Genomic DNA, 214,002 nt, shown 5'->3' with positions numbered 1-214,002 from the left:
ACGGCATGGGCGGCGACGGCGGCATGGGCGCCATGGGTGGTGGCGGTGGCGGCGGCGATGACGCCGGCGGCCCGGGCGCCCCGCTGGGCGACGGCGACGGCGGCGATGGCGGCGACACGCTGACCTTGTCCACCTTCGCCGAGCGCGCCTACCTCGACTACGCGATCTCGGTGGTCAAGGGCCGCGCGCTGCCGGACGTGTGCGACGGCCAGAAGCCGGTGCAGCGCCGCATCCTGTACGCGATGAACGAAATGGGCCTGAACGCCACCGCCAAGCCGCGCAAGTCGGCGACCGTGGTCGGCGACGTGCTGGGTAAATTGCACCCGCACGGCGACCAGTCGGTATACGACGCCATGGTGCGCATGGCGCAGGACTTCTCGCTGCGCTACCCGCTGGTCGACGGCCAGGGTAACTTCGGCTCGCGCGACGGCGACGGCGCCGCGGCGATGCGATACACCGAAGCCCGGCTGACGCCGATCGCCAAGGTGCTGCTCGACGAAATCAACCTCGGCACGGTCGAATTCCAGGCCAACTACGACGGCTCGACCGAAGAACCGTGCCTGCTGCCGGCGCGCCTGCCGATGGTGCTGCTGAACGGCGCCTCCGGCATCGCGGTCGGCCTGGCGACGGAAATCCCGTCGCACAACCTGGGCGAGGTGGCGCAGGCCGCCGTCGCCATGATCCGCAATCCGAAGATCTCGCACAGCGAATTGATGACGATGATACCCGGCCCGGACTTCCCGGGCGGCGGCCAGATCATCACTCCGGCCTCGCAGATCAGCGACATGTACGCCACCGGCCGTGGCAGCATGAAGGTGCGTGCGCGCTGGAAGATCGAAGAACTGGCGCGCGGCCAGTGGCAGGCGGTGGTCAACGAACTGCCGCCGGGCACCTCGTCGCAGAAGGTGCTGGAAGAGATCGAGGAGCTGACCAACCCGAAGATCAAGATGGGCAAGAAGGCGCTGTCGCCGGAACAGCTGGCGCTCAAATCGCTGATCCTCAATTCGCTGGATACGATACGCGACGAATCGGGCCGCGCGGCGCCGGTGCGTCTGGTGTTCGAACCGAAGTCGAAGAACCAGGACCAGACCGAATTCATGCTGCTGCTGTTGGCGCATACCTCGCTCGAATCGTCGGCCTCGATCAACCTGGTGATGATCGGCGGCGATGGCCGCCCGCGCCAGAAGGGCCTGACCGACATCCTGCAGGAGTGGATCGAATTCCGCTTCATCACCGTCACCCGCCGCACGCAGTTCAAGCTGGGCAAGGTCGACGCGCGCATCCACATCCTGGAAGGCCGCGAGACCATCCTGCTGAACATCGATGAAGTCATCCACATCATCCGCAACTCGGACGAACCGAAAGCGGCGCTGATGGAGCGCTTCCGCCTGTCGGAGATCCAGGCCGAAGACATCCTGGAAATCCGCCTGCGCCAACTGGCGCGCCTGGAAGCGATCAAGATCCAGCAGGAACTGGCCGAGCTGCGCAAGGAAAAAGGACTGCTGCAGGACCTGCTGGACAACCCGTCGTCCATGAAGCGCGCCATCATCAAGGAAATCGACGCCGACGCCAAGCTGTATGGCGACGCCCGCCGCACCGTGATCGAGGAAGCGCAGAAAGCCGTGGTCGAGCAGAAGGTGGTGGACGAACCGGTCACCGTCATCATTTCGGAAAAAGGCTGGATACGCGCCCGTACCGGCATCGGCCACGACGCCACGCAGTTCACCTTCAAGGCCGGCGACGCGATCTACGGCGCCTTCGAATGCCGCACGGTGGACAACCTGCTGGCCTTCGGCAGCAACGGCAAGGTGTATTCGGTGCCGGTTGCGGCGCTGCCCAACGCGCGCGGCGACGGCGTGCCGGTCACCACGCTGATCGACCTGGCGCCGGGCGCCCGCATCCTGCACTACTTCGCAGGCAGCGGCGCCACGCAGCTGATGCTGGCCACCAGCGCGGGCTTCGGCTTCGTCGCCAAGGCCGGCGACATGGTCAGCCGCATCAAGGGCGGCAAGGCCTTCATCACGATGGAGGACGGCGACGTCCCGCTGCCGCCGGCGGTAATCGGCGAAGGCGCCAGCGCGGTGGCTGTGTTGTCGGCCAACGCACGGGTGCTGGTGTTCGGCATGGATGAGATGAAGGTGCTGACCAACGGTGGCCGCGGCGTGATCCTGATGGAGCTGGACGACAAGGAAACGCTGATCGCGGCCAAGCCTATCAGCCAGAAGGGCGTGATCGTCTCGGGCATAGGCCGTGGCGCCAAGCCGCAGGAAGAGCGTCTGTCGGCATCGGCGCTGGCGGTCCACTTCGGCAAGCGCGCCCGCAAGGGCAAGGCGCTGGCGACCAAGATCAAGCCAACCTCGCTGACGCCTATCGTCTAAAAAAACCCGGGGTCAGGTCCGGCAATCGGACACGAGCTCTACCGTAGCGAACGCTACGGTAGAGCTCGTGTCCGATTGCCGGACCTGACCCCGGGTTTATCCCGCTGCTAGTTAGTTCTTGGCAGCGGCAGCTTTGACGTCGGCAGCGCCTTTGGCTTTGACGGCGTCGGTCTTGTTGGCGGCGATCGCTTTGTCGGCGGTGGCGTCAACGGTTTCCTTGATCGCTTTGGCGTCGGCTTTCACTGCCTTTTTCTCGGCTTTTTCTTCAGCCTTGGCGACCGATTTTTCACCCTTGGCGGCGACCTTGGCTTTGTCTTCCGGATCGGCCTTGGCTACTTTTTCGTTGGCTTTGGCTTTTTCCACTTCAACGTGGGCGGCGGCGGTGTCGTGGGTCTTGTCGGCTTTGGCGATGGCTTTATGAGCCTTCTTGTCGGCCTTGGCGTCCACCTTCATTTCCTTCTGCTCGGCCTTGGCCACGTCCTTGTTCACGTCATTTTCAGCTTTGACGACAGCAGGGGTTTGTGCGAAGGCGGCGGTGGCGAACAGACCGGCGATCAGGGTAGCGATAATTTTGTTCATGGTATTTCCTCTCGATGTTGATTTGGATACGTTCTTATCATATGAAAGCGGGGCTTTCGATGTCACGTATTCAGAATATGCCGACGAGATAAAGCACTCTGTACGCTACCGTACCTAACTTGATTTTACCGCCGAGTCCCGGGGCGCGAGTACAGGTCGATGATGGTGCCGATCGCGTCGGCGCAGACGGAGCAGAACTTCTCGCTGCGGTCGAACATGATGCACTGCATCTGCGGGCGGTAGTAGCCCTTGGCCTCGTAGTTAGCCCCCTCGAACGCGCCCACCGTGTGGAAGTGCGGGTCTTTCGAGAACAGCGCATTGGTCGACTCCAGGTCCTTGCGGAACAAGGCGCTCATTTCCGACTCCGGCCGGTTGGCCGCCCGCAGCGCGGCGCGCTCCTTCTGGTAGGCGCGCGACGCCGTTTCATAGGCCTCCTTCGGCCACGGCGTCGGCAGCGGCGTGCCGGCTTTGACGAACTTCTTCCACTTCACATTGGCCGGATCGCGCAGCGCGGTCGCATTCGGCTCCCACGGCTCCTGGCGCGCGCCGGTCGACTGGTAGGCCACGGGCGAGGTGTAGTACTCGTCGGCCAGGCCGGCGAAGTGGTGGCCGAATTCATGCACGAACAGGTAGTTGGCCCAGTCGTTGTTGGCCGCCGCTGTGCTGAACTGGCCGAAGATGCCGCCACCGCCATAGGTCTCGTTGTTCACCAATATCTCGATGAATTCGTACGGCGCGTACTGCGCCAGCTCGCGCAGGGCGCGGTTGTCGGTGGTCAGCACATAGCGCTCGCTGCCGAAAATGTCGTAGCGCGCGCCCAGCGGCGACGCGTGATGCACGCCGGTCGACGGCCGCGACACGCCCGATTCCTCGGTCGGCAGCGCCAGCGCCCAGACGTTGAAGTCCTTCGCGCGTTCCTTGAACGGCGAGGTTTCAAACAGGTGGTCGGCCAGTTTGCGCGCGGTCGCTTCAAACTTCGCCATCTCCGCCTTGGTGTAGCCGTCGCCCAGGATCAGCAGGTCGACCTTGTCCGGCGATGGACCGTTGACGCGGATGCCGATCGGTTTGGCCAAATCAGGTGGAGGCGTCTGCCTGCGCACCACGTCCATCGCATCGGTGTCGATGTCGGCGGTCCAGACCACGGAGAACGCGTTGCGGTCGTCCCGCTTCAGGATGCGCACGCGCACCGGCCGGTCCGGTTTCGGAAAGCGCACCGACTCCTGGAAGCCGCGATTGGCGTGATTGGCCTCCTCGGTGCTGCGCCATTCGGCGAAGATGGTCGAGAAGCCGCGCGAGTACAGCAAATCGCCGGTCTTGGCGTCGACCACCTCCACCATGTTGTTGCCGCGATTGGTGTCGTCGATGGTGCGGCTCATGTCGCCCGGCCACGGCAACGGCTCGATCACCACGCGCTCCATCGCATACTGCTCGTTGAGCGCATTGCCGCTGTGAAGATAGTCGAGGCGGACCGTGGCCGGCTGCGCGGCAGCGGCCAATGCGGGCACAGTGACGGCCAGCGCCAGCACGTAAGAGATAAAGCGGTTCATGGGACTCCCGGCGGTCAGTGAAAAGTGACCGCCATTGTAATCCCGCGCCTGGCCAAAATGCGCTTCTATGTCCGCCATTTTCCGTTGCGGACCAACTCGGCCACGGCGTCGGCGAACACTTTCGGCGCCTCCTGCGACAGATTGTGGCCTGCTCCGGGAACGCGCCGATGGCTGCGCGGACCGCTGAATTTTGCCGCCGACGCGCTGCCGTCGGTGGCGCGGATCACGCCGTCATCAAGGCCGTCGAGCGTGATCGCCGGTACCGGAATCACCGGCCCGGTGGCCAGCTTCGCTTCCTGCTTTTCATAGTCCGGATAGCCGGGCGCCGCGCCCAGCCGGTGACGGTACGAATGCAGCACCACGTCGACGTAGTCCGGATTGTCGAACGCCTTGGCCGATCGTTCGAAGGTCGGGCCGTCGAAGCGCCAGCTCGGCGAATTGTTCTCCCACAGGATGCGGGCGACGTCGTTGCGGTTGGCCGTCAGTCCTGCGCGACCGCGTTCGGTCAGGAAGTAGAACTGGTACCAGAAGCCCGCCTCCACCTTGGCCGACGCCGGCAAGCTGGCCTTGGCGATGTCCTGTATCAGATAGCTGTTGACCGACACCAGCCCGACCACGCGCGTGGGCCGCAGCGCCGCCGCCACGCAGGCGGCGCGGCCGCCCCAGTCGTAGCCGGCCAGCACCGCCTCCGGTATGTGCAGCGCGTCCATCAGGTCGATGACGTCCTGGCCGATGGCCGCCTGCTGGCCCGAGCGCGGCGTGGCGTCGTCGAGGAAGCGCGTGGTGCCGTGGCCGCGCAGGTGCGGCACGATCACGCGGTAGCCTTGCGCTGCCAGCATCGGCGCCACTTCGACGTAGCTGTGGATGTCGTACGGATAGCCGTGCAGCAGTATCACCGGCCGGCCGTTCTCGGGCCCGGTTTCGTGATAGCCGACGTCCAGCACGCCGGCCTCCACCTGGCGCACAGCCATCACCGGCAGCGGGCCGGTATTCGGTTTGACGGGTGGTGGCAGGTCCTTGCCCTGCGCGGCGGAGGCCACGCCGCCCAGCGACAACCCGGCGGCGCCGGCGGCGGCCGACAGCAAAAAGCCGCGGCGGTTCAGTACAGAGTCAGACATGGTGAAGCTCCTTTGAGGTGAATGCGGTCATGCCGCGTCGATACCGGTAATCAGTTCACTGGCCAGCCAGCTGGCCAGCAGTTCGCCGGCCCTGGTCACGCCCCATGCCTCGCCCAGACGTTCGACCAGCCAGTCGCACAGCTCCGTAAAACTGCCGCAGGCCTGCAGGCGCAGCAGCGCCTCGTGCTCCAGCGCGTCGACCTGCTTCAGGCAGGAGGTATAGCCCCGCCGCCAGACCAGCAAGCCGACCGGCCGCGCCAGCATTTCGCTTTCCGGCGGCGTCTCTTCGGCCCACAGCGCCGACCAGATTTGTTCGGCGTTGGTGATGGCGACGGCGCTCATGAACGAGGGCGCGACGCTCAGCACAGCCTTGTCCCAGTCGACCTGCGCCAGGCCTTCCAGCGCCAGCGGGCGAGCGTCGGGCGCAATGAAGGTCGCCGACAAGGCGTGCTCTATCCACGCCAGTTCGTACACGTCAGGGTTGTCGGGGAACAGCGCGGCCAGCGTGCGGTCGAAGCCGTCGGCGTACGCATCCAGCGTCCACGCATGCGGCGGATGGCTGTCGATATGCTTGATGGCGGCGGTGCGGAACGCCCCGTCGCCTATCCACGCGCGCAGCCGCGGGTAGGACTGCTCGAGACAGCCCACCAGCTGCGCGCGGTAGTTGTTCTGGTAGACCGCCAGCCCGGCCATCGCGCGCGCATCGGTGCCGATGGAGGCGCTGGGCTCGGCGGCCACCAGCCATGTCTGGAAATCCCGCTGCAGGTCGGCCAGCATCATGCGGCCTCCCGGTGCCATGCGCGCAGCGCGCCCAGCGAACGCGCCGTCGACACCTCCCGCATCAGGTCCGCCAGCGGCGGGATGTCGTCGTCGCGTTCTATCATGGTCGCCACCGGTCCGGCCAGCGCCATCGCCTGCGAATACAGCTGCCACACTTCTTCGCTGACCGGGCCGTCGTGCGTGTCGATCAGCAGGCCGGCGCCCCGGCTATGGCCGGCCAGGTGGATCTGCCGCACATGCTCGAACGGGATGCCGGCGATGAATTCGTTGGCGTCGAAGCCGTGGTTGGCGGCGCTGACGTAGACGTTGTTCACGTCCAGCAACAGCCCGCAGCCGGTGCGCCTGGCCATCGCCGACAGGAATTCCCATTCGGTCATCGCCGCGCCGCCGAAGGCCAGGTAGCTGGACGGATTCTCGAACAGCATGGCCCGGCCCAGCACATCCTGGGCCCGCGAGATATTGGCGCAGACGATGTCCAGCGCTTCCTCGGTGTACGGCACCGGCAGCAGGTCGTGCGAGTTGAAGCCGCCGATGCGCGACCAGCTCAGATGGTCGGAGATGAACAGCGGCTCGATCTCGTCGGCCAATGCCTTCAATCGCTTGAGGTAGTCGGCGCGCAGGCCGTCGGCCGAGCCGATCGACATCGACACCCCATGCAGCGCGACCGGATGCCGTTCGCGGATCTGGCGCAGGATATGGCGCGGCTGGCCGCCGGCGATCATGAAGTTCTCGGAGATGACCTCCACAAAGTCCACCGCGACCCGGGTTTCCAGGAAGTCGCGGTAGTGCTCCTTGCGCAGGCCAAGGCCATATCCCGAGAAATGGGGAGCGGTGGCGCTCATGATTACTTCGTTTCAGTCAGCGTGCCGCCTTCGGCCAGGCAGGCGGTCTTGGTGCGCACCAGCACGCCCTCGCCCTTGCACGAATTCAGGCCCTTGCAATCGTTCTTGGCGGTGGCGCACAGGCTGGTGCCCTTGCAGGTGTTGATGCCGTAGCAGCGGCCCGGCTTTTCGGCGGTGGCGTCTTTTTCAGCGGCGCTGACGTGGGTGCCGATGGTGAGGGAGGCCAGCGCCATCAGGGCGGAAGCGGCGGCGATGCTGACACGGGAAGCGACGGATTGGTTCATGGTGATACTCCTTGGTGATGGTTCAAAAAATTACTGCGCGCGCTGCGCGGCTTCGACAATGACCTGGGCGACTGCTTCCGGCTGCGAGATGTAGACCAGGTGGCTGCCCTTGATCTCGGTCACCTTGGAACCGGCGCGCTTGTACATCCAGCGCTGCAGGTCCGGGCTCAGCGCGCGGTCCTCGGTGGAGACGATGGCGTAGCTCGGCTTGTTCTTCCATGCGGCCGTCGCGATCTTCGTGTTGAAGGCGGCGGCGGTGGCCGGCACCTGCGACGCGGCCAGGAAGTTGGTGCGGTTGGGCGTCAGGTCGCCGGCGAAGTCCGCGTTGAATTTTGCGCGGTCGAAGTACAGGTGGCCGTCCTGCGTGGCGACGATGTCGTTGCTGGGCGACGGCATCGTGCCGATCACCTGTGCCAGCGTCTCGCCCACGTCCGGCAGCACGCCGGCCACGAACACCAGCGCCTTGACCTTGTCGCCGTCGCCGGCGGTGGAGATGACGGCGCCGGCCGAGCTGTGGCCGACCAGGATCGCCGGGCCGTCCTGCTGTTCCAGCGCGCTGCGGGTGGCGGCCACGTCGTCGGCGAAGCTCGTATGCGGCTGCCCCACCACGGTGATGTGGTAGCCCTTGAGCCACAGGATGTCGTGCACCGTGCGCCAGCCGGAGCCGTCGACAAAGGAGCCCGGCACCAGCACGATGTTCTTGGCGCCGGTCGGCACTTCGGCCGCCATCGAGGAGGACATGCCGGCGGCCAGCAGCGCGGCGGCCATGGCGATTGCGTTCAAGGTTTTCATTTCTTGTCCTTCGCGGTCAGCGAGCCGTAGCCCTTGGGTGTCTTGATTTTGGTGCAAGTACCTTTTTCGACCAGGGTCCAGGCGTCGCCCTGGTAGTCGGTGACGGAGGTGCCGGCGCAGCTGGTGCCGGCGCCGGCGGCGCAGTCGTTCTGGCCGGCCAGCGAGACGCCGAAGCATTTTTCGGTCGGCTTGGCGGCGTCGGCGGCGTGGGCGCCGCCGGTCAGTGCGGCCAGCGTCAAGGCCAGCGATGCGGCAAGGGCGGAACGGGAGGTAAGCATGGTGATTCCTTTTCAGTTGAGGTTGAACTACATTTAAACGTGCACGATGTCAGCGGATGCGATGTATTTATTTAAAAAAAAGCCGGTCGAGCGACCACTTGCCGCCGCCCTGCGCGACCAGCGGCAGCAGCACGGCGGTCCACAGCAGGTGGGTGGGCCAGGCGGCGGGATAGACGAAGATCTCGATCACGGCCGTCATGCCCAGCAGCGCCAGCGCGGCGTAGCGGGTGAACAGGCCGGCCACCAGCAGCAACGGGAACAGGTGCTCGGCGTAGGTGGCCAGCGGCGCCGCCAGTTCCGCCGGTATCAGCGGCAGATGGTATTCCGAACGGAACAGCTCGTAGGTAAAGGGCTTCAGCGTCAGCCAGCCCTGCACCTTGGTGCGGCCGGACAGGAAGAAGACGGCGGCGATGCCGACCCGCGCCACCAGCAATTGCAGAGACTGCGGCAGCGCCGTTGAGAGGGCGGCGCCCGAGGGCGCGGTTGACTGATTCATGTTCACTCCGGGTTATTAATCGCACCCGCTTTAATCGGATGATTGAATAATACCAGCATTCCGGAGCATGTCAATGGTTGCGATTAAATCGCATGCGTAACATTTTTGTGATACTTCGGCGGCCGCGCGCAGGCGGCAGCGATGGGCGTCTACTTTGGCGCCTACTTCGGCGTCAGCGACTGGCCGATGTCGAGCGGCCGGATGTCGAGCCGCATATTGAGGATGGAGTAGCTTTGCGGCGCCGCCGACGCGTAGCCCACGCTGTCGCGCGTCTTGCTGAAGGTGAACTGGAAGCCCAGCTCCGGCAGCGGCGTATTGCGGCCGCTGGTGGCGATGCCGATCGCCTCGCTGCGGCGGTTGTTCATCAGGTTTTCCATCAGCTCGACCACCGCGTTCTTGCCGAGGATATCGGGCGAGAACACCGGCTCGCGCAGCACCGCCGCATGCGCCTGCAGCTTGCCCGATGCCTTGGCCTCGGACGGCGTGAAGGTATGCGTGGCCAGGTCGTACTTGTCGCCCCGGTCCAGGTAGCTGATGACGGCGTTCGAGACGTTGAAGCCGGCGCTGCCCGGATCGGTGGTGGCGCGCGACAGGTCGATCAGCAGCGCGCCCTTGTGGCCGACGATCTCCACGCGGCGCCGGTTGTCCACCACCATCGCCGTGTTCTCGTCGATGCCGAGGCCGAACTTGTAGCCCTTCTTCAGCATCGCCGGGATCATGCGGGCGAAGCGCCCGCGCACCAGCAGGTGCTGGTCGACGAACACGTCGTCGCCGATGAAGCCCAGCCCCGGCGCGATCTCCCGCCCCTCGGTGACGCCGGCGCGCAGCGTGGCGAACACCGTGTTCGGCGCGTAGAACATGGTGCTGCTCATGATGGCCGCGCCGGCGCTGCTGCCGGCCACCACGCCGCCGTTGCGGTACAGGTCCCACACCGCGTCCAGCACCGCGCTGCGGCTGCCGTCCTCGCGCACCAGCGCCTGCGTGATGCGGGCCTGGTCGCCGCCGACGAAGAACACGCCGCCGGCGCCGCGCACCGCGGCCGCCAGTTCGGGATCGTCGGCCACCTTGCGGAAATCGCTGTCGGCCAGCTTGACCGCCAGCGGCACCAGGAAGGCGCTCGCGCCGTAGGCATTGAGCCGGGCCACGATCGCCTCGCCCACCAGCGTCGGGTCGGACGAGGCCGACGGCAGCACGGCGATGCGCGCGCCCGGGCCGCCGGCCAGCTGCACGATGCGCTGCCAGACCTCGGCATTGTCGGCCCGCAGGTTGCCGCCGATGATGACCAGCGATCCCTTGGGCCCGGCCGGCGCCACCGGCAGCGTCGGATCGACGGTCGACGCGGCCAGCGCGCCGCCCAGCGGCACCGCCAGCGTCAGCGTCGCCTGCAGCAGGTGCTTCAACAAGGTGGTGGTCATGCCCATGGCGGCTCCGGCAAAAAAATGGGACGGCGCCTGCCGTCCCATTAAATATAACCGATTTCGCGCGGCCGTCAGCGGTAGCGGTACAGCGGCTGCTGCAGCTGGATCGGCCTGATGTCCATGCGCAGCTTGAGCACCGAGTAGGCCTCCGCCTCGGTCGAGCTGTAGCCGACGCTGTTGATGGTTTTACTGAAGCGGAATTCGAAGCCGAACTCCGGCGAAACGTCGCGCGGATTGCCGAAGGCGATGCCGATGGCTTCCTGCTGGGCGTTGTCGATCAGGTTGACCATCAGGTCCAGCACCGCGTTGTTGCCGAGGATGTCGTTGGTGTACACCGGCTCGCGGGTATCGGGCTCGTTCGGGTCGAGCTTGTTGTCGGCCTTGTCCGGCGACGGCGTGAACTCGCGCGTCACCAGGTTGAACTTGTCGCCGCGGTCCAGGTAGCTGATGGTGGCGTTGCTGATGTTGAAGCCCTTGACGCCGCGGTCGGTGATCGCCGCCGACAGGTCCAGCAGCAGCGCGCCGCTGTAGCCGATGATCTCGACGTCGCGCTTGGCGTTGACCACCATCGCGCTGTTCTCGTCGATGCCCAGGCCGATCTGATAACCTTTTTTCAACATCACCGGGATCATGCGGGCGAAGCGGCCGCGCACCAGCAGATGCTGGTCGACGAACACGTCGTCGCCGATGAAGCCCAGGCCGGAGGCGATCTCGTGGCCGTCGTTGACGCCCTGCTTGAGCATCTCCAGCGTGCCCTTGGCGTCGTAGAACATGGTGGTGCTCATGATCGCCGCGCCGGCGCTGGAGCCGGCCACCACGCCGCCGTCGCGGTACACGTCCCACACCGCGTCCAGCGCCGCCGTGTGCTTGCCGTCCGGGCGCACCAGCGCCTTGGTGATGCGCGCCTGGTCGCCGCCGGTGAAGTAGATGCCGGTGGCCGAATGGATCGCCGCCACCACTTCCGGGTCCTCGGCCGCCTTGCGGTAGTCGCTGTTGGGCAGCGTGACGCCCAGCGGAATGAAGAAGGCCTGGGCGCCGTATTGATTGAGTTTGTTGACGGTGTTCTGGGCCGACTTCTCGGGGTTGATCGAGGCCGAGCCGAACACGCCGATGCGCGCGCCCTTGCCGCCGGCCAGCTGCACGATGCGCTGCCAGACTTCCGCGTTGTCGGCCCGCAGGCCGCCGCCGATGATGACCAGGTTGCCCGCGGGCGGCGCCAGCACCGGCTTGGGCGGGGGCACCGCCTTGGCCGGCTTGCTGGCCTTGACCTGCACTTGATGGGTCTTGGCGACCGGCGTCGTGGCGGCCGTCTGCGCAGCGCACACGCCGGCGCCGGAGAACACCAGCATCCCGAGCATGCCAAAGCGCATGACAAGGCGCTGGAGCGCAAAACCTGTAAATTTCATGTTGCCCTTCCGATGAAAACCGGCGCCAGGGCTCTCGCGCGGCGCCGTAATAATGCAGATGATACCAATCTATTCCTCAATCCGACTTAAAGCATCATTACGTTACATTACTTGAAGGCGTAATTGGCGCTGGCATAGAAACGGCGGCCGCGCGGATCGGTGTAGGTCGGATCATAGCCTGAGATGAAGAAATAGGCTTGATTCGAATAGGGCGGCGCGGTGTTGAACAGGTTCTGCACGCCGGCCCGGAACTTGAGCCCCTTGGTCGCCTGCCAGGCGCCCGACAGGTCCCACAGCGAATACGCCTTCACGTGGTTCGACGCCACCACCGAGCCATCGTCGATGTTGATCGCCGAGTTCTGGTCCTCATAGCCGCTCGAATAGGTGTTCGACAGGCTGGCCGAATACGGCCCCCGGTCCCAGTCGAAGGTGACGGTATGGCGCCAGCGCTGCACCACGCCGTCGGTGACGAAGCGGCCCAGATTGCTCAGGTAGACGTCGCCGACCGAGTTCTGGATCTTCGAATTGAGCACATAGGTGCCGGACAGGTGGCCGCCGAAGCGGCCGGCCCAGGTCTGCACGCCGCGGAAGTCCAGCGTCAGGTCCAGGCCCGTGGCCACCTGCGCGCCGCGGTTTTCCTTGCGCAGCTCGATATAGTCGATCAGGCCGTCCTCGTCGCGGTGCACCAGGTTGCCGTACTTGGCCAGGTTGCCGAGGATGACGTCGTCGCCGATCTCGCTGATCAGGTCCGTGCGCTTGATGTTCCAGTAGTCCAGCGTCATCGCCACCTGCTTGCTCGGCTCGAGCACCATGCCGACCGAGTACTGACGGCTGCGCTCGGGCTTCAGGTCCGGATTCGAATAGCGGCGGGTATCCCAGTTGTCGGCGCAGTCGGCGAAGTTGTTGTCCACCGTCGCGCAGTACTGCGGATCCGGCAAGGTGGCTGTGGCGCCGTAGATGGTCGGGCGGTACATGTCCGACATCGACGGCGCGCGGAAGCCGCGCCCGGCCGAGGCGCGGAACAGCATGGTCTTGGCCGGCATGTAGGTGACGCCGATCTTCGGACTGGCGGCGCCGCCGACCACCTGGTAGTGGTCGTAGCGCGCCGACAGCTGCGCCTCCCACTGTTTGGTCAACGGCAGCAGCAGCTCGCCGTACACCGCCTGCACGGTGCGGCTGTCGCTGGTGGCGCGGCCGCCTTCGGGCGCGGCGTCGTTGTTGATGTTATCGCTCAGCAGCAGCGCCGACGGCGTGAAGTCGGTGCGCTCGTGGCGCACCTCGCCGCCCAGCGCCAGCGCAGCCTCGCCGCCGGCCAGCGTGCCGACCGGATGCGACACCTTGAAGTCGACCGAATCCATCACGCCGCGCGCGTGGCGCACGTCGTCGTTGACCTGGATACTGTTCAGCAGCGCCACGCCGGCCGCGCCCGACGGGCCGAAGGGATTGATCGTGCCGTCGTAGATCCCCGCCTGCAGCTTGTCGTACAGCAGATAGCCGTGGGTATCCTTGTCCTTGATGGTGTTGACGCTGTGATTGAGGCCGATATCGTAATCGAAGCCGCGCACGCTGCCGGTCATGCCGACCACGAAGCGCTGGCTTTCGCTGGTCAACTCGCTGGTGCGGCGGCCCGCCTCGGCCAGGCGGATGCGCAGCTCGACATCGCCGACCACGTCGTCGTCCGCGCTGGCCTCCTCCGATTCCAGGTCGTACTTGGCCAGGCCGGGAATCTTCTTGTAGTTGATCGGCGCCCTGACGCGCGCCGACGAGGCCACGTAGCTGGTCTTCGAGCGGCTCAGCGCCACCTCGGCAAACAGCTGGTTGTCGGCGTTCAGCTGCAGCACGCCGCGGCTCAGCAGGTTGACCTTGTCCGACTTCGGATACAGCTCGGTGTCGCCCATGTAGTTGTAGGTGCAGGCGTCGACGCCGCCGGTGCCGGTCGGCAGGTACAGGTTGGCCGGCGGCGCGCAGTTCGGCACCGACAGGTTGATGGTGCGGTTGGTGATCGGCTTGCCGTTGATGGTGAAGCCCTGCTCCTGCAGGTAGTCGCGCTGGGCGCCGGTCAGGCGGATGTTGGCCGGGCCGGTATAGCCGGACAGCAGGTGCGGCAGGCGCTCGGGGATCTGCAGGTTGTTGATGAATTTGCGCTGCGAGGTGCTCAGCGCGTCGGTGCGCTGCACGTCGAGCACCGCGAACACATTGTAGCCATCCTTGCCCAGGTCGCCCTTGCCGGCGCTGATGGTGGCGGTGCGCTTGCCGGCGCCGCCCTCGTCGGTCTTGCCGCCGTAGGCGTTCAGCTCCAGGCCCTGGAAGTCCTTGCGGGTGATGAAGTTGATCACGCCGCCGATGGCGTCGGTGCCGTACAGCGCCGAGGCGCCGTCCAGCAGCACCTCGACGCGCTGGATCGCGGCGGCCGGGATGTTGTTCAGGTCGACGCCGGTGTCGTCGCCGGGCGAGGCGAAATTGGCCATGCGGCGGCCGTTCAGCAGCACCAGCGTGGAGGAGGTGCCGATGCCGCGCAGGTTGGCGCTGTTGAAGCCGCGCTGGTCGTGGCCGTCGGTGATGCTGGCGCCGTCGGTCAGGCCGCCGACGTTGGCCGACACGCGCGCCATCAGTTCCGACGCGGTGGTCACGCCGGCCTTCTCGATGTCCTCGCGGGTGATGACCTGCACCGGCAGCGCCGTTTCGGACTCGATGCGGCGGATCGCCGAGCCGGTGATCTCGACCTTGGGCATGATAGTCGCCGCCGCCGGCGCGGCCGGCGCCTCCTGCGCGACGGCCTGCTGGCCCAGCAGCCCGATCACCGCTCCCACGCTCAGGGCGCGCCGTACCGAGTGCGCCATCGTCGAAACCCGCATGCCGTGCAATTCACCCATATATATTCTCTCTGGTAGCAATGTAAATAATTCAATTAAACTAACTGTACGCACATCGCCGTGAAAACTCAAGAAAGCAGGCCGCCTTTCGCCGTGCAGCGATTTACTTTGTGAAAATAGTGCTACATACTCAATCTTTGACCGCAAATAGTGTTAGCTCACCCATGCAAGTACACAAACACCCCCTCTCCGGCCCGCACAGCAACGCCGCATTTGAACTGACCAGTTTCCACTTCGGCAGCGCGGGCACCGGCAAAAAGGTCTATATCCAGGCCTCGCTGCACGCCGACGAGGTACCCGGCATGCTGGTCGCGCAATACCTGCGCAAGGAACTGACCGCGCTCGAACAAGCCGGCAAGATCGCCGGTGAAGTCATCCTGGTGCCCGCCGCCAACCCGATCGGCCTGGCGCAGGCGATCCACGGCGCCGCCTTCGGCCGCTTCGACCTGACCACCGGCATCAACTTCAACCGCTCCTACAAGCACGTCGCCGACGACCTGAAAAAGTCGCTGGAAGGCCTGCTGGGACAGGACGCCGACGCCAACGTGCGGCTGATACGCGAACACGCGCGCGCCTCGATCGCCACCTGGCAGCCCGCCACCGACGCCGAGACGCTGAAGAAAACCCTGATGACGATGGCGGTGGACGCCGACATCGTCATCGATCTGCACTGCGACAACGAGGCCGTGCTGCACGTCTACGCCGGCACGCCGCTGGCCGAAGGCATCGCGCCGCTGTCGGCCATCATGGGCGCGCACGCGCTGCTGCTGGCCTACCAGGCCGGCGGCGAGCCGTTCGACGAGGCCTGCAGCCGCCTGTGGTGGGACCTGGACAAGCACTTCGAAGGCCGCTACCCGATCCCCGCCGCCTGCCTGTCGACCACCGTCGAGCTGCGCGGCGAAATGGAAGTGAGCTACGCGCTGGCCGAGAAGGACGCCGCCGGCCTGCTGCAGTTCCTGACCCTGAGCGGCGTGCTGCTGCCCAAGGACGCCGCAGCCGCGGCGGCGGCCGCGGTGCTGCCCGCGCCGCTGTGCCAGGCCACGCCGCTGGAAGGCGTCGAGCCGCTGTATGCGCCGCACGCCGGCATCCTGGTCTACACCCGCGACCTCGGCGCGCGCCTGGCGCCGGGCGATGCCATCGCCGACCTGATCGACCCGGTCAGCGGCGAGACCACGGTGATCCGCGCCAGCGTGGCCGGCGTGTTCTTCGCCCGCAGCGCGCACCGCCATGTGATACGCGGCATGAACGTCGGCAAAGTCGCCGGCGCCCAGGCCTTCCGCGCAGGCGATTTGCTGAGCCAATAAATCAAAACAACATGACCACCAAAAAATTCAAGCTGCCGCACACCTTCGTCCTGCTGTTCATCATCCTGGCGCTGATCGCGGCGGCCACCTGGCTGGTCCCCGGCGGCAAATACGAGACGCACCTGGTCAACGGCAAGCAGCTGATCGACCCGTCCAGCTTCCACTACATCGCCAGCGCGCCGCAGGGCCTGACGGCGCTGATGAAGGCGCCGATCAAGGGCTTCGTGGACGCGGCGCTGATCATCGGCTTCGTGCTGATCGTCGGCGGCGCCTTCTCCGTGCTGCAGAAGACCGAGGCGGTCGACTCGATGATCAAGTCGCTGGCGCGCGCGCACGACAGCTCGGTGTTCATCCAGAAGGCGCTGATCCCGGTGTTCGTGACCATGTTCTCGATCGGCGGCGCCACCTTCGGCATGAATGAGGAAGCCATACCGTTTATATTGATTTTCGTGCCGCTGGCGCTGGCCTTGGGCTATGACACCGTCACCGGCGTGTCGATCCCCTTCCTCGGTTCGCAGGTCGGTTTTTCGGCGGCGTTCCTGAACCCCTTCAACGTCGGCATCGCGCAGGGCATCGCCGGCGTGCCGGTGTTTTCCGGCTGGGGCTATCGCCTGATCGTCTGGTTCATCGCCACCGCCATCACCATCGTCTTCCTGATGTGGTACGCGGCGCGCGTGAAGAAGACGCCGGAGCTGAGCCCGACCTACGCGCTCGACCTGGAAAAGCGCCGCGAGCAGCCGCACGGCCTGGGCGAATTCCACGGCATGACGGGGCGGCACAAGCTGGTGCTGGCGATCTTCGTCGGCTCGCTGGTGATCATGGTCGGCGGCGTGGTCGGCTACGACTGGTACATCGATGAAATCGCCGCGCTGTTCCTGACCATGGGCATCGTCATCGGCCTGGTGGGCAAGCTCGATTCGACGCAGATCGTCGAAGGCTTCATCCAGGGCGCGCGCGACCTGGTCGGCACGGCGCTGGTGATCGCGCTGGCGCGCGGCACGATGATTTTGGCGCGCGACGCCCACATCATCGACACCATGCTGCACTCCTTGATGCCGCTGGTGCAGTCGTCCAGCCCGATCTTCGCGGCATGGAAGATGTTCGGCATCCAGACGGTGATCAACTTCTTCATCCACTCCGGCAGCGGCCAGGCTGCGCTGACCATGCCGATCATGGCGCCGCTGGCCGACCTGGTGGGCGTGACGCGCCAGACCGCGATCCTGGCGTTCCAGTTCGGCGAATTCACCACACCGATGATACCGACATCCGGCATCACCGTCGGCGTGCTGGCCCTGGCGCGCATCCCCTGGATCACCTGGGCCAAGTGGATGGTGCCGCTACAGCTGATCTACGCCGTGCTGGCGCTGGCGCTGCTGGTGCCGCCGTGCCTGATGGTTTGGCAATGATGGGCTTTAAGTAGCTGCTTCATGAGCGGCGGTCCCTCCCAGCAAACGCGCTATGGCCGCTTTTTGCGCCGACCGGCAGACATCGGCAAGCAGCCATTGATCACTGCCCGGAAGGCTTAGCCAGATGGCTTTCCAGGCGTTGCGGTTGCCGCTGCCTTGCAGATTGGCGAAGCAGGATGGCGAAACTACATGCTCGCCATATTTGATTTCCGCCCCCGCCACCACAGCGAAATAGTACTGGTGATCGAAGCATGCGCGCAGCCTTGTCCCCTCTGGCAGAAAGACTTCCTTCCATTGGTATCCGGCCTCGGATGGCGCCGCCGGCTGCTGTTGGGCTGCCGGGGCCGGTTTCATATAGTTGCGGATCGCCTCGCAAATGAACGGCTCCAGCGCTAGAGAATCGGACCAGAAATGACCTGTGAATTCGCCCAGGGCCTCCAGCACATCGGAGGGCACGCGGATCGGGAATGCGTGAGCATGCATGAGGGGCTCCCAAAAAATCGGTTTTTACTAAGCGCTGCTAACCGCCGCTAAAACTTACTACTGCGCGCTACCGATTACTAAAATTGCCAAGACGAACGCTAAACGATACTAATTTTCGGCCTGTATTTGTTAGAGGCGATTAGTACTGTTTAGTTCACGCGATAGTACAAACTCCGACGAAATATCGGAGACTATCGGTGAATAGCAAGGGTTCGCACGTTTTAGTAAAACCCGAAAAAAAGACATACCCGCCGCGTGCGGTCCTGTCGATGGGCAGCCCCAGATCCACCCCTCAGCGTCCCCCTGGCTGGCATGAACGGCTAGTTGGCGTAGATGTTCGGGAAGTAGCGCTCCATCAGCGTCGCCGGCCGGGCCGGCGGCGTGAAGCCGAATTGGGCGTACAGGCCGTGGGCGTCGCTGGTGGCCAGCATGAAGCGGCGCAGCCCCTGCAAATCCGGATGCGCCAGCACCGCCTCCATCAGGCGCTTGCCGTATCCCTGTCCCCGGACCTCCGGCAGCACGAACACGTCGACCAGGTTGGCGAAGGTGGCGCTGTCGGTGATCACGCGCGCGAAACCCACCTGCCGGCCGTCCAGATAAGCGCCGAAACACAGCGAATTGTCGATCGCCCGCTCCACCACGGCGGGGGGAATGCCGATGGCCCAAGTCGACTGCTCGCTGAGGAATTGGTAAATCAAGGGCAGGTCGAGTTCCGCCTTGTCGGTGCTGATGTGCAGAGTAGTCATGTTTTCAGTGATTAAAAAGACAACGTTGACGTATTTTCGAGCATCTACCGGTTTATAATCGATGCCGACAAAACGCGCAAACTACTTTCTTCATTATGACTGCACAACTCTCCAAAAAAGCCGAAGCCTGGTCGGCCCGCTTCAACGAACCCGTTTCGGACCTCGTAAAACGCTATACCGCCTCGGTATTCTTCGACAAACGCCTGGCCAAGGCCGACATCCAGGGCTCGCTGGCCCACGCCGAAATGCTGGCCGCGCAAGGCATCATCAGCGCCGCCGACCGCGCCGAGATCGAGCGCGGCATGGCGCAGATCTCGTCCGAGATCGAAGCCGGCCAGTTCGAATGGCTGCTGGACCTGGAAGACGTCCACCTGAATATCGAAAAACGCCTGACCGAACTGGTGGGCGACGCCGGCAAGCGCCTGCACACTGGCCGCTCCCGCAACGACCAGGTGGCCACCGACATCCGCCTGTACGTGCGCTCGGCCATCGACGACGTGGTCGAACTGCTCAACGCCCTGCGCGGCGCGCTGACCGACCTGGCCGAAAAGAACGCCGACACCATCATGCCCGGCTTCACCCACATGCAGGTGGCGCAGCCGATCACCTTCGGCCACCACATGCTGGCCTATGTCGAGATGTTCGGCCGCGACGCCGAGCGCATGGCCGACTGCCGCAAGCGCGTCAACCGCCTGCCGCTGGGCGCCGCCGCGCTGGCCGGCACCACCTTCCCGATCGACCGCCTGCGCGTGGCCAAGACGCTGGGCTTCGACGACGTCTGCCACAACTCGCTGGACGCCGTCTCGGACCGCGACTTCGCCATCGAGTTCACCGCCGCCGCCTCGCTGATCATGACGCACATCTCGCGCATGTCCGAAGAGCTGGTGATCTGGATGAGCCCACGCGTGGGCTTCATCGACATCGCCGACCGCTTCTGCACCGGCTCGTCGATCATGCCGCAAAAGAAAAACCCGGACGTGCCGGAACTGGCGCGCGGCAAGACCGGCCGCGTGTACGGCCACCTGATGGGCCTTTTGACCCTGATGAAAGGCCAGCCGCTGGCCTACAACAAGGACAACCAGGAAGACAAGGAACCGCTGTTCGACACGGTCGACACCGTGGTCGACACGCTGCGCATCTTCGCCGACATGGCCGGCGGCATCAGCGTCAAGCCGGAAGCGATGCGCGCCGCCGCGCTGCAGGGCTACGCCACCGCGACCGACCTGGCCGACTACCTGGTCAAGAAGGGCCTGCCGTTCCGCGACGCCCACGAAGCCGTGGCCCACGCCGTGCGCGCCTGCGACGACCTGAAGATCGACTTGGCCGAGATGTCGCTGGAGCAGCTGCGCGCCTTCTCGGCGCTGATCCAGGACGACGTATTCGCCGTGCTGACCTTGGAAGGCTCGGTCGCCGCGCGCGACCACGTCGGCGGCACCGCGCCGAACCAGGTGCGCAAGGCGATTGCCCGCGTGCGCGAACAGCTGGCAAAATAAGCCCCGCGTCATTCCCGCGCAGGCGGGAATGACGTGCACCCGGACATCCCGAACGCCCGCCAGAGGATAGAGGAGACGCAAATGTTTATGCCGGTCTCGCGAGCCATCGACAAGCTCAATGAAAAGATCGCCCACGCCGTCGGCTGGTGCCTGCTGGCCGCCGTCGTCATCTGCACCGTCAACGCCGTGGTGCGCTACACCCTCAACATGAGCTCCAACGCCTGGCTGGAGATCCAGTGGTACCTGTTCGCGTCGATGTTCATGCTGGCCTCGGCCTACACGCTCAAGCGCGACGAGCACGTGCGCATCGACGTCGTCGCCGGCCGCTTCTCCAAACGCACGCAGGTCTGGATCGACCTGTTCGGCTACCTGCTGTTCCTGATGCCGATCTCGCTGGTGATCCTGTACTACGGCACGCCGTTCGCGCTGCTGTCGCTGCGAAGCGCCGAGATGTCCAGCAACGCCGGTGGCCTGATCGTCTGGCCGGCCAAGATGCTGGTGCCGGTCGGCTTCCTGCTGATGGTGCTGCAGGGCGTCTCCGAGATCATCAAGCGCGTCGCCTTCCTGGCCGGGAAAATCGACGGCCACGAATTCGCCAAGCACGCCGCCACGCCGCAGGAAGAGATCGAAGCGATCAAAGCCGCCAATAAGATCAACTAAGGCACATACATGGAAGCATTCCTGGTAGCGAATCTGGCGCCCATCATGTTCGGCGCGCTGGTGATTTTCCTCCTCTCCGGTTTTCCCGTCGCGTTCTCGCTGGCCGCCAACGGCCTGTTCTTCGGCATCGTCGGCATCGAACTGGGCCTGCTGAAACCCGAGCTGCTGCAGGCGCTGCCGAACCGCATCTTCGGCATCATGGCCAACGACACGCTGCTGGCCATCCCCTTCTTCACCTTCATGGGCCTGATCCTCGAGCGCTCCGGCATGGCCGAGGACCTGCTCGACACCATAGGCCAGCTGTTCGGACCGATACGCGGCGGCGTCGCCTACGCGGTGATCTTCGTCGGCGCGCTGCTGGCGGCGACCACCGGCGTGGTGGCCGCCTCGGTGATCTCGATGGGCCTGATCTCGCTGCCGGTCATGCTGCGCTACGGCTACGACAAGAAGCTGGCGGCCGGCGTCATCGCCGCTTCCGGCACGCTGGCGCAGATCATCCCGCCGTCGCTGGTGCTGATCGTCATGGCCGACCAGCTGGGCCGCTCCGTCGGCGACATGTACAAGGCCGCCTTCGTGCCCGGCCTGCTGCTGACGGCGCTGTACGCCGGCTACGTGCTGGCGATATCGATCTTCAAGCCGAAGATGGTGCCGGCGCTGCCGCTGGAAGCGCGCAACCTGCGCCAGCCCAACGGCGACAGCGGCGCCCGTTCGCTGCTGGTGCTGGTGATCGGCGCGGTGGCCGCGTCGTTCGCCTTCGCCCACTACTGGGGCGCCGGCCACCCGGCGCTGGCCGCCGATGAACTGGGCATCTTCTCCGGCGCGGTCGGCATCGTCGGCGCCTTCGCGTTCGCGCTGGCCAACCGCCACCTGAAACTGGGCCTGCTGTCGCGCATGGCCGAGCGCGTGGTGTTCGTCATGATCCCGCCGCTGGCGCTGATCTTCCTGGTGCTCGGCACCATCTTCATCGGCCTGGCCACACCGACCGAGGGCGGCGGCATGGGCGCGATGGGCGCCATCCTGCTGGCGATGTTCAACGGCCGCCTGTCGCTGGACCTGACCAAACAGGCGATGCACTCGACCACCCGCCTGTCCTGCTTCGTGGTGTTCATCCTGATCGGCTCCACCGTGTTCTCGCTGGTGTTCCGCGGCGTGAACGGCGACCTGTGGGTCGAGCACCTGCTGTCCAGCCTTCCCGGCGGCAGCACCGGCTTCCTCATCGTCGTCAACATCCTGTTCTTCGTGCTGGCCTTCTTCCTCGACTTCTTCGAGCTGGCCTTCATCCTGGTGCCGCTGGTGGGCCCGGTGGCGGACAAGCTGGGCATCGACCTGATCTGGTTCGGCGTGCTGCTGGGCGTGAACATGCAGACCTCCTTCATGCACCCGCCGTTCGGCTTCGCGCTGTTCTACCTGCGCTCGGTCGCGCCGAAGGAAGTGAAGACCTCCGACATCTACTGGGGCGCGATCCCGTTCGTGCTGATCCAGATCGTCATGGTGGTGCTGATCATCAGCTTCCCCAACCTGGTGTCGGTGGAGAAGAAGGTCGACATGAACGAGCAGATCGAACTGAAGCTCGACACGCCGCCACCGCCGGCCGAAGAGAAGAAGGACGACGAGGCGCCGCAGCTGAACTTCTCGACCGACACGGAGAAGAAATGACGCGCCCGACGCTGACCTACCGCAAGCCGCAGCTGGGCCGCGACTACTGGGTCAAGGACGACATCCTGCCCAACGCGCGGGAAGTCGCGCAGCGCTGCTTCGCCCGCGAAGACTGGGAGCTCGGCGCGCCGCACCGCCCGGAACCCTGGCCCGGCATGCGCAGCAAGGGCGCGCTGCTGCCGGACGAACTGGCGCTGGTGGAAGCCTGGGTCAAGAAGGTGACGGGAGCGAAGAAGCTGTGGCAGGAGGCCACGCCGCAGGGCAGCACGCTCAATCACAACTACGTGCAGCTGGTGGGCGGGATCGAATCCGGCCCGCGGCCGCATACCGATTCGCTCAAGCTGTGCCGCTACGCGGCGGTGATCTACCTGTCGCCGGACCCGCTGCCGGCGGCCGGCACCTCGTTCTACCGGCTGCGCTATCCGGATGGCACGCTGGGCGGCAACTACTGCAGTCCCCCGCACGCCAACCTGCGCGAGGCGCTGGGCGTGACCAGCCTGCCGCCGCAGGCCTGGCACGAGGACCTGCGCGTCGACAACCAGTTCAACCGCATGCTGCTGTACCGCGCCAACATGGTCCACTCGGCCAGCGGCTACTTCGGCTGCGACCACGACGACAAGCGCATGACCGCCGTGTTCTTCTGGATGGCGTGACGCCCTCGATCAGAGCGTCACCATCTTCGACAGCACCGAAAACGCAGCGCCGGTCTGGTTCTGCTCCAGCAGGATGGTCAGCTCGGTGTAGGTGCAGATCATGTTGACCAGGTTGATCTTGTCCCACGCCAGCTGCTTGAGGATGGCGTGATAGATGCCCGGCGTGCGGCTGGTGTCGGGATTGAGGTGCAGCGTGACCGCGCTCAGGTTGTCCTGCCGCGCCAGCAGCCGCTCGCCGACGAACACCTCCTCCACCATGCAAGTGAGCACCCGGCTGCAGATCACCATCACCTCGTTGACGCCGCGCGTCACCGTGACGAAGGAGCCGCGCATCGGCTCGGCGCGCGCCAGCAGCTGGCGGTGGCATTCGTTGACGCTGTCCGTGTAGCGGAAGGTGTATTCGGTCAGCTCGGTGCGGGTGGTCAGCTCGCCGGTCTTCTGCGCCAACGCGATCGGTTCGTTGCTCGCCTCCGGCAGGCGCTCGGCGACGCGGCGCAGCGCCATCACCACCGCCGCCTGGCCGACCGGCTTCCACAAATCGCTCTCCAGCTGCGGCTGCAGCTGGCGCGCCAGTTCCGACAGGTTGATCAGGTTGCGCCGCAGCCCTTCCGTGAGAAAAGACGACTCCATGACGATGCGTTCTACTTTGGTGGCAATCGACAGCATGCAAGTTCCCCTTGTCCGCGCGCCGGCGGACAAAAACTAAGCTGATAGCAGGCGCTGTGCCGCGCGGCCGCCGTGATCGGGGCCGCGCAGCGACGCAATAGCCTCGCCGGCGCCCCGGATAGGGACGCGGCGGCGGAAGATATGCGGCAAGCGTTGGTCTTTAACTGGGAGCGATGCTAGATCGGCGGCGGGGCCGTCGTATGGGAGGCGCGCAGCGCGCGGGCGGAACTGAAATCGTGCTGTGGGTGTGCGGTCATTTTCTTCTTCCTGTGGTTCCCGATTGCGCTTGTTATCAAGGGTCGTGCCCTGCGCTTTTTATGTGCCGGTCCGGGACCATAATCCCAGCCGGCTGCAACTAGTTTAATTCGCAATATTAAATCTATGCAACTGGGATTTGCTGAATTTTTGGGCATAGTGTTGCGTAGCCACCGAAAATAGAGCGCGGCGTCTAGTTCGTTGTTCATTTAAGACAAAACCCTTCAATCGTGCGCCTTCCAGCGTGCCTACTCTGGTATGCGCCATGGTCGGACAAGGCCGCATGCCCTCCCGGAATTGTCTAAATTCAGACATTTTTTTCTCCCGCGACTAATTTTCCAAGTTTTTTGACTTCGCCATCTCGACAGGAATAGTGTCGCCTCTGCTCGCCGTTTTAGCCGCACAAAAATCGCTGACCAGCCACCCGCCGGGGCAGCGCCGAGGACGCCGAGTTGGCCACGATCCGGCCAGGCAGCATCAAGCGAAATACACCTAGACCCCATGGAGAAGAGATGAATTTACGTAAGACCCTACTTGCTGCATCCGTCGTCGCCGCTTTGCCGATGATGGTATCCAGCGCAGCCCAGGCGGCTGCACAACTGATGTCCGCCCCGGTCAGCCTGGCCTCTCCACAAGAGAGCAAGGGACTGGTCGCCAAGCTGACGGCGCTGGACGCCGAGCACGGCCTGTCGGCCGATCACAGCTTCCGCATCAGCAGCCAGCACCCTGGCGTCGTCGGCCAGAAAATCACCCGCGCGCAGCACACCTTCAAGGGTCTGCGCGTGTACGGTTCCGAATCGGTGGTGGTGACCAATGACGCCGGCGACATCGTCAGCGAATCGGTCTCCGACCGCCGCGCGGCGCTGGGCGCCGACACCAACGGCGTGACCGCCGGTAAAACCGCCGCCATCGCCGACACCACGCCGTCGCTGAGCGCCAGCGACGCCATCGCACTGGTGGTCAAGGCCGTCGCCCCGAGCGGCACGCACCGCTGGGCGCCAAGCGCCGAGCTGCTGATCTACCCGGTGATGAAGTCGGTGCGCATCGCCTCGGCCGTCAACAAGTCCGAAGCCGCGCTGAACGCGATGGACCTGGAAGACGTGGTCGACCACTACGAGCTGGCCTACTTCGTGCAGACCCGCATGGCCAACAAGGGCAAGCCGGTGTACTTCGACACCATCCTCAACGCCAAGACCGGCGCCGTGATCGCCCAATGGCAGGCGCTGCAAACCGTGGTCGGCACCGGCAACAGCCAGTACAACGGCGTGGTGCCTATCCAGACCTCGCTCTCGGGCAGCACCTACAAGATGCTCGATTCGACCCGCGGCACCGGCGGCACCTACGGCGGCATGGCCATCACCGACGCGGCCCACAGCTCGGCCGACAATCCAAATGCCGGCAGCATCTACACCAACACCACCAACACCTGGGGTGACGGCAAGCAGTACATCAATGGCGGCAGCGACACCAACGCCAATGGCCAGACCGCCGCGGTCAACGCGCTGTGGGGCTTGATGAACACCTACGACACGATGAAGAACGTGCTGGGCTGGCAATCGCTGGACGGTAACAACACCGCCACCTACATCGCCGCCCACGTCGACACCGCCTACGACAACGCCTTCTTCGACCCGGGCTGCAAGTGCATGTACATCGGCGACGGCTCCAGCTTCTACAGCCTCGGTTCGATCGACGTGATCGGCCACGAAATGTCGCACGGCGTCACCGACGCCACCTCCAACCTGACCTACTCCGGCGAATCGGGCGGCTTGAACGAGTCGAACTCGGACATCGGCGGCGAGATGGTCGAAGCCTATGCCCGCAACGGCGGCACCGGCGTGGTGATCCCGGCCAGCGGCAACGACTGGATGATGGGCAAGGAGATCAGCAAAACCGGCCAGCCGCTGCGCTGGATGTACAAACCGAGCAAGGACGGCAGCAGCCCGGACGCCTGGAGCAGCACGATCAAGAACCTGAACGTGCACTATTCCAGCGGCCCTAACAACCGCATGTTCTACTTCCTGTCGCAGGGTTCGAACGCCAGCAGCACCAGCGACTACTACTCGAAATACCTGATCAAGAGCCCTGCCGCGATGACCGGTATCGGCAACGACAAGGCATTCCGCATCTGGTTCAAGGCGAACACCACCAAGTTCACCGCCTCGACCAACTACGCCGACGCCCGCAACAAGGTGCTGCTGGCAGCACAGGAACTGTATGGCGTGGGCTCGAAGGAAGCCATCGCCGTGCAACGCGCCTACGCCGCGATCAACGTCGGCGCCGACATCGACGAAGCAGCCGGCGGGTCCGCCGTGTCGATCTCGACCCAGCCAGCCAGCGTGACCGTGGCTGCCGGCTCGACCGCATCGTTCAGCGTCGGCGCCACCGGCGGCACCGCGCCGTACACCTACAAGTGGTACCGCAACGGCGCGGTGATCAGCGGCGCCACCTCGGCCACCTACTCGCTGACGGCGCAATCGACCGACAACGGCGCGGTGTTCAACGCCGTCGTCAGCGATTCGTCGTCGCCGGTCAAGACCGCGACCTCCGGCAACGCCACGCTGACCGTCGGCAGCACCGGTGGCAGCACCGAGCGCGTGACCAACGGCGGCTTTGAATCGGGCGCCACCGGCTGGAGCGGCACCACCGGCGTGATCGGCACCTTCACCGGCGAAACGGCCTACGAAGGCACCAAGTACGCCTACCTGGGCGGCAACGGCCAGACCGCGTCCGAAACGCTGACCCAGGCCGTGACGATCCCGTCGACCGCCACCTCGGCATCGCTGACCTTCGCACTGCATATCGACACCGCTGAATCGGGCACCACCGCCTACGACAAGCTGGTTGTCACCGTGAAGAACAGCGCCGGCACCGTGCTGGGCACCCTGGCCACGTATTCGAACGCGAACGCGGCCAGCGGCTACCAGATCCGCACCTTCAACCTGATCGCGTACAAAGGTCAGACCGTCACGCTGTCGTTCGCCATGACGGAAGACTCGTCGCTGCAAACGTCGTTCGTGGTGGACAAGGTCAGCCTGATCACCCAGTAAGTGAGGTTGTAACACCTGGACAGCCCCGTCCACCCCATCGGGGCTGTTTTTAAAGAGGCGGCAGCGCATCGCCGCCTCGTTTTTTCTGGTTGAGTAAGGCAGTAGCATGCGATGCAGTTCCACCTACAAGTGCAGGGCGGGCCATCCGGCCGGCAAACCATAGCGATCGACGCCGCCAGCGAGGCGGAGGCGATACGGCAGGCGGCGCGCAGCGGCTGGCGCGTGCTGGCCATCATCGGTACCGGACAATCCGGTGCGGGGGAGCGCGCGCACGCCCGCATCAGCAAGCAGCCCTTCCCGCTGCTGCAGTTCAGCCAGGAGCTGCTGGCTTTACTGGAAGCGGGACTCAATCTGAGCGAGGCCACCGCCACGCTGCTCAACAAGGAAACCCGCGGCGGCGCGCGCGCCACCCTGGCCGCCATCCAGCGCTCGCTGCAACAGGGGAAAAGCTTCTCCGACACCCTGGCCGATTTCCCGGCCGTCTTCCCGGAACTCTACGTCGCCACCGTGCATGCCGCCGAACGCTCGGGCAACCTGCCGGAGGCGCTGGCGCGCTTCGTCGGCTACCAGTTGCAGTTCGACGCCATCCGCAAGAAGCTGGTCTCGGCCGCGATCTACCCGACCATGCTGCTGGTGGTCGGCACGCTGGTCACACTGTTCCTGATGGGTTACGTGGTGCCGAAGTTCAGCGTGGTCTACGAAAGCTCGGGCCGCGAAATTCCATGGGCCTCGCAGATGCTGCTGGGCTTCGGCAAGACGCTGGCGGCCCATCCGTGGCTGTGCGCCGCCACGCTGGCGGCCGTCGTCGGCGGCGTGGTGCTCGGCCTGGGCAACGCCGCCATGCGCCAGCGGCTGGTGCTGGCGATCCTGCGGCTGCCGGTGCTGTCGGCCAAGGCGGCCGAGTTCCGCCTGGCGCGCTTCTACCGCGCGCTGTCACTGCTGCTGCACGCCGGCATACCGCTGTCGAAGGCGCTGGCGATGACCAACGCCATGCTGCTGCCGTCGCAACAGGTGCAACTGGTGCAGACGCGCCGCGCGGTCGAACAGGGATTGCCGTTTTCCACCGCGCTGGAACAGAACGCGCTGGCCACGCCGGTGGCGCAGTCGCTGCTCAAGGTCGGCGAGAACACCGGCCGCCTGGGCGACATGCTGGAGCGCTCGGCCAAGTTCCACGATGAGGAATTCGCCCGCTGGGTCGATTGGGCCTCGCGCCTGCTCGAACCCGTGTTGATGACGCTGATCGGGGTGGTGATCGGCGGCGTCGTCGTTTTGATGTACATGCCGATTTTCGAATTGGCGGGGAGTCTGTCATGAATGCACGCGAACCGGCTGTGCTCAGCCCTGAGATGCTGCACGGCGCGCGTGCCGCGGCGCTGGCGCAGGGCCGGCCGCAAATGGCGGTGCTGCAGGAGGCCGCCGGCTTGACGCCCGAAGAGCTGACCCGCCAGCTGGCCAACCTGTTCTGCTATCCGGCCTGGCCGATGAGCAAGCTACAGGCCGCGCTGCCGGCCTTCGACCTGCTGTCGTACACCGACTGCGCCCAGCGCGACTGCGTGCTGCTGCGCGAAGGCGTCGGCGCGGTCCCCGTGCTGGTCATCGGCGATCCCTACGCCGACGATACGCTGCAATGGGCCGACTACGCCATCGGCGCCGCCTACACGGTGGCGCTGGCGCACCCCGACGACCTGACCGCCTATCTGGCGCAGCAGGAAAGCGTGCAGCAGGCCATGCAGGACATGATGGAGGACGGCAGCCACGGCGAGCTGGCGGACCTGGACCAGACCATCGAGGACATCTCGCTGATACGCATCAGCGAAGACAGCAGCCCGGTGGTCAAGCTGGTCAACTCGACGATCTACGACGCGCTGAAGTTCCAGGCCAGCGACATCCACCTGGAATGCGACGCCGCCAGCCTGGTCATCAAGTACCGCGTCGACGGCGTGCTGGTGCAGGCCGGCACGGTGCAGGGCCTGCAGATGGCCGAGCAGATCATCTCCCGCATCAAGGTGCTGGCGGAGCTGGACATCGCCGAGCGCCGCGTGCCGCAGGACGGCCGCTTCAAGGTGCGCGTGAAAGGCAGCGAGATCGACTTCCGCGTCTCGATCATGCCGAACATCTTCGGCGAGGATGCGGTGCTGCGCCTGCTCGACCGTCGCGCGCTGACCGAGGCGGCGGCCGCGTTGCGGCTGGAGAGCCTGGGCCTGAACGCCGACGCCATCGTGCAGATCCGGCGCCTGGCCGCCAAGCCGCACGGCATGCTGCTGGTGACGGGCCCGACCGGCTCCGGCAAGACCACCACGCTGTACGCCGCCATCACCGAAATCAACACGGGGCGCGACAAGATCGTCACCATCGAGGATCCGGTGGAATACCGGCTGCCGCGCGTGCTGCAGATTCCCGTCAACGAGAAAAAAGGCCTGACCTTCGCGCGCGGCCTGCGCTCCATCCTGCGCCACGATCCGGACAAGATCATGATCGGCGAGATCCGCGACGACGAAACCGCGCAGATCGCGGTGCAGGCTTCGCTGACGGGCCACCTGGTGTTCACCACGGTCCATGCCAACAACGTGTTCGACGTGGTCGGCCGCTTCCTGCACATGGGCGTCGATCCGTACAGCTTTGCGGCGGCGCTGAACGGCATCGTCGCCCAGCGCCTGCTGCGACTCAACTGCGAACACTGCGCGGTGGACGTCGCGCCCGATCCGCAAGACCTGCAGGACAGCGGCCTGAGCGCCGATTCCGTGCGCGACTGGCGCTTCAAGGCGGGAAGCGGCTGCGGCCATTGCCGCGGCACCGGCTACAAGGGCCGCAAGGCCGTGGCAGAGGTGCTGATCCTGAACGACGCCATGCGGGAAATGATCTGCACCCGCGCGCCGGTCAGCCGTATGAAGGAGGAAGCCGCCACCATGGGCTTCCGGCTGGCGCGCAGCGCCGGGCTGGATCTGGTACGGCAGGGCGAAACGACTTTACTGGAGCTCAATCGTGTCACTTACTGAACGCCTGTTTTCACGAGCGCCGCTGGCGCGGCTGATGCAGCAAGGCCGCCTGCGCATCCTGTTGACGCCGCAGCAGCTGCGGTGCGTGGTCGTGCAGGGCAAGCGCCTGGTCGAAGACAGCGTCCAGCAGATCGCCGTGGACCATGCCGGCGGCCACTGGCAGGCCAGCGTGGACGCGTTGCGCGCCTTGCTGCAGCAGCCGGCGATAGCGTCGGCCAGGCTGCCGCTGGAAATCAGCCTGTCGGGCCGCTGGAGCCAGATGGTGCTGGCGCCGTGGAGCGACGCGCTTCTGTCCGAGCCCGGCGCCAGCCGTTTCCTGCAGATGCAGCTGGCCGCGCTCTACGGCGACAACGCGCGCGGCTGGAGCATCGCCAGCGACGATGCACCCTATGGCCAGACGCGCGTGGTCTGCGGCGTCGACAGCACGCTGCTGCACGCATTGAAGGATGTCGCCACCGAATGCGGTCATCCATGCCGCGCCATCGAACCGTTGCTGGCCACCGCCCTGCGTCCGCTCGACGCGGCGGCCGGCGCGCTGGTGCTGATCGAACCTGGCCGCATCACCATGGCTGCACTGGATGGCAAGCGCATCACGGCGATCCAGTCGCAGCCGGCCGGCGAAGCCTGGCGCCTCGCGCTGCCGCAGGCCTGGCAGCGCTGGACCCTGCGCGCTCCGGAACTGGCGGGGATCGAGCAGGTCGCCGTAGTCGACCTGTCCATGGCGCAGGCGTCGCCGGAACCGTTGCCGGCGCGCTTCCGTTTGATCGACAGTCCGCTTGGCGGCGAGGCGGCAGCCACCGCAACCATCCTGCCGTTCCCCGCACAGCCGGAGGCTGCCGCATGACGCGCCTGAACTTCCTGCCCCGCGCGGTTCCGCTCTCCGGCTGGCGCCTTGTCCTGCTGAGCCTCGGCGTCGTAGCGCTGCTGCCGGCCGCCGTCAACTGGGCATCACATCTGCAGGCCGTGGGCCGTCTGGAGGCTCGTCTGGACTCCCAAGCCGCCGCGCAACCGGTACGGTTGACCCGTCCCGCACTGGCGCCGGCCCAGCAGCACGAACAGGACCTGCAGGTGAAGGCCGTAGCCGAAGCGGTGCGCCAGCTCAACCTGCCCGTCACGCGCCTGATCAAATCCATCGCCGCGCCGGCCGATGTCCGCGTCGCCTTGCTCGCGCTGGATCTGAACGGCCAGCAGCCGCAAGACGGCACCGATGCCGCCGTGCCATCGGGCGCGCTGAAGATCGTGGCCGAAGCGGAAACCGCGCAAGACATGATCAATTACCTGGCCTTCCTCAACCAGCAGCCGATGTTCCGCTCCGTGTATCTGGTCAAGCACGAAATGGCGGCGGGCGGCACCGGCGAACGGCCGTATCACTTTCAGCTGGAGGCCCAATGGCGGCAATAAGATCCGGTGCGCTGCCCAAGCTGAAGCTGGCCGTGCCCCCCAACCTCGCCCCACGGCTGGCATGGCAGGCACGCCGCCTGCTGCGCCAGTGCGGCCCCGGCGTCGTCGGCGGCGTCGCCTGTTTGCTGCTGACGGTCCTGGCGCAATGGCACGCGACGCAGCTGGACCAACGCCAGATCGCGTTGACCCGACAGTTGAACGCTGCGGCCCGCGCAGCTGCCGCGCCGCATGCTCCGGTCGCCACCGCCGCCGGCGGCGTGGCCGCCTTCTACGCTTACCTGCCGGCGCACGACGCCATTCCTGACCAGCTCAAGGAACTGGTGCGCATGGCGCAGCAAAGCGGCATCGCGCTGAACAAGGCCGAGTACAAGGCCGAACAGGATGGCAAGGCAGGCTTCCTGCGCTACCGCATCACGCTGCCGATCAAGGCGGATTACACCAGCACGCAAGGCTTCATCATCAATGCATTGCAGGCGCTGCCGACGCTGACGCTGGAATCGGTCGCCTTCAAGCGCGAACAGATCGAAACGGGCGACGTCGAGACACGCATCCAGTTCGTGCTGCTGGTGCGCCGCCAGGAGGACCGGCGATGAGGAAGATAGTCATCGGCGCCGCCGCCGTCGCCACGCTGCTGGCCGCGTGGTTCACGCCGGATCAGGATGGCGGCGTCGTCGGCCCGGCGGCGGCCACGACGCGCGAGGCCGCACCGTCCGTCCCCGTCACTGATGTCACCCCGGCCGGCGCGCCCGAAGAACTGCAAATCCACCCGCGCGTCGCGGACGACGACATGGGCAACGTCTTCGCCAAGCAAAGCTGGGCGCCGGAAGCGCCGAAGAAGATGATGCAGGAACAGGCGCCACAGCCGCAGGCCGCAGCGACATCCGCATCCGGACCGCCGGCGCTGCCGTTCCAGTTCGTCGGCCGCTTTATCGACGAAGGCAAGACCGCGTGGTTCCTGCAGATCGACGGCCAGAATATCGTCGCCCGTCCCGGCGAGAAGGTCAATGACGACTACATGCTCGACAGCGTCAACGGTGGAACGATGACCTTCATCTACCTGCCGCTCCACCAAAAACAAACCTTAGCCGTAGGGGACACCAATTGAAATCCATCGCCAACCGCCTGCACACGCTGGCCGCCTGCCTGTTGCTGAGCGCCTGCGCTGGCAGCCAGACCTTCAAGGAAGGCAATGCCCTGCTGGACGCCGGCCAGATCGACCAGGGCCTGGCCAAACTGGAACAGGCCGCCCACGAAGATCCGCACAACGCCGAATACCGCATCGTCCTGCTGAACCGCAAGCTCAAGCTGGTCAACGCGATGAACAGCCGCGCCGATACGCTGCGCCTGAAAGGCCAGTCCGCCGACGCAACGGCACTGTATGAACAGGCGCTGGCCATCGATCCGGCCAATCTGATCGCGCGCCAGGGCTTGGCGGCGCTGGCCCAGGACCAGCGCCTGCAGCAGACGATGGCCGACGCGGAAGCGCTGCTGCAGCGCGGCGGCGACGCCAACCTGACGCAGGCGCAGGAGATGCTGCGTCCCCTGCTGGTCGAACGGCCTAACCAGCGCGACCTCCAGCGCCTGAAGACGCGTCTCAACGATGCGCAAGCGCGGCTGCGGCCGGCCAGCGGCCGCCTTGCGGTCGCCTACCGCAAACCCGTGACGCTGGAATTTCGCGACGTGCCGCTACGCTCGGTGTTCGATTTCCTCAGCAAGATATCGGGCCTGAACTTCGTCTTCGACCGCGACGTCGATCCCAACCTGCGCGCCACGATCTCGGTGCACGACACCAGCATCGAGGAAGCCATCGGCATGCTGTTGAGCGCGAACCAGCTGGAGCAAAGCATCACCAGCGACCGCTCGGTCACCATCTACCCGAACAATCCGCAAAAGCAGAAGGACTACCAGCAGCTGCTGGTGCGCAGCTTCTTCCTGGCCAATTCCGATGTCAAGACCGTGGCGTTCTCGCTGAAGACATTGCTGAAGGCGAAGGACATCGTCACCGATGAACGCATCGGCACCATCATCATGCGCGACACGCCGGAGATGATACGCATGGCCGAGCGCATCATCTCGGTACAGGACGTCGCCGATCCGGAAGTGATGCTGGAAGTGGAAGTGCTGGAAGTGAAGCGGACGCGCGGCCAGGAGCTGGGCATCCGCTGGCCCGATTCGGCCGGCCTGACTTTGCTGGGCAGCGGCCAGTATGGCGCGCTCAACGTCGGCGACCTTCGCCGCATCAACGGCAGCAATATCGGCCTGGCGCTGGGTTCCGTCACGCTCAACGCCAACAAGACGGACACGGACAGCAATATCCTCGCCAATCCGCGCATCCGCGTGCGCAACAAGGACAAGGCCAAGGTGCTGATCGGCGACCGCGTACCCGTGATCACGGTCACCACCAACAACGGCGTCAGCGCCGACAGCGTGAACTATGTGGACGTCGGCCTGAAGCTCGACGTCGAACCCAACATCTACCTGGACGATGAAGTAGCGATCAAGATCAACCTGGAAGTCAGCAGCGTGGTCAAGGAGATCGTCAGCAAATCCGGCACGCAGGCTTACCAGATCGGCACCCGCAGCGCCGCCACCGTGCTGCGCCTGAAGGACGGCGAGACGCAGGTGCTGGCCGGCTTGATCAGCGACGAAGACCGCACCACCGCCAACAAGGTGCCGGGCGTGGGCGACCTGCCGATGCTGAGCCGTTTGTTCGGCTCCCAGAAGGACGACTCGACCCGCAGCGAGATCGTGTTGTCGATCACGCCGCGCATACTGCGCTCGATACGCCGGCCGGAGTTGACGGCGGCGGAGTTCAACTCTGGCACCGAGTCCGACATCGGCGGCCGCAGCCAGGTCACCACGCTGGCTTCGGTGGGCGATGCAGCGGAAGCGCCGGAAGCCACGCAACCGCAGCGCGACGCATCCCCGGTTTCCGGCGGATCTTCCATGACCGGCAGTTCCGGCATGACTGGAGGCGACGCACCGCCGGCGCCAACTCCGGCCAAGCCCGAACCGGCTGGCCCGGTTTCCAACTCGTCGAAAAAGGTTCAGTAGGCATGTGGCGCAAGGCCGAACGCGGCTTCACCTTCATCGAGTTGATGATCACGCTGTCCATCCTTGCCACGCTGGCGATGGTGGCGGCGCCGATGGCGCAGGTAGCGCTGCAGCGCGAGAAGGAGCACCAGCTGCGCACCGCGCTGATCGAAGTCCGCGAGGCGATCGATGCCTACAAGCGCGCAGCCGACAACGGCCGCATCAAGCTGTCGATAGGCGATTCCGGCTATCCGAAAAGACTCGAAGACCTGGTCACTGGCGTGCCGGACCAGCGCAGCCCGCGCAAACAGAACATGTACTTCCTGCGCCGCATCCCGCGCGACCCGTTCGCGCCGTCCGAGGCGAGCGGCGGCGGCTGGGCCGTCCGCGCCTACGCCTCGCCGCCGGACAATCCCAGCGAAGGTGAAGACGTTTTCGACATCAGTTCGCGCTCCGGAAAAATGGGCCTGAACGGCATCCCCCTCAAACAATGGTGACGCCATGAACCGCAACAAGGCATTCACGCTGGTCGAATTGCTGGTGGTGTTGGCGATTATCTCGCTGCTGCTGACGATCGCCCTGCCCCGGTATTTCAGCTCCGTCGACAAATCGAAGGAAGTCGCGCTGAAGGAAAATCTGCAAGTGCTCCGCAGCGGCATCGATAAATACTATGCGGACAAGGGCGAATATCCGGCCGCGCTGTCCGACCTGGTAAGCCAGCACTACTTCCGCAAGGTGCCCATGGATCCGGTGACGGAATCCGCCATCACCTGGCAGCTGCTGCCCTCCGCCGACGCCGACAAACCCGGCGTGGCCGACATCCGCAGCGGCGCCAAAGGAAAAACCCGCGATGGCATCCCGTTCGGCCAACTCTAAGCCGCCGCGCCAGCGCGGCTTCGCCTATCTGTGGACGCTGATGCTGGTGGCGTTCATGGGCGTCGGCCTGACCATCGCGGCGGACCTGTACGCAACCGCGATGCGGCGCGACAAAGAGCGCGAGCTGCTGTTCATCGGCCATGAATTCCGCCACGCGCTGGAGAGCTACGTCAAGGCCAATGGCCTGAGCCAGTATCCGCTGACGCTCGACGACCTGCTGAAGGACCCGCGCTTCGCCAACCCCAGGCGCCACCTGCGCCGGCTCTACGCCGATCCGGTCACGGGCAAGCCGGAATGGAGTCTGATACTACAGCAGGGCCGCATCGTCGGCATCCACTCGACATCGCCCCTGCGTCCGATCAAACAGGACAACTTCGACGACGACGATGCGGGCCTGGCGAAAAAGTCGCGCTATGCCGATTGGATCTTCACCTATCCCTTCGATCTGTTCACCATACCGCAGGGTGGCGACGTCAAACGCTGACTTTATTGATATAGGACAGTACCTGTCCACCCTCTCCGTTCTAGCGTGACTCATCCGCATTGGCGGAATCGGCGACATCATTCGATACCGCTGGAATGTCGACATGGGAGGATGAGATGATCCTACGTATGCACTTGCTAACGGCCAGCATCGCCGCAGCTGTCTCGATGCTGTCCACCACCGCGTCGCGTGCGGCCGAACAACTGATGGCAGCACCGGTCAACATCGCCTCGCCGCCGGAGGCCGCCGGGCTGGTGGCCCGGCTGGCCGCGCTGGACGCCGCGCGCGGGCCCGCCACCGACTACAGCTTCCACATCAGCAGCCAGCACCCCGGCGTGACCGGCCAGAAGATCACGCGCGCCCAGCATACGTACAAGGGCTTGCGCGTGTTCGGCTCAGAATCGGTGGTGGTCACCGATGCATCGGGCGGCATCATCAGTGTCTCCACATCCGACCGGCGGCCCGCTCTGAGCCCCAACGCTGCGGCGGCGACGCCGTTGACCGACACGACGCCGGTGCTGAGCACCGATGACGCCATCGCGGTGGCTGCCAAGTCGACCGCGCCGCGCGGTGCGCATCGCTGGCCGCCAAGCGCCGAACTGCTGGTCTACCCGTTGATGAACTCCGTGCGCAAGGCCACCGCCGCCGGCAAGCCGGAATCGGAACTGAACGCCACGGACGTCGAGGACGTAGTCGACCACTACGAGCTGGCCTACTACGTGAAGACGCGCATGGCGCAGGATGGCAAGCCGGTTTACTACGATACCGTCGTCAACGCGAAAACCGGCGCGATCATCGCGCAGTGGGTGGCGCTGAAGACGGTGGTCGGCACCGGCAACAGCCAGTACAACGGTGTGGTGCCGATCAATACCACGCAATCCGGCTCCACCTTCCAGATGCTGGATGCGTCGCGCGGCACCGGCGGAAAATTCGGCGGCATGGCGATCACCAACGCCAACCACAGCTCGGCCAGTAATCCGAATCCCGGCGCCATCTACACCAACAGCACCAATACCTGGGGCGACGGCAAGCAGTACATCAACGGCGGCAGCACCACCAACGCCAACGGCCAGACCGCCGCCGTCAATGCGCTGTGGGGCTTGATGAATACCTATGACGCCAACAAGAACGTGCTGGGATGGCAGTCGCTGGATGGGAACAACACCTCGACCTACATCGCCGCGCACGTGGACACGGCCTACGACAACGCCTTCTACGATGACAGCTGCAAGTGCATGTACATCGGCGACGGCAACACCTTCTACAGCCTGGGCTCGATCGACGTCATCGGTCACGAAATGTCGCACGGCGTCGCCGCATCCACGGCGGACCTGGTGTACTCCGGCGAGTCGGGCGGCTTGAACGAATCGAACTCCGACATCGGCGGCGAGATGGTCGAAGCCTACGCGCGCGCGGGCGGCACCGGAACATCGATCCCGCTCACGGGCAACGACTGGATGATGGGCAAGGAGATCAGTAAATCCGGCCAGCCACTGCGCTGGATGTACAAACCCAGCAAGGACCGCAGCAGCCCCGATGCGTGGAGCACCTCGCTGAAGAACCTGGACGTACACTATTCCAGCGGGCCGAATAACCGCATGTTCTACTTCCTGTCGCAGGGTTCGAACGCCGACTCCACGACCGAGTACTACAGCAAATACCTGGTGAAGAGTCCCGCCGCGATGACCGGCATCGGCAACGACAAGGCTTACCGTATCTGGTTCAAGGCGCTGACCACCAAGTTCACCTCGTCGACCAATTACGCCGATGCCCGCAGCAAGGTGCTTGCGTCGGCGCAGGAACTGTATGGCGTGGGCTCGAAGGAAGCCATCGCCGTGCAGCGCGCCTACGCGGCGATCAACGTCGGCGCCGACATCGACGAAGCCGGCGCAGGTGGCGGAGGTGGCGGGGGCGGTGATGGCACGGAGCTGGTTATCAATGGCGGTTTCGAATCCGGCACCACCGGATGGAGCGGCACCACCGGCGTGATCGGCTCCCACACCGGCCAGACCGCCTACGAAGGCACCCGCTTCGCGTGGTTGGGAGGGAACGGCCGCACGTCGACCGAAACGCTGACCCAGAGCATATCGATACCAGCCGCAGCCACCAGTGCGGCGCTGACCTATGCGCTGCATATCGACACCTCGGAAACCCGCGCCGTGGTCTACGACCGCTTGGTGGTCACGGTGAAAAGCAGCAGCGGCACCGTGCTGTCCACGTTGGCCACCTACACCAACCTGGATGCGGCGGCGGGCTACCAGATCCGCAGTTTCGACCTGCTGCCCTACAAAGGCCAGACCGTCACGCTATCCTTCGTAATGCGCGAGGACCGGTCGAAGCAGACCTCGTTCGTGCTCGACAAGGTCAGCCTGATCGCCAAGTAAGGCAGGGAGGCGCGCTTACTTCAACGTCACGAATACCGGGTTCGAATAGAACCACAGGCTGCGGTAGTTGCGATCGTTGATATCGTTGAAGCGCGCCGTGTTGTCAGTGGTACCGGTGCGCTGGTCCGCCAGCGGCTCGCCATCCTGGGTCAGGCCGGCGACATCGGTGCCGAGGTTGGTGCCGCGCAGGCGGTAGTACTGGTTCTTGCCGGCGGTGGTTTCATAGCTGATGCTGAAGTAGCCGTCCGCATCGACCTTCCAGTCCGCGCTGGTGAAACGCTTCACCACGCGGGTGCTGGCATTGGTGGCCACACTGTAGGCGGCGCTGCCCGGTGTGGCCTTGGCGCCCACGTCGCCCACGATCAGGTCGACGTGGTCGACCACTGGCTTGACGTTGGCGGCCGTACCGCTGTCGACCGGCTTCTCGTAGTTGTTTTTTGCGGGCGACTTGAAGCGGATGGTGATCGTCACCTTGTCGCCGCTGGCGACCTTCAGTTCCCCGCCCATCTCCTTGCGATCGTCCTTGCTGGCCAGGTTGAAGTCCAGCGCGTTGATCAAGTCCCCGTAGACCGAGAACATTTTGCCCGAGCGCAGACCTTGCAGCAGGTCCTTCGCGGCTGGTGCGCCCTGGGCGCTGTTGAAAACGTAGTTCTTCGCGTACTCACCGGGGAAGTAGCCGCTGCTGTTGCCGCCGACGATCTTGAAGTGGGTGTCCGAGTCGGTCAGGTTCCAGATGCGGCGGCCCTCGCCGAGCAGCGCATCCCACACGCCGCCCACTTTGGCGACGACGTAGTCGACGCCGCCGTAGGCACGCAACGGCGCGTTTTCCGGGGTATAGGCCGCCGTGTAGCCCCCGCGGTCCGGCTCCATCTGGTTGCCGATCATGCCTTCGATGGCGAATACGATGTTCGGCGCGATGTCGTTGAAGCGGCGGAAGTCGTCGACGGTGTAGCTGCCCTTGTTGCGCGACGGATGGTTGACCACGGCGTAGCTGGTATCCGGATAGTTGTCCTTCAGCCAGCTGATCGCTTTCAGCGCATCGTCGGCGGAGGCGTTGTAGCGGGTGGCGCCGTACTTGGCCTTCCAGGCGGCGACATCGGCCGCATCGAACAGCGCCGCGTCGCGGTTGGTGAACAGATATTCGAATTCCTTCATGCCCTTGGTACTGACGGCCAGCTTGTCGGTGCCCTCGAACAGGCCGATCCCGATATGGTCGTGGGTCGGCATGTCCCATTCGAAGCCGGAGAAAATCAGCTTGTCGGCAAAGGTGCCGGCAGCTTGCAGCGCCTTCACGTGTGGAATCTCGTAGCGTTCGACGCCGGTCGACAGTGGAATCGCCGCAGGCAGCGTGGCGCCCTTCTCGTCTCGCGAGGACAGTCGCAGGTGATTGCTGACAGCCATCCAATCCAGGCCATAGTTGGTGAAGGCCTTGCCCAGCACCTTGTCCAGTGTCTGGCTGACGTCGGTGTCGGGCGACTGGGTGGTATGGGTATGCAGATCGCCGGCGATCCAGCGTCCGCTCGGCAGCGGAGGCGCGGAGACGGTTGGGGATTGGTCGCCACCGCAGGCGACAGCGGTCAGCAGGATGGCGATGGCGGTCGGGATCAGCAATTGGCGTGGGCGAAAATGGGAGGAAAACGGCATGATATATGAGTCCTGAAGTGGATGCGGAATTCGGCACATTAGCATCGGAGTATTACCTGCCAATGACTGGCCCACGCGTGCAAAACTGCTATGATCGCCGGCTGGCGCAGACAAAGATCCGCGCAGTCACGCAAATCAATTCAGGGATATAAAAATGACTATTGGCGGAAAAACCATGGAAGAGGCATTGGCCTCATTGTCCGATATGACGGCGGGAGCGGTCTCGATCGGCAAGGACGAGCACTTGCAGCGTATCGCGCGGGCACAAGCCTACATGCGCGAGCAGGGCATCTCCGCGATCTACGTCAACGCCGGCTCCAACATGACCTACTTCACCGGCACCAAGTGGCACGCCAGCGAGCGCATGGTCGGCGCCGTCGTGCCGGCCAGCGGTGCGGTCGAATACATCGCCCCGGCGTTTGAAGAGAGCACGTTGAAGGACTTCATGCTGGTCGAAGGGAACGTCAATACCTGGCATGAGCATGAAAGCCCGTACCAGCTGTTCGTCGACACGCTCAAGCGCATGGGCATCGCGCCGGCTGAGGCGGGCGGCACGGCACCGCGCGTCGGCATCTGCGAGAGCGCGGCCTTCTTCATCTACGACGGCATCCGCCCGCTGGCCGTCGGCTACGCGCTGGAGAACGCGCGCCAGGTGACGGCGCACTGCCGCACCCGCAAGTCGGCCAGCGAAATCGCGCTGATGCAGCGCGCCAAGGACATGACGCTGGCCGTGCACGTCGCCACTGCCAGCATGCTGCGCGAGGGGATCACGACGGTCGAGGTGGAAGAGTTCATCAACCGCGCGCACCGCAAGGTCGGCGCCTCGGGTTCCTACTTCGTGATCGTGCTGTTCGGCGAGGCGACCGCGTATCCGCACGGCGTCAGCTACGTGCAGACGTTGCAGCGAGGCGACACTGTGCTGATCGATACAGGCTGCAAACTGCACAACTACATTTCCGACATCACGCGCACGTATGTGTACGGCGAAATCAGCGCGCGTCAGCGTTCGGTGTGGAACAGCGAGAAGGCGGCGCAACTGGCGGCGTTCAATGCGGCGCAGCTGGGCGTGCCGTGCGAGGAAGTGGATATGGCGGCGCGGCGTTCGCTGGAAGCGGATGGCTACGGCCCGGGCTACAAGCTGCCAGGCCTGCCGCACCGCACCGGCCATGGCATCGGCCTCGATATCCACGAATGGCCGTACCTGGTCGGCGGCGACAAGACGCCACTCGATGTCGGCATGTGCTTCTCGAACGAGCCGATGATCTGCATCCCCGGCGAATTCGGCGTGCGTCACGAAGACCATTTCTACATGACGGAAAATGGTCCGAAGTGGTTCACCGAACCGGCGCACAGCATCGACGATCCGTTCGGCCTGCGCAAATAAGCCTTATGCCCTATGCGCCGGAGAAAGCAGTCCTCCGGCGCCGGTTCTGTCTCAGGTCCGCTTCATCACCAGCGTCAGGATGTCGTAGCTGGCCACCAGCTCGTCGTTCTGGTTGGTCACCTGCACGTCCCATGCGACCACGCCCTGGCCGACGCCCTTGTCGTCGGTGCGGTTGCGATCCACCTTGCGCTTGCAGGTCAGGCGCGCGCGGATGGTGTCGCCGATGGCGACCGGCGTGATGAAGCGCAGGTTGTCCAGGCCGTAGTTGGCCAGCACCGGACCGGGCGCCGGCGAGACGAACAGGCCGGCGGCGGCCGACAGCACGAAGTAGCCGTGCGCGATGCGCTTGCCGAACTGCGTGTCCTTGGCGGCGATCTCGTCGAAGTGCATGTAGAAGTAGTCGCCCGAAACGCCGCCGAAGTTGACGATGTCCGCTTCGCTCACGGTGCGGCGGTGCGTCAGCAGCGAGTCGCCCATCTTCAGGTCTTCGAAATATTTACGGAACGGATGGACTTCGCTTTCCTGCACCTTGGCGCCACGGACGTATTCACCGGTGACGGCGGCCAGCATCGTCGGCGAGCCCTGGATTGCGGCGCGCTGCAGGAAGTGGCGCACCGCGCGGATGCCGCCCAGTTCTTCGCCGCCGCCTGCGCGGCCAGGGCCGCCATGCTTCAACTGCGGCAGCGGCGAACCATGACCGGTGGAGTCCACCGACGCTTCACGTTCGAGTATCAGCACGCGCCCGTGCGAGGCGGCCGCTATCGGCACCGCGTAGGCGGCGATGGCCGGCTCCTTGGTCACCAGCGTCGAGACCAGCGAGCCCTTGCCGCGCGCGGCCAGGGCCATCGCTTCGTCGATGCCGTTGTAGCTGATGATGGTGCTGACCGGACCGAAGGCTTCGATGTCGTGCACGGCATCGTTGCTCATGCCGTCGCGGCACAGCAGCAGCGTCGGCGAGAAGAACGAACCGCCGGCCACGCCTTCGCCGACCGGCTTGAAGCCGTCGCGTTCACTGAACAGCACCTCGTTGCCGCGCGCGAGCAGCTCGACGCGCTCGGCGACGTCGCGTTGCTGGTCCTTGGACGCCAACGCCCCCATGCGCACGCCCTCGACCGACGGATCGCCGACGCTGACCTTCGCCAACCGTTCACGCAGGCGGGTGCCGACGGCGTCCACCATATTTTCCGGCACGATGATGCGACGGATCGCGGTACATTTCTGGCCGGCCTTGCCGGTCATCTCGCGCGCCACCTCTTTGACGAACAGGTCGAACTCGACGTCGTCCGGCGAGACGTCCGGCGCCAGGATGGCGCAGTTGAGCGAATCGGCTTCGGCGGTGAACGGCACCGAGTTAGCGATCAGGTTGCGGTTGGTGCGCAGCCTGGCGGCGGTGTCGGCCGAACCGGTGAAGGTGACGACGTCGGCGCCGCCCAGGCGATCGAGCAGGTCGCCGGTGCTGCCGATGACCAGCTGCAGCGCGCCTTCCGGCAGCAGGCCGGATTCGTGCATCATGCGCACCAAGGCTTCGGTCAGGTAGCTGGTGGCGGTGGCCGGCTTGCCGATGCACGGCATCGCGGCCAGGAAGCTTGGCGCGAACTTCTCCAGCAAGCCCCAGATCGGGAAGTTGAAGGCGTTGATATGCACCGCCAGGCCGCCGCGCGGCACCAGGATGTGGGTGCCCGAGAAGCCGCCGTTTTTACCCAGCGCCATGGCCGGACCTTCATGCAGCACGTTCGACGACGGCAACTCGCGGCTGCCCATGCTGGCGTAGGCGAACAGCGTGCCGGTGCCGCCTTCGATGTCGACCCAGCTGTCGGCGCGGGTGGCGCCGGTCAGGTGCGAGATCGCGTACAGTTCTTCCTTGCGGCTGACCAGGTACAGCGCCAGCAGCTTCAGGCGCGCGGCGCGCTGCTGGAAATCGAGTTTCATCAGTTCCGGCACGCCCACTTTGCGGGCATAGGTGACGGCTTCGTCGAAGTCGATCTTCTCGGCGTGGGTGTGATAGATCAGCGAGTTGTTCAGGGCGCTATGCAGCGGCGCCGACGCTTCGGCGCCGATCCAGCGGCCTCCGATCCAGCTTTGCAGGGTTGATGCCATGTTGATCTCCGTTTCTTATTTCATTCGTTATGCTTGCGCGTTTTTATGCAGGTGCAGCGGCAGCGAGCTTTCCCATTCGATGCGCTTGCGGTCCGCTTCCACTTCGGTCAGCGCTTCGACTTCGCGCATCGTATTCATCGAGCGCACGGCCAGCTCCTGATACTGGCCTGTGCCTTCCGTCTTCCATTTGATTTCGTCGTCGCTCAGTGCGCGCGCCACCTTGGCCGGCGTGCCGACCACGAGGCTGCGCGGCGGCACTTCCATGCCGGCGCGGACGAAGCTCATCGCGGCGACGATGCTGTCGGCACCGATGACGGCGTTGTCCATGATGACGCTGTTCATACCGACCAGCGCATTGCGGCCGATGCGGCAGCCATGCAGCACGGCGCCATGGCCGATATGGCCATCGCGCTCGACCACCGTATCGCATCCGGGGAAACCGTGCATGACGCAAGTGTCCTGCAGGTTGGCGCCCTCCTCCAGGACCAGCCGGCCGAAGTCGCCGCGCAGCGCCGCCAGCGGACCGACGTAGCAGCGCGGGCCGACGATGACGTCGCCGATCAGCACCGCGCTGGGATGCACGTAGGCGGTCGGGTGGACCACCGGCGTGACACCGTTGATTTCGTAGACTTTGACCATGACGGTTCCCCGGCGCTTACACGCGTTCGATGACGAGGGCGATACCCTGGCCGACGCCGATGCACATGGTGCACAGCGCGTAGCGGCCACCGGTGCGTTCCAGTTGGTTCAACGCTGTCAGCACCAGCCGCGCACCGGACGCGCCCAGCGGGTGGCCGATGGCGATGGCGCCGCCGTTCGGGTTGACGTGCGGGGCGTCGTCAGCCAGGCCAAGGTCGCGCGTAACGGCCAGGCCTTGCGCGGCGAAGGCTTCGTTCAGTTCGATGACGTCCATCTGGGCGATGCTCAGGCCGACCTGCGCCAGCACCTTCTTCGATGCCGGCGAAGGGCCGAAGCCCATGATGCGCGGCGCCAGGCCTGCGGTGGCCATGCCCAGCACCCGGGCGCGCTTCTTCAAGCCGTATTGTTCGGCGGCGGCGGCCGACGCCAGCAGGATGGCGCAGGCGCCGTCGTTGACGCCGGATGCGTTGCCGGCGGTGACGCTACCGTCGGGCCTGACCACGCCTTTGAGCTTGGCCAGCATCTCGACCGTAGTGTCGGGACGCGGATGCTCATCGGTGTCGACAATCTTCGGATCGCCTTTTTTTTGTTGCAGCGTGACCGGCACGATTTCGCTCTTGAATACGCCCGCCGCGTGGGCGGCAGCCCAGCGTTGCTGGCTGCGCACGGCAAATTCGTCCTGGTCGATACGGCTGATGCCGAATTCCTGGGCCACGTTTTCGGCCGTCTCCGGCATCGAGTCGATGCCGTGCTGCGCCTTCATCAGCGGATTGACGAAACGCCAGCCGATGGTAGTGTCTTCGATCTTGGCTGCGCGCGAGAAGGCGCTGTCGGCCTTTCCCATGACAAAAGGCGCGCGCGTCATGCTTTCGACGCCGCCGGCGATCACCAGCTGTGCTTCGCCGGACTTGATGGCGCGCGCGGCGATACCGACCGCGTCGAGGCTGGAGCCGCACAGGCGGTTGATGGTGTTGGCGGGAACGTCGACCGGCAGCCCGGCCAGCAGCGCGGCCATGCGGCCGACGTTGCGATTGTCCTCTCCGGCGCCGTTGGCGCAGCCGTAGTAGACGTCGTCCACTTTCGACCAGTCGACGCCGGGATTGCGGGCAATCAGCGCGGCGATGGGCAGCGCGGCCAGGTCGTCGGCACGTACGCCGGCCAAGGCGCCGCCGTAGCGGCCAAATGGGGTGCGGATGGCGTCACAGATAAAAGCGTCGTTCACGGAATCTCCTTAATTTCTCGGGCGCTGGTCCACCACGCGGCGGGCCTTGCCGGTCAGCGTGCGTTCGATGCCGTTGGCGGCTAGCAGGCGCACTTTGGTGGTGACGCCAACGTAGGTTTTGATGTGATGCTCAAGCTCGCGCGCCAGCGCTTCGGTCTCGGCAACCGGCGTTTCCGGACGCAGCTCGGCCAGCACATCGAGTTTGTCGAGATGACCGTCACGGCTGACGACCAGCTGGTATTGCGGCGCCAGCTTGGGCATCTTGCAGATCAGTTCTTCGATCTGCGTAGGGAACACGTTGACGCCGCGGATGATCAGCATGTCGTCCGAGCGGCCAGTGATCTTGCCGATGCGCCGCATCGAGCGCGAGGTGGCCGGCAGCAGCCGCGTGAGGTCGCGCGTGCGGTAGCGGATGATGGGCAGCGCTTCCTTGCTCAGCGAAGTGAATACCAGTTCGCCCTCTTCGCCGTCCGGCAGCACTTCACCGGTTTCGGGATCGATGATCTCCGGGTAGAAATGGTCCTCCCAGATGACCGGACCATCCTTGCTCTCGATGCATTCGCTGGCGACGCCGGGGCCCATCACTTCGGACAGGCCGTAGATGTCGACCGCGTCGATGCCGGCGCGTTGTTCGATTTCCTTGCGCATGGCGTCGGTCCACGGTTCTGCGCCGAAGATGCCGACCTTGAGCGAACTGGCGGCCGGGTCCAGCCCCTGGCGCTGGAATTCCTCGATGATGTTCAGCATGTACGATGGCGTGACCATGATGATGGACGGCTTGAAGTCCTGGATCAGCTGCACCTGTTTTTCGGTCTGGCCGCCGGACATCGGAATCACCGTGCAGCCGAGCCGCTCGGCGCCGTAGTGCGCACCCAGGCCGCCTGTGAACAGGCCGTAGCCATAGGAGATATGGACCATGTCGCCACGTCGTCCGCCGGCGGCGCGGATCGAGCGCGCAACCACGTTGGCCCAGGTGTCGATGTCGTTTTGCGTGTAGCCGACCACGGTCGGCTTGCCGGTCGTACCGCTCGATGCGTGCACGCGCACCACGCGGTCCTGCGGCACGGCGAACATGCCGAACGGGTAGTTGTCGCGCAGTTCCTTCTTGCCGGTGAAGGGAAACCTGGCCAGGTCGGCCAGCGTGCGCAGGTCGTCGGGATGGACGCCGGCGGCGTCGAACGCGGCGCGGTAGTGGGCCACGTTTTCGTAGGCGTGCTTGAGCGACCACTGCATGCGCTGCAGTTGCAGGGCTTGCAGTTCGTCCTTGCTGGCGCGTTCGATCGGCTCCAGATCGGACGGTTCAGGAATGCGTTGGACCATCGTTGTCTCCTCTTTATGCTGGGTGCTGCGGTATGACTTCTCCGCTGACCCGGTGCGACTTACCGCGAAACAGCGCGATCGTACGGCCATCCTGGTTGCTGACCTTGATGTCGTAGACGCCGCTCTTGCCGGACAACGCCTGTTCGACCGCCGTCGCGGTCAGCACGTCGTGCAGGCGTCCCGGTGCAAGATAGTCGATGGTGCAGCCTGCGCCGACGGTCACCATATTGCGGCTGTTGCAGGCAAAGGCGAAGGCGCTGTCGGCCAGCGCGAAAATGAAACCGCCGTGGCAGCTGCCATGGCCGTTCAGCATGTCCGCGCGCACCGGCATCGACATGCGGGCGTAGCCGGGTGCGATGGCATCGATCGTCATGCCCAGTCCTTGCGAGGCCGGGTCGCGCTCGAACATGGAGGTGGCGACGGCTTCGGCCAGCGCCTGCGCTTCGTCAATGCTGCGTTCCTGCGCTGCGGCCAGGATGCCGAGCTTAGTCATGGAAGCGTCCTCCGTTGGCCAGCTTGCGGCGCAGCAGCGGCGACACCCGATAGCGGTCCTCGCCATAGCCTGCGGCCAGGTTGGACAGCACGGTCACGATCTGTGCGATGCCGACAGCATCGGCCCAGGCCAGCGGGCCGCGCGGATAGTTGACGCCCTTCTGCATGGCGATGTCCGCCGCCGACGCGCTACAGACGCCCTGGTTGACCGCGTCCGCCGCCTCGTTGGCCAGCATGGCGACCGTACGCATGACGGCCATGCCAGGCACGTCGTCCAGCCGCGTGACTACGAAGCCTGCCGCCTGGAACAGGCCGACCACGGATTGATAGGCGGCCGGCGCGCACTGGTCCGAGCATGACAATGCGATGCGTTTGGCGCTGCCGAAGTCCAGCGCCAGGTCGAACAGCACCGTATCGGGATGGTTGTTGTCGCGGGCCCGCTGGGTGGCGCTGCGGCCGTCCGTCAGGAAGACGGCGGCGCCGTTGCAGTGGAAGGCCAGCGCTTCGTCGGCGCCCGCCGCGTGGCCCCGCGTCTCCGGCGACTTGCGATGCGAGACGGCGATGCCGGATGCGCGCAGACGCGCGGCCAGCGCGTCGGCCACTACGCCGCCGGCGGCATGCGAAGCGCCGCCGATGGCGCCGGGTTCCACCGTGTAGCTGACATATTCAGGCTTGGGCTGCGGCGCCTCGGCCTGCGGCTGCAGTGCGGAATGCAGCGGCGCACCCGCAACGGCGGCGTCGCCGTATGAATAAAATCCCCGCCCCGATTTACGGCCCAGGAAGCCCGCATTGACCATCTCCTGCTGCAGCACCGACGGAGTGAAGCGCGGATCGTTGAAGTAGGCGCTGAAGACCGACTGCGTAACCGAGAAATTGACGTCATGGCCGATCAGGTCCATCAACTCGAATGGTCCCATGCGGAAGCCACCGCAGTCGCGCATCACCGCGTCGACGGTGGCGGCGTCGGCTGCCTGTTCGTTCAGCAGGCGCCAGCCTTCGGCGTAGAACGGCCGCGCCACGCGATTGACGATGAAGCCCGGCGTCGACTTGGCGTGCACCGGGTTCTTGCCCCAGGCGGCGGCGGTGTCGTACACGGTTTGCGCAACCGCCGCATCGGTGGCCAGGCCGCTGATCACTTCGACCAGCGCCATCAGCGGCACGGGATTGAAGAAGTGCATGCCGGCCAGGCGCGCGGGCACGCGCAGCTGCGCGGCAATCGCGGTGACGGAGATCGACGAGGTGTTGGTGGCCAGGATGCAGTCGTCCGCGACCAGCGTTTCAAGCTCGGCGAACAGCTTGCGCTTGACGTCCAGGTTCTCGACGATGGCCTCGACCACCAGCGCGGCGCCGGCGACATCGGCCAGCGTGACGGCCGCATGCAGGCGCGCGATGGCGGCGGCGCAGTCGACGGCGCTGATGCGCTCCTTCGTCACCAGCTTGTTGAGGGCGGCGGCAATGTCGGATATGGCCTTGGCGACGGCCTCGGGGCGCGTGTCATACAACTTGACGGTATAGCCGGCGACGGCGGCCACCTGCGCGATGCCCGCGCCCATCGCGCCGCTGCCGATGACGGCGACGACGCGATCTTTGTCGAGGGCGGCCATGTTATTGCCCCTTGAATTGCGGTGCGCGTTTTTCCATGAAGGCGGCGACGCCTTCGCGGTAGTCGTCGCTGCGACCCAGTTCGCTCATCATGCCGCATTCGAGCGTCAGTTGCTGCTGCAGCGTGTTGTGCGGGCTGGCGTACAGGGCTTGCTTGGTGAAGGCCAGTCCCTTGGTCGGCGCGCTGGCGAAGTGGCGCGCCATGGCTGCGGTTTCAGCGGCCAGTTCGTCGTCCGGCACGGCCTTCCAGATCAGGCCCCAGGCTTCAGCCTTCTCGGCGCTGAGCTTATCGCCCAGCATGGCCAGGCCCATGGCGCGGGCGCTGCCGATCAGGCGCGGCAGGAAGTAGGTGCCGCCGGTGTCGGGGATCAAGCCCAGTTTGCAGAACACTTCTACGAACGAGGCCGATTTGGCGGCCAGCACGATGTCGCAGGCCAGCGCGATGTTGGCGCCGGCGCCGGCGGCCACGCCGTTGACGGCGCAGATCACCGGCATCGGCAAGGCGCGCAGCGCCAGCACCAGCGGCGCGTAGTTTTTCTCGACCGAGTCGCCCAGGTCGACCGGACTGGCGCCCGGCTCCACCGAGCGGTCCGACAAGTCCTGGCCGGCGCAGAAGCCGCGACCGGCGCCGGTCAGCACGAATACGCGCACGCTCTTGTCGGTGTTGACCTTGTGGATGGCGTGACGCACTTCCTCGTGCATGGCCTGCGTGAAGCTGTTCAACTTGTCGGGACGGTTCAGCGTCAGCGTGGCAACGCCGTCGGTGATGTCGAAGAGGATGTTCTCGTAGTTCATGGCGTCTCCGTGCTGGTTATTGGCTTGTTTATTGCGTTATTCGGCCTGGTCGAAGTCGATGACGACCTTGTCGGTGATGGGGAAACTCTGGCAGCTGAGGACATAGCCGCGCGCGATTTCATAATCTTCCAGCGCGTAGTTGACGTCCATGTCGACCTTCCCTTCGAGCAGCTTGCAGCGGCAGGTCGAGCACACCCCGCCCTTGCATGAGTAGCGCATGTCGATGCCGGCCTTGAGGCCCGCGTCGAGCAGCGACTCCTTGTCCTGGTCCATGGTGAAGCTGGTGGCGCTGCCATCCATGATGACGGTGACTTCGGTTTCGTGACGCGCCGCGGCAGGGTCGATGGCGCGCGGCTTGTGCTGGTGCTTGGGAATGCTGGCGGCGAACAGCTCGATCTTGATATTCGATTTCGGCATGCCGGCTTCCTGCAACGCTTCGGACACGCCCAGCATCATGTCTTCCGGGCCACAGATGAAGGCGACGTCGATGTCGTCGGCGCGCACCCAGTACTTCAGGAACTGCGCGGCCTTCTCTTTGGTGATGCGGCCGTTGAACAGCTCGATGTCCTGCTGCTCGCGGCTCATCACATAGGCCAGCTTCAGGCGCTCCATGTAGACGTCCTTCAGGTCCGACAGCTCGTCCTTGAAGATCACCGACGACGAGGCCCGGTTGCCGTAGAACAGAGTGAAGCGGCTGTGCGGCTCGGCCGCCAGCGTGGTCTTGATGATCGACAGGATGGGCGTGATGCCGCTGCCGGCGGCGAAGGCCAGGTAGTGCTTGCGGTTGGCGGCGTCCAGCGGCACGTTGAAGTGGCCCATCGGCGGCATCACTTCCAGCGTGATACCTGGCTTGATGGTGTCGTTGGCCCAGCTGGAGAACAGGCCGCCCTGCGTGCGCTTGATGGCCACGCGCAGCGCGCCGTCCTGCACGGCGGAGCAGATCGAATACGAGCGGCGCACGTCTTCGTCGCCGATCTGCGCGCGCAGGGTCAGGTGCTGGCCTTGCTGGTAGGCGAAGCTGTCGCGCAACTCGGGCGGCACGGCGAAAGTGACGGCGATGGTGTCGCGCGTTTCGTTGCGCACTTGCGAGACGGTCAGCGGGTGGAATTTGCTCATGATCTTTTTAGTGGCACTTGAAGTAGTCGAAGGGCTCGCGGCAGTCCAGGCATTTGTACAGCGCCTTGCAGGGCGTGGAGCCGAACTGGCTGGTGATTTCGGTGTGGCTGGAACCGCAGTTGGGGCACACGACGCTCAGGCGCGGCTGCGCGCGGCGCGAGATGGCGGCGTGGGCTCCCGCTCCGCCTCGCAGGCCACTGATGTCGATGACCTGCTGCGCGGGCGGCGCGATGCCGTAGTTTTTCAGTTTGACCTTGCCTTCTTCGCTCATCCAGTCGGTGGTCCAGGCGGGCGAGAGCTGGTTTTGCAGGCGTACGTCTTGCAGGCCATGCGCGTGCAGCGCGTCGGTGACAGCGTCGGCGATCACTTGCATGGCGGGACAGCCGGAATAGGTTGGCGTGATGGTGACGGTGCAGGCGCCGTCGGCGGCCATCTGCACGTCGCGCACGATGCCCAGGTCGACGATGGAGATGACCGGGATCTCCGGGTCGGAGACCTCGGCCAGCCAGGACCAGACCTGTGCGGCGGTGTGCCCGGCGTTGATGGCGGCGGCTGTCATGGCAGGCTCGCTGTTACCAGGTGGCGCCGGGATAGGCGCGCTGCAGGAACTGCATCTCGGCCAGAATATAGCCCAGGTGCTCGGTATGGCGGCCTTGCTTGCCGCCCTTCTGCATCCAGGCGTCGGCCGGCGGCATCACCAGCGTGGCTTCGGCGAAGATCTCGGCCACGTGCGCCAGCCATTGCGCGCGCAGTTCGTCGGCGGCCGGCGCGATGCCCGCAGCCACCATGGCGTCGTCGATGGCGTCGTAGGCGAACACTTCGCCGCTGTACATCCACAGCTCGTCGGCGGCCGCCTGCGTCTTGGCGTGGCTGACTTCCGTGCCGTCGCCGAGGCGCACGATCAAGTCGCCGCTGCGGCGCAGGTGGTAGGTGACTTCCTTCAGCGATTTCTCGGCGATGGCGGCGATGCGGGCGTCGCTCGAACGCGTCAGGCCGACGATCAGGAAGTAGTGCCAGGTGTCGAAGTAGAACTGCCGCATCATGGTGTCGGCGTAGTTGCCGTTCGGCTGTTCCAGCAGCAGGCAGTTCTTGAAGTCGTGAGCGTCGCGGTGGTAGGCCAGCTTGTCTTCGTCGCGGCCGGCGCCTTCCAGCTCGGCGGCGTATTCGTACCACAGGCGGGTCTGGCCCAGCAGGTCGAGCGCGACGTTGGTCAGCGCCATGTCCTCTTCCAGCGCAGGGCCTTTGCCGCACAACTGCGACAGCTGCTGGCTCAGGATCAGCGCGTTGTCGCCCAGGCGCAGAAGGTAGTTGACTTTGTTATCCACGGTGCGGCTCCGCTTACAGGTTCTTGACTTCTTCCGGCATCGGGAAGAAGGTCGGATGGCGATACACCTTGCTGTTGGACGGCTCGAACAGGGCGCCCTTGTCGGACGGGCTGCTGGCGACGATGTCGGCGGCGCGCACCACCCAGATGCTGACGCCTTCATTGCGGCGTGTGTAGACGTCGCGCGCGTTGTTGACGGCCATTTCGGCGTCCGGCGCGTGCAGGCTGCCGACGTGCTTGTGCGCCAGCCCGTGCTGGCTGCGGATGAATACTTCCCACAACGGCCATTCTTTGCTCATGCTCTTCTCCTCGTGTTCTCGTCTCAGGCCGCGGCCTTGGCGGCGGCGTGTTTGTCGGCGTGCGCGACCAGCGCTTCGCGGAACCAGGCGCCGTCTTCCCACGCCTTGACGCGGGTGCGCAGCCGTTCGCGGTTGCACGGGCCGTTGCCCTTCAGGACGTTGTGGAACTCGCTCCAGTCGATGGCGCCGAATTCGTAGTGGCCGGTCTCGGCGTTGAATTTCAGATCGGGATCGGGCACGGTCAGGCCCAGGTACTCGGCCTGCGGCACGGTCTGGTCGACCATGCGCTGGCGCAGCTCGTCGTTGGAGAACAGCTTGATCCGCCATTGCGCCGACTGCGCGCTGTTGACCGATTCGGCATCCGACGGACCGAACATCATCAGCGACGGCCACCACCAGCGGTTCAGCGCATCCTGCGCCATGGCCTTCTGCTCGGGCGTACCCTTGGCCAGCGCCATCATGATGTCGTAGCCCTGGCGGGCGTGGAACGATTCTTCCTTGCAGACGCGGATCATGGCGCGCGCATACGGACCGTACGAGCAGCGGCACAGCGGGATCTGGTTGATGATGGCCGAGCCGTCGACCAGCCAGCCGATCGCGCCCATGTCGGCCCACGACAGCGTCGGGTAGTTGAAGATGCTGGAATACTTGGCCTTGCCGCTGTGCAGCGCAGCCAGCAGCTCGTCGCGCGACACGCCCAGCGTCTCGGCGGCGCTGTACAGGTACAGGCCGTGGCCGGCCTCGTCCTGGATCTTGGCCAGCAGGATGGACTTGCGCTTCAGGGTCGGCGCGCGCGTGACCCAGTTGCCCTCGGGCAGCTGGCCGACGATTTCCGAGTGCGCGTGCTGCGAAATCTGCCGGATCAAGGTCTTGCGGTAGGCGTCCGGCATCCAGTCCTTGGCCTCGATCTTGACGCCGTCGTCGATGCGCGCCTGGAACGCGCGCTCGTCGGCCGCCATGTCGTCGGCCGTGCGGACGGTGCTCAGGCCGGTCTCCACCATTTGTGCATACATCGCTATCTCCTCATCGAGTAGACATCATAATACGATACATATTTTGGTTTGACTACGTTTTTTTTGAGTCATATTAATAAACAGTATCCCATCGATAAAGCGTATGAAATAAATGCTGCGCCTGCGGTCAGGCAAAGTAAACTCTTGTTTGTGTGTATAGATAAAGATTGCAGCCCATGAATTGCAATGACTGGATAGCGAATTTCCTGGCCAGCGACCCGCCGCGGTCGAAATCGCTGGTGGTGACCATTTTCGGCGACGCCATCGTGCCGCATGGCGGCATGGTGTGGCTGGGCAGCCTGATCGAGCTGCTGGCGCCGTTCGGCGTCAACGACCGGCTGTTGCGCACCGCCGTGTTCCGGCTGGCGCAAGAGGGCTGGCTGGGCGCGCAGCGCGACGGCCGCCGCAGCTCGTACGCGATCACGCCGGACGCGATGACGCGTTTCGTGCACGCCTACCGTCGCATCTACGCGCCGCTCAACGTGCACTGGGACGGCAGCTGGACACTGATCCTCAACGGCGACGGCGCGCTCAACGCGGCCGAGCGCGGCGCGGTGCGCAAGGAATTGCTGTGGGAGGGCTACAGCGTGATCGCGCCGGGCATCATGGGCCATCCGGCCGCCGACGGGCCGGCGCTCGACGAGCTGCTCAAGCGGCTGGGCGTGGCGGGCAAGTTATTCGTGGTGCAGGGCAAGTCGATGCGCCAGGTCAGCGCGCGCCCGCTCAGCGACCTGGTGGCCGACGGCTGGGACCTGAGCGGCGTGGCCTACGGCTACCAGCGCTTCATCACCCAGTTCGAGCCGCTGCGGACGGCGGTGCAGGCGGAAGCGGAAGCGTTGTCGCCGCAGCAGGCCTTCGTGATCCGCACCCTGCTGATCCACGCCTACCGCCGCGTGCAGCTGCACGATCCGCAACTGCCGGTCGAGCTGCTGCCGACGCCGTGGCCGGGGGCCATGGCCTACGAACTGGCGCGCGACATCTACCAGGCCGTCTACGCGGCGGCCGAGCAGCACGTCGACGCCACGCTGCGGCGCGAGGACGCCGCCGCCCCGGCCGCCGAGCCAGCCTTCTTCGACCGCTTCGGCGGTTTGGCCTAAACCAATCCGGGGTTTTATTTGCGGCCGATGCTGATCAGGTAGTTCTGCATCGTCGCCTCGGCCACCGAGGCCCATTGGTTCTGGTCGTGGCGGAACTTCTTCCACGGCTCGTAGACCTTCTTGAACTTGGCGTTCTTGGCCGCTTCCTCCTCCATCACGGCGGTGGCGTGCTGGTAGGAGGCGTCCATGATCTCCTTGGAGAAGTTGTGCAGCTTGGCGCCGTTCTTCATCAGCCGCGCCAGCGCCGCCGGGTTCTTGGCGTCGTACTCGGCCTGCATGGCGACGTGGCACTCGAAGCTGGCCGCCTCGATCGCCGCCTGGTATTCCTTGGGCAGCTTGTCCCATTCCTTGATGTTGATGTAGAACGACAGCTGCGGCCCGGCCTCCCACCAGCCCGGCGCGTAGTAGTGCGGCGCCACTTTCACCAGCCCGAGCTTCTCGTCGTCGTACGGGCCGACCCACTCGGCCGCGTCGATGGTGCCCTTCTCCAGCGCGGCGTAGACGTCGCCGGCCGGGATCTGCTGCGGCACCACGCCCATGCGCTCCATCACGCGGCCGGCGAAACCGGCGATGCGGAACTTCAGCCCCTTCATGTCGGCCAAGGTCTTGATCTCCTTGCGGAACCAGCCGCCCATCTGCGTGCCGGTGTTGCCTGCCATGAAGTTGATGATGCCGTAGCCCTTGAAGAATTCGCGCATCAGCTCGCGGCCACCGCCCTGGTCTATCCACGCCGTCTGCTGGCGCGAGGTCAGGCCGAACGGCACCGCGCAGTCGAAGGCGAACGTCGGGTCCTTGCCGAAATAGTAGTACGACGGCGTGTGCCCCATCTCCACCGTGCCGGCCTGCACCGCGTCCATCACCTGCAAGCCGGGCACGATCTCGCCGCCGGCGAACTGGCGGATGACGAACTTGCCGCCGGTCAGCTCGGCCACCCGCTTGGTGAAGCGCTCGGCCGAGCCGAAGATGGTGTCCAGCGTCTTGGGGAAGCTCGACGCCAGGCGCCAGCTGATGGCCGGGCCGCCCTGCGCCAGCGCCGGGGCCGCGAGGGTGGCGGCGCCGGCTGCGACGGTGCCATGCTTGAGGAAGGAACGACGTTGCATGCGTATCTCCGGTGATTGGTCTGCGGCCAGTGTAGAGCCACTTTGACAAGCTTGCAATCGTTGAAATCGGGCCGCGCCGGGCGCGAGGCTGTATCATGTCGGCACCGCGCCACAAGCGCGAACAAACTCATACATAGAAATTACCGGGATTCAGCCATGTCTATCAAAATCAGCCAGCAATTCGACGCCGGCGCCATCGAGGTGATCCGCGCCGACGATCCGGCCGCCATCGACCTCCACATCCGCAAGGACTCGCACGCCGACATCACGCAGTGGTTTTATTTCCGCGTGCAGGGCGCGCAGGCGACGCCGCTGACGCTGCGCTTCCTCAACGCCGGCGCGGCCACCTATCCGGACGGCTGGAAGGATTACCAGGCCGTCGCCAGCTACGACCGCGACAACTGGTTCCGCGTGCCGACCACCTTTGACGGCTCGGTGATGACGGTCAGCCACACGCCGGAATACGACAGCGTCTACTACGCCTATTTCGAGCCGTATTCGTGGGAGCGCCATCTGTCGCTGCTGGACAACGCCCAGCTGTCACCGCTGGTCAAGCTGGTCGACCTGGGCAGCACCATCGACGGCCGCGACCTGAACATGCTGGTCATCGGCGATCCGGAAGCCGAGCAGAAGGTGTGGGTCATCGCCCGCCAGCACCCGGGCGAGACGATGGCCGAGTGGTTCGTCGAAGGCATGGTGGAAGCCCTGCTGGACCCGGCCAACCCGTTCGGCCGCCAGTGCCTGAAGGAAGCCGTGTTCTACGTGGTGCCGAACATGAACCCGGACGGCTCGGTGCGCGGCAACCTGCGCACCAACGCGGCCGGCGCCAACCTGAACCGCGAGTGGCTGAATCCGACCATGGAGCGCAGCCCGGAAGTGTTCCTGGTGAAAAACAAGATGCTGGAAACCGGCTGCGACCTGTGCCTGGACATCCACGGCGACGAGGGCCTGCCCTATGTGTTCGTGGCCGGCAGCGAGTCGCTGCCGACGTTCACGCCGGACCAGGCCGAGGCGCAGCAATATTTCATCGACAACTTCCTGATCGCCAGCCCGGACTTCCAGGACGAGTACGGCTACGGCGAGACGCCGTACACCGACGAGACGCTGACCATGGGCTCGCCGCACATCACCCACGCCTTCGGCTGCCTGTCGCTGACCCTGGAGATGCCGTTCAAGGACAACGCCAACGATCCGGACCCGGACACCGGCTGGAACGGCGCCCGCAGCGCCGAGCTGGGCAAGTCGGTGCTGCAGCCGGTGTTGCAACAATTGCTGGCCCAGGCCTGATACTGCAACCAGGTGATTGAAAGTAAGCAACTTTCCGATTACCATGCCAGCGAAGTGGAAAAAGCCCGCCAGACGCGGGCTTTTTTCTGTGCGACCACCCAACCGGCATCGATCATCATGAATTCACGGCAACGCCCGTCCCTTACCCTGCTGCGCCTGCTGGCCGCGGCCCCCATGCTGCTGTCCCCGCTGTCCGCCCGCGCCGATGACGACAAGAAGCCGCCGGCCGAAGCGCCCGTCCAGCAAGTCGAGATCAAAGGCGCGGCGGCCACCTACGACGCCCGCCGCAACGACACCGCCACCAAGATCGTCGTCACGCAGGAAGAGATCCTGAAGAACGGCGACACCACCATCGCCGAGGTGCTCAAGCGGCTGCCGGGCATCACCGTCGGCGGCGTGCAGGGACGCGGCGGCGACATCCGCATGCGCGGCCTGGGCAGTGGCTACACGCAGATCATGCTCAACGGCGAACCGGCGCCGCCGGGCTTCTCGCTCGACTCGCTGTCGCCGGACATGATCGAGCGCATCGAGGTGATGCGCGCGGCCACCGCCGAGTACAGCACCCAGGCCATCGCCGGCGGCATCAACATCGTGCTCAAGAAAGCCATCGTGACGGCCCAGCGCGAACTCAAGCTCGGCCTGCAGGACGACAACGGCCATGTCGGCACCAACACCAACTTCCAGCTGTCGGACCGCCGCGGCGCGCTGTCGTACGCGGTCGGCGGCGGCATCACCTACGGCAAGTTCGACCGGCCGTCTGAAGTGGTGACCACCGGCTTCGCGCCGGACGGCAGCCAGAACCTGCTGCGCCGGACCGCCATACAGAGCCGCGGCCTGTTCGAGGCGCTCAACCTGTCGCCACGCGTCAACGTCAACTTGGGGCCGAACGACATCGTCACCTCGCAGAGCTTCGTCAACGTCAACCGCTTCCACGCCGACAACAGCGAGCAGGTGGCCACCGTGCAGGGCGCGGCACCGCGCTACACCGGCACCCGGGTCCACGTCGACAGCGACTTCGAGATGCTGCGCAGCGACCTGACCTGGACCCGCAAGCTGGCCGGCGGCGCCAAGCTCGAGCTCAAGGGCGGCGTCAACTACAACCACCGCCAGACCGAGGCGCCGTCCAGCCAGTACTATCCGGGCGACGTGCTGGCGCTGTCGCGGCTGATCACGTCGGCGTCGACCGACCAGGGCTGGTCGAGCACCGGCAAGTATTCGACGCCGCTGTTCGAGGGCCATGCGCTGGCCGCCGGCTGGGACGCCGGCTACAGCGCGCGCGACGAGGACCGCATCCAGCGCGAGAGCTCCACCGTGGGCGCGCCGGCCGCCAACCTGGACCAGCGCTACAACGCCGACGTCAAGCGGCTGGCGCTGTACGCGCAGGACGAGTGGACGCTGACGCAGCAATGGTCGATGTACTTCGGCCTGCGCTGGGAAGGCATAGACACCACCAGCGAGGGTAACGACTATGCGCCGGTAAGCAACAAGTCCAGCGTGTTCAGCCCGCTGTTCCAGACGCTGTGGAAACTGCCCGGCAGCAAGGCCGACCAGCTGCGCCTGGGCCTGACGCGCACCTACAAGGCGCCCGGCGTCAACAGCCTGATCCCGCGCCGCTTCGCCTCCAACAACAACAGCGCCACCAGCCCGGACCAGACCGGCAATCCGCTGCTCAAGCCGGAACTGGCCTGGGGCCTGGACCTGGCGTTCGAGCACTACCTGGCGGGCGGCGGCCTGCTGACGGCCAGCACCTTCGTCCGCCGCATCGAGGACATCACGCACCAGCAGGTGGCGCTGATCAATGGCCTCTACGTGTCGCGCCCGGTCAACGACGGCATAGCCAACACGCGCGGCATCGAGCTGGAGGCCAAGCTGCCGCTGCGCGCGATGATGAAGGGCATGCCGGCGGTGGACCTGCGCGCCAACGTCTCGCGCAACTGGTCGGACCTGACCTCGGTGCCGGGCCCGAACAACCGGCTGGACCAGCAGACCCCGGTCAGCGGCACCGTCGGCGCCGACTGGAAGCTCGACACCCTGCCGCTGACCGTGGGCGGCAGCTTCAGCTTCCAGAGCGGCGGCCCGGTGCGCATCTCGCTGCAGCAGTCGGCCTACACCATTCCGAAACGGTCGCTGGACCTGTACGGGCTGTGGAAGTTCAATCCCAAGAACCAGCTGCGGGTGGCGCTGGCCAACGCGCTGCACCAGGACAACTACAGCGAGTCGAGCTACGCCGATGCCAGCGGCACGCTGCGCGACGGCACCATCACGCCGACCACCGCCGTGGTGCGGGCGCTGGTGGAGATGAAGTTCTGATGTAGCAACCGCTTGAGCCCGTTCCCTGCGGCGCGACAATGTCGCCGCCGCAGGGAAAAATACACTGGACCTCATACGGCGCATCCGCGCGCCGCTTCCGGAGGTTCAGCATGGATACCCTGACTTTTTCCCGGCCTTTCAGCCGCGCCTCGGCGCGCCGCGTGCTGCTGTTCTTCGCCCTGCTGCTGAGCGCCTGCTCCACGCCCTACCGTCCGCCGCAAGTGGCCGACGCCGGCGCCGTCTTTCCCGGACTGGCCGACCTGGCCGCGCAGTCCGGCGGCAAGCGCGCCGACGTGCTGTTGGTGCACGGCATCTGCACCCACGACGCCAGCTGGGCCGGCGAGGTGGTCGGGCAATTGATGCAGGCCGTCACCGCGGCCACCACGTCGGCGCCGGCCGTGGCGCGCGCCGACGGCGGCCCGCAGATCCAGATCGTGCCGGCAACGGTCGAGACGCCAACAGGACGGCTGCGCTTCGATGCGCTGATCTGGTCGCCGCTGACCACGCCGCTCAAGCGCCAGCTGTGCTACGACCAGCGCGGCAAGTCCGCCATCTGCGAAGGCGCGCCGCCCTACACGCCGCAGCGCGCGCGGCTCAATGCCCGGTTCAAGGATGGCTTGATCGACGATTGCCTGCCCGACGCGCTGATCTACCAGGGCGTGGCCCGCGACGAGATCCAGCGCCGCATGCGCGATGCCATCCTGCAGGTGCTGGCGGACGGCGACGGCGTGCCGGAGGTGCCGCTGGTGGTGATCTCGCACAGCATGGGCAGCAAGATCCTGTTCGATACCCTGCTGCGCATGACCGAGGAGGCGCCCGGCTCGCGGCCGGCGCTGGTCGCGCAGCGGGCGGTCGACCGCCTGCGTTTTCTGGTGATGGCGGCCAATCAGATTCCGCTGCTGTCGCTGGCCGACCAGTCGATAGCCGCGCCGGGATTGTCGCTGTCTGCTCCGCCCGACAGCCTGCAGCGGCTGTTGCAAAAGCGGCTGACGGCGCGACCCCGCGCCGGCGCCGACCAGCACCTGACGCTGGTGGCGCTCAGCGATCCCAACGACCTGCTGTCGTACACGCTGCAGACCGACAAGTATGCGCGCGAGGGAGTTACCGTCTACAACATCCTGGTCTCCAACGCGCCCACCTATCTCGGCCTGCTGGAGCGGCCCGACTACGCCCACCTGGACTACCTGAACAATCCCGGCGTCGGCCGCCTGATCGCCTGCGGACTGCCGTCCAGCGCGCTCTGCAAGCGGGAGTAGGCGGGCTTTACTTCGCGTTCCGCCCGGCGCTGATCAGATAGTTCTGCATGGTCGCCTCGGCCACCGACGCCCACTGATTCTGATCCTGGCGGAACCTCTTCCAAGGTTCATAAATCTTCTTGAACTTCGGATTGCGCGCCGCCTCCTCGTCCATGACCGCGGTGGCCGCCGCGTAGCAGGCGTCCATCGTATCCTTGGGGAAGTTACGCAGCTTCACGCCGTTCTTCAGCAGCCGCGCCAGCGCGGCCGGATTCTTCGCGTCGTACTCGGCCTGCATCACCACATGCGCCTCGTACGTGGCCACCTCGATCGCCGCCTGGTACTCCTTGGGCAGCTTCTCCCACTCCTTGATGCCGACGTAGAACGAGAACGACGCCGACGCCTCCCACCAGCCCGGCGCGTAGTAGTACGGCGCCACCTTGTTGAAGCCCAGCTTCTCGTCGTCGTACGGTCCGACCCATTCGGCCGCGTCGATGGTGCCCTTTTCCAGCGCCGGATAGATGTCGCCGCCGGCCAGCTGCTGCGGCACCACGCCGAGGCGCTCCATCACCCGCCCGGCGAAACCGGCGATGCGCATCTTCAGGCCTTTCAGGTCGGCCACCGACTTGATCTCCTTGCGGAACCAGCCGCCCATCTGCGTGCCGGAATTCCCGCCGAGGAAGTTGACCACGCCATAGCCCTTGAAGAACTCGCGCATCAATTCGCGTCCGCCGCCCTGGTCGAACCACGCCGTGTGCTGGCGCGACGTCAGCCCGAACGGCACCGCGCAATCGAAGGCGAAGGCCGGGTCCTTGCCGAAGTAATAGTAGGAGGCGCTATGGCCCATCTCGACGGTGCCGGCCTGCACCGCGTCGAGCACCTGCAGGCCGGGCACGATTTCGCCGGCCGCGAACACGCGGATGTTGAACTTGCCGCCGGTCAGCTGGGCGACGCGCTTGGTCAGCGTATCGGACGCCGAGAAGATCGTGTCCAGCGATTTGGGGAAGCTTGAGGCCAGCCGCCAGTTGATGGTCGGCAGATCGGCCGCCAGCGCGGGCGCGGCCACCGCGGCCACACCGGCGCCGGTGGCGGCCTTTTTCAGAAAGGAACGACGCTGCATGGTAAGTCTCCACTGTTGTTATAGTCGCCACAGTGTAAGACAAAAACGGCCGCACAGGGCGGCCGTCGGCAAAGTGCAACAGACAGCGCTCAGCCGCCCGCCACCACCATGTTCTCGATCAGGATCGAGCCGGTCTGCTTGGTGCCGCGCACCAGCACGTCCGCGCCCACCGCGACGATCTGCGCCAGCATGTCCTTCATGTTGCCGGCGATGGTGATCTCCTCCACCGGATACTGGATCACGCCGTTCTCGACCCAGTAGCCCGAGGCGCCGCGCGAGTAGTCGCCGGTCACGTAGTTGGTGCCCTGGCCCATCAGTTCCGTCACCAGCAGGCCGGTGCCCATCTTGCGCAGCATGGCCGCGAAGTCGTCGCCCTTCTTCGTCAGCGACGACGTCAGCGACAGGTTGTGCGAGCCGCCGGCGTTGCCGGTGGTCTGCATGCCCAGCTTGCGCGCCGAATACGTCGACAGGAAATAGCCCTGCACCACGCCGTCCTTGACCACGTCGCGCTTGACGGTGCGCACGCCTTCCTCGTCGAACGGCGCCGAACCGACGCCGCCGACCACGTGCGGGTCTTCCTTGATCTGGATATGTTTCGGCAGCACCTGCTTGCCCAGCGAATCGAGCAGGAAGCTGGACTTGCGGTACAGCGCTCCGCCCGACGTCGCTTGCACGAAGGCGCCCAGCAGGCCGGCCGCCAGCGGCGCCTCGAACAGCACCGGGCAGGTGCGGGTGTCGATGGTGCGCGCGTTCAGGCGGGCCAGCGCGCGCTCGGCCGCGTAGCGCCCGATCGCTTCCGGCGACGACATCTTCTTGGCGTCGCGCACCGAGGTGTACCAGTCGTCGCGCTGCATCTTGGCGCCCTTGCCGGCGATCATCGCCACCGACAGCGTGTGGCGCGAATACGGATAGCCGCCGATGAAGCCGCGCGAGTTGGCCGCGACGAAGTGCGACTGCTGCACGTGCACGCCGGCGCCCTCGGAATTGGTCACGCGCGGATCGACGTCGAAACCGGCCGACTCGGCGCGCTGGGCCAGCGCCACCGCGTCGGCGGTCGAGATGTCCCACGGATAAAACAGCTTCAGGTCGCGCGGCGCCGGCTCCAGCTGGTCGGCGTCGGCCAGGCCGGCGCAGTCGTCGTCGGCGGTGAAGCGGGCGATGTTGTAGGCCGCCTCCACGGTCGCCTTCAGCGCCGCCTGTGAAAAGTCCGAGGTGCTGGCGTTGCCGCGGCGCTGGCCGATGAACACCGTCACCCCCATGCCCTTGTCCTTGTTCTGCTCGATGGTCTCGATCTTGCTCTTGCGCACAGACACCGACAGCCCGCTGCCCTCGCTGATTTCGACGGCGCAATCGGTGCCGCCTTGCTCCTTGGCAAACGCCAGCACATCGCGTGCGAGCTGCTTCAACTGGTCCTGGGTATGGGTAAAATGGGTATCGCTCATGGGCTGTAATCTTCGGGTGGCCGCTAAAACAGGTATCATAGCAGTCGTTTACAGTTTACAGGGGCGGCCACGCTCCTGACAGAGAGTTAATATTATGGTAAATCCCAATCGCGGCAGCGGCGGCGTGGGCTTCAGCTCGACCGAATTCGAGCAAGAGTACGAACGTCCTTCCAAATCCGAGCTCAAGCGCCAGTCCGACGCCCTGCAAAAAATGGGGGAAACCCTGGTCGAAGCGCCGCGCGACCGCGTCAAGCGCGTGCCGATGCCGGAGGATGTGCTCGAAGCCATCCTCGCCTGCCAGGTGATCACCAACCACGAGGGCCGGCGCCGCGCGCTGCAATTCGTCGGCAAGAAGATGCGTACCCTGGACGAAACCGAAGTGGCCGTGATCCAGCAAGCCATCGACAGCTGGAAGGGCGCGTCCAAGTCCGAGACGGCCGCGATGCACGCGCTGGAACGCCGCCGCGACAAGCTGCTGACCGACGACAAGGCGCTGACCACCTTGCTGGCCGAAAATCCGGAACTGGACGTGCAGCACCTGCGCACCCTGATCCGCAACGCCCGCAAGGAGCAGGCCGAGAACAAGCCGCCGAAGGCTTATCGCGAAATCTTCCAGCTGCTCAAGCAGATCGAGTCCAAGAAGGGCAAGCCAGCCGCCGACGAAGGCGACGACGACGACGACAGCGAGTCCGATGACGAGTAACTTGACCAGTAACGCCGCCGACACCCTGGTCATCGGCCTGGTGTCGATCTCCGACCGCGCCAGCGGCGGCGTCTACCAGGACCAGGGCATCCCCGCGCTGGAAGATTGGCTGGCGCGCGCGCTGACCACGCCCTATCGCCTGGAAACCCGGCTGATCGCCGACGAACGCCCGCAAATCGAAGCCACGCTGACCGAACTGGTCGACGCTGTCCGCTGCCACCTGGTGCTGACCACCGGCGGCACCGGCCCGTCGCGCCGCGACGTCACGCCGGAAGCCACGCGCGCCGTCGGCACCAAGGAGATGCCCGGCTTCGGCGAGCAGATGCGCCAGATCAGCCTGCATTTCGTGCCGACCGCGATCCTGTCGCGCCAGACCGCCGTGATCCGCGAGACGCCCGACCACGCCGCGCTGATCCTGAACCTGCCGGGCCAGCCGAAGGCCATCGCCGAGACGCTGGGCGGCCTGAAGGACGCCGCCGGCGCCACCTTGGTGGGCGGCATCTTCGCCGCCGTGCCTTATTGCGTCGACCTGATCGGCGGTCCGTACATGGAAACCGACGCCGCCGTGTGCAAGGCCTTCCGCCCCAAATCCGCGCTACGCCCCCAACCCTGAGGACGCCCATGAGCACCCTGCTGCAAACCATCGAAAAAGAAACCGGCGCCAACCCGACCGTGGCCATCATCTGGATGCACGGCCTGGGCGCCGACGCCAACGACTTCGTACCCATGCTGCACGAGCTGGACCTGGCCGGCCTGCCGGCTATCCGCTTCATCTTCCCCAACGCCGACACGATGCCGGTGACGATCAACGGCGGCTACGTGATGCGCGCCTGGTACGACATCGTCGCCACCGACCTGGGCCGCCAGGAAGACGAAGCCGGCCTGCGAGCCTCGCAGGCCAAGGTTGAAGCGCTGATCGAACGCGAAAAGGCACGCGGCATCCCGGCCGAACGCATCATCCTGGCCGGCTTCTCACAGGGCTGCGCGATGACCCTGCAGACGGGCCTGCGCCAGAAGGAAAAGCTGGCCGGCCTGATGTGTTTGTCGGGCTACGTGCCGATCGCCGCCAAGGCCGCCGCCGAGCACACGCCGGAAAGCCTGGCCACGCCGGTCTTCATGGTGCACGGCCGCATGGACCCGGTGATCCCGGTGGCCCGCGCCGAACAGTCGCGCGACCTGCTGCAGCAATGGGGCTACCAAGTCGAATGGCACGACTACCCGATGCAGCACTCGCTGTGCCAGGAAGAAGTCGACCACATCAGCGCCTGGCTGAAAAAAGTGCTGGCCTAACCCCCGGTTGTTTTTACGGCAGCGGCGCGGCCGGGGAGGACGGTACCGCCGTCTGCGCCGCGTTCATCACCATCGCCAGGAAGGTGTAGTAGCCGTTGATGCCCATCAGGTCCACCACGCCGTGTTCGCCGAAGGCGGCCAGCGCCGCCGCGTAGGTCGCGTCGTCCACCCGCTGCTTCTCGTGCAGCTGGATGCAGAACTCGTACACCAGCGCCTCGTCGTCCAGCATGCCCTGCGGCGGCCGCCGCGCCGCGATCGCCGCGATCACCCCGTCGGCGATGCCGTAGTCGCGCGCGATCGGTTCGTGGATCGCCCATTCCACCTGCTGGCTCCACTGTCGCGCCGTCACTAAAATAGCCAGCTCCGTCAGCCGAGTGCCGATCGCGCTGCGGTAGCGCAGGTACTCGCCCATGCGTTGGGCCGCCGCCATCAGCTCCGGACTGCGGATCAACGGCACGAACGGCCCGTACAGCGCGCCGCGCGGCCCGTCGATGACGGCTTGCGCCGCCACCTGCTGGCTGGCGCTCATTTCTGCAAAGGGAATAGGCCCCAAACGATCGGTCATGGCAAGCATCCTCAAGATTATTCGCTCATGTTGCGGCATAGATCAATGGAACACAAGACGATCGCGGCTATTGTCTGCTCTGGGTCACCTCCAACCTTCGACAGAAAGGACGCCATGAGTCATCTCATCCATCGCAACCTGCGCCGCCCGCCGCCGGTCGCCGTCAGCGCCTCCGGCCTGACCGTGCGCGACAGCCGCGGCAACAGCTACCTCGACGCCAGCGGCGGCGCCGCCGTCTCCTCGCTTGGCCACGGCCACCCGGACGTGCTGGCGGCGATGCACGCGCAGATCGACCGCAATGCCTACGCCCACACCGCCTTCTTCAGCTCCGAGGCGGCCGAGGAACTGGCGGCGCGCCTGGCCAACGACGCTCCCGGCGACCTCGATCACGTCTACCTGGTCTCCGGCGGCTCGGAAGCGATGGAGACCGCCCTCAAGCTGGCGCGCCAGTACCACGTGGAAGCCGGCCAGATGGAACGCAGCGTGTTCATCGCCCGCCGCCAGAGCTACCACGGCAACACGCTGGGCGCGCTGGCCATCGGCGGCAACGAATGGCGCCGCCGTCCGTTCGAGCCGCTGCTGATCGACGTGCCGCACGTGTCGCCCTGCTACGAATACCGCGACCGCGCCGAAGGCCAGACCGTGGGCGACTACACCGCCGCCCTGCTGGCCGAACTGGAGGCGGCCATCCTCGACGCCGGGCCGGAACGGGTGATCGGCTTTGTCGCCGAGACGGTGGTCGGCGCCACCGCCGGCGCCGTGCCGCCGACGCCCGGCTACTTCAAGGGCGTGCGCGCGCTGTGCGACCGGTACGGCATCCTGCTGATCGCCGATGAAGTCATGTGCGGCATGGGCCGCACCGGCACGCTGTACGCGTTCGAACAGGAGAACGTGGTGCCGGACCTGGCGGTGCTGGGCAAGGGACTGGGTGCCGGCTACCAGCCGATCGGCGCGGTGCTGGCGCGCGATCACGTGGTGCGGCGGCTGCGCGACGGCAGCGGCGCCTTCCAGCACGGCCATACCTACATGGGCCATCCGGTGGCCGCCGCCGCCGCGCTGGCGGTGCAGAAGGTGATACAACGGGATTGCCTGCTGGGCGCCGTCACGGTGCGCGGCGCGTCGTTCAAGCGCATGCTGAAGGAAGCCTTCGGCGCCCATCCGCACGTCGGCGACATCCGCGGGCGCGGCATGCTGCTGGCGCTGGAGCTGGTGCGGGACCGCGCCAGCAAGGCGCCGTTCGATCCGGCGCTGAAGCTGCACGCGGCGGTCAAGGACCAGGCCATGGCGCGCGGCTTGATGGTGTATCCGATGGGCGGCACCATCGACGGCCGCCGGGGCGACCATATTTTGCTGGCGCCGCCGTTCATCGCCACCGAGGCCGAGCTGGCCGAAATCACCAGCCGGCTGGCCGACTCGCTGACCCGCGCGCTGGCCGCGGTGACGTGATTATTTCTTCGCCGTCCAGGCCACGACTTCCTGCTGCTGCTCGCCCAGGCCGGCGATGCCCAGCCGCAGGACGTCGCCCTTCTTGAGGAAGCGCTGCGGCTTGCGGCCCTGGCCCACGCCCGGCGGCGTGCCGGTGGCGATGACGTCGCCCGGCTCCAGGGTCATGAACCTGGACAGGTAGCTGACGATCTGCGCCACCGAAAAAATCATCGTGTCGGTGCAGCCGGTCTGCATGCGCTTGCCGTTCAGCTCCAGGTACAGGTCCAGCTTCTGCACGTCGTAGATGTCTTCCTGCGTCACCAGCCACGGGCCGACCGGGCCGAAGGTGTCGCAGCCCTTGCCCTTGTCCCACTGCGGGCCGCGCTCCAGCTGGAACGAGCGCTCAGACAGGTCGTTGACCACGCAATAGCCGGCCACGTGCTTCAGCGCGTCCGCCTCACTGACGTACTGCGCGCGCGTGCCGATCACCACGCCCAGCTCCACTTCCCAGTCGGTCTTCTTCGAGCCTTGCGGCAGCACGACCGGGTCGTCCGGGCCGGACAGGCAGGAAATCGCCTTCATGAAGACGATCGGCTCCTTCGGTATCGGCATGCCCGTTTCGGCCGCGTGGTCCGAATAATTGAGGCCGATGCCGATGAATTTGCCGACCTTCGCCAGCGGCACGCCGTAGCGCGGATTGCCGCGCACCAGCGGCAGCGACGCATGGGCGATCTTCTCCAGCTTGCGCAGCGCCTTGGGCGCCAGCTGTTCGGCGTCGATGTCGGCGATCACGCCGGACAGGTCGCGCAGCTTGCCTTCATCGTCGATCAAGCCTGGTTTTTCTTTGCCGGGACGGCCGTAGCGCACGAGTCTCATGGGATTCCTAGGTTAAAAAGTCGCTGCTATTTTAACCGTAGCGTCCCTGCCTCAGCCATTTGTTGGCGATGATCTTGGTGCCGCTGACCACCGGCGCCCCGCCGTGCAGGGTTTGCTTGTCCGGCTGGTGGTTGGCGTCGGTGTTCAGGAACCACAGCGCGTTGCCCTTTTTCGGGAACACTTCGAGCCCGATGCCGGGGAACACCGTGCCGCCGCCCTGGTCCACATCGCACAGGTACAGGATGAACGTGGCCAGCCGCTGGCCGCCGCGCGCCAGGTGGCTGCGATGGCCGGCGCTGTCCGGATCGAGCCAGTCGTAGTGCGGCCGGTACTCCTGCGTCTTGCCGTATTTCTGCAGCTGGAACGGCTCGCTGCACTCGGGCGACCAGTGCGCCAGCGCCGCCAGCCGGCGGTCGATGCGCTCGGCCACCTCGGCCTCGCCGCGCTGGATGAAGGCCATCTCGCTGGTGCGGCCCTCGTGCACCACGCTGGCGCCGTCCGCTTCGGCGGTCACCGTCGAGCGCGTGTAGCGCCCGCCGCAATGGGAGACGATGGCGTCGCACTCCTCGTCGCTGAGCACATTCCCCAGCAGGATGACCTGCGGCTGCTTGAGCACGAACAGCACCTCGACCTCGCGGTCCGGCGCCGCCACCAGGTTGCGGCTGACGTCGATGTAGGGCATCTCCTGCGGCGCCTCGAAGGCGCTGGCCGGCGCCGGCGCATGGGCCGAACCTGCGCCGGCGCTGTCGATGCCGCGCGCACGCAGCGCCAGCGCCTCGTCGATGGCCGCGCGGGCCACCGCCATGCTGTGCTGCCCCGAGCGCGCCATGCTGTTGGCCATATCGAGCGGGCTGCAGGCGCGCGCCAGGTTTTCCATGATCCAGTCCTGCCAGGTCTGCGGCAGGGTGCTAAAAACGTTTTGATAAGTAGTCATCGCGCATTCGAGGGCTGATCGCCGGGCTGCCGGATTGGAGTTCCATTTTACCGGAATGTGCCGCCCGTCCCCAGCGCCGGCGCAGGAAAAACAGCAGCCCCGGCATTTGCAACAACACCAGCACCGCGAACGCGATCCGGTAGGCCTGCGCCGGATACTGTTGCATGATGTTCGGCCGCCAGCAGCCGACCAGCGCGCCGAAGCCCGCCTGCACCGCGAACGCGCCGAGGAAGATCATCAGGTTCAGGCAGGTGGCGCCGCGTCCCGTCAGCGCGCCGGGCAGGCTTTGCGCGACGATCGCGTATTCGATGCCGGTCACCGTGCCGACCAGCGTAAACAACACCGACAACAGCTGGTAGCTGGGCGCCCAGTTGCAGACGAAACCCAGCTGCACCACGATGAACAGCGCCACGCCGGCCGCCGCCACGCTGAGCGGCCGCACGCCGCGCCGGCCGGCCCACTCGGTGATCATGCCGACCGCGATGGCGCCGAAGATGATCGCCGCCATGCCCAGGTACAGCAGGTAGGCCACCGCCTCCTCGGAAAAGTGCGCGACGTCGGCCAGCCAGCGGCTGATCCACAAGCCCTGCATGCCGAAGAACACCGTGTGCGGCACCACCACCAGCTGCGCCGCCTCGCGGAAGGCCGGATGGCAGACCACCTCGCGCATCGCCGCCAGCGTTGCCGGCCGCCACGTTCCGGTTTGGGGGTGGGCCGGCGCCAGCAGCCGGATCAGCAGCCCGGTGCCGGCCGCAGCCGCCGCCAGCCAGACGAACAGCCCGCGCCAGTCGGTGTAGCGCAGCGCCAGCCGTACCGGGAGGGTGGCCGAGGCCGCGCCCAGGCCGCCCACCGCGATCAGGTAGCCCTGCACCGACGGCAGCCGCGCCGGCGCGATCCAGGTCGAGATCGCCTTCACCGCCGACATGAAGCAGCCGCCCAGTCCCAGCCCGATCAGCGCGCGCGCCAGCAGCAGCTGGGCGAAATCATGGCCGCCCGCGAAGGCCAGCGCGCCGGCGGCGGCCAGCATCAGCATCGGCAGCTGCACCCTGGCCGGCCCCCAGCGGTCCAGCGCCATGCCCACCGGCAGCTGTACCAGCGCGAACGAAAAGAAGTAGGCGCTGGTCAGCAGGCCAAGCTGGCCGGGCGTCAGCGACAGCGCCGCCACCAGCTGCGGCGCCAGCGTCGCGTTCACGGTGCGCATCAGGCTCGACAGATAATGCCCCAGCGCGAACGGCAGGAACACCAGCACGAACACGGCGCGGCCGGACAGTCTGGGGGGCGGCGCCGTCATCGCGTTCCCCTAGGCGGCCGTGTGCGAACCGCATTCGGCGGCGGCCCCGGCGCGCATGGCCTCTTCCTGGCGCGCCGAGATCAGCGGGATCACCTTGCGCTGGCCCGGCGGCTCGGCGCCGAACTCGCTGCGGCTGCCGCCCTCCTCCTCGAAGAAGAACTTGTCCTTGCCGAAGGCCGGCTTCAACTCGTCCATCCAGGTCGCCTGCGGATCGAATTTCGCGTAGAACGGCCTGCGCACCCAGTCCGGATTGCGCGCCTGCAGGAACTGCAGCGCGAACAGCTTCTCGCCGGCGATGGTGACGACACCGTCGATCACCACCTTGCCCGGGAAGGCGCTCATCGACGGCCCGCGCACGGTGCGCGACAGGCCCGACACCATCTGGTACGCCTGCTGGAAGATCTCGTGCGCGCGCGCCAGCGGCAGCTGGAAATACTCGCGCGGCCCGGTGTCGCGCTCGACGAACATATAGTAGGGAATGGCGCCCAGCCGCACGCCGGTCTGCCACAGTTCCGCCCAGCTTTTCGGATCTTCGTTGATATGCCGTATCAGCGGCCCCTGCATGCGCAGGGTGGCGCCGGTGCCGACGATGCGCTTGACCGCCTGCTGCGCGATCTCCGGCCGCAGTTCGATCGCGTGGTTGTAGTGGCCCATGATCGCCATGTTCTTGCCGCTGGAGACCACGCGCTCGAACAGCCGCAGCAAGTCGTCGGCGTCGCGGTCCGAGACGAAGCGCTGCGGCCAGTACGCCACCGACTTGGTGCCGATGCGGATGTTCTGGATATGCGCCAGCTCCGGCACCAGCAGCGGTTCGATGTAGGCCTCCAGCGAGCGCGTGTTCATGATCAGCGGATCGCCGCCGGTGATCAGCACGTCGGTCACCTCCGGGTGCATCTTCAGGTAGGACGCCAGCTCGTGCGACTCCTTGGCGTCGAACTTCATGTCGTCCATGCCGACGAACTGCGGCCAGCGGAAGCAGAAGGTGCAGTAGGCGTGGCAGGTCTGCCCCGCGCTGGGGAAGAACAGCACCGTCTCCTTGTACTTGTGCTGCAGGCCCTTGAGCGGCGCGTCGTTCACGCGCGGCACGTTGTGCGTCATCTGCCCGGCCGGATGGGGATTCATGCGCATGCGGATCTTGCGCACCAGCTCCACCAGCGCGGCCTGGTTGGCTCGGCCCAGCACCAGCTCGCGCAGCTGCGCGTAGTCGTCCGGCGCCAGCATGTCGCGGTGGGGAAAGGTCAGGCGGTAGATCGGATCGTCGGGGATGTTGTTCCAGTCGATCAGGTGGTCGAGCACATATTCATTGGTGCGGAACGGCAGCACGTGCGACACCACCTGCACCGCCTCCTGCAGGTCGCGCGGGATCCACTCCCATTGGCGCGAGTTGGGGATGGTCTGGCGGATGAACGGCTTGAACTTGGGCGCCTGTGCGCCGGCGGCATTCCAGGACGAAATCGGAGTAGTGGTCATCGCGGGTTCCTATCGCAGTGAGGTGGCGGAAACTGCATGCTAGGCCCCGCGCCCCACCGTTCGATTGCCGCAAATCAACTGACGCATGGAAAGATATTTTGCATTGATGCAGACCGCATCCGACGTTGCCACACGGCCAGAACTTGCGACACCGCAATTCGCCGCGCCCCCGCCGGCGTACAGTTCATCGAAGCAATCCCGCCCGCCACCATCGAGGAAACGTCATGAGACTGATCGCCGCCACCCTGGCCGCCGCCGCGCTGTGCCTGCCCGCCCGCGCCGCCGAGCCGACCGAAAAAGACGCCATCGCCATGGCCGAGAAAGGCGCCGCCTTCATCAAGGCGCACGGCAAGGAAGAGATGATGAAGAAGATCAGCGCCAAGGACCCCGACTATGTCCAGGGCTCGCTGTATGTCGACCTGCGCGACATCAACACCGGCATCGTGCTGGCGCACCCGATCAATCCGTCCATCGTCGGCAAGGACCTGACTGACGTGCCCGACGCCAACGGCAAGAAATACCGCCGCGAGATCATCGAGCTGGCCGCCAGGAAGGGCCACGGCTGGGTCGACTACATGTACAAGAACCCCACCAGCGGCAAGCTCGAAGCCAAGACCACCTACATCCTGCGCGTCGGCGATGCGGTGCTGGAAGCGGGCATCTACAAAAAATAGCGGGAGCGCATCATGCTGAAGAAACTGCGTATCGGTCCCAAACTGCTGCTGGCGCCGTGCCTGGTGCTGCTGCTGCTGATCGTGACGGCCGCCGCCTCTTACTACGGCATGGTGCGACAAAACGCCTCGTTGGAAAACCTGGTGCAGGTGCGCGCCGCGCGCCTGAAGATCGCGGCCGACGTCTCCGGCGACGCCCGCTACGCCCACGCCCACATCTACCAGCTGCTGGCCTGGGTCAACGGCAGCTTCGCGCAGGCGCGGCTCGACGCGCTGAGCCGGCAGATCAAGACCGCCCACGCCAATATCGAGACCCAGCTGCGCCAGCTGGCCGATGCCGCGGCAGATCCTGCCGCCGATACCGACGACGAACGCAAGATCGTCGGGCAGTCGCTGCTGTCGCTGAACGCCTACCGCAAGGCCGTGCTGGAAACCATGGACATGGCGCAGATGGACCAGAGCATCGCCACCAACTCGATGGCGCGCGCGGAAAAACAATTCCTGCTGCTGAACGAACAGCTGGCGCAGTTGTCGGCGCTGGAAAAGCGCTACAGCGAACAGGCGCACGCGCGCGCCAAGGCCGAGTTCCACGCGCTGAGCACGACCATGGCGGTCATGGTGCTGCTGTCGATCGCGCTGTCGATCGGCGTGACGATGGCGGTGCGCGGCGCCATGCTGCGCGACATCCGCGCCATCGCCGACGTGGTGGTGGCGCTGGCCGCCGGCCGCCTCGGCGCCGGCCGGCGCAACGACGGCCGCGACGAGATCGCCGACACCGCCCGCATGCTGGACCAGACCATGCACAACCTGACGCAGACGCTGACCGCCATCATGACTTCGGTGCGCTCGATCGACACCGCCGCCCACGAAATCGCCAGCGGCAACCTCGACCTGTCGACCCGCACCGAGATGCAGGCCAGCTCGCTGGAGCAGACCGCCAGCGCGATGGACAGCCTGACGCAGGCGGTGCAGCAGAACGCCGCCAACGCGCGCCAGGCCTGCACCCTGGCGGCCGGCGCCTCCGAGCTGGCGCAGCACGGCGGCACGGCGGTGCAGCAGGCGGTGCGGACGATGGCCTCGATCCGCGCCAGCTCGCGCCAGATCGTCGACATCATCGGCGTCATCGACGGCATCTCGTTCCAGACCAATATCCTGGCGCTGAACGCGGCGGTGGAGGCGGCGCGCGCCGGCGAGCAGGGACGCGGTTTCGCCGTGGTGGCCTCGGAAGTACGCACGCTGGCGCAACGCTCGGCCGCCGCGGCCAGGGAAATCAAGGCGCTGATCGCGGCCTCGGTCTCCACCATCGACAGCGGCAGCGCCTCGGTGCAGCAGGCCGGCGAACGCATGGACGACATCGTCGCCTCGGTGCGCCAGGTGAACGACATCATCGCCCGCATCAGCGAGGCCAGCGCCGAGCAGGCGCAGGGCATCGCCGAGGTCAACCAGGCGGTCGGGCAGATGGACGACATGACGCAGCAGAACGCCGCGCTGGTCGAGCAGGCCGCAGCGGCGGCGGCCAGCCTGCAGGATCAGGCCAGCCACCTGTCCGAGGCGGTGTCGGTGTTCAAGCTGGCGCCGGCCCCGACTTCAACGCATGGGCTTGCTCAAAAAGCGCGAGCCGGCCTGCACGAAGCGCCACGGCAGGTCCACGGCTTTGGAAATGCCGATGCGCGGGCCGGCTAGCACTTCCAACGCAATCTTCGGCGCATGGTCGCGCGGCTGCAGCTCGAACGGCGGCGCGTCCAGCGGCCAGTTGTTCAGGGAACGCGTCACGCCCAGCGCCTGGCACAGCCGCCCCGGTCCCGAGCACAGCAGCCGCTCGTCGTCCAGGCCGCGCCGCTCGCGCATCAACTCCAGCCCGGCCACCGGCTCCAGCGCGCGGATCAGCACCCCGGCGCCGTGGCCCTCCTCGCGGCAGACAAAATTCAAACACCAATGCAGGCCGTGCGAGCGGTACACATAGCTGCGTCCGGGCGGCCCGAACATCGAGAAATTGCGCGGGGTCGGCCCGTTGAAGGTGTGGGCGGCCGGCTCGGTGCCGTCGTAGGCCTCGGTCTCGACGATGCGCCCGCCGACGCCGTCGACCAGCAAGGTCACGCCGATCAGCTGGCGCGCCACCTCGTGCGAGGGCGCGCTGAAATCTATGCCTGCAAGTAGCGTATTCATCCATGTATTGTAAACGTCAACATGGCCTGGAGGCTCATGAAACACGTGACAAATGATTATCGAATCGCCGCAACCCGCGGTACAAAGCGACAAAATACGGCGGCGCGGCCAGAAAATCGGGAGAAATTCATGCCGCCGGCGCGCGCTTGCGGCGATAATCGGAGTAAGCATGCCCAGCATGAGTTGGCGCCCTGGTTTATAGTGATGAAATAACATCATGATGAAATAGCGTCGCGCGCCGCCCTTACCCCAAGATGAACACGATGACGACAGTTGCAGCCAAAGCCATGCCAGCAGAAAACGCGGTAGAAGACGCGCTGATGCGCTCGATCCGCATTCCGCCCCGGCCCAGCCTGCTTGTCGACCTGCAGCGCGAGCTGGCGCTGCCCGATCCGTCGCCGCGCAAGATCGCCCGCATCATCGGCAACGACGTCGGCATGTCCGGCGCGCTGCTCAAGCTGGCCAACTCGCCGTTCTTCGGCGCCGCGCGCAAGGCCAAGTCGGTCGAGCAGGGCATCAACTTCCTCGGCATCAACCAGTGCGCCGCGCTGCTGACCGGGCTGCTGGCGCGCCAGGCCATCGAAGGCAAGGAGGCCGACCTCAACGCGTTCTGGGAAATCTCCGCCCGGCGCGCCCAGGCCGTGGTGTTCTTCTCGCAAAAGCTGCGCATCGCGCCACCCGACATCGCCCACACCTTCGGCCTGTTCTGCGACATCGGCGTGCCGCTGCTGATGAACCGCTTCACCGACTACGCCGGCACCTACGCCGACGCCTGCGAGGACGCCGAGACCCCGTTCACCGCCATCGAGGACAGCCGCTACAGCACCAACCACGCCGCCATCGGCTGCCTGCTGGCGCGCAACTGGGGGCTGTCGCCGGACGTCTCCTGGGCCATCCTGCTGCACCATGATTACCGCGTGCTGGACGACCCGGCCACCGACGACGCCGTGCGCTCGCTGGTGGCGCTGGCGCTGCTGGCGGAAAAAGGCATCGCGCGCTTCCATGGCCGCAGCCTGTCCTATGAATGGGAAAAAGGCGGCGATGGCGCCTGCCGCCACCTCGGTCTGTCCGAAGATGAAACCGCCGACCTGCTCGACGAACTGCACGAAGCCTTCCACACCGACCGATAAGAAAAAATGCCTAAAAATAAGCGCCCCGTACCGCGCAAATCCGCCAACTCCCCGGAACTGAAAGACGAGCAGCAAACCACCGAATTGTGCGCCCTGGCGCTGGACCTGGCGGACGGCGAATTCAACAACGACATCGTGGCCGACAGCACCCGCGCCGAACTGGCGCAAAAGGCGCTCGACTTCCAGCGCCTGCTGCGCAAGCTGCTCAACCAGGGCAAGGACGAAGTGCTGTACGGTGCCATCGAGCTGGCACGCGACGAGGCCATCGACGGCTACCGCTACCTGCGCAACGCGGTCGAGGAAGGCGCCGCCAGCCTGCTGCTGCGCCGCGAGGGCGCGCCCGAGCTGGAGATCGACGCCTTCGCCATCCCGGTGTTCGTGCACAGCCAGGGCGGGCTCGACCCGGCCGCCGACTTCCAGGACAGCGATGCCTACGAGGCGCTGCTGGCCAGCTTCACCGACGCCGGCCTGGAAAGCCCGCAGGCCAAGGTGGTGCTGGTCAGCCACGCCTACGACCTCGACGAAATTGAACGCATCACCTACGGCCAGCTGCACGCCATGCTGCGCGAGGCGGCGCACTCGCTGACCGAGAAAAAAATCGCCGCCGCGCCGGCGCTGGAACGCAGCATGGCGACCGGCTGGTCGGCCACCAGCTTCGGCGCCGCCGACAGCGCCGTCGAGCTGCGCTTCCTGCTGGGCTTTGCGCTCAAGCGCGCCGACGACGCCTTCTACCAGGTGCCGAAAGCCGAAAAAGCCGCCGACGCCTACTTCGCCAGGCGCGCCGAACGCTATCAGCAATGGACCGCGCAGCACGCGCCGCTGGTGGCGCGCTGCCTGGGCCGCGGCCGTGGCGCGACGCCGGAACTGACCCTGAACTTCCTGTACCAGGACCTGTTCTTCGGCGCCAGGGAACAGGCCCAGGCCGAATACGCGACGCTGCGCATGCTGTCCGAACTGAACCAGGCGCTGGACGGCCGCGCGCCGGAGCAGGCCAGCGCCATCATCGCCCCGGCCGACGTCGACGACGACATGGTGCTGCGCGTGCAGCTCTTCGACGGCGAGGTGGAGCTGGCGCTGTGCGAGCGGCCGCTGGACCTGGCCGCCGACCTCGAACTGGAGCTCGACGACCTGCGCGACGCGCTGGCCAGCATCGGCATCGTCAACGTCTCGGCGGCGCTCCGATTCGACGCCCAGGGACAGGCCGTGGACGTGCGGCCGCTGGCATAAATTCCTGTTTGACATAGTCCCGGGAGCCGAGGATACTTTCTTCAAGCGGAACACAGAATCCGCTGGGAGATCGTCATGAAAACCTGGGCCCTGACCTTATGCGCCGTGCTGTCGACCGCCCTGTTGGGCGGTTGCGCCGGTCCCGCGACCGTGGCGCGCGACGCCGCCCCGCCGGTATTCCACGACCAACTGTTCCAGCCGCCCGCCACCCCGGTCGACACCGACCATGTATTCGCCCTCAATGACGACATGCGGCTCTACCTGCAGCGCGAGATCGGCGGCAACGGCGGCAGCGGCCGCCTGCTCGGCGGCAAGGACGTGCGCCGCGTGCTGTTCGACGCGCTCTACCGCAAGGACAAGCTCAAGCTCGAATACGATTCGGCGATGACGCGCAACGCCGCCCAGACCTTCGCGGCGCGCGCCGGCAACTGCCTGTCGCTGGCCATCATGACAGCCGCGCTGGCACGCGAGCTCAACCTGCCCGTGCAGTTTCAGCAGGTCGAGGTCGACGAGAGCTGGAGCCGCTCCGGCGACCTGTACTTCGCCAGCAACCACGTCAACCTGGCGATAGGCAAGCAGCGCACCCGCTACGCCGACGGCATCAGCGTCGACATGTCGAACTCGCTGGTGGTGGACTTCATCCCCATCCCGCCCAAGGCGCGCGAAAACGCCAAGCCGCTGGAGGAGCAGACCATCATCGCCATGTACCTGAACAACCGCGCCGCCGAGCTGATGGCGCAAGGCAAGCTGGACGACGCCTATTGGTCGGTGCGCAAGGCGATCGAGCAGGATCCGCACTACCTCAACGTCTACAACACGCTGGGCGTGATCTACCAGCACCACGGCGACCGGCTCGACGCCGAGCAGACGCTGCGCTATGCGCTGTCGCAGGCGCCGGACAACACCATCTTCCTGGCCAACCTGGCGCAAACGCTGGAAAGCGAAGGCAAGATGGATGAAGCGGCGGTGCTGCGCGTGCGGCTGGCGCAGCTGGAGCCGTATCCGCCCTTCCATTTCTTCAACCTGGGCCAGGAAGCGATGGCGCGGGGCGACTACAAGCGCGCCCGCGACATGTTCGAACGCGAGCTGGAGCGGGTGCCGGACTACCACGAATTCCACTTCTGGCTGGCCATGGCCAATTACCAGCTGGGCAACCTGAAGGCGGCCGAGTCGCAATTGGCGCACGCGCTGGAAAACAGCACCACGCGCGGCGACCACGACCTGTATTCGGCCAAGCTGGACCGGCTGCGCGCGTATGAGGCGCGCCACTAGCAAACATCATGGCAGACTGGTGGGACAGGCTTGACTTCTAGTTGCAATTGCGCAACAATTGCAATAATTGTAAATCAAGCAGCGTTTACCACAAGGATTCCGCCATGCTCAGACCCAAGTCCGCCACAGTCATCGCCTCCCTGACGCTGGCCGCGCTGCTGGGCGCCGGCCTGACGGCCTGCGGTGGCGGTGGTGGCGGCGGCGGAGGCGGCAACAACGGCGGCGGCACCGATACCCCGGCCGCCTCGCCCGCGCTGACCTTCAATCCCGCCACGGTACGCGCCACCATCAACGCCGGCACCTCGCTGACCTTGAACGTGCTCGCCACCGTCAACCGTCCGGCCGATTTCGCCAACGCCACCACGGTGGTTGCCAGCGTCACCGACAGCGCCGGCGTGATCCAGCCAAGCGCCCAGTTGATCCGCGACAGCGACACCCAATACCACGCCATCCTGCAATCGGCGCCGAGCCTGGCGGCCGGCACCTACACCGGCAACTTCAACGTGCGCCTGTGCCGTGACAGCGGCTGCGCCAGCCAGTTCCCCGGTTCGCCGATGCTGCTGCCCTACGGCTTCCAGGTGGTGCCGGCCGGCCAGGCCACCTTCACCGCCACGCCCACCGTGGCGCTGGCGGGCACCGCCCACCTCGGCGGCGCCGCGCCGGCGGCGATCGACGTCGCCATCGCCGGCGAAGGCCGCAGCTGGACCGTCGCCAGCGGCGCCGGCTGGCTCAAGCCGGCCCGCGCCAGCGGCACCGGCAGCGGCACGCTGAACGTAGTCTTCGACACCACCGGCCTGGCGCTGGGCAGCTACAACACCACGCTGACCATCACCGCCAGCGACGGCCAGGTCGCCAGCCTGCCGGCCTCGCTGACGGTGCTGCCGAGCGGCCTGACCACCGGCGCCAACGGCGTCACCTTCACCGCCGTCAACGGCGCGCCCATCCCGACCCAGGTGGTCAGCATCGGCACCGACGACAACAGCGCCGCCAGCTGGAGCGCCGTCAGCAATGCGCCGTGGCTGCGGCTGTCGCCGACCAGTGGCGGCACGCCCTCCACCACCGTGCTGACGGTCGATCCCACCGTCGGATCGCTGGCCAGCGCCAGCTACAACAGCAGCATCACGCTGAGCGCGCCGGGACTGTCGACGCGCGCGCTGCCGGTCGCGCTGAACCTGGTGCCGGCGACGCTGACCACATCGGCCAACAGCCTGACCCTGGGCGGCACCTACGGCCGCGATTTCAGCACCAGCCAGACGCTGACGCTGAGCCTGAACACGTCGACCAACTCCTGGCCGTGGAGCCTGGACGGCATGCCGTCCTGGGCCAGCGCCACCGTCGCCAGCGGCAGCATCAACCAGGGTGGCACCAGCACCGTCATCACCGCACGGCCGGCCAACGCCGCCGTCGGCACCACGTCGGTGCTGGTCAAGGCCGCGTCCCGCGTCAACGGCGACCTGGCGATCGCGCCGACGCTGCTGACCATCAACAAGGACCAGCACAAGCTGATCCCGTCGGAAACCGCCGTGGCCTTCAGCGCCTCGCCCAGCTGGACCCGGCTGACCCGCACACTGACCGTTACCGACAACTTCAACAACTTCACCGGCATGAGCGCCAGTTCCAGCGCGACCTGGCTGGTGGCCGGCGTCAACGGCAACAAGCTGGTGCTGACGGCCGACCCGACTCCGTTCGGTCCCGACACACTCAACATCGCGACCGTCACGCTGACGCCGAACGACGCGGACGCCAAGGCCCCGGAACCGATCCGCGTGGCGCTGTGGAAAGGCACGCTGACGCCGACCGCCAACGTCACCCTGCCGCTGCCCTACGCCACCGTGATTGCCGATCCGATCCGGCCGTATGCCTATGCCCACAACGGCGGCGCCTACATCGACGTCTACAACCTGTACAGCGGGCAGAAGGTCATCACCATCACCGGCTTGGCCGCCAGCTTGGGCGACATGGTCACCAGCGCCAACGGCGATGTGCTGCATGTGCTGAACCTGAGCAACCACGCGCTGACCAGCATCGACCTCAACACGTTCGCCGTCCTGAGCCAGTTGCCGCTGACAGGGGTAGACAAGACGACCCGCCTCAAGATCATCCGTCCGAACGGTGTCGAGGTGCTGGTGCTGGGTGACGGCCGGGCCTATCTGACCGCAGGCGGCGTGTATCAGGGCACGCTGCCGCTGACGGCCGGCGTGATCGCGGCCAGCGGCGACGGCAAGCTGGTGGTGCAGCAGCAGGAAAACACCAGCGCGGTGCAGGTGACCAGCGTCAGTGTCGACTATGCCAGCCTTGGCGGCGGCATGCTGTACCCGGCCAGGATCCCTGCCGCCAGCCACGCCGGCGGCGGCACGCTGGGGCAGGATATCGCCGTCAGCGCCGACGGCACGCGGATTTACAGCGCCAGCGCCACGCCCAAGCTGTGTGTAATCTCCAGTCCGGCCGACCTCGGCGTGCTGGGCTACCTGGCCGCCGGCGACGGCACACCCAACAACATCAAGCTGGGCAGCGACGGGCGCATCTACTGCGGCGCCGCCGCCCGCGCCACGGTCAGCGATGTTTGGGTCTACGACACCACGGGCAAGCTGCTCAACCAGTTCAAGCTGGCGGCCGGCGCCAGACAGCTGCTACCGCGCCAGATGGCGGTTTCCGGCGACGGCCTGCTGTTGATCGGCATCACCGACGACGGCGCGACCACCATCGTGCCGGTCGGCCCGTAAGCATCAATAGCCGGTGCTGCGGCCGGCAATGACGGGCAGGTCGTCGTCGGTGGTCATGGCCCAGATCAGGCGGGCGATGGTTTCCGACGCGATCACCGTGTGGTGGTTATTCCGGGCCATCAGTTTTTCGCGGATCTCGCGCCGCACCGCGGGAATGCCGGTCAGGTCGAACAGGATGTCGACGCCGTTGTCCAGGTCCACGATCTCATCGAGCGACACCACCTTCAGCCCGGCGTCGAGCGCCATCTGGCGGCCCGGCGTGTTGCCGCTCTCGGCCACGGCCACCAGGTTGACGCCGCGCTCGCGGCGGCCCAGCATATTGCGCAAGAAAGCCGATCCAATCCGGCCCAGTCCGATGATGGCGATATTCTGATTGTCCACGTGTCCCCCGTTTTGGAATTACACTACGATCGATACCTTTTGAACAAGCATAACCATGACCCACGGACAAGGCAAGCTGCATGAAGCGCAATGAACTGCTGGACCACATTTTTTGGCACACCCTGACCGGCGCGCACGCGCGCCACGCCAGCGGCAGCGGCGGCGCGCGCCGCTACACGCCCGGATTTTCCCCCATCGTCGCCTTTGCCGATCCGGCCCGGCCGGACTTCGCCGCGCTGGAACCGCACTGCGCGCCGGGCGAGCAGTTCTATTGCGACAGCTGGAGCGGCGCCGCGCCGCCCGGCTGGCGCATCGCCGCCGAGAGCACCATGTTCCGCATGGTCTGGGCCGGCGCCATGCCGGCCGACGATCCGGCGCCCGACGCCATCGCGCTGCAGCCGCAGCACGCGGCGCAGGCGGTGGAACTGGCCGCGCTGTGCAAGCCGGGCCCGTTCGGCATCCGCACCATCGAGCTGGGCGACTACTTCGGCTATTTCGACGGCGAGCGGCTGATGGCGATGGCCGGCGAGCGCCTGCGCGCGCCGGGCCTGTGCGAAATCAGCGGCGTCTGCACCCATCCGGATTACCAGGGCCGGGGCCTGGCCAAACGGCTGATCGTCAAGCTGATCCGCCGCCAGCTGCAGCGCGGCGACACGCCCTTCCTGCACGTCATGCGCAGCAACGAAGCCCACGCGCTGTACCTGCGCATGGGCTTTGCCGATTACCGGGAAACCGTGGTGCGCGTGGTCGAACGCGAGGAGACTTGAGATGCAGGCCCTGATCGTCATCGATATGCAAAAAGGCATGGCCCGCCCCGTGTGCACTGGATGGCGCTGTCGAATCTGGACGGCGAATACGCCGCCATCGTCGACACCGCCACGGTGCTGGCTGCCGTGCGCGCTTGAAGCGGCGGAAGAAACGGTGCCGCGCGCATCGTATCAGCCGGCCAGCAGGCGACGCCAGCTGGTGAGCTTCTGTTCAAACGACATCGCAGCGTGCGCGGGCGATGTGGATGGCAGTACAACAGTGCGATAGCCTGCGGCGTCGAACTGCGGTGCGAACTTGCCTGAGGTCTGGCCGTTGAAGCCGACCGTTTCCAGCAGCGGACACAACTCGCGCAAGCGCGCGAAATCGTTGGCGGCGGGCTGGCGGATGGCCGAGTCGAGACTGCCCTCGCGCTCGCAGGCACCCAGTACGTCCCACAGGCCAAAGCCGTGCGCCAGCAGGCGCGGCAGGCGTTCGTCGTACGGCAGCTGCGCCAGCGGTTCGCCGGTCAACGCCGATAAGATCGGCCACAGCAGGTTGATGTTTTGGTCAATTTGACACCCTTGTTTTAATGCTGGCAATAATGCCTGAACGGTTAGCGCCAAATCGGGAAAAGCATATCACCAGATGATATACTCACCGCATGAAGATCGATCCGGCCCTTGACACCTTGCTCGACCTGGACGGCTCAGTACTCGACCAAGGTGACGGCTATTGGATCAAAATAGAAGCCAAGCGGACTGACGTTACAGTCGAGGTTCCACATGGTATCCGCTACTCGCTAACGCTGCACGAACCATATGGAAAACGCATCCTCGGTTACGATAATGCCCACATGGTAAAGCCGCCAAAGAAGTTCAAGTATGCGGGACGCATCTTGGCTTTCGACCACAAACATCGACATCCATCAGATCAAGGAGTGCCATATGAGTTCAAGGATGCCCAGCAACTCATCAACGATTTCTTTGCGGACGTGGACCGCATACTGCAGGAGGTAAGAAAGTGATGAAACCGATTTTTATTGGCATCTTGTCGCAAGAGAAAATTCGCGAGCGCGTGCTCGCGATCGCACGCGGCAGTTATAAACCGAAGCCGAACGAGCCCAAAGTCTGGTTCACGTCCATGAAATCGCTGGCCGAGGTCCTGAGTGATGAAAACCGGGCGTTGCTTCACGTGATTACGGAAACGCAACCCGAATCCATTTCTGCATTGGCAGAAGTAACCGGCCGCAAACCAAGCAACTTGTCGCGCACGTTGAAAACCATGTCCAACTACGGCATCGTGGAGTTGAGACGGGAACGGAATCAAGTGCGCCCAGTAGCCAAAGCTACAGAGTTTCGTATTGTCGCGCATTGATTCGCACTGCTCCAACTTGACGTTATCCGACAAACTCAACTAATGCCATCCAGGAAGCGAGTAGTCCATTCTTAAGTGTTCAAGCTGCATCTTCACAAGACGCGCCGCATCAATCCCCAAGTGTAAGCTGAGCTCCTTCCGAATGAGCCGCTGTAGCATTTCTTGGGCTTTGGGAACGACCCAATAGTCCCGTAAAGATAGTCGTGTCTTACGGGCATGGACAAGCTCTCCCCGCTTTAAAAATATTTTGCGAAAGTCCTCTCTAAGTCGAATCCTGTCTGCCACCGAATTTCCCATGAGGTAGGAGTACCGCTCAGCCAAGCGCGCTGCCGTTCCAAGCTCCTGCATTCCTGAACTTTTCTCTCCCAAAATGGACTCCATCCCTATACAACATTGAAGCAAGGAAATCGTTTGATTCGATGAAATCAGGGAGTCCAGCAGCCATTCAATGCCGGCACCGATTCCGACAGCGTGCTCGTCGGAACTTAGTGTTTCGATGAATTCCAAGATCGGAGTAAGCAATTCCCTTATACCGGAGATAGTTAACTGCCCGGAGTTTGTGAACGTCATGCCCCGCAAAAAATTGGCCATATCACTTGGCAACCCCAAACAGGCCTTGCCCGAGTCAACCGCTTCGTGACAGGCCACATGGACGGGTTCCCCATAATCCCCATCAGTAGGATAGTCAAGGCGATAGACTTCACGCCTCTCCAATAAGCCGATTTCCATAGCAAATACCAGCAAGACCTTCAATTTAAGCAAGGCAGCGGAGAGGATGGGCGGCACCTCGTTCGGGTGCGAAGGGCTCAGAAATCCCTTCTCTAAAATCTGAAGATAAATTGTTTCTCGACGCAAAAGAATCGCTGCTATAGGAGCGATAGCTTCCATGAACTCTTCTGCGGTTGCTGCGCGACTCGTGTCACCCAAGGGTCTATCGGGGCGTATGAGCGCGTTCGTCGCTACCGAAGGTTTTGCTGTGCCGAGCAAGGTCATTGAATCAGTCAAAACCAGCTCGGTTATCGTTTCTCCTCCCCAATATAGACCTGGTAACTCTATGTAAATATTGTATTGTCGAGGATACGATTCAAGCTCTTGAATCGCGTCAAGACATAGCTGATCCAAGAGCTCAATATTCTCCGCTGCTGATAGCGAGCCGACTACGCCAGTCAATAAATCAGACTTGCCATGTAAAAACCACCACAGTACATCTCCCACGTCATCTACAGTCCAAATCTCGGCCCATCTTTGATCTTGAAAAAGAACCTTGCAAAAGCCGTGCAGCGCGGCTTCGGGGATACATGCGCTTCTGCTGTGTTCAAAGTGGATATTACCCAGGCACCACCTGAGTGATTTCTTTTGCGACGAAAGCAACTGAGTCATAGGAGATCGGGAGATGCATTGAGGAGACAGTCATAGGCCGGACACGACGACACGTTTCTAACTCGGGGCGATGAATTTATTTTACGGCAGATAGTTTGAGAATCGGCGCCGTCAACCGGACGCCGGTCGCGCGTTCTAGATGAGTGTTTTCCATTGCTCCAGCTTTTGCACCAGTGTGAGCGAAGCGTGGGCCGGAGACGTCGATGGCAGCACCAGCGTGCGGTATCCGGCGGCCGCAAACTGCGGCGCGAACTTGCCGGAGGTTTGGCCGTTGAAGCCCACCGTTTCCAGCAACGGACAGAGCACGCGCAGGCGCGCGAAGTCGTTGGCGGCGGGTTTGCGGATGGCGGAGTCGAGGCTGCCCTCGCGCTCGCACGCGCCCAGCACATCCCACAAACCGAAACCATGCGCCAGCAGGCGCGGCAGGCGTTCGTCATACGGCAGCTGCGCCAGCGGCTCGCCGGTCAGCGCCGACAATATCGGCCACAGCAAGTTGCGCGGATGCGCATAATATTGTTGCGCCGCCAGCGACGCCGCGCCGGGGAAGCTGCCCAGCACCAGGATGCGGGTGCCGGCGTCCACCACCGGCGCGAGGCCGGTCAGCGGGGCGGAGGGAATGGCGGAAGCTGGTTTGGACATGACGGCATTCTACCGCGTCGCGCAGCCGCGTTTCGGGTGTAGAATTTGTCAACGGCACGACCGTACTAAAAAAACCGGAGACACCCATGTCGCAAACCCGCACCATCGACACGCTGCTGGCCCAGTACAGCGAAAGCCATCTGAACCCGACCAACGAGCTGATCCACTTCGTCTGCGTGCCCATCATCGTCTTCACGCTGCTGGGCCTGCTATGGGCGATCCATCCGCTGGTGGCGGTGGCCGTCACCCTGGCGTCGCTGGCGTATTATTTCAAGCTGTCGAAGCCGTTCGCGGTGGGGATGTTGCTGATGTCGGCGCTGTTCCTGGCCGTGCTGGCCGCGCTGCCGGACAGGGCTGTGTTGCCGCTGTCGGTGGCGATCTTCGTGCTGGCGTGGATAGGCCAGTTTATCGGCCACAAGATCGAAGGCAAGAAACCATCCTTTTTCGACGACCTGCGCTTCCTGCTGATCGGCCCGCTGTTCGTGCTGGGCTTTTTGTACCGCCGCTTGAAACTGGCGTACTAGTGGAAGCCGGTGAAGGCGAACAGCCCCTGCAACTCGTCGTCGGCAAGCAGCAGCACCAGCGCGGTACTGACCGCGACATAGCCCAGCAGCGTGATGACCTTGATTTGCAGCGCGGTGCTCATTACCGCTCTCCCGTTGACGATTAGTGTTTCCATCATACTTGCATTTTCAACAAAAACCCCGATTCGTACAATTGGGAAACAATTTATTTGGGCACCTGTTGCGTCGCAACAAAACCGTAGACGCTAGGCAAGATGCGGCCCGGACAGCTATACTCGTTTGATGTCCTCTCCACTTCTATTCATCATCGCCTGTTTGATCTGGGGCTCCACTTTCTTCGCCATCACGCTGCAACTGGGCGAGGTCGCGCCGGCCGTCTCTGTGGTCTACCGCTTCGCCCTGTCGGCGGCGGTGCTGTTCGCCTGGTGCCTGGCGCGCGGCGACAAGCTGCTGCTGCCATGGCGCACCCAGCGCTGGATGTTGCTGCAAGGTTGCGCCACCTTCGCCCTCAGCTACATCTGCACCTACACTTCCGAGCAATACCTGGTATCCGGCCTGGTCGCCGTGCTGTTCGCGCTGATGGTGTTCTGGAATCCCATCCTCAACCATTTCGCCTTCGGCTCGCCGCTCGGCTGGCGCACCTGGAGCGCCGGCGCGGTCGCCATCTGCGGCGTCACGCTGCTGTTCTTCCAGTCGATCCACGGCGCGTGGACTGAAATCATGTCCGGCGGCAACGGCCACTTTTTGCTTGGACTGATGCTGGCGGTCACCGCCACCGTCGCCAGCTCGATCGGCAACGTGGTCGTGGTCAAGGTGCGCGAGCAATCGTCCAACGTGCCGCTGACGATGGCCTGGTCGATGATGTGGGGCAGCATGCTGGTGACGCTGTGGGTACTGCTCAGCGGTCAGTCGTTCACCATGCCCAGCGGCGCGAAATACTGGGGCGGCCTGCTGTATCTGGCGCTGTTCGGCTCGGTGATCGCCTTCGCCGCCTATTTCACGCTGATCCACCGCATCGGCTCGCACAAGGCGGTCTACATCGGCGTCGTCACGCCGGTCATTTCCGTGCTGCTGTCGATCCAGCTGGAACATTTCCGCCCCGGAACCATGGAATGGGCCGGCATGGTATTGTGCCTGTCCAGCGTCGCCTGGGCGCTGCAATCCGATACACCTCTTCCCGCAGAAAGCATGGTAGAAGCCTGATGACACCTTCCGATTTGACCATACGCCCGGCCCGGCCGGCAGACGTCGCCGCTATCTTCGGCATGATTTATGAACTGGCCGTGTTTGAAAAACTCGAGCACATGGTGGTCGCCAACGAGGCCATGCTGCACGACAGCCTGTTCTGCGCCAAGCCCGTGTGCGAGGCGCTGGTCGGCGAGGCCGGCGGCGAGGTCGTCACCTTCGCCTTGTTCTTCCACAACTTCTCCACCTTCCTGTGCAAGAAGGGCCTGTACCTGGAAGACCTGTACGTCAAGCAAAGCTGCCGCGGCAAGGGCTACGGCAAGCAGATGCTGGTGGCGCTGGCGCAACTGGCGGTGGAGCGTGATTGCGGCCGCTTCGAATGGTCGGTGCTGGACTGGAACGCCAACGCCATCAAGTTCTACGAAGGCATGGGCGCGTCGCTGTTGCCGGACTGGCGCATCTGTCGCGTCACCGGAGGCGCACTGACCCATATGGCCCAAGACTTGATCCAGAACAAGGCGTAAAGTTATCAACCTTACAAAATGACTGCTGATGCGAACCTGCAGGAGTCAGTCATGATCAAACTACCGCCCCTGGCCATCGTGGTCTACAAAGCTTATCTGCGCTCGCGGTTGGAGCGCTATACCCGCGCGCTGGAAGTCATCGCCGCCCAGCGCGAGAACGATTTCCACGCCGAGCGCGTGCTGCACAAGGAAGTCGTCGTCACTCGCTCGAAGCTACATTCCCTGTGACGGCGCTCGGCTGGCCAGCCGCTCCAGCAGCTCGAACGCGCCCTGGGTCAGCAGCGCCAGCACCGCCGCCGGAATCGCTCCGGCCAGCAGCATGTCGTTGTCGTTCAGCGCCAGGCCGATGGTGATGCGCTCGCCGTAGCCGCCGGCGCCGATGAAGGCGGCGATGGTGGCCGTTCCCACGCTCATCACCGCCGCCGTTTTCACGCCGGCCAATATCACCGGCAGCGCCAGCGGCAGCTCGATATGCACCAGCCGCTGGAACGGCCGCAGTCCCAGCGCCAGCGCCGCCAGCCGCAGGCCGGCCGGCACCTGCAGCAGCCCGGTGCAGGTGTTGCGCACGATGGGCAGCAGCGCATACACCAGCAGCGCCACCAGCGCCGGCACCGTGCCTATCGTGCCGAGCAAGGGTATCAGCAGCGCCAGCAAGGCCAGCGAGGGCACCGTCTGCAGCACGCCCGTCGCCGCCAGCACCACCTGCCGCAGGCGCGGGAAGAACGCCGCCAGCACGCCCAGCGGAACGCCGATCAGGCACGCCATGACGACCGCGAACAGCACCAGCGTGACGTGCTGGCGCGTCAGCGTCCACAGGCTCTTGTCGAAGATCTTGGCCATCAGGCCATCCCTGACCTGGGCAGGAGCCGTTGACTGCGCCGTCGTCGCGGAGGCAGCGCCGGCAGCGGCCAGCGGCTTGTGCGCCGCCAGCCAGTCGCGCGCCACGTGGGCGAAATTCTGGCCGTCGATTTCGGCCGAGGCGTTCATCGCGATCATGTCGGCGGCGCTGATGCGCCCCTCCAGCTGCGTGATCGCCTTCCACGCGGCCGGAAAGCGCGCGGCCGCATCGAGCCGGTACAGCAGCACCGCATCGTAGCGGGGAAAGTAGGCGCGGTCGTCGTCCAGCACGCGCAGGCCGTACTGGCGGATCTTGGCGTCGGTGGAGTAGATGTCGATGACGTCGACCTGGCGCTGCATCAGCGCCTCGTAGGCGATGCCGTGGTCCAGTCCCTCGGGCCGCTGCGGCAGGCCGTAGAGTTTGGCCAGTCCCGGCCAGCCGTCGGCGCGGCCGATGAATTCATGCGACAGGCCCAGACGCAGCTTCGGCGCGGCCGCCAGTTCGCTCAGCTTGTGCAGGCCATCGGGCCCACCGCGCATCGCCAGCGCATAGGTATTGTTGAAGCCCAGCGGCACAGCCACGCCCAGTCCCATCGGCGCCAGTTCGCGGCGGATCTGCTCCAGCGGCGCGGCCTGCGCGTGCTTGAGGATTTCAAGGTCGATGGTGCCGAGATATTCGGGATAGACGTCGATGCGGCCGGCCTGCAGCGCCGCCAGCACGATGGCGGTATTGCCCAGTCCCTGCAGGTGCTCGGCCTTGGCGTACGGCGCGGCCGTCTGCGTCAGCACCTCGCCGAGGATGTACGACTCGGTGAAGCGCTTCGACCCCACATGCAGCGTATCGCCCGGCGCGGCCCACGCCGCACAAGCGAATATCAGCGACAGCAGCGACAGCAAAACTGGCAAACGTGCGCGCACAAGCACTCCGGATTGATGATCAATCCGGCAAGCTTACCATTGCTGGGCTAACCCGGCTGTATTGGGTCGCGCTGGCTATGTGCCCACGCGCAGCATCGGCGCCCTCAAGGCCTGGCTCAGCGTTTCGTACGACTCCGACAGATGCGCCTTGGCCTCGCGGCACATCGGCTTGCCCATCGCGGCGCGGATCTCGCGCTGCAGCTTGAGCGCGTTCTCGCGCTGCAGGCTGCGCGCGTCGGCCGGCGTGGCCGGCGAGCCGCGCAGCAGCGTCGCCGCCACGCGCTTGAGGTGCTCGCGCTGCAGGTTGCGCCGCATGCCGCTGATGTCCTTGCCGGTTTTCAGCTCGCTCCACACCGCGCCCTGCACCGTGGAGTACAGCTCTTCGAGGCCCAGCGCCTGTTTGCGGTCGTCCAGCTTTTCCTGGGAATCCAGCAAGCGCGCGGCCACGCCGTCGGACATCAGCTGATCGAGCGCGGCGGCCTGCAGGAACAGCACCCGCTGGCTGACCGACACGTCGGCCCTGCCGCGCGTTTCGAAATGATCCGGCGCCAGGCGGCTGATCATCGCCGGCGTGAACCTGAAGCTGTCCGACTTGAACAGGCTGTTGGTCAACATGCGCAAGGCCTCGCGCTGGCGCGGCAGCGGCACCGGCGTGAAGGTCGCCCGCCCGGTGCCGGCGTGGTCGCGCAGATACGTCACCCCGCCCACATACTTGACCACCACCGGCATGGTGCGCGCAAACTGCTGGAAGCCGTAATCGAAGCCGCGGCGCAGCGTCTCATAGCTCTCGCCCGGCTTGAGCGTACGGGTCTCGATCCGGTCCCACAGCTCGCGCGACATCGTCAGGCGGCGTTGGAAGTAAGCCAGCGGATCGCTGCCCAGGTCGAACACGTTGACGTCCGGGTCGGAGTTGAATCCGCCAGCATCCTGGTCGGTGCCAAACGCCAGTTGCGGCTCGTTCGAGCGCGCGGCGATCTTCGCCAGCTCCGCCTTCTCCTGCGCGGCCTCCATCGGTTTATAGGCGTATTCAATCGCCCAGTAGTCGTAAGGGCCCAGCGTGGACGCCACGTACTCGCCCTGCTTCTCGCCCTTCAGCGACAGATTGAACGGCGTGTAGTCCATCACCGAACCGGCCAAGCTGTTCTTCTTCGTGAATTCCGGATCCTGCAGTTCCTTCAGGCTGTAGATGGTGGACGAGCGGAAGTTGTGCCGCAAGCCCAGCGTATGTCCCACTTCATGCATGATCACCGAACGCACATAAGCCTGCGCCACGGCGTCCGCCTCGGGGCTGCCCATTTCCAGTTCGCCGCGCGCCTCCAGCAGGCCCATGGCGAAGCCCATCTCCTGCGCCGACTCGTCCAGGTAGTCGCAGTGCGCCTCCGCCCCCGCCACCGCACGCGGCTGGAGCGACATGCCGTCCTCGCCGACCAGGCGCCGCGCGCCGCGCGCGAACACGTCGGACATGGCGATGTCAGCATCCAGTATTTCGCCGCTGCGCGGATCGACCTGGCGCGGACCGATGGCCAGGCCCGCATCGCTGCCGAAGTACCAGCGCACCGACGCGTGCCGCGCATCCATCGTATCGAAGCGGTCGGCCTCGGTCTGCTGCTTGACCACGATGGCGTTCTTGAAACCGATGCGCTCGAACGCGGCGTTCCATGCCAGCACGCCCTGCCGCACCGATTCGCGATACTTCTCGGGGATGTTCGCATCCAGCCAATAAACGATGGGCTGTTTGGGCTCCGACAGCTCCAGCGCCGGGTCCTGCTTTTCAAGCCGCCAGCGCTCCACCAGGTGCACCGCCGTGGTCGGCGTCACGTCGTCGGAAAAGTCCTGCGAGGTGCTGACGAAATGGCCGATGCGGTCGTCCGCCAGCCGGCCATGCATGGGCTGCGCGGGCAGCGGCATGAAGCTGTAATAGAAGCCGAGGAACATGCTGCGCGGGTCCGGCAGCGTGGTCGGCGGACTGGCGACGGCCAGCGGCACGGTCGGCATGACCACCGGCGGCGCCGGAATGCGCGGCACGTAATAGTGGGCATTGACCTGGAAGCCGGTCATGGCTTCGTCCGAACGCACCGTCAGGAAGCTGCTGTTACGCGGATCCATCACATACGCCAGGCGGAAGGCCGCTTCCAGCCGCGTGGTAAACCCGGGGATGTCGCCGAACAGCAGGTTGTTCGCTTCGATCAGGATGCCGTGGTTTTGCGGATTCGGGCCGCTGGCCACCGGCGCGATGGCCAGCAGGCTGTCCGAGAACGCCTGCGACACCGCCAATGCCTGCGGCGTGCCGCCCTTGGCGCCGAACCCGGTGTTCTTGGCGATCATCTGCACCAGGCTGCCGACGCGATGGAACACCACCACCTGGCTGAAGCCCATCTGGCTGCCGTACACGCCACGCTCGCCGATCCCGTTCGGCATATTCACGGTCATGAAGATCGGCTTGTCGAACTGGTCGGGGCGCAGCTCGATCCAGACCTTTTCCTCTTTCTGGTACAGGTTCAGGAATCCCAGCACGTGGACGACGCCGCGTACCACGTCGACGAAGGGCCGCACCGCAACGGCGGGCGCGATGGCCGGCACCGGCACGGCGGCCGGCTGCAAGGGCGCGGTGGCGACCACCGGCACTTCCGGCACATGCGGGGTTGGCGACGGCGGCACCGGCTCCTGGGCCAGCACCTGCGCGGCCAGGCCTGGGCCCAACATCATCAGGACCGCGACGCGGAGGGAATTCAAGGCAAACATGGTTATCCTGTTACGTGTAGAGGCATCCCGGATAATGTAACCGAAAGGCCAACGCACGAAACGGAATTTTGAGAGCGTTCCCTCTAAACTTGCGGCGAACGCAACACCCCGCCGTTAGCCACGCCGCAGCAGGGATTGAGGCCGATGGCGTACGACAGGTCGGCCGGACGGGCGATGCGCCACAGCGCGAAATCGGCGCGCTTGCCCACTTCCAGGCTGCCGATCTGCCCATCGCGGCCCAGCGCGCGGGCGGCATGCACGGTACAACCGGCCAGCGCCTCCAGCGGCGTCAGTCGCCACAGGGTGCAGACCATATTCATCGCCAGCAGCAGGGACGTCATCGGCGAGGTGCCGGGATTGCAGTCGGTGGCGACCGCCATCGGCACGCCTGCGGCGCGCAGCGCGGCCACCGGCGGCGGCGTGGTGTCGCGCAGGAAGTAGTAGGCGCCGGGCAGCAGCACGGCCACGGTGCCGGCGGCGGCCATCGCGCTGATGCCCGCCGCGCCCAGATGTTCGAGATGGTCGGCCGACAGGCCCTGGTAGCGCGCCACCAGTTCCGCGCCGCGCTGGTCGGACAGCTGCTCCGCATGCAGCTTGACCGGCAGGCCGTGCTCGCGCGCGGCCTGGAACACGCGCTCCGTCTGTTCATGCGAAAAGCCGATGCGCTCGCAGAAGGCATCGACCGCGTCGGCCAATCCTTCTGCGGCCAGCGGCGCGATCATCGCGCATACTTCGGTGATGTAGTCGTCGGCGCGGCCGGCGAATTCCGGCGGCAACGCGTGCGCGCCGAGGAAGGTGGTCGCCACGCCGACCGGCAGTTCGCGGCCGATGCGGCGCGCGACGCGCAGCATGTTCGCTTCCGATTCCAGGGTCAGGCCGTAGCCGGATTTGATTTCCAGCGTGGTCACGCCCTCGGCCAGCAGGCTGCGCACGCGCGGCAGGCTTTGCTGCATCAGCTCATCTTCCGACGCGGCGCGGGTGGCACGCACGGTGGACATGATGCCGCCGCCGGCGCGGGCGATGTCCTCGTAGGTGGCGCCGTTGAGGCGCGCCTCGAATTCGTCGCTGCGGTTGCCGGCGTGGACGATGTGGGTGTGGCAGTCGATCAGGCCGGGCGTCAGCCAGCAGCCGCCGCCATCGTGCATGGTTTGCGCCACCGCCCCCGCAGCCATGTCGGCCTGGCGCCCCAGCCATGCGATGCGGCCATCCTTGACGGCGATGGCGCCATCGCGGATCTCACCGTAGCCGCCGGCCATGGTGGCCAGGTGCACATTGGTAAACAACACATCCCACATACAGGCAGCTTTCTAGTTATAGACGATGTCGACGACAAAGACGGTCGCCAGCGACGCTTCCATGGTCCACGCCTCCTCGGCCTCCATCACCACCACGTCGTAGCGCACCATGGCGATGCGTTCGCGCGCGCTGCTCAGCGTCAGGCTTTCGCCGTCGGCCAGGAACAGCAAGGTGGTGCCGCCGCGGCGCTTGAGTTCCTCCGTGCCGCGCACCACGCACGGCTCGAGCCGGTGGCGGCAGCGGCCGCGCCGCGTCATCACGTTGAAGTCGGTGGTCAGGGCGCCGGTGACGGTGGCGTGCACCGCCGCCTCGCCAGGGAATTCGATCAGCGGTTCGCTGGGGCTGAGCACGAAGCGCTCGTCGCCGAAATCCAGCAGCACGCCGTCGCCGTCGACCAGCGCCAGCGAACGGTCGATGCCGGGGAAGGACGAGAACGGGCCGCTCTGCGAGATGGTCGCCAGGCTGATGCGCCAGTCGAATTCATCGAAGCCGGCGCCGGTAGGGAAGACGGCGATTTCCGTGGTGCTGCCGCCGCCATTTTTCCACGGCGCGGGCCGCAGGCTTGCATACTGGATTAGCTGGGTCATCGGAACTCCCTCAGTTCGGCCAAGGTCTGCTTGAAGCGCGCAGCGATCGCCTGCTGCGCAACGTGCTGCTGATTGCGTACCACCCACTGGCCGCCGACCATGACGTCCTTGACCAGATTGTCATTGCCGCAGAAGACGAAGCTGCCGAGTACCTCGTCCAGCGCCAATCCATAAAAATTCGGATGCTGCTCGTCGAGCACGATCAGGTCGGCGCGGCGGCCAACCGCCAGCGCGCCCACCTTGCGCCCGCTCGCCTGCGCGCCGCCGCGCAAGGCGCCCTGCCACAAAAAGTCGCCGACGTTGCGTTCTTCGGCGGACACCGCGATATTGCGGCGCTGATGCTGCAGCCGCTGGCCGTATTCCAGCCAGCGCAGTTCCTCGACCGCACCTTGCGAAATATGGCTGTCGCTGCCGATGCCGAACCGTCCGCCCGCCGCCAGGAATTCCTCCAGCGGGAACAGGCCGTCGCCCAGGTTGGCCTCCGTCGTCGGGCACAGGCCCGCCACGGCGCCGCTCTGCGCCATCAGGTCCACCTCGTCGCGCATCAGGTGCGTGGCGTGGACCAGGCACCAGCGTTCGTTCACCTCCACCTGGTCCAGCAGCCATTGCACCGGGCGGCGTCCGCTCCAGTCCAGCGACTGCTGCACTTCCTGCTTCTGCTCCGCGATGTGGATATGCACCGGACGGTCGTCCGGCAGCGTCACCAGCACCTCGTTGATCTGCGCCACCGACGCCGCGCGCAACGAATGCGGCGCCACGCCGACCTCGGTCTGCCCATCGCGCAGCGGTTCCAGCGCCTCGATCACCCGCAACACGTCCTGCGGATCGGTCTTGAAGCGCCGCTGCTCCGGTTTCAGCGCGCTTTCGCCGAAGCCGGAATAACTATACAACACCGGCAGCATGGTGATGCCGATTCCCGCCAACCGTGCGGCGGCGATGACCCGCTCAGCCGTTTCCGCCGGACGGGGGTACATGGCGCCGTCCGGCGCGCGCTGCACGTAATGGAACTCGCACATCGCCGTATAGCCGTGGCGCAGGCACTCGGAAAACAGCTGGGCCGCGATGGCTTCGATATGCTCGGGCGTGATGTTGCGCGCGAAGCGGTACATCAGGTCGCGCCAGGTCCAGAAGCTGTCCTGGGTTTCGCCCGCCCTCTCGGTGCGTCCGCCCAGCGCCCGCTGGAAGCTGTGCGAATGCAGGTTGATCATGCCCGGCAGCGCATATTCAGCCACCTCGACGCCGGCCGGGGCTTCGGCACCGGCCGTCACGGCGGTGATGGCGCCAGCCGCATCCCACTCGATCAGCACATCCTTGCGCCATCCCTCCGGCAGCAAGGCATGGCGCGCAAACAGTCTGCTCATGCGCGCCCCCAGTCGGCGGCGGCCCGCGTCATTTCCTTCAGAACGCCCTGCACCCGCACCGCGAGGTCCGGGCGATAGCCGTAAGGCGCTTCCTCATCCATATAAGTCGACTGGCACATCTCCAGCTGGATCGCGTGCACGTTCGCCGCAGGCCGGCCGTAGTGGCGCGTGATGTGGCCGCCCTTGAAGCGGCCGTTGACGGCCACGCTGAACCGTTCCTGCGCCAGCGCGCGCGACACGATGGCGTCGCTCAGACCCTGCGCGCAGCTGGTGCCGTCGGCGGTGCCGAAGTTCAGGTCCGGCAGCTTGCCTTCAAAGAAACGCGGCACGATGGACGCGATCGAATGCGCATCCCACAGCACCACGCGGCCATGCAGCGCCAGCAGCCGATCCAGCTCGGCGCGCAGTTGATCGTGATAGGGTTTCCAGTAGGCGGCAAGGCGGCGGCGCACCTCCGCCTCGTCCGGTGTGCGGCCGTCCAGATACAGCGGCTCGCGATGGAAGGTATCGACCGGACACAGGCCGGTCGTGTCCTGGCCGGGATACAAATTGGTATTCTCCGGCGGACGGTTCAAATCGATCGCATAGCGCGACCAGCGCGCCGACAAGGTCGATGCCCCCATCTCGCCAAGGAATTCATACAGGCGCACCAGATGCCAGTCCGTATCCTGCTTGTCCGTGGCGGCCGGCGTCATGCAGGCCGCCACCTCGTCCGGAATATCGGTGCCCACGTGCGGCATGGACACCAGCAAGGGTATGCTGCCTGCTTTGAACTGATAGTCCATGACGCCTCCTCTTATGGATGCAATGGCGTGAACAAACTCTTGCACGACGCGCTCAACTCGCCGCGCATGACCATGCCCTTGGCGGCCTCGATATCCGGTGCGAAGAAGCGGTCGGCGTCGAAGAACGGCACCTTCTGGCGCAGTTGCGCATGCACGTGCTCCAGTTGCGGCGACGTCTTCAGCGGACGATGGAAATCGATGCCCTGGGCTGCGGCCAGCAGCTCGATGCCTATGATGACAGCCGTATTCTGCGCCATATCGTCCAGGCGGCGCGCCGCATAGGTCGCCATGCTGACATGGTCCTCCTGGTTGGCCGAGGTCGGAATCGAATCGACGCTGCCAGGATGGGCCAGCGATTTGTTCTCCGACGCCAGCGCGGCGGCCGTCACGTGGGCGATCATGAAGCCCGAGTTCACGCCCGGATCGCGCACCAGGAACGGCGGCAGGCCGGACAAGGTGGCGTCGATCAGCAGCGCGATGCGGCGCTCGGAAATGGCGCCGATTTCGGCGATCGCCAACGCCAGCGTATCGGCGGCGAAGGCCACCGGTTCGGCGTGGAAGTTACCGCCCGAGACCACTACCGACAGCTCGCCATCCTTGAACAGCAGCGGATTGTCGGTCACCGCGTTGGCTTCGATCAGCAGCGTGCGCGAGGCGTTGCCGATGATGTCCCAGCATGCGCCCATCACTTGCGGCTGGCAGCGCAGGCAGTACGGGTCCTGCACGCGTTCGTCGCCGATCAGGTGCGAAGCGCGGATCGCGCTGTTGCTCACCAACTGGCGGTAAATCGATGCGGCGGCGATCTGGCCCGGCTGGCCGCGCACCTCGTGCACGCGCGCGTCGAACGGGGAATCGGATCCCTTGGCGGCGTCCAGCGACAGCGAGCCGGAGACCATGCCCGCTTCCAGCAGGCGCTCGGCCATGAACAAGCCGTGCAGCGCCAGCGCGGTCGACACCTGCGTGCCGTTGATCAGCGCCAGGCCCTCCTTCGCGGCCAGCACCACCGGCGCGATGCCGGCGGCCTTGAGCGCGTCGGCGGCCTGCATCAGCTCACCGTTGACGCGCACTTCGCCAACGCCCAGCATGGCCAGCGTCATGTGCGATAAGGGTGCCAGGTCGCCCGACGCGCCGACCGAACCCTTGGCCGGAATGGCCGGCATGATGCCGGCGTTGTACAGCGCGATCAGCGTGTTGATGATCAGCGGACGCACGCCGGAGTAGCCGCGCGCCAGGCTGCCGATCTTCATCAACAGGATCAGGCGGCAGACCGCATCCGACACCAGCTCGCCGGTACCGACCGAGTGCGACAGGATCAGGTTGCGCTGCAACTGTTCCAGCTTGTCGTCCGGGATGCGGGTCTTGGCCAGCAGGCCGAAACCGGTGTTGATGCCGTAGGCCGCGTCGCCCTTGGCCACGATGGCCTGCACGGCGGCGGCGGATGCCTCGATCACCGGATAGGCTTCGGCGGCCAGCGACAGCGGACCGGCCGCGCTCCACACGGCGCGCAGTTCGGAGAGCGTCATCGCGCCCGGCTTCAGGGTCAGTGCATTGGGGTTCATAGGTGTTCTCGAATTATTTAATCATAGGCAGATTGAGGCCGTTGCGCTTGGCACAGGCGATCGCCGTCTCGTATCCCGCATCGGCGTGACGCATCACGCCCGAGCCGCAGTCGTTGACCAGCACGCGCGCCAGGCGCTTGGCTGCGGCATCGGTGCCGTCGGCCACGATCACCACGCCCGAGTGCTGCGAATAGCCCATGCCCACGCCGCCGCCGTGGTGGAGCGACACCCAGGTCGCGCCGCCGGCGGTATTCAGCAATGCATTCAGCAGCGGCCAGTCGGAGACGGCGTCGGTGCCGTCCTTCATGCTTTCGGTTTCGCGGTTAGGGCTGGCGACGGAGCCGGTGTCCAGGTGGTCGCGGCCGATGACGATCGGCGCCTTCAGCTCGCCGTTGCGCACCATCTCGTTGAAGGCCAGGCCGGCGATGTGACGCTCGCCCAGGCCCAGCCAGCAGATGCGCGCCGGCAGCCCCTGAAAGGCGATGCGCTCGCGCGCCATGTCCAGCCAGCGGTGCACATTGGCGTGGTGGGGGAACAGCTCCTTGATCTTGGCGTCGGTCTTGTAAATATCCTCCGGATCGCCGGACAACGCCACCCAGCGGAACGGGCCGCGGCCTTCGCAGAATTGCGGACGGATATAGGCCGGCACGAAACCGGGGAAATCGAAGGCGTTCTTCACGCCGTGGTCGAACGCCACCTGGCGGATGTTGTTGCCGTAGTCGACCACCTTGGCGCCCAGCGCCTGGAAGTCCAGCATCGCCTGCACGTGCACGGCGCACGAGGCGGTGGCCGCCGCTTTCAGTTCTTCATGGCGCGCGGCGTCGTGCTGCGCAGCCTTCCACTGGTCCACCGACCAGCCTTGCGGCAGGTAGCCGTTGATCAGGTCATGCGCCGAGGTCTGGTCGGTCACCACGTCAGGCAGAATGCCGCCGGCCTTGGCGCGGCGCACCAGCTCCGGCAGCACGTCGGCCGCGTTGCCCAGCAGGCCGATGGAGATGGCGTCGCCGTTGGCCTTGTGCAGCTTGATCATCTCCAGCGCCTCGTCGATGCTGGCGGCCTGCTTGTCCAGATAGCGGGTACGCAGGCGGAAATCGATGCTGCTCTGCTGGCACTCGATGTTCAGCGACACGGCGCCGGCCATGGTCGCGGCCAGCGGCTGCGCGCCGCCCATGCCGCCCAGGCCCGCGGTCAGCACCCAGCGGCCTTTGAGGTCGCCGCCGAAATGCTGGCGGCCCGCTTCGGCGAAGGTCTCGAAGGTGCCCTGCACGATGCCCTGGGTGCCGATGTAGATCCACGAACCGGCCGTCATCTGGCCGTACATGAACAGGCCTTTGCGGTCCAGCTCATTGAAATGTTCCCAGTTGGCCCACTTCGGCACCAGGTTCGAATTGGCGATCAGCACGCGCGGCGCGTCCTCGTGGGTCTGGAACACGCCGACCGGCTTGCCGGACTGGATCAGCAGGGTTTGATTGTCTTCCAGCTCGCGCAGCGACGCCAGGATCTGGTCGTAGCATTCCCAGTTGCGGGCGGCGCGGCCGATGCCGCCGTAGACCACCAGGTGCTTGGGATTTTCCGCCACTTCCTTGTCCAGGTTGTTCTGGATCATGCGATAGGCCGCCTCGGCGCCCCAGTTCTTGCAGGTACGTTCCGGTCCGCGCGGGGCGCGGATTTCACGGCTGGCGTCAAAACGTGGATCGCTGTCTAAATGGGTCGTCATGGTGGCTCCTGCTCCTCAGTGGGTGGGACCGGCTGTTGGCACAAGGCCCGCGCACAGCCGGCGCATCCTCAAAGCATAAGTTGTCTATACAACTAAGTCAATCAGTTTTTTTAAGCGGACTCAGTGAACGAATAATTCTCGAGCTTGTCAAAAACATCATAAGCCCTTGCTATCTTGCCAGCATTCGCCGGCACACGCTCACCGGGAGCCTGAATATGGCGGCCTTGCCGATCAACATACAAAATCTGTTGCGCCACCGCACAGTCGAGAGTGAGCGCATTGAATACAAGTCCGGGTGGAATCCGGATGCTATCGTCCGCACCCTGTGTGCGTTCGCCAACGACTTTGAAAATCTCGGAGGCGGCTACATTGTCATCGGACAGGACTGCGATGCCGAGGGTCGGCCGGCGACTCCGCCTATTGGGGTGGCGGAAAATCAGATCGATAAGATTCAGCGGGAATTGTTGGCCGCCTGCCAGCAGATACATCCGCCCTACTTCCCTATTCTGAGCATCTGCGAGGTGGATAGCCGCAAGCTGATCGTGCTGCATGCCCCCGGTGGCATGAACCGTCCATACAAGGCGCCGTCGTCGGTCTCTTCCAGGCACAAAAGCTGGCACTACTACATCCGCCGCTACAGCAGCACAGTGGAGGCAAAAGGCGATGCCGAGCAGGAGCTACTAACCCTGACCGCCAACGTGCCATTCGATGACAGGGCGGCGCAGCAGGCACGGATAAGCGACTTGTCCAGGCCGTTAATGCTCGACTACCTTCGCGAAGTAGGCAGCGCGCTCGCAGACTACGCGGACAAGCTGTCAACGGAAGAACTGGCCCGCCAGATGAATATCCTTGATGGCTCGCCGGAGTGTCTTTGGCCGAAAAATGTAGGCCTCATGTTCTTTAGCGAAGCACCCGACAGGTTCTTTCCCTACAGCCAGATCGACGTGGTCTGGTTCCATGATGGCGTAGACGGCGATCATTTCGACGAGAAAATATTCAAAGGGCCACTGAACCGGATTGCCCGGGACTCCCTCAGCTACATCCAACGCAATTACCTGCACCAGACGATCCTGAAGCACCCCGACCGAGCGGAAGCCACGCGGGCGTGGAACTTCCCATATTCGGCGATTGAAGAGGCGTTGATCAACGCCGTGTATCACCGCTCGTATGAGGAGCGGGAGCCAATTGAAGTACGCATTATCCCGGAAGAAATAACGATACTCAGCTTTCCGGGGCCGGACCGGTCGATACGGCTTGAGGATTGGAGTGCCGGCCGCGCGGTCAGCCGGCGCTACCGGAATCGCCGGATCGGCGAATTCTTGAAGGAACTGGAGCTAACCGAAGGACGTTCGACAGGCGTTCCCAAGATACTGAAGGCGATGCGCGCCAACGGCTCGCCGCCGCCAGTGTTTGAAACCGACGATGAGCGCAGTTCCTGCCTGGTCCGCCTGCCGGTCCACGCGCTGGCAAAAGGCCCCGCCCCGGAAGTGACCCCGGAAGTGACCCCGGAAGTCACCCCTGAAGTTCGTCGTATGCTCAAGCTGCTCGTTGGCGAATGGCAACGCCAGCAACTCCAGCAAGCGCTTGGACTGAAGGATGATGAACATTTTCGCAAAACGTACCTACTGCCAGCGATCGAAGCCGGCCTCGTGCAGATGACTCTTCCCGATAAGCCTCGCAGCAGCAAACAGCGCTATCGCCTGACCTCGGACGGCCAGCAATGGCTGAAAATGAACGCGGGCAATTAATCCGGCCGCTTATCCCTCTTGTACACCCGCTTGCCGCCCATCCACGTCTGCAACACCTGCGTCTTGCCGATCTGCTCGGCCGGCACTTTGAACAGATCGCGGTCGATCAGGATGAAGTCGGCCCATTTGCCCGGCTCCAGCGAGCCGATGACGTTTTCCTGGTGCGCCGCGTAGGCCGCGTCCAGGGTGAAGCAGCGGAACGCTTCGATCAGCGTCATCGCCTGGTTCTTGTACCAGCCGCCCACCGGCACGCCGGCATTGTTCTGGCGCGTGACGGCCGCATGCAGGCCCTCGAACGGATTCGGCGACTCCACCGGGAAGTCCGAACCGCAGGCGATGCGCGAACCCTGGTCGAGGAAGGTGCGCCACGCATAGGCGCCCTTGATGCGGTCGTGGCCCACGCGCTGCTCGGCCATGTTCTGGTCCGACGTGGCGTGCGTCGGCTGCATCGACGGGATGATGCCCAGCGCCCTGAAGCGGGGGATATCGTCCAGCGCCACCACCTGCGCATGCTCGATGCGGTGGCGCAGCTCGACGTTGTTATATTTCGGGATCAGCTGCGCGTAGGCGTCGAGGATCTGACGGTTGCCGGCGTCGCCGATGGCGTGCACGTTGACTTGGTAGCCGGCCTTCATGGCCTTGTTCATCTTGGCCAGCATCTCGGCGTTCGGATAGAACAGCAGGCCCCTGGTCGACGGCATGTCGGAGTACGGCGCCAGCAGCGCCGCGCCGCGGCTGCCCAGCGCGCCGTCCGAATACAGCTTGACCGCCGCCAGCGCGTAGACGTCGTTGGCGTAGGATTTCAGCGGTCCCTCCTTCGACAGCTCGTCGAAATCGGCCGTGGTGTCGCCGATCATCGCGTAGACGCGGGTGGTCAGCTTGCCGTGGTCGGCGTAGTCGCGATACAGGTCGTCCTGCACCACCTTGATGCCGGCATCGTGCACGCTGGTCAGGCCGACCTTGGACAAGGCCGCCAGCGCGTTGTCCAGCATGCCCCGCGCGTCGGACGGCGTCGGCAGCGGCACCACTTTGTGCACCAGGTCCATCGCGGCGTCGACCAGCACCCCGGTCGGCTTGCCGGAGGCATCGCGTTCGATCTTGCCGCCTTTTGGATCCGGCGTGTCGCGCGAGACGCCGGCCATTTCCAGTGCCTTGGTATTGACCCAGATCGCGTGGCCGTCCACCCGGTGCAGCAACACCGGACGGTCCGCCACCACCGTATCCAGCTCGGCGGCGGTCGGGAAGCGGCCCAGCTTCCAGATCTCCTGGTTCCAGCCGAAGCCGATCACCCAGGCGTTCTTCGGATGCGACTTGCTGAAGTCGGCCACCGCCTTGAGCGCGCCGTTCAGCGTCGAAGGGCTGAACAGCTCCACGCTGGAAGCGATCTCGCCCAGTTCGAACACATGGCCGTGGGCGTCGATCAAGCCTGGCAGCAGGGTTTTGCCCTGCGCGTCGATATGCTGCGCCTTCGGCACACGGGCCGCCGTTTCCGCTTCGCTGCCGACGGCGACGATGCGCCCCAAGTCGTCGAACGCCAGCGACGTAAAACGCTGCAGCGCGCCGCCCGCGTTCAGCGTGTAGCCGTTGGCGTGGTCGATGATGGTGTCGGCTTGCGCCGGCAGGGCAGCGGATAACGCCAGGCTGACAGCCGCGGCCAGCGGGGACAGGGAAATAAAGGGGGCGCGCATCAATTCTCTCCATTCGGAAGCAAGATTCAGAGTGTAACCAAGTTTGGGCCGGGGTCAATCAAACTCTGGGTACAATGGAGGATTCGCCGCTCTATAACCACATCGTGTCCAGCCGATCACTCTATTTACGCCTGCTCAAGCAGTTCACCCCCTACGCGTGGATCGGAGTCGCCACGCTGTTCGCCGTCGCCCTGGCCGCCGCCACCGACGTGCTGCTGATACGCCAGCTGCAAAACGTGGTCGACGCGCTGGCGCCCTCGCACAGCCTGGGCGCCGTGCGTCCCGCCGGCGGCCTGCTGACCGAGGTGCAGGAATGGCTGGGTCATATGCTGCCGCGCGATCCGGCCAACGCGGCGCTGTGGTCGATCCCGGCGGTGATCTTCGGCCTGGCCGTGATGCGCATGTTTTCCAGCTTCGCCGGCGAATACGGCGCGGCGTGGCTGAGCAGCCGGGTGCAGGCCAATCTGCGCGAGCTGATGTTCGCCCGCATCATGCGCCTGCCGAACGGCTTTTTCGACCAGTCGTCGACCGGCACCACGCTGTCGCGCGTGGCGTTCGACGCGGCCCAGGTGGCGCAGGCCGGCCTGACGGTGGTCAACGTGGCGGTGCGCGATTCGGTCGCCACCATCGGCTACCTGATCACGCTGTTCACCGTGGACTGGCAACTGGCGGTGTTCTGCCTCGGCCTGCTGCCGCTGGTGGCGGCCATCGTCACCTTCGCCGGCCGCCGCATGCGGCACCTGAGCAAGAGCGCGCAGGCGGCCATGGGCGACCTGACCAATGTACTGGACGAGAGCATCAGCGGCCAGCGCGTGGTGAAGATTTTCGGCGGCCAGAAATATGAACAGAACCGCTTCGACCAGGTGGTCAAGCTCAATCGCCAGCTGGCGGTCAAGCACGCGGCGACGTCGGCGCTGAACTCCGGCATCATCATGCTGCTGATCGGGATCACGCTGTCGTCGGTGATTTACTTTGCGCTGCTGCGGGCGCAGGCCGGCGCGCTGTCGCCCGGCGCCTTCGTTGCCTTCATGTCGTCGCTGATGGCGATGCAGTCGCCGATCAAGAACTTGACCAAGATTAACGAACCTATGCAAAAGGGCCTGGCCGCCGCCGAATCGGTGTTCGGCCTGATCGACACCGAGGCCGAAGCCGATACCGGCACCCGGACGGTGGAACGCGCCGAGGGCCGCCTGGCGCTGGAACACGTCAGCTTCCACTACAAGGCCGATCCGGACGCCCGTCCCGCGCTTGACGACGTGTCGCTCGACATCGCCGCCGGCGAGACGGTGGCACTGGTCGGCAGCTCGGGCAGCGGCAAGACCACGCTGGCCGGCCTGCTGCCGCGCTTCTACGACGTCAGCACCGGCAGCATCAAGCTCGATGGTGTCGACCTGCGCGAGTACGCCATGACGTCGCTGCGCCAGCAGATCGCGCTGGTGAGCCAGGACGTGGTGCTGTTCAACGATACGCTGGCGGCCAATATCGCCTACGGCGATCCGGACCCATCGCCGCAACGCATCGAGGCGGCGGCACGCGCCGCGCACGCGCACGAATTCATCGAACGCCAGTCCGAAGGCTACAACACGCCGGTGGGAGAAAACGGTTTGCGGTTGTCAGGCGGCCAGCGCCAGCGGCTGGCGATCGCCCGCGCGCTGTACAAGAACGCGCCTATCCTGATACTGGACGAGGCCACCAGCGCGCTGGACACGGAGTCCGAGCGGCTGGTGCAGGCGGCATTGGAAGTGCTGATGCAGGGCCGCACCACGGTGGTCATCGCCCATCGCCTGTCGACCATCGAGAACGCCGACCGCATCGTGGTGCTCGACGGCGGCCGCATCGCCGAAGTGGGCAGCCACGATGCGCTGCTGGCGCGCAACGGCATCTACGCCCGCCTGTATCAAACGCAGAAGAGCGTTCAGGCGGTATAACCGCCGTCGACGGTGAAGCTGGCGCCGGTGACGAAACCGGCCTCATCGCCGACCAGCCAGGACACCATGCCCGCCACGTCGTCCGGCTGGCCGACGCGCCCCTGGGGAATCATCGCGAGTATGCGGTCCTTGTAGGGCGAGTCGGCCGGATTCATGTCCGTCTCTATCGGTCCAGGCTGGACGTTGTTGACGGCGATGCCGCGCGGCGCCAGGTCTATCGCCATGCCGCGCACCAGCGTCGCCACGGCCGCCTTGGTCATCGAATACACGCCGGAGCCCGGAAAACCGACCCGCATGCCGGCCACACTGCCTATCGTGACGATGCGCCCGCCCTTCTTCATGTGCGCGGCGGCCGCCTGCACGGCGACGAACACCGCGCGCACATTCACGTTCACCATGCGGTCGAACGCTTCCAGCGCATAGGTCTCCACCGACTCCAGATGCAGGATACCGGCGCTGTTGACCAGGATATCCAGCGCGCCGAAGTGGGCGACGGTCTGCTCGACGGCGGCTTGCAGCTCGGCGGCATCGGCGCTGTCGGCCTTGATGGCGAGCGCCCTGCCGCCGGCGGCGTTGATGGTGTCGGCCAGGTCGTTGGCCTGCGCCGCCGATGAGACGTAGGTGAAAGCGACGGCCGCGCCGTCCCGCGCCAGGCGTTTGACGGTGGCCGCGCCGATGCCGCGCGCGCCGCCGGTGACCAGTGCGACCTTGTTGTTCAGTGAGGTAGTCATAAAAATCCGTTCGATGTAGGTTTATGGATCGATCAGTCAAGATCAGGCCTCATCGTAGGTTTTCTGGATCGGCCAGTCAAGTAAACGTTTCGTGAGAAATTCAGGCGGCCCGCAGCGCCTGGATGGCAAAATCGGCAATGGCGCGCAGCGTGGCCATGTCGCAGCCGGCCTTGGCGCTGACCTTCATTCCGGCCAGCGTGGCGGCGATGAAGGAAACGGCATGGCGGATGTCCGTGCCGGCGGCCATTTCGCCGGCGGCGACGGCGTCGCGCAACACTTTCTCGACCGCGCCGTTGATGCGCGCACTGCTCACGCCACGCAGCGCATTGATCTTGTCGTCGCCGGTGCCGAATTCGCAGATCGCGTTGATGCCCATGCAGCCCTTGGCGTTATCGCGTTCGGGGCGCGAGGCGAAGGCCAGCAGCATATTGGCGATGGAGTCCAGCGCGGTATCGCCCTGCAGGGCGCGCAGCAGTTCGGTGGTGCTGGCGTCGTTGTACTGGCGCAGCGCTTCCAGGTAGAGCGCGTGCTTGTCGCCGAAGGTGTCGTACATGCTCTGGCGGCCGATCTGCATCGCTACGAGCAGGTCGGCGGTGGACGCGGCGGCGTAGCCTTTTTGCCAAAACACTTCCAGCGCCTGCTTCAGGGCGGTGTCGCGGTCGAATTCTCTTTGCCTGGCCATGCGGTCCTCTTGCGGTATGAATATCCGCATATTATGGACCAATTGGTCTGGAAATGCATTCAGGTGGCGTCGTGGAAGATCAGACCCAGCGTGTGACGCGCGCCGGCGCGCAGCCGGCTTACGCCGTGCCGCATCGCCACCCGGTAGACGCCGCGCGCGCCCTGCGCCGGACGATGGTTGACCGGGAAGATCACCATGTCGCCGCGCTTCAGCGGCACCACTTCCACCCGCGATTGCATGCGCGGCCGCTGTTCGGTCAGCACGAACTCGCCGCCTTCGAAGTCCTTTCCCGGTTCGCTCAGCAGCACCGCCGCCTGCAGCGGGAACACGTGTTCGCCGTACAAGTCCTGGTGCAGGCAGTTGTAGTCGCCGGGGCCGTATTGCAGCATCAGCGGCGTCGGGCGCTGCTGGCCGGCGGCGTGGCAGCGGGCCAGGAAGTCGGCGTGGTCCGGCGGGAAGCGCGCCTCCATGTCCATCACTTCGTGCCAATGGTTGGCGATGGCGGCCAGCGGCCCATACAGGGACTGGCGCAGCGCCGAGATCATCGCCGGCAGCGGGTAGCGGAAGTACTGGTACTCGCCGCTGCCGAAGCCGTGCTGCGCCATCACCACCCGGCTGCGGTACAGCTGCGGCTGTGCGTATTGCGCGGCCATGGCGACGCACTCCTCGGCGGTCAGCATGCCGGGGACGATCGCGTAGCCGTGCGCATTGAGTTCGTCGGCGATGGCTTGCCAGTCCAGCCCCGCCACGTGCACGCCGATGCCCGCCGCAGCAGCCACCAGCTTGCGCGCGTTGGCCTGCGCCAGCGCGACGGCGGCCGGATCCGAGGCAACGTCGGCGGCCGGATCCGCGACGGGCGCAAGCTGCGCGGCGGGCGCCACGCTGACCGGCGGCGTCTTGCGCGGCTTGCGCTCCGGCGCGCCGCCGCTGAAATCGAACTCGCCGTTTTTCACTTGCCCGCCTCCCGGTCCAGCAGCGCGGCCTTGCGGTCCACGCCCCAGCGGTAGCCGGAGATCGATCCATCGTTGCGCACCACGCGATGGCACGGTATCGCCACCGCCAGCGCGTTGGCCGCGCACGCCCCCGCCACCGCCCGCGCGCCCTTCGGCGAGCCGACCAGTTGCGCCAGCTCTGCGTAGCTCACCGTGCGGCCGGCCGGGATCCCGCGCAGCACCTGCCACACGCGCTGCTGGAACGCCGTGCCGCGCACGTCGAGCGGCAAGTCCAGGCCGAGCTCCGGCCGTTCCACCATGCCGACCACGCGCGACACCACCTGCTCGTATTCCGGTTCGGCGCCGATCAGTTCCGCCTTGGGAAAGCGGTCCTGCAGGTCGCGCACCAGCACATCCGGATCGTCGTCGATCAAGATCGCGCAGATGCCCTGTTCCGTGCTGGCCACCAGGATCGCCCCCAGCGAACAGGCGCCGATGGCGAAGCGGATCTGCGCGCCGCGTCCGCCGGAGCGGAAGGCGGTAGGCGTCATGCCCAGCACCGCCGGCGACTGCGCATAAAACCGTCCGCTCGAGTTGAAGCCGGCCGCATAGATCGCGTCCGTCACCGAGGCTTCCTGCGCCAGGCCGGCCTGCATGCGCCGCGCCCGCTGCGCGTTGGCATAGGCTTTCGGCGTAATCCCCGTCACCGCCTTGAACATGCGATGGAAGTGGAAGCGGCTGACGCCCACCGCAGCCGCCAGCGCGTCCAGGTCCGGCGCCTGCTCGGCTTCGTCGATCAGGCGGCAGGCCTGCGCCACGATGGCGGCCTGGCGCTCGGCCAGCGGCGGCTGGTCCGGCTTGCAGCGCAGGCATGGACGGAAGCCCGCCTGCTCGGCCGCCTCGCGGCTGTCGTGGAAGTCCACGTTCTTGCGCAGGGCCGGCCGCGCGCCGCACGACGGCCGGCAGTACACGCCGGTGCTGCGCACCGAATACCAGAACACCTCGTCGGCGCCGCCGTCGCGCTGCCGCACGGCGGCCCAGCGCTGCTCGTCGCCTTGGTAGGCGGCTTGCGGAATGACTTTATTTGCTGTCTTGCCCATCTCGGACTCCATGATTGGATAAGGAATGCATCCATCTTATCCAGCGGCCGGCGGCGACACACTCCGGCTCTTGCTTTCGAATTGTACGTCGTGCCGGAAAAATTGACGCAAAGATGTTCAACGAGCAACCATGCGATGCTAGAATAGCCCTCTGCCGCCAGTGGAGGCGTGCCTCGGAGAAGCCGGTTGAACGACGATCAGACCCTGCAAGACAGCACCCCAATTTTCCAGCGCATCAAGGACTATCTGGTTGCCCAGATCGCCGCCGGCACCTGGAAGGAAGGCGACGTGATCCCGTCCGAGCAGGCGCTGGTCAAGCAATTCGGCGTTTCCCGCATGACGGTCAACCGCGCCGTGCGCGAACTGACCGCCGACCAGATCCTCACCCGCCGCCAGGGTTCCGGCACCTACGTCGCCCAGCAAAAATACCAGGCCACGCTGCTGGAGATCAAATCCATCGCCGACGAGATCCGCGCGCGCGGCCACGCCCACCGCAGCAGCCTGCAGCAGCTGGAGCGGGTCAAGGCCAGCGACCTGCTGGCCAAGCAGTTCGACCTGCCGGCCGGCCACCCCCTGTTCCACTCGGTGATCGTCCACTTTGAAAACGGCGTGCCGATCCAGGTCGAGGACCGCTGGGCCAATCCGCTGTGCGCGCCCGACTACATGGAGCAGGACTTCGCCACCATCACGCCCAACGAATACCTGATGAAGGCGGCGCCGCTGCAGGGCGCCACCTACAGCATCGAGGCGCTGGCGGCCCCGCGCGACATCGCCGAGATGCTGGCCATCGATACCAAACAAGCCTGCCTGGTGCTGAAGCGCCAGACCCGCTCCGGCGGCCAGGTCGCTTCGATCGCCACCATGTGGCATCCGGGCCACCGCTACCAGTTCGCCGGCAGCTTCGCCCAGTAGCGGCCGTGGCTACCAGTCCGCAAGCCGCAACCAGCGTGGCGGCGTCCGCGCAGTGCAATTCGTTTCTTGCAACTTTCTCGACTAAAGCCAAAATTTCGATGCTATAGTTGCCCGGATACAGTACAGAAAGGGATGCTCTTGTTGCACTGCCGCCCCAGGTTGAGCCGTGCCGGTAGCTGGCGTCGCCTGCAGCGCAGGTTGCTGGCGTGCGCGCTCGTTCTGGCCGGCGCCGCCCACGGCGCGCTGGCGGCGGAAAAAGTCAGCATCCAGCTCAAGTGGCTGCACCAGTTCCAGTTCGCCGGCTACTACGCCGCGCAGGACCAGGGCTATTACCGCGATGCCGGCCTCGACGTCACCTTGCTGGAAGCGCGCCCCGGCGCCGATCCGCTGCAGACGGTGCTGGATGGCCGCGCCCAATACGGCGTCGGCAACACCTCGCTGCTGATGGCGCGCGCGCAGGGACTGCCGGTGGTGGCGCTGGCCTCGATTTTCCAGCATTCGGCCTCCGCGCTGCTGGTGCGCCACGGAGCGGACGGCAAGCCGCGGCCGTGGGCCGGCAGCCGCATCATGCTGGCGCCGAACAACGAAGAACTGACCGTCTTCCTGAAAAAGCAGGGCGTGCGGCTCGACAGCATGGTGCAGCTGGCGCACAGCTTCAACGTCGACGACCTGCTCGAAGGCCGGGTCGACGCCATGTCGATCTACATCAGCGAGGCGCCGTACGTGCTCAATCGCAGCAGCGTCCAGTACGAGATCGCGTCGCCGCGCTCGAAAGGCGACGACTTCTACGGCGACACGCTGTACACCACCGAGAGCGAGCTGCGCGAGCATCCGCTGCGGGCCCAGGCGCTGCGCGACGCCACGCTGCGCGGCTGGAACTACGCGATGGCGCACCAGGGCGAAATCGCCGACCTGATACGCGCCCGCTATCCCGAACGCCACAGCCGCGAACACCTGATGTTCGAAGCACAGCACATCGCCCCCCTGCTGGAGCAGGGCTTGATCGAGCTGGGCTACAGCAACCCCGAGCGCTGGCGCGCCATCGCCCGCGCCTACACCGAGCAGGGCATGCTGCCGGCCGATTTCAAACTGGACGGCTTCCTGTACCAGCCGCCGGCCGGCAATCCGCTGCTGCGCTACAGCGGCGCGCTGCTGGGCGCCCTGCTGCTGCTGGTCACGCTGGGCGGCTTCTGGCGGCTGCGCCTCCAGGCCGGCGCGCTGCGCGGCGCGCGGGCAGAACTGGGCAGCGCCGAGCGGCTGGCCAGCTTCGCGCTGGAAGGCTCCGGCGAAGGCCTGTGGGAATGGCAGCTCGATACCGGCACGCTGAAACTGTCGCGCCGCTATTGCGAACTGCTGGGCTACACGCCCGGCGAATTCGCGCCGACGCTGGCCGAATGGATGGCCTACGTGCACCCGGACGACCAGGCGCAGGTCGAGCGCGGCATCCAGTTCCAGCTGTCCGGCGGCGCCGAAGCGGGCACCCCGATCCGCAGCGAGCACCGCATGCGCACCGGCGACGGCGGCTGGAAATGGGTGCTGGCGCGCGGCATGGTGATGGAGCGCGACGCCGCCGGCAAGCCGTTGCGCGCGATCGGCACGCTGGCCGACATCAGCGAGCGCGCCGCCGACGAGGAGGCGCGCATGTGCGCCATCGTCGACGCCACGCCGGGCGCGATGCTGATCGCCGAAAAGAACGGCCGCGTGCGCCACGCCAACCCGGCCTGCGCGCGCAGCTTCGGCTATCACGGCAGCATGACGGGCCGCTCGATCGAGCAGCTGGCGCCGGAGGCCATGCGCAGCAACGGCCGCACGCGCGAGCTGTTCTCGCGCCCCAACCTGCCGGGCCGCGTGCTGAGCGCGATGCGCGCCGACGGCAGCAGCTTCCCGGCCATGGTCCACATCTCGCCGGTGCTGCTGGCCGGGCAGGAACTGGTGCTGCTGTCGCTGCGCGACATGACCCAGCGCCAGCGCGCCGAGGAGGCGCTGCACGCCAGCTCGGAACGCTACCGCCTGATCGTGCAGACCGCCGCCGAGGGCATCTGGATGACCGGCGCCGACGACCGCACCAGCTTCGTCAACCCGACCATGGCGCGCATGCTCGACTACGACGTCGAGCAGATGATGGGCCGCGCCATGACCGACTTCATGGACGACGACGGCCGCGCGCTGCTCAAGCAGCACCTGCAGCGCCGGCTGGCCGGCGAAGCCTGCCAGGGCGACGTCTGCTTCCTGCGGCGCGACGGCAGCAGTGTCTGGTGCCTGCTGTCGACCACCGTCATCAACTCCGACGCCGGCCACTACTCCGGCACGCTGGCCATGCTGACCGACATCACGGCGCGGCGCCGGGCCGACAGCGCGCTGCGCAGCTCCAGCCAGCGCCTGGCCTCGATCTTCAACGCCGTCACCAACGGCCTGGTGATGGTCGACGGCAACGGCGCCATCCTCGAAAGCAATGCCGCCGCCGCCGGCATGCTGGCGCATTCGCTGCCGATCGCCGGCGACCGCCTGTGGCTCGGCATGCGCGAGGACGGCAGCCAGTTCGACGCCGCCAGCCATCCGGTGCGGCTGGCCATCGTCACCGGCGTGTCGGTGCGCGACGTAGTCATGGGACTGGCGCGGCCGGACGGCGGCGTGTGCTGGATGTCGGTCAACGCCGAGCCCATCCTCGACGAGGGCGGCAGCGTGCACCTGGTGGTGGCCAGCCTGACCGACATCACCGACCGCAAGCGCGGCGAGGACCAGCTGCGCGAGCTGAACGAGCACCTGGAGGAGCGCGTGGCGATGCGCACCGAGGAGCTGAACCAGGCGCGCATGCTGGCCGAGGAAGCCAGCCAGACCAAGGGCCAGTTCCTGGCCAACATGAGCCACGAGATCCGCACGCCGATGAACGGCGTGATCGGCATGGCCTATCTGGCGCTGAAGACCGACCTCGATGCGCGCCAGCGCGACTACCTGGAAAAGATACGCTTCGCCGGCGAGCACCTGCTGGGCATCATCGACGACATCCTCGACATCTCCAAGATCGAGGCGGGCAAGCTGGAGATCGAGCAGGTCGACTTCGCGCTCGACCACGTGATCCAGACGCTGACCACGGTGGTCGCGCCCAAGGCCGCCAGCCGCGAGCTGGAACTGGTGTTCGACCTCGACCCCACGCTGCCGCGCGTGCTGCGCGGCGATCCGCTGCGGCTGGGCCAGGTGCTGATCAACTACGCCAACAACGCCATCAAGTTCAGCGAGAAGGGCCGCATCGAGGTGCGCGTGCGCCAGGTGGTCGGCGACGCCAACGGCTGCCTGCTGCGCTTCGAGGTCAGCGACTGCGGCATCGGCCTGTCCGAGACCGAGATCGAGAAGCTGTTCCAGTCGTTCCAGCAGGCCGACACCTCGACCACCCGCGAATACGGCGGCACCGGCCTGGGCCTGGCCATCTGCAAGCAGCTGGCGCAGCTGATGGGCGGCGACGTCGGCGTGCGCAGCCGGCCGGGCCACGGCAGCACCTTCTGGTTCACCGCCCGCCTGGGCATCAGCAGCGCGACGGTGCCGGCGCTGATCGACCGCGTCAAGGACGCCGCCGCCGAGCTGCTGGCCACCTCGCGCAGCGCCGCCGTCATGTCGGCGCTGAAGGACGCCCGCATCCTGCTGGTCGAGGACAACACCTTCAACCAGCAGATCGCGCTGGAGATGCTGGAGGAGGTCGGCTCGTCGGTGTGCCTGGCCAACAACGGCATGGAAGCGCTGGAACTGCTGCGCCAGACCGCCTTCGACTGCGTGCTGATGGACGTGCAGATGCCGCTGATGGACGGGCTGGAGGCGACCCGCCGCATCCGCGCCGACCCCAGCCTGGCCGACATGCGGGTGCTGGCGATGACCGCCACCGCCACCAACGAAGACCGGGTGCGCTGCATCGAGGCCGGCATGGACGACTTCATCTCCAAGCCTATCCAGCCCGCGCTGATGTACCAGACCATCGCCAACTGGCTGCCGGAGCGCCGCGCCGGCGCGCTCGATGCGGCGCCGCCGGCGTCGCGCACGGCGTTCAAGACCACCATGGGCGGCGACCCGGCGGTGATCGATTTATCGATACTGGCCAAGCTGCTGGGCTATCATCCGCACAAGGTGCGCAAGTTCGCGTTCAAATTCCTGCACAATACCCAGGACGGGCTGACCCAGATCGAACGCGCGCTGGCGCGCGGCGACCTGGCGGTGGCGCGCGAAGTGGGCCACCGGCTCAAGTCGCCGGCGCGCACGGTCGGCGCGCTGGGGCTGGGCGACCTGCTGCTGGAGCTGGAGCAGCTGCCCGCCGACGGCGGCCAGGAGGAGTTGCTGCGGCGCGCGCGGGCCTTGCTGGCGCAGCTGTGGCCGTTGCTGGACAGGATCACCGAACAAATCATGACCAACACCACTTTTGCCGACGACAATTAACCAGAGAGGATGCATGCGGGTACTGCTGCTGGATGACGACGCGTTCATGCTCGAACTGCTGGCCGACATGATCGCCGGCCTCGGGCCGCACGAGGTGCTGTGCGAAACCGATGGCCGCCGCGCGCTGCTCGAGCTGCGCCTGCGTCCGCCCGACCTGCTGATCTGCGACCTGAGCATGCCGGTGATGGACGGCATCGACTTTCTGCGCCTTGCGGCGGCGCAGCAATATCGCGGCTGCGTGGTGCTGTTGTCGGGCGTGGACGGCGCCGTGCTGAAGACCGCCGCCCGGCTGGCCGAGGTGCAGGGACTGGCGATACTCGACGCCTGCGCCAAGCCGCTGAGCCTCGACGCGCTGGGCGCGCTGATGGACCGCGCCGCAACACGCTGCGCCCCGCCGCAGGCCGGTCCGGGTAAATAGTTTAGAGGGTTTGTACAATCTGCCGCACATTTTTTAAAAATGGGTTATTATTTCAGCCATCCCCGCCTGCCGACCTTGTTGCCATCCCTTCCAAGACATTGAATTCGTGCAATTGGCCACCATCTGCTGCCTGTAACCCGGCAACGTTGAAGGCGATTGCAGGCAAAATGGCATAATCCCCAGGCGTTATTATCTAACTGAGATTCAACTGACCTCGATAGAGGAAACTATGAGCGAAAATATCAAACACATCACCGATACTTCCTTTGACGCAGACGTGCTGAAGTCCGACCGCCCGGTGCTGGTCGACTTCTGGGCCGAATGGTGCGGTCCTTGCAAGAGCATCGCCCCGATCCTGGAAGAAGTGGCCAAGGAATACGACGGCAAGATCCTGATCGCCAAGATGGACGTCGATTCGAACCAGGCGGTACCTGCCAAGTTCGGCATCCGCGGCATCCCGACCCTGATCCTGTTCAAGAACGGTGTCGCCGCCGCTCAAAAGGTTGGCGCAATGGCAAAAGGCCAGCTGACCTCTTTCATCGACAGCAATATCTAAGTAAGATAGCGTGATGCAGTAAGATCATGCTGTACCCAAATGGTGCCGCGCCCGCGGCACCGTTTAAATATAATTAAACAGACAACACCACGCAGTTCCCTCCCCTACCTTTACTTTCCCGTCACGGGACACTCAACACATATGCATCTATCTGAATTAAAGGCCTTACACGTCTCGGCATTGCTGGAGATGGCCATCGGTCTTGATATCGACAACGCGGCCCGCCTGCGCAAGCAGGAACTGATGTTCGCGATCCTGAAAAAGCGCGCCAAATCGGGCGAGCAGATCTTCGGCGACGGCGCCCTCGAAGTGCTGCCGGACGGCTTCGGCTTCCTGCGCTCGCCGGACGCCAGCTACATGGCCTCCACCGACGATATCTACATTTCCCCTTCGCAGATCCGCCGCTTCAACCTGCACACCGGCGACTCGATCGAGGGCGAAGTGCGCACCCCCAAAGATGGCGAGCGCTACTTCGCGCTGGTCAAGGTCGACAAGGTCAACGGCGAATCGCCGGAAGCCTCGAAGCACCGCATATTGTTTGAGAACCTGACGCCGCTGCACCCGAACGAGCCGCTGCGCCTGGAACGTGACATCAACGGCACCGAGAACATCACCGGCCGCATCATCGACCTGATCGCGCCGATCGGCAAGGGCCAGCGCGGCCTGCTGGTGGCGTCGCCCAAGTCGGGCAAGTCGGTGATCCTGCAGCACATCGCGCATGCGATCACCGCCAACCATCCGGACTGCACGCTGATCGTGCTGCTGATCGACGAACGCCCTGAGGAAGTGACCGAGATGCAACGCTCGGTGCGCGGCGAAGTGGTCGCCTCAACCTTCGACGAACCGGCCACCCGCCACGTTCAGGTCGCCGAGATGGTGCTGGAAAAAGCCAAGCGCCTGGTCGAGATGAAGAAAGACGTGATCATCCTGCTGGACTCGATCACCCGCCTGGCGCGCGCCTACAACACCGTGATCCCTGCCTCCGGCAAGGTGCTGACCGGCGGTGTCGACGCCAACGCGCTGCAGCGTCCGAAGCGTTTCTTCGGCGCCGCCCGCAACATCGAAGAAGGCGGTTCGCTGACCATCATCGCCACCGCGCTGATCGAAACGGGCTCGCGCATGGACGACGTGATCTACGAAGAATTCAAGGGTACCGGCAACATGGAGGTGCACCTGGAGCGCCGCCTGGCCGAGAAGCGTGTCTACCCGGCGATCAACCTGAACAAATCGGGCACCCGCCGCGAGGAACTGCTGATCAAGCCGGACCAGCTGCAGAAGATCTGGATCCTGCGCAAGCTGCTGTACTCGATGGACGAGATCGAGGCGATGGAGTTCATCCTCGACAAGATGAAGGCCACCAAGAATAACGGTGAGTTCTTCGACATGATGCGCCGCGGCGGTTAAAAACTGACCGCAGCTTCGTTGCAGCTCCTCGCTGTGCTATTCGCACTGTCTTCGTCGCTGCGTCCCGCTGCGCTCAGTTTTTAACACTTCGGCAATCATGATGAACAGGCAACCTCGGTTGCCTGTTTCCGTTTACAGCTGTATAATCGCCGATCGCATCAACTTTAACTCTGGCAAGTGAGCGGCAATCGGGTCACGAAGCAACATCGACCGACGAAGTGCTGTTTGGCTACCAAACTAACCGAGGCTTCAAATGAAACCAGAAATCCATCCAGATTACCGCGAAGTAGTGTTCCACGACCTGTCGTGCGACTTCAAATTCGTCACCCGTTCGACCATCCAGACCCGCGAAAAAATCGAGCACAACGGTAAAGAATACCCGTTGGTCAAGATCGAGGTGTCGGCTGAATCGCACCCGTTCTACACCGGTAAGCACAAAATCGTCGACACGGCTGGCCGCGTTGAGAAATTCCGCCAGAAGTTCGGTACCGTCGGTTCGAAAACCGCCGTCGCAGCCGGCTAATTTCAGCCGCTTCGATGAAAAAAGCAGCCTCTGGCTGCTTTTTTTGTTTGTTATCCCGTTTTCCTTCATACTCCCGTTCTACTCTCACTTGCACACCGATCGATGAAGCCAGTCCGTCTTCCCGCCGCCGCTACATTGGCATTGCCGCGCTGGGCTCTGTTTGCCCTCGGCCTGCTGTACATCCTGCCTGGCCTGCTCGGCCGCGATCCGTGGAAGAACGACGATGCCGCCAGCTTCGGCATCATGTGGACGATGGCCCACGGCACCTGGCAGGACTGGCTGTGGCCCAACATCGCCGGCTATTCGTGGCCGGAGGAAGGCCCGCTGGCGTTCTGGCTGGGCGCCATCGGCATCAAGCTGTTCGGCTGGCTGCTGGGCGACGTGCTGGCCGCGCGCGTGGGCACCGTCGGCATCTTCCTGCTGGGCGTGCTGTCGCTGTGGTACGCCACCTTCAATCTGGGCCGGCGCCAGGACGCGCAACCGCTGCGCCTGGCCTTCGGCGGCCAACCGGAGCCGGACGACTTCGGCCGCACGCTGGCCGACGCCGCCGTACTGATCTACCTCGGCTGCCTGGGCCTGCTGCTGCACAGTCACGAGACCACGTCCGAGGCGCTGCAGGTGTCGCTGGTGGCGCTGCTGCTGTACCGCACCGTGCGCTATGTCGAAGGCCCGTCGCTGCGCAACGCCGCGCTGAGCGGCCTGGCGGTCGGCCTGCTGACCTTGACGCGCGGCTGGGTCACGCCGGTGATGCTGATGCTGTCCCTGTTCGCCTGCACCCGTTTGCTCAACCAGCCCGCCATCCGCGCCGTGCGCGACCTGGGCGCCACCATCGCCGTCGGCGGCGCCGTGGCCGCGCTGTGGCTGCTGCCGGCGCAGCTGCTGCAGCCCTACCACCACCTGCCGCTGAACGCCTGGCTGGCCTGGAACCTGGACCTGTTCGGCCTGCCGAGCCGGCTGTCGCTCAAATTCTTCTTCCGCGTCGGCGTCTGGTTCTTCTGGCCGGCATGGCCGTTCGCCGGCTGGGCCGTGTGGGCCTGGCGCCGCCAGCGCCTGGCGCTGCACATCGTCGTGCCGCTGGCCTTCGTCACCATGGGCGCGCTGCTGACCTTGTTCAACGACGCGCCCGAGCAGGGCCAGCTGCTGGTGCTGCTGCCGCCGCTGGCGATCATGGCCGCCTTCGGCCTGCTGACGATGAAGCGCGGCGCCATCAACGCCATCGACTGGTTCTCGGTGATGGCGCTGACCTTGTGCGCGGCCGTGATCTGGGTGTTCTGGATCGCCAAGCTGACCGGCTGGCCGGCGCAGGCCGCCAAGAACGCGCTCAAGCTGGTGCCGGGCTTCCACCCGGAACTGGGCTGGATCGCGCTGCTGGTGGCGCTGGCGGCCACCGCCGGCTGGTTCGCGCTGGTGCACTGGCGCATCTCGCGCCAGCCGGCCGTGCTGTGGCGCGCCGTGGTGCTGTCGTCCGGCGGCCTGATCCTGATCTGGATCCTGCTGATGACCTTGTTCCTGCCGGACGTCAACTATTCGAAGAGCTATGCCAGCGTGGCGCGCCAGATCGCCGAGAAGCTGCCGCCGGACACCGGCTGCATCTCGACCAACGTCGGCCCGGCCCAGCGCGCCTCGTTCGCCTATTACGCGCACCTGCCGTTCGAGGGTGTCGAAGGCGGCCGCTGCAACCTGTTGCTGCTACAAGACAGCATCAAGCTGCGCGACGACCGCGAGATCCTGCCCGAGCATCGCGGCAAGCAGTGGGTGCTGCTGTGGGAAGGCCGCCGTCCGGCCGACCGCGAGGAACGCTTCCGCCTGTACCGCCGCGCTGATTAATCGTCCGCAGGCACGGCTGGGCGGCGGTGTTGCCGCTCAATTAGCATTGCTGCTATGCTTTTATTCAGAAAGCGGCCAGCCCATGCGTGTTACCACCCTGTCATTCGTCCTGTCATTCATCCTGTCGGCTGCCGGCCTCGGCGCCGCGCAGGCCGCGCCGCTGACCATCACCACCGAACACTCGCCGCCGGCCAGCATGCAGGGCCAGGACGGCGTGACCGGCCGCGAGACCGACAAGATCCGCGAGATGATGGCGCGCACCCGTACCGATTACAAGATCGACCTGCTGCCGTGGAAGCGCGCCTACATGATGGCGCTGAACCAGCCGCAGACGTGCGTGTACTCGACCTCGCGCACGCCGGAGCGCGAGCGCCTGTTCAAATGGGTGGGTCCGACCGACGAGGCCGAATGGCAGTTCTGGGGCCGCATCGACCACGAGTTCCCGCTCAAGACGATGGAAGACGCGCGCAAGCTGCGCATCGGCACCTACAACGGCGACGCGCTGGGCGACTATCTGCGCGACCAGGGTTACACCGTCGACCCGGTCAGCAACAATATGGTCAATCCGGAAAAGCTGCTGCTCAACCGCATCGACCTGTGGGCCGTCGCCATGCGCACCGGCGTGGTGGGAAGCAATCAGTTCCTATGGTCGGACAAGCTGGCGCCGCTGCTGGTGTTCAACCGCGTCAAGGTCTACCTTGCCTGCAACCAGTCGGTGCCGGACGAACTGGTCGCCCGGCTCAACGCGGCGCTGGCCGACATGCGCCGCGACGGCACCTTCGCCCGCCTGGAACATAAATACGAACACTGGCCCCAGCAGTCCAAGCCGTAACGGCCATCAACGCTTGGCCATGACCATGGTGTTGGCCGGCAGATGGGCGGCCATCGGCAGGCGCTCGTAGTTGTTGATGGTCAGCGTGTCGCCGGCTTCGGTGAACTTCATGCGGGTGCCGGTGTCGGTCACGAACTCGGCGGGACCGGTGGCGAAGATCTCCACTTTGGGCTGGCCCTTGACCTGCGCGTAGTAGTGGCCTACGCGGTTGCTGAAACGCAGCATGTCGCCATTGCTCAGCTTGTATGCGTACAGGTATTCGCTGAACTCGCTCGGCTCGATGTGGTAACGCGGTGCGCTGATTTTCACGCTCTCGCTGGCGGCTTCCTGGGCGGCCGAGGCCGGTGCGGCGGAAGCGATGGAGGCGATGGACAAAGCAGCGGCTACAGCCAGACTCAACAGAGTGGTTTTCATGGTGGTGCTCCAATAAGTTTTAAGTTACGTAGTTCAAAGGAGCCGCCGCTGCATAAGGGGTTCAGCGGTAGGGCAGGTTCAGAATAGCACCGGCTCCGGGCGACTACAGGGCAATGCGACGAACTGGCATTTCGCGGGAATAAATCGCGTTACAGCGCGACGAAATGCATACGGCTGAGTGATCAGCGGCGTGCCAGCATCATGGTGTTGGCAGGCAGGTTGCCGGCCAGCGGCAGCTTCTCGAAATTCGAGATGCCGATGGTCTCCGCCTCGTCGCGGAATTCGAAGCGCGTGCCGGCGTCGGTGACGAATACGCCCTTTGCCACCGGGAAGATCTCGACGCGGTCGCCGTGATTCAGCTGGGTGTAATAGTGGGCCATGCGCTGGCTGAATTCGACCACCTGTCCGTTCGTCAATTGATACGATTTTTTGTAGTCATGGAAGTCTTCCTGCATCATGTGATAGCTGCCTGGCGTGGCCTTGATGTGGACGCTGGTATCGGCGGCGTGGGCAAGCGACATCGAGCTCAGGACAAGGGCGGCGGCGATGCTGGACAGGGTGGTTTTCATGGTGTGCTCCGTAAGATTGTGAAGTGATAAATACTGCCGGGGAGCCACCGCTGTATTCATGGATCAGCGGTAGACAGGTGCAGATTAACAAACACCCTCGCGCCGGATCGGGCGTATGCGACGGGCGGTCGAACCGCGTGCGCCAATGGCAAAAAAGCGCGACAAGCGGTGCGCGCGGCAAGCAGAAAACAGCAGTCCCTGTTGCGCCGCGAAGTTTTTTTTCGGCCGGGCCGTCACAAACTCCCGCAGGCCAGCTATAGTCCCTATATGAGTTGCCTTACAGCATGTTTGTTTCGCAATATTGATTGCAACACCCCGGCAGCGCCCCACCTCGCGCGCCGGCCATAGCGGCCTCGGCTGCTGCGCCCCATCCCCGCGCTTCAGCCCGACATCAGCCGCACAGCCTCAGGTTGGACAGCGTCTATGTTTACTCTTCACAAACTTCAATCCGCGTTGCGTAACAATTACGTGCGCGCCGGACTGGCCGTGCTGGCCGTCGCGATCGCCGTGCTGCTCAGCTGGCGCATCGAGGTGCCGCAGGACGCCAGCCCGATGCTGCGCTCGCAGGACATCTCGCAGATCACCGCGCTGCCGGCCGAGCGCGAGCGCCTGGAATACCTGATGATCGCGGCGCCGCTGTCGGAAGCGCCGCGCTACGTGTTCAAGCTGCGCGACGATCCGCTGCTGTACGTGGTCAAGGTGCCGGCCAATACGCACCAGAGCCTGGAACGCGAAGTCCTGCTGCGCAACAACATCCCCTACGCCATCGCGCGCGACGACTACCTGGCGTCGCACAAGGCGGTGCTGCAGGACGAGGACGACAGCACGCTGTCGCGCGTGGGCGTGTTCCTGCGCCGCCACGCGGTCGACATCCTGCTGGTCGGCCTGGCGCTGTTCGTGGTGCGCCACGGCTTGCCCGGCATGGGCGTGTCGGCCACCGTGCTCAACCCCCAGCAGCTGGCCGGCAGCATGGACGACCTGATCGGCATGGAAGACATCAAGCAGGAAGTGCTGCACCTGGAAGACATGATCCGCAACCGCGCGGTGTACCGCGAACACGATATCGACAAGCCGTTCAACGTCATGCTGACCGGCCCGGCCGGCACCGGCAAGACCAAGCTGGCCGGCTACCTGGCCAAGCGCCTGAACGTGCCGCTGATCCAGGCCTCGGCCTCGGCGCTGGAGTCGGGCTATATCGGCGGCGGGTCCAAGGCGCTGCACGCGCTGCACCGCAAGGCTTGCGCGCGCGGCAGCTGCATCATCTTCCTCGACGAGGCGCAGACGCTGTTTGCGCCGCGCGGCCGCGGCGAAAAGAAATGGGAGGACGACACCGCCAACACGCTGCTGGGCTTGCTCGACGGCGTGCGCAGCGACAAGGGCGCCGGCGTCATCTGGATAGTCGCCTCCAACTTCGACGACGCCTCGTCGCAGATGGACGAGGCGATGCTGCGCCGTTTCTCGGTCAAGATCAATTTCCGCCTGCCGAACAAGAGCGAGCGGCGCGAGCTGCTGCGCAGCTTCCTGTCGCGCAAGGCCGACGGCTGCGTGGCCTGGGACCGGCTCAACCTCGACCACGTGGCCGAGATCACCGCCAACCTCAGCCCGGCGGTGCTGCAGACGGTGGTCGAGCGCGCCAGCATGATCGCGATCCAGGAGCACACGGTCATCGACACCGACCTGATGTTCCGCGCCTTCGAGCGCGCCACCATCGGCCTGACCGACCGCGCCACCACCGCCGAGAAGACCCGCCAGCGCGAGCGCGTGGCCCTGCACGAGCTGGGCCACTTCTTCATGCAGATCGACCCGTGGCTGCGCCAGGGCATGCCGCTGGCGCAGGTCAAGGAACGCTCGCCGCTGCTGAAGATCAGCACCGAGTCGGTGTCCAAGCTGGGCGCGCTGGGCTACGTGCTGTCGGCGTCGGACGACGTCGCGCTGCGCACGCTGGAGGAGCTGGAGCGCGACGTCATCCAGCTGTATGGCGGCGTGGCGGCGGAGGAATTGTTCTACGGCGCGCGCGGCATCTCGGTCGGCAGCCAGAACGATATCCAGAAGGCCACCTCAATGCTGGACATGATGGTCAACCAGCTGTCGATGTATTCGCGTTCGAAACTGGATTACCGCCAGTTCAAGAACCAGGAACGCGACCTCGACCAGGTGCAGGCCAAGGCCGATGAGCTATACACCTACACGCTGCAGGCTATCGCCGACTACCGCGTGCAGATCGGCGAGCTGAAGGAGGTGCTGATGGATCAGTACGTTCTATCGAAAGACGCCATCTTCGCGCTGCTGGAACGGCAGAACCTGGACCTCGCACACCCTGCCTAGAGGCCGGGGCAGCCTGCGTGCAAGCGCAATGTCGGCGGATGCACCGGCGGATGCGCCGGCGCGATTGCAGCTGCGGCTTCAAGGCGGCTAGCCGCAGTTCCAGCGCGTCCAGCCGCTGCTGCACGGCGTCGAGCCGTTGCTCCAAGGCGCAGAGCTGACGCTCAACAACGTCGAGACGTGCAGCACAGCCAACCAGTTCGATGCGCATTTCCATGCCGCCTCCCCGACCATCAGGAAGCAATTATCTGTCCGCGGCAGGCAGGCGCCGATTGATCTGCATCCAGGTGCGCTCAAAAACCTAGACCTTCATCGGCAGGATCACCATCTGCAAACCTTCCAGGTGTAGCCGGCGCTGGGCGGCCAGCGCCGCCTGGTTGTGCAGCAGCCGCGTGAACCAGTTGTCCGACGAGAAGATCAGCTTGCTGGTAAAGAAGATCGCATGCGGGAACTCGCGGCTGATTTCCTCGCACATGCGGGTCACCTCGTCGACCGCGTCGGTGCCGAAGCCCAGATAGGACGAGGCAGCCATACCGTGGCTGTGGCAGAAGTCGACGAAGAACTCCAGCGTCTCGGCCGCCTCCTCGCGCATCTGCTCCAGCGCGCCCTCGCCGCCGTAGGCATGCGAATCGACGGTGCGCGCATTGACGAACAGGAAATTCTTGAAGTGGTTGGGGAACATGCGCTGCACCCACAGCAGCGCGTGCAGGCCGCCGCCGCGCGAGGTGCCGACGATGAACACGGCGGTCTGCGCCTCCGGATCCGGTTCGATCTCTTCCGTGTTGGGACCGAACGGCTGGCTGGCGAACACCTCGTCGACCGAGTGGATCGCCTGCTTGGTGGCGCGGTAGTGTTTGCGGATCAGCACGCACAGGCCGGCGATGGCGCCGATGATCAGCGCGGTCGCCCAGCCGCCCTCGGTAAAGCGCTTGACCAGCAGGATGGCCAGGATGCCGGCGCAGATGACGAAGCCGATGGCCGACAGCAGCAGCCGGCGCTTCCACTGCGTGCCCTTGCTGCGGTTGCGCGACCAGTACAGCACCAGGCCGAACAGCGAGATGGCGAAGGTCAGGAACACGGAAATCGAATACAGCACCACCAGCAAGGTCACGCTGCCGCCGGTGCCCCACAGCACGGCCAGCGCCGCGATGCCCATCACCAGGATGCCGTTCTGCGTCACCAGCCGCGTCGACAGGTAGCGGAACTTGTGCGGCACCCACGAATCGGCCGCCATGTTCGACAGCACCGACGGCCCGCCGAGGAAGCCGGTATTGGCCGCCACGAACAGCAGGCCGGCCTCGAACGCCAGCACGATCACCAGCAGCATCTGGTTGACCACCTCGCCGCCCAGTCCCATGCTGGCGATGATGGTCTTGAAGGTGGACGCGTTGAGCGTCTCGCCGGGCATCGGATGGGCATCCCACAGCAGGTACAGCAGGATGATGCCGCCGGCCGTGAACGCCAGCGACAGCGCCATGTACAGCATCGTCATCTTGCCGGTGCGCACGCGCGGCTCGGCCAGCAGGTTGACGTTGTTCGACACCGCCTCCAGGCCGGTGTAGGTGCCGCCGCCCTGCGAGTACGCCAGCAGCAACATGCCGGCCACGCCGACCCAGCCGATCTCGCCGGCCAGCTTGCCGGTGTCGGCCATGGTGTTCGGTATCAGCGCCGGCAGGTGGGACGCATGGGCGAAAATGCCGTAGACGATTAACACCAGATGGGTGGCGACGAAGCCGAGGAAGATCGGCAGCAGGATCTGGATCGCCTCCTTCAGGCCGCGCAGGTTCATCACGATCAGCAGGCCGATGAAGAACACCTCGGCCCACAGCTTGTAGGGCTGGAATCCCAGCGGCAGGAACGACGCCAGCGCGTCGACGCCGGAGGCGATCGAGATGGCGATGGTCAGCACGTAGTCGAGTATCAGCGCGCAGCCGGAGATCAGGCCCAGGTAGGGGCCGACCAGCTTGGTGGCGACGCGGTAGCCGCCGCCGCCGGTGGGAAACAGTTCGATCACCTGGTTGTAGGCCAGCGCGATGATGAAGACGGTCACGGCGGTGGCGATGGCCATGTAGAGGCCGAGATGGGTGTGCGTGCCCAGCGCGCGGAAGGTTTCCTCGGGGCCGTAGGCGGAGGAGGACAGGCCGTCGGCGCCCAGTCCGACCCAGGCCAGGAAGGCCACCAGCGCCATCGAGTGGCGGGTTTCGCTCTTCATCGGATCGAGCGGTTTCCCCAGGATAATCTCGCGTATCTTATTGTTTTTCATGCATCTGCTGCCGGCGCGGAACCGGCGAAAGCTGGTGGTAGCCGAGATGATACTCGCTTCGCGGCGGCAGAAATACTTATCGAAATATAAAAATTCCGTAGCATGGGTTGCGGCGGGGGGGCAAATCGGGGATAATGCGGGTCGCGTTGCCTCGGTGGTGGAACTGGTAGACGCAGCGGACTCAAAATCCGCCGCCGCAAGGCGTGCCGGTTCGATTCCGGCCCGAGGCACCATGAATACGCGTGACACAGTGTTACCCAACATCAAACCCGCTTCTCTCATCGAGATCGCGGGTTTTTTTGTTGCCCTCTGTTTCAGGGCGCGTTACCGGGCTGATCTTATGTTTTTTAACAAACCCATCAGAATAATGCGCAAACTCCCTGGGAAGCTTGACACGAATAAAGATGCAAAATAGTCTACTTATTTAGAGCATCGCCCTGGCGATCATAATTTAAGAGACGGCAATGAGAAACAGCTTCCAAAAGAAGACGCTGCTTGCGGCGGCTTTGTTCTATTCCACCCTCAGCGCCCACGCTCAGCAAACCACGGCACCGGAGACAGCACAGCGCGTGGTCGTCACCGGCCAGAAAAACGCATCCGGTTGGTTCAAGGCCGTCAGCCAGCACTTCATTGTTTTCTCCAACACCAGCAACGACGACGTCCGGCAGCTGCTGGACAATATGGAAAAGCTGGACTACGTGCTGCGGATTTATACCCACGACTTCATCAGCGCCAGCCCCTCGCGGCAAAAAATGACGCTGTATTACCACGACGGCATGGTGGGCTTCAACGCGGCCGTCCGCGACGAGCCGGAAGAGGCCGTCGGCCTCTACAACAGCTGCGGCGGGGGCGTACAGGGCTACGGCGTCCAGCTGGAGCGCGTGGCGAGTTTGAGCAATCCGCAACTGGCGAAGCATGCGCTCAACAACACCCTGTCCTACGCTTTCGAGGCGTATGCGCGCCACTTCCTTTATCGCTATACCGATATCCGCTCGCCGTCCTCTTACATTGATGGCTTTGCCCAATACTTTTCGGCGCTGCGCTTCACCGACAATCAAATGTCACTCGGCCGGGTGCCGCGCGGCGTGTCGCGCTATATCTATTTCATCGACAGCGGCCACAGCTACCGCCTGAAATATCAGGACATACTCGACCAGGCCGAGACCAAGGACCCGCTGCCGGCCGAGCGCCTCGAATTCCTGGCCAAGTCCTGGGTGCTGACCCATTACATGATGTCGTCCATCGACAACCAGTCGAAGCGGAACAAGTACCTCAACCTCGTGCACCAGGACGTCCCCGCCGGCAAAGCCTTCGAGGAGGCCTTCGGCGTGAAGGTGACCGACCTTGACACCGCGATGTGGCGTTACCGGCTCAAGGGGGTGGAGGTGAACCAGGTGGAGATACCCGAACTTCCGGTCGCCTCGATCGAGTTCACCAGCCTGCCTGAAGCGGTCACCGACTTCGTGCTGGCCGAGGCCGCCCTGGCGTCGTGCCCGGATAAAAAAGCCGGCCTGGCCTTGCTGCGGACAGTGACCCAGCATCCGGGCGGCATACCGAATAACGACGCGGCCAGGCTTACCGTGAGCCGGGCGCAGATCAACTGGGGCAATGCCGGGGACACGCTGCCCTATCTGACCGAAGCCACGCGCAAGGACGCCGGCAATGCCGAGGCGCTCACGTTGCTCGGCCTGGCGAATCTGCGACTGGCCGAGCAGCACAAGGATGCTGAGCGCGCAGCGTATCTTCAAGCCGCGGGCGCGCATCTGTCGCGTGCGCGCAGCCTGGCACCAAAATCGGCCGAGGCGGCGTTCGCGTTTTACCAGGTGCAGATGCGCGCGGACGCTCAACCGAGCCAGCAGGCATTGGACGCGGCGATCTCCGCCTGGCACAACGCGCACGAGGTCAACCAGTATGCGCGCTCGGCTGCGCTGGCGCTGGCCTATCTTGGACGTGGTCCGGAAGCGGACAACGCCTTGACGCTGCTGGCGCATAATGCGCGCGATCCCGACATGGCCGGTTGGGCGAAAACCTGGCAAGCCAGGCTGTCCACCAGCGTCGCCCGCGCCGATCTGGTGGCGGAAATGCGCAACGAAACCTCCGGCGCGTTCAAGGAATGGACCGTCGCCAGCGAAGACCTGATGCGGATTGTGGAATACAACGCGGGGATTGAAGACAGCCGCAAATATCTCGACGCGCTGCGCATGTCCAGCCCGATATCGGAGAAAAGCCAGTTTATTACTCCGAACAGGAGATAGCAGACTCCACAATCAATCCGCCGCGTAAGCCAGCTTGGCCGGCAGCACCAGGTGCCATTGGGTGCCGCCGGCGCCGCTGGTCAAGGTCAGCGCGGCGCCGATCCGTGCAGCGCGTTCGCGCATGCCTATCATGCCGAAGTGGCCGCTCAGGTGGCCCGCTTGCTGCACTTCCGCAGCGATGCCATGGCCGTTGTCGCAGATCGTCATCGTGAAATCATCCTTGCCATAAGCGACGCCGAACGTGACTTCCGTCGCGCCGGCATGGCGCGCCGCGTTCAGCAGGGCTTCGCGCGCGATCGCGAACAGCTCTTCAAACACCACCGGATGGAAGCGCAGCGCCTTGCCGCCGCATTGCGTCACCAGCATCGTGCCCTCGCCGTACTCGCCGCGCACGGCCACGCTCACCGCCGCCACCAGCTCGGGCTGGCGCAACGTGCTCAGGCGTAGCCCCTGCACGCGGTCGCGCCCCTCGGCCAGCGCCTGTTCCGCCAGTTGCAGGGAGCGCTCCATCTCCTCCTTGGCCGGCTCGTCGGCGGGCAGGCGCTGGAACGCCATGTGGATTTTCAGGATCAGCCCCTGCACCGTCTGCAGGAAGGTGTCGTGCAGCTCGCGCGAGATGCGTTCGCGTTCGTCGAGCCGCTCCTCGAAGCGCGCGCGGATCTGCCGGTCCACCTGCGCCAGCCGCAGTTTGTACAGTCCCCACAGCGCCATGCCGAACAAGGTGACGCACAGCGCGCGGAACCATTCGGTCTGGTACGGCGCCGGCTCGACGACGAATTGCGCCGTCGTCTCGCCGCTGCTCCACACGCCGTCGTTATTGGCGGCGCGCACCTTGAAGCGGTACTCGCCCGGCGGCAGGTCGGTGTAGGTGGTGCTGCGGCTGGTGCCGGCCTCCTGCCAGTCGCCGTCGACGCCGTCGAGCCGATAGCGGAACCGCATCCGCTCCGGCATCGTCAGGCTCAGCGCGGTGTAGTCGATCTGCACGCGGGACGGATGGGGCGGCAGCCTGGCGACCGCGCCATCGTCCAGCGGGTAGACCACGCCGCCCGACGTGATGCGGCGTATGAGCACCGGTGGCGGCAAGGTGTTCTTGTGCGCCCGGGCCGGGTCCAGCCAGAACACGCCGGCGGTGGTGGTGAACCACAGCCTGGCGTCGCTGCCGGCCACGGCGGACGGCAGCGGCGCGCTTTGCGTGGCCGCGCCGCGCAGGCCGTCCTTGTGATCGAGGCGCTGGAAGCGCACGCGATAGCCGGGATCGCGCGCCGCACGCTCCAGTTCCGCGTCGTCGATGGCGGTGATGCCGGCGATGCCGTTCATCCACAGCGTGCCCCGCGCATGGAACATGCCGGATACGCCGTACAAGCCATCCCCGCCCACGCCGGTCACGCGCTGGAACTTCGCGCCGTCGAAGCGGAACAAGCCGTTCTCGCCGCTGACCAGCATGTCCTTGCCGACTTGCAGCATCTGCAGCGCGACGCCAACCTGCAGGCCGTCTGCCTCGCCGAACACGCGCAGCCTGCCCTGGTCCAGCACCGCAACGCCCTTTGTGCCCAGGCCCAGCCACATGCGTCCCTCATTGTCGCGGTACAGCAGGTTGGCCAGAGTCGGCTCGGGCACGCCGGCGGGCCGCAGCCACGCGCCGTCGTGCAACTGGTAGACGCCGCGGCTGCGCACCGCGACCCACACATCGCCGGCGCGGTCGCGCGCGATGCTGTAGATATTCAGTCGCGGCGGCAGATTGTCCGGCAAGGGCAGGCGCTCGCGCTTGCCGCCCTGTTCATGCCACAGGCCGCTGCGCGTCGCGGTCCACAGGCTGTCCGGCGTTTCGCGCCACAGCACGGTCACCTCGTCCAGGTCGGATTCGCTTTCCGGCGGCAGCGTGGCGAAAGCGGCGCGCTGCGGCGCGGCCAGCAGCGTCTTGCCGACCCACAGTCCGCCGTCCGGGGCCGAGGCGATGGCGGCGCTGTCGCCATGCACCTGCGGCAGCGCGACGCCCGACAACAGCTGCGGCCGGAAGCGGTCCAGTCCGCTCTCGGTGCCGATCCAGACATTGCCCTCGCGGTCCTGCAGGATGAAGTTGGGCATTGCGCCGCTCAGGCCCTGCGCCATACCGAAGTTTGCGCTGGCGCCTTCCGGACCGACCCGCGCCACGCCGCTGTCGCCGACCACCCACAGATGCCGGCCATCGCGTTCGAACAACATGGTGCCGCCGGCGTAGCGCGGCGCCGGCCAGCCGGGCGCTGGCCGGCCCACGCCGGGCCCGGCCAGCGCCGTGACCTCGGCCTTGGGCCCGCCCACGCTCCACACGGTGCCGTCCGGCCCCTGCGTCAGCCGGCCTATGCCGGCAGGACCGGCGAGCTTGGCGAATCCGGCTGCCCCCGCCGCCAGCTCGTAGGCGCCGCTCTCGCACTGCGCCCACAGGTTGCGCTGGCGGTCGCGCAACAGGGTGCACATGGTTTCCGGCGCCTTGAACTGCGGCCCGGCCTTTGCCCAGCGCTTGCCATCGAACAGCCACAAGCCGCGTGCCGTGGCCAGCCACAGGCGGCCGGCGGCGTCCTCCTCGAAATCCACCGAGCTGCTGGGCGGCAAACCGTCTTCCTGGCCGTAGTTGCGGACCTTGCCGTTCTGCCAGACGCTGGCGCCGCCGTGCCGGTAGCCTATCCACAGAGCGCCGGATTCGAGCAGACGCATGCCCCATAAATTGTTGGAACGGAAGCGCTCGCCCTTGCCTTCGAAGCGCTCGAAGGTCACGCCGTCAAAACGGTACAGGCCGCTCGACGCGGCCAGCCACAGCCAGCCGTCCGGCGTCTGCGTCATCGCGATGATGTAGGGCGGCGCGCCGTCCTTGGCGGTCCAGCTGGTATGGTGGGCGTCGATGGGCAGCGCCGGCGTTGCCAGCGCGTGGGCCTGCATGCAGCAGGCCAGCAGCAGCGCGCAGGCCGCGCGGAATATGACAGTCGGTGGTTTCATGGCGCCATTCTATCTGTGAGACATCCGCGCTCGGCTAGAATAGAGCGATGCCTCCAGCCAAACTTCCCAAATTCCCCGGCCCGCTGACCGCGCGCGGCGCCGTACTGGCCATACTGATTTCCGATGAAGACCAGACCGGCGCGCCGCCGCTGCAAGGCCGCACGTCGCTGGCCGCCATCGTCAAGACGCTGAAACGCAAATACAACTGGCCGATCGAGATCAGCAGCTTCCCCTCCAACAGCGGCGACGGCCGCGCCACCTGGGCCACCGTCTACAGCCTGCCGCCGGCCGTGATCGCCAAAGCACTCGACAGCGGCGGGCGCGAATGGCTGGAACGGCGCGATGCGGCCAGGGCCGCGCCGTAACAATTGCTTACTCTGGAAACACTTTCTGCGTCACCGCCGGTTCTCCCCGGCTCGTTATAGGAGCAAGCGCCACCGAGGCGTATCACTGGAGAGAACAACATGACCACCACCGCCACCACCACCCGTATCCACCCAATGATGGCTGTTGCCGCCGTGTCGCTGACCCTGGTCAGCCTGGTCGGCGCCGCTTCGATCGCCGGCCTGCTGCCGAATTCGCACGCATCGGTCGACACCGCCCCGACGGCCGCGACCACCATGCCGCCAGCCACGCAGCAACTGGCCGCCCAGCCTGCGGCTCCAGCAGCTCCGGCGGTGGTGCAGCATCGCACCGTGGTGCATCACACCTACGCCCCCAAGCCTGTCAGCCAGAACGACGGCTATGCCCAATCGTCGCCAGCCCCGGCTCCGGCACCGGCGCCGGCCGCCCAGAACAGCCCGCTCGGCATGGGTCTCGGCGCGGTGGTCGGCGGCTTGATCGGCAACCAGGTCGGCGGCGGCAAGGGCCGCACCGTGGCGACCATCGCCGGTGCAGTTGGCGGCGCCTACGTCGGCAACGAAATCGCCAAGAAAAACCCGTAACAGTCCGGCGGATCCGCTCCGGCCTTGACCAGGTTCAAGGCCGGAATTTATTTCCCGGTGGAAAATATGACATAATGTACGCCGCATCATCACCGGACAATATTGTCGTCATGACCACGCCCATCGAACAACACGAAGACCCCCGGCAATTTTGGGAGCAGCGCGTCAAGGCCAGCCGCTGGCTGATCATGAAGACGTCCATGCTGGGCGCGCTGGCGGCCGTCCTCGGCGTGCTGGGCCAGGGCTGGCTGGAAGACGCCAGTCCGATCTTCCCCTTCATCAGCCAGAACTACGGCATCTGGCAGGGCGGCTACCTGCTGGCCCTGCTGGTGATCTTCCTGATCTGGGCGGCGGCCATGCTGCAAAAGATGAGCCTGCTGCAGAACAGCAAGCAGGGCCGCGCCATGCAGCAGCGCATCGACGAACAGAACGAGCGCATCGCGCAAAAGAAGCTGGAAGCGAAAGAACGCCGCGAGCAGGAACTGAAGGAAAGGGAAACCTCCCCTTCCTTCTTCAAGAGTTCCGCCCGCAGCACCAAGTTCGACTACTAACTCACTCGTAGCGCAGGCAGTCCACCGGCAGCAGCTTCGACGCCCGGCGCGCCGGATAGAAGCCGAAGAACACCCCCACCAGGCTGGAAAATCCGCAAGCCACCACCACCGCCTGCAGCGTGATGAAGACGTCGAACTTGCCGGTCGACGTGATCGCCGCCGCCGCGCCGGTGGCCAGCAGTATGCCGAAGATGCCGCCCACCAGGCAGATCACCACCGCCTCCGTCAGGAACTGCAGCAGCACGTCGCGCGGCTTGGCGCCGATCGCCATGCGGATGCCGATCTCGCGCGTGCGCTCCGTCACCGACACCAGCATGATGTTCATGATGCCGATGCCGCCGACGATCAGCGAGATGGCGCCAATCAATCCCAGCAGGGCCGCCAGGCCGGCGCTGATCTTCTGCGCCGTCTCGGCGAACGAGGCCAGGTTGTCGATGCGGAAGTCGTCCGGCTGCTCGTACTTGATGTGGTGGCGGTCGCGCAGCGTTTCGTTGATGTCCTGGATCGCATCCTGCAGATTGCCGCCGGACTTGCCCTGCGCGACCACGTAGTGCACGTTGCCGGGGAACGGCAGCCGCACCAGGTTGGCCGCCGACGCCGTGATCGGCACCAGCACGTAGTCGGACAGGTCGCCGCCGTCCACCTGCTTGCCCTCGCCGTACAACACGCCCACCACCTGGAACGACACGTTCTCGATGCGGATGTACTTGCCCAGCGGGTCGACCTTGTAGAAGAACTGGTCGGCGATCTTTTTGCCGATGACCACCATGCGCGAGGCCGCGCGCACATCGGCCTCGCTGAAGGCGCTGCCCTTGTCGACCTTCCAGCCGCGTATCTTGAACATGGCCGGCGTCACGCCATGCACCGTCTTCGACGCGTTCTCGTTGCCCACCGCGAGGTTGAAGCCGCCCTGCAGCACCGGCGCCGCGCCGGCCAGCGACGGCAGCGCGTTCAGCGCCGCCGCATCGGCCATCGTCAACGCAGGCGCCGCGCCGCTGCGCATGCGCTGCTGCTGGGCGCGGTCGCCGCCCGGCGAGACGAACAGCATGTTGGTGCCCAGCTGCTCCAGCTCCTTGGCGATGAAACGCTTCATGCTGTCGCCCACCGCCAGCAGCAGCACCACCGACGTGATGCCGATGATGATGCCCAGCATGGTCAGCAGCGTACGCAGGCGGTTCGCCATCATCGAGCGAAACGCCTCCACCACTATCTGTAAAGGATTCATATGATTTATATAGTTATCGGTTCGTGGCGGGTCACCGACTCCGCCCCCAGCAGTTTCAAGCCCTCGGCGGCGGGACCGTCGTACAGCACATGGCCGTCCTTGAGCCGCATCAGCCGCTTGGCGTAGGCCGCGATATCCGGTTCGTGCGTCACCAGCAGGATGGTGATGCCGCGTTCCTCGTTCAACTGCTGGAACGAGCGCATGATCTCCTCGCTGGTCTGCGTATCGAGGTTGCCGGTCGGTTCGTCGGCCAGGATCAGCGGCGGATCGCCGACCAGCGCGCGGGCGATCGCCACGCGCTGCTGCTGGCCGCCGGACAGCTGGTTCGGCGTGCGCTTCGCATACTCCTTCAGGCCCACGCGTTCCAGCTCCACCAGCGCCTTGGCGTGCGCCTTCGAGCGCGACACGCCGGCATAGATCAGCGGCAGCGCCACGTTCTCCGCCACGCTCATGCGCTTGATCAGATTAAAGCTCTGGAACACGAAGCCGATGGTGCGGTTGCGGATGGTGGCCAGTTCGGCGCGCGACAGGGTCAGCGTGTCGACACCGTTCAGATGGTAGCTGCCGCCGGTAGCCTGGTCCAGGCAGCCGAAGATGTTCATCAGCGTCGACTTGCCCGAGCCGGACTGCCCCATCACGGCGAGGAAGTCGCCGCGCGGCACGGCCAGGTCGATGCCGAACAGCACCTGCGTTTCCACGTTGCCGGAGAAGTAGCTCTTGGTGACCTTGCGGATATCGATCAGCATTTCCGGCGCCGTCACATGTCACCCTGCTTGTCGTTGATCGCGCGGGTGATGACCTTGTCGCCCTTTTTCAATTCGCCGCCCAGCACCTCGGTGTAGCGGAAATTCGACAGGCCGATACGGATGTCCCGGGACACCGGCTGGTTCTTGGCGTCCAGCGTGTAGATCTTGAACGAGCGCGCCAGCTCGCTCTTGCTGCGGAAGGCGGCGTCGTCCTCCGGCGGCTGCGCTTCGGCGACGGCGGCGGCCGATGCGGAGGCGCTGGCCGAAGCCGAAGCCGATCCTCCTGCGGATCCTGCGGCGGCCTTGGCCAGCTTGGCCTGCTTCTCCACTTCCTCGTCGCTGAGGCGGAAGCGCAGCGCGGCCGTCGGGATGCGCAGCACCTGCTGGCGGTTGCCGACCAGCAGCCGCACCTGCGCCGTCATGCCCGGCTTGAGCAGCTCTTCCTTGTTGTCCACGTCCAGCACCACGTTGTAGGTGACCACGTTCTGCACCACGTTGGCGGCGAGGCGGAACTGGCGCATGCGCGCGGAAAATTCCTTGTCAGGATAGGCGTCGACGACAAAGCGCGCCTCCTGCCCTTCCTTCAGCGAACCGACATCCGCCTCCGACACGCTGGTGTCGATCTGCATCTTGGTCAGGTCGCGCGCGATCTGGAACAGGGTCGGCGTGGTGAACGAGGCCGCCACCGTCTGCCCCAGGTCCACCGTGCGCTTGATGATGACGCCGTCGATCGGCGAGCGGATCACGCTGTTGTCGAGGTCCGCCTGCGCGCGCGCCAGCTGCGCCTGCGCCAGCTGGATGTTGGCCTGCGCCACGTCGACTTCGCGCTTGGACTGGTCCAGCGCCAGCGGCGAGATGAAGCTCTGCGTCACCAGCGTCTGGTTGCGCTGGTGCGTGGCCTGCGCCAGCCGCAGGTTGGCCCGCGCCGACGCCAGTTGCGCCTCGCCCTGGCGGATCTGCGCGTTGAAGATGGTCGGGTCGAGCTTGAGCAGCACCTGGCCCTTTTTCACGTGATCGTTGAAATCCGCCTTCAATTCGCTCACCGTGCCCGACACCTGCGAGCCGATGTTGATCAGCGCGACCGGGTTGATGGTGCCGGTGGCCGTCACCGTCTGCGTGATGTTGCCGGTATCGGCGGCGGCGACGCGGAAGCGCGGCGGCTCGACCACCGGAGTCTTGCTTTTGGAATACCAGGCGGCGCTGGCGCCGCAGATGATGAGCAGGCCGACGGCCAGCACGATTTTCTTCTTGGTCAGGAAAGCCATCGTTTCTGTAAGTCCCATAGGTGAAATCCGGCGATATGCGGATCAGCACGGCAAGTATTATTGAGTTTTGCAAAATATGCAATCAGGCCGGCGCAAGGCCATCCCTCCCTCAGGGGAGAGGCAACCACTACCAATGGGCGTACCCGCGGCCGCGATTCGATCCTACGATGGTTCACCTCTTCCACTTCAAAAGGCAGGACATCATGAACAATAACGATAAAGAGCAGGTCAATCCATCGCGCCGCTCCGCCATGGTCGGCAGCGCGGTTGCCGCCGCCGCCGCAGTCGCCACCGCGCTGCCGCTGGCGGCTGTCAGCACCGACAGCCAGGCCGCCACCGGCAAAGTGGCCAAGACCGCCAGCACCATCACCACCCGCGACGGCGTCGAGATCTACTACAAGGACTGGGGTCCGAAGACCGGCCAGCCGGTGGTGCTGAGCCACGGCTGGCCGCTGAACGCCGACAGCTGGGAATCGGCGGCCTTCCATCTGGCCAACAACGGCTTCCGCGTCGTCACCCATGACCGCCGCGGCCATGGCCGCTCCAGCCAGCCCTGGGACGGCAACGACATGGACCACTACGCCGACGACCTGGCGCAGCTGATCGAGGCGCTGGACCTGAAGAACATCATCCTGGCCGGCTTCTCCACCGGCGGCGGCGAGGTGGCGCGCTACGTGGGCCGCCACGGCACCAAACGCATCGCCAAACTGGGCCTGATCTCGGCCGTGCCGCCGCTGATGCTGAAAACCGCGACCAACCCGGGCGGCCTGCCGATCGAAGTGTTCGACGGCATCCGCGCCGCCTCGGTCGCCAACCGCGGGCAGCTGTACCTGGACCTGGCGTCCGGCCCGTTCTACAACTACAACCGCCCGGGCGCCAAGCCGTCGCAGGGCATCATCCAGGCGTGGTACGCACAGGGCATGCAGGCCGGCCACAAGAACACCTACGACTCGATCAAGGCGTTCTCGGAAACCGACTTCCGCGACGACCTGAAAAAATTCGACAAGCCGACGCTGATCATCCACGGCGAGGACGACCAGATCGTGCCGATCGACGCCGCAGGCCGCGCCTCGGCCGCCATCGTCAAGCATGCCAAGTTGATCACCTACCCGGGCGCGCCGCACGGCCTGACCGACACCCACAAGGACAAGTTCAACGCCGACTTCCTGGCCTTCGCCAAGTCCTGATTTGGCGCCATAACCACACTCTCCCAAAAACCCGCCGGCACTGAACGCGATCTTGAATGCGTTCGGGCCGGCGGGTTTTTTTTGTGCTATGGTTTCTTCTACCATGATGCAACTGTTCTCTCCTCCCGACAACTCGGCGCTGATCCACTACGGAACCTACACGCCATCGCTGGTGCTGCTGTCGATAATGGTTGCCATCTTCTCATCATGGATGGGATTACAAGTCGCCGCGCAGGCGCAATCGGCCGGCACGCGCGGACTGCGCACCATCATGCTGTGCACCGGCAGCCTGGCGCTCGGCTGCGGCGTGTGGTCGATGCACTTCATCGGCATGCTGGCCTTCGACCTGTGCACCGCCGTCGACTACGACCAGGGCGTGACCATGCTGTCGGTACTGCCCAGCCTTGGCGCGTCCTACATCGCACTTTCCATCATCAGCCGCCAGCGCATCAACGCCGCGTCGCTGATCGTCGGCGGCATCCTGGTGGGCGCGGGCATCGGCGCCATGCACTACACCGGCATGGCCGCCATGCGCACGGCGCTGGACCTGCGCTACGATCCGCTGATGTTCGGCCTGTCCATCGTGGTGGCCGTGGTGCTGGCCACGCTGGCCCTGTGGATACGCTTCGGCCTGCGCACGCTGCGCGCCCGTGTGAGCGGCAGGACGCTGGGTCTGATCAGCGCCAGCGTCATGGGCTGCGCCATCGCCGGCATGCACTACACCGGCATGGCGGCGGCACGCTTCGTCGGCCAGCTGCCGCCCGGCAGCGCCGCACCCCAGCATGGCAGCACCTTCCTGGCGCTGGCGATCACCCTGATCACGGTCGCCATCACCATCTTCATCATGTCGGCCAACGGCTTGCTGCGCTACCGTGAACTGTTCCGCCAAAAAAGCGAGAGCGAAAGCTGGATGCGCGCCCTGCTCACCACCACCGTCGACGGCGTGGTGACGGTCGACCGCGACGGCGTGATCCATGAGTTCAACGCGTCGGCCGAGCGCATCTTCGGCTGGACGCGCGGCGAAATCGTAGGCCGCAATATCCGCATACTGATGGCCGACGTCCAGCGCTCCGAACACGACGGCCTGCTCAACTACCTGCGCACCGGCGAGGCCGGCGCGCCGGGCAAAGGCAGCGAAGTGATCGCCCTGCGCAAGGACGGCAGCACGCTGCCTATCCGCCGCGCGCTGGGCCATGCCCGGCTGGCCCAGCGCGACCTGTTCGTCCTCTTCATCACCGACATCAGCGAGCGGCGCGCCATCATGCAGGCGCTGCGCGACAGCGAGCTGCAATTCCGCTCGCTGATCAGCAACATCCCCGGCATTTCCTTCCGCAGCAGCATGCGCTTCGACGCGCCGCCGGTGTTCGTCAGCGACGGCATCGAGCGCGTGGCCGGCTATCCCGCCAGCGATTTCGTCGGCGAGCATCGCACCCGCACCCTCGGCTCGCTGATCTGCGAGGAAGACCGCGCGCGCGTGGCCGAGGAGATCGCCCGCAGCGTGGCCGCGCTGTCGCCCTACCAGGTCGAGTACCGCCTGCGGCACGCCGACGGCAGCGTGCGCGCGATGTGGGAGCACGGCGCCGTCACCCAGGACGAGAGCGATCCGACGATACGCTGGATCGACGGCGTGATCCTCGACATCAGCGAGCGGCGCGAGATGGAGCAGCAACTGCGCAAGGCCAAGGAGACGGCCGAACAGGCGGCGGCGGCCCGCGCCAGCTTTGTCGCCAACATGAGCCATGAAATCCGCACGCCGATGAACGCCATCCTCGGCTTCACCGACGTGCTGCTCGACACCGAACTCGATGACAGCCAGCGCCGCCACCTCGACACCGTGCGCAAGGAAGGCCGTTCGCTGCTACGCCTGCTCAACGAGATCCTCGACACCGCCAAGCTGGACAAGGGCGCGATGGAACTGGAACCTGACGACTACAGCCTGCTCGGGCTGATCGACGAACTGGCCTCCACCTTCGGCAGCAACGCCCGCAGCAAGGGGCTGACGATCGACATCGTCTACGATCCTGCGCTGCCGGCCTGGCTGCACGGCGACGAACTGCGCATGCGCCAGATCCTGGGCAACCTGCTGGACAACGCCATCAAGTTCACCGCGGCCGGCAAGGTCGGCCTGCACGCCGGCGTGCGGCAGGGGCAGCTGCACATCGCCGTGCAGGACACCGGCATCGGCATCGCGCCGGAGCGGCTCGATGCGATCTTCGATCCGTTCACCCAGGCCGACGCCTCGATGACGCGGCGCTTCGGCGGCACCGGCCTGGGCACCACCATCAGCCGCCAGCTGGTGGCGCTCATGGGCGGCAAGATCTGGGCCGAGAGCGCGCCCGGCGAGGGCACCACCTTCCACGTCACGCTGCCGCTGGAGCCGGCCCGCAACGATGTGGCGCAAGGCGGCGAACGCGTCGACTATCCGCTGCCGCCGCTGCACATCCTGGCGGCCGACGACGTGCCGCAGAACCTGGAGCTGCTGTCGCTGCTGCTGGCCAAACGTGGCCACACGCTCGATACCGCCTGCGACGGCGCCCAGGCGGTGCGCCTGACGGCCGAACGGCGCTACGACGTGGTGCTGATGGACGTGCAGATGCCGCAGATGGACGGCCTGGCCGCGACCCGCGCGATCCGCGAGCGCGAACGCGCAACGCAGGCGCCGGCACTGCCAGTCGTGGCGATGACGGCCAGCGTGCTGGCGGCGCACCGCGAAGCGAGCAGCGCGGCGGGCATGCAGGGTTTCGCGTCCAAGCCGGTGGACTGGCACGCGCTGTCGCACGAGATCGCGCGGGTGATGAAGCTGCCGGCGCTGGAGCCGGCCGCGCCCGCGCCGGATGCGCCGGTGCGACAGCGGGTATTGAACCAGAAGGCCGGCCTGCAGCGGTGGTCCGGGCAGCTCCCGGTGTACCAGCAAGCGCTGAAACGCTTTGCCGCAGACTACACCAGCGCCGCCACCACGCTGGGCAAGCTGCTCGCATCCACCAGCGATGTGCGCCTGGACGACGCGCAGGCGTGGTGCCACAAGATACGCGGCGTGGCCGCCAACCTTGGCCTGGAGCAGCTGACCGCCACACTGGGACAGATTGAAAAACTATGCGGCTCGCCGCACGACGGCGGCACCCTGAACACCGAGCTGACGCGGGCCCAGCGCACGCTGACGGCTCAGCTGGACGCCGCGCTCAGCGCCATCCACGCCGCCGTGGCGGCGGGCGGCACGGCCGCCGCAGATGCTGGCGCTGGGGCCGGTGCGAGCGCAGGCGCTGGCGGCGCGGCGGTTGGCGACGTCAAGACTTACGACCCTGCAGCCACGCGCCAGAAAGCGTCGGCCCTGCTGCCGTCGCTGCAACGCGGCGCGCTCGACGACTCCAAGCTGACGGAACTCGCATCCAGCCTGGCCGGAGCGCCCGCCGCGCAAACGCAGCAGCTGGCCGAGCTGCAGAATGCCCTGAACGATTTCGACTTTCCGCTGGCGCAAGGCGCGCTGCAGGAGTTGCTGGCCAGCCTGGCCACGGAGAACCCATGATCACCACCCACCAACCCAACCAGCCGCTGATCCTCGCGGTCGACGACGAAGCCAGCAACCTGCAGCTGCTGCGCCACATCCTGCAAGACCAATACCGCCTGCTGTTCGCCAAGGACGGCCCGCGCGCGCTGGAACTGGCGCGCCAGGAAAAGCCGCAGCTGATTCTGCTCGACGTGATGATGCCGGGGATGACCGGCTACGAAGCTTGCGTCAAACTGAAGGCCGATCCGGCCACCGCCGCCATCCCCGTCATCTTCGTCACCGCCCTCAGCGACCCCGACGACGAAGTGATCGGCTTCGAGGCCGGCGCGGTCGACTACATCACCAAGCCGGTCAGCCCGCCCATCGTGCGTGCGCGCGTGCGCACCCACCTGTCGCTGGTGCACACCGACGAACTGAAACAGACGCGGCTCGAAATCGTCCAGCGCCTGGGCCTGGCCGCCGAGTACAAGGACAACGAAACGGGCCTGCACGTGATCCGCATGAGCCACTACTCGCGCATTCTCGGCCGCGCGGCCGGCATGAGCGAGGCCGAGGCCGACGACCTGCTGCACGCGGCGCCGATGCACGATGTCGGCAAGATCGGCATCCCGGACAGCATCCTACGCAAGCCCGGCGCGCTCGATCCGGAAGAATGGAAGGTGATGCAATCGCACGCCACCATCGGCGGCGACATCATCGGCCGGCACGCGCAGGGCATGCTGGCTATGGCGCACGCGGTCGCCATGACGCACCATGAAAAGTGGGACGGCAGCGGCTATCCGAACGGCCTGGCCGGCGAACAGATACCGCTGGTGGGGCGCATCGTCGCCATCGCCGACGTGTTCGACGCGCTGACGTCGGCCCGCCCCTACAAGCCGGAGTGGCCGCTGGAGAAGGCTGTCGAGTATCTGGAACAGCAGCGCGGCAAGCACTTCGACGCGCAGCTGGTCGACCTGTTCCTGGCGCAGATGCCGGCGCTGCTCGAAGTCAAGCAGCGCTGGGCGGAACAGACCGTCGCTCCGGCCCCGGCCTGAACTTCAGGCCACCAGGCGCGGTTGGCGCCCCGCCAGCTGGGCCATCACGCTGACCAGGTGGTCGATCTGCGCCCTGGTATGGCCGGCGTTCATCATGAAGCGCAGGCGCGCCTGGCCGACCGGCGCCGCCGGGAACTGGATCGCATCGACATGGATGCCCTCCTTGCGCAGCGCGATCGCATAGCGCTGGCAGGTTTCCGCATCGCCGATCAGCACCGGCACGATAGGCGTGGCGGTGGACATGATGGTGTAGCCCAGCGGCGCCATCCGTTCGATGAAGTAGCGCTGGTTGTCCCACAGGCGCTGGCGGCGCTGCGGTTCTTCCTCCAGCAGATCCAGCGCCGCCAGCAGCGCGGCCGCCTGGTCCGGCGGCGGCGGGCAGGTGAAGCCGTAGGCGGAGCTGGTCAGCCGGATCACGTCCGCCACGTCGCGCTCGACGGCGACGAAACCGCCGATCGAACCGAGCGCCTTGCTCAAGGTCCCCATCTGCATGATGCACGGGCTGTAGCAATTGAAGTGCTCCGACGTGCCGCCGCCGTTGGCGCCCAGGATGCCGGTGGCGTGGGCGTCGTCGATGTACAGCAGCGCGCCGTAGCGCTCGGCCAGCGCCACCAGCTCCGGCAGCGGCGCGATGGTGCCTTCCATGCTGAACACGCCGTCGCTGACGATGATGGGCGTGGTGCCCTCGCCTGCGCCGGCCTGCAGCAGCGACTCCAGGTGGTTCATGTCGCAGTGGCGGTAGTTGTAGCGCAGCGCGCCGGACATCTGTATCCCCTCGCGGATGCTGATGTGATTGAACTCGTCCGAATAGTAGGCGTACTTGTGGCGCCGCTTCGCGCGGAAGCCGTGCAGGCGCGCCAGCGTGGCCGCCTTGACGATCGACGACAGCACGCCGATGTTGGCCATGTAGCCGGTCACGAACAGCACCGCGTCGCTCTTGTGCTTCAAGGCGCCGAGCCGCGCTTCCAGCGTGCGGTACACCTCCAGGTCGCCGCCCAGCAGACGCGATTCGCAGTTGCCCACGCCGTAGCGGTCCAGGCCCTGCTTGGCCGCATCCACCAGGCGCGGATGATTGGCCAGCGCCAGGTAGTTGTTGGTGCTGAAGGACACCACGCTCTCGCCCCGCGTGACGAAGACGGGGTCGGGCAAGGTGCTGTGCACCGACGAGTTGTGATAGATGGGATGGTGCTGCAGCCAATCGGCGATGTCGCTTAAATCGTGCATGATGGGATGATCCTGTGAAGATCGCCCCATGTTAGCTGCCCCCGGCTTGCCGCAAGATTGCAGCCGCATTACCGATAGGAGAGCTACAGGAAAACTACAGCGCGACCGGCAGCAGGATGCGCGCCACCAGTCCCGGCGCGCCGTCCTCCAGCACCAGCGAGCCGCCGTGCGACATGGCGGTGGCGCTGACGATGGCCAGTCCCAGGCCGTTGCCGGGCATATGCCGGCTGTCGTCGAGGCGGTAGAAGCGCTGCGTGACCTTGCCGCGCTCCGTCTCCGGGATGCCGGGGCCGTTGTCGTGCACGGCGATCGAGGCCTGGCCGTGATACAGGCCGGCGCGCACGCGGATCGCGGCGCCCTGCCCCGCATACTTGATGGCGTTGTCCAGCAGGCTGGCGACGGCGCTGGCCAGCAGGTTGCGGTCGCCGTCGACGTACAGGTGCTCGGGCGCGTCCACCGTCAGCGTCACGCCGCTGTCCTCGGCGCTGGCTTCGTACATCTCGCCGATGTCGGCGGCGACGTGGCCAAGGTCGAGCCGCTCGAACAGGCGCGCGCGCATGCCCGATTCAGCCTCGGCGATCTGCAGCAGGCGCTCGAACAGGCGTATCAGGTCGTCGATATCGTCGATGGCGGCGTGCGCGGCGCCGCTCAGGCCCGGCACCGTGGCCTGGTGGCGCAAGGCGTCATCGAGCTTGCTGCGCACGCGGCTCAGCGGCGTGCGCAGGTCGTGGGCGATGGCGTTCGACACGTGGCGCACGCCTTCCATCAGCAGTTCGATCCGGTCCAGCATGCGGTTGATGTCGCGGTTGAGCAGCGCGAATTCGTCGTTGCCGCTGACCGGCACGCGCGGACTGAGGTCGCCCGTCTCGATCTGCGCCGCCGTGCGGCGGATCGCCCCCAGGCGGCTCTCGATGGTGCGCCGGAACAGCAGGGCGCCGGCCACCGTCAGCAGCAGCGACACGCCGGCGCCGGCCAGCAGCGCGCGCCAGATCACGTCGCGCACCTCCTCCTGTTCGCTCAGGTCGCGGCCGACGATCAGCACGCCGCCGCCGTCCAGCGGCCGCAGGTACAGGCGCGCCGTGGTGGGACGGCCGTTGCGGGTGACCACCGCGCTGACCAGCGGCGGAGTGTCGGCATCGGCGGCGGCGACGGCGTCGACCGCAGGCCACGTGCCCAGGTTGCCGGCCACCGGAGCGCCGGCGGCGTCCAGCAGCTGGAAGATTTCACGGTCGCTGTCGATGCCGTCGTCCAGCTGGCGCCGCACTTCGGCCAGCAGCACGCCGCGATGGCGCCTGCCCGCATGTTCGATCAGGCGGTCCGATTGGGCGACGATCTTGCCGTCGATGTCGCGATCGAGCACGCCGACGGTGCCGGTGTAGAACACCGCCGACACCAGCACGATGGAGGCCGTGCCCAGCAGGCCGTAGCCCAGCACCAGCTTGGCCGCGATCGATGATGCAGGCAACGATGGCAGCTTAAGCAAGCCCGCGCTCCGTGCCGTCTTCCGGCGGCGCCGCCCCCATACGGTAGCCGACACCGCGCAGCGTATGGATCAGCATGACGGGGAAATCCTTGTCGACCTTGGCCCGCAGGCGGCTGATCTGCACGTCGATGACATTGGTCTGCGGGTCGAAGTGATAGTCCCACACCGATTCCAGCAGCATGGTGCGGGTCACCACCTGATTCACATTGCGCATCAGGTATTCGAGCAGCCGGTATTCGCGCGGCTGCAGCGTGATGACCTTGCTGCCGCGGGTGACGCGCAAGGTGCGCAGGTCCAGCTTCAGGTCCGCCACCTGCAGCTGCGAGCTGTCGGCGCCGGGGGCGCTGCGGCGCAGCAGCGCTTCCACCCGCGCCAGCAGCTCGGAGAAGGCGAAAGGCTTGGACAGGTAGTCGTCGGCGCCGCCGCGCAGGCCGGAGACGCGGGCGTCGATGGTGGTCATGGCGCTGACGATGATGACGGGCGTGGCCTTGCCCAGCGCGCGCAGCTTGTCGACGATGGTCAGGCCGTCCACGCGGCCGGGCAGCATGCGGTCGAGGATGATGACGTCCCAGTCGTCGCCGACGGCCAGGTCCAGTCCTTCGGGCCCGTTGTCGCAGGACGTGACCAGATAGCCCGCCTCGCGCAGTCCCTTGCAGATGTAATTGGAGGTTTCGGCTTCGTCTTCGATGACCAGGCAGCGCACGCGGTACTCCGTAATTCAGGATGGTGGCAGGTATTGTAACCTGCGTATAACCCGCGGAGCACGGTGGTGAACTCCCGCCCGGACGACGTCGTTGCGTCGCACAGCGGTTGGCGCCATCATGGTAGCGTCATCTCTGGGGACCGTGGCCAGAGCGCGGAGTTCGACTGCCATGGTAGCCGCGCGTGCCGGGACAACCCTTGCGCCAGATCAAACAGCGCGCTTGCGGCCCGCTTCCCGGCCATCGGCCAGCTCATGGTACAGCGCGGCATAGCTCTCGGCCATTTTCCGCGCCGTGAACAGCTCCCAGTAGCGCGCTTCGGCGCGGCGCCCCATTTCGGCGGCGCGTTCGGGCTGCTCCCACAGGGTGCGCATCGCCTCGCCGAAGGCTTGCGGATCGTCCGGCGGCACCACCAGCCCGGTCTCGTTGTCGATGTTGATGTAGGTGGTGCCGGTGCCGATCTCGCTGGAGATCATCGGCTTGCCGTACATCGCGCCTTCCAGCAGCGAGATGCCGAACGCCTCCGAGCGCAGGTGCGACGGGAAAGCCAACGCGTAGCACAGCTCCAGCAGCGCGACCTTGTCTTCCTCCTCCACCGCGCCGACGAACATCACGTGCGCCAGGCCCAGGCGCTGCGCATGCTCCTTCAGCTCCTGCTCGATCGGGCCGGCGCCGACGATCACCACCGGATAGTCGAGGTTGGCCATCGCGTCGAGCAGGATGTGCAGGCCCTTGTAGTAGCGCAGCACGCCGACGAACAGGAAGAAGCGCTCGCCGCAGAGGGCGCGCCATTTGTCCTTGACCGCCTCGGAAGGCTTGGGATAAATGGTCTTGTCCAGGCCATAGGTGATGGTGCGGGTCTTGTGCTCGAAGCGCTTGAGCACCGGCGACGAGGCCAGGTAGTTGGGCGAGGTGGCGACGATGGTGCCGACGCTGCGCAGGAACTGCCGCTTGAGCGGGCCATATACGCGCAGCAGGTTCTTCTGCCGCACGATGTCCGAGTGGTAGGTGACCACGCTCGGCTTGTCGATGCGCGCCATGAAGTGCGCCAGGTCCATGAACGGCCACGGGAAGTGATAGTGGATCACGTCCGCCTCGCGCGCCAGGCGCGCCAGCTTGCGGATGGCCGCGAACGAAAAACCGGTCGAGGCGATTTCGAAATCCAGCGGCGCGCGGTGCACGGTGTGGCCTTCGAACTCGATCTGCGCCGGACCGCTGTCGCGCGTCAGCGTCAGCACTTCGTTGGTCACGCCGAGGCGGCCGGTGCCCACGCACAGCTGGCGTATCACCTGCTCGATGCCGCCCCATGTATCGGGATAGTAGGTCTTGTAGAAATGGAGGACGCGCATAAAGGATTTAGTGGGATAAGACTTGACGATACACGGCGACGGTACGGCGCGCCGCTTCATCCCATGTCAGTTCCAGCGCGCGGCGGCGGCCGGCGGCGATACAACGGCTGCGGACGGCGTCGTCGCGCACCAGCGTGGTCATGGCGGCGGTCATTTCCGGCACCGACAGCGGATCGAATTCCAGCGCCGCGCCCTGCGCCACTTCCGGCAGCGAGGTGGCGTTGGAGGTGGCCACCGCCACTCCGCTGGCGAAAGCCTCCACCAGCGGCAGGCCGAAGCCCTCGTGCAGCGACGGGAACACGAAGGCGCCCGCGCCCGCGTACAGGTGTTGCAACTGGGCGTCGTCGGTCAGCTTGTCGAGCCAGATGACGTTTTCGCCCTGCTGCTGCGCGGCCTTGATGCGCTTGACCAGTTCTTCGCTGCGCCAGCCCGGCGCGCCGACGATGACCAGCTGGCGCGCGGAGCGCAGCACCGGCGGCAGCGCCAGATAGGCTTGCAGCAGGCGCTCGACGTTCTTGCGCGGCTGCAGCGTGCCGACAAACAGGAAGTAGCCGGCGTTCAGGCCGTACTGCGCCAGCGTGGCGTCGCGCGCTTCGACGGGCGGCGCGTCGAACCACTCGGCGCGCACGCCGTGGTGCACCACGCTGATCCTGCGTTCGTCGACGCCGAAGCATTCGACCAGCTCGCGGATCGAGTAATGCGAGCCGGTGATCACATGCTGTGCCTTGCGCGCGGCCTTGGCCTGCAGCCAGTTCTTCACGCCGCGCATTTTCGGGCTGCACCACTCGGGATGCGAAATCGGCAGCGCGTCGTGCAAGGTCGCCACCACCGGGCAATCCATGCGCACGATACGGTAGTCGGTGGCGTGGAACAGGTCCAGCGGCGGCGCGTTCCTGCCCATCGCGCGGCTCACGTTCAGATGCACCGAAGACGGCAGCAGCAAATCGCCCAGCGTCGCCAGCGGAAACGACAGCGGCAGCGCGCGGCCGACCGTCAGCCGCCGCGCATCGCCCGGCGGGGCAAAGGAAAACGGCAGCACTTCGACGCCGGCATGCGGCAGGTGTTCGAGCAGGGCGCGGCTGTAGACGCCGATGCCGTCCAGGCGGCCGCCGGTCAGCGCCGGTTCGGCCGTGGTGGTGGAAAGGCCGATGCGCAAGGCCTCGCCGGATACGGCGGCGCTCACGCCGAATACATCCAGCGCAGCGTGTCGGCCAGCGGTACGCGCGCCAACGGGCCGGTGGCGGCCACCAGGCGGCTGTTGTCGCCGACCAGGCGCACCACTTCGTTGGCGCGCACGAAGGCCGGATTGACGTGGACGTTGATCTTGTAGCCGGCGATGTCGGCCATCATGTCCAGCGCCTCGCCCAGCGAATACGCGTGGCCGGAGCAGATATTGAAGGCTAGTCCCGAGGTCGCGGGGCGGGCTGCCAGCAGCTTGCGGTAGCTGGCAGCGACCATGCGCACGTCGGAAAAGTCGCGCCACACGTGCAGGTTGCCCAGCTCGATGTCGGCGGCCTTGCGGCGGAAGTGGCCAACGATTTTCGGCAGCAGGAAATTCTCGTGCTGGCCGACGCCGGTGTAGTTGAATGGACGGGCCACGATCAACGGCAGCTTGTCCTGCCACAGCCTGGCCATGTATTCCATGGCCAGCTTGCTGACCGCGTAGTCGTTGGCCGGCGCGGCCGGCACGTCCTCGTGGATCACGCCGACGTCGGTGTTGCCGTAGATGTTGGCGCTCGACGCCAGCAGCACGGCCGACGGTTTCTGCTCCAGCGCGGCCAGCGCCTCCAGCAGGTTGCGGGTGCCGGCCACGTTGACGCGGTAGATTTGTTCGACATCGCCATGGCCGACGAAGGCGATGGCGGCCAGGTGGGCCACCACGTCCGGCCGCACCTCCTGCACCATGGCCGCCATGGCGGCGCGGTCGTTGAGGTCGATGGCGAACTGACGCTCGCCGGGGACATGACCGGGGGTGATGGTGCCGTACACCTCGTAGCCGGCGGCCTGCAGTTCCTGTTCGACGTAGCGGCCGGTGAAGCCCGCCAGGCCGGTGATCAGCGCGCGCTTGCCTGCACCTTCGGCGGCCATCGTCGCCGCCTTAGAAGGAGAAGCCGGCTTTGTTGCGGCGCAGGTCGGCCTCGACCATCATCTGGCACAGCTGCTCCAGCGTGGTCTTCGGCTTCCAGCCCAGGTCCGCCAGGGCCTTGGCCGGATCGCCGATCAGCAGCTCCACTTCGGCCGGACGATAGAATTTGGGATTGACGCGCACCAGCACCTTGCCGGTCTTCTTGCAGGTGCCGATTTCATGGTCGGCCGCGCCGCTCCACTCGATGGCGACGTCGACGGCCTTGAACGCCATGGTCACGAAGTCGCGCACGGTCTCGGTGCGGTTGGTGGCCAGCACGTAGGTGTCCGGATGGTCGGCCTGCAGGATGCGCCACATGCCTTCGACGTATTCCTTGGCGTAGCCCCAGTCGCGCTTGGCGTCCATATTGCCCAGTTCGAGCACGTCGAGCTGGCCCAGGTGGATCTTGGCCACCGAGTCGGTGATCTTGCGGGTGACGAATTCACGGCCGCGCAGCGGCGACTCGTGGTTGAACAGGATGCCGGAGCAGCCGAAGATGCCATACGATTCGCGGTAGTTCACGGTCATCCAGTGGGCATACAGCTTGGCCACGCCATACGGGCTGCGCGGGTAGAACGGGGTATCTTCCTTCTGCGGCACGGCCTGCACCTTGCCGAACATTTCCGAGGTCGACGCCTGGTAGAAGCGGATCTTCGGATTGACGATGCGGATTGCTTCCAGCAGGTTGACCGGACCGACGCCGGTGATTTCCGCCGTGGTCACCGGCTGCTCGAACGAGACGCCGACAAAGCTTTGCGCCGCCAGGTTGTACACTTCGTCCGGCTGCGCGTTCTGCAGCAGGCGGATGCTCGATCCGAGATCGGTCAAATCGTATTCCACCAGGTTCAGGTTCGGGTGCGACTGGATGCCCAGTTCCTCGATACGCCAGAAATTGACCGAGCTGGTACGACGATAGGTACCGGTGACTTCGTAACCCTTTTCCAGCAGCAGTTCCGCCAGATATGCGCCGTCCTGGCCGGTGATCCCCGTCACCAGGGCTTTTTTTATTTTCTGCATGGTGAATACAATCCAAATTCGTTAAAGACTCGACAAGCCGCGTATTGTAACAGAGCGCATGTGGCGCACTTCTCACCAAATGTCTCAATTACATCCCTTACATCTTGTTACAGATCAACAAAAAAGGGCCGGACCGGTGTCGGTCCGGCCCTCCTCGGCCGCATGGGCTGGAAACGCTTAAGCCTTGCGCTGGGCCACCGCGTCGACCACGCACAGCGCGGTCATGTTGACGATGCGGCGCACCGTCGCCGACGGCGTGAGGATGTGCACCGGCTTGGCGCAGCCGAGCAGGATGGGGCCGACCGCGATGCCGTTGCCGGCCGCCGTCTTGACCAGGTTGTAGGCGATGTTGGCGGCGTCGATGTTCGGCATCACCAGCAGGTTGGCGTCGCCCGTCAGGGTCGAGCCCGGCATGATGGAATTGCGCAGCTTCGAGTCCAGCGCGGTGTCGCCGTGCATTTCGCCGTCCACTTCCAAGGTCGGGTCGCGCAGCTTGACCAGCTCCAGCGCGGCGCGCATCTTCTGCGCCGACTCGCTGTTGGACGAGCCGAAGTTCGAGTGCGACAGCAGCGCCGCGCGCGGCGACAGGCCGAAGCGGCGCATTTCCTCGGCCGCCATCACGGTGATGGCCGCCAGTTCGTTGGCGTCCGGGTTTTCGTTGACGTGGGTGTCGACCATCACCAGCTGGCGCTCGGGCATGATCAGCACGTTCATCGCGGCGTAGACGCAGGCGCCCTCGCGGCGGCCCAGCACCTGGTCGATGTAGTGCAGGTGCAGCTGGGTGGTGCCGAAGGTGCCGCAGATCATGCCGTCGGCGTCGCCCTTCTTGATCATCATGGCGCCGATCAGCGAGTGGCGGCGGCGCATTTCCAGCTTGGCGTACTCCTGGGTGACGCCCTTGCGGCTGGTCAGCTCGTAGTAGGCCTGCCAGTATTCGCGGTAGCGCTCGTCGTGGTCCGGGTTGATGACGTCGAAGTCCACGCCCTGCTTCAGGCGCAGGCCGAACTTGGCGATGCGCGTCTCCAGCACGGCCGGACGGCCGACCAGGATGGGACGGGCCAGCTTCTCGTCGACGATGACCTGCACCGCGCGCAGCACGCGCTCTTCCTCGCCCTCGGCGTAGACGATGCGCTTGAGCTCGGCGGCGGTCTTCTTCGCCACCTGGAACAGCGGCTTCATGAAGGTGCCGCTGCGGTAGACGAACTGCTGCAGGCTGTCCGCGTACGCCTGCAGGTCCTTGATCGGACGGGTGGCGACGCCGGAATCCTCGGCCGCCTTGGCCACGGCCGGGGCGATCTTGATCAGCAGGCGCGGATCGAACGGCATCGGGATCAGGTATTCCGGGCCGAACGACAGGTTGCTGAAGCCGTAGGTGGTGGCGACGATGTCGGACTGCTCGGCGTGGGCCAGCTCGGCGATCGCGTGCACCACGGCGATTTCCATTTCGCGCGTGATGGTGGTGGCGCCGCAGTCGAGCGCGCCGCGGAAGATGTAGGGGAAGCACAGCACGTTGTTGACCTGGTTCGGATAGTCCGAGCGGCCGGTGCAGATGATGGCGTCGCCGCGCACGGCCTTGACGTCTTCCGGCAGGATTTCCGGATTCGGGTTGGCCAGCGCCAGGATCAGCGGGTTGGGCGCCATGGCCTTGACCATGTCCTGCTTGAGCACGCCGCCGGCCGACAGGCCGAGGAAGATGTCGGCGTCGTGTATCACTTCGGCCAGCGTGCGGGCCGGGGTGTCGCGGGCGAAGCGTTCCTTGTCCGGATCCATCAGCTCGGTGCGGCCCTTGTAGACCACGCCGGCCAGGTCGGTCACGTAAATGTTTTCCAGCGGGAAGCCGAGGTCGACGATCAGGTCCAGGCAGGCCAGCGCGGCCGCGCCGGCGCCCGACACCACCAGCTTGCAGTTGGCGATGTCCTTGCCGACGTACTGGATGCCGTTCATGATGGCCGCGCCGACGATGATGGCGGTGCCGTGCTGGTCGTCGTGGAACACCGGGATCTTCATCCGCTCGCGCAGCTGGCGCTCGATGTAGAAGCACTCGGGCGCCTTGATGTCTTCCAGGTTGACGCCGCCGAAGGTCGGCTCCAGCGAGGCGATGATGTCGACCAGCTTGTCCGGGTCCATCTCGTTGATCTCGATGTCGAACACGTCGATGCCGGCGAACTTCTTGAACAGCACGCCCTTGCCTTCCATCACCGGCTTGGCCGCCAGCGGGCCGATATTGCCCAGGCCCAGCACGGCGGTGCCGTTGGTGATGACCGCCACCAGGTTGCCGCGCGCCGTATATTTATAGGCGTTGGCCGGGTCGATGACGATTTCCTCGCACGGCGCGGCCACGCCCGGCGAGTAGGCCAGCGCCAGGTCGCGCTGGTTGGTCAGTTGCTTGGTCGGCGTGACGCTGATCTTGCCGGGCGTCGGGCACTCGTGGTATTCGAGCGCCGCGAGGCGCAATTGTTGGCGAAGTTCTTCTTTTTTCTCAAGTGACGAATCCATGCTGTGCGGCCTTCCTGTTTTGTGCTGTCGGATAGCTTGCGATTTTATCAGACCAATTCTTTCATTTAAGTAGGTATTTTCACCAACAGCTATGACCGGTATCAGCATTATTTATGATTGCAGGGCGCCGATGACCGAATTTTTGTCGTTTTAACCTATCAATCGCCGCAACATAATCAATTTTCCTAACTAATTACATTTTACTATTAAAATTATTAAATTGATTGAAATTGACAATATTGCGTCAAAGTCCGGCCCCGGCGCGCCGGCCGCGGCGGCGGTACAATGCCGCATGCTCTCCGAATTCGACCTCATCAAGGAATACTTCCAGCGCCCCCACCATCCGGCCCGCGCCACGCTGGGCATCGGCGACGACTGCGCGCTGCTCACCCCCACGCCCGGCATGCAGACGGCGATCTCGTCGGACATGCTGGTCGAGGGCCGCCACTTCTTTGCCGGCGAGGATGCGCAGCGCCTCGGCCACAAGTCGCTGGCGGTCAACCTGTCGGACCTGGCGGCGATGGGCGCGCGCCCCGTCGGCTTCACGTTGGCGCTGGCGCTGCCGTCGGCCGAGCCCGACTGGCTGGCCGGCTACGCCAGGGGCCTGTTCGCGCTGGCCGACGCCTTCAACATCGAACTGATAGGCGGCGACACCACCAAAGGCCCGCTGACCATCTGCATCACCGTGTTCGGCGAACTGCGGCCGGGCCGGGCCCTGCGCCGCGACGCCGCCCGCGCCGGCGACGATATCTGGATCTCCGGCACGCTGGGCGACGCCCGCCTGGCGCTGGCCGGCTACCGGCTGGAACTGGCGCAGCCGCTGGACGCGGCCAGCCTGCAGGCGGCCTCGGTGCGCATGCACACGCCGGTGCCGCGCGTCGAGCTGGGCATGCTGCTGGCCGAACAGGGACTGGCCCACGCCGCCATCGACATCTCGGACGGCCTGGTGGGCGACCTCGGCCACATCCTGACACGGTCGCAGGTGGGCGCCACGCTGGATGTGGACGCGCTGCCGGCCGGCGCCGTGCTGGCCACGCGCGAGACGGCGCTGCGGCGCGCCTACACCGCCGCCGGCGGCGATGACTACGAGCTGTGCTTCACCGCGCCGGCCTCGGCGCGCGCGGCCATCCTGGCGGCGGCGGCCAGCGTGGCGACGCCGGTCACCCGCGTCGGCAGCATCGACGCGCAGGCCGGCCTGCGCCTGGTGGACGCCGCCGGCGCCGCGCTCGACCTGCCACTACACGGCTTCGATCACTTCGCTTCCTGAAGCGAGGTCACGTCCTCGTCCGGCTGGCCGGCGCGCCGGCCGCTGCCGTGCATCAGCCAGTAATGGTGGAAGGCCAGGCGGATGTTGTCGCGCAGCTGGGTGTCATCCCACGGCTTGGTGTAGAAGCGGTAGATGGCGCCGCGGTTGATCGAATCAAGCACCGCCTCCAGCCCCGTGTAGCCGGACAGCACGATGCGTATCGTCTCCGGATACATCTCCTTGACCTTGCCGAGGAACTCGGTGCCGCTCATGCCCGGCATGCGCTGGTCGCAGACGATCACCTGCACCGCGTGCAGCGCCAGCAACTCGAAACCCTCGCCCGGCGTGGCCGCCGTCAGGATCTGGTAGCCGTCGCGGCGGAACAGCCGGTGCAGCGAGGCCAGCACGTTGACGTCGTCGTCGACGATCAGCAGGGTCTGCGCCGGCTGGGCCGCATCGCCCGGCGGCGGCGGCAGGCTGCGGCCGGCGACCATCATGGCGGCCATCTCGGCCGCCGGCACCGGCCGGCTGAAGAAATAGCCCTGGATCTCGTCGCAGCGGCTGCGCCGCAGATACTCCAGCTGGGCGCGCGTCTCCACCCCTTCGGCGATCACCCGCAGCTTCAGGCTGTGCGCCATGCTGATGATGGCCTGCGCGATGGCCGCGTCGTTGGGGTTGGTGGTGATGTCGCGCACGAAGGCGATATCGATCTTCAGCTTGTCGATCGGGAAGCGCTGCAGATAGGCCAGCGACGAATAGCCGGTGCCGAAATCGTCGATCGCCACCTTGATGCCGAGCGCCTTCAGGTTGCCCAGCACGGTGATGGTGCGCTCGGCGTTGGACATCAGCGCGGTCTCGGTCAGCTCCAGTTCCAGCAGCTCGGGCGCCACCTGGTGCCGCGCCAGCGCATCGCGCACCACCTGCTCCAGGTCGCCCTCGACGAACTGCCGGCTGGCGACGTTGACGGCCACCCGCACCGGCCCGATGCCGCCGCGGTTCCAGGCGCTGATCTGGCGGCAGGCGCTGTCGATGATCCAGGCGCCGACCCGCACGATCAGGCCGGTATCCTCGAGCACCGGCACGAAGTCGGCCGGGAACACCATGCCGAAGCCCGGCCGCTGCCAGCGCAGCAGCGCCTCGGCGCCGGCGATGGCGCCGGTGTTCAGGTTGACCTTGGGCTGGTAATGCAGCAGCAGCTCGTTGTTGTCGAGCGCCCGGCGCAGCGCCTGCTCCATGTCCAGCCGCGCCAGCACCTGCACGTTCATGCCGGCGGTGAAGAAGCGGTAGCCGTCGCGGCCGGCCTGCTTGGCGCGCTCCATCGCGGTGTCGGCATATTTGATCAGCGTCTCGGGATCGGTGGCGTCGTCCGGATACATGGCGATGCCGATGCTGGCGCTGAGCACGGCCGGATGGCCGTCCAGGTCGAACGGCAGGCGCAGCGCCTCGCGCACTTCGTTGGCGGTGTGGACGGCGTCCTGCTGGTCGCGCGTCATGGTCAGGATCAGCGCGAACTCGTCGCCGCCCATGCGGCCGACGGTGTCGCGCAGGCGCACGCACTGCACCAGCCGGTTGCTGAACTGGCGCAGCAGCTCGTCGCCCTGCAGCGGCCCCAGCGAATCGTTGACGTTCTTGAAGCGGTCCAGCGCGATGAACAGCACCACGACGCGCCAGTTCTTGTCGCGCGCCAGGGCGATGGCGTCGGCCAGCGTCTGGAAAAACAGCGTGCGGTTGGGCAGGCCGGTCAGGCTGTCGTAATGCGCCATGTGCAGCAGCAGTTCCTCGGCCTGGCGCCGCTCGCTGATGTCGCGCGCCACGCCCAGCAACACGGCCGGCTGCTCGGGCCGCTGCAGCAGCTGCCAGTAGAGTTCCACCGGCACCGCGACCAGGTCGCGCCGCATCAGCTCCAGCTCGATCAGCTCGGGCGCGCGCGGCGGGCCGCCGGCGGCCGTGGCATTGACCAGTTGCGCGGCCAACTGCGCGGCCCGCTCGCGGATCACGGACGGCGTGCCCAGGCCGAGGCGGCTGACGCTCTGGCCCAGCAGTTCGGAGCGCGGATAGGCCAGCATGCGGCTGGCGCCGTCGTTGGCGTCGACCACCTCGGCGCTGGCCGGGTCGAGCAGGAAAATGGCGTCGGCGGTGGCGTCCATCGCGCTGCGGAAGCGCTGCAGCTCGGCGGTGCGTTCGCGCACGGTCTGCTCCAGCCGGACGCTGTAGTTGCGCGACTCGCCGTGCAGCAGCCGCACCTCCAGCATGTTGCGGATGCGGGTGAGCACCTCGACCGGATCGAAGGGCTTGCTGATGAAATCGCGCGCACCCGCCTCGAGCGCCTTGAGCTTGTGATCGGGCTGGGCCGTGACCACCAGCACCGGCAGCCAGGAGCCCGCCTCCAGCGGCTTGAGCGCCTCCATCACGTCGAAGCCGTTCATGCCGGGCATCTGCATGTCGAGGATGATCAGGTCGTATCGGTGTTCGGCGTGCCAGTCGGCGACGACGTGCGGATCGGTGGTCGAGCTGACGGCCGTGTAGCCGGTCGAGTGCAGCAGGAATTCCAGTAATTCCACGTTCACGGGCTGATCGTCGACGATCAGGATGCGGGCGTGAAAGATGTCGGTCTGGCTGATCATGGGATGCGCCTCCGTGTGGTCGGCGCACATCTGCGTTGTTTGGGCAGAGGCTACCGCACAATCATTTGAGTGTACGCAACTTCAATTCGCCGGTCTAATGTTTTCTGGGATGTTGCGATTCCGGCAAACCGTTGATAAACCTCCAGTACGCCACTGGCAACGATTGCGAACTGCATGGTACAGTGGCAGCACGCCCCCAGATTGCCGCATCAGAAGGAGAATTCCATGGATTCCACGAACACCATACTCGAGCTGGCCGCGCAGGTCGGCAAGGCCCTGCAGCAGAAGGGCCTGATCCTGGCCACCGCCGAATCGTGCACCGGCGGCGGGGTGGCGCAGGCCATCACCGAAATCGCCGGCTCGACCGCCTGGTTCGATTGCGGCTTCATCGCCTATTCCAACGCCTCCAAGACCGAACTGCTGGACGTGTCGGCCGCGCTGATCGCGCAGATGGGCAGCGTGTCCGAGGAAGTGGCGGCCGCCATGGCCAGCGGCGCGCTCGGCTCCAGCAACGCCCACCTGGCGGTCTCGACCACCGGCATCGCAGGCCCGACCGGCGCCGTGCCGGGCAAGCCGGTCGGCACCGTCTGCTTCGGCTGGGCCAACGCCGACACCGTGCACACGGAGCGGCTGGTGTTCAGCGGCGACCGCAAGGCGGTGCGCGAGCAAACCGTGATCCACGCGCTGCAGGGACTGCTCCGCTTCATCAACTGAGTCCGGAAGTCAGCGTGGCGGTTGCCATCCCGCCACAAAACAATTACTCTCGACGCATTCAAGCGTTTCAGGAGTAATTGATGCAAAACACGGTACATTTTATTCTCCAGGGCAAAGGCGGCATCGGCAAGACGCTGGTCTCGACCATCCTCGCGCAATGGATCGCCAGCAAGGATGTCGGCGAAGGCGACCAGCCGCTGCGCTGCTACGACACCGACCAGGAGAACGCGACCTTCTCGCGCTACAAGGCGATGGACGTCAAGCATGTGCCGGTGATGACGGACAGCCGCAACATCGACCCCAAGCGTTTCGACGCGCTGATGATCGACATCCTGGAAGAGGACGGCAACTGCGTCATCGACAACGGCGCCAACACCTTCTCCCCGCTGATGGGCTACCTGATCGAGAACGACTGCTTCTCGCTGCTGCAGGAATCGGGGCGCAAGGTCTACATCCACACCATCGTCGGCGGCGGCGACACCCTGCACGACACGGCGATGGGCTTCGTGTCGACGGCCAAGTCGACCAATGTGCCGCTGGTGCTGTGGGAAAACGAGCACTTCGGCCTGCTGCAGTCGGCCTCCGGCAAGCAGTTCACCGAATCGCAGACCTACGCCGACAACTCGTCGCGCGTCAAGGGGCGCATCGTGCTGTCGGCGCGCAACGCCGACACCTTCGGCGCCGACATCAAGAAGATGAACACGGCGCGCCTGACCGCCAACGAGGTCAAGGAAAGCGACAAGTTCAACGTCATGGAAAAGCAGCGCATCAAGGTGGTGTTCCGCGACCTGTTCGAGCAACTCGACAAAGTGGAGTGGTAAGCCGCCATGGATCAGCAGAAGCTGCGCAGTCTGGTCTTTGAAAAAACCGGCGTCAGGATCGACATCGACGATCCGGTGTTCGCGCTGGTGGCCTTGAACGAAGCGGTGCTGGAGGAAGCGGTCGAGCGCCACGTCGCGCTGATCGACGCCGCCTCGCTGGAGCTGGCGCAGCAGGCGCGCCTGGCCGGCGGGCTGGCGCCGCTGCAGGCCGGCAGCCACAAGGCGGCGGTGCTGGACGCCACCAACGAGCCGGCCGCCGCCGCGGAGCCGCCCGCCACGCCGTCGGCCTACGCGCCGGCGCCCGCCGCCGGCGCGGTACGCCCGATCGCCACCCAGTCCCCGGCCATCACGCCGCGCGAACTGCGCCTGCTGGCGGCCGCCGCCGGCGTCTCGGTGCTGAGCGCGCTGCTGGTGCTGGGCGGCCAGGCCGCCTTCTTCAAGCCCGCGCCGCCGCCGGCCGCCGTCATCCAGGCGCAGGCGCTGACGCCGGAGCAAACCCTGGCCCTGCAAAACGCCGACAAGCTGAACAAGGCGATCCAGAAACTGGACCCGAAAGTCCGCACCCAGCTCCAGGCCGAGCTGCAAAAATAAGGAAGACACATGCACTTTGAAGTCCCCAAGGCCAGCTCTTTCAAGGAATTCGGCGGCGAGTACCTGATGATCGTCATCAGCATCATCACCGCGCTGGCGCTGGAGCATGGCGTGCAAACCCTGCACCACCGCCACCTGGCGCATGAAGCCGGCACCCGCATCGACGCCGAGATCCAGGCCAATGTCCGCGAACTCGACCAGGTACTGACCCACAACACCGCCGAGCTGACCAAGCTGCAGGCGCTGCGCGCGCAGCTGCTGGCCGGCATCCAGGACAAGGGCGGCAGCCAGGCGCTGATCGACAAGCTGGAGTTGAAGAACAAGCTGGGCCTGAGCGTGCTGACCCCGGCGCTGCGGCGCGAGGCATGGGAAGTGGCGGTCGCCAGCCAGGCGGTCAGCTGGATGTCGCAGCAGGAGCTGGAACGGTATTCGGGCCTGTATGCCGGCATGCGCGACGTGCAGATGATCAATGCCAGCGGCGGCAACAATTTCCTCAACGGCCCGGGCATGATGGACACGATCAGCGATGTGCGCATGGGCGACGGCGATCCGAAGGCGATTTTCCGCATGCTGAGCCAGATGATCACCGCCTACAGCAGCCTGGACGGCAACCTGCAGGCGCTGCGCAACGACCTGGCCAAATCCGTGCCGCCCGCCCCGCATTCCTGACGCACTCCTGATCTACGGCAGATGCGCCACCAGGTGCTCCCACAGCCGGGTGGCGACCGGACCGTGGGCGACATCGCGGCGGCGCGCGATGACCAGTTCCAGCTCGCTTTCGCGGAAATGGTCGCCGGCCATCGACAGCAGCCGCCCCTGCGCCAGATCCTCTTCCACCAGGTACAGCGGCATATGCCCCCATCCCATCCCTTGCAGGATCACCTCGCGCTTCATGAACTGATCGGCGACGGTGCAGCGGCGGGCGCCGTCCACCACGAAGTAGTCGCGCGGGGCGCCGTTGCGCGCGCTGTCGCGTATCACGCATTGCACGTAGGGCCGCATCATTTCCGGCGTGATGCCGGCGTGCACCGGAAAATCCAGGAAATCGGGCGCCACCACCGGCACCAGCCGGACGCGCTGCCATCCCCTGGCGTCGAAGCGCATCTCCGCCTGCTCGAGGTGATGGAAGATCAAGTCCGCCTCGCCGCTTTGCAGGCGCTCCCACGGGCCTGACAGGGCCTCGAAATGCAGGTCCAGCCTGGTCCCCGGGCACTGCGCAAAAAAACGCCGCAGCAAATGCAAGGTCGCCGGCAGCGGGCACAGGTCGCCGATCACCACCGCCAGCCTGACTTCCTCCCCCATGGCGATCTGCCGAGCCTGCGTTTCCATCTGCCTGGCGCTGTCCAGCATCTGCCTGGCCCGGTCCAGGAAGGCCTCGCCGGCGGCGGAGACGGCGACCCGGTAGCCGCTGCGGTCGAACAGCGCCAGCCCCAGTTGGCGCTCGAGGCTGGCGACGGCGGCAAACACGCTGGGATGGGAGCGGTGCAGCCGGGTCGCGGCCTTTTGAAAGCTGCCCAGTTCGGCGACCGCCAGGAAGCATGCCAGTTCATGCAGGGTGAATCCAACAGAGTTCATAAATCCTACAGAGATTGACAAGATTTTCCAATTTTATCCGAATATGTTTTCCCATACAGTCGTGGCTCGACCACTTTCAGGAGAACCTCATGCGTGCCATACAAATCGCCCAGTTCGGCGGTCCCGACCAGTTGCAGCCGGTGCAGCTGCCCACACCGGTGCCCGCTCCCGGCCAGGTGCTGATCCGCGTCCAGGCGTTCGGCCTGAACCGCGCGGAAACCTATATGCGCCAGGGCTTGTGGGGCGAAGTCGCCAGGGTGCCGGGCATCGAGTGCGTCGGCATCGTGGCCGCGGCGCCGGGAACCGGGCTGCGTGAAGGCGACACCGTGGCCGCCATCATGGGCGGCATGGGGCGCACCATCAACGGCAGCTACGCGGAATATGCGTGCGTCCCGGCCGGCAATGTGGTGCCGCTGCGCTCGTCGCTGCCGTGGGCCGATCTGGCCGCGATACCGGAATCGTATGCAACCGCCTGGGCCTGCTTGCACGACAACCTGGAATTGCGTCCCGGGCAAACCCTGCTGGTACGCGGCGCCAGCTCCGCGCTGGGCCAGGCCGCGACCAATATCGCGGCCCACGCGGGCGCGCAGGTGATCGCCACCACGCGCCGTCCGGCTGCGCTCGAGACCCTGTTGAAAGACAACGGCGCCCGCCACGTCATCGAGGAACAGCCCAGCCTGGCCGCCGCCGTGCGCGCCATCGCTCCCGGCGGCGTCGACGCGGTGCTGGACCTGGTGGGCAACACCACGCTGCTCGATTCGCTGGCCCTCGCGGCCCGGCCCGGCCGCGTCTGCCAGGCAGGCTTCCTCGGCGGCCTCGGGCCGCTGGCCGGCTTCCTGCCGCTGCAACATCTGCCGCCGCGGGTGCAGCTGAGCTTTTTCGGCAGCTTCGCCTTCGGCTCGCCGGGATTCGAGCTGGACCGGGTGCCCCTGCAGCAAATCGTCGAGCGGGTGGAACAGGGCCACTACCGGGCAAGGCCGGCGCGGGTATTTTCCTTCGAAGACATCGTCGGCGCCCATGAATACCTGGAGTCCGGCACGGGAACGGGCAAGGCTGTTGTGACCGTACTACCCTGACGCCGGCATTTTCTGCTAACATGTGAATACCTATTCACTTGTTAGCATTATGAGTTGCCAACACGACTATACCGTCTGCGATCCCGCGATTGCCCAGCTGGCCGATCTGTTCCACCTGCTGGGCGATCCGACGCGCCTGCGCATCGTGCTTGCCTGCGTGGCGGCGCCGATCGCCGTCAGCGACATCGCCTCCTCCCTTGAACTGAGCAGCTCCCTGGTCAGCCACCACTTGCGCCTGCTGCGCGCGGCGCGCATCGTCAAGTCCGAGCGCCAGGGCAAGCAGGTTTTCTACTCCGCAGCCGACGCCCATATCAGCGGCGTCCTCAACGATATGCTCGAACATATCGCCGAACCTTCCAACGGGAACGAAGCATGAGCCAGCACCACGACCATCACGACCACGATCATCATGACCACGACCATGGCCACGCGCCGGCCAAGGCCAAGGCGCACAGCCACGATCATGGGCACGACCACAGCCACGGCCACCACCACGGCGACCCGAACACCATGGGCCGCGCCTTCGCCATCGCCATCGTGCTCAACACCGTGTTCGTGGCGATCGAGTTCTTCTACGGCTTCCTGGCCAACTCCACCGCGCTGATGGCCGACGCCGGCCACAACCTGTCGGACGTGCTGGGCCTGATGCTGGCCTGGGGCGCCGCCATCCTGGCCCGGCGTACGCCGAACGGCCGCTATACCTACGGCCTGCGCAGCACCTCGATGCTGGCCGCGCTGTTCAATTCGATGCTGCTGATGGCGGCCTGCGGCGGCATCGCCTGGGAAGCCGTGCAGCAGCTGGTGCATCCGGAACCGGTGGCCGGCCTGACGGTGTCGGTGGTGGCCGGCGTCGGCATCCTGGTCAACGGTTTCTCGGCCTGGCTGTTCATGTCCGGCAGCAAGGACGACATCAACATCCGCGGCGCCTACCTGCACATGGCCGCCGACGCCGCCATCTCGCTGGGCGTGCTGGTGGCCGGCGTCATCGTCCGCTATTCCGGCTGGAACTGGCTGGACCCGCTGGTCAGCATGGCCATCGTCGCCTTCATCGCCTACAGCACCTGGTCGCTGTTGAAGCAGGCCATGCGCATGATGCTGGCCGCCGTGCCGGACAATGTGGACCGCGCCGAGATCGAAGCCTTCCTGCGCAGCCAGCCCGAGGTGAGCGAGGTGTGCGACGTGCACATCTGGGCCATGAGCACCACCGAGACGGCGCTGACGGCGCAACTGGTCACGCCGGCCGGCCACCCCGGCGACGGCGCCATCGACGCCATCAGCCGCCAGCTGCGCGAGGAATTCTCGATCCAGCACAGCACGCTGCAGATCCGCCTCGGCACCGGCGCGCAGGAATGCTGCCTGCAGCCGGCGCCGCACTAAGCTAAGCGGTTAGTCCGCCAGGTTGGCGTACAGCGGCGTGCTCAGATAGCGCTCGCCAAAGGACGGGATGATCACCACGATGATCTTGCCCGCGCTCTCCGGCCGCCGCGCCACCTGCAGCGCGGCCCACAGCGCGGCGCCGGAAGAGATCCCCACCAGCAGCCCTTCCTGGCTGGCTGCCAGGCGCGCGGTCTCGAACGCATCCTCGTTTTTCACGCCGATGATTTCATCGTAGACCTTGGTGTTCAGCACCGCCGGCACGAAGCCGGCGCCTATGCCCTGGATCGGGTGCGGACCCTTGGTGCCCTTGGCCAGCATCGGCGACGCCTCCGGTTCCACCGCGATGCAGCGGAATTCCGGCTTGCGCGCCTTGATCACCTCGCCCACGCCGGTGATCGTGCCGCCGGTGCCGACGCCGGCCACCAGGATGTCGGCGCGGCCGTCGGTATCGGCCCAGATTTCCTCGGCCGTCGTGCGGCGATGCACGTCGGGATTGGCGGGATTGTTGAACTGCTGCGGCATCAGGTAGCGGCGGTCGCCCTCGGCCAGCTCCTCGGCCTTGCGGATCGCGCCCAGCATGCCTTCGCTGCCCGGCGTCAGTATCAGTTCAGCGCCGTAGGCGCGCAGCAGCAGGCGCCGTTCGCGGCTCATGGTGTCCGGCATGACCAAGGTGCAGCGGTAGCCGCGCGCGGCGCAGACCATCGCCAGCGCGATGCCGGTGTTGCCGCTGGTCGGTTCGAGGATGATGGTGTCGGGACGGATCTGGCCGGCCGCTTCGGCCGCTTCGATCATGGACAGGCCGATGCGGTCTTTCACGCTGTGGGCCGGGTTGCAGTATTCCAGCTTGGCCAGTACCTGGGCGGTGCTGCCCTTGGCCAGCCGGTTCAGCCGTACCAGCGGGGTACGGCCGATCAATTCGGTTACGTCGTTGGCTATCTTCATCAGAACCTCCGGGGTGGGACGGAGGTTCCAGTCTACGCCTTTATTTGACGTCCATCAGCTCCACGTCGAAGATCAGCGCGGAATTCGGCGGGATGCCGCTGCCCGGCGACGGGCGCGAGCCGTAAGCCAGTTCCGACGGGATGATCAAGGTGCGCTTGCCGCCCACCTTCATGCCCTGGATGCCCTGGTCCCAGCCCTTGATGACGCGGCCGGCGCCCAGCACGAAGTCCAGCGGCTCGCCGCGCGGGATCGACGAGTCGAACAGCTTGCCGTGCATGCCTTTCGCCAGCGGACGATACAGCCAGCCCGAGTAGTGCATGTAGACGGTGGCGCCGGTGGTCGCTTCCTTGCCGGTGCCGACCTTGGTGTCGGTGACGATCAGCTGCTCGGCGGCCGGGCCCGGCGTGGCCGAGCCGACCACCAGCGGCGGTGGCGGCGCATCGGCGGCGGTGGCCGGCGCGGCCGGGGTTTGCGCCTGGGCCACGGAGGCCGCCAGCGCGCACAGTGCAACGAATACGGAACTACGCATCATATGGTTTTCTTTCGATGGGTCTGGGACAGCGGGCTATGATAGCAAACCTGTATCGCGAACTGGATAAAACTTACATCGTCGCGGCGGCCGGTACCGCCGGTTGCACGCTCTCGGCCAGCTTGAGCAGCACCTGGCTGGCGGCCACCATGCCGAAGGTGGCGGTGACCACCATCGCCGAGCCGAAGCCGGCGCAGTTCAAACCGGTGACCCCGCCGGCGCGCTCGTCGCCGTCCACCGCGCACGCCTCGCCCGTTTCCGGGAACTTCAGCGGCTCCATCGAGAACACCGCGTCGACGTGGAACTTGGTCTTTTCGCCGCGCGGATAGCCGTACTGGCTGCGCAGCACCTTGCGCACTTTTTTCAGCAGCGGTTCCTGCTCGGTGCGCGCCAGGTCGCGCACGGCGATCTGGGTCGGATCGGTCTGGCCGCCGGCGCTGCCGATGATGATCATCGGCAGCGCGTGCTGACGGCACCAGGCGATCATCGCCGCCTTGGCCTTGACGCTGTCGATGGCGTCGACCACGTAGTCGTACCTGCCCGCGCCCAGCATCTGCTCCAGGTTGTCCGGCGTGACGAAGTCCTCGATCTGGTTGACCACGCAGAACGGATTGATCTGGGCGATGCGCTCGGCCAGCGCGCCGATCTTGGCCTGGCCGACGGTGCCGCTCAGGGCCTGGATCTGGCGGTTGATGTTGGACTCGGCGACGTTGTCCAGATCAATCAAGGTCAGCTGGCCGATGGCGCTGCGCGCCAGCGCCTCGACGATCCAGGAGCCGACGCCGCCGGTGCCGACCACGCACACGTGGGCGCCGCGGAAGCGCGCCAGCGCGCGCTCGCCATAGAGGCGGGCGATGCCGCCGAAGCGGCGCTCGAAGTCGATATCGTCGAATTGGGTGGGGGCGATGGAGTTCATAGCCGACATTTTAACGGACGCTGCAACAAAAATTATTTTAGAATGACTTTCTACCTTAGCCAGAGCGCCCATCCCATGAGTACCTTGTTTGACACCGCCCCCGATTTCAGCCAGCCGATAGCAGTCTTGAAACATTGCCACGACAAGATACGCCAGCAGCTGGAAACGCTGCAGAAGCTGCTGGCGTATTTGCCCAAGCACGGCGCCGACGCCGAGGCGCAAAAGGCCGCGCAAGCGGTGCAGAAATATTTCAACAAGGCGGCCCACCTGCACCACGACGACGAGGAGCAAAACCTGGTGCCGATGCTGCAGGCCACCGCGCGCGGCGCCGACGCCGCGCTGCTGGCCGAGCTGGTGCCCGGCATTTTGGCCGACCACCAGCAAATGGACCAAGACTGGCATATAATTAATTCACAACTTGATCAAATTGCAAATGGGCAAAGTACCGCCTTGTCGGCGCAGGATGTCCAGCGTTTCTGCGACGCCTACGCGGCCCATATGACCAAGGAAGAAACGCACGTCGCGCCGATGGCCAAGCGCCTGTTCAGCCCGGAGCAGATGGCCCAGCTGGGCAGCGCGATGCAGGTGCGGCGCGGCATCGCCCCGGCCCTGCCGCAAAGCCAGGTGCCGGAGCAGCAACAGGTGGCGGTGGCCAACACGGTGGCCGACGGCGTGGTGCTGGCGGACCTGCGCCTCGATTACGGCCGCGCCAGTTTGACGGAACACGATGTGCTGGACGATCCGATCGCCCAGTTCGGCAAGTGGTTTGAAGAAGCCCTGCGCGCCCAGGTCAATGAACCGAACGCGATGAGCGTGGCGACGGTGGGTGCGGACGGCAAGCCCAGTTCGCGCATTGTGCTGATCAAGCAGTACGACCAGCGCGGCTTCACCTGGTACACCAATTACGAGAGCCAGAAAGGCCGGCAACTGCGCGCCAATCCGCACGCCGCGCTGTTATTCTTTTGGAGCGAGTTGGAACGCCAGGTGCGGATAGAAGGCAAGGTGGAGCGCACCTCCGCCGAAGAGAGCGACAAGTATTTTTACAGCCGGCCGGTGAAAAGCCAGATCGCCGCGATCGCATCGCAGCAGAGCGCGCGGATCGCCAACCGGGAACAGATGGAAGCCAATTACGATGCCGCCGCCGCGGTCGGCGGCGAACATCCGGTGCGGCCGGAACACTGGGGCGGCTACCGCCTCGATCCGGTGCGCATCGAGTTCTGGCAGGGACGCCGTTCGCGTTTCCATGACCGGATCGTGTACGTCAAACAGGCAGATGGAAGCTGGGTGAAGGAACGCTTGCAGCCGTAGCACCGGCGCGCCGGGCGGGACACCAGGCCATCGCTTGCGATGGTCTTTTTGTTTCTGAACTCGGAGGTTATCTTGTTTGTACAGAACCGACTCAGCACCTGGATCTCGGGCATCCGCCAGCAAATCGCGCTGCCGCTGCGCATCGAACTGTGGAACGGCCAGCATGTCGATTTCTCCGACCAGCCGCCGCGCGTGACGATACGGCTGCCCAATGTGTCGGCGGCGCGCTACCTGCTGACGCCGTCGCTGTCCAACCTCGGCGCCGCCTATGTCGAAGGCGCGATCGAGGTCAAGGGCCGCGCGCACGACATGATCGCCATCGTCAACGCGCTGGCGCGCACCACGCTCAAGGCCGAGGGCAAGTTCGCCCGCATCGTGCGCGGCATGGCCCACAGCAAGCAGAAGGACGCGGAGGCGATCCGCTACCACTACGACGTGTCCAACGAGTTCTACGCGCAGTTCCTCGATCCCAACATGGTGTATTCCTGCGCCTATTTCGAGAACGGCGACGAGGACCTGGCCGTGGCCCAGGTCAAGAAGATCGACCACATCCTGCGCAAGATCGAGCTCAAGCCCAACCAGACGCTGCTCGACATCGGCTGCGGCTGGGGCGCGCTGGTGATACGCGCGGCGCAGCAGTACAAGGCGCGCTGCGTCGGCGTCACGCTGTCCGAAAACCAGTTCGCGCTGGCCAAGGAGCGGGTGCGGCGCGCCGGGCTGGAACACCTGGTCGAGATCCGCCTGCAGGACTACCGCGACGTGCGCGGCCAGTTCGACCGCATCACCAGCGTCGGCATGTTCGAGCACGTCGGCGTCAAGCACCTGCCCGAGTATTTCGCGGCCATCAACAGGCTGCTGGCGCCGGACGGCGTGGTGATGAACCACGGCATCACCACCACCGATCCGGACAACGGCGAGACGCCGTACGGCGGCGGCGAGTTCATTGAAAAATACGTGTTCCCGCACGGCGAACTGGCGCACGTCGGCAACGTGCTCAAGACCATGCAGCAAGGGGGGCTGGAAGTGTTCGACGTGGAGAACCTGCGCCGCCACTACGCCCGCACCTGCGCGATCTGGACCGACAATTTCGAGGCCGGGGCCGAGCGCGCGCGGGCGCTGGCGGGCGACAAGCGCTATCGGATCTGGCACGTCTACCTGGCCGGCTGCAGCTATGCCTTCGAGCAGGACTGGATCAGCCTGTACCAGATCGTCGGCCGCAAGGCGGCGCAACGCAGCGGCACGCTGCCCTGGTCGCGCAAGCATATGTATCCGTCGGCGGCGGACAATACGAGCAATGGCACCGGCGCCGGGAACTACGCGCTCGGCGGCGACGGCCTGCCGGCGTTCGCGCTGCTTCAGGACGATGGCGGCGCGGCCGTGGCGTCGACGCCGCCGGCGATCAAGGCCTTCAGCGCCTCGTAGACCTGCTCCAGCGCCGACTCCAGGCGCACGGCGGCCGATTGCCACGGCTGGCCGGCATGCAACGCCGCCGACAGCTGCTCGGCCAGCGCCACCGCGCGCGCGGCGCCGAAGTTGACCAGCACGCCCTTGAGGCTGTGCACGGCGCGCGTGCTGCGTTCGGTCTCGCCCGACGCCAGCGCCGCGCCCAGTTCCTGCCACAGCTGCGGGCCGTCCTGCAGGAACAGCGCGGCCAGTTCCAGCAGCAGTTCGGTATCGCCGTCCAGCCGCTGCAGCGCGCCGCGCCAGTCCAGCAACTGATGGCCGCTGTCGGGCTGATAGCGCTGCAGCATTTCGCGCAGCTGCTGGCTGTCGACCGGCTTGGACAGGTAGTCGTCCATGCCCGCCTCCATGCAGCGCTCGCGGTCGCCGGCCATGGCGCGCGCGGTCATCGCGATGATCGGCACATGGCCGCCCTGCGCCAGCTCGCGCAGGCGGATCTGGCGCGTGGCCGCCAGGCCGTCCAGGGCCGGCATCTGCACGTCCATCAGGATCACGTCGAAGCCGCCGTGCACCGCGCTGTCGAGCACGGCCAGGCCGTTGTCGACCAGGGTGACGCGGTGGCCCAGCTTTTCCAGCAGCCGCATCGCCAGCCGCTGGTTGACCGGATTGTCTTCGGCCAGCAGCACGCGCAGGCCGCCGAGCGCGGGCGCAGTGGTGGCCGCCGACGCCGGCGAGTATGAAGGCAATGCGTCGCCCTCGGCGGTCAGCACGCTGGGCCCCATGTTCGCGCCCGGGGCCTGCACCGGCAGCGGCGGCAGCGGCGCCGCCTGCGTCACCCCGGTGTGCTGCAGCGGCACGGTAAAGCTGAACACGCTGCCCCGCCCCGGTTCGCTGCTGACGTCTATCCGTCCCTGCATCAGGATCACCAGCCGGCGGCAGATCGCCAATCCCAGGCCGGTGCCGCCGTACTGGCGCGTGGTGGAACCGTCGACCTGGGCAAACGCCTCGAAGATCATGTGCTGCTTTTCGGCCGGCACGCCGATGCCGGTGTCGCGCACGGCAAACGTGATGTCGCTGCGGCCGTCGTGCTCGGGACCGGCGCCCAGCGCCACCGTCACGCCGCCGTGTTCGGTGAACTTGATGGCGTTGCCGACCAGGTTCAGCAGCACCTGGCGCAGCCGCCCCGGATCGCCCTTCATGATGCGCGGCAGTTCCGGCGCCAGCTCGCCGGCCAGCGCCAGCCCTTTCTGCCGGGCGCGCAAGCCCATCGCGCGCAGCGTGTCGCCCACCAGCTGGTGCAGGTCGAACGGCACTTCCTCGATCTCCAGCTTGCCCGCCTCGATCTTGGAAAAGTCGAGGATGTCGTCGACGATGTGCAGCAGGGCGTCGGCCGAGGCCTTGACCAGCCCCAGGTCGGCGCGCTGCTCGGCGTTGAGTCCGGACTCCAGCACCAGCTCGGTCATGCCGAGGATGCCGTTCATCGGCGTGCGGATTTCATGGCTCATATTGGCCAGGAATTCGCTCTTGGCGCGGCTGGCCGCCTCGGCCGATTCCACCGCGTGCTGCATGGCGGCGCGGGCGGCGCGCTGCTCGCTGATGTCGATGAAATAGCCGAGCATATAGGACAGCCCGCCGCTGTTGATCACCTTGCGGCTGACCAGCACGTCGATCGGCGGGTCGACGCTGGTCATGCGCCGTTCGCTGGTGACCAGCCGGCCGCTGCTCCACGCCTGTTCGTCCTCGCGCAAGGTGGCGGCGGCCCAGCGCGGCGAGGCGAAGTCGCCGATGGTGCGGCCGAGGATTTCCGCCCGCGAGCGCTGCGTGAATTCCTCGAAGCGGCTGTTGAAGCGCAGGAAGCGGCCGGCGCGGTCCTTGAGGAAGACGGGGATAGGCAGCTGGTCGAGGATCTGCTCGGTCAGCTCCTGCTGGTCGCGCGCGGCCCGGTCGGCCGCGGATTCGGTCGGCGTGGTCAGGTCGGCGTGCAGGTCGCGCTGCAGGCCGGCCAGCTTGGCCGCGGTCTTGTCGCGCCAGGTGCCGACGTTGCCGCGCTGCTGGCGGTTTTCCTTGCGCAGCAGCGAGTTGGCCAGGCGCAGCTGGGTGGACTCGGTCTCCAGTTCGGCCAAGGTGATCAGCAGCCGTTCCAGCGCGGCCTCGTCGCCCAGGCCGAACGCCTGCCGTATCGGCCCGATCAGGCTGTCGCGGCGCAGCGCCGGCGCCGGCCAGCTAGGCGGTGGCGACTGTGGCATCGCCAGCCTGGTCGGGTTCGTCGCGGAAACGGGCGCGGATGTGCTGCACGTCGTCCCAGCGCGCCAGCAAGGCGTCGACGCAGCGCCGGTCGAAATGCGTGTTGCAGTTGTCCAACAAGTGACGGCGGGCGTCCTCCATGCTCCAGGCTTGCTTGTACGGCCGCACGCTGGTCAGCGCGTCGAACACGTCGGCCACGGCGACGATGCGGCCCACCAGCGGAATGGCCTCGCCGGCCAGGCCGCGCGGGTAGCCGTTGCCGTCCCAGCGCTCGTGGTGGGTCAGCGCGATCTCGGCCGCCAGCTGCAGCATGCGCGCCTGGCAATCCTTGAGGATGTTGTAGCCGATGCCGGCGTGCTGGCGCATCACCACCATTTCCTCGTCGTTCAGGCGGCCCGGCTTGAGCAGGATGTGGTCCGGCGTGCCGACCTTGCCGATGTCGTGCATGGGCGCGGCGTTGAGGATGTCGTCCTGCTGTTCTGCGGACAGGCCCAGCTGGCCGGCGATCAGCTTCGAATAGTGGGCCATGCGCTGGATGTGGGCGCCGGTCTCGGGATCGCGGTACTCGGAGGCGCGGCACAGCAGCATGATGGTTTCCTGCTCGCGCGCGCGCAGCTCGGCGGTGGCCTTGCTGACCTCGTCCGCCAGCCAGCTGGCGCGGTGCTGCAGGCTCAAGGTGGCGCTGCGCAGCGCCAGCATGTTGCGGGTGCGGGCCAGGAACTCGACCTTGTCGATCGGTTTGATGAGGAAATCGCTGGCGCCGTTTTCCAGCGCGCGGTGGCGCACGTCGACGTCGACGCTGGCGGTCACCATCAGCACCGGCGGGCGCTGGTCCGGCGGCGCGGCCAGCGCGGCGATCAGCTCCAGCCCGTTCATGTCCGGCATCATGTAATCGACGATCAGCAGATCGTAGGGGTTGGCGTTGCACCAGGCCAGCGCCTCGCGCGCCGACTGGAACGACATCGTGCTGACGTCCTGCAGTTTATCGACCAGCCGCGACATCAGCACCAGGTTGATATGGGTGTCGTCGACCAGTACCACCTTCATGCATGCCTCCGGGCTTAGTCGTTCTTATTATTTCAAGCGATGCGTGTACGTCTTCTTGAACTTGGCCACCTTGGGCGCCACCACGAAGGCGCAATAGCCCTGCAGCGGATGCTGGCGGAAGTAGTCCTGGTGATAGTCCTCGGCCTTGTAGTAGGGCTGGGCCGGCGACAGTTCGGTGACGATGGGCGCGTCCCACACTCCCGCCATTTCGGCGATCACCTGGCGCGCCGTGGCTTCCTGCTGCGGCGACTGGTGGTAGATCACCGAGCGGTACTGGGTGCCGACGTCGTTGCCCTGGCGGTTCAGGGTGGTCGGGTCGTGGATGGTGAAGAAGATTTCCAGCAGGTCGCGATAGCTGACGACGGCCGGATCAAAGTCCAGTTTCACCACTTCGGCATGGCCGGTGTCGCCGGCGCAGACTTGCTCGTAGGTCGGGTTGGGCTGATGGCCGCCCGTGTAGCCGGACTCAACGTGGGTAACGCCCTTCACTTCCAGATACACCGCCTCGATGCACCAGAAACAGCCTCCGCCCAGTATCGCGGTTTCGATTGTCATCACTCCCCCTGCGTAGAAGACTGCCCGGTTCTGTCCATGAGTGACTGTAACGCAAACCGGGGCAATACGCTATCGCGGGGCAAACTTTGGCATAATGTCAGAAATATACAGGCCAACCATGCACACACGTTCTCCCCGCGCCCAACAGCGCTCCTTCGATACCCCCCATTTCCGCCAGGCCCTGGGGCAGTTCGCCACCGGCGTCACCGTCATCACGACGCGGTTGGCGGACGGCACTTTCCGTGGCCTGACGGCGAGTTCCTTCAATTCGGTATCGCTGGATCCGCCGCTGGTGCTGTGGAGCCTGGCCACCTCGGCCAACAGCATGCCCATCTTCACCGGCAACTCGCATTACGTCATCAATGTGCTGTCGGCCGGCCAGGCGCACCTGGCCAAGCTGTTTTCCACGCGCGGCGTCAATCCGTGGGACAGCGTGGAATACGAACTGTCGCGCACCGGCCAGCCGATCCTGAAAGGCTCGTCGGCCTGGTTCGAATGCCACAACCGCAGCCGCTATCCCGAGGGCGACCACGTCATTTTCGTCGGCGAGGTCGAGCTGTGCGCGGTCACGCCGGCGCCGCCGCTGATTTTCCACGGCGGGCAATTCTGCAGTCTGGGCTAAAAACGGAAATTGGTGTCGCCATTTGAAAAGCCGGCCCCCGTGTGACGGCATAGAATGCTGGGCAGCATACACCACAATGAGAGACCACCATGAGCCAAGCCCGCGCCCAATTCCACTGGGATGATCCCCTCCTGCTGGACCAGCAACTGACCGACGACGAGCGCATGGTGCGCGACGCCGCCGCCGCCTATTGCCAGGACAAGCTGCAGCCGCGCATCCTCGAAGCGTTCCGCCACGAGCAAATGGACACCTCCATCTTCCGCGAAATGGGCGAACTGGGCCTGCTCGGCCCGACCATCCCGGAACAGTACGGCGGTCCCGGCCTGAACTACGTGTCCTACGGCCTGATCGCGCGTGAAGTCGAGCGCGTCGATTCCGGCTACCGCTCGATGATGAGCGTGCAGTCGTCGCTGGTGATGGTGCCCATCTACGAATTCGGCACCGAGGAACAGAAACAGAAATACCTGCCGAAACTGGCCACCGGCGAGTGGATCGGCTGCTTCGGCCTGACCGAGCCCAACCACGGCTCCGATCCCGGCTCGATGATCACCCGCGCCAAGAAGGTGGCGGGCGGCTACGCGCTGACCGGTTCCAAGATGTGGATCACCAATTCGCCGGTGGCCGACGTGTTCGTGGTCTGGGCCAAGGACGATGAAGGCGCGATCCGCGGCTTCGTGCTGGAAAAAGGCATGGCCGGCCTGAGCGCGCCCGCGATCCACGGCAAGTTCGGCCTGCGCGCCTCGGTGACCGGCGAGATCGTCATGGACAATGTGTTCTGCCCGGAAGAGAACGCCTTCCCGGACGTGCGCGGCCTGAAGGGTCCGTTCACCTGCTTGAACTCGGCGCGCTACGGCATCGCCTGGGGCGCGCTGGGCGCGGCGGAAGACTGCTGGCACACGGCGCGCCAGTACGTGCTGGACCGCTCGCAGTTCGGCCGTCCGCTGGCCGCCAACCAGCTGGTGCAGAAGAAGCTGGCCGACATGCAGACCGAAATCACGCTGGGCCTGCAGGGCTGCCTGCAGCTGGGCCGCATGAAGGATGCCGGCACGGCGGCGGTGGAAATCACCTCGATGATGAAGCGCAACTCCTGCGGCAAGTCGCTGGACGTCGCCCGCGTGGCGCGCGATATGCTGGGCGGCAACGGCATCTCGGACGAGTTCGGCATCATCCGCCACATGGTGAACCTGGAAGTGGTCAATACCTACGAAGGCACGCATGACATCCATGCGCTGATCCTGGGCCGGGCCCAGACCGGCATCCAGGCCTTCCAGTAAAGCTAAAAAAAAACCGCTGCCGAGGCAGCGGTTTCTCATTGTGCGGCCGCTTTCTAGAAGCCCTTGAAGGCATAGCCGATGCTGACGTTGACCGCCAGCGGATCCAGGCGCACGTCCTGGGTCTGACCGGTCGAGTAATGCGCGGTGGTTTTCAGCTTGGTCTTGATGACCGAAGCGTCGATGAACCACTTCTCGTTGATCTTCAACGTGCCGCCGATCTGGTAGCTGGCCGCCCACTTGTCATCGAGCTTGAAGGTTGCGCCAGGGCCGCCGGTGTTCAGGATCGAGGTCAGCTGGCCCGAACCACGCTCCTTCTGGAACATGGCGTAGGTGATGCCCAGGCCCACGTACGGACGGAACATCGAGTTGGCCGGCAGGAAGCGGTACTGGATAAAGGCGGTCGGCGGCAGCACTTCGGCCGTGGCCAGCTTGCCCGTGCCCTGAATGGCGCCGGCGCCCTCCAGCTCGTGCTTGTACGGCAGACCCAGATCCAGTTCGGCCGAGATGTTGTCGGTCACCATGTAGGCAACCGCAAAGCGCGGCTTGGTATCCGAACCGACGTCGGTCTTGGTGCCTGGCAGCGCCGGCGCCGAAACGTCGCCCGAGTCGACTTTAGGGGTGATCTTGTTGACGCCCAGCGTGCCCAGCCAGGTGCCCTGGGTTTGTTGTGCGGATGCAGCCGAGGCTACCGTCATCGCGGCGGCCAGCGCCAGCAGTTTTACCGTGTTCTTCATATCGTCTCCAGATTTATTGTGTTGTGAGTCCGGCAGCCGGCGCCCTCAGGCGGCGGCTGCCTGCGACGACAGAATTACAGCCAGCCCTTGACCACCAGCTTCTCGGCCACATAACGGGCCAGCAGCAGGTTGGTGAACGGCGTCGGGTGGACGTCGTCGGCGAAGGACCAGTGGCTGATATCGCCGGACTTGACGTTGCTGGCGTTGCAGACCAGCGAGCTGGCCAGCGGGTTCTTGGCAGGGGTCAGGTCGCAGGCGGTTTCCGACACGTTGGTCAGGCCGTATGGGCCGGGGTTGGTGGCCTGGTCGTGGCTGGCGGCAAACACGTCCACGATCAGCACCTTGGTTTCCGACGACAGGCCGGTGGTCAGCGCGGTGTTGAAGGCGCTGACCATGGCGTTGATCAGGGCCTGGGTCGATGCCGACTGGCCGCGGCCCGACGGCGTGGTGGCCACGTCCGGCAGGTTGTTCACGGTGACGAAGTTGGCGCCGTTGGCGACGATCTGGGTTTTCACCAGGGTGGCCAGTTCGGTGCCGGCGGTCGTCATGGCGGCGACCAGGTCGGGACCGTGGGCGGTGGCATAGTCGGCACCAGCCTTGGCGCCGGCGGCGGTCGCGTCGGTGGTGGCCTTGGCCACCATCGGACCGTAGACGGCAGGCGATGCCACAGCCGAGTTGCCTGGCTGGATGGCGGCGGCGCCGATGGCGGCCTGGGTGATCGTGGTCTGGGTGCTGCCAGGACGCGCCGCTTCGGTGCCCGCGGCCAGGCCGATGGCCTGGGCGGCGGTCTGCGGGTTGGTGGCGCCGGCGGCCAGCTGGCCCACCAGGCTGGTCACATAGGCTTGGCCGCCGGCGGCGGTACCGGCCGCGGTGGCGTCGGCGCTCAGCTTGGACAGGTTGAACAGCACGTCGTTACCGCCGGCCATGACCAGCACCAGCTCGTCGCCCTTGAATTTGCCGCCGACGGCTTTCAGGTGGTTGGCCACCTGGGTGACCACAGGAATGGTCAGCGCGCCCAGCGGGCTGCCGGTCAGCTTGTTGCCTGGGCCGACAGGGTTGGTCACACGGGCGCCGCCCTGTGCATAGCCGTAGCAGCCGGCGTGGGCTACTTGCGGCACCGAGAAGCCTTGGGCTGCATTGCCGTCGAGGCCGGTAATCGCGGGGCATGGCGCGGCCACGCCGATTTGCGCGGCCATCAGTTCGGTCCAGTTCTTGCCCGTCAGCGTGGACACGGTGGCGGAGCTGTCGCCGTTGATCGTGAATTTGCCACCCTTCAGCGCAGCCACGGTGCCGACAGCGTAGGAGCCGACGTCGGACAGGCTATCGCCAAACGATACCTGGGCGCTGAACTTGTTCTTGAGGGTTTGGTTGCCAGGTGCTGGATCTGTACCGCCGCAGCCTGCAAGGACGGCCAAGGCCATTGCAGCGAGTGCAAATTTGGTGTGACGCATATTGTCTCCTAGGAATTTTATTTTGTGATGTGATACGAACGGCCGTGCTATTCGCAACACAACTAATATGCCAGCCTTGAGCAACGTTGTATAGAGGAGCACGCAATTGAGCGTCCTTTTTGTGGCTAAAAAGAACGTTTGCTCGGTGTCAATTTCGGCATGAAAGCGAGTCCGGCAGTATTTTCACCGCGATGGTGCGGAATCGAAGAAGTTTCTTGCCTCACGCATACAGAATGGCGCCACCAGGCCGGCATGGTAGCTGTCGGCGACGGCCTTGTTGGCATCGCTCCCGCTGCCGCCGCCGCTGATGACCGAAAGCCGCAGCAATGCCTTGGCGGCGGCGAACTCCGCGCGCGCGTTGCGGTAGTCGGTGAGCAGCGCGGAGTCGTCCAGATCCAGCACCGTCAATTGCAGCGACGACATGGCCTGGGCGCGGAAATAAGCGCCGGCGGCATCGGTATTGGCGAACGGCACCACCGGGTCCTGGTTGCCGCCGCACAGGAACAGCGGCACGCTCGGCGTGTAGGTGCGCAGGTCGTTCTTCAGCAGCCACTTGCGCAGCGGCTGCGCCGGCGCGCAGGCCAGCGGCGTGCTCGAGTTGGTATTGCACGGATTGGCCTTCAGATCGGCCAGGTAGCTGTTGCGGTAGCTGGTCTTGAGCAAATGGTCGGCGCCGAAATAGGAAGCGTAGCCGGCCGCCTGCGGCAGCGAATCGGCCGCGAACAGCACGTCGTTCGGCAGCTTGCCGGCGGCGACCAGGTCGCCCAGGCCCAGGGTGCCGGGCAGCAGCGTGTCGATGCCGGTGGCGTATTTGTCTTCGTAGACGTCGTTCAGGCTGGTGTACAGGCCGGCGCCGGCGCGCTGCCCGGCGTTGATCAGCATCGGCAGGAAAGCGCTGGAACCGACCGTCGGCGCGCCGTTGAAGATGGCGTCGCCGAACTGCAGCAAGGCGTACGGGCCGGACATCGGCGCCGCCGCCGTGACCTTGAATTCGCCCGAGTATTTGGTCTGCATCGCGCGCTGCGTGGCCAGCGCCACAAAGCCGCCCTGAGAGTAACCGCTCACCATCAGCCGGCTGGACGCGGTCGCGTTGATGGCGCCGAACGCGCTGCGCGCGGCGCGCAAGGCGTCGATCATGTCGTTGGCCTGCTGCTCGGCGTCGAGATAGGCGTGGTAGGCCATGGCCGAGCCGGCGTAACCGCCGTAGTTCGGCGCCACCACGATGTAGCCCTGCGCCGCGAACATCGCCGCCATCAGGCGCGCCTCGGTGCCGGCCAGGTTGGCCATGTCGGTGGCTTTCGAGGCCGAGGTGCCGTGCGCGTACAGCATCACCGGACGGCCGCCCTGGCACGCCGGATCAGTGCCGGACGGCACCATGATGGCGGTGCTGGCGTCGGTGTCGGCGGCCATGCCGTCGACCGTGTGGTATCTGACGGTGTAGGTGGTGACGGCGCAGGTCGGCGTGCCGGTGACGGCGCTGCCGTAGCTGACCGAGGCCTGCACCAGGTTTCTCATCGTGACGGGATCGACGGTGTTCAGCGTGGCGCCGGCGCTCACAACGGCAGGCACCAGGGTGGCGCCGCCGATGACGACGCCGCGCAACTGCGTAACGGGAGGCTGGGTGACGACGGTGCCGCCGGTATGGTCGGCGGACGAACCGCCACCGCCGCCGCACGAAGCCAACAGGACTGCCGGGAAAATCAGGGAAAGACGGGGGCCGCGCATCATCGCATCCTTGCTAGTGAATTCAAGGTCGCCGAGCGATTTTTTCGGCCGGCAACCGTTTCATCGTAGCAGGAAAGCAAACCGCAAGCACCATGATGTTGCGGTGCCCACACAGCTCATTTGTTCAACAATGACGCGATGACACCGGCCGAGCCGAACACGGATCGGCGCAGCCGGTCGTTGACACCCAGCCATTCCGGGCCTTGCGGCGGGGTTTCGACGAGAATCACGTCGGAGCCGGTCTGGTCCATATCGCGCAAGGCGGCATACAAACCGTAGGCATAGCCGGCCGGGTCGGCGGGCAACATTTGCTGCGACTGCACCAATGCCGGCAAGGCATAGCTGATGACGGCAACAGAGAGACTTTTCGATTGCAACTGAGTCACGGTGTCGGACAGTTTGGCGTGCTCAAGCATGGTGACCGGCGTGCGCGGCGCGTAGTGCGATTCCAGCGTGCCGGAGGCGCGCGGCGCGGCCTGGTCGGGCGCGGCCGGCATGGCGCCGATGACGTCGGCGATCTGCTGCGCGCTGATGCGGCCGGGACGCAGCAGCACCGGGCCGTGCGTGGCCAGGCGCGACAGGTCGACGATGGTCGACTCGATGCCGACCTGGCTGGGTCCGCCTTCGAGCACGGTGGTCAGCAAGGCGGCGCTGCAGGCGTCGTCCCCGGATTCGGTCGGGCCCTCGTCATGGTCGTCGAGGCCGAACTCGTCGCGCACGTGCTGGGCGGTGGTCGGGCTGACGTTGCCGAACTTGTTGGCCGACGGCGCGGCCACGCCGCCCTTGCCGCCCTTGAAGGCGCTCAGCAAGGCGATCGCGACCGGATGCGACGGGCAGCGGATGCCGACCGTATCCTGGCCGCCGGAGACGGCGTCGGGGATGTGGCTGGCGCGTTTCAAAATCAAGGTCAGCGGACCGGGCCAGAAGGCTTGCACCAGCTGGCGCGCTTCCCGCGGAATATCGGTGACCCAGTAGTCGAGATCGGCACCGGGCGCGACGTGGACGATCACCGGATGGTCGTTGGGACGGCCCTTGGCTTCGTAGATGCGGGCCACGGCCGCCGGGTTCTCGGCATCCGCCCCGAGGCCGTAGACGGTCTCGGTCGGAAAAGCGACCAGGCCGCCCGCTTCCAGCACTTCCGCCGCCGTGGCAATGGCGGCCTGGTCAGCGACCGCTTTCACGGCGCGATGCCCAGGATGACGCAGGCGGCGTTCAGCTGCTGCCGCGCTTGCGCCAGGGTCGGCGCGATGAAGGTCAGATGCCCCATCTTGCGCGCGCGGCGCGGGTCGTCCTTGCCGTACAGGTGCAGGCAGGCGCCGGGCAGCGCCAGCACCTGGTCCCACGCCGGTTCGCGCGTGGCATCGGTGTCGTCGGTGAACCAGACGTCGCCGAGGATGTTGAGCATCACGGCCGGCGAATGCTGGCGCACGTCGCCCAGCGGCAGGCGCGCCATCGCGCGGACCTGCTGCGCGAACTGGCTGGTGACGCAGGCATCCATCGTGTAGTGGCCGCTGTTGTGCGGACGCGGCGCCATTTCATTGACCACCAGGCTGCCGTCGGTAAGCACGAAGAACTCGATGCACAGCACGCCGACATAACCGAGCTCGGCAACGATGGCTTGCGCCGCCCGTTGCGCCACCTTGGCGCTGGCGTCGGAAACATTCGGGCCCGGCACGGTGGTGGTGAACAGGATGCCGTCGCGGTGCACGTTCTCGGCGATCGGATAGACCACCGACTCGCCGTCCGCGCCGCGCGCCGTCAGCACCGACACTTCATAGGCCAGCGGCAGCATCTTTTCCAGCAGACAAGTGACCTTGTCCATGGACTCGAACGCGGCGCGCACGTCTTCGCGCGACTTCACGCGGACCTGGCCCTTGCCGTCGTAACCCATGCGCACGGTCTTCAGGATGCCGGGCAGCAGGTCGTCGGCGATGGCGTCGATATCCTCCTGCGAGGCGATCACCTTGTGCGGCGCCGGCAGCACGCCGGACTTGGCCGCGCAATCGACGAAGAAGCGTTTTTCCGCGATGCGGTCCTGTGCCACCGACACACCGTGCGCGTTCGGCGCGACAAATACTTTTTCGGCCAGGCGCGACAGGCTGTCGGCCGGCACGTTCTCGAATTCGGTGGTGACGGCCAGGCATTGCGCGGCCAGCGCGTCGAGGCCGGCGGCATCGCTGTAGCCGGCGTTGACGAGGCGCTGCGCGACCTGCCCTGCCGGACACTCGTCGGCAGGCTCCAGCACGGCGACCTGGTAGCCCATGCTTTGTGCGGCCTGGGCAAACATGCGGCCGAGCTGGCCGCCGCCCATCACGCCCAGCCAAGCTGGCGGATTGGCGTTGGGCAGCAGTGGTGTGAACTTCGGATTACTCATTTATTCAAGCGGTAAAGTCATGGCCTTGGCGGCTGCGGTTTGCGTGGCGCGGAATGCTTCCAGCTGGTCGGCCAGCGCGTCGTCGTTGGCGGCGATCATCGCCACCGCCGTCAGCGCGGCATTGGCGGCGCCCGCTTCGCCGATGGCGAAGGTCGACACCGGCACGCCCTTCGGCATTTGCACGATGGACAGCAGCGAATCCTCGCCGCGCAGATATTTCGACGGCACCGGCACGCCCAGCACCGGCACGATGGTCATCGCGGCCACCATGCCCGGCAGGTGGGCGGCGCCGCCGGCGCCGGCGATGATGGCGCGCAGGCCGCGCGCGCGCGCGCTCTTGGCGTAGGCATACATCTCGTCCGGCATGCGGTGGGCCGAAATCACTTGCGCTTCAAACGGCACGCCGAACTGCTTGAGGATGGCGACCGCGTTCTGCATCACGTCCCAGTCCGACGACGAGCCCATGATGACGCCGACCAATGGCTTGTTCTGATCCATGTCAGGCCTTCAGTTTCTGGCCGGTCAGGCGCTCGATGGCTTCGAAATACTTGGCCTGGGTCTTGTCGATGACGTCGGCAGGCAGCGCCGGCGCCGGCGCGGTTTTGCCCCAGGTCAGCGTTTCCAGGTAGTCGCGCACGAACTGCTTGTCGAACGACGGCGGCGACATGCCCGGCTTGTACGAATCGGCCGGCCAGAAGCGCGAGGAATCGGCGGTCAGCACTTCATCCATCAGGTGCATGACGCCGTTTTCGTCCAGGCCGAATTCGAACTTGGTGTCGGCGATGATGATGCCGCGCGTGGCCGCGTAGTCGGCGGCGGCCTTGTACAGCTGGATGCTGACGTCGCGCATCTTGGCGGCCAGTTCGGCGCCGATGCGGCTTTCCATTTCGGCAAAGCTGATGTTTTCATCATGCTCGCCCAGGTCGGCCTTGGCGGCCGGCGTGAACAGCGGCTCGGGCAGCTTCTCGGCCTGTTGCAGACCCGCCGGCAGCTTGATGCCGCAGATGCTGCCGGTGTCCTGGTAATCCTTCCAGCCCGAACCGATGATGTAGCCGCGCACCACCGCCTCGACCATGATCGGCTTCAGGCGCTTGGCGACCACGGCACGGCCCTGGACCTGCTCCACTTCCTCCGGCGCCACCACGGATTCCGGCGCCACGCCGGTCAGGTGGTTCGGCACGATGTGGCCGAGCTTCTCGAACCAGAAGTCGCTCATCTGGTTCAGCACCATGCCCTTGCCGGGAATCGGTTCATTCATGACCACGTCGAAGGCCGACAGGCGGTCGGTGGTGACGATCAGGATCTTGTCGTCGCCGACAGCGTAGTTGTCGCGGACTTTGCCGTGGCCGAGCAATGGCAGGGAGTGGATAGAGGTCTGGTAAAGGCTGTTCATAGCGGGGAATGTAATGAAAAAGCGAAAACCGGCGGTGGAGGGAGCCTCGATCGCCGGTCGAAAGAGTCGGGTTGGTCCAAAAGGACTAACCCGTTCCAAACAGAATTTTACTTCACAATCTGGGCCAGCTCGCCGGCCTTGTAGCGTTCAGCCATTTTTTCCAGCGGAATGACCTTGATTTTCGATGCCTGGCCTTCGCAGCCGAAGGACTGGAAGCGCGCGCGCACGACCAGCTCGGCGGCGGCGCGGGCCGGCTTGAGGAAGTCGCGCGGGTCGAACTTCGACGGGTTCTCGAACATGAACTTGCGCACGGCGGCGGTCATCGCCAGGCGGATGTCGGTGTCGATGTTGATCTTGCGAACGCCGTGGCGGATGCCTTCCTGGATTTCCTCGACCGGCACGCCATAGGTTTCCTTCATGTCGCCGCCGAATTCGCGGATGATGGCCAGCAGTTCCTGCGGCACCGACGACGAGCCGTGCATCACCAGGTGGGTGTTGGGGATGCGGGCGTGGATTTCCTTGATGCGGTCGATGGCCAGGATGTCGCCGGTCGGCTTGCGGGTGAACTTGTAGGCGCCGTGCGAGGTGCCGATGGCGATCGCCAGCGCGTCGCACTGGGTGCGCTGCACGAAGTCGGCGGCCTGGGCCACGTCGGTCAGCAGCATTTCGCGGGTCATGGTGCCTTCGGCGCCGTGGCCGTCTTCCTTGTCGCCCTTCATGGTTTCCAGCGAACCGAGCACGCCCAGTTCCGCTTCCACGGTGACGCCGATGGCGTGCGAGAACTTGACCACTTCCTTCGACACTTCAACGTTGTACTCGTACGATGCGACCGACTTGCCGTCCGCTTCCAGCGAACCGTCCATCATCACCGAGGTGAAGCCGGAACGGATCGCGGCCTGGCACACGGCTGGCGACTGGCCGTGGTCCTGGTGCATGACGACCGGGATGTGCGGGTAGGCTTCGACGGCGGCGTCGATCAGGTGGCGCAGGAAAGCTTCGCCGGCATATTTGCGGGCGCCGGCCGAGGCCTGCATGATGACCGGGCTGTTCAGGGCGTCGGCGGCGGCCATGATGGCCTGCACCTGCTCCAGATTGTTGACGTTGAACGCAGGGATGCCATAGCCGTTTTCAGCGGCGTGGTCCAGCAGTTGACGCATGGATACGAGGGACATGGTAATACTCCAAACAATAAAAAAACCTGGTTGCCGGAGCCCGTCCCCCCTCGTTGTTCGAGGGGCGACCCCCCGTTCCGCGGGGGCGGCGCTACCGGACTTACTGGGTAAACTCTCCAACCTTGACGATCTTCAGCGCATTGGTGCCGCCGACCTGGCCCATCGGCTCGCCCCAGGTCACGACGATCATGTCGCCCTTCTTGACGATGCCGTACTCCACCAGCAGATCCTCGGCCTGCTTCAGCACCTGTGCGCTGCTGCCCTTCTGCTGCAGATTGTAGGCCTTCACGTTGCGGTACAGCGCCACCTTGCGCAACGTCGTGGTGCTTGGCGTCAGCGCGTAAATCGGCGTATCGATGTTGTGGCGGCTCATCCACAGCGCGGTCGAACCGGACTCGGTCAACGCCACGATCGCCTTGACCGCCAGGTGGTGCGCGGTGAACAGGGCGCCGTACGCGATCGACTGGTCGATACGGGTAAAGGTCGCATTGAGGAAGTCGGCGTCGAGCTTGTTGTACTCGGACTGCTCGGCTTCCACGCAAATGGCGGCCATCATTTCCACGGTCTCGATCGGGTAGCGGCCCGAGGCGGTTTCCGCCGAGGTCATCACCGCGTCGGTGCCGTCCAGCACCGCGTTGGCCACGTCCGATACTTCGGCGCGGGTCGGCACGGCGTTGAAGATCATCGATTCCATCATCTGGGTCGCGGTGATCGCCAGCTTGTTCGACTCGCGCGCCATCTTGATCATGCGCTTCTGCAGCGCCGGCACCGCCGCGTTGCCCACTTCCACCGCCAGGTCGCCACGCGCCACCATGATGCCGTCGGACGCGTCGAGGATCTCCTGCAGCACAGGGATCGCTTCGGCACGCTCGATCTTGGCGATCATCATCGGCTTGTGGCCGAACGGCTCGCCGGCGATGTTGGCCAGCTGGCGCGCCATTTCCATATCGGTTGCGCTTTTCGGGAACGAGATCGCCAGGTAATCGCACTGGAAACTCATGGCCGTCTTGATGTCTTCCATGTCCTTGGCGGTCAGCGCCGGCGCGGTCAGGCCGCCGCCCTGGCGATTGATGCCCTTGTTGTTGGACAGCTCGCCGCCGATTTTCACGGTGGTGTAAATCTCGTGGCCGACCACCTTGTCGACCACCAGCACGATCAGGCCGTCGTTCAGCAGCAGCTTGTCGTCCGGGCGCAGATCCTGCGGCAGCGCCTTGTAGTCCAGGCCGACGCGCTCCTGGTTGCCCAGTTCGCCGTTTTCGCCCCATTTGGCGTCCAGGATGAACTTGTCGCCGTTCGCAAGGTCAATCTTACCATTTTCAAACTTGCCAACGCGGATTTTAGGACCCTGCATGTCCGCCATGATCGCCACTTCGCGGCCGCATTCGGCCGCCGCTTCGCGCACCAGGCGCGCTCGGTCGATATGGTCCTGCGCCTTGCCGTGCGAGAAATTCAGGCGTACGACATCGACGCCTGCACGTATCATTTTGACCAGTACATTAAAGTCAGTGGAGGCTGGGCCGATCGTTGCGACAATTTTGGTACCACGGGACATGGAGTATTCCTTGAGCGTTGGGTCATGCGAACAGTCCCCGCGGTCGGCGGGAACCAGGAAAAGCTGCGCTGTTTGTTATGGTGAGGCCCGAAAAATGTAGCAAAGCTACAGTTTTTAGACCTTTCCCAGGCATTAACTGGATTTTACTGTTAATTTGCTACACCGCACGACCGTGCTTTTACACCCGCTATATTACTGCGCCGCAGCACGCTGGGTCAGGATCTCCACTGCAGGCAGGGTTTTACCTTCCAGGAACTCCAGGAAGGCGCCGCCGCCGGTCGAGATGTAACCGATCTGCTCGGTGATGTTGTACTTGGCGATCGCCGCCAGCGTGTCGCCGCCGCCGGCGATCGAGAACGCCTTCGACACCGCGATGGCCAGCGCCAGCGTCTTGGTGCCTTCGCCGAACTGGTCGAACTCGAACACGCCGACCGGGCCGTTCCAGACGATGGTGCCGGCCGCGCCGATCTGCGCGGCCAGGATGGCGGCCGTCTTCGGGCCGATGTCCAGGATCATGTCGTCGTCCGCCACGTCGGCCACGTCCTTGACGGTGGCGGCGGCGGTGGGCGAGAACTCTTTGGCGCACACGACATCGACCGGGATCGGCACTTGCGCGCCGCGCTTGGCCATGATCTCGATGATGGCCTTGGCTTCGTCGACCAGTTCGTTCTCGACCAGCGACTTGCCGATGTTCAGGCCGACGGCCTTCATGAAGGTGTTGGCGATGCCGCCGCCGACGATCAGGTTGTCGACCTTGTCGGCCAGCGCCTTCAGGATCGACAGCTTGGAGGAAACCTTGGAGCCGGCGACGATGGCCAGCAGCGGGCGGGCCGGGGCGCCCAGCGCCTTGCCCAATGCGTCCAGCTCGGCGGCCAGCAGCGGACCGGCCGCGGCGACCGGCGCGAACTTGGCGATGCCGTGCGTCGAAGCCTCGGCACGGTGGGCGGTGCCAAAGGCGTCATTGACGTAGATGTCGCACAAAGCGGCCATTTTCTGCGCCAGTTCGTCGCTGTTCTTCTTTTCGCCCTTGTTGACGCGGACGTTTTCCAGCAACACGACCTGGCCGGCCTGCAGGCCTTCGAGGCCGGCGCCGTCCACCCAGTTCTGCTTCAGCTCGACCGGCTGGCCCAGCAGCTCGGACAGGCGCTTGGCGACCGGCGCCAGGCTGTCTTCCGGCTTGAACTCGCCCTCGGTCGGACGACCCAGGTGGGACGTCACCATCACTTTGGCGCCGGCGGCGGCAGCTGCCTTGATGGCCGGAACGGACGCGCGAATGCGCGTATCTTCGGTGATATTGCCCGCATCATCCTGCGGCACGTTCAAGTCGGCGCGGATAAAAACGCGCTTGCCTTGCAGCGCATTCTGGGCGATGAGATCTTGCAGACGGATGAAGTTCAGAACAGCGGACATGGCTACCCAAGGTCGAGTTAATGAAAGAGCGCTATTTTACCGCAAGCCGGGGCTGATTCTTCTGTTATTAAAATACATGCATCAGGCGTAATGCCGTGTAGAAAGCCATGCCAAATATAATGGTCTGCAGCATATTGCGACGCAGCAAGTAGAAGATCGTAGCAACAATTCCAGACACCAGTTTGAGATTGCTCAAATCAAGCACAGCATGGCCGTCCGCCAGGATCAGGTCCGGCGCGACGATGGCCGCCAAGGCGCAGGCCGGGGCGTAGCGCAGCATTTCCTGCACCCGCTTCGGGATGGTCACATGTTGTCCAACTACCCAAAACGAGCTGCGGGTGGCGGCCGTGGCCACCGCCAGCGCGCCGATGACGGCCCAGACTTCCCAATCAGCCATGTGTTTTTCTCCATTTTTCGGCGCCCTCTTCGACCGCCATCGAGGTCAGCATGCCGACCAGCACGGCCAGCAGCAGGCCCAGCTTGTACGGCAGGCCGGCCGCCAGCACCGACACCACGCCTGCCACCAGCACGCCGCACAGCGCCGGACGGCCGGCCATCAGCGGGATCATCACGCAGATGATGGCCAGCGTGCCGGCAAAGCTCAGCCCCCATTCGGCCGGCACGGCGCTGCCAAGGAAGATGCCGGCGATCGAGCCGATCTGCCAGGCGGCCCAGTTCGGATACAGCAAGCCCTTCAGATAGGACAGCTTGCCCACTTGCGGCGCTTCGGACGGGTATTTTTGCAGGAACAGCGCGACCGTCATGTCGCCGGCCACATAGCCCAGCAGGAAGCGCTTGCGCAGCGGCAAATGCGCGAAATGCGGCGCCAACAGCGCGGAAAAGATGACAAAGCGAAGATTTACTACAAAAGCGGTGGCGAAGATGACCCAGATCGGCGAGTGCGCCGCGATCAACGGCAAGGCCGCCAGCTGGGCCGATCCGGCGAACACCAGCATGGTCATGCCCAGCGCCTGCGGCACCGTCAGCCCGCTCTTGACCATCGCGATGCCGACCACCAGGCCCCAGGCGCCGATGCCGAACAGGGTGGGCGTGCCGGCCTTCACCCCCTCGCGCCAGGATGGCTCATGATGCTCTGCCACGTAAGGCGATGGGGGTACGCTGCTGGATTCGGTCATGTGGATTCTTGTGGCATTCCTGCCACATAGCAGGTGGGACCGGTGTTGTAGAGGCGCTATTTTACCGATGATTTTTGCTCAATGCGCGAATCCGTTAAAATCGTGGTTTCCCCTCAGCCTTTCGGAGCATAAGAATATGACCACCGCCAACACGTCCGCCGCCGCCAATGCCGTAGAACTCGAAGGCAAGGACCTGCCAGCCCATTGCCCGAACCCCGCCATGCCGCTGTGGTCGTCGCATCCGCGCGTATTCCTGGAGTTTAACCACGACGGCGTCGCCAAGTGCCCGTACTGTGGCACCGCCTACCGCCTGAAGCCAGGCACCGTCGTCGGCCACCACTAATCAGCGCAGCGCTACCGGAGCCAGCATGCCAACCAAACGAGTCAAGCAGTTGAATGGTAGCGCCGCCGAAACCGAATCGGCGTTTTACGATGCGCTGAACCGCGCGGACCTCGATGCGCTGATGGCCCTGTGGGCCGACGACGACGAAATCGTCTGCGTGCATCCCGGAGGCCCGCGCCTGATCGGGCACGCGGCGATCCGCTCGTCATGGAGCGCCATCCTCGAGCATGGCGGCCTGCACATCATGCCGTCGCAGCTGCACGAGACGCACAACTTGATGAGTTCGGTGCACACGGTGGTCGAAGGCACCACCGCCGCAGCCGGCAACGAAGCGGCGCACCTGGTCGCCACCAACGTCTACGTCAAAACCCCGCGCGGCTGGCGCATCGTGCTGCACCATGTGTCGGTGGCGCCGGGCCCGGTGCCGGTCGATACGCCCACACAAGTCTTCCACTAAATTAAGCCGCACTGAATCGCCGTGAAGTACACCGCCCCTCTGTGGCTGCCCAGCGGCCACCTGCAGACCATCTATCCCGCCACCTGCATCGCCAAGCCGGCGGTGCGGTTCCGGCGCGAGCGCTGGGATGCGCCGGACGGCGACTTCGTCGACGTGGATTTCGTCGACGGCCAGCCGGGGCAGCCGTTTGTCGTGCTGTTCCACGGCCTCGAAGGCTCGTCCGACAGCCACTACGCGCGCGCGCTGATGGCCGACGTGGTCGCGCGCGGCTGGTCCGGCGCGGTGCCGCATTTCCGCGGCTGCTCGGGCGAGCCGAACCGCGCGCCGCGCTTCTACCATTCTGGCGATGCCGAGGAAATCGACTGGGTCATCCGCCGCCTGCACGCGCGCAGCCAGGGCAAGTTCTACGCGGCCGGCGTCTCGCTGGGCGGCAATGCGCTGCTGCGCTGGCTGGGCGAATCGCAGCACCGGGCGGACTTCGTCGACGCCGCCTGCTCGGTGTCGGCGCCGCTGGACCTGGCGCAGGGCGGCGCGTCGCTGTCGAGCGGCTTCAACATGATCTACACGCGCATGTTCCTGCAAACGCTGAAGCCCAAATGCGTGGCCAAGCTGCAGCAGTTCCCCGGCCTGTTCGAACTGGACAAGCTGCATGCCGCGCGCGATCTCTACGAATTCGACAACGTCGTCACGGCGCCGCTGCACGGCTACCGCAACACCGAGGATTACTGGGACCGCGCCAGCGCCAAGCACGTGCTGGGCGACATCACCGTGCCCACGCTGGTGCTCAACGCCAGGAACGATCCCTTCCTGCCGGGCCGCCATCTGCCGCAGCGTGCGGCGGCCAATGTGGTATTGGACTATCCTGCTCACGGAGGCCATGTCGGTTTTGCCGTCGGCGGACTGCCGGGCAAGCTGGACTGGCTGCCGCGGCGCCTGATCCATTTCATGGAAGGCGCTACCGGCATCGCACAAAACGACGCACTGGTGGAACAGCATGGATGACATCGTCAAGCAGGCGCTGGCCAAATGGCCGAACGTGCCCCACTGCTACGGCTGGCTGGGGCTGGACGCGCGCGGCAACTGGCGCATGCGCGACGAGCGCGCGCAGCACCTGAACCTTCCCGGCGACAAGCTGACGCATGGCGCGCTGGTGGCCTTCATCGTGCGCAACTATGCCGCCGACGAGCGCGGCTGCTGGTATTTTCAGAACGGTCCGCAGCGCGTGTACGTGCAGCTGGAGGCGACGCCCTACATCGTCCGCACCGATCCCGATTCCGAGCATGGCTGGACGCTGCACACCGGCGCCGCGCTGGGCGGCATCGATGAAGCGGTGCTGACGGAGACCGGCGCGTTGGTCTTGCGCAGCGGCGACGTGGTGGCGCAACTCGACGACCGCGACTTCGCGCACGTGCTGCCGCAATTGCAAATGAACGGCGAGCCGGTGGACGACGAAGCCTTGCTGGCCTGGCTGGAAGGCGACGAGTTGCCGCCGGTGGCGCTGACATTGTGCGAGCGGGGCCGCCAGATCGCCGTGCAGCGCATGGCTGGCGCCGACTTGCCGGCGCGCTTAGGCTACGTCAGCGTACCGTCCGCCCCGACGTAATATCCTGTGAACGCGAACGGTCGAACGGATCGGTGGTCGCGTCCGAGTTCTGCTGACGCAGGCGGTCGAACGGATAGCTTGGCTGGCGGGCATCCGCGCCGGACTTCATCTCGGCCTTGAATGCCGGCCGCGAATCGGCCTCGCGCATATCCTTCTTGGCCTTGTCGCCCATTTCCTCGCGGCGTTTGGCCTGCAGCTCGCGTTCACGCGCATCGATGACGGCCTGGTCATAGAAGGACGCATCGGGCGCCTTGCGCGCATAGTTCAGCTGGTCCAGCGCCGACAAGGTGCCGCCCTGCAGCACATACGATTCCGCCAGCGCGATGTGCTGCAACGCCAGCTTGCCCTGCTTGGAATACGTCTGCGCCAGCAGGTCGTAGGAATCCGGATCCTCGCGGTACAGCTGCACCTGGTCGCGCAGATAGACGGCCGCCTCCTCCAGCTTGCCGGCCGCGATCATCGCCTCGCCGTACTGATGCGCAATGCCGCGCGACAGCGGAAACTTCTGGTGCGCCGCCTCCGCCTCCTCGGCGGCCTTGGCCAGCACCGCCTTGTTATCCGGCTGCGCCAGCTTGATCTCGATCGACGTCGCGACAAAAATCGACTCAGCCTTGGTGCGCGGCGCGGCGCCGAACACGCCGGCCATCGGCGGCTTGTTGACGGTGTCGCGCGCCTTGTCCAGCCAGGTTTGCGCGCTGGCCGTGTCGCCCTGCTTCATGCTCAGGAAGGCCATGCCGTATTGCCCGGCGGCCTTCAGCTGCCAGTTGTCCTGCCCCATCTGAGTCTGGAAAAACTGCTTCGCTTCGGCATAGCCGTTGGAGGTCTGGTCCTGCAGCACGCGGGCGCGCGAACGCACCAGGTAAAAGTCCAGGCTGTCCTGGCGCTGCTTGTACGGCTGCTCGCGGATGCGCGCCTGGATGTCTGCGATGCGTTCGGTGGTCAGCGGGTGGGTCAGCAGCCAGGCCGGCACCAGGTCGCTGTAGTTGCGGGTCGAATTCTGCATTTGCTGGAAGAAGGCCACCATGCCCGACGTGTCGAAGCCGGCCTCGCCCATGATCTGGAAACCGATGCGGTCGGCTTCGCGTTCGGCATCGCGGCCGAAGTTCAGCTGACGCTGGATGGCCAGGCCCTGGCCGCCCAGGAACACGCCCATGGCCGCGTCGCCGCCGGCGCGGGACGCCAGCGCGGCCAGGATCATGGCCGCCAGCGGTATCAGCGCGTCCTGCTTCTGCTGGCCGATGGAGCGGGCGATGTGGCGCTGGACCACGTGGCCGATCTCGTGGCCCAGCACCGAGGCCAGCTCGGACTCGTTGTTTGCCGCCAGCAGCAGCGCCGAGTGCACGGCGATAAAGCCGCCCGGCAGCGCGAACGCGTTCAGTTGCGGATCGCGCACGACAAAGAAGTAGTAATCGAAATTGGCTTCGCCGCGCGCGCCGGGGCGGGCCGCCACCAGCGCGTTGCCGAAGTTGTTCATGTATTCGAGGATCGGGCCGTCGTCGAGAAAATCCTTGTCGCGGCGGATGTCGCGCATGATTTCCTCGCCCAGCTTGCGTTCCATCAGCGGCGAAAGGTCTTGGCGTTCGGTATCGCCGAGCGAAGGCAGGTTCGGGATCTTGGCGGGCGCCAGCGCGTTCTGCGCCATCGCCACCGGCATGGCGACCAGCAGCGCGGCGGCGGTCAGGCGCATGCGCAGGGAGCGGGGGAATCGTTTTTCATTCACGATGCTATGATACCCGCAACTCGCGCGCTTACGCACGGCGCTCTCCACTGAATTATTTTGTTACGTTTCGATCATGACCACACCCGCAAATCCCGCCGAGCAGCTGACCCATTTCGACGCCTCCGGCCAGGCCCACATGGTCGACGTCGGCGCCAAGGCCGAAACGCACCGCATCGCGCTGGCCAGCGGCACCATCCGCATGAAGCCGGAAACGCTGGCCATCATCACCGGCGGCACGGCCAAGAAAGGCGACGTGCTGGGCATCGCCCGCATCGCCGCCATCATGGCGTCCAAGCGCACCAGCGACCTGGTGCCGCTGTGCCACCCGCTGGCGCTGACCCGTGTTGCCGTCGATTTCGAGACCGACGTCGCCAATTCCAGCGTCCACTGCAGGGCCCAGGTGGAAACCTACGGCAAGACCGGAGTGGAAATGGAAGCGCTGACCGCCGTGCAGGTCGGCCTGCTGACCGTGTACGACATGTGCAAGGCCGTGGACCGGGGCATGGTGATGACCGACATCCGCGTGATGGAGAAGCATGGCGGCAAGTCGGGCGACTGGAGCGTGACCAGCCAAGCCATTGCTGCCGACTAAATCTGCTGGATACCGCCATCGACAAACAACTCGATGCCATTGACGAAGCTGGAATCGTCCGACGCCAGGAACACCGCCGCCTTCGCGATCTCGTCCGGATCGCCAACGCGTCCCATCGGGATCAGCGAGGCCAGGTGGTCGAGGAAGCCCTGCTGCTGAGAAGGATCGTTGCCGACCAGTTCCACCAGGCCTGGCGTTTTGATCGGACCGGGGCTCAGCGTGTTGATGCGGATGCCACGTCCCTTCAAATCCAGAATCCAGTTGCGCGCAAACGCGCGCACCGCCGCCTTGGATGCCCCGTAGACACTGAACGCTTCGGTGCCGCTGCTGCCGGCGGTGGAGCCCGTCAGGATGACCGAGGAGCCATTTCCCAGCAGCGGCAAGGCGGTCTGGACGGTGAACAGCGTGCCCTTCACGTTGCGGGAGAAGGTGTCGTCAAAATGCTCTGCCGTAATCTGGCCCAGCGGTAGCATGGTGCCGCCGCCGGCGTTGGCGACGAGTACGTCCAGCTTGCCATGCCGGTCGCGAATGTGATCGAACAGTTGCTGTAACTGCGACTGGTCCGTGGAGTCGACGCGCATCCCTTCGGCAGCGCCGCCGATGGCGCTGACCGCAGCGTCGAGTTCCGTCTGCCGGCGGCCGGTGATGTAGACCTTGGCGCCTTCGCGGACGAAACGCTTGGCCATGGCCAGGCCGATACCGGTGCTGCCACCAGTGATGACTGCAACTTTTTGTACGAGTTTCAACGTCATGATGATCTTCCTTTAAAGTGGATGGAGTACGAGTGAGTATGCAGAGGAACAACCAGCCCGATAAGGCAAGCGCGGCTCACAACATTTATGCTTTAATTGCATGAATCAATCACTCGGCGTTCCCAGATGAATAAATTGCTATGGATGCATTGCCTGGTTCGGGCTGTGGAGACCGGCAGCTTTTCGGCCGTGGCGCGCGAATTGGGCATCGGCCAGCCCAATGTCAGTCGCCACATCGGGTCGCTGGAGCGCATGCTGGGCACCAGGCTATTGAACCGGTCGACTCGCCAGCTGACCGTCACACCCGACGGTCAGCGCTATTACGAATTGGCCCGGCAGGCGATGGATGTCATCAATCAGGCGGAGTCCGAGGCGCGTGGACAGCAAAATCCGCATGGACTGCTGAGGGTGGCGTGCGCCCCCACCCTGGCGGTGGAACAGATCGTCGATTCACTGCCGGAATTCATGGCCAGGTTTCCGGATGTAGAAGTGGAATTCAGGCTCAGCGACAGCTTCGCAGATCTCATCGCCGAGGGAGTGGATGTGGCAATACGCGGTGGCGCGCTGAAAGACAGCGCGCTGCGGGCACGGCGGGTTGGAACCTCGGAGCGCGTCTGCATCGCCGGTGCCGCTTATCTGGAGCAGCATGGCGTTCCGAGCCAGCCCGCCGATTTGCTGCAACATCAATGCATCATCTATACCCTGCTCGCTGAAGAAGGACGGGGCTGGGCATTCACTAACGGCGAGGTGCACGTGACGGGCCGCCTCAAGCTCAACAGCCTGGAGGGGGTGCGCCGCGCGGCGCTGGCGAACATGGGCATAGGCTATTTGCCGGCGTGGATGGTCGCCCATGAGCTTCGCAGCGGCAAGCTTCAACTTGTCCTGGGCGATCATGCAAAGAAATCGCCGGTCAATGCGGTGTATTCCGCTGACCGGCTACTGCCACTGCGCGCGACGGTCTTCATCGACTTCATCGCCGCCTTGTTCGCCGCCACGCCGGGACTGGACGGGCTGCCCTTGTCCAGGACGCCAGACTAAAGCACGCCGCGACCAAATCGCAACTGCTCGTCTTGTCTGATTGTTACCTTCACATGGCAGGTATATAATTGATGTCACGGAAGTAATTATTTGACGCAGGCCTCACGAAAGAATTTGCATGAGCAGCACTCCTCCAGCAGGCGAAGCCAAGACTCAGGAATACGAATTCGAGCAGATGAACCTGCAGGTAGGCGGCAGGATACAGTTCATTACTCACCGTACCATCAAACCCATCCAGCACTTCTCCACGCTGATAGGATGGTCCAAAGACGAATACATGATCGTCAAGGTGCCGTTCGAGAATGGCGCACCGATCGCGCTCAACGATGGCGACAAGCTGACGATCCGGGTCTTTTCCGGCGTGAACGTGTGTTCGTTCTCGTGCGTCGTGCAGCGCGTGTTCCCCAGGCCGCTGTTTTATGTCCACCTGTCGTTCCCGGTATCGATCCAGGGCACCAGCCTGCGGGCGGCGATGCGGGTCAAGGTCGATATCCCGGCGCAGGTGACGACGCCGGTCGGCACCACCTCGGTATTCCTGGTCAATCTGAGCGTTTCCGGCGCGTTGATCGAGTCGGCCAAGAAGCTGTCGGAAGACGACGACCAAGTCGGGCTGTCGTTCTACCTGATCGCCCAGCCCGGCAACCGGCAGGTGCGCATCAACCCGCAGGCGACGATACGCAATATCAACATGGTCAAGCCGGCCACCGGCGACAAGCCCGACGTGTTCACCTACGGCGTGCAGTTCATCGACCTGGATCCGGTTCACTACACGATGCTGCAAAACCTAACCTACGAAGCGCTGATCGCCGACCGCCAGAAGATCGTCTGATGCGTTTTGCATGGACGAAAAAAAACCCGGCATCAGCCGGGTTTTTAGCTCAAACATCCATTAAGGCAGGATGTTGTTCTTCGTGATGGCAGCCTGCGCAGCCGTATTGGTCACGGTGGTGGTGGCTTTCCAGGTCAGGTTGGTTGCGCCAGCCGCGATGGTCGGGGTGTAGACAATGGTCAGGCCATCGACGCCAGTACCCAGACCGGTACCCAGGGTCAGCGTGATAATACCCTTGGCAACGGTAGCCGAAGCAACTTCCTTGGTGGTGGTAAATGCGGCAGGGATGCCGTTGGTGCCCATGTCGCAAGCGGTCAGGATACCGCCGGCTTCCTGGGCGCAAACAGCAACCGCGGTTTTCAGCGAATCAGCAGCGCCCTGGGCGTTGGCGATCTTGGCTTTGACGGTGTAGTCGCTATACGCAGGGATTGCCACGGCGGCCAGGATACCGATAATGGCAACCACGATCATCAGCTCGATCAGGGTGAAGCCGGCTTGTGCTTGTTTCTTCATCATTTTCATGGATTTCATTTTTCTACTCCTGGTTGGGGTACATCAATTTTTTGTTAGGTAGTTCCCTATGAGCAATTGCTGTGCCAGGGTCTTTTTACTCGTCAATCAAACTAAAAACCGCCAAAAGCTGCCATTTTTTGTCAGTTTTCATGACGCAATTTGTCAATGCATTAAGTGACTGACAAATTTTGTCGACTGCTGGCAAAAAAAAACCCGGCCAAGGCCGGGTTTTTCGTCCATCAACCATTAAGGCGTTACGTTGTTCTTCGTGATGGCAGCCGCCGCAGCCGTGTTGGTCACGGTGGTGGTGGCCTTCCAGGTCAGATTGGTTGCACCAGCTGCGACGGTTGGGGTGTAGATAATGGTCAGGCCATCGACGCCGGTACCCAGACCGGTACCCAGTGTCATGGTGATCACGCCTGCAGCGACGGTTGCGCTGGCAACTTCCTTGGTCGGGGTGAAGACTGGGATGCCTGGCTTGGTATCGGAACAATCGGTCAGCGTGCCGCCGGCTTCCTGCGCGCACACGGCCACGGCGGTTTTCAGCGAATCGGCAGCGCCCTGGGCGTTGGCGATCTTGGCCTTGACGGTATAGTCGCTGTACGCCGGGATCGCCACGGCGGCCAAAATACCGATAATGGCAACCACGATCATCAGTTCGATCAGCGTAAAACCAGCCTGAGCTTGTTTCTTCATCATCTGCATGGATTTCATTTTTGACTCCCGGGTGTGTTGAACATCAAAATTTTGTAGAGCACCTAGCTATGTGCAATTGATGTGCCAGCCCTTTTTGCGATGGAATCCGGCTGAAACCGCCTGAAACTGCCGTTTTTTGTCGGTCCGACTGCCCTTTTTTGTCAGCCGGTACGCCGCAATTTGTCAGCTCAGCCCGCGACTGACAAATTTGGTCAGGCGATGCGGAAGGCCATTTGGGTTCCGCTGAGGTCGATCAAGTCGCCCGGGTGCAATCGTTGCGCCGCCTGCTTGCCCAAGGCGACGCCGTTCACCAGCGGCGCCACATCGCCTTCCGTGTGGACGATAGAATACGCATCCGGCTGGCGATGGATCACCACGACCTGCACGCCGGCGCGGCCGAGCGTGGTCTGCGGCTTGGTCAGCGCCACCTGCTTGCCGGCGTTGCTGCCATTTAATACTTCGATTTGCGCCAGCAACGGTGCCGCCGCCGTCATCGGCCGCACGCCGTCGGCCACGAACTCGACCTGGAACTTGGCCATCTTGATCACATCCTGGTGCTGCAGGAAATGCTTGCCGATGCGGTGGCCGTTGACGAAGGTGCCGTTGGTGCTGTGCAGGTCCTCCAGGAAGGAGTCGTCGAGGATGGTGACGATGACCGCGTGTTCGCCGCTGACGGCCGGATGCGTCAGCACGATGTCGTTGCGCGGGTGACGGCCGATGGTCATCCGCTCCTTGCTCAGTTGTACTTGCTGTTCTACCTGCCCATCCCGCGAGATGATGATCTTCGCCAATCTGGTCTCCAAAAGAAAAAGCCCCGTGTGGCCTTGCGACGATCTTGAGCGTCGCATGCGCACATGGGGCTTTTTTATTCCACATTCAAGCTGGCTGTTATTACAGCATGGCTTTCAGCAGACGCGCCATTTCGGACGGGTTCTTGGTGACGGTGATGCCGCAAGCTTCCATGATTTCCAGTTTGGCTTGTGCGGTGTCGGCACCGCCGGAGATCAGCGCGCCGGCGTGGCCCATGCGCTTGCCCGGAGGAGCGGTAACGCCGGCGATGAAGCCGACCACTGGTTTCTTCATGTTGTCTTTGATCCAGTAAGCCGCATTGGCTTCGTCCGGGCCGCCGATTTCGCCGATCATGATGACTGCGTCGGTGTCAGGATCGTCGTTGAACATCTTCATGACGTCGATGTGCTTCAGACCGTTGATCGGGTCGCCGCCGATGCCGACTGCCGACGATTGGCCCAGGCCCAGCGCGGTCAGCTGACCGACTGCTTCATAGGTCAGGGTGCCCGAACGCGAGACCACGCCGATGCGACCCTTACGGTGGATGTGGCCTGGCATGATGCCGATCTTGATTTCGTCAGGGGTGATCAGGCCTGGGCAGTTAGGGCCCAGCAGCAGGGTCTTCGAGCCGGCTTTGGCCATGCGGTCCTTCAGGGCCATCATGTCGCGGACTGGAATGCCTTCGGTGATGCAGATGGCCAGATCCATTTCAGCTTCGACAGCTTCCCAGATCGCGGCGGCGGCGCCTGCAGGCGGCACGTAGATCACCGACACGTTGGCGCCGGTTTCTTTTTTCGCTTCGGTAACGTTGGCGAAAATAGGAATGCCTTCGAAGTCTTCGCCGGCTTTCTTAGGATTCACGCCTGCCACGAAAGCAGCTTTGCCGTTCGCGTAGTCGCGGCACATGCGGGTGTGGAATTGACCGGTCTTGCCGGTAATACCTTGGGTAACGACTTTGGTATCTTTATTGATCAGAATGGACATGTTGATTCCTTAATTAAGCTTGACCGGCAGCGGCTGCTACAACGCTCTTCGCTGCATCTTCCATGGTGTCGGCTGCGATGATAGGCAGACCGGAATCGGCCAGCATCTTCTTGCCCAGGTCTTCGTTGGTGCCCTTCATGCGCACCACCAGAGGCACCTTCAGCGAAACGGCTTTCGATGCGGTGATCACGCCTTCGGCGATGACGTCGCAACGCATGATGCCGCCGAAGATGTTGACCAGGATGGCTTTCAGGCCTGGGTTTTTCAGCATGATCTTGAACGCTTCGGTCACTTTCTCAGCCGTTGCGCCGCCGCCCACGTCCAGGAAGTTGGCCGGCTCGCCGCCGAACAGCTTGATGGTGTCCATGGTGGCCATGGCCAGGCCGGCGCCGTTCACCAGGCAGCCGATGTTACCGTCCAGCGAGATGTAGGCCAGGTCGAATTTCGATGCTTCGACTTCGGCTGGATCTTCTTCGTCCAGGTCGCGGTAAGCCAGGATTTCCGGCTGACGGAACAGCGAGTTGGCGTCGAAGTTGAACTTGGCGTCCAGCGCGATGACCTTGCCCGAACCGGTCAGGATCAGCGGGTTGATTTCGGCCAGCGACGAATCGGTTTCCCAGTAGGCTTTGTACAGGCCTTGCAGGTTGGTGACCGCGTCGGCGATCGAACCTTCCGGCACACCGATCTTGGCGGCGATGCTGGCGGCTTCAGCGTCGGTCAGGCCGACGGATGGGTCGATGGCGATCGAGTGCAGCAGTTCTGGGTGGGACTCGGCAACTTCTTCGATGTCCATGCCGCCTTCGGAGGAAGCCATCAGGACGACGCGCTGCGATACGCGGTCGGTAACCATCGACACGTACAGTTCTTTCTTGATGTCCGCGCCTTCTTCGATCAGCAGGCGGCGTACTTTCTGGCCTTCAGGGCCGGTCTGGTGCGTGACCAGCTGCATGCCCATGATTTGCTCGGCGTATTCTTTGACTTGCTCCAGCGACTTGGCTACTTTCACGCCGCCGCCTTTACCACGGCCACCGGCGTGGATTTGTGCTTTTACAACCCAGACCGGGCCGCCCAAGGTTTCAGCAGCTTTGACTGCTTCTTCCACGGACATGCACGGAATACCGCGCGGAACCGTCACTCCGTATTTTCGGAGGATTTCTTTGCCTTGATACTCATGGATTTTCATGCTGGCTTCCCTTCTGATGCTGATGTGTAAAAATCGGTTGATAGTGCGAAATGTGTGTATCTAGTAAGCAGAGATTGCTACGCGCCACCTGGTGCTGCTTTGACCACCCAGCGCGGGTAAAACTGCGCCACTGCTCCGCCGTCGGTGCGCAGGGCATGGCATTTGTCGAGTTGAAAAGGCTTGTGGCGCGGCACGCCGTTATCTTCGGTAGCCGCGTCGTTGGTCGACCAGACATCGTTGGCAAACGCCTGCACCGCGGCCGTCGGCAGGATCTGCGCCAGTTCGGTCAAGTGGGTGCAGCCGGAAATACCGGCCAGGCGTTGCTTGAGCTCGTGGCGGAAACCCTTCATCAGGTTCAGGCCGACTAGCTGTTGTTTGTAATCGGGAGCAATGGTGTCGCAGTGGCCGGGATACGGAACGGCATCGGATGCGGCTTCGGCATCGACGATGGTCAGTTGCAGATCGACGGTCAAACGCAGGTGCAGGTCATGCAGGGGGGTGCCGCCAGCGCGTGGGCCCGAGGCCAGCACGGTGTCGTGCACTTTGATATCAGTGATATGGGCGTCAAGATCCCACAGGCCGTCATCGCGTGCGTACGCTTGGACGGCAATTGCGCGCGTGTGCCGTAGCGCACGTCGGGTAACTGGGGTTGACAGGGACATAAGACCGATGCCGCTCTCGCGACAGAAATTTAGTAAGCAGCCATGTGCTGAAACGCACGTGTCCGCAGCTTCTACGGACAACTACCGCACCTGCGGCGCTGCAAAAACCCCAAAAGTGTAGCACATCAAGACCGCCAGTTGCGCCAGAACATATGTTTTGACCACAAAAATGGGCGTTTCGAGGTTGTTTTTACAAGAAATTCATCAATCGTATTTCAGTCATGGAAACATTGTATGGTGCGTTGCGGCAGCCGTTCAGTCCAGCCGCTCAGTCGCGCTTAATCATCCTCCGGCGCGCCTTTTAATGCGGCCTGGACCGCGCGCTGGGAAAATCCACGCTGCAGCAGGAAGCGCATCTGCTTGTTGCGTTCCTGCGGATCGGCGGCCACGGTGCCGAACTTGCGGTTCCACACATCCTGGCAGCGCTCGGTCTCGCCTTCGGCCAGGCCGGCCTTCAGTTCCTGCAGCTCCTCGCCTTTGATGCCGTGGCTCTGCAGCTCGGCGACGATGCGGCTGTTGCCGAAGCGCGCGGAGCGGCGGTGGATCAGCGCTTCGGAAAAACGCTCCTGCGACAGCCAGTTGTTCTTTTCCAGCAAGTCGAGCAGGGCTTCGATGTCGTCGCCCTCTTCCGCGTAGCGCGACAGCTTGCGGCCCAGTTCCAGCCGGCTGTGTTCGCGCATCGACAGGAATCGCAATGCGCGTGCCTTCAGGCTCAGTTGCGGTGCTGCCATAAAACCCTCTGCACAATGAGAAAACCACCGGCTGAATAAACAGCGCGGTGGTCGATCCGTCGCTCCCGCGCAGGCGGGAGCCTATAGAACGCATGCTCAGCATGGATCCCCGCTTTCGCGAGGATGGCGGCTATTTTACGCCGCGTCGGCTTTGTCCGCTTTGTCGGCCTTATCGGCTTTGTCGACGGACTTCAGCTTGACGACGGTGTCGGCTTTATCGGTGTTCAGCGGCGGCAGTGCGCGCACGCCCAGCGATTCGCGGACCTTGTTTTCGATTTCCCATGCCAGCTCAGGACGCTCTTGCAGGAAGATGCGGGCGTTGTCCTTGCCCTGGCCGACGCGCTCGCCGTTGTAGCTGTACCAGGAACCGGACTTCTCGACGATCTTCGCTTCCACACCCAGATCAAGAATTTCGCCTTCGCGCGAGGTGCCCGCGCCATACAGGATGTCGAAGTGCGCTTCCTTGAACGGCGGCGCGATCTTGTTCTTGACGACCTTGACCTTGGTTTCGTTGCCGATCACCTCGTCACCCGACTTGATCGAGCCGGTGCGGCGGATGTCCAGGCGCACGGAGGCGTAGAACTTCAGCGCGTTGCCGCCGGTGGTGGTCTCAGGGCTGCCGAACATGACGCCGATCTTCATGCGGATCTGGTTGATGAAGATGACCAGGGTGTTGGTGCGGTTGATCGAACCGGTCAGCTTGCGCAGCGCCTGCGACATCAGACGGGCTTGCAGGCCCGGCAGCGAATCGCCCATGTCGCCTTCGATCTCGGCGCGCGGCGTCAGCGCGGCGACGGAGTCGATCACCACCATGTCGACCGAACCGGAACGCACCAGCGCGTCGCAGATTTCCAGCGCCTGCTCGCCGGTGTCCGGCTGCGAGATCAGCAGTTCATGCAGGTTGACGCCCAATTTTTGCGCATAGCCGACGTCCAGCGCGTGTTCCGCGTCGATGAAGGCGCAGGTGCCGCCCAGTTTTTGCATTTCCGCGATGGTTTGCAGGGTCAGCGTGGTCTTACCCGACGATTCCGGACCGTAGATTTCCACCACGCGGCCGCGCGGCAGGCCGCCGACGCCCAGGGCGATGTCCAGGCCGAGCGAGCCGGTCGACACCACTTGCACCTCTTCCATCGGCGTGCTGGCGTCCATGCGCATTACGGAGCCTTTGCCGAATTGCTTTTCAATCTGTGCCAGCGCGGCAGCCAGCGCCTTGGCCTTTTCAGATGCAGGTACAACAGCTTTTTTATCGTCCATAATGTTCTTTCAACCAGTGGGTGGGTGCAAATTCGTCGGTACAGGCAGTACTGTATAAAAAAACAGTGCTTAATGCAAGCACGATTTTTAAACAATTTTGAGTTCGCACAAAAACTCGCCACCTTGCGTGAAATGAAACACAATACAAGCTTCTGCTGCAGGAGTGTCTACCATGCGTATTTTACTTGCCGAGGACGATAGCGTCCTGGCCGACGGCTTGACCCGGTCGCTGCGCCAATCCGGCTACGCCATCGATTGCGTGCGCAACGGCCAGGAGGCCGACACCGCCCTGTCGACCCAGGAATTCGATTTGCTGATACTGGACCTGGGCCTGCCCAAGCTGTCCGGCCTGGAGGTGCTGCGCCGCCTGCGCGCGCGCTCCTCGCTGCTGCCGGTGCTGATCCTGACCGCCGCCGACTCGATCGAGCAGCGCGTCAACGGCCTCGACCTGGGCGCCGACGACTACATGGCCAAGCCGTTCGCGCTGTCCGAGCTGGAAGCGCGGGTGCGGGCGCTGACCCGGCGCGGCGCCGGCGGCGGCGCCACCGTCATCAAGCACGGTCCGCTGTCCTACGACCAGGTCGGCCGCAGCGCCTACATCAACGAGCAGATGCTGGACCTGTCGGCGCGCGAGCTGGGCCTGCTGGAGATCCTGCTGGCGCGCACCGGCCGGCTGGTGTCCAAGGAACAGCTGGTCGACCACCTGTGCGAATGGGGTGAGGAAGTCAGCAACAACGCCATCGAGGTCTATGTGCATCGCTTGCGCAAGAAGATCGAGGTGGGCGGCATCCGCATCGCCACCGTGCGCGGCCTGGGCTACTGCCTGGAAAAATACTCGGACGCCGCCCGCGCCAGCAACGACCTCGGCGACGCCGCCAAGTGATCCCGGCGACGCAGCAGCAGGAACCCGGCCAGGCCGACGGCGAGGAATACCAGCCGCCGGCGGCCGAGGCCGACGAAGGCATCCAGCACTCGCTGTTCGGCGAGATCCTGGACTGGATGCTGGCGCCGCTGCTGCTGCTGTGGCCGATGAGCATCGCGATCACCTACCTGGTGGCCAAGTCCATCGCCAACCAGCCGTTCGACCACGCGCTGGAAGACAGCGTGACCGTGCTGGCGCAGCAGGTGCACGCGGTGGACGGCAAGATCATCAAGAGCCTGCCCGGCTCGGCCCGCGACATCCTGCGCGCCGACGACATCGACAATGTGTACTTCCAGATCCAGGGGCCGCGCGGCGAGCACATCGACGGCGACCGCGACCTGCCGCCGCCGCTCGACGAGGAGGACAAGTTCAGCGGCGGCAGCGTGCGCTTCCGCAACGACACCATGCACGGCACGCCGGTGCGCGTGGCCTATACCTATGTGCGGCTGGAGCGCAGCCAGGCCGACGATGCGCAGCTGGCGCTGGTGCAGGTGGCCGAGACGCTGGAAAAACGCGCGCAGCTGGCCAACGCCATCATCAAGGGCGTGATCCTGCCGCAGTTCATCATCCTGCCCATCGTCCTGGCGCTGGTGTGGTTTGCGCTGGCGCGGGGACTGTCGCCGCTGGCGCAGCTGCAGGAACGGATACGGGCGCGCAGCTCGGACGACCTGAGCCCGATCGCCTCCAACCAGGTGCCGGAAGAGATATCGCCGCTGGTGCGTTCGCTCAACGAGATGCTGGCGCGGCTGTCGCTGTCGATCGACATGCAGAAGCGCTTCATCGCCGACGCCGCGCACCAGATGCGCACGCCGCTGGCCGGCATGCGCATGCAGTCCGAGCTGGCGCTGCGGCAGACCGACAGCGGCGAAATCCACCGCTCGCTGGAGCAGCTGGCCAAGAGTTCGGAAGCGGCCACGCGCCTGGTGAACCAGCTGCTGGCCCTGGCGCGCGCGGAGAACCAGCCGCAGGCCGGCACCGCCATGCTGCCGCTGGAACTGTCCGAGCTGGCGCGCAGCGCGGTGCAGGACTGGGTGCCGGCTTCGTTTGCGCAGCGCATCGACCTGGGCTTCGAGGCGCCGGCCGAGCCGGTGCAGATCGTCGGCAATCCGACCATGCTGCGCGAGCTGCTGTCCAACCTGATCGACAACGCGCTGCGCTACACGCCTGCCGGCGGCAGCGTGACGGTGCGGGTGCGCAGCGACGAGAGCGAGCGCGGCTATCTGGAAGTCGAGGACACCGGACCGGGCATCGCGCCGGCCGAACGTGAGCGCGTGTTCGAGCGCTTCTACCGCATCCTGGGCAACACCGCCGAGGGCAGCGGCCTGGGCCTGGCGATCGTGCGCGAGATCGCACAGCAGCATGGCGCCGAGGTCGACATCTTCAGCAATCCGCGCGCCACGCAGTCCAAGCTGCCGGGCGCGCTGTTCCGCCTGAGCTTCCCGCTGCCGCCGCGCCCGCAAGATGAAGAAAGCGAGCCGCCGCACTATGGATAAAGCACCACCGATCACCCGCGCCGAACACTGGCGCAAGACGCGCCGCCTGTCGGCCATCCTTCTGCTGCTGTGGCTGACGACCGGCTTCTGCGCCGCCTTCTTCGCGCGCGAGCTGGCCGGCCTGAGCGTGTTCGGCTGGCCGCTGTCGTTCTACCTGGCGGCGCAGGGCGCGTCGCTGGTCTACCTGGCCATCCTGGCCGTCTACGCCTGGCGCATGCGCCGGCTGGACCAGGCCGCCGCCGCGGAGCGCCGCGCTTGAAAACCCCACGCACCTTCCTTCAGCGCCTGCGCAGCTACTACGCGCTGTTCACCATCGGCTTCGCCGGCTTCCTGATCGCGCTCGCGGTGCTGGAGCAGGAAGGCATGCCGCGCGTGTGGATCGGTCACCTGTTCATGTTCGCCACCATCGTGCTGTACGCCACGCTGGGCGTGTTGAGCCGCACCTCCAACGTGCTGGAATACTACGTCGCCGGGCGCCGCGTGCCGGCCATGTTCAACGGCATGGCCACCGCCGCCGACTGGATCTCCGCCGCCAGCTTCATCAGCCTGGCCGGCGGGTTGTACCTGCACGGCTTCGACGGCCTGGCCTACATCATGGGCTGGACCGGCGGCTACTGCCTGGTGGCGATCCTGATCGCGCCCTACCTGCGCAAGTTCAGCCAGTACACCATCCCCGACTTCCTCGCCGCCCGCTACGGCGGCGCCGGCGACAGCAGCAACAAAGGCGGCCGCGCCGTGCGCATCCTGGCGGTGGCGGCCACCATCATCGTCTCGTTCACCTACGTGGTGGCGCAGATCTATGCGGTCGGCCTGATCGCCTCGCGCTTCACCGGCGTCGATTTCTCGGTCGGCATCTTCCTCGGCCTGGCCAGCATCCTGGTGTGCTCCTTCCTCGGCGGCATGCGCGCCATCACCTGGACCCAGGTGGCGCAATACATCATCATCCTGGTGGCCTTCCTGATTCCCGCCATCTGGCTCTCCGGCAAACACACCGACAACCCGATACCGCAGGTGGCCTACGGCAAGCTGCTGCCCAAGCTGAGCGCGCGCGAAGCGGTGCTGATCGACGACGCCAAGGAGGCCGAGGTGCGCGCCATCTTCCGCCGCCGCGCCGACGACTACGACGCCCGCATCCGCGCCCTGCCCGCCTCGTGGGAAGCGGGCCGCGTCGAGGTCCAGCGCAAGCTCGACAGCGTCAAGCTGCGCAACGCCTCGCTGCTGGAAATCCGCGCCGCCGAACGGGGCCTGATCGCCTATCCGAAAGACGCCGACGCGGCCGCGCGCGAGTGGGCCGACGCCCGGGCGCAGAACCTGGCCCGCGCCGAGCCGATCACGCCGCACGCCACGCCCTACCCGGGCGACGCCGAAACCTCGGACATCAAGCGCAACAACTTCCTCGCGCTGGTGTTCTGCCTGATGCTGGGCACCGCCGCGCTGCCGCACATCCTGATGCGCTCCTACACCACGCCGTCGGTGCACGAGACGCGGGTATCGGTGCTGTGGACGCTGTTCTTCATCCTGCTGATCTACCTGACCATTCCGGCGCTGGCGGTGCTGGTCAAGTACGACATCTACAACTCGCTGGTCGGCAGCGATTTCGCCCACCTGCCGAACTGGGTGTCGTACTGGACCAACGTCGACAAGGTCAATCCGCTGTTCAGCATCACCGACGTCAACGGCGACGGCATCGTGCAGCTGGCCGAGATCACCATCGACGCCGACGTGCTGGTGCTGGCCACGCCGGAAATCGCCGGCCTGCCCTATGTGATCTCCGGCCTGGTGGCGGCCGGCGGGCTGGCCGCCGCGCTGTCGACGGCGGACGGGCTGCTGCTGGCGATCTCGAACGCGCTGTCGCACGACATCTACTACAAGATCGTCGACCGCGGCGCCTCGACGCAAAAGCGCGTCACCATCTCCAAGCTGCTGTTGCTGGCGGTGGCCTTCATCGCCGCCTACGCCGCCTCGACCAAGCCGGGCGACATCCTGTCGCTGGTCGGCGCCGCGTTCTCGCTGGCGGCCGCCACGCTGTTCCCGGCACTGGTGCTGGGCGTGTTCTGGAAGCGCGCCAACCACCAGGGAGCGATCGCCGGCATGGTGGCCGGCTTCACGGTCTGCGTCTACTACATGCTGCATACCAATCCCGTCCTGGGCGGCAGCGCGGCGGGCCAGTGGTTCCACATCGCCCCCATCTCGGCCGGCATCTTCGGCGTGCCGGCCGGGCTGCTGACGATGGCCGTGGTCAGTCTGCTGACGCCGGCGCCGGACCGCCAGACCAATGCGCTGGTCGACTACATCCGCGCGCCGGAACTCTGAGATACATTTGCCCTGTGGCAGATTTGATAACTTGATGGTATGGTGCTCGAGTTATCTATTTCACAAACATACCGCCATGCATATCCGTACCCTGCTGTTACTGGCTTGCGCCGTTTGCCACAGCGCCCTGGCTGCCGATGCCGCGCCTGGCGCCGGCAAGGCCCCGCCGCCGATCGCCGATTTCTTCGGCAACCCCGAATTCACCGGCGCCATCCTGTCGCCGAGCGGCAAATACCTCGCCGTGCGCGTGGGCGCCAAGGAAAAGCGCGACCGCCTGGCCGTGGTGGAACTGGGCGCCAACACCGTCAAGGTAGTCGGCAACTTCAGCGACGCCGACATCGGCGATTTCCAGTGGGTGAACGACAACCGCCTGGCCTTCACCGCCGCCGACCGCGACCTGGCCCAGGGCGACCTGCGCTACGCGCCCGGCCTGTACGCGATCAACCGCGACGGCAGCGGCTTCCGCCAGTTGGCCATGCGCAACGGCACGCCGTTCATCACCAGCAGCCAGGGCGGCCTGCCGCCGCGCGAGCTGCTGCCGTGGCATACCTATATGCTGAGCCAGCGCGGCCCGCAGGATTCCGACTACATGTATGTGCTCGACAAGAGCTTCAGCGGGCCGGGACAGCTGAACTACGTCAACCTTGAACGCCTGAACACCGTCACCGGCCGCATCGCCTCCAGCGTGCCGCGTCCCGGCGACAGCATGGTTTGGATGCTCGACAACAAGGGCGAGCCACGCCTGACGGAGACGCGCAAGGACAACGTCAGCACCATCTACTACCGCGACCCCGCCAACAACGAATGGCGCAAGCTGATCGGCTTCGATACCTATACCGGCAGCAAGGAAGCCTTTTCGCCGCTGGCGTTCGGGCCGGACGGCACGCTGTACGTGGTCACCCGCAAGCACAGCGACACCTCGGCCGTCCACACCTACGATTTCGCCACCAACACCATTTCCGACAAACCGCTGGTCAACCTGCAGGGCTTCGACTTCAGCGGCCGCCTGATCATGGACCAGAACAAGCTGCTCGGCGTGCGCTACCTGACCGATGCCCAGGGCACCGTATGGTTCGACCCGGCGATGAAGGCCATGCAGGCCGACATCGACGCCAAGCTGCCCAACACCGTCAACCTGCTGACGCCGCCGTCGCGGCCGGAAGCGCCGTGGGTGCTGGTGACCGCGTTTGCCGACATCTGGCCCTCGCGCACCCTGCTCTACAACCGCGACACCAAGGCCCTGACGGCGATCGGCGCCACCCACCCGGCCATCAATCCCAACCAGATGGCGCCCAAGTCGCTGGTGCGCTACAAGGCGCGCGACGGCCTCGACATCCCGGCCTGGCTGACCTTGCCGCGCGGCCCCGGCAAGAACCTGCCGATGGTGGTGCTGGTGCACGGCGGCCCTTACGTGCGTGGCGGCCGCTGGGACTGGGATGCGGACGCGCAGTTCCTGGCCTCGCGCGGCTACGCGGTGCTGGAGCCGGAATTCCGCGGCAGCACCGGCTACGGCTACGCGCATTTCCGCGCCGGCTGGAAGCAATGGGGCCTGAAGATGCAGGACGATATCGCCGACGGCACGCGCTGGGCCATCGCCCAGGGCGTGGCCGACGCCAAGCGGGTCTGCATCGCCGGCGCCAGCTACGGCGGCTATGCCACGTTGATGGGCCTGATCAACGATCCCGATCTGTACAAATGCGGCGTCGAATGGGCGGGCGTGACCGACATCAACCTGCTGCGCGACGGTTCATGGTTCTATGTGTCCGACATGTCCGACGCATGGAAGCAGTACGGCATGCCGCAGCTGGTCGGCGACCCGGTCCAGGACGCCGAGCAGCTCAAGGCCACGTCGCCGCTGCTGCAGGCCGCCCGCATCAAGCAGCCGCTGCTGCTGGCCTACGGCGGCTCCGACATGCGCGTGCCGCTGCCGCACGGCACCAGGTTCTACAATGCGATCAAGGAGACCAACCCGAACGTCGAGTGGATCGAATACCCGGAGGAAGGCCACGGCTGGGCGCTGCCGAAGAACCGCATCGACTTCTGGGGCCGCGTGGAGAAATTCCTGGACAAGAATATCGGCGCGCAGTGAGACCGAGCGCAACCTTGATGCGCCGGGCGGCATATGCCTGTGCCGCCGCGGCCCTGCTGGCGGTCATCGCCGCGCACGGGCGCGGCAGCGCATCCGATGGCGCCTGCGGCCTGGGGCCGCCGCCGGGCGCCCCCGGTTTTGCCGAAGCCCAGGCTCGCGACGAAGCCGACCTGCGCAAGAACGGCTATCTTCCGGCATGCGAGGCCAGCCTGGCGCGCTACGATCTGCCGTTGCTACGTGCGGCGGCGCTTGCCGATGTGGCGTTTCCTCCGGTGGAGCTGGCGCGCACGCCGTTCGCCGGTTTCGAGAGCGCGGGCGCCTGGAGCGAGTCCGTCAACGACACCAGATCGCGCCTGTATCGCGCCTTCCGCACGCCGGACGGCCATACGTTGGTGCTGTTCGAGCATGACATGTCCGCCGACGGCTCGTCAAGCTGGCGCGCCGCGCAGTTCGAGCAGGAGCGCGTCAACGGCTCGCCGGCCCGCCTGGTGGTGCTGCGGGCGCCGTCGGGGCGCATGGTGTCCAGCCTGACCTGGACCGAGGGACGGCGCAGCTACGAGCTCTGGCTGGACGGGAACGACGCCCGGCATCCCGCGGGCCCGCAGTTGCTGGCCCTGGCGGCGGCGCTACCGCGCTCGGTGCCGGCCTGCCCGAACGAGGCCCCGGTCGCGCCGCCGCGCCTGGGCCCCGACGGCATGCCGGAGATCGGCCCCATCCCGGCCGTGCTCACCGGGGCCGAAGTCGCTGCGGCATTGGAAAAATCCGGAAAATCATGCAAGTGAGACCACATTCCGGAGTAAGCTAGCGGATCGTACTTACCAGGGGAGGGGCGTATGTCGTCGGGAAAAATTCTGGTCGCACAGGGAGGCGGGCCGACCGCCGTCATCAACCAGTCGCTGGCGGGCGTGGTGCTGGAGGCGCGCCGCTTCCGCGACGTCACCCGCGTCTACGGCGCGCTGCACGGCGTGCGCGGCATCATCAACGAAGACCTGGTCGATCTGACGCGCGAGACCAGCCACAACCTCGAACTGGTGGCGGCCACGCCGTCGTCGGCGCTGGGCTCGACCCGCGACAAGCCGGACCTGCCGTATTGCGAGGAAATCTTCAAAGTCCTGCGCGCGCACGAGATCGAGCAGTTCTACTACATCGGCGGCAACGATTCGTCCGACACCGTGCGCATCGTCAGCGAGCAGGCGCAGCAGGCCGGCTATCCGCTGCGCTGCATCCACATCCCCAAGACCATCGACAACGACCTGGTCGGCAACGACCACACGCCGGGCTTCCCGTCGGCGGCGCGCTTTGTCGCCCAGGCGTTTGCCGGCGCCAACCTGGACAACGCCTCGCTGCCCGGCGTGTACGTGGGCGTGGTGATGGGCCGCCACGCCGGCTTCCTGACCGCCGCCGCCGCGCTGGGCAAGAAGTTCCCGGACGACGGCCCGCACCTGATCTACCTGCCCGAGCGCGTGTTCTCGCTCGACCAGTTCCTGGCCGACGTCAAGGCCGTGTACGAGCGCTACGGCCGCTGCGTGATCGCCGTGTCCGAGGGCATCCACGATGCGTCGGGCGAGGCCATCGCCAGCCTGCTGGCCACGGAAGTCGAGCGCGACGCCCACGGCAACGTGCAGCTGTCGGGCACCGGCGCGCTGGCCGACCTGCTGTGCGACGAGATCAAGGCCAAGCTGGGCATCAAGCGCGTGCGCGGCGACACCTTCGGCTATCTGCAGCGCTCCTTCAGCGGCTGCGTGTCCGGCGTCGATCAGCGCGAGGCGCGCGAAGTGGGCGAGAAGGCGGTGCAGTTCGCCATGTGGGGCGGCCGCGATGGCTCGGTGGCGATCAAGCGCATCGGCGACTACGCGGTCAACTACGAGCTGATGGCGCTGTCCGACGTGGCCGGCAAGACGCGGGTCATGGAGGACGAGTTCATCAGCGCCAGCGGCACCGACGTGACCGACGCCTTCCGCATGTACCTGCGGCCGCTGCTGGGTTCCGGCATGCCGGACGCGTTCCGCCTGCGGCCGGCGCCGGTGGAAAAAATCCTGAAGGCGGCGAACAAGGCAGGGGCTTAGTTGCCACGCTGTTGACATGTAAATAGCGGCGCCGTTGACACGCCGGCGCCGCCCGGCGCCCGTAAACTCAGGCCCGCCGGCTGGCACGGAATTTGACTATGGAACACGGAGCGCCGACGTTCACGGCGCACCAACTTCGATCGAGTCATCCATGCATAGTCTGAGTACGTTGACGGTTCCCTCCCCGCTGCCGGCGCCGGCCACATCCAATGATGACGGGTTCGACGCCCATGCCGTGCGCGCGGCCCTGGCGCAGGTGTTGACCAGCGAGCTGTTTTGCAAGTGCACGCGACTCAGCCGCCTGCTGCGCTACCTCGTGGAAAAGCGCCTGGCCGGCGCCGGCAACGCGCTCAGCGAATACAGCATTGGCATCGAGGTGTTCGACCGCAGCCCGAGGTCCTACCATACCGGCGAGGATCCCATCGTGCGGGTGCAGGTTGGCCGCCTGCGCGAGAAGTTGCAGGCGCTGTATGCCCGCGACGACTTTCAAGGCGATATCATTTTCACGGTTCCCAAAGGCAGTTATGTGCCGCTGATCGCACAGCGCGACACGCCGGCCTTCCGGCCCGCGCGCGGCAATTTACTGACCCTCGAGCCGTTCAGCTGCATTCCGCCGGACAGCGGCAGCGCCGCCTTTACGCGCGGACTGGACGAGGAAGTGAGCTACCAACTGTTCCAGGAATATGGCGACACCATCACGCTGCAGACAGCCGGCGCCGGCAGCGCCGTCCAGGCCGGCCTGCTGCTGCAGGGAAGCGTTCGCTTCGCCGGTGAGCGCCTGCGGTTATCGGCCAGGCTGCTGCGCGTCAGCGATCGCCGGCTGCTCTGGTCCAGCCAGTCGGACCGCGTGGGCGTGCCGTCCATCGCGCTGCAGGAGGAACTGGCGATCGCGCTGTGCCGGTCGCTGCCGGCCGGGCTGCTCAATATGCGGGAAACGGCCGGCCCACAAAAATGATGTAGTTCAGATAGAGGTTGACCGGCCGCGTTTCCTGCGCCGGCCGCGGCTTGCCATAGTCGCCGTCGGCGACGTAGGCGCTGGTGGACGTGTCCTCGGCCAGCGTGTAGTCCAGCGGTGTCGAGCCTTCCTCGACGATCAGCGGCGTCAGTTTCTTCAGCGAGGTGTAGTCGTGCTGGTGGCCCTGGAACGCGTCGCGCTGGACCGATCCCACATACGGCCCCTCCCCCTTGCCCAGCCTCGGTGTCGCGCGGCTGCAGCGGTCGGGATCCTGCACCGGCGTCTCGCTGACGCCGCGGATGAATTGTCCGCGCAAATCCGGCAGCAGGAAATGGCCTTTTGCATCCTTGCCGAAGTCGAACTGGAGCACGCCATACAAGCGCGGGAAGTCCTTGGGATCAAGCGGACTGCCATCGCAAAACATCCAGCCCGTCGAGGCCAGCTGCGCCTTGATCTGGCGGATGTTGGCCTGGCTGTCGTCATCCTTGGCCAGCCGCCCGGCGTACGGCATGATCACCCCCACCGGCAGCGCGCTATGCACGGCCAGCGCTCTTGAATGTCGGCAGCTCGGCGCCTTTTTGCAGATACAGCATCGAGGTCGGCAGCCGTACCGTCCACGACGCCTCGGTTCCGGGGCGCAGCAGCGTCTCCAGCGCCAGCAGTTCGCCGTCCGGCGCGCGCAGCACGACATTGCCGGGATTGACTATCTCTTCGAGCAATAGCATGGTGCTGGCGGTCAGCGGCACATTGTCCGGGCTGCCCGGCCACGGCTGCTGATACTGCAGGTAGAACAGCAGCCAGGCCTCCCAGCCATGGCTGGCCGGCAGCATGATGCTGACCGAGCTCGCCTGCAGGAACTGCCGGAACAGCTGCTCCGACGACGGCTGGGTCTTGACCGACGCGACCGGATCGGGCCAGTTGTCCGGCGCCGCAGCGCCCCAGTTGTCGTACTGCCAGCCCATGGCGCTCCAGTCCAGCAAGGGCTCCAGCGCGCGATAGTCCTGGCCGCCGGCGCTGGCCGGCGCCAGCAAGCGCAGGCACTGCTGGCGCAGCACGGCGCGCTGCACCTCGGCGCCGCGGCCGTCGCTGGCGGCAGCCACGCGCGCCGCCAGTTGCTCGTCGTAGCGAACGCAGGCGGCCTGATACGCCAGCAGCAGGCGCTCGAAGGTCTCGATCTGCCAGGCGATGATCGCCTGGTCGCCAGTCGCCGGCGCCGTGCGGCTGCATTGCAGGTCGACCTTCACCACGAAGGCCGGCGCCGCCGACATCACGGTGACCGGCACCATGGCGCTTACCGGCGCGTCGAATTTCAGCGCGGTGCTTGTCATCGCCGAGACCGGCATCGCTGGCGTGTTGACCACGGCGTCTTGCACCGAGGCGCCGTCCGTCGCCGGCGTCGGCACCGCCACGCCCAGCACCGGCACCGGCGCGGGGGCAGCGGACTGATAGGCGGTCCCCGCCACCACGCACACCAGGTTGTAGCGCTGGTCGGCCAGCCCCATCGTCAGCTGGCCGGCGACGGCGCTGTAGCCGTCCGGTATCCTCATGCCGGCCGGGTCGTCCAGGCTGGCGCGGTCGTAACGGGCGCTGACGGTCAGGTCGGCGGCGGGCGGCGCGGCCAGGTCGAGCAGGCCATACTGCGCGCCGTAGCCCTGGTAGTTCGCGGCCGTGAGCTGCAGGTAGCCTTGTCCGTCCGGCACCGAGAACAGCGTCAGCGGCACCGGCTTGACCAGCGGCACCGCACCCTGGGCGGCGATGCGCGCCAGCCAGTCCCCGGACGGATGGTCCAGCGTGACCGACAACACCAGCCGGCGGCCGCAATTGTGCATGTGCACGCGCACCAGCCGGTCGACCCAGCGATAAATCCCCACCAGGCGCTGGTCACCGCTGTTGTCGATCAGGTTGTGCAGCCGCCGTTCGCGGAACTCGTCCCAGACGCTGCCGCGCTGCGCGCTGATGCGCTCCGCCAGGTGGCTGGCTGCCTGCTGCGTCAGTTGCTGCGCATAGCGCGCCGCCTCGTCGGCATGCCAGGCGCTGCCGCCATCGCCACCGGCCCAGGCGCCCTTCAGCGTCATGTTCAGGTTATCGTAGGCGGGATTGACGTTGTTGAGGTCGCGCACGAGGGCGCCGGCCGCCAGCTGCTGGCGCACCGCGTCGCCAAGCTCGTTGGCAGCGCTGGCGACGCGGCCGTCGTGGCTGTCGTGCCGGCGTTCGTCGCTGCCGCGCTCATGGCCGCCGCGCTGTGCGGCCAGCCGCTGCTGAACCTCCTGCCGCTCATGCGGCATGACGTTGACGACGTCGGCCACCTCGCCCGCAAGATAGCCGCCAGGGTGCTGCCGCGCCATCTTCAGCGTGCCGGCGCCACGCACCGACCAGTAGCCTGCGGTGCCGGGCGGCGCCGGCCCGTCGATCGCCGGTGACGGCGCCAGCGCGGCGGCGACGTCGGGAAACACCGGCTGCGCCCGCAGCACGAGGCGACGCCAGGCGGCGTCCAGCTCGGCGGCGGCGTCTATCCCGGCCAGCAATTGCAGATAATGGCCAAAGCGCAGCACATCGATCAGCCCGGCGCACAGCGGCGCATCGGCCGCCGCTCCTGCCAGCGCCAGCGCGAACAGCGTTTGCCAGATCTGGGCCTGCGCCGTTTGCCATTCGCTGCCGGCGAGAAAGTCGGCCGGCGGCTGGTCCAGGCAGGCGCGGGCCGCCGCCTGCAAATCGCCGGCGTATTGCGGGCCGGTCAACAGCTCGACTTCCAGCCGCCACAGCGGAAACTGCCGGACCGTCGACGACAGCTCGCTCAGCGCGGCGATGAAGGTGCTGCCGGGGCAGCCGTCCTTGCGGAATTTCTGCGCCGCCAGCCGCTTGGCCGCCGCCGCCGTGGCGTCGCTGCCCTGAATCGCGGCCAGTTGCTGGTAAAAGGTCCAGCTGGACGGCTCGTGCGTCGGTACGGCGGCGAGCATGTAGCGGCGCGCCATGTCCAGCAGTTGGCGCGGCCCCGCCGGGTGCAGCCAGACAAACGGAAACAGGTCGCTGGGCTGGTGCGGCGCGTCGATTTCCACTTCATAGGGATCGTCGTCCTCGCCGGGGTCGACATCGGGATCGACGGAGAACCAGCTGGCGATCGCCCCGTCGAAACCTTTTTGATTGGTCAGCGGCACATTCACCACCAGCCACACCTGGCCGTTGCTGCCGCGCGGGCCCGGTTCAAGCAGCTCGGGGGCCTTGTCGCTGAGCGCCACGGTGATCTCGCTGCCACCGAAGTGATGCACCACCGGGCCCAGGTTCAACCCCAGCTTGTAGGGCCAGGACTGCGCGCCGGCCGCGATCGTGCCGCCGACCTCGGTGCCGGCGGCGTCGGCCTGCCAGCTGACGCTGACGTGGCCGTCGCGCGCCTCGCATTGCCAGATACCGGCGCGGCCGGGCAGCACCGGCGGCGCCGGCTCCATAAGCAGGGTCTGTTTCATCACCATCTCCGAACGTTGGGAAGGCGGCGCCGCCGGCGCCGCGCTCGGGGCCTGCGCTCAGGGAGCGCTATCGCCATCCTGGCCGTCGTCGACGGCGGACCATTGCCTGAACTGCGCCGTCAGGTGGCGCTGCGCCTCCACCGTGGTCTGCGCTCCCGCTGCGGGATCGCCCGGCTGCAGCGGGACCACGTAGTCGGGGCCGCCGTCCAGCGCCTTCACCCACAGTGCCTCGTAATACAACTCGCTGGCGCGCAGCAGCCGCGGTTCATAGCGGCCGTTGATGCCCTCGTCCGCCATCAGGCGCAGCGCCTGGCTGAAGCGTTCGGCAAATTGGCCGATGAACACTTCCCGCAGCACGTCGTTGTCGTCGACATAGACGGCCGCCTTCTGGCCCAGGCGGTCGCCGGCCAGCAACATGACGCCGCAGGCCACGCTTTTTTCCAGCCGGACCTGGCCCGCGCCCGTCGGCGGCTCGACGTCGTAGACGGGATAGCAGCGGTCCGCCGCCACGTCGACCCGCGCGGGATCGAAGTGCACGCCACCGAAATCACCGGCGGGGATGTGCTGTAGTTCCTTGCGCGCGGTCGCCAGACCGGCCGCCGATGCACTCTTGACAGTTATTTGCAACATGTTGGCTCCTCGATTCATCAGGCAGACTTGGTGGTGTAGGTACGGGCCCAGGTGCCGCCGCTCTTGTAACTGGCGGGATAGTCGGCGTATTTCATGTAGGTGACCCCGCCTCTGCGGCCAGGATCCGCGATCCAGATACTGTCGTCCTTGTAGCCGTAGATCACCATCGCGTGGTTGCCGCGGCCGCTGCTCCATTTCACGCTGGCGCCGACCGGCTGGTCGTCGTCGATCTGGCTCTTCAGCGTTGCCAGCGGTAGCGCCCCCTGCGTGCTGGCCTGCAGATGGCCGACGTGCGCCAGCGCCTGGCCGGTGTTGTAGGTATGATTGCAGCCCTCCGGCAGTGGCGCGGTGCAGCAGTCATGCTCGTCGTTGCAGCGCCAGGTCGCCAGTTTGCATTGCGATACCGCACTTTTCGGCTGATAGAACAGCGCCACGCTGGTGGTCACGGCGGCCCAGCACCACTTCGATTGCAGCTGGGTTTGAATAGCGAAGGCCAGCTTGCGCTCGGCCTCGAGGCCGTGATCGCCGTGGCCGCCATCATGCCTGCCGTCGTCGTCATCGGTGCGCTGGTCGCCGTCGGGATTGCCGGCGCCGGATAGCGCGCCGATGATGCGGCCGGCACGGATGGTCAGCTTGGCGGGCAATTCGGCGGCGCTGATGGTGCGCACGCCGGTTTCGCTCGCCACCATGTCAAGGTCCAGCCCCTCGACCACGGCCCAGACCTTCCACGGCCCCTTCTTCGGGTTGACTTGGTGGATGACCACGGCATGCAGCGGTATCGACATTTTTTCCGACGGCGCGCCCTCTTCCTGCACATGGAAGGTCACCGGCTTGGCCGGCAACTCCAGCAAATTTTGAAACGTGATTGAATCGTGACTCATGATAGGTTTCCTCTCGCGTTGATGTGTATGGATCCATCGCCGGCGTACCCGATCAGCGGCACCTGGTTGCCGTGGACCTCGGCCATGTCAATCGTGACCACGCCATCCCAGGTCGCAACCGTCCGCGCGGCGGACGAGGTGCCGTTGAGCGTGACGACGAAGTCGATGTCGCCGGCGCGCACGCTGGCGCCCCCGCCCGCCGCCACGCGCAGCGGCCACGCAAACGGCGTGTTCGCGAGCGCCAACGCCACCGTCAGCTCGGCGCGGGTATGGTTTTCCAGCAGCAGCGCCTGGCGATCGACGCCGGCGCCGGCCTCGCACGACAAGCGCGCCGCCCCCGCCACGATGTGCCGCGTCGCCGCCAGCCGCGTGCCGGCGCCACAAACCTGGGGCGCCAGCTGATGGCTGACCCCGGTATCAGGGTCGAGCCAGTGCAGCGTGGCGCTCAGCGCGCTCCAGCGCGGCGGCGGCACCCGCAGCCTGGCGCCCGCTCCGATCCAGGCGTCCCACGCCGGCTGGCCGCCGCAGCGAAACCGCAGACGCACGTCGACCGTGCCGCGGTTGTAAAACTGCAGGCCCGACGCCTGTTCCTGGCTGGCCATGGCGATCCCCGGCCGGGGGGGGGGGGGGGCGGGGGGGCGGGGGCGCCGCGCGCCGCCCCCGGCGGGGGGGGGGGGCGGGGGGGGGGGGGGGGGGGGGGGGGGGGGGGGGGGGGGGG

The 214,002-nt window shown here is 65.5% G+C and carries 191 protein-coding genes and 1 tRNA gene; 87 read left to right on the top strand and 105 right to left on the bottom strand.

Annotated elements, in window-relative coordinates:
* The first annotated feature begins 5 nt into the window (after positions 1-5).
* A complete protein-coding gene (gene parC / locus ACCD07_RS06085) occupies positions 6-2,378 on the top strand; it encodes a DNA topoisomerase IV subunit A (protein ID WP_413446799.1) in 2,373 nt (790 codons plus the stop codon).
* A 111-nt stretch (positions 2,379-2,489) separates the two neighbouring features.
* Here the strand turns inward: parC and ACCD07_RS06080 are convergent, their stop codons facing one another.
* The 12 genes from ACCD07_RS06080 to ACCD07_RS06025 all read right to left on the bottom strand — a co-directional run bounded on the left by ACCD07_RS06080 (position 2,490) and on the right by ACCD07_RS06025 (position 14,791).
* The gene (locus ACCD07_RS06080; protein WP_353400964.1) at positions 2,490-2,957 is read right to left on the bottom strand and encodes a hypothetical protein; all 468 of its coding nucleotides are present in this window, start codon (positions 2,955-2,957) and stop codon (positions 2,490-2,492) included.
* A 125-nt stretch (positions 2,958-3,082) separates the two neighbouring features.
* Complete coding sequence (locus tag ACCD07_RS06075; RefSeq protein ID WP_353400965.1) at positions 3,083-4,504, bottom strand: IgA Peptidase M64; 1,422 nt, start codon at positions 4,502-4,504, stop codon at positions 3,083-3,085.
* A 65-nt stretch (positions 4,505-4,569) separates the two neighbouring features.
* Positions 4,570-5,622 carry an alpha/beta fold hydrolase gene (locus ACCD07_RS06070; protein ID WP_353400967.1) on the bottom strand — a complete coding sequence of 351 codons (1,053 nt, stop codon included), beginning with the start codon at positions 5,620-5,622 and terminating at the stop codon, positions 4,570-4,572.
* Positions 5,623-5,649: 27 nt separating this feature from the next.
* Complete coding sequence (locus tag ACCD07_RS06065) at positions 5,650-6,402, bottom strand: DNA-binding domain-containing protein (RefSeq protein ID WP_353400969.1); 753 nt, start codon at positions 6,400-6,402, stop codon at positions 5,650-5,652.
* Positions 6,399-7,244: a DUF692 domain-containing protein gene (locus ACCD07_RS06060; protein ID WP_353400973.1), complete on the bottom strand. Its 846-nt coding sequence runs from the start codon at positions 7,242-7,244 to the stop codon at positions 6,399-6,401. The genes ACCD07_RS06065 and ACCD07_RS06060 overlap by 4 nt, the downstream gene beginning before the upstream one ends.
* 2 nt (positions 7,245-7,246) lie before the next feature.
* Positions 7,247-7,528 carry a hypothetical protein gene (locus ACCD07_RS06055; RefSeq protein WP_353400974.1) on the bottom strand — a complete coding sequence of 94 codons (282 nt, stop codon included), beginning with the start codon at positions 7,526-7,528 and terminating at the stop codon, positions 7,247-7,249.
* Between the two features lie 30 nt (positions 7,529-7,558).
* The gene (locus ACCD07_RS06050; protein ID WP_353400976.1) at positions 7,559-8,320 is read right to left on the bottom strand and encodes an alpha/beta hydrolase; all 762 of its coding nucleotides are present in this window, start codon (positions 8,318-8,320) and stop codon (positions 7,559-7,561) included.
* Positions 8,317-8,598, bottom strand: coding sequence for a DUF2282 domain-containing protein (locus ACCD07_RS06045; RefSeq protein ID WP_353400978.1), 282 nt, complete (start codon positions 8,596-8,598; stop codon positions 8,317-8,319). The genes ACCD07_RS06050 and ACCD07_RS06045 overlap by 4 nt, the downstream gene beginning before the upstream one ends.
* A gap of 67 nt (positions 8,599-8,665) precedes the next feature.
* A complete protein-coding gene (locus ACCD07_RS06040; protein WP_353400980.1) occupies positions 8,666-9,094 on the bottom strand; it encodes a DoxX family protein in 429 nt (142 codons plus the stop codon).
* Between the two features lie 161 nt (positions 9,095-9,255).
* Entirely contained in the window at positions 9,256-10,509 is a 1,254-nt protein-coding gene (locus tag ACCD07_RS06035) for a cyanophycinase (protein WP_413446798.1), read from the bottom strand.
* A 74-nt stretch (positions 10,510-10,583) separates the two neighbouring features.
* Positions 10,584-11,918, bottom strand: coding sequence for a cyanophycinase (locus ACCD07_RS06030; protein WP_176652424.1), 1,335 nt, complete (start codon positions 11,916-11,918; stop codon positions 10,584-10,586).
* A gap of 107 nt (positions 11,919-12,025) precedes the next feature.
* Entirely contained in the window at positions 12,026-14,791 is a 2,766-nt protein-coding gene (locus tag ACCD07_RS06025) for a TonB-dependent receptor (protein ID WP_176652423.1), read from the bottom strand.
* A gap of 164 nt (positions 14,792-14,955) precedes the next feature.
* Here ACCD07_RS06025 and ACCD07_RS06020 point away from each other — a divergent pair, with 164 nt between their 5' ends.
* Entirely contained in the window at positions 14,956-16,095 is a 1,140-nt protein-coding gene (locus tag ACCD07_RS06020) for a succinylglutamate desuccinylase/aspartoacylase family protein (protein ID WP_353400984.1), read from the top strand.
* Between the two features lie 11 nt (positions 16,096-16,106).
* Positions 16,107-17,501, top strand: a complete 1,395-nt coding sequence (locus ACCD07_RS06015; protein WP_176652421.1) for a YfcC family protein — start codon at positions 16,107-16,109, stop codon at positions 17,499-17,501.
* A 6-nt stretch (positions 17,502-17,507) separates the two neighbouring features.
* On the opposite strand, the gene ACCD07_RS06010 is transcribed toward ACCD07_RS06015, so the two are convergent.
* Positions 17,508-17,984, bottom strand: a complete 477-nt coding sequence (locus ACCD07_RS06010) for a hypothetical protein (RefSeq protein WP_413446792.1) — start codon at positions 17,982-17,984, stop codon at positions 17,508-17,510.
* 320 nt (positions 17,985-18,304) lie between these two features.
* The gene (locus ACCD07_RS06005; RefSeq protein ID WP_176652420.1) at positions 18,305-18,730 is read right to left on the bottom strand and encodes a GNAT family N-acetyltransferase; all 426 of its coding nucleotides are present in this window, start codon (positions 18,728-18,730) and stop codon (positions 18,305-18,307) included.
* A 95-nt stretch (positions 18,731-18,825) separates the two neighbouring features.
* Between ACCD07_RS06005 and argH the strand changes: the two genes are divergently transcribed.
* The 4 genes from argH (at position 18,826) to ACCD07_RS05985 (ending at position 23,192) form a co-directional block, all read left to right on the top strand.
* Positions 18,826-20,223 (top strand): argininosuccinate lyase, encoded by a 1,398-nt coding sequence (gene argH / locus ACCD07_RS06000; RefSeq protein WP_413446791.1) that lies wholly within the window; start codon positions 18,826-18,828, stop codon positions 20,221-20,223.
* An 87-nt stretch (positions 20,224-20,310) separates the two neighbouring features.
* Positions 20,311-20,883 (top strand): TRAP transporter small permease subunit, encoded by a 573-nt coding sequence (locus ACCD07_RS05995; RefSeq protein WP_413446797.1) that lies wholly within the window; start codon positions 20,311-20,313, stop codon positions 20,881-20,883.
* Positions 20,884-20,892: 9 nt separating this feature from the next.
* A complete protein-coding gene (locus ACCD07_RS05990; protein WP_176652418.1) occupies positions 20,893-22,539 on the top strand; it encodes a TRAP transporter large permease in 1,647 nt (548 codons plus the stop codon).
* Positions 22,536-23,192, top strand: coding sequence for a DUF6445 family protein (locus tag ACCD07_RS05985; RefSeq protein WP_176652417.1), 657 nt, complete (start codon positions 22,536-22,538; stop codon positions 23,190-23,192). Before ACCD07_RS05990 ends, ACCD07_RS05985 begins: the two co-directional genes overlap by 4 nt.
* Positions 23,193-23,201: 9 nt before the next feature.
* Here ACCD07_RS05985 and ACCD07_RS05980 read toward each other — a convergent pair whose 3' ends face one another.
* Entirely contained in the window at positions 23,202-23,858 is a 657-nt protein-coding gene (locus tag ACCD07_RS05980; protein WP_176652416.1) for a hypothetical protein, read from the bottom strand.
* Positions 23,859-24,625: 767 nt separating this feature from the next.
* On the opposite strand from ACCD07_RS05980, the gene ACCD07_RS05975 reads away from it, so the two are divergent.
* The 12 genes from ACCD07_RS05975 to ACCD07_RS05920 all read left to right on the top strand — a co-directional run bounded on the left by ACCD07_RS05975 (position 24,626) and on the right by ACCD07_RS05920 (position 38,337).
* Positions 24,626-27,163, top strand: coding sequence for a M4 family metallopeptidase (locus ACCD07_RS05975; protein WP_413446790.1), 2,538 nt, complete (start codon positions 24,626-24,628; stop codon positions 27,161-27,163).
* A gap of 111 nt (positions 27,164-27,274) precedes the next feature.
* Complete coding sequence (locus ACCD07_RS05970) at positions 27,275-28,477, top strand: type II secretion system F family protein (protein WP_176652414.1); 1,203 nt, start codon at positions 27,275-27,277, stop codon at positions 28,475-28,477.
* On the top strand, positions 28,474-30,159 hold the full coding sequence (locus tag ACCD07_RS05965; protein WP_413446789.1) for a GspE/PulE family protein: 1,686 nt from the start codon (positions 28,474-28,476) through the stop codon (positions 30,157-30,159). The genes ACCD07_RS05970 and ACCD07_RS05965 overlap by 4 nt, the downstream gene beginning before the upstream one ends.
* Positions 30,146-31,003: a hypothetical protein gene (locus ACCD07_RS05960; RefSeq protein ID WP_413446788.1), complete on the top strand. Its 858-nt coding sequence runs from the start codon at positions 30,146-30,148 to the stop codon at positions 31,001-31,003. Before ACCD07_RS05965 ends, ACCD07_RS05960 begins: the two co-directional genes overlap by 14 nt.
* Positions 31,000-31,560: a hypothetical protein gene (locus ACCD07_RS05955; protein ID WP_413446787.1), complete on the top strand. Its 561-nt coding sequence runs from the start codon at positions 31,000-31,002 to the stop codon at positions 31,558-31,560. The genes ACCD07_RS05960 and ACCD07_RS05955 overlap by 4 nt, the downstream gene beginning before the upstream one ends.
* Positions 31,548-32,153, top strand: a complete 606-nt coding sequence (locus ACCD07_RS05950; protein WP_413446786.1) for a hypothetical protein — start codon at positions 31,548-31,550, stop codon at positions 32,151-32,153. The genes ACCD07_RS05955 and ACCD07_RS05950 overlap by 13 nt, the downstream gene beginning before the upstream one ends.
* Positions 32,150-32,665 carry a hypothetical protein gene (locus ACCD07_RS05945; RefSeq protein WP_413446785.1) on the top strand — a complete coding sequence of 172 codons (516 nt, stop codon included), beginning with the start codon at positions 32,150-32,152 and terminating at the stop codon, positions 32,663-32,665. Before ACCD07_RS05950 ends, ACCD07_RS05945 begins: the two co-directional genes overlap by 4 nt.
* Positions 32,662-34,614 (top strand): secretin and TonB N-terminal domain-containing protein, encoded by a 1,953-nt coding sequence (locus tag ACCD07_RS05940; RefSeq protein WP_413446784.1) that lies wholly within the window; start codon positions 32,662-32,664, stop codon positions 34,612-34,614. Before ACCD07_RS05945 ends, ACCD07_RS05940 begins: the two co-directional genes overlap by 4 nt.
* Before the next feature lie 2 nt (positions 34,615-34,616).
* Positions 34,617-35,090, top strand: coding sequence for a type II secretion system protein (locus tag ACCD07_RS05935; RefSeq protein WP_413446783.1), 474 nt, complete (start codon positions 34,617-34,619; stop codon positions 35,088-35,090).
* Positions 35,091-35,094: 4 nt separating this feature from the next.
* Positions 35,095-35,469, top strand: coding sequence for a type II secretion system protein (locus ACCD07_RS05930; RefSeq protein WP_413446782.1), 375 nt, complete (start codon positions 35,095-35,097; stop codon positions 35,467-35,469).
* A complete protein-coding gene (locus tag ACCD07_RS05925; RefSeq protein WP_353401005.1) occupies positions 35,444-35,953 on the top strand; it encodes a type II secretion system protein in 510 nt (169 codons plus the stop codon). The genes ACCD07_RS05930 and ACCD07_RS05925 overlap by 26 nt, the downstream gene beginning before the upstream one ends.
* Positions 35,954-36,069: 116 nt before the next feature.
* Complete coding sequence (locus ACCD07_RS05920) at positions 36,070-38,337, top strand: M4 family metallopeptidase (RefSeq protein WP_413446781.1); 2,268 nt, start codon at positions 36,070-36,072, stop codon at positions 38,335-38,337.
* A 15-nt stretch (positions 38,338-38,352) separates the two neighbouring features.
* Here the strand turns inward: ACCD07_RS05920 and ACCD07_RS05915 are convergent, their stop codons facing one another.
* Positions 38,353-39,981, bottom strand: a complete 1,629-nt coding sequence (locus ACCD07_RS05915) for an S-layer protein (RefSeq protein WP_413446780.1) — start codon at positions 39,979-39,981, stop codon at positions 38,353-38,355.
* 154 nt (positions 39,982-40,135) lie between these two features.
* Here ACCD07_RS05915 and ACCD07_RS05910 point away from each other — a divergent pair, with 154 nt between their 5' ends.
* Positions 40,136-41,365, top strand: a complete 1,230-nt coding sequence (locus ACCD07_RS05910; protein WP_413446779.1) for a M24 family metallopeptidase — start codon at positions 40,136-40,138, stop codon at positions 41,363-41,365.
* Positions 41,366-41,416: 51 nt separating this feature from the next.
* On the opposite strand, the gene paaZ is transcribed toward ACCD07_RS05910, so the two are convergent.
* Genes paaZ through paaA form a run of 12 tightly spaced genes read right to left on the bottom strand, consistent with a single transcriptional unit; the run spans position 41,417 to position 53,284 of the window.
* Positions 41,417-43,462 (bottom strand): phenylacetic acid degradation bifunctional protein PaaZ, encoded by a 2,046-nt coding sequence (gene paaZ, locus ACCD07_RS05905; RefSeq protein ID WP_413446778.1) that lies wholly within the window; start codon positions 43,460-43,462, stop codon positions 41,417-41,419.
* A gap of 27 nt (positions 43,463-43,489) precedes the next feature.
* The gene (paaY, locus tag ACCD07_RS05900) at positions 43,490-44,101 is read right to left on the bottom strand and encodes a phenylacetic acid degradation protein PaaY (RefSeq protein WP_176652402.1); all 612 of its coding nucleotides are present in this window, start codon (positions 44,099-44,101) and stop codon (positions 43,490-43,492) included.
* A gap of 16 nt (positions 44,102-44,117) precedes the next feature.
* The gene (gene pcaF, locus ACCD07_RS05895) at positions 44,118-45,323 is read right to left on the bottom strand and encodes a 3-oxoadipyl-CoA thiolase (protein WP_353401014.1); all 1,206 of its coding nucleotides are present in this window, start codon (positions 45,321-45,323) and stop codon (positions 44,118-44,120) included.
* 9 nt (positions 45,324-45,332) lie between these two features.
* Positions 45,333-46,643, bottom strand: a complete 1,311-nt coding sequence (gene paaK / locus ACCD07_RS05890) for a phenylacetate--CoA ligase PaaK (RefSeq protein WP_353401016.1) — start codon at positions 46,641-46,643, stop codon at positions 45,333-45,335.
* Positions 46,644-46,656: 13 nt separating this feature from the next.
* Positions 46,657-47,136, bottom strand: coding sequence for a hydroxyphenylacetyl-CoA thioesterase PaaI (gene paaI / locus ACCD07_RS05885; RefSeq protein WP_353401018.1), 480 nt, complete (start codon positions 47,134-47,136; stop codon positions 46,657-46,659).
* Positions 47,129-48,739 carry a 3-hydroxyacyl-CoA dehydrogenase PaaH gene (paaH, locus tag ACCD07_RS05880; protein WP_413446777.1) on the bottom strand — a complete coding sequence of 537 codons (1,611 nt, stop codon included), beginning with the start codon at positions 48,737-48,739 and terminating at the stop codon, positions 47,129-47,131. The genes paaI and paaH overlap by 8 nt, the downstream gene beginning before the upstream one ends.
* Position 48,740: 1 nt before the next feature.
* Positions 48,741-49,532, bottom strand: coding sequence for a 2-(1,2-epoxy-1,2-dihydrophenyl)acetyl-CoA isomerase PaaG (gene paaG / locus ACCD07_RS05875; RefSeq protein WP_353401022.1), 792 nt, complete (start codon positions 49,530-49,532; stop codon positions 48,741-48,743).
* Between the two features lie 36 nt (positions 49,533-49,568).
* A complete protein-coding gene (gene paaE, locus ACCD07_RS05870; RefSeq protein WP_353401023.1) occupies positions 49,569-50,648 on the bottom strand; it encodes a 1,2-phenylacetyl-CoA epoxidase subunit PaaE in 1,080 nt (359 codons plus the stop codon).
* Between the two features lie 7 nt (positions 50,649-50,655).
* On the bottom strand, positions 50,656-51,207 hold the full coding sequence (paaD, locus tag ACCD07_RS05865; protein ID WP_353401025.1) for a 1,2-phenylacetyl-CoA epoxidase subunit PaaD: 552 nt from the start codon (positions 51,205-51,207) through the stop codon (positions 50,656-50,658).
* A gap of 13 nt (positions 51,208-51,220) precedes the next feature.
* A complete protein-coding gene (paaC, locus tag ACCD07_RS05860; RefSeq protein ID WP_353401027.1) occupies positions 51,221-51,973 on the bottom strand; it encodes a 1,2-phenylacetyl-CoA epoxidase subunit PaaC in 753 nt (250 codons plus the stop codon).
* A 13-nt stretch (positions 51,974-51,986) separates the two neighbouring features.
* A complete protein-coding gene (paaB, locus tag ACCD07_RS05855; protein WP_176652393.1) occupies positions 51,987-52,271 on the bottom strand; it encodes a 1,2-phenylacetyl-CoA epoxidase subunit PaaB in 285 nt (94 codons plus the stop codon).
* 23 nt (positions 52,272-52,294) lie between these two features.
* Positions 52,295-53,284, bottom strand: a complete 990-nt coding sequence (paaA, locus tag ACCD07_RS05850) for a 1,2-phenylacetyl-CoA epoxidase subunit PaaA (protein ID WP_353401029.1) — start codon at positions 53,282-53,284, stop codon at positions 52,295-52,297.
* A 176-nt stretch (positions 53,285-53,460) separates the two neighbouring features.
* Between paaA and paaX the strand changes: the two genes are divergently transcribed.
* Positions 53,461-54,381, top strand: coding sequence for a phenylacetic acid degradation operon negative regulatory protein PaaX (gene paaX / locus ACCD07_RS05845; protein ID WP_413446776.1), 921 nt, complete (start codon positions 53,461-53,463; stop codon positions 54,379-54,381).
* 14 nt (positions 54,382-54,395) lie between these two features.
* Here the strand turns inward: paaX and ACCD07_RS05840 are convergent, their stop codons facing one another.
* Complete coding sequence (locus ACCD07_RS05840; RefSeq protein WP_176652388.1) at positions 54,396-55,481, bottom strand: TRAP transporter substrate-binding protein; 1,086 nt, start codon at positions 55,479-55,481, stop codon at positions 54,396-54,398.
* A gap of 156 nt (positions 55,482-55,637) precedes the next feature.
* Here ACCD07_RS05840 and ACCD07_RS05835 point away from each other — a divergent pair, with 156 nt between their 5' ends.
* From ACCD07_RS05835 to ACCD07_RS05825, 3 genes are all read left to right on the top strand, one after another.
* Positions 55,638-56,768: a M14-type cytosolic carboxypeptidase gene (locus ACCD07_RS05835; protein ID WP_413446775.1), complete on the top strand. Its 1,131-nt coding sequence runs from the start codon at positions 55,638-55,640 to the stop codon at positions 56,766-56,768.
* A 117-nt stretch (positions 56,769-56,885) separates the two neighbouring features.
* A complete protein-coding gene (locus ACCD07_RS05830) occupies positions 56,886-59,078 on the top strand; it encodes a TonB-dependent receptor plug domain-containing protein (RefSeq protein ID WP_413446774.1) in 2,193 nt (730 codons plus the stop codon).
* 110 nt (positions 59,079-59,188) lie between these two features.
* A complete protein-coding gene (locus ACCD07_RS05825) occupies positions 59,189-60,334 on the top strand; it encodes a hypothetical protein (RefSeq protein ID WP_413446773.1) in 1,146 nt (381 codons plus the stop codon).
* A gap of 7 nt (positions 60,335-60,341) precedes the next feature.
* Here the strand turns inward: ACCD07_RS05825 and ACCD07_RS05820 are convergent, their stop codons facing one another.
* Both ACCD07_RS05820 and pmbA read right to left on the bottom strand, forming a co-directional pair.
* Positions 60,342-61,433: a TRAP transporter substrate-binding protein gene (locus ACCD07_RS05820; protein ID WP_413446772.1), complete on the bottom strand. Its 1,092-nt coding sequence runs from the start codon at positions 61,431-61,433 to the stop codon at positions 60,342-60,344.
* A gap of 89 nt (positions 61,434-61,522) precedes the next feature.
* Positions 61,523-62,875 carry a metalloprotease PmbA gene (pmbA, locus tag ACCD07_RS05815; protein ID WP_413446771.1) on the bottom strand — a complete coding sequence of 451 codons (1,353 nt, stop codon included), beginning with the start codon at positions 62,873-62,875 and terminating at the stop codon, positions 61,523-61,525.
* Positions 62,876-62,969: 94 nt separating this feature from the next.
* On the opposite strand from pmbA, the gene yjgA reads away from it, so the two are divergent.
* The 3 genes from yjgA to ACCD07_RS05800 are packed head-to-tail and all read left to right on the top strand — an operon-like array spanning position 62,970 to position 64,868.
* Positions 62,970-63,578 carry a ribosome biogenesis factor YjgA gene (yjgA, locus tag ACCD07_RS05810; protein WP_413446770.1) on the top strand — a complete coding sequence of 203 codons (609 nt, stop codon included), beginning with the start codon at positions 62,970-62,972 and terminating at the stop codon, positions 63,576-63,578.
* Complete coding sequence (gene mog / locus ACCD07_RS05805) at positions 63,568-64,191, top strand: molybdopterin adenylyltransferase (protein WP_413446769.1); 624 nt, start codon at positions 63,568-63,570, stop codon at positions 64,189-64,191. Before yjgA ends, mog begins: the two co-directional genes overlap by 11 nt.
* A gap of 8 nt (positions 64,192-64,199) precedes the next feature.
* Positions 64,200-64,868 (top strand): alpha/beta hydrolase, encoded by a 669-nt coding sequence (locus ACCD07_RS05800; protein WP_176652381.1) that lies wholly within the window; start codon positions 64,200-64,202, stop codon positions 64,866-64,868.
* A gap of 13 nt (positions 64,869-64,881) precedes the next feature.
* Here ACCD07_RS05800 and ACCD07_RS05795 read toward each other — a convergent pair whose 3' ends face one another.
* Entirely contained in the window at positions 64,882-65,433 is a 552-nt protein-coding gene (locus ACCD07_RS05795) for a carboxymuconolactone decarboxylase family protein (RefSeq protein ID WP_176652380.1), read from the bottom strand.
* A gap of 114 nt (positions 65,434-65,547) precedes the next feature.
* Here ACCD07_RS05795 and ACCD07_RS05790 point away from each other — a divergent pair, with 114 nt between their 5' ends.
* Positions 65,548-66,879 carry an aspartate aminotransferase family protein gene (locus tag ACCD07_RS05790; protein WP_413446768.1) on the top strand — a complete coding sequence of 444 codons (1,332 nt, stop codon included), beginning with the start codon at positions 65,548-65,550 and terminating at the stop codon, positions 66,877-66,879.
* On the opposite strand, the gene ACCD07_RS05785 is transcribed toward ACCD07_RS05790, so the two are convergent.
* From ACCD07_RS05785 to ACCD07_RS05770, 4 genes are read right to left on the bottom strand one after another with little or no spacing between them, the layout of a single operon-like run.
* Positions 66,880-67,734, bottom strand: a complete 855-nt coding sequence (locus ACCD07_RS05785; RefSeq protein WP_413446767.1) for a fumarylacetoacetate hydrolase family protein — start codon at positions 67,732-67,734, stop codon at positions 66,880-66,882.
* 31 nt (positions 67,735-67,765) lie between these two features.
* Positions 67,766-68,668: a 2OG-Fe(II) oxygenase gene (locus ACCD07_RS05780; protein ID WP_413446766.1), complete on the bottom strand. Its 903-nt coding sequence runs from the start codon at positions 68,666-68,668 to the stop codon at positions 67,766-67,768.
* The gene (locus tag ACCD07_RS05775) at positions 68,643-69,959 is read right to left on the bottom strand and encodes an MFS transporter (RefSeq protein WP_413446765.1); all 1,317 of its coding nucleotides are present in this window, start codon (positions 69,957-69,959) and stop codon (positions 68,643-68,645) included. The genes ACCD07_RS05780 and ACCD07_RS05775 overlap by 26 nt, the downstream gene beginning before the upstream one ends.
* Positions 69,960-69,968: 9 nt before the next feature.
* Positions 69,969-71,429, bottom strand: a complete 1,461-nt coding sequence (locus ACCD07_RS05770; protein WP_413446764.1) for a KamA family radical SAM protein — start codon at positions 71,427-71,429, stop codon at positions 69,969-69,971.
* A gap of 224 nt (positions 71,430-71,653) precedes the next feature.
* On the opposite strand from ACCD07_RS05770, the gene ACCD07_RS05765 reads away from it, so the two are divergent.
* Entirely contained in the window at positions 71,654-72,103 is a 450-nt protein-coding gene (locus tag ACCD07_RS05765) for a cache domain-containing protein (RefSeq protein WP_413446763.1), read from the top strand.
* Positions 72,104-72,115: 12 nt separating this feature from the next.
* Positions 72,116-73,783, top strand: coding sequence for a methyl-accepting chemotaxis protein (locus ACCD07_RS05760; protein WP_413446762.1), 1,668 nt, complete (start codon positions 72,116-72,118; stop codon positions 73,781-73,783).
* Here the strand turns inward: ACCD07_RS05760 and ACCD07_RS05755 are convergent.
* Positions 73,688-74,266 (bottom strand): DNA-3-methyladenine glycosylase, encoded by a 579-nt coding sequence (locus ACCD07_RS05755; RefSeq protein WP_413446761.1) that lies wholly within the window; start codon positions 74,264-74,266, stop codon positions 73,688-73,690. The genes ACCD07_RS05760 and ACCD07_RS05755 overlap by 96 nt on opposite strands.
* A 263-nt stretch (positions 74,267-74,529) precedes the next feature.
* Between ACCD07_RS05755 and ACCD07_RS05750 the strand changes: the two genes are divergently transcribed.
* The 4 genes from ACCD07_RS05750 (at position 74,530) to ACCD07_RS05735 (ending at position 80,618) form a co-directional block, all read left to right on the top strand.
* A complete protein-coding gene (locus ACCD07_RS05750) occupies positions 74,530-75,396 on the top strand; it encodes an HDOD domain-containing protein (protein ID WP_176652373.1) in 867 nt (288 codons plus the stop codon).
* 6 nt (positions 75,397-75,402) lie between these two features.
* Positions 75,403-76,623: a DUF2863 family protein gene (locus ACCD07_RS05745; RefSeq protein ID WP_353401064.1), complete on the top strand. Its 1,221-nt coding sequence runs from the start codon at positions 75,403-75,405 to the stop codon at positions 76,621-76,623.
* Positions 76,624-76,698: 75 nt separating this feature from the next.
* Complete coding sequence (locus tag ACCD07_RS05740) at positions 76,699-77,895, top strand: tetratricopeptide repeat protein (protein ID WP_353401066.1); 1,197 nt, start codon at positions 76,699-76,701, stop codon at positions 77,893-77,895.
* A 104-nt stretch (positions 77,896-77,999) separates the two neighbouring features.
* On the top strand, positions 78,000-80,618 hold the full coding sequence (locus tag ACCD07_RS05735) for a quinoprotein amine dehydrogenase (protein WP_413446760.1): 2,619 nt from the start codon (positions 78,000-78,002) through the stop codon (positions 80,616-80,618).
* Positions 80,619-80,621: 3 nt separating this feature from the next.
* Here ACCD07_RS05735 and ACCD07_RS05730 read toward each other — a convergent pair whose 3' ends face one another.
* Positions 80,622-80,999 carry a homoserine dehydrogenase gene (locus tag ACCD07_RS05730; protein WP_176652370.1) on the bottom strand — a complete coding sequence of 126 codons (378 nt, stop codon included), beginning with the start codon at positions 80,997-80,999 and terminating at the stop codon, positions 80,622-80,624.
* Positions 81,000-81,079: 80 nt separating this feature from the next.
* Between ACCD07_RS05730 and ACCD07_RS05725 the strand changes: the two genes are divergently transcribed.
* Positions 81,080-81,766, top strand: a complete 687-nt coding sequence (locus ACCD07_RS05725) for a GNAT family N-acetyltransferase (protein ID WP_413446759.1) — start codon at positions 81,080-81,082, stop codon at positions 81,764-81,766.
* A gap of 171 nt (positions 81,767-81,937) precedes the next feature.
* Here ACCD07_RS05725 and ACCD07_RS05720 read toward each other — a convergent pair whose 3' ends face one another.
* Complete coding sequence (locus ACCD07_RS05720) at positions 81,938-82,318, bottom strand: DNA-deoxyinosine glycosylase (protein WP_413446796.1); 381 nt, start codon at positions 82,316-82,318, stop codon at positions 81,938-81,940.
* Between the two features lie 89 nt (positions 82,319-82,407).
* Here ACCD07_RS05720 and ACCD07_RS05715 point away from each other — a divergent pair, with 89 nt between their 5' ends.
* Both ACCD07_RS05715 and ACCD07_RS05710 read left to right on the top strand, forming a co-directional pair.
* Entirely contained in the window at positions 82,408-82,770 is a 363-nt protein-coding gene (locus ACCD07_RS05715) for a DUF6516 family protein (RefSeq protein ID WP_413446758.1), read from the top strand.
* Positions 82,770-83,120: a transcriptional regulator gene (locus ACCD07_RS05710; RefSeq protein WP_413446757.1), complete on the top strand. Its 351-nt coding sequence runs from the start codon at positions 82,770-82,772 to the stop codon at positions 83,118-83,120. Before ACCD07_RS05715 ends, ACCD07_RS05710 begins: the two co-directional genes overlap by 1 nt.
* Before the next feature lie 39 nt (positions 83,121-83,159).
* Here the strand turns inward: ACCD07_RS05710 and ACCD07_RS05705 are convergent, their stop codons facing one another.
* Entirely contained in the window at positions 83,160-84,500 is a 1,341-nt protein-coding gene (locus tag ACCD07_RS05705; RefSeq protein ID WP_413446756.1) for a hypothetical protein, read from the bottom strand.
* Between the two features lie 135 nt (positions 84,501-84,635).
* Positions 84,636-85,139: a DNA-deoxyinosine glycosylase gene (locus tag ACCD07_RS05700; RefSeq protein WP_413446755.1), complete on the bottom strand. Its 504-nt coding sequence runs from the start codon at positions 85,137-85,139 to the stop codon at positions 84,636-84,638.
* 86 nt (positions 85,140-85,225) lie between these two features.
* Between ACCD07_RS05700 and ACCD07_RS05695 the strand changes: the two genes are divergently transcribed.
* On the top strand, positions 85,226-85,663 hold the full coding sequence (locus tag ACCD07_RS05695; protein WP_413446754.1) for a DUF962 domain-containing protein: 438 nt from the start codon (positions 85,226-85,228) through the stop codon (positions 85,661-85,663).
* On the opposite strand, the gene ACCD07_RS05690 is transcribed toward ACCD07_RS05695, so the two are convergent.
* Positions 85,660-85,785, bottom strand: a complete 126-nt coding sequence (locus ACCD07_RS05690; protein ID WP_353401072.1) for a hypothetical protein — start codon at positions 85,783-85,785, stop codon at positions 85,660-85,662. The genes ACCD07_RS05695 and ACCD07_RS05690 overlap by 4 nt on opposite strands.
* A 160-nt stretch (positions 85,786-85,945) precedes the next feature.
* Between ACCD07_RS05690 and ACCD07_RS05685 the strand changes: the two genes are divergently transcribed.
* The 3 genes from ACCD07_RS05685 to ACCD07_RS05675 are packed head-to-tail and all read left to right on the top strand — an operon-like array spanning position 85,946 to position 87,600.
* A complete protein-coding gene (locus ACCD07_RS05685; protein WP_413446753.1) occupies positions 85,946-86,866 on the top strand; it encodes a DMT family transporter in 921 nt (306 codons plus the stop codon).
* Positions 86,866-87,372: a GNAT family N-acetyltransferase gene (locus tag ACCD07_RS05680; RefSeq protein ID WP_176652365.1), complete on the top strand. Its 507-nt coding sequence runs from the start codon at positions 86,866-86,868 to the stop codon at positions 87,370-87,372. Before ACCD07_RS05685 ends, ACCD07_RS05680 begins: the two co-directional genes overlap by 1 nt.
* A gap of 51 nt (positions 87,373-87,423) precedes the next feature.
* On the top strand, positions 87,424-87,600 hold the full coding sequence (locus ACCD07_RS05675; RefSeq protein ID WP_176652364.1) for a hypothetical protein: 177 nt from the start codon (positions 87,424-87,426) through the stop codon (positions 87,598-87,600).
* Here the strand turns inward: ACCD07_RS05675 and ACCD07_RS05670 are convergent.
* From ACCD07_RS05670 to hutU, 8 genes are all read right to left on the bottom strand, one after another.
* Positions 87,586-89,097 carry a glycine betaine ABC transporter substrate-binding protein gene (locus ACCD07_RS05670; RefSeq protein ID WP_413446795.1) on the bottom strand — a complete coding sequence of 504 codons (1,512 nt, stop codon included), beginning with the start codon at positions 89,095-89,097 and terminating at the stop codon, positions 87,586-87,588. The two genes, ACCD07_RS05675 and ACCD07_RS05670, sit on opposite strands and share 15 nt — an antisense overlap.
* A gap of 105 nt (positions 89,098-89,202) precedes the next feature.
* Positions 89,203-91,833, bottom strand: coding sequence for a zinc-dependent metalloprotease (locus tag ACCD07_RS05665; RefSeq protein WP_413446752.1), 2,631 nt, complete (start codon positions 91,831-91,833; stop codon positions 89,203-89,205).
* Between the two features lie 119 nt (positions 91,834-91,952).
* A complete protein-coding gene (hutI, locus tag ACCD07_RS05660) occupies positions 91,953-93,164 on the bottom strand; it encodes an imidazolonepropionase (protein ID WP_413446751.1) in 1,212 nt (403 codons plus the stop codon).
* A 12-nt stretch (positions 93,165-93,176) separates the two neighbouring features.
* On the bottom strand, positions 93,177-93,752 hold the full coding sequence (locus ACCD07_RS05655) for a HutD family protein (protein WP_353401081.1): 576 nt from the start codon (positions 93,750-93,752) through the stop codon (positions 93,177-93,179).
* Positions 93,749-95,113: a formimidoylglutamate deiminase gene (locus ACCD07_RS05650; RefSeq protein WP_413446750.1), complete on the bottom strand. Its 1,365-nt coding sequence runs from the start codon at positions 95,111-95,113 to the stop codon at positions 93,749-93,751. The genes ACCD07_RS05655 and ACCD07_RS05650 overlap by 4 nt, the downstream gene beginning before the upstream one ends.
* Entirely contained in the window at positions 95,110-95,898 is a 789-nt protein-coding gene (gene hutG / locus ACCD07_RS05645) for an N-formylglutamate deformylase (protein ID WP_353401084.1), read from the bottom strand. Before hutG ends, ACCD07_RS05650 begins: the two co-directional genes overlap by 4 nt.
* Positions 95,899-95,909: 11 nt before the next feature.
* A complete protein-coding gene (hutH, locus tag ACCD07_RS05640) occupies positions 95,910-97,457 on the bottom strand; it encodes a histidine ammonia-lyase (RefSeq protein ID WP_413446749.1) in 1,548 nt (515 codons plus the stop codon).
* A 13-nt stretch (positions 97,458-97,470) separates the two neighbouring features.
* Positions 97,471-99,174: a urocanate hydratase gene (gene hutU / locus ACCD07_RS05635; protein ID WP_176652357.1), complete on the bottom strand. Its 1,704-nt coding sequence runs from the start codon at positions 99,172-99,174 to the stop codon at positions 97,471-97,473.
* Between the two features lie 215 nt (positions 99,175-99,389).
* On the opposite strand from hutU, the gene ACCD07_RS05630 reads away from it, so the two are divergent.
* On the top strand, positions 99,390-100,922 hold the full coding sequence (locus ACCD07_RS05630; RefSeq protein WP_413446748.1) for a Fic family protein: 1,533 nt from the start codon (positions 99,390-99,392) through the stop codon (positions 100,920-100,922).
* Here the strand turns inward: ACCD07_RS05630 and ACCD07_RS05625 are convergent.
* A complete protein-coding gene (locus ACCD07_RS05625) occupies positions 100,919-102,610 on the bottom strand; it encodes an amidohydrolase (protein ID WP_413446747.1) in 1,692 nt (563 codons plus the stop codon). The two genes, ACCD07_RS05630 and ACCD07_RS05625, sit on opposite strands and share 4 nt — an antisense overlap.
* A 104-nt stretch (positions 102,611-102,714) precedes the next feature.
* On the opposite strand from ACCD07_RS05625, the gene msbA reads away from it, so the two are divergent.
* Positions 102,715-104,538, top strand: a complete 1,824-nt coding sequence (msbA, locus tag ACCD07_RS05620; protein ID WP_413446746.1) for a lipid A export permease/ATP-binding protein MsbA — start codon at positions 102,715-102,717, stop codon at positions 104,536-104,538.
* Here the strand turns inward: msbA and ACCD07_RS05615 are convergent.
* The 4 genes from ACCD07_RS05615 to ada form a co-directional block, all read right to left on the bottom strand.
* Positions 104,526-105,269 (bottom strand): 3-oxoacyl-ACP reductase family protein, encoded by a 744-nt coding sequence (locus ACCD07_RS05615; protein WP_176652353.1) that lies wholly within the window; start codon positions 105,267-105,269, stop codon positions 104,526-104,528. The genes msbA and ACCD07_RS05615 overlap by 13 nt on opposite strands.
* 100 nt (positions 105,270-105,369) lie before the next feature.
* Complete coding sequence (locus ACCD07_RS05610) at positions 105,370-105,951, bottom strand: TetR/AcrR family transcriptional regulator (RefSeq protein ID WP_176652352.1); 582 nt, start codon at positions 105,949-105,951, stop codon at positions 105,370-105,372.
* Between the two features lie 59 nt (positions 105,952-106,010).
* Positions 106,011-106,733: a 2OG-Fe(II) oxygenase gene (locus ACCD07_RS05605; protein WP_413446794.1), complete on the bottom strand. Its 723-nt coding sequence runs from the start codon at positions 106,731-106,733 to the stop codon at positions 106,011-106,013.
* 167 nt (positions 106,734-106,900) lie between these two features.
* Positions 106,901-107,995, bottom strand: a complete 1,095-nt coding sequence (gene ada, locus ACCD07_RS05600; RefSeq protein ID WP_176652351.1) for a bifunctional DNA-binding transcriptional regulator/O6-methylguanine-DNA methyltransferase Ada — start codon at positions 107,993-107,995, stop codon at positions 106,901-106,903.
* A gap of 174 nt (positions 107,996-108,169) precedes the next feature.
* Between ada and hutC the strand changes: the two genes are divergently transcribed.
* From hutC to ACCD07_RS05560, 8 genes are all read left to right on the top strand, one after another.
* Positions 108,170-108,895: a histidine utilization repressor gene (hutC, locus tag ACCD07_RS05595; RefSeq protein ID WP_353401104.1), complete on the top strand. Its 726-nt coding sequence runs from the start codon at positions 108,170-108,172 to the stop codon at positions 108,893-108,895.
* A 159-nt stretch (positions 108,896-109,054) separates the two neighbouring features.
* The gene (locus tag ACCD07_RS05590; protein WP_413446745.1) at positions 109,055-113,314 is read left to right on the top strand and encodes a PAS domain S-box protein; all 4,260 of its coding nucleotides are present in this window, start codon (positions 109,055-109,057) and stop codon (positions 113,312-113,314) included.
* 13 nt (positions 113,315-113,327) lie between these two features.
* Entirely contained in the window at positions 113,328-113,732 is a 405-nt protein-coding gene (locus ACCD07_RS05585; RefSeq protein ID WP_176652349.1) for a response regulator, read from the top strand.
* Positions 113,733-113,961: 229 nt separating this feature from the next.
* The gene (trxA, locus tag ACCD07_RS05580) at positions 113,962-114,288 is read left to right on the top strand and encodes a thioredoxin TrxA (RefSeq protein ID WP_176652348.1); all 327 of its coding nucleotides are present in this window, start codon (positions 113,962-113,964) and stop codon (positions 114,286-114,288) included.
* A gap of 141 nt (positions 114,289-114,429) precedes the next feature.
* Positions 114,430-115,692, top strand: coding sequence for a transcription termination factor Rho (rho, locus tag ACCD07_RS05575; RefSeq protein WP_116991848.1), 1,263 nt, complete (start codon positions 114,430-114,432; stop codon positions 115,690-115,692).
* 253 nt (positions 115,693-115,945) lie between these two features.
* Entirely contained in the window at positions 115,946-116,215 is a 270-nt protein-coding gene (locus ACCD07_RS05570; protein ID WP_176652347.1) for a type B 50S ribosomal protein L31, read from the top strand.
* A gap of 102 nt (positions 116,216-116,317) precedes the next feature.
* Positions 116,318-118,042 (top strand): ArnT family glycosyltransferase, encoded by a 1,725-nt coding sequence (locus tag ACCD07_RS05565; protein ID WP_413446744.1) that lies wholly within the window; start codon positions 116,318-116,320, stop codon positions 118,040-118,042.
* Positions 118,043-118,124: 82 nt separating this feature from the next.
* Positions 118,125-118,874 (top strand): transporter substrate-binding domain-containing protein, encoded by a 750-nt coding sequence (locus tag ACCD07_RS05560; RefSeq protein WP_176652345.1) that lies wholly within the window; start codon positions 118,125-118,127, stop codon positions 118,872-118,874.
* 6 nt (positions 118,875-118,880) lie between these two features.
* Here the strand turns inward: ACCD07_RS05560 and ACCD07_RS05555 are convergent, their stop codons facing one another.
* Together ACCD07_RS05555 and ACCD07_RS05550 are read right to left on the bottom strand one after the other, a co-directional pair.
* Entirely contained in the window at positions 118,881-119,288 is a 408-nt protein-coding gene (locus tag ACCD07_RS05555; RefSeq protein WP_353401112.1) for a gel scht, read from the bottom strand.
* 182 nt (positions 119,289-119,470) lie between these two features.
* A complete protein-coding gene (locus tag ACCD07_RS05550) occupies positions 119,471-119,857 on the bottom strand; it encodes a MoaD/ThiS family protein (RefSeq protein WP_176652343.1) in 387 nt (128 codons plus the stop codon).
* Between the two features lie 423 nt (positions 119,858-120,280).
* Here ACCD07_RS05550 and ACCD07_RS05545 point away from each other — a divergent pair, with 423 nt between their 5' ends.
* Positions 120,281-122,182 carry an AAA family ATPase gene (locus ACCD07_RS05545; protein WP_413446743.1) on the top strand — a complete coding sequence of 634 codons (1,902 nt, stop codon included), beginning with the start codon at positions 120,281-120,283 and terminating at the stop codon, positions 122,180-122,182.
* Between the two features lie 298 nt (positions 122,183-122,480).
* Here ACCD07_RS05545 and ACCD07_RS05540 read toward each other — a convergent pair whose 3' ends face one another.
* Positions 122,481-124,442 carry an amino acid permease gene (locus ACCD07_RS05540; RefSeq protein WP_176652341.1) on the bottom strand — a complete coding sequence of 654 codons (1,962 nt, stop codon included), beginning with the start codon at positions 124,440-124,442 and terminating at the stop codon, positions 122,481-122,483.
* A gap of 148 nt (positions 124,443-124,590) precedes the next feature.
* On the opposite strand from ACCD07_RS05540, the gene ACCD07_RS05535 reads away from it, so the two are divergent.
* A tRNA-Leu gene (locus ACCD07_RS05535) sits at positions 124,591-124,675 on the top strand.
* Positions 124,676-124,906: 231 nt separating this feature from the next.
* On the top strand, positions 124,907-126,697 hold the full coding sequence (locus ACCD07_RS05530) for a tetratricopeptide repeat protein (protein WP_413446742.1): 1,791 nt from the start codon (positions 124,907-124,909) through the stop codon (positions 126,695-126,697).
* A 12-nt stretch (positions 126,698-126,709) separates the two neighbouring features.
* Here the strand turns inward: ACCD07_RS05530 and ACCD07_RS05525 are convergent, their stop codons facing one another.
* On the bottom strand, positions 126,710-129,667 hold the full coding sequence (locus tag ACCD07_RS05525; RefSeq protein ID WP_413446741.1) for a triple tyrosine motif-containing protein: 2,958 nt from the start codon (positions 129,665-129,667) through the stop codon (positions 126,710-126,712).
* Positions 129,668-129,714: 47 nt separating this feature from the next.
* Here ACCD07_RS05525 and ACCD07_RS05520 point away from each other — a divergent pair, with 47 nt between their 5' ends.
* The 3 genes from ACCD07_RS05520 (at position 129,715) to ACCD07_RS05510 (ending at position 131,162) form a co-directional block, all read left to right on the top strand.
* Positions 129,715-130,032, top strand: a complete 318-nt coding sequence (locus ACCD07_RS05520) for a hypothetical protein (protein WP_353401141.1) — start codon at positions 129,715-129,717, stop codon at positions 130,030-130,032.
* A 99-nt stretch (positions 130,033-130,131) separates the two neighbouring features.
* Complete coding sequence (locus ACCD07_RS05515; RefSeq protein ID WP_413446740.1) at positions 130,132-130,611, top strand: glycine zipper 2TM domain-containing protein; 480 nt, start codon at positions 130,132-130,134, stop codon at positions 130,609-130,611.
* A gap of 110 nt (positions 130,612-130,721) precedes the next feature.
* Positions 130,722-131,162 carry a hypothetical protein gene (locus tag ACCD07_RS05510; RefSeq protein WP_176652849.1) on the top strand — a complete coding sequence of 147 codons (441 nt, stop codon included), beginning with the start codon at positions 130,722-130,724 and terminating at the stop codon, positions 131,160-131,162.
* A 1-nt stretch (position 131,163) separates the two neighbouring features.
* Here ACCD07_RS05510 and ACCD07_RS05505 read toward each other — a convergent pair whose 3' ends face one another.
* The 3 genes from ACCD07_RS05505 to ACCD07_RS05495 are packed head-to-tail and all read right to left on the bottom strand — an operon-like array spanning position 131,164 to position 134,416.
* On the bottom strand, positions 131,164-132,348 hold the full coding sequence (locus tag ACCD07_RS05505; protein WP_176652336.1) for an ABC transporter permease: 1,185 nt from the start codon (positions 132,346-132,348) through the stop codon (positions 131,164-131,166).
* A 44-nt stretch (positions 132,349-132,392) separates the two neighbouring features.
* Positions 132,393-133,133: an ABC transporter ATP-binding protein gene (locus tag ACCD07_RS05500; protein WP_176652335.1), complete on the bottom strand. Its 741-nt coding sequence runs from the start codon at positions 133,131-133,133 to the stop codon at positions 132,393-132,395.
* An 11-nt stretch (positions 133,134-133,144) separates the two neighbouring features.
* A complete protein-coding gene (locus ACCD07_RS05495; protein WP_353401146.1) occupies positions 133,145-134,416 on the bottom strand; it encodes an efflux RND transporter periplasmic adaptor subunit in 1,272 nt (423 codons plus the stop codon).
* 185 nt (positions 134,417-134,601) lie between these two features.
* Between ACCD07_RS05495 and ACCD07_RS05490 the strand changes: the two genes are divergently transcribed.
* The 3 genes from ACCD07_RS05490 (at position 134,602) to ACCD07_RS05480 (ending at position 140,124) form a co-directional block, all read left to right on the top strand.
* Positions 134,602-135,585 carry an alpha/beta fold hydrolase gene (locus ACCD07_RS05490; protein WP_176652334.1) on the top strand — a complete coding sequence of 328 codons (984 nt, stop codon included), beginning with the start codon at positions 134,602-134,604 and terminating at the stop codon, positions 135,583-135,585.
* Positions 135,586-135,688: 103 nt separating this feature from the next.
* Positions 135,689-139,108 carry an MHYT domain-containing protein gene (locus tag ACCD07_RS05485; protein ID WP_413446739.1) on the top strand — a complete coding sequence of 1,140 codons (3,420 nt, stop codon included), beginning with the start codon at positions 135,689-135,691 and terminating at the stop codon, positions 139,106-139,108.
* Positions 139,105-140,124 (top strand): HD domain-containing phosphohydrolase, encoded by a 1,020-nt coding sequence (locus tag ACCD07_RS05480; RefSeq protein ID WP_176652332.1) that lies wholly within the window; start codon positions 139,105-139,107, stop codon positions 140,122-140,124. The genes ACCD07_RS05485 and ACCD07_RS05480 overlap by 4 nt, the downstream gene beginning before the upstream one ends.
* Positions 140,125-140,127: 3 nt before the next feature.
* On the opposite strand, the gene ACCD07_RS05475 is transcribed toward ACCD07_RS05480, so the two are convergent.
* The 8 genes from ACCD07_RS05475 to ACCD07_RS05440 all read right to left on the bottom strand — a co-directional run bounded on the left by ACCD07_RS05475 (position 140,128) and on the right by ACCD07_RS05440 (position 150,519).
* Positions 140,128-141,348, bottom strand: coding sequence for an aminotransferase class I/II-fold pyridoxal phosphate-dependent enzyme (locus ACCD07_RS05475; protein ID WP_176652331.1), 1,221 nt, complete (start codon positions 141,346-141,348; stop codon positions 140,128-140,130).
* Between the two features lie 94 nt (positions 141,349-141,442).
* A complete protein-coding gene (locus tag ACCD07_RS05470) occupies positions 141,443-142,831 on the bottom strand; it encodes an ATP-binding protein (RefSeq protein ID WP_413446738.1) in 1,389 nt (462 codons plus the stop codon).
* A complete protein-coding gene (locus tag ACCD07_RS05465; protein ID WP_413446737.1) occupies positions 142,824-143,534 on the bottom strand; it encodes a winged helix-turn-helix domain-containing protein in 711 nt (236 codons plus the stop codon). The genes ACCD07_RS05470 and ACCD07_RS05465 overlap by 8 nt, the downstream gene beginning before the upstream one ends.
* A gap of 207 nt (positions 143,535-143,741) precedes the next feature.
* Entirely contained in the window at positions 143,742-144,881 is a 1,140-nt protein-coding gene (locus ACCD07_RS05460) for a glycosyltransferase family 4 protein (protein ID WP_353401154.1), read from the bottom strand.
* Positions 144,882-144,888: 7 nt separating this feature from the next.
* Complete coding sequence (locus ACCD07_RS05455) at positions 144,889-146,064, bottom strand: glycosyltransferase family 4 protein (protein ID WP_413446736.1); 1,176 nt, start codon at positions 146,062-146,064, stop codon at positions 144,889-144,891.
* Positions 146,061-146,969 (bottom strand): GDP-mannose 4,6-dehydratase, encoded by a 909-nt coding sequence (locus ACCD07_RS05450; protein WP_413446735.1) that lies wholly within the window; start codon positions 146,967-146,969, stop codon positions 146,061-146,063. Before ACCD07_RS05450 ends, ACCD07_RS05455 begins: the two co-directional genes overlap by 4 nt.
* A 10-nt stretch (positions 146,970-146,979) precedes the next feature.
* Positions 146,980-148,023 (bottom strand): GDP-mannose 4,6-dehydratase, encoded by a 1,044-nt coding sequence (gene gmd / locus ACCD07_RS05445; RefSeq protein ID WP_176652326.1) that lies wholly within the window; start codon positions 148,021-148,023, stop codon positions 146,980-146,982.
* 177 nt (positions 148,024-148,200) lie between these two features.
* Complete coding sequence (locus ACCD07_RS05440; RefSeq protein WP_176652325.1) at positions 148,201-150,519, bottom strand: NADP-dependent malic enzyme; 2,319 nt, start codon at positions 150,517-150,519, stop codon at positions 148,201-148,203.
* 292 nt (positions 150,520-150,811) lie between these two features.
* On the opposite strand from ACCD07_RS05440, the gene thiL reads away from it, so the two are divergent.
* A complete protein-coding gene (gene thiL, locus ACCD07_RS05435; RefSeq protein ID WP_353401161.1) occupies positions 150,812-151,786 on the top strand; it encodes a thiamine-phosphate kinase in 975 nt (324 codons plus the stop codon).
* Here thiL and ACCD07_RS05430 read toward each other — a convergent pair.
* A complete protein-coding gene (locus ACCD07_RS05430; RefSeq protein ID WP_353401163.1) occupies positions 151,771-154,389 on the bottom strand; it encodes an EAL domain-containing protein in 2,619 nt (872 codons plus the stop codon). The two genes, thiL and ACCD07_RS05430, sit on opposite strands and share 16 nt — an antisense overlap.
* A 225-nt stretch (positions 154,390-154,614) precedes the next feature.
* Here ACCD07_RS05430 and ACCD07_RS05425 point away from each other — a divergent pair, with 225 nt between their 5' ends.
* The 4 genes from ACCD07_RS05425 to ACCD07_RS05410 all read left to right on the top strand — a co-directional run bounded on the left by ACCD07_RS05425 (position 154,615) and on the right by ACCD07_RS05410 (position 157,184).
* The gene (locus tag ACCD07_RS05425) at positions 154,615-155,103 is read left to right on the top strand and encodes a CinA family protein (RefSeq protein WP_176652322.1); all 489 of its coding nucleotides are present in this window, start codon (positions 154,615-154,617) and stop codon (positions 155,101-155,103) included.
* Between the two features lie 80 nt (positions 155,104-155,183).
* A complete protein-coding gene (locus ACCD07_RS05420; protein WP_176652321.1) occupies positions 155,184-155,924 on the top strand; it encodes a hypothetical protein in 741 nt (246 codons plus the stop codon).
* Between the two features lie 6 nt (positions 155,925-155,930).
* Positions 155,931-156,515 (top strand): hypothetical protein, encoded by a 585-nt coding sequence (locus ACCD07_RS05415; protein ID WP_413446734.1) that lies wholly within the window; start codon positions 155,931-155,933, stop codon positions 156,513-156,515.
* 9 nt (positions 156,516-156,524) lie between these two features.
* Positions 156,525-157,184 carry a hypothetical protein gene (locus tag ACCD07_RS05410; RefSeq protein WP_413446733.1) on the top strand — a complete coding sequence of 220 codons (660 nt, stop codon included), beginning with the start codon at positions 156,525-156,527 and terminating at the stop codon, positions 157,182-157,184.
* 12 nt (positions 157,185-157,196) lie between these two features.
* Here the strand turns inward: ACCD07_RS05410 and ACCD07_RS05405 are convergent, their stop codons facing one another.
* Positions 157,197-158,090 carry a LysR family transcriptional regulator gene (locus tag ACCD07_RS05405; RefSeq protein ID WP_353401169.1) on the bottom strand — a complete coding sequence of 298 codons (894 nt, stop codon included), beginning with the start codon at positions 158,088-158,090 and terminating at the stop codon, positions 157,197-157,199.
* 89 nt (positions 158,091-158,179) lie between these two features.
* On the opposite strand from ACCD07_RS05405, the gene ACCD07_RS05400 reads away from it, so the two are divergent.
* From ACCD07_RS05400 to ACCD07_RS05390, 3 genes are read left to right on the top strand one after another with little or no spacing between them, the layout of a single operon-like run.
* Complete coding sequence (locus ACCD07_RS05400) at positions 158,180-159,166, top strand: zinc-binding dehydrogenase (protein WP_353401171.1); 987 nt, start codon at positions 158,180-158,182, stop codon at positions 159,164-159,166.
* Between the two features lie 49 nt (positions 159,167-159,215).
* Positions 159,216-159,542, top strand: a complete 327-nt coding sequence (locus ACCD07_RS05395) for an ArsR/SmtB family transcription factor (RefSeq protein WP_176652316.1) — start codon at positions 159,216-159,218, stop codon at positions 159,540-159,542.
* A complete protein-coding gene (locus tag ACCD07_RS05390) occupies positions 159,539-160,543 on the top strand; it encodes a cation diffusion facilitator family transporter (RefSeq protein WP_353401173.1) in 1,005 nt (334 codons plus the stop codon). The genes ACCD07_RS05395 and ACCD07_RS05390 overlap by 4 nt, the downstream gene beginning before the upstream one ends.
* Before the next feature lie 9 nt (positions 160,544-160,552).
* On the opposite strand, the gene cysK is transcribed toward ACCD07_RS05390, so the two are convergent.
* From cysK to tcdA, 3 genes are all read right to left on the bottom strand, one after another.
* Positions 160,553-161,485, bottom strand: a complete 933-nt coding sequence (gene cysK, locus ACCD07_RS05385) for a cysteine synthase A (protein WP_353401175.1) — start codon at positions 161,483-161,485, stop codon at positions 160,553-160,555.
* Positions 161,486-161,525: 40 nt separating this feature from the next.
* Entirely contained in the window at positions 161,526-162,017 is a 492-nt protein-coding gene (locus tag ACCD07_RS05380) for an FKBP-type peptidyl-prolyl cis-trans isomerase (RefSeq protein ID WP_413446732.1), read from the bottom strand.
* A gap of 70 nt (positions 162,018-162,087) precedes the next feature.
* A complete protein-coding gene (gene tcdA / locus ACCD07_RS05375; RefSeq protein ID WP_176652312.1) occupies positions 162,088-162,930 on the bottom strand; it encodes a tRNA cyclic N6-threonylcarbamoyladenosine(37) synthase TcdA in 843 nt (280 codons plus the stop codon).
* A gap of 75 nt (positions 162,931-163,005) precedes the next feature.
* Here tcdA and pdxH point away from each other — a divergent pair, with 75 nt between their 5' ends.
* The gene (pdxH, locus tag ACCD07_RS05370; RefSeq protein WP_413446731.1) at positions 163,006-164,238 is read left to right on the top strand and encodes a pyridoxamine 5'-phosphate oxidase; all 1,233 of its coding nucleotides are present in this window, start codon (positions 163,006-163,008) and stop codon (positions 164,236-164,238) included.
* Between the two features lie 72 nt (positions 164,239-164,310).
* Positions 164,311-165,660 (top strand): cyclopropane-fatty-acyl-phospholipid synthase family protein, encoded by a 1,350-nt coding sequence (locus ACCD07_RS05365; protein ID WP_353401181.1) that lies wholly within the window; start codon positions 164,311-164,313, stop codon positions 165,658-165,660.
* Here ACCD07_RS05365 and ACCD07_RS05360 read toward each other — a convergent pair.
* The 3 genes from ACCD07_RS05360 to msrA are packed head-to-tail and all read right to left on the bottom strand — an operon-like array spanning position 165,594 to position 169,485.
* Positions 165,594-167,885 (bottom strand): ATP-binding protein, encoded by a 2,292-nt coding sequence (locus ACCD07_RS05360; RefSeq protein WP_413446730.1) that lies wholly within the window; start codon positions 167,883-167,885, stop codon positions 165,594-165,596. The genes ACCD07_RS05365 and ACCD07_RS05360 overlap by 67 nt on opposite strands.
* Positions 167,863-168,930, bottom strand: coding sequence for an HD domain-containing phosphohydrolase (locus tag ACCD07_RS05355; protein ID WP_176652309.1), 1,068 nt, complete (start codon positions 168,928-168,930; stop codon positions 167,863-167,865). The genes ACCD07_RS05360 and ACCD07_RS05355 overlap by 23 nt, the downstream gene beginning before the upstream one ends.
* 27 nt (positions 168,931-168,957) lie before the next feature.
* A complete protein-coding gene (gene msrA / locus ACCD07_RS05350) occupies positions 168,958-169,485 on the bottom strand; it encodes a peptide-methionine (S)-S-oxide reductase MsrA (protein ID WP_413446729.1) in 528 nt (175 codons plus the stop codon).
* A 118-nt stretch (positions 169,486-169,603) separates the two neighbouring features.
* On the opposite strand from msrA, the gene ACCD07_RS05345 reads away from it, so the two are divergent.
* Positions 169,604-170,107 carry a flavin reductase family protein gene (locus ACCD07_RS05345; RefSeq protein WP_176652307.1) on the top strand — a complete coding sequence of 168 codons (504 nt, stop codon included), beginning with the start codon at positions 169,604-169,606 and terminating at the stop codon, positions 170,105-170,107.
* Positions 170,108-170,196: 89 nt separating this feature from the next.
* Positions 170,197-171,381, top strand: a complete 1,185-nt coding sequence (locus ACCD07_RS05340; RefSeq protein WP_353401185.1) for an acyl-CoA dehydrogenase — start codon at positions 170,197-170,199, stop codon at positions 171,379-171,381.
* 53 nt (positions 171,382-171,434) lie between these two features.
* On the opposite strand, the gene ACCD07_RS05335 is transcribed toward ACCD07_RS05340, so the two are convergent.
* The 12 genes from ACCD07_RS05335 to ACCD07_RS05280 form a co-directional block, all read right to left on the bottom strand.
* Positions 171,435-172,115: an OmpW/AlkL family protein gene (locus ACCD07_RS05335; RefSeq protein ID WP_413446728.1), complete on the bottom strand. Its 681-nt coding sequence runs from the start codon at positions 172,113-172,115 to the stop codon at positions 171,435-171,437.
* Positions 172,116-172,189: 74 nt separating this feature from the next.
* Positions 172,190-173,566 carry an esterase gene (locus ACCD07_RS05330; protein ID WP_353401188.1) on the bottom strand — a complete coding sequence of 459 codons (1,377 nt, stop codon included), beginning with the start codon at positions 173,564-173,566 and terminating at the stop codon, positions 172,190-172,192.
* Between the two features lie 183 nt (positions 173,567-173,749).
* Positions 173,750-175,294, bottom strand: coding sequence for an alpha/beta hydrolase family protein (locus ACCD07_RS05325; protein ID WP_413446727.1), 1,545 nt, complete (start codon positions 175,292-175,294; stop codon positions 173,750-173,752).
* Between the two features lie 113 nt (positions 175,295-175,407).
* Positions 175,408-176,472 (bottom strand): L-threonylcarbamoyladenylate synthase, encoded by a 1,065-nt coding sequence (locus ACCD07_RS05320; protein ID WP_413446726.1) that lies wholly within the window; start codon positions 176,470-176,472, stop codon positions 175,408-175,410.
* Positions 176,469-177,665 (bottom strand): 5-(carboxyamino)imidazole ribonucleotide synthase, encoded by a 1,197-nt coding sequence (locus ACCD07_RS05315; protein WP_176652301.1) that lies wholly within the window; start codon positions 177,663-177,665, stop codon positions 176,469-176,471. The genes ACCD07_RS05320 and ACCD07_RS05315 overlap by 4 nt, the downstream gene beginning before the upstream one ends.
* Positions 177,666-178,163, bottom strand: a complete 498-nt coding sequence (gene purE / locus ACCD07_RS05310) for a 5-(carboxyamino)imidazole ribonucleotide mutase (protein ID WP_176652300.1) — start codon at positions 178,161-178,163, stop codon at positions 177,666-177,668.
* Position 178,164: 1 nt separating this feature from the next.
* Complete coding sequence (locus tag ACCD07_RS05305; protein ID WP_176652299.1) at positions 178,165-179,058, bottom strand: phosphoribosylaminoimidazolesuccinocarboxamide synthase; 894 nt, start codon at positions 179,056-179,058, stop codon at positions 178,165-178,167.
* 107 nt (positions 179,059-179,165) lie between these two features.
* Positions 179,166-180,230: a class II fructose-bisphosphate aldolase gene (gene fba / locus ACCD07_RS05300; RefSeq protein ID WP_176652298.1), complete on the bottom strand. Its 1,065-nt coding sequence runs from the start codon at positions 180,228-180,230 to the stop codon at positions 179,166-179,168.
* Positions 180,231-180,330: 100 nt separating this feature from the next.
* Positions 180,331-181,782, bottom strand: coding sequence for a pyruvate kinase (pyk, locus tag ACCD07_RS05295; protein WP_176652297.1), 1,452 nt, complete (start codon positions 181,780-181,782; stop codon positions 180,331-180,333).
* Between the two features lie 192 nt (positions 181,783-181,974).
* The gene (locus ACCD07_RS05290) at positions 181,975-183,192 is read right to left on the bottom strand and encodes a phosphoglycerate kinase (protein WP_413446725.1); all 1,218 of its coding nucleotides are present in this window, start codon (positions 183,190-183,192) and stop codon (positions 181,975-181,977) included.
* Between the two features lie 67 nt (positions 183,193-183,259).
* Entirely contained in the window at positions 183,260-183,589 is a 330-nt protein-coding gene (locus tag ACCD07_RS05285) for an AzlD domain-containing protein (protein ID WP_176652296.1), read from the bottom strand.
* The gene (locus ACCD07_RS05280; RefSeq protein WP_413446724.1) at positions 183,582-184,328 is read right to left on the bottom strand and encodes an AzlC family ABC transporter permease; all 747 of its coding nucleotides are present in this window, start codon (positions 184,326-184,328) and stop codon (positions 183,582-183,584) included. The genes ACCD07_RS05285 and ACCD07_RS05280 overlap by 8 nt, the downstream gene beginning before the upstream one ends.
* A 136-nt stretch (positions 184,329-184,464) precedes the next feature.
* On the opposite strand from ACCD07_RS05280, the gene ACCD07_RS05275 reads away from it, so the two are divergent.
* The 4 genes from ACCD07_RS05275 to ACCD07_RS05260 are packed head-to-tail and all read left to right on the top strand — an operon-like array spanning position 184,465 to position 186,731.
* Positions 184,465-184,671, top strand: coding sequence for a zinc-finger domain-containing protein (locus ACCD07_RS05275; RefSeq protein WP_176652294.1), 207 nt, complete (start codon positions 184,465-184,467; stop codon positions 184,669-184,671).
* Positions 184,672-184,696: 25 nt separating this feature from the next.
* Complete coding sequence (locus ACCD07_RS05270) at positions 184,697-185,128, top strand: YybH family protein (protein WP_413446723.1); 432 nt, start codon at positions 184,697-184,699, stop codon at positions 185,126-185,128.
* A gap of 21 nt (positions 185,129-185,149) precedes the next feature.
* Positions 185,150-186,130, top strand: a complete 981-nt coding sequence (locus ACCD07_RS05265) for a YheT family hydrolase (RefSeq protein ID WP_413446722.1) — start codon at positions 185,150-185,152, stop codon at positions 186,128-186,130.
* Positions 186,123-186,731 (top strand): DUF2946 family protein, encoded by a 609-nt coding sequence (locus tag ACCD07_RS05260; RefSeq protein ID WP_413446721.1) that lies wholly within the window; start codon positions 186,123-186,125, stop codon positions 186,729-186,731. Before ACCD07_RS05265 ends, ACCD07_RS05260 begins: the two co-directional genes overlap by 8 nt.
* On the opposite strand, the gene ACCD07_RS05255 is transcribed toward ACCD07_RS05260, so the two are convergent.
* Positions 186,706-188,418, bottom strand: coding sequence for a M48 family metalloprotease (locus tag ACCD07_RS05255; RefSeq protein WP_413446793.1), 1,713 nt, complete (start codon positions 188,416-188,418; stop codon positions 186,706-186,708). The two genes, ACCD07_RS05260 and ACCD07_RS05255, sit on opposite strands and share 26 nt — an antisense overlap.
* A 106-nt stretch (positions 188,419-188,524) precedes the next feature.
* Between ACCD07_RS05255 and moaC the strand changes: the two genes are divergently transcribed.
* The gene (moaC, locus tag ACCD07_RS05250) at positions 188,525-189,043 is read left to right on the top strand and encodes a cyclic pyranopterin monophosphate synthase MoaC (RefSeq protein ID WP_413446720.1); all 519 of its coding nucleotides are present in this window, start codon (positions 188,525-188,527) and stop codon (positions 189,041-189,043) included.
* Here moaC and ACCD07_RS05245 read toward each other — a convergent pair.
* Positions 189,040-189,795 carry an SDR family NAD(P)-dependent oxidoreductase gene (locus ACCD07_RS05245; protein WP_413446719.1) on the bottom strand — a complete coding sequence of 252 codons (756 nt, stop codon included), beginning with the start codon at positions 189,793-189,795 and terminating at the stop codon, positions 189,040-189,042. The genes moaC and ACCD07_RS05245 overlap by 4 nt on opposite strands.
* Positions 189,796-189,921: 126 nt before the next feature.
* Here ACCD07_RS05245 and ACCD07_RS05240 point away from each other — a divergent pair, with 126 nt between their 5' ends.
* Both ACCD07_RS05240 and ACCD07_RS05235 read left to right on the top strand, forming a co-directional pair.
* Positions 189,922-190,833: a LysR family transcriptional regulator gene (locus ACCD07_RS05240; RefSeq protein ID WP_353401208.1), complete on the top strand. Its 912-nt coding sequence runs from the start codon at positions 189,922-189,924 to the stop codon at positions 190,831-190,833.
* A 118-nt stretch (positions 190,834-190,951) separates the two neighbouring features.
* Positions 190,952-191,662 carry a flagellar brake protein gene (locus tag ACCD07_RS05235; protein WP_353401210.1) on the top strand — a complete coding sequence of 237 codons (711 nt, stop codon included), beginning with the start codon at positions 190,952-190,954 and terminating at the stop codon, positions 191,660-191,662.
* Positions 191,663-191,722: 60 nt separating this feature from the next.
* Here ACCD07_RS05235 and ACCD07_RS05230 read toward each other — a convergent pair whose 3' ends face one another.
* The 8 genes from ACCD07_RS05230 to recA form a co-directional block, all read right to left on the bottom strand.
* Entirely contained in the window at positions 191,723-192,193 is a 471-nt protein-coding gene (locus ACCD07_RS05230) for a pilin (protein ID WP_353401212.1), read from the bottom strand.
* A gap of 228 nt (positions 192,194-192,421) precedes the next feature.
* Positions 192,422-192,889 (bottom strand): pilin, encoded by a 468-nt coding sequence (locus ACCD07_RS05225; RefSeq protein ID WP_413446718.1) that lies wholly within the window; start codon positions 192,887-192,889, stop codon positions 192,422-192,424.
* A gap of 194 nt (positions 192,890-193,083) precedes the next feature.
* Positions 193,084-193,662 (bottom strand): FHA domain-containing protein, encoded by a 579-nt coding sequence (locus ACCD07_RS05220; protein ID WP_413446717.1) that lies wholly within the window; start codon positions 193,660-193,662, stop codon positions 193,084-193,086.
* Positions 193,663-193,762: 100 nt separating this feature from the next.
* Complete coding sequence (gene sucD / locus ACCD07_RS05215; protein WP_152808787.1) at positions 193,763-194,644, bottom strand: succinate--CoA ligase subunit alpha; 882 nt, start codon at positions 194,642-194,644, stop codon at positions 193,763-193,765.
* Between the two features lie 13 nt (positions 194,645-194,657).
* Positions 194,658-195,827 (bottom strand): ADP-forming succinate--CoA ligase subunit beta, encoded by a 1,170-nt coding sequence (gene sucC, locus ACCD07_RS05210; protein ID WP_176652285.1) that lies wholly within the window; start codon positions 195,825-195,827, stop codon positions 194,658-194,660.
* Positions 195,828-195,904: 77 nt separating this feature from the next.
* On the bottom strand, positions 195,905-196,489 hold the full coding sequence (locus tag ACCD07_RS05205) for a DUF2889 domain-containing protein (protein ID WP_176652284.1): 585 nt from the start codon (positions 196,487-196,489) through the stop codon (positions 195,905-195,907).
* Positions 196,490-196,767: 278 nt separating this feature from the next.
* Positions 196,768-197,220 carry a recombination regulator RecX gene (gene recX, locus ACCD07_RS05200; RefSeq protein ID WP_413446716.1) on the bottom strand — a complete coding sequence of 151 codons (453 nt, stop codon included), beginning with the start codon at positions 197,218-197,220 and terminating at the stop codon, positions 196,768-196,770.
* Between the two features lie 135 nt (positions 197,221-197,355).
* Positions 197,356-198,474, bottom strand: coding sequence for a recombinase RecA (gene recA, locus ACCD07_RS05195; RefSeq protein WP_413446715.1), 1,119 nt, complete (start codon positions 198,472-198,474; stop codon positions 197,356-197,358).
* Between the two features lie 172 nt (positions 198,475-198,646).
* On the opposite strand from recA, the gene ACCD07_RS05190 reads away from it, so the two are divergent.
* From ACCD07_RS05190 to ACCD07_RS05155, 8 genes are all read left to right on the top strand, one after another.
* Positions 198,647-199,357: a response regulator gene (locus tag ACCD07_RS05190; RefSeq protein ID WP_413446714.1), complete on the top strand. Its 711-nt coding sequence runs from the start codon at positions 198,647-198,649 to the stop codon at positions 199,355-199,357.
* Entirely contained in the window at positions 199,354-200,889 is a 1,536-nt protein-coding gene (locus ACCD07_RS05185) for a sensor histidine kinase N-terminal domain-containing protein (protein WP_413446713.1), read from the top strand. The genes ACCD07_RS05190 and ACCD07_RS05185 overlap by 4 nt, the downstream gene beginning before the upstream one ends.
* Complete coding sequence (locus ACCD07_RS05180) at positions 200,882-201,148, top strand: DUF4212 domain-containing protein (protein ID WP_413446712.1); 267 nt, start codon at positions 200,882-200,884, stop codon at positions 201,146-201,148. The genes ACCD07_RS05185 and ACCD07_RS05180 overlap by 8 nt, the downstream gene beginning before the upstream one ends.
* A complete protein-coding gene (locus ACCD07_RS05175) occupies positions 201,145-203,202 on the top strand; it encodes a sodium:solute symporter family protein (RefSeq protein WP_413446711.1) in 2,058 nt (685 codons plus the stop codon). The genes ACCD07_RS05180 and ACCD07_RS05175 overlap by 4 nt, the downstream gene beginning before the upstream one ends.
* A 76-nt stretch (positions 203,203-203,278) precedes the next feature.
* On the top strand, positions 203,279-205,291 hold the full coding sequence (locus tag ACCD07_RS05170; RefSeq protein WP_413446710.1) for an alpha/beta hydrolase family protein: 2,013 nt from the start codon (positions 203,279-203,281) through the stop codon (positions 205,289-205,291).
* A gap of 257 nt (positions 205,292-205,548) precedes the next feature.
* Positions 205,549-206,073: a hypothetical protein gene (locus tag ACCD07_RS05165; RefSeq protein WP_413446709.1), complete on the top strand. Its 525-nt coding sequence runs from the start codon at positions 205,549-205,551 to the stop codon at positions 206,071-206,073.
* Between the two features lie 51 nt (positions 206,074-206,124).
* A complete protein-coding gene (locus tag ACCD07_RS05160; RefSeq protein ID WP_176652276.1) occupies positions 206,125-207,357 on the top strand; it encodes a 6-phosphofructokinase in 1,233 nt (410 codons plus the stop codon).
* A 151-nt stretch (positions 207,358-207,508) separates the two neighbouring features.
* Positions 207,509-208,312, top strand: a complete 804-nt coding sequence (locus ACCD07_RS05155; protein WP_413446708.1) for a hypothetical protein — start codon at positions 207,509-207,511, stop codon at positions 208,310-208,312.
* Here the strand turns inward: ACCD07_RS05155 and ACCD07_RS05150 are convergent.
* The 5 genes from ACCD07_RS05150 to ACCD07_RS05130 form a co-directional block, all read right to left on the bottom strand.
* Positions 208,278-208,853 carry a phage tail protein gene (locus tag ACCD07_RS05150; RefSeq protein WP_176652274.1) on the bottom strand — a complete coding sequence of 192 codons (576 nt, stop codon included), beginning with the start codon at positions 208,851-208,853 and terminating at the stop codon, positions 208,278-208,280. The genes ACCD07_RS05155 and ACCD07_RS05150 overlap by 35 nt on opposite strands.
* A complete protein-coding gene (locus ACCD07_RS05145; RefSeq protein WP_176652273.1) occupies positions 208,846-211,773 on the bottom strand; it encodes a hypothetical protein in 2,928 nt (975 codons plus the stop codon). Before ACCD07_RS05145 ends, ACCD07_RS05150 begins: the two co-directional genes overlap by 8 nt.
* 57 nt (positions 211,774-211,830) lie before the next feature.
* Positions 211,831-212,403, bottom strand: coding sequence for a hypothetical protein (locus tag ACCD07_RS05140; RefSeq protein WP_176652272.1), 573 nt, complete (start codon positions 212,401-212,403; stop codon positions 211,831-211,833).
* Between the two features lie 17 nt (positions 212,404-212,420).
* The gene (locus ACCD07_RS05135) at positions 212,421-213,284 is read right to left on the bottom strand and encodes a papain-like cysteine protease family protein (protein WP_176652271.1); all 864 of its coding nucleotides are present in this window, start codon (positions 213,282-213,284) and stop codon (positions 212,421-212,423) included.
* On the bottom strand, positions 213,281-214,002 hold a 722-nt coding region (locus tag ACCD07_RS05130; RefSeq protein WP_413446707.1), incomplete at its 5' end, for a hypothetical protein. The genes ACCD07_RS05130 and ACCD07_RS05135, both read right to left, overlap by 4 nt.

It is taken from the genome of Duganella sp. Dugasp56 (genome assembly GCF_047304105.1).
GTDB lineage: Bacteria > Pseudomonadota > Gammaproteobacteria > Burkholderiales > Burkholderiaceae_D > Rugamonas > Rugamonas hordei.
This window is presented reverse-complemented; position numbering and strand designations above follow the sequence as displayed.

What these genes read in the sequence shown, in the direction of transcription:
- parC (WP_413446799.1), top strand. Translation starts at nt 6, where the DNA reads ATGGGCGGCGACGGCGGCATGGGCGCCATGGGTGGTGGCGGTGGCGGC.
- ACCD07_RS06080 (WP_353400964.1), bottom strand. Translation starts at nt 2,957, where the DNA reads ATGAACAAAATTATCGCTACCCTGATCGCCGGTCTGTTCGCCACCGCC.
- ACCD07_RS06075 (WP_353400965.1), bottom strand. Translation starts at nt 4,504, where the DNA reads ATGAACCGCTTTATCTCTTACGTGCTGGCGCTGGCCGTCACTGTGCCC.
- ACCD07_RS06070 (WP_353400967.1), bottom strand. Translation starts at nt 5,622, where the DNA reads ATGTCTGACTCTGTACTGAACCGCCGCGGCTTTTTGCTGTCGGCCGCC.
- ACCD07_RS06065 (WP_353400969.1), bottom strand. Translation starts at nt 6,402, where the DNA reads ATGATGCTGGCCGACCTGCAGCGGGATTTCCAGACATGGCTGGTGGCC.
- ACCD07_RS06060 (WP_353400973.1), bottom strand. Translation starts at nt 7,244, where the DNA reads ATGAGCGCCACCGCTCCCCATTTCTCGGGATATGGCCTTGGCCTGCGC.
- ACCD07_RS06055 (WP_353400974.1), bottom strand. Translation starts at nt 7,528, where the DNA reads ATGAACCAATCCGTCGCTTCCCGTGTCAGCATCGCCGCCGCTTCCGCC.
- ACCD07_RS06050 (WP_353400976.1), bottom strand. Translation starts at nt 8,320, where the DNA reads ATGAAAACCTTGAACGCAATCGCCATGGCCGCCGCGCTGCTGGCCGCC.
- ACCD07_RS06045 (WP_353400978.1), bottom strand. Translation starts at nt 8,598, where the DNA reads ATGCTTACCTCCCGTTCCGCCCTTGCCGCATCGCTGGCCTTGACGCTG.
- ACCD07_RS06040 (WP_353400980.1), bottom strand. Translation starts at nt 9,094, where the DNA reads ATGAATCAGTCAACCGCGCCCTCGGGCGCCGCCCTCTCAACGGCGCTG.
- ACCD07_RS06035 (WP_413446798.1), bottom strand. Translation starts at nt 10,509, where the DNA reads ATGACCACCACCTTGTTGAAGCACCTGCTGCAGGCGACGCTGACGCTG.
- ACCD07_RS06030 (WP_176652424.1), bottom strand. Translation starts at nt 11,918, where the DNA reads ATGAAATTTACAGGTTTTGCGCTCCAGCGCCTTGTCATGCGCTTTGGC.
- ACCD07_RS06025 (WP_176652423.1), bottom strand. Translation starts at nt 14,791, where the DNA reads ATGGGTGAATTGCACGGCATGCGGGTTTCGACGATGGCGCACTCGGTA.
- ACCD07_RS06020 (WP_353400984.1), top strand. Translation starts at nt 14,956, where the DNA reads ATGCAAGTACACAAACACCCCCTCTCCGGCCCGCACAGCAACGCCGCA.
- ACCD07_RS06015 (WP_176652421.1), top strand. Translation starts at nt 16,107, where the DNA reads ATGACCACCAAAAAATTCAAGCTGCCGCACACCTTCGTCCTGCTGTTC.
- ACCD07_RS06010 (WP_413446792.1), bottom strand. Translation starts at nt 17,984, where the DNA reads ATGCATGCTCACGCATTCCCGATCCGCGTGCCCTCCGATGTGCTGGAG.
- ACCD07_RS06005 (WP_176652420.1), bottom strand. Translation starts at nt 18,730, where the DNA reads ATGACTACTCTGCACATCAGCACCGACAAGGCGGAACTCGACCTGCCC.
- argH (WP_413446791.1), top strand. Translation starts at nt 18,826, where the DNA reads ATGACTGCACAACTCTCCAAAAAAGCCGAAGCCTGGTCGGCCCGCTTC.
- ACCD07_RS05995 (WP_413446797.1), top strand. Translation starts at nt 20,311, where the DNA reads ATGCCGGTCTCGCGAGCCATCGACAAGCTCAATGAAAAGATCGCCCAC.
- ACCD07_RS05990 (WP_176652418.1), top strand. Translation starts at nt 20,893, where the DNA reads ATGGAAGCATTCCTGGTAGCGAATCTGGCGCCCATCATGTTCGGCGCG.
- ACCD07_RS05985 (WP_176652417.1), top strand. Translation starts at nt 22,536, where the DNA reads ATGACGCGCCCGACGCTGACCTACCGCAAGCCGCAGCTGGGCCGCGAC.
- ACCD07_RS05980 (WP_176652416.1), bottom strand. Translation starts at nt 23,858, where the DNA reads ATGCTGTCGATTGCCACCAAAGTAGAACGCATCGTCATGGAGTCGTCT.
- ACCD07_RS05975 (WP_413446790.1), top strand. Translation starts at nt 24,626, where the DNA reads ATGAATTTACGTAAGACCCTACTTGCTGCATCCGTCGTCGCCGCTTTG.
- ACCD07_RS05970 (WP_176652414.1), top strand. Translation starts at nt 27,275, where the DNA reads ATGCAGTTCCACCTACAAGTGCAGGGCGGGCCATCCGGCCGGCAAACC.
- ACCD07_RS05965 (WP_413446789.1), top strand. Translation starts at nt 28,474, where the DNA reads ATGAATGCACGCGAACCGGCTGTGCTCAGCCCTGAGATGCTGCACGGC.
- ACCD07_RS05955 (WP_413446787.1), top strand. Translation starts at nt 31,000, where the DNA reads ATGACGCGCCTGAACTTCCTGCCCCGCGCGGTTCCGCTCTCCGGCTGG.
- ACCD07_RS05950 (WP_413446786.1), top strand. Translation starts at nt 31,548, where the DNA reads ATGGCGGCAATAAGATCCGGTGCGCTGCCCAAGCTGAAGCTGGCCGTG.
- ACCD07_RS05945 (WP_413446785.1), top strand. Translation starts at nt 32,150, where the DNA reads ATGAGGAAGATAGTCATCGGCGCCGCCGCCGTCGCCACGCTGCTGGCC.
- ACCD07_RS05935 (WP_413446783.1), top strand. Translation starts at nt 34,617, where the DNA reads ATGTGGCGCAAGGCCGAACGCGGCTTCACCTTCATCGAGTTGATGATC.
- ACCD07_RS05930 (WP_413446782.1), top strand. Translation starts at nt 35,095, where the DNA reads ATGAACCGCAACAAGGCATTCACGCTGGTCGAATTGCTGGTGGTGTTG.
- ACCD07_RS05925 (WP_353401005.1), top strand. Translation starts at nt 35,444, where the DNA reads ATGGCATCCCGTTCGGCCAACTCTAAGCCGCCGCGCCAGCGCGGCTTC.
- ACCD07_RS05920 (WP_413446781.1), top strand. Translation starts at nt 36,070, where the DNA reads ATGATCCTACGTATGCACTTGCTAACGGCCAGCATCGCCGCAGCTGTC.
- ACCD07_RS05915 (WP_413446780.1), bottom strand. Translation starts at nt 39,981, where the DNA reads ATGCCGTTTTCCTCCCATTTTCGCCCACGCCAATTGCTGATCCCGACC.
- ACCD07_RS05910 (WP_413446779.1), top strand. Translation starts at nt 40,136, where the DNA reads ATGACTATTGGCGGAAAAACCATGGAAGAGGCATTGGCCTCATTGTCC.
- paaZ (WP_413446778.1), bottom strand. Translation starts at nt 43,462, where the DNA reads ATGGCATCAACCCTGCAAAGCTGGATCGGAGGCCGCTGGATCGGCGCC.
- paaY (WP_176652402.1), bottom strand. Translation starts at nt 44,101, where the DNA reads ATGGTCAAAGTCTACGAAATCAACGGTGTCACGCCGGTGGTCCACCCG.
- paaK (WP_353401016.1), bottom strand. Translation starts at nt 46,643, where the DNA reads ATGGTCCAACGCATTCCTGAACCGTCCGATCTGGAGCCGATCGAACGC.
- paaI (WP_353401018.1), bottom strand. Translation starts at nt 47,136, where the DNA reads ATGACTAAGCTCGGCATCCTGGCCGCAGCGCAGGAACGCAGCATTGAC.
- paaH (WP_413446777.1), bottom strand. Translation starts at nt 48,739, where the DNA reads ATGGCCGCCCTCGACAAAGATCGCGTCGTCGCCGTCATCGGCAGCGGC.
- paaG (WP_353401022.1), bottom strand. Translation starts at nt 49,532, where the DNA reads ATGAACTACGAGAACATCCTCTTCGACATCACCGACGGCGTTGCCACG.
- paaE (WP_353401023.1), bottom strand. Translation starts at nt 50,648, where the DNA reads ATGAGCAAATTCCACCCGCTGACCGTCTCGCAAGTGCGCAACGAAACG.
- paaD (WP_353401025.1), bottom strand. Translation starts at nt 51,207, where the DNA reads ATGACAGCCGCCGCCATCAACGCCGGGCACACCGCCGCACAGGTCTGG.
- paaB (WP_176652393.1), bottom strand. Translation starts at nt 52,271, where the DNA reads ATGAGCAAAGAATGGCCGTTGTGGGAAGTATTCATCCGCAGCCAGCAC.
- paaA (WP_353401029.1), bottom strand. Translation starts at nt 53,284, where the DNA reads ATGTATGCACAAATGGTGGAGACCGGCCTGAGCACCGTCCGCACGGCC.
- paaX (WP_413446776.1), top strand. Translation starts at nt 53,461, where the DNA reads ATGAATTGCAATGACTGGATAGCGAATTTCCTGGCCAGCGACCCGCCG.
- ACCD07_RS05840 (WP_176652388.1), bottom strand. Translation starts at nt 55,481, where the DNA reads ATGCAACGTCGTTCCTTCCTCAAGCATGGCACCGTCGCAGCCGGCGCC.
- ACCD07_RS05835 (WP_413446775.1), top strand. Translation starts at nt 55,638, where the DNA reads ATGTCTATCAAAATCAGCCAGCAATTCGACGCCGGCGCCATCGAGGTG.
- ACCD07_RS05830 (WP_413446774.1), top strand. Translation starts at nt 56,886, where the DNA reads ATGAATTCACGGCAACGCCCGTCCCTTACCCTGCTGCGCCTGCTGGCC.
- ACCD07_RS05825 (WP_413446773.1), top strand. Translation starts at nt 59,189, where the DNA reads ATGGATACCCTGACTTTTTCCCGGCCTTTCAGCCGCGCCTCGGCGCGC.
- ACCD07_RS05820 (WP_413446772.1), bottom strand. Translation starts at nt 61,433, where the DNA reads ATGCAGCGTCGTTCCTTTCTGAAAAAGGCCGCCACCGGCGCCGGTGTG.
- pmbA (WP_413446771.1), bottom strand. Translation starts at nt 62,875, where the DNA reads ATGAGCGATACCCATTTTACCCATACCCAGGACCAGTTGAAGCAGCTC.
- yjgA (WP_413446770.1), top strand. Translation starts at nt 62,970, where the DNA reads ATGGTAAATCCCAATCGCGGCAGCGGCGGCGTGGGCTTCAGCTCGACC.
- mog (WP_413446769.1), top strand. Translation starts at nt 63,568, where the DNA reads ATGACGAGTAACTTGACCAGTAACGCCGCCGACACCCTGGTCATCGGC.
- ACCD07_RS05800 (WP_176652381.1), top strand. Translation starts at nt 64,200, where the DNA reads ATGAGCACCCTGCTGCAAACCATCGAAAAAGAAACCGGCGCCAACCCG.
- ACCD07_RS05795 (WP_176652380.1), bottom strand. Translation starts at nt 65,433, where the DNA reads ATGACCGATCGTTTGGGGCCTATTCCCTTTGCAGAAATGAGCGCCAGC.
- ACCD07_RS05790 (WP_413446768.1), top strand. Translation starts at nt 65,548, where the DNA reads ATGAGTCATCTCATCCATCGCAACCTGCGCCGCCCGCCGCCGGTCGCC.
- ACCD07_RS05785 (WP_413446767.1), bottom strand. Translation starts at nt 67,734, where the DNA reads ATGAGACTCGTGCGCTACGGCCGTCCCGGCAAAGAAAAACCAGGCTTG.
- ACCD07_RS05780 (WP_413446766.1), bottom strand. Translation starts at nt 68,668, where the DNA reads ATGACTACTTATCAAAACGTTTTTAGCACCCTGCCGCAGACCTGGCAG.
- ACCD07_RS05775 (WP_413446765.1), bottom strand. Translation starts at nt 69,959, where the DNA reads ATGACGGCGCCGCCCCCCAGACTGTCCGGCCGCGCCGTGTTCGTGCTG.
- ACCD07_RS05770 (WP_413446764.1), bottom strand. Translation starts at nt 71,429, where the DNA reads ATGACCACTACTCCGATTTCGTCCTGGAATGCCGCCGGCGCACAGGCG.
- ACCD07_RS05765 (WP_413446763.1), top strand. Translation starts at nt 71,654, where the DNA reads ATGAGACTGATCGCCGCCACCCTGGCCGCCGCCGCGCTGTGCCTGCCC.
- ACCD07_RS05760 (WP_413446762.1), top strand. Translation starts at nt 72,116, where the DNA reads ATGCTGAAGAAACTGCGTATCGGTCCCAAACTGCTGCTGGCGCCGTGC.
- ACCD07_RS05755 (WP_413446761.1), bottom strand. Translation starts at nt 74,266, where the DNA reads ATGAATACGCTACTTGCAGGCATAGATTTCAGCGCGCCCTCGCACGAG.
- ACCD07_RS05750 (WP_176652373.1), top strand. Translation starts at nt 74,530, where the DNA reads ATGACGACAGTTGCAGCCAAAGCCATGCCAGCAGAAAACGCGGTAGAA.
- ACCD07_RS05745 (WP_353401064.1), top strand. Translation starts at nt 75,403, where the DNA reads ATGCCTAAAAATAAGCGCCCCGTACCGCGCAAATCCGCCAACTCCCCG.
- ACCD07_RS05740 (WP_353401066.1), top strand. Translation starts at nt 76,699, where the DNA reads ATGAAAACCTGGGCCCTGACCTTATGCGCCGTGCTGTCGACCGCCCTG.
- ACCD07_RS05735 (WP_413446760.1), top strand. Translation starts at nt 78,000, where the DNA reads ATGCTCAGACCCAAGTCCGCCACAGTCATCGCCTCCCTGACGCTGGCC.
- ACCD07_RS05725 (WP_413446759.1), top strand. Translation starts at nt 81,080, where the DNA reads ATGAAGCGCAATGAACTGCTGGACCACATTTTTTGGCACACCCTGACC.
- ACCD07_RS05715 (WP_413446758.1), top strand. Translation starts at nt 82,408, where the DNA reads ATGAAGATCGATCCGGCCCTTGACACCTTGCTCGACCTGGACGGCTCA.
- ACCD07_RS05710 (WP_413446757.1), top strand. Translation starts at nt 82,770, where the DNA reads ATGAAACCGATTTTTATTGGCATCTTGTCGCAAGAGAAAATTCGCGAG.
- ACCD07_RS05705 (WP_413446756.1), bottom strand. Translation starts at nt 84,500, where the DNA reads ATGACTCAGTTGCTTTCGTCGCAAAAGAAATCACTCAGGTGGTGCCTG.
- ACCD07_RS05700 (WP_413446755.1), bottom strand. Translation starts at nt 85,139, where the DNA reads ATGTCCAAACCAGCTTCCGCCATTCCCTCCGCCCCGCTGACCGGCCTC.
- ACCD07_RS05695 (WP_413446754.1), top strand. Translation starts at nt 85,226, where the DNA reads ATGTCGCAAACCCGCACCATCGACACGCTGCTGGCCCAGTACAGCGAA.
- ACCD07_RS05690 (WP_353401072.1), bottom strand. Translation starts at nt 85,785, where the DNA reads ATGAGCACCGCGCTGCAAATCAAGGTCATCACGCTGCTGGGCTATGTC.
- ACCD07_RS05685 (WP_413446753.1), top strand. Translation starts at nt 85,946, where the DNA reads ATGTCCTCTCCACTTCTATTCATCATCGCCTGTTTGATCTGGGGCTCC.
- ACCD07_RS05680 (WP_176652365.1), top strand. Translation starts at nt 86,866, where the DNA reads ATGACACCTTCCGATTTGACCATACGCCCGGCCCGGCCGGCAGACGTC.
- ACCD07_RS05675 (WP_176652364.1), top strand. Translation starts at nt 87,424, where the DNA reads ATGATCAAACTACCGCCCCTGGCCATCGTGGTCTACAAAGCTTATCTG.
- ACCD07_RS05665 (WP_413446752.1), bottom strand. Translation starts at nt 91,833, where the DNA reads ATGATGTTGGGCCCAGGCCTGGCCGCGCAGGTGCTGGCCCAGGAGCCG.
- hutI (WP_413446751.1), bottom strand. Translation starts at nt 93,164, where the DNA reads ATGTGGGATGTGTTGTTTACCAATGTGCACCTGGCCACCATGGCCGGC.
- ACCD07_RS05655 (WP_353401081.1), bottom strand. Translation starts at nt 93,752, where the DNA reads ATGACCCAGCTAATCCAGTATGCAAGCCTGCGGCCCGCGCCGTGGAAA.
- ACCD07_RS05650 (WP_413446750.1), bottom strand. Translation starts at nt 95,113, where the DNA reads ATGAGCAGACTGTTTGCGCGCCATGCCTTGCTGCCGGAGGGATGGCGC.
- hutG (WP_353401084.1), bottom strand. Translation starts at nt 95,898, where the DNA reads ATGGACTATCAGTTCAAAGCAGGCAGCATACCCTTGCTGGTGTCCATG.
- hutH (WP_413446749.1), bottom strand. Translation starts at nt 97,457, where the DNA reads ATGAACCCCAATGCACTGACCCTGAAGCCGGGCGCGATGACGCTCTCC.
- hutU (WP_176652357.1), bottom strand. Translation starts at nt 99,174, where the DNA reads ATGACGACCCATTTAGACAGCGATCCACGTTTTGACGCCAGCCGTGAA.
- ACCD07_RS05630 (WP_413446748.1), top strand. Translation starts at nt 99,390, where the DNA reads ATGGCGGCCTTGCCGATCAACATACAAAATCTGTTGCGCCACCGCACA.
- ACCD07_RS05625 (WP_413446747.1), bottom strand. Translation starts at nt 102,610, where the DNA reads ATGCGCGCCCCCTTTATTTCCCTGTCCCCGCTGGCCGCGGCTGTCAGC.
- ACCD07_RS05615 (WP_176652353.1), bottom strand. Translation starts at nt 105,269, where the DNA reads ATGACTACCTCACTGAACAACAAGGTCGCACTGGTCACCGGCGGCGCG.
- ACCD07_RS05610 (WP_176652352.1), bottom strand. Translation starts at nt 105,951, where the DNA reads ATGGCCAGGCAAAGAGAATTCGACCGCGACACCGCCCTGAAGCAGGCG.
- ada (WP_176652351.1), bottom strand. Translation starts at nt 107,995, where the DNA reads ATGGAGTCCGAGATGGGCAAGACAGCAAATAAAGTCATTCCGCAAGCC.
- ACCD07_RS05585 (WP_176652349.1), top strand. Translation starts at nt 113,328, where the DNA reads ATGCGGGTACTGCTGCTGGATGACGACGCGTTCATGCTCGAACTGCTG.
- trxA (WP_176652348.1), top strand. Translation starts at nt 113,962, where the DNA reads ATGAGCGAAAATATCAAACACATCACCGATACTTCCTTTGACGCAGAC.
- rho (WP_116991848.1), top strand. Translation starts at nt 114,430, where the DNA reads ATGCATCTATCTGAATTAAAGGCCTTACACGTCTCGGCATTGCTGGAG.
- ACCD07_RS05570 (WP_176652347.1), top strand. Translation starts at nt 115,946, where the DNA reads ATGAAACCAGAAATCCATCCAGATTACCGCGAAGTAGTGTTCCACGAC.
- ACCD07_RS05565 (WP_413446744.1), top strand. Translation starts at nt 116,318, where the DNA reads ATGAAGCCAGTCCGTCTTCCCGCCGCCGCTACATTGGCATTGCCGCGC.
- ACCD07_RS05560 (WP_176652345.1), top strand. Translation starts at nt 118,125, where the DNA reads ATGCGTGTTACCACCCTGTCATTCGTCCTGTCATTCATCCTGTCGGCT.
- ACCD07_RS05555 (WP_353401112.1), bottom strand. Translation starts at nt 119,288, where the DNA reads ATGAAAACCACTCTGTTGAGTCTGGCTGTAGCCGCTGCTTTGTCCATC.
- ACCD07_RS05550 (WP_176652343.1), bottom strand. Translation starts at nt 119,857, where the DNA reads ATGAAAACCACCCTGTCCAGCATCGCCGCCGCCCTTGTCCTGAGCTCG.
- ACCD07_RS05545 (WP_413446743.1), top strand. Translation starts at nt 120,281, where the DNA reads ATGTTTACTCTTCACAAACTTCAATCCGCGTTGCGTAACAATTACGTG.
- ACCD07_RS05540 (WP_176652341.1), bottom strand. Translation starts at nt 124,442, where the DNA reads ATGAAAAACAATAAGATACGCGAGATTATCCTGGGGAAACCGCTCGAT.
- ACCD07_RS05530 (WP_413446742.1), top strand. Translation starts at nt 124,907, where the DNA reads ATGAGAAACAGCTTCCAAAAGAAGACGCTGCTTGCGGCGGCTTTGTTC.
- ACCD07_RS05525 (WP_413446741.1), bottom strand. Translation starts at nt 129,667, where the DNA reads ATGAAACCACCGACTGTCATATTCCGCGCGGCCTGCGCGCTGCTGCTG.
- ACCD07_RS05520 (WP_353401141.1), top strand. Translation starts at nt 129,715, where the DNA reads ATGCCTCCAGCCAAACTTCCCAAATTCCCCGGCCCGCTGACCGCGCGC.
- ACCD07_RS05515 (WP_413446740.1), top strand. Translation starts at nt 130,132, where the DNA reads ATGACCACCACCGCCACCACCACCCGTATCCACCCAATGATGGCTGTT.
- ACCD07_RS05510 (WP_176652849.1), top strand. Translation starts at nt 130,722, where the DNA reads ATGACCACGCCCATCGAACAACACGAAGACCCCCGGCAATTTTGGGAG.
- ACCD07_RS05505 (WP_176652336.1), bottom strand. Translation starts at nt 132,348, where the DNA reads ATGATGGCGAACCGCCTGCGTACGCTGCTGACCATGCTGGGCATCATC.
- ACCD07_RS05500 (WP_176652335.1), bottom strand. Translation starts at nt 133,133, where the DNA reads ATGCTGATCGATATCCGCAAGGTCACCAAGAGCTACTTCTCCGGCAAC.
- ACCD07_RS05495 (WP_353401146.1), bottom strand. Translation starts at nt 134,416, where the DNA reads ATGGGACTTACAGAAACGATGGCTTTCCTGACCAAGAAGAAAATCGTG.
- ACCD07_RS05490 (WP_176652334.1), top strand. Translation starts at nt 134,602, where the DNA reads ATGAACAATAACGATAAAGAGCAGGTCAATCCATCGCGCCGCTCCGCC.
- ACCD07_RS05485 (WP_413446739.1), top strand. Translation starts at nt 135,689, where the DNA reads ATGATGCAACTGTTCTCTCCTCCCGACAACTCGGCGCTGATCCACTAC.
- ACCD07_RS05480 (WP_176652332.1), top strand. Translation starts at nt 139,105, where the DNA reads ATGATCACCACCCACCAACCCAACCAGCCGCTGATCCTCGCGGTCGAC.
- ACCD07_RS05475 (WP_176652331.1), bottom strand. Translation starts at nt 141,348, where the DNA reads ATGCACGATTTAAGCGACATCGCCGATTGGCTGCAGCACCATCCCATC.
- ACCD07_RS05460 (WP_353401154.1), bottom strand. Translation starts at nt 144,881, where the DNA reads ATGCGCGTCCTCCATTTCTACAAGACCTACTATCCCGATACATGGGGC.
- ACCD07_RS05450 (WP_413446735.1), bottom strand. Translation starts at nt 146,969, where the DNA reads ATGGCCGCCGAAGGTGCAGGCAAGCGCGCGCTGATCACCGGCCTGGCG.
- gmd (WP_176652326.1), bottom strand. Translation starts at nt 148,023, where the DNA reads ATGCAGAAAATAAAAAAAGCCCTGGTGACGGGGATCACCGGCCAGGAC.
- ACCD07_RS05440 (WP_176652325.1), bottom strand. Translation starts at nt 150,519, where the DNA reads ATGGATTCGTCACTTGAGAAAAAAGAAGAACTTCGCCAACAATTGCGC.
- thiL (WP_353401161.1), top strand. Translation starts at nt 150,812, where the DNA reads ATGCTCTCCGAATTCGACCTCATCAAGGAATACTTCCAGCGCCCCCAC.
- ACCD07_RS05430 (WP_353401163.1), bottom strand. Translation starts at nt 154,389, where the DNA reads ATGATCAGCCAGACCGACATCTTTCACGCCCGCATCCTGATCGTCGAC.
- ACCD07_RS05425 (WP_176652322.1), top strand. Translation starts at nt 154,615, where the DNA reads ATGGATTCCACGAACACCATACTCGAGCTGGCCGCGCAGGTCGGCAAG.
- ACCD07_RS05420 (WP_176652321.1), top strand. Translation starts at nt 155,184, where the DNA reads ATGCAAAACACGGTACATTTTATTCTCCAGGGCAAAGGCGGCATCGGC.
- ACCD07_RS05415 (WP_413446734.1), top strand. Translation starts at nt 155,931, where the DNA reads ATGGATCAGCAGAAGCTGCGCAGTCTGGTCTTTGAAAAAACCGGCGTC.
- ACCD07_RS05410 (WP_413446733.1), top strand. Translation starts at nt 156,525, where the DNA reads ATGCACTTTGAAGTCCCCAAGGCCAGCTCTTTCAAGGAATTCGGCGGC.
- ACCD07_RS05405 (WP_353401169.1), bottom strand. Translation starts at nt 158,090, where the DNA reads ATGAACTCTGTTGGATTCACCCTGCATGAACTGGCATGCTTCCTGGCG.
- ACCD07_RS05400 (WP_353401171.1), top strand. Translation starts at nt 158,180, where the DNA reads ATGCGTGCCATACAAATCGCCCAGTTCGGCGGTCCCGACCAGTTGCAG.
- ACCD07_RS05395 (WP_176652316.1), top strand. Translation starts at nt 159,216, where the DNA reads ATGAGTTGCCAACACGACTATACCGTCTGCGATCCCGCGATTGCCCAG.
- ACCD07_RS05390 (WP_353401173.1), top strand. Translation starts at nt 159,539, where the DNA reads ATGAGCCAGCACCACGACCATCACGACCACGATCATCATGACCACGAC.
- cysK (WP_353401175.1), bottom strand. Translation starts at nt 161,485, where the DNA reads ATGAAGATAGCCAACGACGTAACCGAATTGATCGGCCGTACCCCGCTG.
- ACCD07_RS05380 (WP_413446732.1), bottom strand. Translation starts at nt 162,017, where the DNA reads ATGATGCGTAGTTCCGTATTCGTTGCACTGTGCGCGCTGGCGGCCTCC.
- tcdA (WP_176652312.1), bottom strand. Translation starts at nt 162,930, where the DNA reads ATGAACTCCATCGCCCCCACCCAATTCGACGATATCGACTTCGAGCGC.
- pdxH (WP_413446731.1), top strand. Translation starts at nt 163,006, where the DNA reads ATGAGTACCTTGTTTGACACCGCCCCCGATTTCAGCCAGCCGATAGCA.
- ACCD07_RS05360 (WP_413446730.1), bottom strand. Translation starts at nt 167,885, where the DNA reads ATGCCACAGTCGCCACCGCCTAGCTGGCCGGCGCCGGCGCTGCGCCGC.
- ACCD07_RS05355 (WP_176652309.1), bottom strand. Translation starts at nt 168,930, where the DNA reads ATGAAGGTGGTACTGGTCGACGACACCCATATCAACCTGGTGCTGATG.
- msrA (WP_413446729.1), bottom strand. Translation starts at nt 169,485, where the DNA reads ATGACAATCGAAACCGCGATACTGGGCGGAGGCTGTTTCTGGTGCATC.
- ACCD07_RS05345 (WP_176652307.1), top strand. Translation starts at nt 169,604, where the DNA reads ATGCACACACGTTCTCCCCGCGCCCAACAGCGCTCCTTCGATACCCCC.
- ACCD07_RS05340 (WP_353401185.1), top strand. Translation starts at nt 170,197, where the DNA reads ATGAGCCAAGCCCGCGCCCAATTCCACTGGGATGATCCCCTCCTGCTG.
- ACCD07_RS05335 (WP_413446728.1), bottom strand. Translation starts at nt 172,115, where the DNA reads ATGAAGAACACGGTAAAACTGCTGGCGCTGGCCGCCGCGATGACGGTA.
- ACCD07_RS05330 (WP_353401188.1), bottom strand. Translation starts at nt 173,566, where the DNA reads ATGCGTCACACCAAATTTGCACTCGCTGCAATGGCCTTGGCCGTCCTT.
- ACCD07_RS05325 (WP_413446727.1), bottom strand. Translation starts at nt 175,294, where the DNA reads ATGATGCGCGGCCCCCGTCTTTCCCTGATTTTCCCGGCAGTCCTGTTG.
- ACCD07_RS05315 (WP_176652301.1), bottom strand. Translation starts at nt 177,665, where the DNA reads ATGAGTAATCCGAAGTTCACACCACTGCTGCCCAACGCCAATCCGCCA.
- purE (WP_176652300.1), bottom strand. Translation starts at nt 178,163, where the DNA reads ATGGATCAGAACAAGCCATTGGTCGGCGTCATCATGGGCTCGTCGTCG.
- ACCD07_RS05305 (WP_176652299.1), bottom strand. Translation starts at nt 179,058, where the DNA reads ATGAACAGCCTTTACCAGACCTCTATCCACTCCCTGCCATTGCTCGGC.
- fba (WP_176652298.1), bottom strand. Translation starts at nt 180,230, where the DNA reads ATGTCCCTCGTATCCATGCGTCAACTGCTGGACCACGCCGCTGAAAAC.
- pyk (WP_176652297.1), bottom strand. Translation starts at nt 181,782, where the DNA reads ATGTCCCGTGGTACCAAAATTGTCGCAACGATCGGCCCAGCCTCCACT.
- ACCD07_RS05290 (WP_413446725.1), bottom strand. Translation starts at nt 183,192, where the DNA reads ATGTCCGCTGTTCTGAACTTCATCCGTCTGCAAGATCTCATCGCCCAG.
- ACCD07_RS05285 (WP_176652296.1), bottom strand. Translation starts at nt 183,589, where the DNA reads ATGGCTGATTGGGAAGTCTGGGCCGTCATCGGCGCGCTGGCGGTGGCC.
- ACCD07_RS05280 (WP_413446724.1), bottom strand. Translation starts at nt 184,328, where the DNA reads ATGACCGAATCCAGCAGCGTACCCCCATCGCCTTACGTGGCAGAGCAT.
- ACCD07_RS05275 (WP_176652294.1), top strand. Translation starts at nt 184,465, where the DNA reads ATGACCACCGCCAACACGTCCGCCGCCGCCAATGCCGTAGAACTCGAA.
- ACCD07_RS05270 (WP_413446723.1), top strand. Translation starts at nt 184,697, where the DNA reads ATGCCAACCAAACGAGTCAAGCAGTTGAATGGTAGCGCCGCCGAAACC.
- ACCD07_RS05260 (WP_413446721.1), top strand. Translation starts at nt 186,123, where the DNA reads ATGGATGACATCGTCAAGCAGGCGCTGGCCAAATGGCCGAACGTGCCC.
- ACCD07_RS05255 (WP_413446793.1), bottom strand. Translation starts at nt 188,418, where the DNA reads ATGCGCCTGACCGCCGCCGCGCTGCTGGTCGCCATGCCGGTGGCGATG.
- moaC (WP_413446720.1), top strand. Translation starts at nt 188,525, where the DNA reads ATGACCACACCCGCAAATCCCGCCGAGCAGCTGACCCATTTCGACGCC.
- ACCD07_RS05245 (WP_413446719.1), bottom strand. Translation starts at nt 189,795, where the DNA reads ATGACGTTGAAACTCGTACAAAAAGTTGCAGTCATCACTGGTGGCAGC.
- ACCD07_RS05240 (WP_353401208.1), top strand. Translation starts at nt 189,922, where the DNA reads ATGAATAAATTGCTATGGATGCATTGCCTGGTTCGGGCTGTGGAGACC.
- ACCD07_RS05235 (WP_353401210.1), top strand. Translation starts at nt 190,952, where the DNA reads ATGAGCAGCACTCCTCCAGCAGGCGAAGCCAAGACTCAGGAATACGAA.
- ACCD07_RS05230 (WP_353401212.1), bottom strand. Translation starts at nt 192,193, where the DNA reads ATGAAATCCATGAAAATGATGAAGAAACAAGCACAAGCCGGCTTCACC.
- ACCD07_RS05225 (WP_413446718.1), bottom strand. Translation starts at nt 192,889, where the DNA reads ATGAAATCCATGCAGATGATGAAGAAACAAGCTCAGGCTGGTTTTACG.
- sucD (WP_152808787.1), bottom strand. Translation starts at nt 194,644, where the DNA reads ATGTCCATTCTGATCAATAAAGATACCAAAGTCGTTACCCAAGGTATT.
- sucC (WP_176652285.1), bottom strand. Translation starts at nt 195,827, where the DNA reads ATGAAAATCCATGAGTATCAAGGCAAAGAAATCCTCCGAAAATACGGA.
- ACCD07_RS05205 (WP_176652284.1), bottom strand. Translation starts at nt 196,489, where the DNA reads ATGTCCCTGTCAACCCCAGTTACCCGACGTGCGCTACGGCACACGCGC.
- recX (WP_413446716.1), bottom strand. Translation starts at nt 197,220, where the DNA reads ATGGCAGCACCGCAACTGAGCCTGAAGGCACGCGCATTGCGATTCCTG.
- recA (WP_413446715.1), bottom strand. Translation starts at nt 198,474, where the DNA reads ATGGACGATAAAAAAGCTGTTGTACCTGCATCTGAAAAGGCCAAGGCG.
- ACCD07_RS05190 (WP_413446714.1), top strand. Translation starts at nt 198,647, where the DNA reads ATGCGTATTTTACTTGCCGAGGACGATAGCGTCCTGGCCGACGGCTTG.
- ACCD07_RS05180 (WP_413446712.1), top strand. Translation starts at nt 200,882, where the DNA reads ATGGATAAAGCACCACCGATCACCCGCGCCGAACACTGGCGCAAGACG.
- ACCD07_RS05170 (WP_413446710.1), top strand. Translation starts at nt 203,279, where the DNA reads ATGCATATCCGTACCCTGCTGTTACTGGCTTGCGCCGTTTGCCACAGC.
- ACCD07_RS05160 (WP_176652276.1), top strand. Translation starts at nt 206,125, where the DNA reads ATGTCGTCGGGAAAAATTCTGGTCGCACAGGGAGGCGGGCCGACCGCC.
- ACCD07_RS05155 (WP_413446708.1), top strand. Translation starts at nt 207,509, where the DNA reads ATGCATAGTCTGAGTACGTTGACGGTTCCCTCCCCGCTGCCGGCGCCG.
- ACCD07_RS05145 (WP_176652273.1), bottom strand. Translation starts at nt 211,773, where the DNA reads ATGAAACAGACCCTGCTTATGGAGCCGGCGCCGCCGGTGCTGCCCGGC.
- ACCD07_RS05140 (WP_176652272.1), bottom strand. Translation starts at nt 212,403, where the DNA reads ATGTTGCAAATAACTGTCAAGAGTGCATCGGCGGCCGGTCTGGCGACC.
- ACCD07_RS05135 (WP_176652271.1), bottom strand. Translation starts at nt 213,284, where the DNA reads ATGAGTCACGATTCAATCACGTTTCAAAATTTGCTGGAGTTGCCGGCC.